General features: G+C 66.6%; 205 protein-coding genes, 7 tRNA genes, 3 pseudogenes and 1 riboswitch (2 of these 216 only partly in view). Of the genes and pseudogenes, 93 read left to right on the top strand and 122 right to left on the bottom strand.

Features of this window, described 5'->3' with window-relative positions; translation table 11 throughout:
- From trpA to prmB, 11 genes and pseudogenes are all read right to left on the bottom strand, one after another.
- Positions 1 to 310 carry the start of a tryptophan synthase subunit alpha gene (gene trpA, locus FIV34_RS07845; RefSeq protein ID WP_139981311.1) on the bottom strand. 491 nt of this gene lie to the left of the window's left edge, so only the first 310 of its 801 coding nucleotides appear in the window; its start codon is at positions 308 to 310; the stop codon falls past the left edge of the window.
- Complete coding sequence (gene trpB / locus FIV34_RS07840; RefSeq protein ID WP_139981309.1) at positions 310 to 1521, bottom strand: tryptophan synthase subunit beta; 1212 nt, start codon at positions 1519 to 1521, stop codon at positions 310 to 312. The genes trpA and trpB overlap by 1 nt, the downstream gene beginning before the upstream one ends.
- Positions 1522 to 1549: 28 nt before the next feature.
- Positions 1550 to 2173, bottom strand: coding sequence for a phosphoribosylanthranilate isomerase (locus FIV34_RS07835; RefSeq protein WP_139981307.1), 624 nt, complete (start codon positions 2171 to 2173; stop codon positions 1550 to 1552).
- Complete coding sequence (gene truA, locus FIV34_RS07830) at positions 2170 to 2937, bottom strand: tRNA pseudouridine(38-40) synthase TruA (protein ID WP_139981305.1); 768 nt, start codon at positions 2935 to 2937, stop codon at positions 2170 to 2172. The genes FIV34_RS07835 and truA overlap by 4 nt, the downstream gene beginning before the upstream one ends.
- 58 nt (positions 2938 to 2995) lie before the next feature.
- Positions 2996 to 5023, bottom strand: coding sequence for a FimV/HubP family polar landmark protein (locus tag FIV34_RS07825; RefSeq protein WP_246058777.1), 2028 nt, complete (start codon positions 5021 to 5023; stop codon positions 2996 to 2998).
- A 137-nt stretch (positions 5024 to 5160) separates the two neighbouring features.
- Positions 5161 to 5391 (bottom strand): annotated as a pseudogene (locus FIV34_RS21555) (type IV pilus assembly protein FimV); the annotation flags it as partial.
- A gap of 295 nt (positions 5392 to 5686) precedes the next feature.
- Positions 5687 to 5983: a hypothetical protein gene (locus tag FIV34_RS07820; RefSeq protein ID WP_139981303.1), complete on the bottom strand. Its 297-nt coding sequence runs from the start codon at positions 5981 to 5983 to the stop codon at positions 5687 to 5689.
- Entirely contained in the window at positions 5983 to 7011 is a 1029-nt protein-coding gene (locus tag FIV34_RS07815; protein WP_139981301.1) for an aspartate-semialdehyde dehydrogenase, read from the bottom strand. Before FIV34_RS07815 ends, FIV34_RS07820 begins: the two co-directional genes overlap by 1 nt.
- 28 nt (positions 7012 to 7039) lie before the next feature.
- The gene (locus FIV34_RS07810) at positions 7040 to 8038 is read right to left on the bottom strand and encodes a 2-hydroxyacid dehydrogenase (protein ID WP_170207538.1); all 999 of its coding nucleotides are present in this window, start codon (positions 8036 to 8038) and stop codon (positions 7040 to 7042) included.
- 3 nt (positions 8039 to 8041) lie between these two features.
- Positions 8042 to 9145 carry a chorismate synthase gene (aroC, locus tag FIV34_RS07805; protein ID WP_139981296.1) on the bottom strand — a complete coding sequence of 368 codons (1104 nt, stop codon included), beginning with the start codon at positions 9143 to 9145 and terminating at the stop codon, positions 8042 to 8044.
- A gap of 18 nt (positions 9146 to 9163) precedes the next feature.
- On the bottom strand, positions 9164 to 10084 hold the full coding sequence (prmB, locus tag FIV34_RS07800) for a 50S ribosomal protein L3 N(5)-glutamine methyltransferase (RefSeq protein ID WP_139981294.1): 921 nt from the start codon (positions 10082 to 10084) through the stop codon (positions 9164 to 9166).
- 554 nt (positions 10085 to 10638) lie between these two features.
- Here prmB and FIV34_RS21340 point away from each other — a divergent pair.
- Positions 10639 to 10770, top strand: coding sequence for a hypothetical protein (locus tag FIV34_RS21340; protein ID WP_281286838.1), 132 nt, complete (start codon positions 10639 to 10641; stop codon positions 10768 to 10770).
- A 366-nt stretch (positions 10771 to 11136) separates the two neighbouring features.
- On the top strand, positions 11137 to 12624 hold the full coding sequence (locus tag FIV34_RS07795) for a tetratricopeptide repeat protein (RefSeq protein ID WP_139981292.1): 1488 nt from the start codon (positions 11137 to 11139) through the stop codon (positions 12622 to 12624).
- On the opposite strand, the gene FIV34_RS07790 is transcribed toward FIV34_RS07795, so the two are convergent.
- Both FIV34_RS07790 and hisN read right to left on the bottom strand, forming a co-directional pair.
- Positions 12621 to 14741 (bottom strand): phosphocholine-specific phospholipase C, encoded by a 2121-nt coding sequence (locus FIV34_RS07790; RefSeq protein ID WP_139981290.1) that lies wholly within the window; start codon positions 14739 to 14741, stop codon positions 12621 to 12623. The two genes, FIV34_RS07795 and FIV34_RS07790, sit on opposite strands and share 4 nt — an antisense overlap.
- Positions 14742 to 14748: 7 nt before the next feature.
- Positions 14749 to 15546 (bottom strand): histidinol-phosphatase, encoded by a 798-nt coding sequence (hisN, locus tag FIV34_RS07785; RefSeq protein WP_139981288.1) that lies wholly within the window; start codon positions 15544 to 15546, stop codon positions 14749 to 14751.
- A gap of 173 nt (positions 15547 to 15719) precedes the next feature.
- Between hisN and FIV34_RS07780 the strand changes: the two genes are divergently transcribed.
- The 6 genes from FIV34_RS07780 (at position 15720) to FIV34_RS07755 (ending at position 25213) form a co-directional block, all read left to right on the top strand.
- Positions 15720 to 16721, top strand: coding sequence for an ABC transporter substrate-binding protein (locus FIV34_RS07780; protein ID WP_139981286.1), 1002 nt, complete (start codon positions 15720 to 15722; stop codon positions 16719 to 16721).
- Positions 16722 to 16750: 29 nt separating this feature from the next.
- Positions 16751 to 17752: an ABC transporter ATP-binding protein gene (locus FIV34_RS07775; protein WP_139981284.1), complete on the top strand. Its 1002-nt coding sequence runs from the start codon at positions 16751 to 16753 to the stop codon at positions 17750 to 17752.
- On the top strand, positions 17749 to 19404 hold the full coding sequence (locus FIV34_RS07770; RefSeq protein ID WP_139981282.1) for an ABC transporter permease subunit: 1656 nt from the start codon (positions 17749 to 17751) through the stop codon (positions 19402 to 19404). The genes FIV34_RS07775 and FIV34_RS07770 overlap by 4 nt, the downstream gene beginning before the upstream one ends.
- Positions 19394 to 20149 carry a DeoR/GlpR family DNA-binding transcription regulator gene (locus FIV34_RS07765; protein ID WP_139981280.1) on the top strand — a complete coding sequence of 252 codons (756 nt, stop codon included), beginning with the start codon at positions 19394 to 19396 and terminating at the stop codon, positions 20147 to 20149. The genes FIV34_RS07770 and FIV34_RS07765 overlap by 11 nt, the downstream gene beginning before the upstream one ends.
- Before the next feature lie 98 nt (positions 20150 to 20247).
- Positions 20248 to 23259 carry a TonB-dependent receptor gene (locus FIV34_RS07760; RefSeq protein WP_139981278.1) on the top strand — a complete coding sequence of 1004 codons (3012 nt, stop codon included), beginning with the start codon at positions 20248 to 20250 and terminating at the stop codon, positions 23257 to 23259.
- A gap of 10 nt (positions 23260 to 23269) precedes the next feature.
- The gene (locus tag FIV34_RS07755; RefSeq protein ID WP_139981276.1) at positions 23270 to 25213 is read left to right on the top strand and encodes a CocE/NonD family hydrolase; all 1944 of its coding nucleotides are present in this window, start codon (positions 23270 to 23272) and stop codon (positions 25211 to 25213) included.
- 85 nt (positions 25214 to 25298) lie between these two features.
- Here FIV34_RS07755 and FIV34_RS07750 read toward each other — a convergent pair whose 3' ends face one another.
- A complete protein-coding gene (locus FIV34_RS07750) occupies positions 25299 to 30728 on the bottom strand; it encodes an autotransporter outer membrane beta-barrel domain-containing protein (RefSeq protein ID WP_139981274.1) in 5430 nt (1809 codons plus the stop codon).
- Between the two features lie 271 nt (positions 30729 to 30999).
- On the opposite strand from FIV34_RS07750, the gene asd reads away from it, so the two are divergent.
- Both asd and FIV34_RS07740 read left to right on the top strand, forming a co-directional pair.
- Positions 31000 to 31851, top strand: coding sequence for an archaetidylserine decarboxylase (asd, locus tag FIV34_RS07745; protein WP_139981272.1), 852 nt, complete (start codon positions 31000 to 31002; stop codon positions 31849 to 31851).
- Positions 31852 to 31987: 136 nt separating this feature from the next.
- Positions 31988 to 32431 (top strand): hypothetical protein, encoded by a 444-nt coding sequence (locus tag FIV34_RS07740; protein WP_139981270.1) that lies wholly within the window; start codon positions 31988 to 31990, stop codon positions 32429 to 32431.
- Positions 32432 to 32447: 16 nt separating this feature from the next.
- On the opposite strand, the gene FIV34_RS07735 is transcribed toward FIV34_RS07740, so the two are convergent.
- The gene (locus FIV34_RS07735; RefSeq protein ID WP_139981268.1) at positions 32448 to 34025 is read right to left on the bottom strand and encodes a lytic transglycosylase; all 1578 of its coding nucleotides are present in this window, start codon (positions 34023 to 34025) and stop codon (positions 32448 to 32450) included.
- 134 nt (positions 34026 to 34159) lie between these two features.
- On the opposite strand from FIV34_RS07735, the gene FIV34_RS07730 reads away from it, so the two are divergent.
- From FIV34_RS07730 to greB, 3 genes are read left to right on the top strand one after another with little or no spacing between them, the layout of a single operon-like run.
- Positions 34160 to 35659: a helicase HerA-like domain-containing protein gene (locus FIV34_RS07730; protein ID WP_139981266.1), complete on the top strand. Its 1500-nt coding sequence runs from the start codon at positions 34160 to 34162 to the stop codon at positions 35657 to 35659.
- A 2-nt stretch (positions 35660 to 35661) separates the two neighbouring features.
- On the top strand, positions 35662 to 36924 hold the full coding sequence (locus tag FIV34_RS07725) for a hypothetical protein (RefSeq protein ID WP_139981264.1): 1263 nt from the start codon (positions 35662 to 35664) through the stop codon (positions 36922 to 36924).
- Positions 36921 to 37421, top strand: a complete 501-nt coding sequence (greB, locus tag FIV34_RS07720) for a transcription elongation factor GreB (protein ID WP_139981261.1) — start codon at positions 36921 to 36923, stop codon at positions 37419 to 37421. Before FIV34_RS07725 ends, greB begins: the two co-directional genes overlap by 4 nt.
- Here greB and FIV34_RS07715 read toward each other — a convergent pair.
- Positions 37418 to 40915, bottom strand: coding sequence for an ATP-binding protein (locus FIV34_RS07715; RefSeq protein WP_170207537.1), 3498 nt, complete (start codon positions 40913 to 40915; stop codon positions 37418 to 37420). The two genes, greB and FIV34_RS07715, sit on opposite strands and share 4 nt — an antisense overlap.
- 121 nt (positions 40916 to 41036) lie before the next feature.
- Between FIV34_RS07715 and FIV34_RS07710 the strand changes: the two genes are divergently transcribed.
- Entirely contained in the window at positions 41037 to 41687 is a 651-nt protein-coding gene (locus FIV34_RS07710) for a response regulator (RefSeq protein WP_139981256.1), read from the top strand.
- Here the strand turns inward: FIV34_RS07710 and FIV34_RS07705 are convergent.
- The 3 genes from FIV34_RS07705 to FIV34_RS07695 all read right to left on the bottom strand — a co-directional run bounded on the left by FIV34_RS07705 (position 41672) and on the right by FIV34_RS07695 (position 44832).
- Complete coding sequence (locus FIV34_RS07705) at positions 41672 to 42478, bottom strand: DUF3025 domain-containing protein (protein ID WP_139981254.1); 807 nt, start codon at positions 42476 to 42478, stop codon at positions 41672 to 41674. The two genes, FIV34_RS07710 and FIV34_RS07705, sit on opposite strands and share 16 nt — an antisense overlap.
- Positions 42479 to 42483: 5 nt before the next feature.
- Positions 42484 to 43806, bottom strand: coding sequence for a 30S ribosomal protein S12 methylthiotransferase RimO (gene rimO / locus FIV34_RS07700; RefSeq protein ID WP_139981252.1), 1323 nt, complete (start codon positions 43804 to 43806; stop codon positions 42484 to 42486).
- A gap of 96 nt (positions 43807 to 43902) precedes the next feature.
- Complete coding sequence (locus FIV34_RS07695) at positions 43903 to 44832, bottom strand: acyltransferase family protein (RefSeq protein WP_139981250.1); 930 nt, start codon at positions 44830 to 44832, stop codon at positions 43903 to 43905.
- Between the two features lie 143 nt (positions 44833 to 44975).
- Here FIV34_RS07695 and FIV34_RS07690 point away from each other — a divergent pair, with 143 nt between their 5' ends.
- Both FIV34_RS07690 and FIV34_RS07685 read left to right on the top strand, forming a co-directional pair.
- A complete protein-coding gene (locus FIV34_RS07690) occupies positions 44976 to 45647 on the top strand; it encodes a dienelactone hydrolase family protein (RefSeq protein ID WP_139981247.1) in 672 nt (223 codons plus the stop codon).
- On the top strand, positions 45644 to 46051 hold the full coding sequence (locus FIV34_RS07685) for an HIT domain-containing protein (RefSeq protein WP_139981245.1): 408 nt from the start codon (positions 45644 to 45646) through the stop codon (positions 46049 to 46051). Before FIV34_RS07690 ends, FIV34_RS07685 begins: the two co-directional genes overlap by 4 nt.
- Before the next feature lie 48 nt (positions 46052 to 46099).
- Here the strand turns inward: FIV34_RS07685 and FIV34_RS07680 are convergent, their stop codons facing one another.
- The 3 genes from FIV34_RS07680 to apbC form a co-directional block, all read right to left on the bottom strand.
- Positions 46100 to 46600, bottom strand: a complete 501-nt coding sequence (locus FIV34_RS07680; RefSeq protein ID WP_139981243.1) for a hypothetical protein — start codon at positions 46598 to 46600, stop codon at positions 46100 to 46102.
- Positions 46601 to 46687: 87 nt separating this feature from the next.
- The gene (gene dcd, locus FIV34_RS07675) at positions 46688 to 47254 is read right to left on the bottom strand and encodes a dCTP deaminase (RefSeq protein ID WP_139981241.1); all 567 of its coding nucleotides are present in this window, start codon (positions 47252 to 47254) and stop codon (positions 46688 to 46690) included.
- A 59-nt stretch (positions 47255 to 47313) separates the two neighbouring features.
- Positions 47314 to 48399, bottom strand: a complete 1086-nt coding sequence (gene apbC, locus FIV34_RS07670) for an iron-sulfur cluster carrier protein ApbC (protein WP_139981239.1) — start codon at positions 48397 to 48399, stop codon at positions 47314 to 47316.
- A gap of 151 nt (positions 48400 to 48550) precedes the next feature.
- Here apbC and FIV34_RS07665 point away from each other — a divergent pair, with 151 nt between their 5' ends.
- From FIV34_RS07665 to nth, 4 genes are read left to right on the top strand one after another with little or no spacing between them, the layout of a single operon-like run.
- Complete coding sequence (locus FIV34_RS07665; RefSeq protein ID WP_139981237.1) at positions 48551 to 48997, top strand: DUF2147 domain-containing protein; 447 nt, start codon at positions 48551 to 48553, stop codon at positions 48995 to 48997.
- 53 nt (positions 48998 to 49050) lie between these two features.
- Positions 49051 to 51159, top strand: coding sequence for a methionine--tRNA ligase (metG, locus tag FIV34_RS07660; RefSeq protein WP_139981235.1), 2109 nt, complete (start codon positions 49051 to 49053; stop codon positions 51157 to 51159).
- A gap of 24 nt (positions 51160 to 51183) precedes the next feature.
- On the top strand, positions 51184 to 51792 hold the full coding sequence (locus FIV34_RS07655) for an RnfABCDGE type electron transport complex subunit B (RefSeq protein WP_139981233.1): 609 nt from the start codon (positions 51184 to 51186) through the stop codon (positions 51790 to 51792).
- A gap of 20 nt (positions 51793 to 51812) precedes the next feature.
- Positions 51813 to 52430 carry an endonuclease III gene (gene nth / locus FIV34_RS07650; RefSeq protein ID WP_139985777.1) on the top strand — a complete coding sequence of 206 codons (618 nt, stop codon included), beginning with the start codon at positions 51813 to 51815 and terminating at the stop codon, positions 52428 to 52430.
- 4 nt (positions 52431 to 52434) lie between these two features.
- On the opposite strand, the gene FIV34_RS07645 is transcribed toward nth, so the two are convergent.
- The 4 genes from FIV34_RS07645 to FIV34_RS07630 form a co-directional block, all read right to left on the bottom strand.
- Positions 52435 to 53952 (bottom strand): SulP family inorganic anion transporter, encoded by a 1518-nt coding sequence (locus FIV34_RS07645; protein WP_139981231.1) that lies wholly within the window; start codon positions 53950 to 53952, stop codon positions 52435 to 52437.
- A 12-nt stretch (positions 53953 to 53964) separates the two neighbouring features.
- Entirely contained in the window at positions 53965 to 54654 is a 690-nt protein-coding gene (locus tag FIV34_RS07640) for a carbonic anhydrase (RefSeq protein ID WP_139981229.1), read from the bottom strand.
- 143 nt (positions 54655 to 54797) lie between these two features.
- Positions 54798 to 55157: a hypothetical protein gene (locus FIV34_RS07635; RefSeq protein WP_139981227.1), complete on the bottom strand. Its 360-nt coding sequence runs from the start codon at positions 55155 to 55157 to the stop codon at positions 54798 to 54800.
- A 264-nt stretch (positions 55158 to 55421) separates the two neighbouring features.
- A complete protein-coding gene (locus FIV34_RS07630; RefSeq protein ID WP_139981225.1) occupies positions 55422 to 56801 on the bottom strand; it encodes a TonB-dependent receptor in 1380 nt (459 codons plus the stop codon).
- Between the two features lie 214 nt (positions 56802 to 57015).
- On the opposite strand from FIV34_RS07630, the gene rnt reads away from it, so the two are divergent.
- From rnt to phoU, 6 genes are all read left to right on the top strand, one after another.
- Complete coding sequence (gene rnt / locus FIV34_RS07625) at positions 57016 to 57675, top strand: ribonuclease T (protein ID WP_139981223.1); 660 nt, start codon at positions 57016 to 57018, stop codon at positions 57673 to 57675.
- Between the two features lie 198 nt (positions 57676 to 57873).
- Positions 57874 to 58836, top strand: coding sequence for a phosphate ABC transporter substrate-binding protein PstS (gene pstS, locus FIV34_RS07620; RefSeq protein WP_246058816.1), 963 nt, complete (start codon positions 57874 to 57876; stop codon positions 58834 to 58836).
- Between the two features lie 122 nt (positions 58837 to 58958).
- On the top strand, positions 58959 to 59990 hold the full coding sequence (pstC, locus tag FIV34_RS07615; RefSeq protein ID WP_139981219.1) for a phosphate ABC transporter permease subunit PstC: 1032 nt from the start codon (positions 58959 to 58961) through the stop codon (positions 59988 to 59990).
- Positions 59990 to 60859, top strand: a complete 870-nt coding sequence (pstA, locus tag FIV34_RS07610) for a phosphate ABC transporter permease PstA (protein WP_139981217.1) — start codon at positions 59990 to 59992, stop codon at positions 60857 to 60859. The genes pstC and pstA overlap by 1 nt, the downstream gene beginning before the upstream one ends.
- An 82-nt stretch (positions 60860 to 60941) precedes the next feature.
- Positions 60942 to 61685, top strand: coding sequence for a phosphate ABC transporter ATP-binding protein PstB (pstB, locus tag FIV34_RS07605; RefSeq protein WP_246058815.1), 744 nt, complete (start codon positions 60942 to 60944; stop codon positions 61683 to 61685).
- Between the two features lie 24 nt (positions 61686 to 61709).
- Positions 61710 to 62432: a phosphate signaling complex protein PhoU gene (gene phoU, locus FIV34_RS07600; protein WP_139981214.1), complete on the top strand. Its 723-nt coding sequence runs from the start codon at positions 61710 to 61712 to the stop codon at positions 62430 to 62432.
- Between the two features lie 21 nt (positions 62433 to 62453).
- Here phoU and sugE read toward each other — a convergent pair whose 3' ends face one another.
- The 4 genes from sugE to rnr form a co-directional block, all read right to left on the bottom strand.
- Positions 62454 to 62771, bottom strand: coding sequence for a quaternary ammonium compound efflux SMR transporter SugE (gene sugE / locus FIV34_RS07595; RefSeq protein ID WP_139981212.1), 318 nt, complete (start codon positions 62769 to 62771; stop codon positions 62454 to 62456).
- Between the two features lie 142 nt (positions 62772 to 62913).
- On the bottom strand, positions 62914 to 63186 hold the full coding sequence (locus FIV34_RS07590) for a CBU_0592 family membrane protein (protein ID WP_139981210.1): 273 nt from the start codon (positions 63184 to 63186) through the stop codon (positions 62914 to 62916).
- On the bottom strand, positions 63183 to 63926 hold the full coding sequence (gene rlmB / locus FIV34_RS07585; RefSeq protein WP_139981207.1) for a 23S rRNA (guanosine(2251)-2'-O)-methyltransferase RlmB: 744 nt from the start codon (positions 63924 to 63926) through the stop codon (positions 63183 to 63185). Before rlmB ends, FIV34_RS07590 begins: the two co-directional genes overlap by 4 nt.
- A gap of 3 nt (positions 63927 to 63929) precedes the next feature.
- A complete protein-coding gene (gene rnr / locus FIV34_RS07580; RefSeq protein WP_139981205.1) occupies positions 63930 to 66674 on the bottom strand; it encodes a ribonuclease R in 2745 nt (914 codons plus the stop codon).
- A 125-nt stretch (positions 66675 to 66799) separates the two neighbouring features.
- On the opposite strand from rnr, the gene FIV34_RS07575 reads away from it, so the two are divergent.
- Positions 66800 to 66884 (top strand) — tRNA-Leu (locus FIV34_RS07575).
- Between the two features lie 59 nt (positions 66885 to 66943).
- Complete coding sequence (locus FIV34_RS07570) at positions 66944 to 67276, top strand: hypothetical protein (protein WP_139981203.1); 333 nt, start codon at positions 66944 to 66946, stop codon at positions 67274 to 67276.
- On the opposite strand, the gene FIV34_RS07565 is transcribed toward FIV34_RS07570, so the two are convergent.
- The 3 genes from FIV34_RS07565 to FIV34_RS07555 form a co-directional block, all read right to left on the bottom strand.
- Positions 67273 to 68040 (bottom strand): DUF4349 domain-containing protein, encoded by a 768-nt coding sequence (locus tag FIV34_RS07565; RefSeq protein ID WP_139981201.1) that lies wholly within the window; start codon positions 68038 to 68040, stop codon positions 67273 to 67275. The genes FIV34_RS07570 and FIV34_RS07565 overlap by 4 nt on opposite strands.
- Before the next feature lie 65 nt (positions 68041 to 68105).
- The gene (locus FIV34_RS07560) at positions 68106 to 68774 is read right to left on the bottom strand and encodes a Rossmann-fold NAD(P)-binding domain-containing protein (protein WP_139981199.1); all 669 of its coding nucleotides are present in this window, start codon (positions 68772 to 68774) and stop codon (positions 68106 to 68108) included.
- Between the two features lie 97 nt (positions 68775 to 68871).
- A complete protein-coding gene (locus FIV34_RS07555; protein ID WP_139981197.1) occupies positions 68872 to 70671 on the bottom strand; it encodes an RICIN domain-containing protein in 1800 nt (599 codons plus the stop codon).
- 469 nt (positions 70672 to 71140) lie between these two features.
- Here FIV34_RS07555 and FIV34_RS20910 point away from each other — a divergent pair, with 469 nt between their 5' ends.
- Both FIV34_RS20910 and FIV34_RS07545 read left to right on the top strand, forming a co-directional pair.
- Positions 71141 to 71602 carry a type II toxin-antitoxin system HigB family toxin gene (locus FIV34_RS20910; protein ID WP_170207535.1) on the top strand — a complete coding sequence of 154 codons (462 nt, stop codon included), beginning with the start codon at positions 71141 to 71143 and terminating at the stop codon, positions 71600 to 71602.
- Positions 71603 to 71704: 102 nt separating this feature from the next.
- A complete protein-coding gene (locus FIV34_RS07545; RefSeq protein ID WP_170207534.1) occupies positions 71705 to 72226 on the top strand; it encodes a type II toxin-antitoxin system HigB family toxin in 522 nt (173 codons plus the stop codon).
- 12 nt (positions 72227 to 72238) lie between these two features.
- Here FIV34_RS07545 and FIV34_RS07540 read toward each other — a convergent pair whose 3' ends face one another.
- Positions 72239 to 72877: a TetR/AcrR family transcriptional regulator gene (locus tag FIV34_RS07540; protein ID WP_139981190.1), complete on the bottom strand. Its 639-nt coding sequence runs from the start codon at positions 72875 to 72877 to the stop codon at positions 72239 to 72241.
- Positions 72878 to 72955: 78 nt separating this feature from the next.
- Here FIV34_RS07540 and FIV34_RS07535 point away from each other — a divergent pair, with 78 nt between their 5' ends.
- From FIV34_RS07535 to FIV34_RS07515, 5 genes are all read left to right on the top strand, one after another.
- Complete coding sequence (locus FIV34_RS07535; protein ID WP_139981188.1) at positions 72956 to 73687, top strand: SDR family oxidoreductase; 732 nt, start codon at positions 72956 to 72958, stop codon at positions 73685 to 73687.
- Between the two features lie 184 nt (positions 73688 to 73871).
- A riboswitch (glycine riboswitch) is annotated at positions 73872 to 73965 on the top strand.
- Between the two features lie 41 nt (positions 73966 to 74006).
- The gene (gene gcvP, locus FIV34_RS07530; protein WP_139981186.1) at positions 74007 to 76868 is read left to right on the top strand and encodes an aminomethyl-transferring glycine dehydrogenase; all 2862 of its coding nucleotides are present in this window, start codon (positions 74007 to 74009) and stop codon (positions 76866 to 76868) included.
- Positions 76869 to 76996: 128 nt separating this feature from the next.
- The gene (locus FIV34_RS07525; RefSeq protein ID WP_139981184.1) at positions 76997 to 77662 is read left to right on the top strand and encodes a carbonic anhydrase; all 666 of its coding nucleotides are present in this window, start codon (positions 76997 to 76999) and stop codon (positions 77660 to 77662) included.
- Complete coding sequence (locus FIV34_RS07520) at positions 77659 to 78537, top strand: bestrophin family protein (protein ID WP_139981182.1); 879 nt, start codon at positions 77659 to 77661, stop codon at positions 78535 to 78537. The genes FIV34_RS07525 and FIV34_RS07520 overlap by 4 nt, the downstream gene beginning before the upstream one ends.
- A gap of 107 nt (positions 78538 to 78644) precedes the next feature.
- Positions 78645 to 81047 (top strand): GH92 family glycosyl hydrolase, encoded by a 2403-nt coding sequence (locus FIV34_RS07515; RefSeq protein ID WP_246058775.1) that lies wholly within the window; start codon positions 78645 to 78647, stop codon positions 81045 to 81047.
- On the opposite strand, the gene FIV34_RS07510 is transcribed toward FIV34_RS07515, so the two are convergent.
- The 5 genes from FIV34_RS07510 to FIV34_RS07490 are packed head-to-tail and all read right to left on the bottom strand — an operon-like array spanning position 81048 to position 86681.
- Positions 81048 to 83237, bottom strand: a complete 2190-nt coding sequence (locus FIV34_RS07510) for a copper-transporting P-type ATPase (protein WP_139981178.1) — start codon at positions 83235 to 83237, stop codon at positions 81048 to 81050.
- Positions 83234 to 83650 (bottom strand): heavy metal-responsive transcriptional regulator, encoded by a 417-nt coding sequence (locus FIV34_RS07505; protein WP_139981176.1) that lies wholly within the window; start codon positions 83648 to 83650, stop codon positions 83234 to 83236. The genes FIV34_RS07510 and FIV34_RS07505 overlap by 4 nt, the downstream gene beginning before the upstream one ends.
- A 34-nt stretch (positions 83651 to 83684) precedes the next feature.
- Complete coding sequence (locus FIV34_RS07500) at positions 83685 to 85430, bottom strand: sensor domain-containing diguanylate cyclase (protein WP_170207533.1); 1746 nt, start codon at positions 85428 to 85430, stop codon at positions 83685 to 83687.
- A 38-nt stretch (positions 85431 to 85468) separates the two neighbouring features.
- Positions 85469 to 85789, bottom strand: a complete 321-nt coding sequence (locus tag FIV34_RS07495; protein WP_139981172.1) for a hypothetical protein — start codon at positions 85787 to 85789, stop codon at positions 85469 to 85471.
- 58 nt (positions 85790 to 85847) lie between these two features.
- A complete protein-coding gene (locus tag FIV34_RS07490) occupies positions 85848 to 86681 on the bottom strand; it encodes an SAM-dependent methyltransferase (RefSeq protein ID WP_139981170.1) in 834 nt (277 codons plus the stop codon).
- A gap of 149 nt (positions 86682 to 86830) precedes the next feature.
- On the opposite strand from FIV34_RS07490, the gene FIV34_RS07485 reads away from it, so the two are divergent.
- The 3 genes from FIV34_RS07485 to FIV34_RS07475 are packed head-to-tail and all read left to right on the top strand — an operon-like array spanning position 86831 to position 88804.
- Positions 86831 to 87952, top strand: coding sequence for an FAD-dependent monooxygenase (locus tag FIV34_RS07485; RefSeq protein ID WP_139981167.1), 1122 nt, complete (start codon positions 86831 to 86833; stop codon positions 87950 to 87952).
- Positions 87953 to 88004: 52 nt separating this feature from the next.
- On the top strand, positions 88005 to 88406 hold the full coding sequence (locus tag FIV34_RS07480) for a nuclear transport factor 2 family protein (protein WP_139981165.1): 402 nt from the start codon (positions 88005 to 88007) through the stop codon (positions 88404 to 88406).
- Positions 88403 to 88804: a DoxX family protein gene (locus FIV34_RS07475; RefSeq protein WP_139981163.1), complete on the top strand. Its 402-nt coding sequence runs from the start codon at positions 88403 to 88405 to the stop codon at positions 88802 to 88804. Before FIV34_RS07480 ends, FIV34_RS07475 begins: the two co-directional genes overlap by 4 nt.
- Positions 88805 to 88822: 18 nt before the next feature.
- Here the strand turns inward: FIV34_RS07475 and FIV34_RS07470 are convergent, their stop codons facing one another.
- From FIV34_RS07470 to rclC, 5 genes and pseudogenes are all read right to left on the bottom strand, one after another.
- On the bottom strand, positions 88823 to 90508 hold the full coding sequence (locus FIV34_RS07470) for a hypothetical protein (RefSeq protein WP_139981161.1): 1686 nt from the start codon (positions 90506 to 90508) through the stop codon (positions 88823 to 88825).
- Between the two features lie 93 nt (positions 90509 to 90601).
- Complete coding sequence (locus tag FIV34_RS20905; RefSeq protein ID WP_170207532.1) at positions 90602 to 90748, bottom strand: hypothetical protein; 147 nt, start codon at positions 90746 to 90748, stop codon at positions 90602 to 90604.
- Positions 90749 to 90788: 40 nt separating this feature from the next.
- Positions 90789 to 93002: a toll/interleukin-1 receptor domain-containing protein gene (locus tag FIV34_RS07465; RefSeq protein ID WP_139981159.1), complete on the bottom strand. Its 2214-nt coding sequence runs from the start codon at positions 93000 to 93002 to the stop codon at positions 90789 to 90791.
- 168 nt (positions 93003 to 93170) lie between these two features.
- On the bottom strand, positions 93171 to 93542 hold the full coding sequence (locus FIV34_RS07460; protein WP_139981158.1) for a lipid-A-disaccharide synthase N-terminal domain-containing protein: 372 nt from the start codon (positions 93540 to 93542) through the stop codon (positions 93171 to 93173).
- A gap of 244 nt (positions 93543 to 93786) precedes the next feature.
- Positions 93787 to 94359, bottom strand: a pseudogene (gene rclC, locus FIV34_RS07455) (reactive chlorine resistance membrane protein RclC).
- Positions 94360 to 94584: 225 nt separating this feature from the next.
- Here rclC and FIV34_RS07450 point away from each other — a divergent pair.
- Positions 94585 to 94779, top strand: coding sequence for a hypothetical protein (locus tag FIV34_RS07450; protein ID WP_139981157.1), 195 nt, complete (start codon positions 94585 to 94587; stop codon positions 94777 to 94779).
- A gap of 3 nt (positions 94780 to 94782) precedes the next feature.
- On the opposite strand, the gene FIV34_RS07445 is transcribed toward FIV34_RS07450, so the two are convergent.
- On the bottom strand, positions 94783 to 95682 hold the full coding sequence (locus FIV34_RS07445; protein WP_139981156.1) for a LysR family transcriptional regulator: 900 nt from the start codon (positions 95680 to 95682) through the stop codon (positions 94783 to 94785).
- 118 nt (positions 95683 to 95800) lie between these two features.
- Between FIV34_RS07445 and FIV34_RS07440 the strand changes: the two genes are divergently transcribed.
- The 4 genes from FIV34_RS07440 to FIV34_RS07425 all read left to right on the top strand — a co-directional run bounded on the left by FIV34_RS07440 (position 95801) and on the right by FIV34_RS07425 (position 99701).
- Positions 95801 to 96523: an SDR family NAD(P)-dependent oxidoreductase gene (locus FIV34_RS07440; protein ID WP_139981155.1), complete on the top strand. Its 723-nt coding sequence runs from the start codon at positions 95801 to 95803 to the stop codon at positions 96521 to 96523.
- Complete coding sequence (locus FIV34_RS07435; RefSeq protein ID WP_139981154.1) at positions 96523 to 97008, top strand: RidA family protein; 486 nt, start codon at positions 96523 to 96525, stop codon at positions 97006 to 97008. The genes FIV34_RS07440 and FIV34_RS07435 overlap by 1 nt, the downstream gene beginning before the upstream one ends.
- A 73-nt stretch (positions 97009 to 97081) precedes the next feature.
- A complete protein-coding gene (locus FIV34_RS07430) occupies positions 97082 to 98503 on the top strand; it encodes a hypothetical protein (protein ID WP_139981153.1) in 1422 nt (473 codons plus the stop codon).
- A gap of 112 nt (positions 98504 to 98615) precedes the next feature.
- Entirely contained in the window at positions 98616 to 99701 is a 1086-nt protein-coding gene (locus tag FIV34_RS07425) for a glycosyltransferase family 9 protein (RefSeq protein ID WP_170207531.1), read from the top strand.
- On the opposite strand, the gene FIV34_RS07420 is transcribed toward FIV34_RS07425, so the two are convergent.
- The gene (locus tag FIV34_RS07420) at positions 99698 to 101083 is read right to left on the bottom strand and encodes an ATP-binding protein (RefSeq protein WP_139981151.1); all 1386 of its coding nucleotides are present in this window, start codon (positions 101081 to 101083) and stop codon (positions 99698 to 99700) included. The genes FIV34_RS07425 and FIV34_RS07420 overlap by 4 nt on opposite strands.
- Entirely contained in the window at positions 101080 to 101745 is a 666-nt protein-coding gene (locus FIV34_RS07415; RefSeq protein ID WP_139981150.1) for a response regulator, read from the bottom strand. Before FIV34_RS07415 ends, FIV34_RS07420 begins: the two co-directional genes overlap by 4 nt.
- Positions 101746 to 101810: 65 nt before the next feature.
- Here FIV34_RS07415 and FIV34_RS07410 point away from each other — a divergent pair, with 65 nt between their 5' ends.
- The gene (locus tag FIV34_RS07410; RefSeq protein WP_139981148.1) at positions 101811 to 102428 is read left to right on the top strand and encodes a hypothetical protein; all 618 of its coding nucleotides are present in this window, start codon (positions 101811 to 101813) and stop codon (positions 102426 to 102428) included.
- A gap of 51 nt (positions 102429 to 102479) precedes the next feature.
- On the opposite strand, the gene FIV34_RS07405 is transcribed toward FIV34_RS07410, so the two are convergent.
- The 5 genes from FIV34_RS07405 to FIV34_RS07385 all read right to left on the bottom strand — a co-directional run bounded on the left by FIV34_RS07405 (position 102480) and on the right by FIV34_RS07385 (position 110590).
- Positions 102480 to 105485 carry a TonB-dependent receptor domain-containing protein gene (locus FIV34_RS07405; protein WP_139981145.1) on the bottom strand — a complete coding sequence of 1002 codons (3006 nt, stop codon included), beginning with the start codon at positions 105483 to 105485 and terminating at the stop codon, positions 102480 to 102482.
- Between the two features lie 109 nt (positions 105486 to 105594).
- Entirely contained in the window at positions 105595 to 107505 is a 1911-nt protein-coding gene (locus FIV34_RS07400; RefSeq protein ID WP_139981143.1) for an alpha-galactosidase, read from the bottom strand.
- 69 nt (positions 107506 to 107574) lie between these two features.
- Entirely contained in the window at positions 107575 to 108498 is a 924-nt protein-coding gene (locus tag FIV34_RS07395; protein WP_139981141.1) for a 1-phosphofructokinase family hexose kinase, read from the bottom strand.
- Positions 108495 to 109418: a carbohydrate kinase family protein gene (locus FIV34_RS07390; RefSeq protein WP_139981139.1), complete on the bottom strand. Its 924-nt coding sequence runs from the start codon at positions 109416 to 109418 to the stop codon at positions 108495 to 108497. The genes FIV34_RS07395 and FIV34_RS07390 overlap by 4 nt, the downstream gene beginning before the upstream one ends.
- Positions 109415 to 110590, bottom strand: a complete 1176-nt coding sequence (locus FIV34_RS07385; protein ID WP_139981137.1) for an SIS domain-containing protein — start codon at positions 110588 to 110590, stop codon at positions 109415 to 109417. Before FIV34_RS07385 ends, FIV34_RS07390 begins: the two co-directional genes overlap by 4 nt.
- A gap of 80 nt (positions 110591 to 110670) precedes the next feature.
- Here FIV34_RS07385 and FIV34_RS07380 point away from each other — a divergent pair, with 80 nt between their 5' ends.
- Genes FIV34_RS07380 through agaR form a run of 3 tightly spaced genes read left to right on the top strand, consistent with a single transcriptional unit; the run spans position 110671 to position 113624 of the window.
- Positions 110671 to 111576, top strand: a complete 906-nt coding sequence (locus FIV34_RS07380) for a class I fructose-bisphosphate aldolase (RefSeq protein ID WP_139981135.1) — start codon at positions 110671 to 110673, stop codon at positions 111574 to 111576.
- An 11-nt stretch (positions 111577 to 111587) separates the two neighbouring features.
- Complete coding sequence (locus FIV34_RS07375; RefSeq protein WP_139981133.1) at positions 111588 to 112808, top strand: amidohydrolase family protein; 1221 nt, start codon at positions 111588 to 111590, stop codon at positions 112806 to 112808.
- Positions 112809 to 112820: 12 nt separating this feature from the next.
- Positions 112821 to 113624 (top strand): transcriptional repressor AgaR, encoded by an 804-nt coding sequence (gene agaR / locus FIV34_RS07370; protein ID WP_139981131.1) that lies wholly within the window; start codon positions 112821 to 112823, stop codon positions 113622 to 113624.
- An 8-nt stretch (positions 113625 to 113632) separates the two neighbouring features.
- On the opposite strand, the gene FIV34_RS07365 is transcribed toward agaR, so the two are convergent.
- Positions 113633 to 114049 carry a hypothetical protein gene (locus tag FIV34_RS07365; RefSeq protein WP_139981128.1) on the bottom strand — a complete coding sequence of 139 codons (417 nt, stop codon included), beginning with the start codon at positions 114047 to 114049 and terminating at the stop codon, positions 113633 to 113635.
- A 146-nt stretch (positions 114050 to 114195) separates the two neighbouring features.
- On the opposite strand from FIV34_RS07365, the gene FIV34_RS07360 reads away from it, so the two are divergent.
- Positions 114196 to 115131 carry a DMT family transporter gene (locus tag FIV34_RS07360; RefSeq protein ID WP_425462909.1) on the top strand — a complete coding sequence of 312 codons (936 nt, stop codon included), beginning with the start codon at positions 114196 to 114198 and terminating at the stop codon, positions 115129 to 115131.
- A 6-nt stretch (positions 115132 to 115137) separates the two neighbouring features.
- On the opposite strand, the gene FIV34_RS07355 is transcribed toward FIV34_RS07360, so the two are convergent.
- The 3 genes from FIV34_RS07355 to FIV34_RS07345 are packed head-to-tail and all read right to left on the bottom strand — an operon-like array spanning position 115138 to position 120427.
- Positions 115138 to 115800 (bottom strand): DUF1345 domain-containing protein, encoded by a 663-nt coding sequence (locus FIV34_RS07355; RefSeq protein WP_139981126.1) that lies wholly within the window; start codon positions 115798 to 115800, stop codon positions 115138 to 115140.
- 26 nt (positions 115801 to 115826) lie between these two features.
- Complete coding sequence (locus tag FIV34_RS07350) at positions 115827 to 118028, bottom strand: M28 family peptidase (protein WP_170207530.1); 2202 nt, start codon at positions 118026 to 118028, stop codon at positions 115827 to 115829.
- A 5-nt stretch (positions 118029 to 118033) separates the two neighbouring features.
- Complete coding sequence (locus FIV34_RS07345) at positions 118034 to 120427, bottom strand: TonB-dependent receptor plug domain-containing protein (RefSeq protein WP_139981122.1); 2394 nt, start codon at positions 120425 to 120427, stop codon at positions 118034 to 118036.
- Positions 120428 to 120887: 460 nt separating this feature from the next.
- On the opposite strand from FIV34_RS07345, the gene FIV34_RS07340 reads away from it, so the two are divergent.
- Positions 120888 to 121424 carry a DUF6630 family protein gene (locus FIV34_RS07340; protein ID WP_139981120.1) on the top strand — a complete coding sequence of 179 codons (537 nt, stop codon included), beginning with the start codon at positions 120888 to 120890 and terminating at the stop codon, positions 121422 to 121424.
- 13 nt (positions 121425 to 121437) lie between these two features.
- On the opposite strand, the gene FIV34_RS07335 is transcribed toward FIV34_RS07340, so the two are convergent.
- Positions 121438 to 122331 carry a LysR family transcriptional regulator gene (locus FIV34_RS07335; RefSeq protein ID WP_139981118.1) on the bottom strand — a complete coding sequence of 298 codons (894 nt, stop codon included), beginning with the start codon at positions 122329 to 122331 and terminating at the stop codon, positions 121438 to 121440.
- A gap of 123 nt (positions 122332 to 122454) precedes the next feature.
- On the opposite strand from FIV34_RS07335, the gene FIV34_RS07330 reads away from it, so the two are divergent.
- From FIV34_RS07330 to mfd, 5 genes are all read left to right on the top strand, one after another.
- Entirely contained in the window at positions 122455 to 123087 is a 633-nt protein-coding gene (locus FIV34_RS07330) for an NAD(P)-dependent oxidoreductase (protein ID WP_139981116.1), read from the top strand.
- A 37-nt stretch (positions 123088 to 123124) separates the two neighbouring features.
- Positions 123125 to 124027, top strand: a complete 903-nt coding sequence (locus FIV34_RS07325) for a 23S rRNA (adenine(2030)-N(6))-methyltransferase RlmJ (RefSeq protein WP_139981114.1) — start codon at positions 123125 to 123127, stop codon at positions 124025 to 124027.
- Between the two features lie 34 nt (positions 124028 to 124061).
- Complete coding sequence (locus FIV34_RS07320) at positions 124062 to 124568, top strand: Slp family lipoprotein (RefSeq protein ID WP_139981112.1); 507 nt, start codon at positions 124062 to 124064, stop codon at positions 124566 to 124568.
- A gap of 32 nt (positions 124569 to 124600) precedes the next feature.
- Complete coding sequence (locus FIV34_RS07315) at positions 124601 to 125509, top strand: cation diffusion facilitator family transporter (protein WP_139981110.1); 909 nt, start codon at positions 124601 to 124603, stop codon at positions 125507 to 125509.
- A gap of 62 nt (positions 125510 to 125571) precedes the next feature.
- Entirely contained in the window at positions 125572 to 129021 is a 3450-nt protein-coding gene (gene mfd, locus FIV34_RS07310; RefSeq protein ID WP_139981108.1) for a transcription-repair coupling factor, read from the top strand.
- Between the two features lie 2 nt (positions 129022 to 129023).
- Here the strand turns inward: mfd and egtD are convergent, their stop codons facing one another.
- Together egtD and egtB are read right to left on the bottom strand one after the other, a co-directional pair.
- Positions 129024 to 130007 (bottom strand): L-histidine N(alpha)-methyltransferase, encoded by a 984-nt coding sequence (gene egtD / locus FIV34_RS07305; RefSeq protein WP_139981106.1) that lies wholly within the window; start codon positions 130005 to 130007, stop codon positions 129024 to 129026.
- Positions 130004 to 131272 carry an ergothioneine biosynthesis protein EgtB gene (gene egtB, locus FIV34_RS07300; RefSeq protein ID WP_139981102.1) on the bottom strand — a complete coding sequence of 423 codons (1269 nt, stop codon included), beginning with the start codon at positions 131270 to 131272 and terminating at the stop codon, positions 130004 to 130006. The genes egtD and egtB overlap by 4 nt, the downstream gene beginning before the upstream one ends.
- 187 nt (positions 131273 to 131459) lie before the next feature.
- On the opposite strand from egtB, the gene FIV34_RS07295 reads away from it, so the two are divergent.
- On the top strand, positions 131460 to 131891 hold the full coding sequence (locus FIV34_RS07295) for a DUF6491 family protein (protein ID WP_139981100.1): 432 nt from the start codon (positions 131460 to 131462) through the stop codon (positions 131889 to 131891).
- 80 nt (positions 131892 to 131971) lie between these two features.
- Here FIV34_RS07295 and FIV34_RS07290 read toward each other — a convergent pair whose 3' ends face one another.
- The 3 genes from FIV34_RS07290 to FIV34_RS07280 form a co-directional block, all read right to left on the bottom strand.
- Entirely contained in the window at positions 131972 to 132376 is a 405-nt protein-coding gene (locus FIV34_RS07290; RefSeq protein ID WP_139981098.1) for a hypothetical protein, read from the bottom strand.
- A gap of 76 nt (positions 132377 to 132452) precedes the next feature.
- Positions 132453 to 134594 (bottom strand): bifunctional 23S rRNA (guanine(2069)-N(7))-methyltransferase RlmK/23S rRNA (guanine(2445)-N(2))-methyltransferase RlmL, encoded by a 2142-nt coding sequence (rlmKL, locus tag FIV34_RS07285; RefSeq protein ID WP_139981096.1) that lies wholly within the window; start codon positions 134592 to 134594, stop codon positions 132453 to 132455.
- A complete protein-coding gene (locus FIV34_RS07280; protein WP_139981094.1) occupies positions 134591 to 135109 on the bottom strand; it encodes an alpha/beta hydrolase in 519 nt (172 codons plus the stop codon). The genes rlmKL and FIV34_RS07280 overlap by 4 nt, the downstream gene beginning before the upstream one ends.
- A 45-nt stretch (positions 135110 to 135154) precedes the next feature.
- Between FIV34_RS07280 and FIV34_RS07275 the strand changes: the two genes are divergently transcribed.
- From FIV34_RS07275 to FIV34_RS07260, 4 genes are all read left to right on the top strand, one after another.
- A complete protein-coding gene (locus FIV34_RS07275) occupies positions 135155 to 135712 on the top strand; it encodes an N-acetylmuramoyl-L-alanine amidase (RefSeq protein WP_139981092.1) in 558 nt (185 codons plus the stop codon).
- A gap of 44 nt (positions 135713 to 135756) precedes the next feature.
- Positions 135757 to 136623 carry an acyl-CoA thioesterase II gene (gene tesB, locus FIV34_RS07270; RefSeq protein WP_139981090.1) on the top strand — a complete coding sequence of 289 codons (867 nt, stop codon included), beginning with the start codon at positions 135757 to 135759 and terminating at the stop codon, positions 136621 to 136623.
- Positions 136624 to 136628: 5 nt separating this feature from the next.
- Positions 136629 to 137519 carry a LysR family transcriptional regulator gene (locus FIV34_RS07265; RefSeq protein WP_211352722.1) on the top strand — a complete coding sequence of 297 codons (891 nt, stop codon included), beginning with the start codon at positions 136629 to 136631 and terminating at the stop codon, positions 137517 to 137519.
- A 64-nt stretch (positions 137520 to 137583) separates the two neighbouring features.
- Positions 137584 to 138102: a type II toxin-antitoxin system PemK/MazF family toxin gene (locus FIV34_RS07260; protein ID WP_139981088.1), complete on the top strand. Its 519-nt coding sequence runs from the start codon at positions 137584 to 137586 to the stop codon at positions 138100 to 138102.
- Between the two features lie 176 nt (positions 138103 to 138278).
- On the opposite strand, the gene FIV34_RS07255 is transcribed toward FIV34_RS07260, so the two are convergent.
- The 11 genes from FIV34_RS07255 to FIV34_RS07205 form a co-directional block, all read right to left on the bottom strand.
- A complete protein-coding gene (locus tag FIV34_RS07255; protein ID WP_246058774.1) occupies positions 138279 to 139502 on the bottom strand; it encodes an MFS transporter in 1224 nt (407 codons plus the stop codon).
- A 656-nt stretch (positions 139503 to 140158) separates the two neighbouring features.
- The gene (locus tag FIV34_RS07250; RefSeq protein WP_139981086.1) at positions 140159 to 140689 is read right to left on the bottom strand and encodes a hypothetical protein; all 531 of its coding nucleotides are present in this window, start codon (positions 140687 to 140689) and stop codon (positions 140159 to 140161) included.
- Positions 140690 to 140695: 6 nt separating this feature from the next.
- Positions 140696 to 141403 (bottom strand): hypothetical protein, encoded by a 708-nt coding sequence (locus tag FIV34_RS07245; protein ID WP_139981084.1) that lies wholly within the window; start codon positions 141401 to 141403, stop codon positions 140696 to 140698.
- Positions 141404 to 141573: 170 nt separating this feature from the next.
- Entirely contained in the window at positions 141574 to 142026 is a 453-nt protein-coding gene (locus FIV34_RS07240) for a hypothetical protein (RefSeq protein WP_139981082.1), read from the bottom strand.
- A 54-nt stretch (positions 142027 to 142080) separates the two neighbouring features.
- Positions 142081 to 143049, bottom strand: a complete 969-nt coding sequence (locus FIV34_RS07235) for a multidrug resistance efflux transporter family protein (protein WP_139981080.1) — start codon at positions 143047 to 143049, stop codon at positions 142081 to 142083.
- Positions 143050 to 143104: 55 nt separating this feature from the next.
- On the bottom strand, positions 143105 to 143443 hold the full coding sequence (locus tag FIV34_RS07230) for a hypothetical protein (RefSeq protein ID WP_139981078.1): 339 nt from the start codon (positions 143441 to 143443) through the stop codon (positions 143105 to 143107).
- A 69-nt stretch (positions 143444 to 143512) separates the two neighbouring features.
- Positions 143513 to 143860 (bottom strand): hypothetical protein, encoded by a 348-nt coding sequence (locus tag FIV34_RS07225; RefSeq protein ID WP_139981076.1) that lies wholly within the window; start codon positions 143858 to 143860, stop codon positions 143513 to 143515.
- Between the two features lie 112 nt (positions 143861 to 143972).
- Positions 143973 to 144416, bottom strand: a complete 444-nt coding sequence (locus tag FIV34_RS07220; RefSeq protein WP_139981074.1) for a nuclear transport factor 2 family protein — start codon at positions 144414 to 144416, stop codon at positions 143973 to 143975.
- Positions 144417 to 144514: 98 nt separating this feature from the next.
- Positions 144515 to 146218 (bottom strand): single-stranded-DNA-specific exonuclease RecJ, encoded by a 1704-nt coding sequence (gene recJ, locus FIV34_RS07215; protein WP_139981072.1) that lies wholly within the window; start codon positions 146216 to 146218, stop codon positions 144515 to 144517.
- Positions 146215 to 147141: a phosphoglycerate mutase gene (locus FIV34_RS07210; protein WP_139981070.1), complete on the bottom strand. Its 927-nt coding sequence runs from the start codon at positions 147139 to 147141 to the stop codon at positions 146215 to 146217. The genes recJ and FIV34_RS07210 overlap by 4 nt, the downstream gene beginning before the upstream one ends.
- Before the next feature lie 2 nt (positions 147142 to 147143).
- Entirely contained in the window at positions 147144 to 149036 is a 1893-nt protein-coding gene (locus FIV34_RS07205) for an ABC-F family ATP-binding cassette domain-containing protein (RefSeq protein WP_139981068.1), read from the bottom strand.
- A gap of 177 nt (positions 149037 to 149213) precedes the next feature.
- On the opposite strand from FIV34_RS07205, the gene FIV34_RS07200 reads away from it, so the two are divergent.
- The 6 genes from FIV34_RS07200 to FIV34_RS07175 all read left to right on the top strand — a co-directional run bounded on the left by FIV34_RS07200 (position 149214) and on the right by FIV34_RS07175 (position 153629).
- Complete coding sequence (locus FIV34_RS07200) at positions 149214 to 149555, top strand: hypothetical protein (RefSeq protein ID WP_139981066.1); 342 nt, start codon at positions 149214 to 149216, stop codon at positions 149553 to 149555.
- A gap of 66 nt (positions 149556 to 149621) precedes the next feature.
- Positions 149622 to 150659 (top strand): agmatine deiminase family protein, encoded by a 1038-nt coding sequence (locus FIV34_RS07195; protein ID WP_139981064.1) that lies wholly within the window; start codon positions 149622 to 149624, stop codon positions 150657 to 150659.
- 19 nt (positions 150660 to 150678) lie between these two features.
- Positions 150679 to 151569 carry a carbon-nitrogen hydrolase gene (locus tag FIV34_RS07190; RefSeq protein ID WP_139981062.1) on the top strand — a complete coding sequence of 297 codons (891 nt, stop codon included), beginning with the start codon at positions 150679 to 150681 and terminating at the stop codon, positions 151567 to 151569.
- 22 nt (positions 151570 to 151591) lie between these two features.
- Positions 151592 to 152827: a TraB/GumN family protein gene (locus FIV34_RS07185; RefSeq protein WP_139981060.1), complete on the top strand. Its 1236-nt coding sequence runs from the start codon at positions 151592 to 151594 to the stop codon at positions 152825 to 152827.
- Between the two features lie 98 nt (positions 152828 to 152925).
- Positions 152926 to 153261 (top strand): c-type cytochrome, encoded by a 336-nt coding sequence (locus FIV34_RS07180; RefSeq protein ID WP_139981058.1) that lies wholly within the window; start codon positions 152926 to 152928, stop codon positions 153259 to 153261.
- Between the two features lie 14 nt (positions 153262 to 153275).
- Positions 153276 to 153629, top strand: coding sequence for a c-type cytochrome (locus FIV34_RS07175; RefSeq protein ID WP_342777384.1), 354 nt, complete (start codon positions 153276 to 153278; stop codon positions 153627 to 153629).
- Here FIV34_RS07175 and FIV34_RS07170 read toward each other — a convergent pair.
- Positions 153626 to 154219, bottom strand: a complete 594-nt coding sequence (locus FIV34_RS07170; protein WP_139981056.1) for an NfuA family Fe-S biogenesis protein — start codon at positions 154217 to 154219, stop codon at positions 153626 to 153628. The genes FIV34_RS07175 and FIV34_RS07170 overlap by 4 nt on opposite strands.
- Before the next feature lie 143 nt (positions 154220 to 154362).
- Here FIV34_RS07170 and FIV34_RS07165 point away from each other — a divergent pair, with 143 nt between their 5' ends.
- A complete protein-coding gene (locus FIV34_RS07165; RefSeq protein ID WP_139981054.1) occupies positions 154363 to 154704 on the top strand; it encodes a 4a-hydroxytetrahydrobiopterin dehydratase in 342 nt (113 codons plus the stop codon).
- Position 154705: 1 nt separating this feature from the next.
- On the top strand, positions 154706 to 156100 hold the full coding sequence (locus FIV34_RS07160) for a CPBP family glutamic-type intramembrane protease (protein WP_139981052.1): 1395 nt from the start codon (positions 154706 to 154708) through the stop codon (positions 156098 to 156100).
- 16 nt (positions 156101 to 156116) lie between these two features.
- Here the strand turns inward: FIV34_RS07160 and FIV34_RS07155 are convergent, their stop codons facing one another.
- The gene (locus FIV34_RS07155; RefSeq protein WP_139981050.1) at positions 156117 to 157064 is read right to left on the bottom strand and encodes an RluA family pseudouridine synthase; all 948 of its coding nucleotides are present in this window, start codon (positions 157062 to 157064) and stop codon (positions 156117 to 156119) included.
- Between the two features lie 350 nt (positions 157065 to 157414).
- Here FIV34_RS07155 and rne point away from each other — a divergent pair, with 350 nt between their 5' ends.
- Entirely contained in the window at positions 157415 to 160687 is a 3273-nt protein-coding gene (gene rne / locus FIV34_RS07150; RefSeq protein WP_139981048.1) for a ribonuclease E, read from the top strand.
- Between the two features lie 72 nt (positions 160688 to 160759).
- On the opposite strand, the gene FIV34_RS07145 is transcribed toward rne, so the two are convergent.
- Entirely contained in the window at positions 160760 to 161413 is a 654-nt protein-coding gene (locus FIV34_RS07145; protein ID WP_139981046.1) for a response regulator, read from the bottom strand.
- 220 nt (positions 161414 to 161633) lie between these two features.
- Between FIV34_RS07145 and FIV34_RS07140 the strand changes: the two genes are divergently transcribed.
- Positions 161634 to 161894, top strand: a complete 261-nt coding sequence (locus tag FIV34_RS07140) for a hypothetical protein (RefSeq protein WP_139981044.1) — start codon at positions 161634 to 161636, stop codon at positions 161892 to 161894.
- 18 nt (positions 161895 to 161912) lie between these two features.
- Here the strand turns inward: FIV34_RS07140 and FIV34_RS07135 are convergent, their stop codons facing one another.
- The 5 genes from FIV34_RS07135 to FIV34_RS07115 all read right to left on the bottom strand — a co-directional run bounded on the left by FIV34_RS07135 (position 161913) and on the right by FIV34_RS07115 (position 164873).
- Positions 161913 to 162110, bottom strand: a complete 198-nt coding sequence (locus tag FIV34_RS07135) for a hypothetical protein (RefSeq protein WP_139981042.1) — start codon at positions 162108 to 162110, stop codon at positions 161913 to 161915.
- A gap of 152 nt (positions 162111 to 162262) precedes the next feature.
- Positions 162263 to 162338 (bottom strand) — tRNA-Gly (locus FIV34_RS07130).
- Positions 162339 to 162388: 50 nt separating this feature from the next.
- Complete coding sequence (gene crcB / locus FIV34_RS07125) at positions 162389 to 162763, bottom strand: fluoride efflux transporter CrcB (protein WP_139981039.1); 375 nt, start codon at positions 162761 to 162763, stop codon at positions 162389 to 162391.
- Between the two features lie 2 nt (positions 162764 to 162765).
- Positions 162766 to 163932 carry a threonine aldolase family protein gene (locus tag FIV34_RS07120; protein ID WP_139981037.1) on the bottom strand — a complete coding sequence of 389 codons (1167 nt, stop codon included), beginning with the start codon at positions 163930 to 163932 and terminating at the stop codon, positions 162766 to 162768.
- A 47-nt stretch (positions 163933 to 163979) separates the two neighbouring features.
- The gene (locus FIV34_RS07115; RefSeq protein WP_139981035.1) at positions 163980 to 164873 is read right to left on the bottom strand and encodes an AraC family transcriptional regulator; all 894 of its coding nucleotides are present in this window, start codon (positions 164871 to 164873) and stop codon (positions 163980 to 163982) included.
- 161 nt (positions 164874 to 165034) lie between these two features.
- Here FIV34_RS07115 and FIV34_RS07110 point away from each other — a divergent pair, with 161 nt between their 5' ends.
- Complete coding sequence (locus FIV34_RS07110; protein ID WP_139981034.1) at positions 165035 to 165808, top strand: SDR family NAD(P)-dependent oxidoreductase; 774 nt, start codon at positions 165035 to 165037, stop codon at positions 165806 to 165808.
- 46 nt (positions 165809 to 165854) lie between these two features.
- On the opposite strand, the gene FIV34_RS07105 is transcribed toward FIV34_RS07110, so the two are convergent.
- From FIV34_RS07105 to FIV34_RS07085, 5 genes are all read right to left on the bottom strand, one after another.
- Positions 165855 to 167990, bottom strand: coding sequence for an alpha-galactosidase D (locus FIV34_RS07105; protein WP_211352721.1), 2136 nt, complete (start codon positions 167988 to 167990; stop codon positions 165855 to 165857).
- Between the two features lie 50 nt (positions 167991 to 168040).
- Entirely contained in the window at positions 168041 to 170269 is a 2229-nt protein-coding gene (locus FIV34_RS07100) for an alpha-galactosidase (protein WP_246058773.1), read from the bottom strand.
- Positions 170266 to 171186, bottom strand: a complete 921-nt coding sequence (locus FIV34_RS07095; protein WP_139981029.1) for an aldose 1-epimerase — start codon at positions 171184 to 171186, stop codon at positions 170266 to 170268. Before FIV34_RS07095 ends, FIV34_RS07100 begins: the two co-directional genes overlap by 4 nt.
- Positions 171187 to 171302: 116 nt before the next feature.
- The gene (locus tag FIV34_RS07090; RefSeq protein ID WP_246058812.1) at positions 171303 to 171989 is read right to left on the bottom strand and encodes a FadR/GntR family transcriptional regulator; all 687 of its coding nucleotides are present in this window, start codon (positions 171987 to 171989) and stop codon (positions 171303 to 171305) included.
- Between the two features lie 124 nt (positions 171990 to 172113).
- Positions 172114 to 173766: a methyl-accepting chemotaxis protein gene (locus FIV34_RS07085; protein ID WP_139981025.1), complete on the bottom strand. Its 1653-nt coding sequence runs from the start codon at positions 173764 to 173766 to the stop codon at positions 172114 to 172116.
- A gap of 232 nt (positions 173767 to 173998) precedes the next feature.
- Here FIV34_RS07085 and FIV34_RS07080 point away from each other — a divergent pair, with 232 nt between their 5' ends.
- Complete coding sequence (locus FIV34_RS07080) at positions 173999 to 174337, top strand: hypothetical protein (protein ID WP_139981023.1); 339 nt, start codon at positions 173999 to 174001, stop codon at positions 174335 to 174337.
- Positions 174338 to 174346: 9 nt separating this feature from the next.
- On the opposite strand, the gene FIV34_RS07075 is transcribed toward FIV34_RS07080, so the two are convergent.
- On the bottom strand, positions 174347 to 174982 hold the full coding sequence (locus FIV34_RS07075) for an outer membrane protein (protein WP_139981021.1): 636 nt from the start codon (positions 174980 to 174982) through the stop codon (positions 174347 to 174349).
- A gap of 224 nt (positions 174983 to 175206) precedes the next feature.
- Here FIV34_RS07075 and FIV34_RS07070 point away from each other — a divergent pair, with 224 nt between their 5' ends.
- A complete protein-coding gene (locus FIV34_RS07070; RefSeq protein ID WP_139981019.1) occupies positions 175207 to 176196 on the top strand; it encodes an alpha/beta hydrolase in 990 nt (329 codons plus the stop codon).
- 22 nt (positions 176197 to 176218) lie between these two features.
- Here the strand turns inward: FIV34_RS07070 and FIV34_RS07065 are convergent, their stop codons facing one another.
- Positions 176219 to 176422, bottom strand: coding sequence for a hypothetical protein (locus FIV34_RS07065; RefSeq protein WP_139981017.1), 204 nt, complete (start codon positions 176420 to 176422; stop codon positions 176219 to 176221).
- Between the two features lie 104 nt (positions 176423 to 176526).
- On the opposite strand from FIV34_RS07065, the gene FIV34_RS07060 reads away from it, so the two are divergent.
- On the top strand, positions 176527 to 176778 hold the full coding sequence (locus FIV34_RS07060; RefSeq protein ID WP_139981015.1) for a hypothetical protein: 252 nt from the start codon (positions 176527 to 176529) through the stop codon (positions 176776 to 176778).
- A 26-nt stretch (positions 176779 to 176804) separates the two neighbouring features.
- On the opposite strand, the gene FIV34_RS07055 is transcribed toward FIV34_RS07060, so the two are convergent.
- The 11 genes from FIV34_RS07055 to FIV34_RS07005 all read right to left on the bottom strand — a co-directional run bounded on the left by FIV34_RS07055 (position 176805) and on the right by FIV34_RS07005 (position 186190).
- Positions 176805 to 176891 (bottom strand) — tRNA-Leu (locus FIV34_RS07055).
- A gap of 49 nt (positions 176892 to 176940) precedes the next feature.
- Positions 176941 to 177014 (bottom strand) — tRNA-Cys (locus FIV34_RS07050).
- A 77-nt stretch (positions 177015 to 177091) separates the two neighbouring features.
- Positions 177092 to 177167: transfer RNA gene (locus FIV34_RS07045), tRNA-Gly, on the bottom strand.
- A gap of 38 nt (positions 177168 to 177205) precedes the next feature.
- Entirely contained in the window at positions 177206 to 177784 is a 579-nt protein-coding gene (gene pgsA, locus FIV34_RS07040; protein WP_139981013.1) for a CDP-diacylglycerol--glycerol-3-phosphate 3-phosphatidyltransferase, read from the bottom strand.
- 50 nt (positions 177785 to 177834) lie between these two features.
- Positions 177835 to 179658, bottom strand: coding sequence for an excinuclease ABC subunit UvrC (uvrC, locus tag FIV34_RS07035; protein WP_139981011.1), 1824 nt, complete (start codon positions 179656 to 179658; stop codon positions 177835 to 177837).
- Between the two features lie 208 nt (positions 179659 to 179866).
- Entirely contained in the window at positions 179867 to 180655 is a 789-nt protein-coding gene (gene kdsB, locus FIV34_RS07030) for a 3-deoxy-manno-octulosonate cytidylyltransferase (protein WP_139981009.1), read from the bottom strand.
- Positions 180656 to 180685: 30 nt separating this feature from the next.
- The gene (aroA, locus tag FIV34_RS07025) at positions 180686 to 181987 is read right to left on the bottom strand and encodes a 3-phosphoshikimate 1-carboxyvinyltransferase (protein WP_139981007.1); all 1302 of its coding nucleotides are present in this window, start codon (positions 181985 to 181987) and stop codon (positions 180686 to 180688) included.
- On the bottom strand, positions 181984 to 183096 hold the full coding sequence (hisC, locus tag FIV34_RS07020; RefSeq protein WP_139981005.1) for a histidinol-phosphate transaminase: 1113 nt from the start codon (positions 183094 to 183096) through the stop codon (positions 181984 to 181986). The genes aroA and hisC (FIV34_RS07020) overlap by 4 nt, the downstream gene beginning before the upstream one ends.
- Complete coding sequence (gene pheA, locus FIV34_RS07015) at positions 183093 to 184196, bottom strand: prephenate dehydratase (protein ID WP_139981003.1); 1104 nt, start codon at positions 184194 to 184196, stop codon at positions 183093 to 183095. Before pheA ends, hisC (FIV34_RS07020) begins: the two co-directional genes overlap by 4 nt.
- Before the next feature lie 79 nt (positions 184197 to 184275).
- Complete coding sequence (gene serC / locus FIV34_RS07010; protein WP_139981001.1) at positions 184276 to 185361, bottom strand: 3-phosphoserine/phosphohydroxythreonine transaminase; 1086 nt, start codon at positions 185359 to 185361, stop codon at positions 184276 to 184278.
- A 61-nt stretch (positions 185362 to 185422) separates the two neighbouring features.
- A complete protein-coding gene (locus FIV34_RS07005) occupies positions 185423 to 186190 on the bottom strand; it encodes an FHA domain-containing protein (protein ID WP_139980999.1) in 768 nt (255 codons plus the stop codon).
- Between the two features lie 126 nt (positions 186191 to 186316).
- Here FIV34_RS07005 and FIV34_RS07000 point away from each other — a divergent pair, with 126 nt between their 5' ends.
- The gene (locus FIV34_RS07000; protein WP_139980997.1) at positions 186317 to 186592 is read left to right on the top strand and encodes a polyhydroxyalkanoic acid system family protein; all 276 of its coding nucleotides are present in this window, start codon (positions 186317 to 186319) and stop codon (positions 186590 to 186592) included.
- 86 nt (positions 186593 to 186678) lie between these two features.
- Positions 186679 to 186897 carry a translation initiation factor IF-1 gene (gene infA, locus FIV34_RS06995; RefSeq protein WP_019466733.1) on the top strand — a complete coding sequence of 73 codons (219 nt, stop codon included), beginning with the start codon at positions 186679 to 186681 and terminating at the stop codon, positions 186895 to 186897.
- Positions 186898 to 187009: 112 nt separating this feature from the next.
- Here the strand turns inward: infA and clpA are convergent, their stop codons facing one another.
- Together clpA and clpS are read right to left on the bottom strand one after the other, a co-directional pair.
- Positions 187010 to 189277 (bottom strand): ATP-dependent Clp protease ATP-binding subunit ClpA, encoded by a 2268-nt coding sequence (gene clpA / locus FIV34_RS06990; RefSeq protein ID WP_139980995.1) that lies wholly within the window; start codon positions 189275 to 189277, stop codon positions 187010 to 187012.
- A 78-nt stretch (positions 189278 to 189355) separates the two neighbouring features.
- Positions 189356 to 189688: an ATP-dependent Clp protease adapter ClpS gene (gene clpS, locus FIV34_RS06985; RefSeq protein WP_139980993.1), complete on the bottom strand. Its 333-nt coding sequence runs from the start codon at positions 189686 to 189688 to the stop codon at positions 189356 to 189358.
- A gap of 123 nt (positions 189689 to 189811) precedes the next feature.
- On the opposite strand from clpS, the gene FIV34_RS06980 reads away from it, so the two are divergent.
- From FIV34_RS06980 to hflD, 3 genes are read left to right on the top strand one after another with little or no spacing between them, the layout of a single operon-like run.
- Entirely contained in the window at positions 189812 to 190303 is a 492-nt protein-coding gene (locus FIV34_RS06980) for an NUDIX hydrolase (protein WP_139980991.1), read from the top strand.
- On the top strand, positions 190300 to 191394 hold the full coding sequence (gene mnmA / locus FIV34_RS06975; protein WP_139980989.1) for a tRNA 2-thiouridine(34) synthase MnmA: 1095 nt from the start codon (positions 190300 to 190302) through the stop codon (positions 191392 to 191394). The genes FIV34_RS06980 and mnmA overlap by 4 nt, the downstream gene beginning before the upstream one ends.
- A 24-nt stretch (positions 191395 to 191418) precedes the next feature.
- Positions 191419 to 192045, top strand: coding sequence for a high frequency lysogenization protein HflD (hflD, locus tag FIV34_RS06970; protein WP_139980987.1), 627 nt, complete (start codon positions 191419 to 191421; stop codon positions 192043 to 192045).
- Positions 192046 to 192059: 14 nt separating this feature from the next.
- Here hflD and FIV34_RS06965 read toward each other — a convergent pair whose 3' ends face one another.
- Positions 192060 to 193022: a LysR family transcriptional regulator gene (locus FIV34_RS06965; protein WP_246058772.1), complete on the bottom strand. Its 963-nt coding sequence runs from the start codon at positions 193020 to 193022 to the stop codon at positions 192060 to 192062.
- A gap of 188 nt (positions 193023 to 193210) precedes the next feature.
- Here FIV34_RS06965 and acnA point away from each other — a divergent pair, with 188 nt between their 5' ends.
- The gene (gene acnA, locus FIV34_RS06960) at positions 193211 to 195955 is read left to right on the top strand and encodes an aconitate hydratase AcnA (RefSeq protein ID WP_139980985.1); all 2745 of its coding nucleotides are present in this window, start codon (positions 193211 to 193213) and stop codon (positions 195953 to 195955) included.
- A 45-nt stretch (positions 195956 to 196000) separates the two neighbouring features.
- Here the strand turns inward: acnA and FIV34_RS06955 are convergent, their stop codons facing one another.
- Positions 196001 to 196438 (bottom strand): hypothetical protein, encoded by a 438-nt coding sequence (locus FIV34_RS06955; RefSeq protein ID WP_139980982.1) that lies wholly within the window; start codon positions 196436 to 196438, stop codon positions 196001 to 196003.
- A 124-nt stretch (positions 196439 to 196562) separates the two neighbouring features.
- On the opposite strand from FIV34_RS06955, the gene FIV34_RS06950 reads away from it, so the two are divergent.
- Positions 196563 to 198260 carry an AMP-binding protein gene (locus FIV34_RS06950; protein WP_139980980.1) on the top strand — a complete coding sequence of 566 codons (1698 nt, stop codon included), beginning with the start codon at positions 196563 to 196565 and terminating at the stop codon, positions 198258 to 198260.
- 6 nt (positions 198261 to 198266) lie between these two features.
- Here the strand turns inward: FIV34_RS06950 and FIV34_RS06945 are convergent, their stop codons facing one another.
- Positions 198267 to 198671 (bottom strand): PilZ domain-containing protein, encoded by a 405-nt coding sequence (locus FIV34_RS06945; RefSeq protein ID WP_342777383.1) that lies wholly within the window; start codon positions 198669 to 198671, stop codon positions 198267 to 198269.
- A gap of 59 nt (positions 198672 to 198730) precedes the next feature.
- Positions 198731 to 199918 carry a DNA polymerase IV gene (gene dinB / locus FIV34_RS06940; protein WP_139980978.1) on the bottom strand — a complete coding sequence of 396 codons (1188 nt, stop codon included), beginning with the start codon at positions 199916 to 199918 and terminating at the stop codon, positions 198731 to 198733.
- A gap of 395 nt (positions 199919 to 200313) precedes the next feature.
- Between dinB and FIV34_RS06935 the strand changes: the two genes are divergently transcribed.
- The 4 genes from FIV34_RS06935 (at position 200314) to arsC (ending at position 203850) form a co-directional block, all read left to right on the top strand.
- Positions 200314 to 201117 (top strand): segregation and condensation protein A, encoded by an 804-nt coding sequence (locus tag FIV34_RS06935; RefSeq protein WP_246058811.1) that lies wholly within the window; start codon positions 200314 to 200316, stop codon positions 201115 to 201117.
- 68 nt (positions 201118 to 201185) lie between these two features.
- Entirely contained in the window at positions 201186 to 201944 is a 759-nt protein-coding gene (scpB, locus tag FIV34_RS06930; RefSeq protein ID WP_139980974.1) for an SMC-Scp complex subunit ScpB, read from the top strand.
- Positions 201941 to 203497: a pseudouridine synthase gene (locus FIV34_RS06925; protein WP_139980972.1), complete on the top strand. Its 1557-nt coding sequence runs from the start codon at positions 201941 to 201943 to the stop codon at positions 203495 to 203497. The genes scpB and FIV34_RS06925 overlap by 4 nt, the downstream gene beginning before the upstream one ends.
- Before the next feature lie 11 nt (positions 203498 to 203508).
- Positions 203509 to 203850: an arsenate reductase (glutaredoxin) gene (arsC, locus tag FIV34_RS06920; RefSeq protein WP_139980970.1), complete on the top strand. Its 342-nt coding sequence runs from the start codon at positions 203509 to 203511 to the stop codon at positions 203848 to 203850.
- Between the two features lie 18 nt (positions 203851 to 203868).
- Here arsC and hisIE read toward each other — a convergent pair whose 3' ends face one another.
- Genes hisIE through FIV34_RS06875 form a run of 9 tightly spaced genes read right to left on the bottom strand, consistent with a single transcriptional unit; the run spans position 203869 to position 211195 of the window.
- A complete protein-coding gene (hisIE, locus tag FIV34_RS06915) occupies positions 203869 to 204462 on the bottom strand; it encodes a bifunctional phosphoribosyl-AMP cyclohydrolase/phosphoribosyl-ATP diphosphatase HisIE (protein ID WP_139980968.1) in 594 nt (197 codons plus the stop codon).
- Positions 204459 to 205229: an imidazole glycerol phosphate synthase subunit HisF gene (hisF, locus tag FIV34_RS06910; protein WP_139980966.1), complete on the bottom strand. Its 771-nt coding sequence runs from the start codon at positions 205227 to 205229 to the stop codon at positions 204459 to 204461. The genes hisIE and hisF overlap by 4 nt, the downstream gene beginning before the upstream one ends.
- Complete coding sequence (gene hisA / locus FIV34_RS06905; RefSeq protein WP_139980964.1) at positions 205223 to 205975, bottom strand: 1-(5-phosphoribosyl)-5-[(5-phosphoribosylamino)methylideneamino]imidazole-4-carboxamide isomerase; 753 nt, start codon at positions 205973 to 205975, stop codon at positions 205223 to 205225. Before hisA ends, hisF begins: the two co-directional genes overlap by 7 nt.
- The gene (gene hisH, locus FIV34_RS06900) at positions 205972 to 206562 is read right to left on the bottom strand and encodes an imidazole glycerol phosphate synthase subunit HisH (RefSeq protein WP_139980962.1); all 591 of its coding nucleotides are present in this window, start codon (positions 206560 to 206562) and stop codon (positions 205972 to 205974) included. The genes hisA and hisH overlap by 4 nt, the downstream gene beginning before the upstream one ends.
- Positions 206562 to 207626, bottom strand: a complete 1065-nt coding sequence (gene hisB / locus FIV34_RS06895; RefSeq protein WP_139980960.1) for a bifunctional histidinol-phosphatase/imidazoleglycerol-phosphate dehydratase HisB — start codon at positions 207624 to 207626, stop codon at positions 206562 to 206564. Before hisB ends, hisH begins: the two co-directional genes overlap by 1 nt.
- Complete coding sequence (gene hisC, locus FIV34_RS06890) at positions 207623 to 208687, bottom strand: histidinol-phosphate transaminase (RefSeq protein ID WP_139980958.1); 1065 nt, start codon at positions 208685 to 208687, stop codon at positions 207623 to 207625. The genes hisB and hisC (FIV34_RS06890) overlap by 4 nt, the downstream gene beginning before the upstream one ends.
- Positions 208684 to 209991, bottom strand: a complete 1308-nt coding sequence (gene hisD, locus FIV34_RS06885; protein ID WP_139980956.1) for a histidinol dehydrogenase — start codon at positions 209989 to 209991, stop codon at positions 208684 to 208686. The genes hisC (FIV34_RS06890) and hisD overlap by 4 nt, the downstream gene beginning before the upstream one ends.
- A complete protein-coding gene (gene hisG, locus FIV34_RS06880; RefSeq protein WP_139980954.1) occupies positions 209988 to 210881 on the bottom strand; it encodes an ATP phosphoribosyltransferase in 894 nt (297 codons plus the stop codon). The genes hisD and hisG overlap by 4 nt, the downstream gene beginning before the upstream one ends.
- Positions 210878 to 211195 carry a YerC/YecD family TrpR-related protein gene (locus FIV34_RS06875; RefSeq protein WP_139980952.1) on the bottom strand — a complete coding sequence of 106 codons (318 nt, stop codon included), beginning with the start codon at positions 211193 to 211195 and terminating at the stop codon, positions 210878 to 210880. The genes hisG and FIV34_RS06875 overlap by 4 nt, the downstream gene beginning before the upstream one ends.
- A 164-nt stretch (positions 211196 to 211359) precedes the next feature.
- Between FIV34_RS06875 and FIV34_RS06870 the strand changes: the two genes are divergently transcribed.
- Entirely contained in the window at positions 211360 to 212025 is a 666-nt protein-coding gene (locus tag FIV34_RS06870; protein WP_139980950.1) for a response regulator, read from the top strand.
- On the opposite strand, the gene FIV34_RS06865 is transcribed toward FIV34_RS06870, so the two are convergent.
- Both FIV34_RS06865 and hisS read right to left on the bottom strand, forming a co-directional pair.
- A complete protein-coding gene (locus FIV34_RS06865; protein ID WP_139980948.1) occupies positions 212022 to 213920 on the bottom strand; it encodes an HAL/PAL/TAL family ammonia-lyase in 1899 nt (632 codons plus the stop codon). The genes FIV34_RS06870 and FIV34_RS06865 overlap by 4 nt on opposite strands.
- A 42-nt stretch (positions 213921 to 213962) precedes the next feature.
- Positions 213963 to 215348 (bottom strand): histidine--tRNA ligase, encoded by a 1386-nt coding sequence (hisS, locus tag FIV34_RS06860; RefSeq protein WP_139980946.1) that lies wholly within the window; start codon positions 215346 to 215348, stop codon positions 213963 to 213965.
- 150 nt (positions 215349 to 215498) lie between these two features.
- Here hisS and FIV34_RS06855 point away from each other — a divergent pair.
- Positions 215499 to 215575, top strand: a tRNA-Pro gene (locus FIV34_RS06855).
- Positions 215576 to 215707: 132 nt separating this feature from the next.
- Here FIV34_RS06855 and FIV34_RS06850 read toward each other — a convergent pair.
- The 6 genes from FIV34_RS06850 to FIV34_RS06825 form a co-directional block, all read right to left on the bottom strand.
- Positions 215708 to 215800: transfer RNA gene (locus FIV34_RS06850), tRNA-Ser, on the bottom strand.
- Between the two features lie 75 nt (positions 215801 to 215875).
- Positions 215876 to 216082 carry a carbon storage regulator CsrA gene (gene csrA / locus FIV34_RS06845; protein WP_139980944.1) on the bottom strand — a complete coding sequence of 69 codons (207 nt, stop codon included), beginning with the start codon at positions 216080 to 216082 and terminating at the stop codon, positions 215876 to 215878.
- Positions 216083 to 216384: 302 nt separating this feature from the next.
- A complete protein-coding gene (gene alaS, locus FIV34_RS06840; protein ID WP_139980942.1) occupies positions 216385 to 219018 on the bottom strand; it encodes an alanine--tRNA ligase in 2634 nt (877 codons plus the stop codon).
- Positions 219019 to 219086: 68 nt separating this feature from the next.
- Entirely contained in the window at positions 219087 to 219575 is a 489-nt protein-coding gene (locus tag FIV34_RS06835; protein WP_246058771.1) for a regulatory protein RecX, read from the bottom strand.
- Positions 219556 to 220599 (bottom strand): recombinase RecA, encoded by a 1044-nt coding sequence (recA, locus tag FIV34_RS06830; RefSeq protein WP_139980938.1) that lies wholly within the window; start codon positions 220597 to 220599, stop codon positions 219556 to 219558. The genes FIV34_RS06835 and recA overlap by 20 nt, the downstream gene beginning before the upstream one ends.
- Positions 220600 to 220697: 98 nt before the next feature.
- Positions 220698 to 221207, bottom strand: coding sequence for a CinA family protein (locus FIV34_RS06825; protein WP_139980936.1), 510 nt, complete (start codon positions 221205 to 221207; stop codon positions 220698 to 220700).
- 1038 nt (positions 221208 to 222245) lie between these two features.
- Between FIV34_RS06825 and FIV34_RS06820 the strand changes: the two genes are divergently transcribed.
- The 7 genes and pseudogenes from FIV34_RS06820 to FIV34_RS06790 all read left to right on the top strand — a co-directional run.
- Positions 222246 to 222689, top strand: coding sequence for a hypothetical protein (locus tag FIV34_RS06820; RefSeq protein ID WP_139980934.1), 444 nt, complete (start codon positions 222246 to 222248; stop codon positions 222687 to 222689).
- 20 nt (positions 222690 to 222709) lie between these two features.
- A complete protein-coding gene (locus FIV34_RS06815) occupies positions 222710 to 223714 on the top strand; it encodes a VirB8 family type IV secretion system protein (protein WP_139980932.1) in 1005 nt (334 codons plus the stop codon).
- On the top strand, positions 223714 to 224526 hold the full coding sequence (locus FIV34_RS06810; protein ID WP_246058770.1) for a TrbG/VirB9 family P-type conjugative transfer protein: 813 nt from the start codon (positions 223714 to 223716) through the stop codon (positions 224524 to 224526). Before FIV34_RS06815 ends, FIV34_RS06810 begins: the two co-directional genes overlap by 1 nt.
- On the top strand, positions 224523 to 225806 hold the full coding sequence (locus tag FIV34_RS06805; protein WP_139980930.1) for a TrbI/VirB10 family protein: 1284 nt from the start codon (positions 224523 to 224525) through the stop codon (positions 225804 to 225806). The genes FIV34_RS06810 and FIV34_RS06805 overlap by 4 nt, the downstream gene beginning before the upstream one ends.
- 8 nt (positions 225807 to 225814) lie before the next feature.
- Positions 225815 to 226852, top strand: a complete 1038-nt coding sequence (gene virB11, locus FIV34_RS06800; protein ID WP_139980928.1) for a P-type DNA transfer ATPase VirB11 — start codon at positions 225815 to 225817, stop codon at positions 226850 to 226852.
- A gap of 56 nt (positions 226853 to 226908) precedes the next feature.
- A pseudogene (locus FIV34_RS21500) lies at positions 226909 to 227382 on the top strand (lytic transglycosylase domain-containing protein); the annotation flags it as partial.
- 611 nt (positions 227383 to 227993) lie between these two features.
- Positions 227994 to 228027, top strand: partial view of a TrbC/VirB2 family protein gene (locus FIV34_RS06790; protein WP_139980924.1) — the 5' portion only. It continues 386 nt past the right edge of the window; only the first 34 of its 420 coding nucleotides appear in the window; its start codon is at positions 227994 to 227996; the stop codon falls past the right edge of the window.

Below are 228027 nucleotides of genomic sequence, written 5' to 3'. Positions count from 1 at the left end.
TGAGGTAGCCCATCAGGACGATCGGCGTCTCGTTATCCGTCTCACGGAAAGCCGCGACCCAGGCCAGCACGTTGTGCAGGCCCACGCCTTTGGCGATGGCCCGTTCGGAGGCATGCTGGATGACCGGGCCGTCGGCCATGGGGTCGGAGAACGGCACGCCCAGCTCGATGACGTCGGCGCCGGCGGCCACCAGGCCGTGCAGCAGGGGCACCACGTGCTCGGGCGAGGGATCGCCGGCGGTGATGAAGGTGACGAGGCCGGTGCGGCCGGCGGCCTTCAGGGCCGCGAAGCGCTTTTCAATGCGGCTCATCAGAGTTCGATCCCTTCACGCGCGGCAATCGTGTGCACGTCCTTGTCGCCACGGCCCGACAGGTTGGCGAGGACGAGGCCGTCCTTCGGCAGTTCGCGGGCCAGCTTGATCGCCTGGGCGATGGCATGGCTGGATTCCAGCGCGGCGAGGATGCCTTCGGTGCGGGCCAGCAGGTGGAACGCTTCCAGCGCCTCGTCGTCGGTCACGCCGACGTACTCGGCACGGCCGGCGTCCTTGAGGAACGCATGCTCGGGGCCGACGCCCGGGTAATCCAGGCCGGCAGACACCGAATGGGTTTCCATGATCTGGCCATTCGGGTCGGACAGCACATAGGTGCGGTTGCCGTGCAGCACGCCGGGCTTGCCGGCGGCCAGCGAGGCAGCGTGGCGGCCGGTGGCGATGCCGTCACCCCCCGCTTCCGCGCCGACGATGCGCACGTCGCGGTCGTTGAGGAAGGCGTGGAACAGGCCGATGGCGTTGGAGCCACCACCGACGCAGGCGGTGATCACGTCCGGCAAGCGGCCGAACTGCTCCAGCGTCTGCTCGCGTGCTTCGCGGCCAACGATGGCGTTGAAGTCGCGGACCATCTGCGGGTACGGGTGCGGGCCGGCGACGGTGCCGATGATGTAGAAGGTGTCGGCGACGTTGGTGACCCAGTCGCGCATCGCTTCGTTCAGGGCATCCTTCAGCGTCTTCGAGCCAGAGGTAACGGGTACCACTTCCGCGCCGAGCAGGCGCATGCGGTAGACGTTGATCTTCTGCCGCTCGATATCGACGGCGCCCATGTACACCACGCACTTCAGGCCCAGGCGAGCTGCGACGGTGGCGCTGGCCACGCCGTGCTGGCCCGCGCCGGTCTCGGCGATGATGCGCGGCTTGCCCATGTGCCGGGCGACCAGCGCCTGGCCCACGGTGTTGTTGATCTTGTGCGCGCCGGTGTGGTTCAGGTCTTCGCGCTTGAGGATGATGCGCGCGCCGCCCACGTGCTTGGTCAGGCGCTCGGCGAAATACACCGGGCTCGGACGGCCCACGTAGTACTTGAGGTCGCGGTCGAGCTCGGCGATGAAGGCCGGATCCTTGCGCAGGCGCTCGTAGGCGGCCGTGAGTTCGGCCAGCGGCTCCATGAGCGTTTCGGCGACATAGATACCGCCGTAATCACCGAAGCGCCCATGCGCATCCGGGTAGGCGTGGAAATCCGAGATCTGGGTCATTGCGATACCGTGTGGTGCAAAAAGGGGATCACGCGCTGGGGACGGCGCGCACGGCGGCGAGGAAGCGTTCCATCTTAGCCCGATCCTTCAGGCCGGGCGACGTCTCGATCCCGCTGGAGAGATCCACGCCCCAGGGCCGGGCGGTGCGGATCGCCTCGGCGACATTGTCGGCGGTGAGTCCACCGGCGAGCACCAGCGGTTGCGCCAGGTCGCGTGGCATCCGCGCCCAGTCGAAGCGCTGGCCGCTGCCACCGGTTTCACCCAGGCCGTGCCCGTCGAGCAGGAGGCCGGCTGCGCCGGGGTACGCACGCAGGCGCGGCAAGGCGCCCTCGCCTTCGCCCATGGCGATGGCCTTGAGGTAGCGCACGCCATGGGCGGCGCATTCGGCATCGGTTTCCGTGCCGTGGAACTGCAACATGTCCGGGCGCACGCGGCTGACGATTTCGTCGACCCATGCCGCATCGTCATCCATCACCAGCACCACGGTGCTGACGAAGGGCGGCACGGCATCGCGCAGCGCGATGGCCTGGTCGATGTCGACGAAGCGCTTGCTCTTGCGCGTCATCACCATGCCGACTGCGTCCACACCGAGCTGCGCGGCGGCCTGGATGTCGTCGATGCGGGTGAATCCGCAGTACTTGATCCGGGTCACAGCGTCACCTCCGGCGGCAGGCCCCAGTGGGCTTCGTACAGCGGGCCGAGGAAGGTCAGGCCTTCCGGCGGGGCCGTGGCACCGGCCACGTCGCGATTGCGGCCTTCCAGCAGTTCAGCCATCCATGCGACGGGCTGCTCGCCGCGGCCGATGGGAATCAGCGAACCGACGATGTTGCGCACCATGTGATGCAGGAAGGCGTTGGCCTCGATCTCGACCACGATGTGGATATCGTCGCGGAAGACACGGATGGCGCGGACATTGCGACGCGCGTGCGCGGCCTGGCACGAAATGGCGCGGAAGGCGGAGAAATCGTGCTCGCCAACGATGGCCTGGGCGGCCTCGTGCATGCGCGCCGCGTCCAGCGGTTTCTTTTCCCACGCCACGAAGCGCGCATCCAGCGACGGGCGTACGAAACGTGGCAGCAGCCGGTAACGGTAGCGGCGCATGCGTGCGGAGAACCGGGCGTGGAAGTCGTCGGCCACCGGCTGGGCCCAGGTCACGGCCACCGAACGCGGCAGGTTGGAGCAGGCGCCGAGCACCCAGCCACGCATGTCGCGGACCACCTCGGTGTCGAAATGCACCACCTGACAGCGCCCGTGGACGCCCGCATCGGTGCGACCGGCGGCGGCCACTTCGACCGGTTCGTGGGCGACGAAAGAAAGGGCTTGCTCAAGCGCGCCCTGCACGGTCTTCGCATGGCTGAGCTTCTGCCAGCCAAAGAAGTCAGTGCCGTCGTATTCGACGCCTAGGGCAATACGCATGGGGTCACGGGGCGATGGAAACCGGGAAGGTTACCACCGCCCCGCCCCGTCGGCACGGTCAGGCCATGCCGTCCATGATGCGGCGGGCCGTGTCCTTCTGGGTCTGGCTGCCTTCGTTGATCACTTCGTCGAGCATCAGGCGGGCGCCTTCGGCGTCGCCCATGTCGAGGTAGGCGCGGGCCAGGTCGAGCTTGGTGTCGACCGGATCGTCGCTGAAGCTCTCCGTGCCGGTACCGTCGACCACCGGTTCGTCGTCCGGGAAGCTCGGCTCGTCGAAGCGCGGCGGTTCGTCAAAGCGCGGCGGCTCGACCGGGGTGGCCGGGGCGGTGGCATGCCCTTCGTCCTCGAACGACCAGCTGGAACGCTCTTCCACCGGCTCGACCGGCTCGGCGTCCTTCGCCTCGGTGTAAGGCGATTCCGGGGCGTCCACGTCGAACACGTCCGGCGCGTGCGGGCGACGGTCGGCCTCGGCGCGCTGCACCGGGGTCAGGTCGAAGTTGAAGTGGTACTCGCTGCGCTTCTGCGGCAGCGGCGGGGCCGGATGGCCGTCGTCGTCCGGGCTGGTCACGTACGTGCCCAGGTCGAACGCTTCCAGCGCTTCGGCATTCGCGTGATCGGTGTGCGACGGGGCGTAGGTATCGCCCTCGTACGGATCGTCGATGGCGTCGACCGGCTGGCCGCCGAACAGCGGGTGCGTGGGGGCGAGCTCTTCGCCCATCATCACCACCTCGCGCCATTCCGGCTGTTCCGGGTCGGCCACGTGGGCGAACATCGCTTCGGCGGCGGCTTCGAAATGGTCGACGTCGCGACGGCCGTAATAGAGGCTGACCAGCTCCAGGTGCAGGCCGATGTCGTCCGGATGCTCGGACAGCGCATCGATGATCTCGCGCTGGTCCTGGTCCATCGGCTCGTGTTCGTCGAAATCGAACTTGCCGAAGGTCGGCTCCTGGCCGAAGCGGTCCGCCAGCGAGCTCGGCGCGGCAGCGGCCACGGCCTTCTTGCGGCGGCCAAACACGGCGGCGACGAGCAGCAGCAGGATGACGATGGCGCCGCCACCCCAGGCCCACGGCTGCATGAACCACGGGTCTTCGTCGGCAGGCGCCGGGGCCGGCGTCAGCACGTGCTTCGGCTTGTCGGGCGCCGCCGCCGGCGGCGTGGCCGGCTGGGCAGCGGCCGGCGCCGGCAGCGGTGCGGTGGCCACGGTGGCGGCAGCGGCCGGTGCATTGGCAGCGGTATCGGGCGTGCTGGCCACCGGCGTCGCCGGGGCCGAAGCGGCCGGCGCAGGCGCGGAGGCAGCAGCCACCGGCTCGGCAGCCGCCGGGGCGGGCGCCGGTGCGGCAGCGACAGGCGCCGGGGCGCTGGCCGCGGGCGCCGGCTCGCCGGCGTGCTTGCGGGCCTCGGCGAGCTTGCGCTGCAGCTCGGCGATTTCCGTGTCCTTGAGGCTCAGCAGGCGCTGGTTCTTCGTGTTGATGGCTTCCAGGTCACCCACCCGCGACTTGAGCTCGGTGCCCTGCTGCTTGAGCGAGGCGACCGATTCCTGCGACGTGGCGAGTTCCTGCTTGAGGCCGGCGACCTGGGCATCGCCCGTGCCGCCCTTCACACCGGCGCGCGTGGAAGCGGCATCGCCACCTTCCTTCGCGGGCACGAGGGCGAGGCGATCGCTCTTCGGCGTGCTGGCCTTGCCCGACGACTCGGCACCGCTGGAAGCGCCATCGGCCACGGAGGCCGGCGCACGCGCGGCGCCCGAGCGCCAGGCTTCGTTCTGGCGGCGCACTTCGGCCAGCGCGGCGGCGGCGGACTGGGCCTGGACGTCGTCATGCGACGGCATGCGCAGCACCGCGCCGGTCTTCAGCGCGTTGATGTTGTCGCGGTAGAACGCGTCCGGATTCGCCTTGTGCAGGGCCACCAGCATCTGGTTGATGTCGGCGCCATTGGCGTTGTCGCGGGCGATGGTGGAAAGCGTCTGGCCGCGCTGGACCGGGCCGATGCTGCCGTTAGCCGCCTGGGCAGCCGGCGCTGCGGGAGCGGCAGGCGCGGCGGCGCGCGGCTGGCCGCTGTCACGCGGTGCGGCGGCCTTGGCCGGCACGCGGGCGGCACGGCTTCGGTGCGCGAGGGGCGCGGTGCGGCAGCCGCGGTAGCGGCGGACGGGGCCGCGGGTGACCCCGGCGGATCCAGCAGCATGGTCACTTCGCGAATGGCGGAGCTGCCCTTGCCGCTGGTGACTTCCACCAGGAAATCGAGATAGGTATCGCGCACCGGGGCGCTGCTGGTCACATGGATGACCGGCTGGCCGGCGGCGTTCTTGCCGACGGTAAAGCTCAGCTGCACCGGCATGCCCGATTTATTCAGGCCCGCGCGGGAGAAGGCTTCATCGGAGGCCATGGCGACATGGATGTCACCCGGGTTGCCGGTAACCCCGGTCAGCGGAATATCCGCGGACAGCGGCTGGTCCATCGTGGAGTGGACCTGGACGGCACCAAGGCTCTGGGCCAGCGCCTGGCTCCCCCCCATGGCAAGCGCTAGCATGATCGACAGCTTCAAAGTACGGTTCATCACTTGCATCCCCCGAACAATTCCATGCTGACGGCGCGCCTCTTTCGGGCGATCGGCCGCGAAGGCGCCACTGTAGTGCACCCCAGCAACAACTAACAATAGCGGCTACGGGCATTTACGCGACGAAGTTTGTCTCGTTCGCGAGGCCCGTACACGCCCCCCTTACATGTCCTCCCCCATGGAGACCCGAAGGCCCTCAGGGATGCCGCTCGGCGTCTAGCTGCCGTTCGAGTTCCGCGATCTTGCGGTCCCTCTCCTCCAGGGCTTTCCGGGAGGCATCGGAATCGGATTCCAGCGTGTCGACGCGCTTTTTCAGCGCCTTGACCTTCTTGTCTTCGGCGTCGGCCTGCCCGCGCGTCGTTTCGAGCTTCGCCCGGGCGGCCTCCGCCTCCTTCTGGCTGGCCGGCGCCGCCTTCGTCCCGGCCTGCCCCGCCGCGGCCGCCAGGGGCGACAGCGCAAGGAGCAGGCAGGCGAAGGCGGCCCGGCCGATCATCAGAGGTACTTCTCGATCAGGATTTCCGCGATCTGCACGGCATTGAGCGCCGCACCCTTACGGATATTGTCCGAGACCACCCACAGGTCGAGGCCGCGCTCATGGGAGATATCCTCGCGGATGCGGCCGACGAACACCGGATCCTTGCCGGCGGCATCGCTGACCGGGGTCGGGTAGCCACCCGCGGCCCGCTCATCGATCACCACCACGCCTTCGGCCTGCTCCAGCAGCCCGCGGGCCTGTTCGGCGGTGATCTTGTCGCGGGTTTCGATGTGTACCGCTTCCGAATGGCCGTAGAACACCGGCACGCGCACCGCCGTCGGGTTCACCTGGATGGATGGGTCTTCCAGGATCTTCTGGGTCTCCCAGACCATCTTCATTTCTTCCTTGGTGTAGCCATTGGGCTGGAAGTCGTCGATGTGCGGGATGACGTTGAAGGCGATCTGCTTCGGGAACTTGGTCGATTCCACGTCCTGGAAGTTCAGCATCTGCGCCGTCTGCTTGCCCAGCTCTTCAAGGCCACTGCGGCCCGCGCCGGATACCGACTGGTAGGTGGCCACGTTGATGCGCTCGATGCCCACTGCGCGGTGGATCGGCGCCAGGGCCACCAGCATGCCCATCGTCGAGCAGTTCGGGTTGGCGATGATGCCGCGCACCGTGTAGTCGGCGATGGCGTGCGGGTTCACCTCGGAGACCACCAGCGGGATGTCGTCCTGGTAGCGGAACTCGGAGGTGTTATCGATCACCACGGCACCGGCCGCCGCGGCGCGCGGGGCGTGCTCACGGCTGACCGAACCGCCGGCGGAGAAGAACGCGATGTCCACGCCGTCGAAGTCGAATTTGGCCAGGTCTTTGACGACGTACGATTTTCCGGCGAAATCAACGGTACCGCCCGCCGAGCGCTCGCTCGCCAGGGGAATCAGTTCGCTGACGGGAAAGTCCCGCTCGGCCAGGATCGAAAGGAGGGTTTCACCGACGGCGCCGGTTGCACCCACCATCGCCACCTTGTAACTCGTCTTCTTGCTCATCGTCGCTCTTGTTGGCGTGGGTAGAGGGTCAGCTGGCGTCAGCCAGCACACCCGGGTTGAGGATCGTGGGTGGCCGACCGGCGCTGGGACCATGCCCGAACGCAGCCAGCACATTGTCCACAGCCAGCGACGCCATGCCGCGACGTGTGTCGCGACTTGCGCTTGCGATGTGTGGACTGAGCACGACATTTTGCTGTTCGAGCAGGTCCGGATGGACCGCGGGCTCCCCCTCGAACACATCGAGGGCCGCCGCGGCGATCTCGCCGTCGGCCAGCGCCCGGGCCAGCGCTTCGTCATCGACGATGCCGCCACGGGCGATATTGGTCAGGGTGGCCGTCGGCTTCATGGCCTTCAGCTCGGCCGCGCCGATGGTGTGGCGGTTGGCCGGGGTGAACGGCAGCACCAGGATGAGGTGGTCTGCCTGCGCCAGCAGCGCGGCCTTGTCCACATACGTGGCGCCGCACTCGGTTTCGATGGCGGCATCGAGCCGCGACCGGTTGTGATAGATGACCCGTGCCCGGAATCCAACGGCGCGGCGGGCGATGGCCTGGCCGATGCGGCCCATGCCGAGGATGCCGATGGTGCTGCCGTGGATATCGGCGCCCAGCCAGCCTTCGAACCGCGAACCCTTCCACTGCCCTGCCCGGAGCCAGCGCTCCGCCTCGCCGACACGACGGGCGGCCGCCATCATCAGCGCCCAGCCGTAGTCGGCCACGGTCTCGTTAAGGACATCCGGCGTATTGGAGGCGCCAACGCCCGCCTCGGTGAGGGCGTCCAGGTCGAGGTTGTTGTAGCCCACGCCGAGGTTGGCGACGAAGCGCAGCTTCGGTGCGCCCTTCAGCACGCCGGCATCGATGCGGTCGGCCAGGCCGACGATGGCGGCATCGGCATCCGCCAGGCGTACCGCCAGTTCCTCGGGCGAGAACGCCCGCTCCTCGGTTTCGGCCGTGACCTCGAAGTGCTCGCGCAGGCGGTCGACGATGTCAGGAAAAAACGGCCGGGAGACCCAGACCTTCGGCTTGCTCATCACTTACTCCTGCACGGTGCCCGGGATGCGCGGCGACACCGGCACGACATCGCCGCACTGGGCGCGATGGCGCAGGGCCTGGTCCATCAGCACCAGGGCCAGCATGGCCTCGGCGATGGGGACGGCGCGGATCCCGACACAGGGATCATGCCGGCCCTTCGTGACCACTTCGGTGGCCTCACCCGCGCGGTCGACGCTGCGACCCGGGATCAGCACGCTGGAGGTGGGCTTGAAGGCCATGGATACGACGACGGGCTGGCCGGTGGCGATGCCGCCGAGGATCCCGCCCGCGTGGTTGGAAAGGAAACCCTGCGCGGTGATCTCGTCGCGGTGCTGGGTGCCGCGCTGGCTGACGGCGTCGAAGCCATCGCCGATCTCCACGCCCTTGACGGCGTTGATCGACATCATCGCGGCGGCGAGTTCGCCGTCGAGCTTGCCGTAGATGGGTTCGCCCCAGCCCACCGGCACGCCTTCGGCCACCACCGTGACCCGTGCGCCTACCGAATCACCCGACTTGCGCAGGGCGTCCATGTAAGCCTCGAGTTCCGGGATCTGCTCGGCGAAGGGCCAGAAGAACGGGCTGGTCTCGATGGCGGCGGCGTCGAAGCCACGCGGGGTGATCTCACCCACCTGGCTGACATGGCCCTGCACCGTCACGCCGTAGCGGTGGGCAAGCCACTTCTTGGCGATGACACCGGCGGCCACGCGCATGGTGGTTTCACGGGCGGACGAACGGCCGCCACCGCGCGGGTCGCGGATACCGTACTTCTGCCAGTACGTGTAATCCGCATGGCCCGGGCGGAACGTGTCGAGGATGTTGCCGTAATCCTTTGACCGCGCATCGGTGTTGCGGATCAGCAGGGCGATGGGGGTGCCGGTGGTGACACCCTCGTAGACGCCCGAGAGGATCTCGATGTCGTCGGCCTCGCGCCGCTGCGAGGTATGCCTCGAGCGGCCCGTGGCACGGCGCTCGAGGTCGGCGCGGAATTCACTGGCCTCCAGCGGCAGGCCGGGCGGGCACCCGTCCACCACGCACCCGATCGCCGGGCCGTGGCTTTCGCCGAAGGTGGTTACGGAGAGGAGCTTGCCGAACGTATTGGAGGACACGGTGTTTCCGTCAGGTGTTTAGTTCCGCGCAGCGCGTGCGGCCGAGATATCCGCGGCGTGCGCGACCAGGTCGCGACGCTCGAGGGCAAAGATGCCCATCTGGCCCACCTTGAACTCCAGCCAGACGAAGGGAACGCGCGGCAGCAGGTTCGCCAGGGCGTGTTCGCTGTCGCCGACTTCGACGATAAGCAGGCCGTCGTCGCTGAGATGGTGGGCGGCCTCGTCGAGGATGCGCAGGGTGATGTCCAGTCCATCATCGCCGGATGTCAGGCCGAGGACCGGTTCATGGCTGTATTCGGCCGGCATCGCGGCGTATTCGTCGTTGGTGACGTACGGCGGATTGGAGACGATGAGGTCGTAGACCTCGTCCTTCACGCCGGAGAAGAGGTCGGACTTGATGGCCCGGACGCGGTCTTCGGCGTGCTGGTAGACGATGTTCTCGTTGGCGAGGCTCAGGGCGTCGTCGCTGATATCGACGATGTCCACCTGCCAGTCCGGGTTGTACTCGGCCATGGCGATGCCGATGCAGCCCGAACCGGTGCACAGGTCGAGGGCGCGTTCGATATGGCGGTCGTCGAGCCAGGGGGTGAAGCGGCTTTCGATGAGCTCGGCGATAGGCGAGCGCGGCACGAGGGCGCGGCGGTCGCTCTTGAACTTGAGGCCAGCGAACCAGGTTTCGCCGACGAGGTAGGCGACCGGGACGCGCTCGGTGACGCGCCGTTCGATGAGGGCGAGGATGTTTTCGCGCTCGTCGGCCACCAGCTTGCCTGCGCCGTAGGCCGGCGGGATGTCGGGCGGCAGGTGGAGGGCGGCCAGGACCAGGTGGGTGGCTTCGTCGATCGGATTGTCATGGCTATGGCCGAAGGTGAGGCCTGCGGCGGAGAACCGGCTGGCGCCGTAGCGGATGAAATCGATGATGGAGGTGAGTTCGCTGGTCACGGGCGGGGGGCTTTCTTGGGGCTGGTCGGGGAGTATAGCGGTCTGTGGCCGCAGGGGAGCCCTGGGTGCCCACCCTCGCTGCTCAGACAACGCTCTGCGTTCGAAAAGGAGAGCCGCTACGCGGCTGGTTTACCTATGGGCCTACGGCCGCGAACCGGTGGCTGGGCGGGGGTTTTCGACACGACATTCCCTGTCGTGGCGAAAACGGCGGGCCATCCATGGCCCACCCCCTGCGGGCCTGATCCTTCCAGCCCCCTCGCTCCACTAAACTCGCCTCGAGGGTGGGCACCCAGGACTCCCTCCATCGGTGTGGTTTCGTGATGGAAAGCCAACGCCTACAGGGTGCGTGTAACCGCAACATCTCCGCCTTGTCCGCACGCGGACGCCTGTGGTCGGACATCCATTCGTCCGCGGACACCGTGCGTGTAGCGTGACCCATTCAACGAAATGGCTTCACCACGCCGTTTCCCGCGTGTTTCCCCGCTTGGCACGCCCGATGCAACGTCTACAGCGAAGGGCCGCAAGGCCTACCAGCCAGACACCGGAGAGACGCCATGAAAGTCGAAACCATCCTGCTGAAGACCTTCTTCGCCGCCGCCGTCCTGACCTGCATCCTGACGATGGGTGCGATGGTTACCACCAGCTCGCCGATTGTTCCGGCTAATGCAATTGCCTCGGCTCGTTAAACCACACGATGGGGCCTGAGCGTTTGGGCGAAAGATGCCGCACCCTGAAGGGCGTAAACGCAAAAGGTGCGCTCGTACAAAGCGGCGGTGTAGCTTGTGCCCCAGGGAACTGTATCGGTCGCAGCGGGGTCGGCAAGGCCCCTCGGGCCGACGTAAGCAGAGGGCCGCGCACCGATAGGGTTTCGGAAAGCGGATCTACGGCCCGCTCCGCAAGGACTGCGTCCGGCGGCACGAGGGGCCTTGCCGACCCCGCCCCGCGACACGCGCAACACCCGCAAGGCTTAGCCATATAGCAGATAGGCCCTCAGGCCCCGCTGGCATACAGTGCCCGTTCCCCCTTCGAAGGGGAGCCCTGAAGGACCCGAGATGATCGCTCCAAGGCGCCTGCTCCTGCTTCTGCTGGCCTGCACGGGCCCCGGCTACGCCCAGGAAATGCACGACCACGACCACGGCGTACCCGAAAAACTCGGCACCATCGCATTCCCCATCTCCTGCGCACCCGCCGTCCAGCAACCGTTCAACCGCGCCGTCGCCCTGCTCCACTCCTTCGCCTACGGCCCCGCCCAGAAAGCCTTCCGCGACGTCGCTGAAAAAGATCCGCGCTGCGCCATGGCCCACTGGGGCCTGGCGATGACGTACTTCCACCCGGTGTGGCAGCCCGCCCTGCCACCGGAGACCTTCGCCCTCGGGCAAAAGGAAGCGCAGGAAGCCGTGCGGCTGCAGCCGGCGGCGGCGCGCGAGCGCGGCTATATCCACGCCGTTGCCCTGCTCTTCCAGGCCAACCCCGCGCTCAAGCCCGAGCAGCGGACGCAGGCCTACGAACAGGCGATGGCCAAACTGGCCAGCGAGCATCGCGACGATCTCGAGGCCCAGGTGTTCTACGCGGTAGCGCTTCTTTCGAATGCCTCCATGGCCGACAAGACACACGCCCGGCAAAAGCAGGCGGTGGCGATCCTCGATCCGCTGTTCAAGGCGCACCCTGATCATCCCGGCATCGCGCACTACCTGATCCACGCCAGCGATAGCGCGGAACTGGCGTCGCATGGGCTGGATGCGGCACGCAAATACGCCAGCATCGCGCCCTCGGCACCGCATGCGTTGCACATGCCGTCGCACATCTTCACGCGGCTCGGCCTGTGGGACGATTCGATCCGGTCCAACCTCGCTTCCGAGGCCGCCGCGCGTGCGCAGGGCGACATCATGGGCGAGCTGCATGCGATGGATTATCTCGTCTATGCCTATGTGCAGACCGGTCGCGAGAAAGAAGCCCGGCAGGTGATCGCGGACATGAAGGCGATGCCGAAGCTGGACATGACCAACTTCGCGATTGCCTATGCCAGCGCGGCCATGCCGGTCCGCGTCGCCGTGGAGGGCGAGCACTGGAAGGAAGCGATCGCCCTGGCGCCACCGCAAGGCGCGCCGGATTCCGTGGCGGCCATCCCGGTGTGGGCCAAGGGCCTGGGCCTGGCCCGTACCGGGCGCGCGGACGACGCCGATGCACAGGCCGCCCGCCTGCGCGCGATGGAAGCGCGGCTGAGGACGTCCGGGGATATGTACTGGGCGGACCAGACCGGCATCCTCGCCACCGAGGTGGCGGCGTGGGCCACGCAGGCGCGCGGTAACGACGCCGGGGCGACCGCCTTGATGCGCGACGCAGCCGAAAAGGAAGACGCGCTGGAGAAGCGCCCGGTGACGCCGGGGCCGATCGTGCCGGCGCGTGAACAGCTGGGCGAGCTGCTGCTCGCGCAAAACAAGCCGGGCCCGGCGCTGGCCGCGTTCCAGGATGCGCTGGCCCAGGCGCCCGGCCGCGCGGGCTCCCTGCATGGTGCCGACGCGGCGGCGAAGAATCCCTAGGCCCGAGGACCGGGATCGCTGGTCGCCGGCTTGCCGTCTTCGTGGTGGCCGGCGTAGCGGCGGAGGTAGCCCGGGGCAGCGTGCTTGGTGACGGAGACGTCGTACCAGCCAGCGCTAGCGGTGAGGTCCAGCGTGACGGTCTGCGTCTCGCCCGGTGCCAGCGTCAGTTCCCGCGGCGCCGCGCTGCCATAGGCGTTCCCCACACGGCACGCCACGACTGACGTGCCCGCATTGCTTACCGCGACGTCCACCTCGCGCTGGCCGCTCACGCCGCGCACCGTGGCTTCCAGCGCATCGTCGGCAAACCCGCGCAGTGCCGCGTAGTAGCCGTTGGGGCCGTGGATTCGACGGTTGTACGCGTCGCCACGCGCGGCCAGCGGCCAGCTGTCTTCAAGACGCTCGCCGGCGCTTGCCGTATAACGGCGCGGCGGCGCATCGCGATCGAGGCCGTCGTAAACAAGGAAAGCCGCGCCGAGGACGCCGGTGTTGTTGAAGACAACGCGGCTTTGCTGCGCATCGAGGCGGTGCTCCACCGTCCACGCGTAGCCAAGCGCTCGCGCCGGCCGCGTGCCCGGTTCCTGCACCGGCATCACCTGCGCCGCCGGGACGGTGATGGGCGCCTTGCCATCGGAACCGTGCGGCACGGCGATCGCCGGTACACGATGATCGTGGCGACCGGCGAAATCGAAGCAGCTGGTGAGGTCGCCGCACACCGCGCGGCGCCAGGTGCTGATGTTTGGCTCTTCCACACCGAAGCGCTTCTCGAGGAAACGCAGCACCGACGTGTGGTCGAAGGTCTCGCTGCACACCCAGCCACCACGCGTCCATGGGGAGACGACGATCAACGGCACGCGATTACCGAGCCCCACGGGCTGGAGACCCTTTGGGTCGCTATCCGGCACGATGGGGCTGGAAATGCGCGGATGCGCATCCAGGTCCATCACCTCATCACGCAAGCCGTCGACGAGTGCGGCGGATACCCTGCCGCCCTCCCCGTTCTTCAGCGGCGGCGCGGGCGGCACGACATGGTCGAAGAACCCGTCGTTCTCGTCGTAGTTCAGGATCAACGCCGTGCGGCTCCACACCGCGGTGTTCGCAGTGAGCGCATCGAGCACCGCACGGATGTAGAACGCACCATCCGCCGGCGACGACGTGGGATGCTCGCTGTACTTGTACGGCGCGACGATCCACGTCACCTGCGGCAGGCGGCCATGCACCACATCGTTGCGCAGGTCGCGCAGGGTATGCGTGGAGACGCCGTTGCGCACCAGCGGGCTGTTCGGATCCGCGCCCTCCTTCACCTGGTAGGCCGCGAAGAATTCCAGCGAGTTGTCCGTGTAGTTGTCCGTGGGCGACCCGGGCTCGCCCGTGCCGCCCTGGTAGACGCGCCACGAAATGCCGGCTTTTTCGAGGCGCTCGGGGTACGTCGTCCAGGTGTAGCCGTTGGTGTTGGCGCGCTCTTCGGTGCCCGGGCCATTGGGTTTCGTGCCCAGGCGGCCGGAGGGATCGGACGTGCCGCTCCACAGGTAGATGCGGTTGATCGCGGTGTCCGCAAGCGCGGAGGCGTGGTACGCGTCGCAGACGGTGAATGCGTCGGCAAGCGCGTAGTGGAACGCGGCGTCCTCGCGGCGCAGGTGCGCCATGGTGAGGACATCCTGCTTCTGCTCGATCCAGCGGTCGTTACGGCCGAGGTTCCACGCACCGTGCCCGGTGCTCCAGCCATGGTCCGTGCCTTCGTGGTGGTCACCGCTGGCCCGGGTATCCAGGTGGAATGGATACACCCAGCCGACGTCCGCGCCGATGCCACGCGACTTCCAGAACTTCGTGTGTGTCGCGGTGGTCGGCTGTTTCCACACCGGATCGCCGTTACCCAGTTCGAGCACGCGCGGATCGTTGAAACCACGCACGCCACGCAGGCTGCCGAAGTAGTGGTCGAACGAACGGTTCTCCTGCATGAGGATCACGACGTGGTCGACATCGTTGATCGTCCCCGTGCGGCGGTCCGGTGCCGTGGCGAGGGCACGCGCGATCGACGCCGGGAAGCCCTGCGCGATGAGCGAGGCAGCGACGGTGGCGCCTGCGCCTTGCAGGAACCGGCGGCGATCACGGGAAACCATAAACGACTCAGTCCTTCAGCGAAGCGATGATGGCAGCATGCAGTTCGGGTGTCGCGGCGGCAACGACCCTTCCGCCGCTGTCGAGGCCCAGCCGGCGTCCTTCCCAGTCAGTCATGACGCCGCCGGCCGCTTCCACGACGGGCGCAATGGCCAGGTAGTCATACGGCATGAGATTAGACTCGATCACGGCATCGATGTGACCGGACGCGAGCATGCCGTAGCTGTAGCAGTCGCCACCGAAGCGGCGCGCGTAGGCGGCGCGGCTGGTGCGGTCGAAAGCGGCCCACTCGTCCGGCGTGAACATGTCCGGCGTGGTCGTGTACATCGTGGCATCGGCCAGGCTGCGGCAGGCACTTACCCGGCACGGCAGGCCGTTCAGCGTCGTGCCCACGCCCACATGGCCGATCCAGCGCTCGTCGAGCGCGGGCATGTCGAGGATGCCCAGCACCGGCTGGCCCTGGCGGAGCAGCGCGATCAGCGTGCCCCAGAGCGGCCACCCCGAGATGAAGCTGCGCGTCCCGTCGATCGGGTCGATGGACCAGACGAATTCCGCATCCACGCGGCTGGCGCCGTATTCCTCGCCGAGCAACCCGTGTGCCGGCCACGCCAGCTCGATCCGCTCGCGCAGCATGGATTCCACGCCGCGGTCCACGGCGGTCACCGGGCTCATGTCGCCTTTCAGGGTCACATCGACCGGGCGGCGGAAACGCGGCAGAGATAAAGCGCGTGCATTGTTGGCGATGCCCGTGGCAAACGCTTCGAACTCAGCCCGCTCAGCGGCGGACAGCGGGGCATGGACGGTCACGCTGGACTCCAGGAAGACGTGCGCGGCATAGCGTCCGCACGTTTCACATTAATGACGAAAACGAAAATTCTCCTGTGGACGCGAATCCACATGTTTGCAAATATACCCAAAACGACACACGGGTGGGTGAACTTTTCCACCCCGCCGGTTGCGAGATAACCCCAGGGTCCTGCATGCGTCCAGTCCACGCCATCGCCAGTGTCACCGCGTTGCTAGCCCTGTGCACGGCAGCGCATGCGGGCACGTTGACGGTGTACTCGGCGCTGGAGAGCGATGAGATCGCCACGTACCTGGCCGGCGCGAAACAGGCGCTGCCCGATGTGGACGTCCACGTGCTGCGCCTGTCCAGTGGCGACCTCGCTGCCCGCCTGCTCGCCGAAAGCGCCGAGCCACGCAACGATGTGGTGTGGGGCATGGCGGCCACGGACTTGCTGGATCCGCGCATCGCGGCCCTGCTGCAACCGGTGCACACCACGGCGATCGACGCCCTGCCCGCGCGTTTTCGTGGCAACGATGGCCGCTGGTTCGCGCCGACGGGCTACATGGCCGCGCTCTGCGTCAACCGCGAAGCGCTCGCCGAACACGGCCTGCCCATGCCGCGCACCTGGCGCGACCTGGCATCGCCGAAGTACCGCGGCCAGTTGGCCATGCCGGATCCGGCATCGTCCGGTACGGGCTATATGGTGCTGTCCTCGCTCAGCGATGCCGGCCGCGATGCGAAGGGCATGCAGTTGATGACCGACATCGCCGCGAACATCGGTCAGGTGACCCTGTCCGGCTCCGCGCCGTGCAAGCTGGCGCGCATCGGCGAGTTTCCCATCGGCATTTCGTTTGCGTTTTCGGCCATGCAATCCATCCACCAGGGCTACCCGGTGACGATGGTGCTGCCTGCCGATGGCACGGGCTACGAACTGGAAGGCTCGGCCCTGATGAAGGGCGCGGCCAACGTCGGGGATGCAAAGCGTTTCCTCGACTGGACCGCTTCGCCGGCCGCGGCCGCGCTCTATCGCGGCTACAAGGAAATCGTGGCGGCACCGGGCAGCACGCCCACCGACGAACAACGGCGCGCGGGACTGCCGGCCAATGTGGTCGACCACCTGCCCGCGCGCGACTTTGAAGCAGCGGCGCGCGAGCGCGCGGCACTTATTGCACGGTTCAAGCACCTGACGCGCTGACGCGCCGGGTTGCTGGGGGAGGAGGGTTCATGCATCTGCGCATCGAGGAGGTTAGCAAGGCCTGGAATGGCCACACGGTGCTGGACCGCGTGTCATTTGACGCGGGTGCGAGTGATTTCGTCTGCCTGCTGGGCCCGAGCGGCTGCGGTAAGACCACGCTGCTGCGTATCGTCGCCGGCCTGACCGAGGCGGACGCTGGCCAGGTGCACCTGGGCGGCCGCGACATCACCCGCCTGCCCGCCCGCGAGCGCGGCATGGGCATCGTGTTCCAGTCGTATTCGCTGTTCCCCGACCTGACCGCCGCGGCGAACGTGGGTTACCCCATGCGCCTGCGCGGCGTGCCGGCATCCACCATTGCCACCCGCAGCACGGAGTTGCTGGCGAAGGTGGGGCTCGGTGGGTTTGGCGGGCGCTTCCCGGACGAGCTTTCCGGGGGCCAGCAGCAGCGCGTGGCACTGGCCCGTGCGCTCGCCGCCGAACCGGCCTTGCTGTTGCTCGACGAGCCCCTATCCGCGCTGGATCCGGCCATCCGCAGCCAGCTGCGCGGTGAGATTCGCTCGCTGCAGCGTTCGCTCGGCATCCCCACCATCATGGTGACGCACGACCAGGACGAAGCCCTCGCCCTGGCCGACACCATCGTCTGCATGAAGGCCGGCCGCATCGAACAGATCGGCTCGCCGCGCGACCTGTACGAGCGCCCGGCTTCGCGCTTCGTGGCGGATTTCATCGGCCGCGCCAACCTGTTGCCTACCGCCTTCGTTCGCGAAGTGATGCCCGGCTTCCTCGAGCGCCGCCCGCCGGGTGCGGATGCGACGTGGGAGCTCTGCCTGCGGCCCGAAGACCTCGTGGTGGAAGCGAATCCGCGCGGTGATGCCGTGGTGGCCGATGTCACCTTCCTCGGCAATGTCGCCCGCGCCGGCATCGCCTGGCGTGGCCAGCGCCTCACGGCGGAACTGCACGGGCGCAGCACGCTGGTCTCCGGCGAATCCGTCTCCATCGATGCCCTGCGCGGCGCCTGGGTGTGTGCGTGAACGCCGTCGCCGCCCCACGCACAGTGCCGCACACGCGCTCGCTCGCGTGGCTGCTGCTGGCCGTGCCGTGCCTCGGGCTGCTCGCGTTCTTCCTCTATCCGCTGGCGACCGTCGCCTGGCGCAGCCTGACGGATGCGTCGGGTGCCTTCACCCTGGGCAACTACGCCCGGCTGTTCGACGATCCGGGCCTGCCGCGCGCTGCGCTGCACAGCCTGGAGACCGGGCTGGCGACGACGTTCTGCACGATGCTGCTCGGCCTTGGCCTGGCCATGGCGCTGCATCGCTCGCGCCTGCCGGGCAAGGCACTGATCCGCGCGGCCCTGCTGCTGCCGATGCTCGCCCCGTCACTCGTCCTGGGCCTTGGCCTCGTCCTGCTGCTTGGGCGCAACGGCCTGGTGCATCGCCTCACCGGCCTGCCCACGGATATCTACGGGTTCACTGGCCTGGTCATCGCCAACACCCTGTATGGCCTGCCGCAGGTAGTGCTGATCGTTTCAGCCGCACTGGCCCGCACGCCGGCACGCCACTACGACGCCGCAGCTTCCATGGGCGCGACCGCGTGGCGGCAGTTCATCGACGTGACCCTGCCGCGCCTGCGCTTCGCGCTGATCGCCGCCGCCTTCCTGGTGTTCACCGAAACGCTGACGGACTTCGGCAGCGCGGTCATCGTCGGTGGTAACTACCGCGTGCTCGCCATGGAGATCTACAGCGAAGTGGTCGGCCAGCTCGATTTTGCGATGGGCGCGACGCTGGGCATGTTCCTGCTGCTGCCTGCCCTGTTCTCCGTATGGCTGGGCCGGATGGCGAAACGCCGCCAGGACAGTGGCGACGCCAGCCCGGGCCGCGCCCTCGTACCGGCCCATCACACCGGCCGCGATGTCGTCCTCGCGCTGGTGGCACTGCTGGCCCTGCTGCCCATGGTGGCGGTCGTCGGCACCGTCGCTTACGTCTCGTTCGTGAAGCTGTGGCCCTACCAGCAGGCCCTGACACTGGCGAACTACACCGGCCTGACTGAAGGCTTCGGCCCGGTGGGCACCTCGCTCAGCATGGCTTTTATCGCCGCCGCCGCGGGTACCTTGCTGGTGTTCGCCCTGTGCGCCGGCCTGCGCAAGGCGCCGGCGGCCGTCGCGCGCCCGGTGCAGTTCATCGCCTCGCTACCTGCCGCGGTGCCGGGCATGGTCATCGGCCTGGGTTATGTCATGGCCTTCAACCACGGCCCGTGGTCGGGCTGGCTGCACGGCAGCCTGCTGATCATCGCCGCGTGCAGCCTCTACCACTATCACGCTCAGGCCTTCCTCACGATGCAGACCGGCATGCGCCAGGTGCCGGATGCGCTGGAAGACGCCGTGGCGGCGTTTGGCGGAAGCACGCGCGAGGTGCTGCGCGATGCCGTGTTGCCATTCACCGCGCCGGCGGCGATTTCCACCTTCTTTTACCTGTTCATGCGCTCGATGGTGACGCTCTCGGGCGTGATCTTCCTGGTCACCGCCGACACCAGCCTGGCCTCGGTCAGCGTCATGCGCCTGGACGAAAACGGCTTCCTGGCCCAGGCCGCCGCGTACGCCATGTGCGTCGTGGTGGCGGGCGCCCTCGCCCTGGGCGCCATGCGCCTTCTTTTGCACATCCTCAAGGAACGACGCCATGTGGCATGAAGAACGACATACCCGTATCCGCGACCTGCTGCGCGCCAGCGGCCAGGTGTCCGTGGAACGGATCGTCACCGAACTGGGCGTGTCGCGCGAAACCATCCGCCGCGACCTGGTCGAGCTGGCCGAGCGCGGCGAGATCCGCCGCGTGCACGGCGGTGCCGTGCTTACCTCGGACGAGCCGCCGATCGACGTGCGCCACGCGACCCGCGTGCGCGAGAAGCGCGCCATCGCCAAGGTGGTCGCCAGCCTGGTCGAAAGCAACCAGACCATTTTCATGGATGCGGGCAGCACCATGAACCTCGTGGCCGAAGCACTGGCCACGCGTAGCGGCCTCACCATCATCACCAATGCGATGGACGTCGCGGCACGCTTCGCGGCGCGCCCCGGCAACGAGGTGCATCTGCTCGGTGGACGCTTCAACGGGCAGATCGGCTGCACGAACGGCGCCGCCACCATCGCCGAGATCCACCGTTACCAGGCCCACGTCGCCATCCTCTCCCCGGTGGGCGTGGATGCGAAGGCCGGCGCCAGCAGTTTTGAGCTGGATGAAGTGGAGGTGGCCCGCGCGATGTGCTCCAACGCACGCCGCGTGATCCTCGCCGCCGACCACTCGAAGATCGGCGTGCGCAGCCGTGCCAGCTGGTGCGATGCCGAGCGCATCGATGTCCTTGTCACCGACCGCAAGTCCGAAAAATCGCGCGCGTTCGCCGCTGTCCGCAAGGCCGTCGGCGAGGTCGCACTCGCCTGATCCACCGACAAGATCGTGCCAGGAAGGCCGTGCTTTGCCCGTTATTTAAATCGATTGAAATCTCACTGTCACAGACCAAGCCCTTCCGGAGCACTTCGATGATTCCCCTTCCCGCCCTCCGACGTACCCTGCTTTGCGCCGCGGTCGCCGCGACGTTCAGCGGCCTGGCTTACGGCCAGGCCACCACCGGCCGCATCGCCGGCTCGGCGCCGGCCACCGCCGGCGAAACCGTGTTGATCGAAGGCAGCAACGGCATCACCCGCGAAGTCGCGGTGGATGACCGCGGCCACTACAGCGCCGATTCCCTGCCGCTGGCCACCTACAAGGTCAGCCTCAAGGCCAACGGCAACGTCGTCGACACGCGCGACAACATCACGCTGCGCGTCGGCGCCGCGACCGACGTCTCCTTCGCGGCCGCCGCGGCGGGTGAAGCGCAGAACCTCGGCGAAGTGACCGTCTCCGCCAACCAGCTGCCGAAGATCGACGTCGCCACGGTGGCCTCGAGCACGGTGATCACGGCCGCCGACATGGCGCGCCTGCCGCTGGTGCGTTCGGCCGAAGGCGTGGCGCTGCTCGCCCCGGGCGCGTCGCCGGGCTACACCGGCTTCAAGAACGCCTTTGGCGGCAGCCTGGTGAGCTTCGCCGGCAGCGCGGTTTCCGAGAACGCGTACTACATCAACGGCATGAACACGACGGATCCGCTCAGCGGCTTCGGCGGTGTCACCCTGCCCTATGGCGCTGTGGACCAGCAGGAAATCCTGAGCGGTGGCTATTCGGCCATGTACGGCCGCTCCGACGGCGGCGTGATCAGCCAGGTGGGCAAGCGCGGCACCAATGAGTGGCACTTCGGTGCACAGGTGCTGTGGGAGCCAGATTTCGCGCGCGCCAGCGCCCGCAACATCACCTACGGCCACGACAACCCGGCGCCCCCGGGCACGATCAACCAGCGCAACGACCGTAACCACGAGTGGACCTCGACGATCAGCGCTTACGCCGGTGGCCCGCTGATCAAGGACAAGCTGTACGCGTTCGCCGCCGTGGAAATGGAGCGCAGCGAAGGCAACAGCGTTGGCGACGTGAACCACGCCTACGACACCAAGTACACGTACAAAGACCCGAAGTGGTACGGCAAGCTCGACTGGAACATCACCGACAACAACATCCTCGAGGTGACCGGCGTCAACCAGACGCACCGTTCCAACGGCAATAAATACGCCTACGACTACGACACCAACACCGTTGGCGACTATGTCAGCCAGGACACCACGTACAAGACCAAGGCCATGGTCTACGTGGCGAAGTTCACCAGCTACATCACCGACGACCTGACGCTGACCGCGCTGTACGGCAAGTCCAAGCTGACCTACTACAACGAAGCGCCGGATACCGGCATCGTCGGCCCGTTCATCGGTAACGTCAGCGGCCAGAACCCGGCACTGAACGGCGGCACGCCGATCAGCAACGGCCAGACGCTGGATACCGTGGACAACCCGGACCACACCTCGACCAACCGCAACCTGCGCCTCGACCTGAACTACAAGATCGGCACCCATTCGATCACCGCGGGTATCGACAACCAGGACTCGCACGACATCGACGATGGCACGACCATCGGCGGCGTGGGCTACGAGCTGTGGTACGGCAAGCAGGATCCGAACCTCAACATCAGCGACAGCCCGTTCGTCGACAAGCCGGCCAACTACCCGGGTGGCCAGACCGGCTATTACGGCTACTACCGCCACTACAACACGCTGGCCTCGGTGCGCGTGAAGCAGCGCGCGCAGTACATCATGGACGACTGGCAGGTGACCGACCGCCTGATGCTCTCGCTCGGCATCCGCAACGACCAGTTCACCAACTACAACCCGGCCGGCCAGCCCTACCTGAAGCTCACCACCCCGCAGTGGGCGCCGCGCCTGGGCTTCAGCTGGGACGTGAACGGCGATTCGACGATGAAGGTGTACGGCAACGCCGGCCGCTACTTCCTCGCCATGCCGGCCTCGGTGGCCCTGCGTACCTCGGCCGGTTCGCTCGCGACGAACCAGTACTTCACCTACACCGGCATCGATGGCAGCGGCCTGCCGACCGGCGTGACCTTCATCAACTCGGCCACCGGTGGCGCCGTGTCTCCCAACGGCGAATACGGCCAGCCGCCCGACCCGAAGACGGTCAGCTCGAAGAACATCAAGTCGGAGTACCAGGACGAGTACATCCTCGGCCTGGACAAGCAGATCAACGCCGACTGGGTGGCCGGTGCGAAGGCCACCGCGCGCAAACTGCGCAACGCGCTGGACGACGTCTGCGATAACGGTGCGATCACCCGTGCCGCCATCGCCCAGGGTGCCGACATCGATGCCGTGACGGTGGGTAGCTGCTACCTGTCGAACCCGGGCCGGGCCAACGTGTACCAGCTGGCCAACGCGAACGGCGGCTACACCAACGTCACGGTGACCAATGCCGACTTCGGCTTCCCGCACCTCAAGCGCAACTACTACGGGCTGGACCTGTACCTGTCGCATCCGTTCGATGGCAAGTGGTCGGGCAAGATCGATTACCTGATCTCGCACAGCTACGGCAACACCGAAGGCCAGGTGCGTTCGGACGTGGGCCAGGGCTCGGTGGCGGCATCGCGTGACTGGGATTACGCCACGCTGATGAACTACGCCAACGGTGACCTCGGCAACGACCGTCGTCACCAGCTGAAGCTGTACGGCTCCTACCAGATCGCCCCGGAATGGCTGGTCTCGGCCAATATCCTGATCCAGTCGGGCCTGCCGAAGTCCTGCCTGGGCCGCTATGGCGCGGACGAGGGTGACCCGTCGGGTTACGGCAGCTACTACCACTTCTGCTTCGGCGTGCCTTCCGCCTACGGCGCCAAGGGCCGCGAGCCGTGGGAAGAGCTGGTGGACGTGAGCACCGAATACCGCCCGCTGTGGGCCGACAAGAAGCTGGCCTTCTCCGTCTCGGTGTTCAACATCCTCAACCAGCAGCGTTCGCAGCGGACCAACCCGGTCTCGGGCAGCACGAACTCGGTGAACGATGGTTACCAGCAGGTGATCAGCTACACCCAGCCGCGCTACGCTCGTTTCGGCGTCACCTACGACTTCTGACGGAACGTCCATGCATCCACTCCTGCGACTGGGTATCGTCGCGCTTGCCGCCGGGGTCCTCGCGACCCCGGCGGTCGGCGGCGAAACGACCTACAAAGAGCTGCCCACCGAGATCCCGGCCGACTTCAAGCCGGTCAACGCGGGCTTTGATTACGAGCGGCGCACCGTCGACATCCCGATGCGCGATGGCGTGACGCTGCACACCGTGATCCTCGTGCCCAAAGGCGCCACGCACGCCGGCATCCTGCTCACCCGCACGCCGTATGGTGCGGATGGCATGGGCCATCGTGGCGACAGCCCGCACCTCGGGCCGACGCTGCGCGGCTATGACAACCCGGCCGACATCATCGTCCAGGATGGCTATATCCGCGTGATCCAGGACATCCGCGGCAAGAACGGTTCCGAAGGCGACTTCGTGATGAACCGCCCGCCGGTCGGCCATGGCAACCCCACGGCCATCGATGAATCCACCGACATCTACGACAGCATCGACTGGCTCGTGAAGCACGTGCCCGAATCGAACGGCAAGGTCGGCATCATCGGCATTTCCTACGATGGCTTCGAGGCGATGATCGCCACGATCCATCCGCATCCCGCCCTTAAAGTGGCCGTGCCGATCAATCCCATGATCGACGGCTGGATGGGCGACGACTGGTTCCACCGCGGCGCCTTTCGCCAGCAGATGATTCCCTACATCTACGGCATGGTGAACTCGCGCAAGAGCAACATCGGCTGGACCACCGGCTACCGCGACGACTACGACCTTTACCTGCGTGGCGGCTCGGCCGGCGACATCGGCCGCGCGTACGGCATGGAGGCGCTGGGCTTCTGGCAGAAGGTGCTCGCCCATCCGGCGTACGACAGCTTCTGGTCGGAGCAGGCGCTGGACAAGATCGCCGCGAAGGAGCCGATGACGGTGCCCACCATGCTGGTGCACAGCCTGTGGGACCAGGAAGATAACTACGGCGACATGGCCGTGTACCGCGCGCTCGCCCCACGCGATCCCTCGCATCAAAAGCTCTGGCTGGTGCTGGGCCCGTGGCGCCATGCGAAGACGTGGGAAAACGCGAGCACCATTGGCGCGATCGAGCTTGGCAGCGACACCGGCAAGACGTTCCGCCAGACCATGCTGCGTCCCTTCCTGGCGCAGTACCTGAAGGATGGCGCGCCGAAGGCGAATGTCGCGCCGGTCAATGCCTTCGTCACCGGCGAGAACGCCTGGCGCCAGCTGGACACGTGGCCCTCGTCGTGCCGCACGGGATGCAAGCCCTCGGCACAGCGCTGGTACGCGGAGCCGAACGGCGCCCTCGCGACGACCGTGCCGTCCAGCGGCGATGACGAGTACGTATCGGACCCGGCCAAGCCGGTGCCGTATCGCGTGCGCCCGATCCAGTCGTGGTCGCACGGCGTGGCTGACCGCGAGGATTCCTGGCCGGAATGGCTCGTCGATGACCAGCGGCAGTTCGCCACGCGCACCGATGTGCTGACCTACGTCTCGCCGGTGCTGGACAAGCCCATGGGCGTGTCCGGCGAGCCGCTGGTGCACCTGCTGGCCTCCACCACCGGAACCGACAGCGACTGGGTGGTGAAGCTGATCGACGTGTACCCGGACGAAGTGGAAGAAAAACCGTCGATGGGCGGCTACCAGCTGCCGGTGGCGATGGAGATTTTCCGCGGCCGCTACCGCGAAGGCTACGACAAGCCGAAGGCGCTGGAAGCTGGCAAAGCGCTGCCCTACAGCTTCCCGCTGCCGACGGTAAACCACGTGTTCCAGCCGGGACACCGGGTGATGGTGCAGATCCAGTCGAGCTGGTTCCCGCTGTACGACCGGAACCCGCAAACCTTCGTGCCGAACATCTTTAACGCGAAGCCGGCGGATTACATCAAGGCCACGCAGAAGGTGGTTCGGGATGGGGAGAACGGGACGTACGTCGAGTTGCCTGTCGCGCGTTGAGGCGAAAGATGTCGCCCACAGGGTGGGCTCCTACGATCACGCTCCGTAGGAGCCCACCCTGTGGGCGACGCCTTTCGCGACAAGATCAAAAATCCCACCTCACCCCCAAATTCGCCGACCACCCCCGCACCCCCGCCACCCCAACGTTATCCTGCCAGTCACCCTCCCCGTACACCGAGATCCGGTTCCGCCACGCCCAGGTGCCGCCGAGCCCCAGCTCCACCATCTGCCCGAACTTCCCGCCTGCGAACGGCTGTGACATGTCGAACCCCTCCGCGCCGATATCCACTTTCGACACCCCGCCCCAGCCCTTGATGTAGTTCGCCCTGGCATAGGGCGTGAAGCGGCTGCCCGCATCCGTCGTCCAGGTCCGGTCGAAGCGCAGGCCCGCACGGCCCACCGTCTGTTCGAACGCCTGGTAGCGCGTGGTCACGCTGTCGGTGTCGACCTGGTCACGCAGGCCGATGTGCTGGCGCACCAGCTGCAGTTGTGGCTCTAGTTCCCAGCCACTGTCGAAACGCCACGGGTAGCCGGCTTCCACGGAACCTTCCCAGCCGCTGCCGTGCACCCGCGCCGCACCCTTGATGCGTGCCGTATCGATGTCGCCCACGTGGCGGTCTCCGGAAGCGATCGCGTCGATGTAAAAGCCGCTCGCGTGCTGCCAGGTGACGAACATCGCGATGGTGTTGGTGTAGAGCTTGGCGTGGCTGTAGCCATCCGCCGCCTTCGGGTCGAGCTGCGTGGTGCCGTGCGTGTACGCCACGCCCGCGCGCAACGTGGAGCGGTCGGCGTCCAGCGCGAACACGTTGGTGCCGACCTGGACGGCCCGCATGTCGAGGTCGTAGTCGTAGCCGTAATCACGGAACGAGCGGTTGGTCGAGTAATGGTAATCGCCACCGAAGTAGCGGACGAACGTTTCGCCGCCGAGGCCTTCGCCCAGGTCATCCATGTTTCGCACTTCACCGAGCCGGCGATGCAGGTTATCGATGGCGCGATAGCCGAAGAAGGCGAGCGCCGACGGCGAAACGATGGCCGCCGGTACCTGTGGGACCACCGCGGGCCGCGCATCGGCCACGGCCAGCGGCCCGGTGGCGGGTGGCGGCGCGATGTACGCCTGCCCCGGTGGCGGCGTGGGCGCGGGTGAATCGGTCGTCGGCGCCGGACAGGGGCCGTTACAGGCCAGCACGTTGGCCAACCGGTAATCCCAGAACGTATCGCCGCTGGTCGCACCCCCGACGACGCGCTGGCCCGCGCTGCTCGACCCCGGCTGGAACGCATAGAGGCCATACTGGTAAGCGCCAAACGCCAGGTAGCCGCCATTGACGCGGAACGCCCCACCCGTAGCGTTGCCGGCCACCTGGACGACGGAGATGCCTTCGTCCGGGCCCACGTAACCGTCGCGATTGAGATCAGTCAGGGCGCCGGTGCTCATGGACGAGGGCGTGATCGACAGGATCGTTTCACCACTCGCATCACCCTGCACCAGCAGGCGGTCGGTGCTTTGGGCACCCAGTGGGCCTCCCGCGTCCAGCGTGGTCACCAGCTTTACCGTTCCCGCATTGCCGGTGTAGTTGCCATCGATGGTCAACGTGTTGCCGGGCGAGCCTGCGCCGTTGGTCAGGTCGATGATGCCCGTGTTGGTGACATTCGCGGCACCCGGAGTCGCAGCGGAAATCACCGGGTGGACGTTGTCGCCGGCCAGCAAGGTGGAGGTGCCGTCGATCGTGACGTCGCTGCCGGCGAGCACCAGGTTCGCGGTCAGGGTGAACGCCGAGGCCTGCGTGAGGTTGAACGTGTTCCAGCCATGCAGGTTGATGCCACGGGCGAGGTCATCCGCATCGAAGGTGCCACCGCGTGCCACCGTTCCTGCGAAATTCAGCGTGTTTCCGCCACCCGTGCCAGCCGCGAGGTGATACGTCGACGACGTATCCACCGCACCCAGCGTGGCGGTATTGCCCGCGCTGCCCATGGTCAGGCCGCCCTCGAGTGCGCCGCCCATCCAGTCGAACGTGTCACCGCCCTCACCCGTCGCAACCTCACCACGCACGCTACCGGCGGACAAGGTGATGGCGTCGCTGCCCGCGCTACCCCGAAGGGCCGTGGCACCGACCGATGCGGCAAGGATGCCGCCCGTGTTCGTGAACGACGTACCCGTGCCGTTGGCCAGGTCGACCACTGGCGACACCGTGCTCGCGGACGACAGGGCACCGCTGTTGGCGACCGAGGACGCCGTGCCCGCGAGCAGCGCGGGGCCGCTCGCGGGGTCGAGCATGCTGACGCTGGCGGCGGTGCTCACGGCACCGCTCGTGAGGGCCTGGATGCCCACGCTGCCGGCGGCGTTGCCATGGATGGTGAAGCCCTCGCCCAGTGACAGGTCACCTGTTGTCGCCGAACCATCCGCCTGGCGGAAGGCGTAGCCGACGCCCGGCCCATCCACCTCGAAGGTCGCGGTGGACGCCGGGTCAATCGCCGTGGCGGTCCGTAGCCCGGCACCACTGCCCGAATGCAGCGTGGCGGCGGTGAGTGTGATGGCACCCGTCTCCGCCGCATTCTCGATCGCGTTACCCGTCCCCAGCGTCGTGATCGTGGTGCCGTTGGCCACCAGCGATACCGCGCCCGTATCCAGCAGCACGCCATGCGCGGAACCCCGCGTGGTGATCGCCGAATCCCCGCTACCGAGCACCAGCCCCGTACCTGTCGTGAGTTGCACTCCCGCGTGGCCGTCGTTGACGGTAATCGTCCCCGCGGGATTCAGCCGCTGCGTCCCGGTGCCCTCGATGCGCACGCCGGTCCCGCTGGCCACGGTGATGCTGCCGTTATTGGCCAGGGTCCCGCCTGAACGCAGGATCGCGCCCGTGGCTTCCGGGCCGCCCAGGTTCACCGTGCCGCTGTTGGTGGCGACGGCATTGGTTTCCACGACCAGGCCGGTGGTGTTCGCGCCGCTGAAATTCAGTGCGCCCGCGTTAGTGAGCGTCGCCCGATTACGCGCGATCAGGCCGGTCACACCATCCGACGACGAGTTCAGCGTCGCCAGGCTGTTCACCGATGTCGCGGTGGAGAGCGCACCCGTGGCAGCGCCGGTCAGGTCGTGCTTCTGGCCGTCCGCCACGCCGGCGATAGCGCCCGCGCCCGTCAGCGACATGGTCGTCGCCGCGTCGATGGTCGCCTTCGAACCCCCTTCGGCCACGACACCCTGCGCGCCGGTACCGGTCACATTGATCACCGCGTTACGCGTATTGAGGACGGACCCACTGCCGGAACCGAGCACGCCGGTCGCCTGCGCGCCGGATACCGACACCGTCAGCCCGGTGCCGTCAAAGTCCGCGCCGCTGTCCAGGCGGAACAGCGTCGATTGCGGTGTCGATACATCGAGCACCGCGCCCGCGCCGACGTTGATCTTTGCGTTATCGCCGAAGGCGAACAGGCCGATTTGCTTGCTTCCGGACTGGAAGCTGGGCGCTGCGCCGGCGGCGACGTTCACCGTTGCGCGGCCACGGGCGTGGATGCCGATGGCGCCGTCGCCCTCCAGGTTCACTGCACCCCTGATGTCGCCCGTCGCCGTCGCGGATCCCTGGCCCTCGATCCACGCGCCGTAATTGCGCGTCCCACTCGCGGGATCCGCCCCACCGGCCACGTTGATCGTGCCGGTGGAATGCACCAGCGAGGCCGTGCCGGCCGTGGAAACCGCTTTCAGGGCGGTGCCATTGACGCCGGTGACGTTGATCGTGCCCGTGTTCGAAATGCCGGGCCCGGTCGCGCCGGCATTGACCACCGACAGGCCAATGTTCTCGCGCGGGATCGCGGCGGCGCGGCCGCTGACGTTGATGGTGCCGGCATTGGTCACGTTCGCGGCGGCCGCGGTGACAAGGATGCCAGCCGCATTCTGCGTGCCCGTGCCGATCGTTATCGTACCGAGGTTGTTCACCGTGGCCGCGGTGGGCACGTTGATCCCCGTCGTGATCGTGGCCTGGTTGATCGCCACGTCGGCGGGCACCGCGCCCGGCGTGTACTGCGGGCCGCGACCGATGTAGATCATGCCGCTGGCGCCATTGGTGAACGATCCGGTGGCGTCGTTGAGATAGATACCATCGACCGACCCGTTGGACCGCGAGCCGGTGACACCGACATTGACGAAGCCGTCGTTGGTCGCCGTCGCATTCGCGCCCACGCGGATGCCCGTGGACTTACCCGCGCCATTGGTGGTGCCCAGGGCGAGATTGATGATGCCGCCCGCCGCGTTGTTGAACGTACTGCCCGATTGCACGTCAACGATGTTCGCGCCAGACGCCCCACTGGAGATGCCGCCATCGGCATTGGGGAAGAAGTTGCCATTGATGATGCCGGCGTTGGTACCCCGGCTGGCTTGCGTGAGCACCAGCGCCGATCCGTCGCCACTGCTGTGCTGCACCCCTAGCGAGCCGTTGTTGACGAAGGTGGCGCCGCCGTCGGCACGCACCGCGCCGCCGTTGGCGTTGACCACTTCCAGTACGGCACCCGGGTTGATCGTGCCGTGCGCATTCGCCCCGACCAGGCGCATCACGATGCGGTCGCCAATGGGCTGGGCCACGTCGTCGGGCGGGTTGTTCGCGCTGATGCCGTAGACGATCTGCTGCGTCGTGTACGTGTAGCCCAGCGCGAACAGGGTGACGTACTGGGCCGGATCGAGTTTCCCCGCCTGGATCTGTGCGATCAGGAAGGCGTTGTAGTCGCGCAGCTGCGCGTCGTTGGTCACCGTGTGCGAGGTGGTGCCGTCCGCCGTCGTGACATTGAACGTGCCGCCAAAGGCCGACACATAGGTGACGCCGTAGCTGCGTGGCTGGTTGGGATCGGCCACTTCGCCATTGAAGGTGATGCGGTTCTGCCCGGCCCACGCAAGGTTGCTCGCCGCGCCGCCCGTGCCGTCCGCGTAGAACAGGTTGGTCTGCTTGGCGGCCATCGACCACATGTTGGTCGCGGCCTGGCTGTTGGCACCGGTGCCGATGGCCACCGTGAGCGTCCCGCCGCCGGCACCGACCTGGCCCACGCGTGCATCGATGTACTGGTTATCGCCCACGTTCACCAGGTTGGGGACGGTCGTGGCATAGGTGACCGGCGGGAGGGCGTAGAGGTTGTTGGTGTTGTAGACCGAGACGACCCGGTTGCTGCCGGTGATCGGGTCTTTTACCGTGATGCCGAAATTCTGGCTCCCGGGATTCAGCCGCGGCACGCCGATCCAGTTCTCGCCCGAGGTGATCCGGTTCTGGTCTTTCAGCGCCTGCAGCGTGGTGTCTTCGGTACCGGTCTGGCCGGCCTGGAACTGCTGCGGCCCGTTGATGGTGACATTGCCGCCGGCTGCCACGTCGATCCGGCCGACTTCCTGATCGTTGTCGACGGGGTCGTAAGGGGCGACCGGCACCGTTTGCGCGCGGCCTGTCGCGGGTGCGCCGAGCAACGCGACGGCAATGGCAAAGGCGAGCACGGCGCCGTTCGCACCACCCGGCAGCGGGCGGCGGTGGAGCGCATCACAGGTTGTCATGGTTGCTTACCCCGTTTGCGCCGCCGTCCGGAGCAGCGTGGCGCACGGGTCACCAGGAGATTCCCGGGTACTGCAAAGGCCCCCTTCCCCCGCTCCCACCCCCAGGCCATCCCGGCCGACCGTGCAGAGCGGCGGACCGCACGTTACCGTTGCGATTCGCCTCCGGGGTTGTCTATAGGTGCCTTTCGATGAAGAAAACGTGCATAGGTCGCCCGCTGGGGCGCCGAAACGGGTGCTGGTGCATCGGCCTGACTCCCCTATACTCCCCGCGATGAAACCCAGCGTCCTGTTGCAGTACATCCTCCCGCACCGCTTCCTCTCCCGGATCGTCTACCAGGCGACACGCTGGGAATGGACAGCATGGAAGAATTTCCTCATTTCCACGATCGTGCGGAACTACAACGTGGACATGGCGCAGGCGGCCCAGCCCGACCCGCTGGCCTATCCGCACTTCAATGCGTTCTTCACCCGCAAGCTGAAACCGGGTGCGCGCGTTGCCGACCCGGACCCGCAGGCGATCCTGTCGCCGGCCGATGGCCGGATCAGCCAGCTGGGGCGTATCCGCGACGGGCGCATCTTCCAGGCCAAGGGCCAGGAATACACCGCGGCCGAACTGCTGGGCGACGAGGCCGCCGCGCTGCCGTTCCGCAACGGCAGCTTTGCGACGATCTACCTGTCACCGCGTGACTACCACCGCGTGCACATGCCGCTGGAAGGCACGCTCACCGGCACCACGCACGTCCCCGGCCGCATCTTCAGCGTGGCCCCGTTCGCGGTGGAAGCCATCCCGCGTCTGTTCGCACGCAACGAACGCCTCGTCTGCCATTTCGATGGCGAGCACGGCCCGTTCGTCTCGGTGATGGTCGGCGCCATCCTGGTCTCCAGCGTGGCCACCGTGTGGGACGGCCTGGCCATCCCGCCGTACGCCTCGGACATCATCCGGACGGACTGCAGCGGCCGCGGGATCAAGCTGGAACGTTTTGCCGAAATGGCCCGCTTCAACATGGGCTCGACGGTGATCCTGCTGCTGCCGGAGGGCTACGAGTTCGATAATCTCCAGCCGCAACAACAAGTTACGGTTGGGCAGAAAATCGGCCAATGGCGTGGCCCCGCGAGAAACTGATTGACCCTATGCGTCACAATGTGACGAAAACGTCTTACATTTGACGCAACGGCGGGGTATGCTCACACCCCTCGGACACCATGGGGCAGTAGGGGGTGGAGGTCCGGACACGCAGCGCCGTATAGGGGAAGTCGTCATGCGTCTGGTCACACATCTCATTGCCGTTAATCGCGAAATCCGCCTTCGCCGCCAACTGGCGGACATCGAGCGCGTGGTTCTCGCCCTGCCCGTCCGCACCCATGCGGACCTGCAGCAACTTGTTCGCCGTGAGATGGAACAGGCCGCCGCCTGTGATTTCCCGCACCTGTACGGCACGCCGCCCGAAGAGCGCTACAGCACGTATGGGCATGGCCCGGACCTGGGCCTGGGCAAGGCGCGTTCCGACAACCCGCTGATCGCCACCCGTGGCGTGGCCCTGTGGCTCGCAGCGGTGTACCACGAGACCCTCGATTCGCGCCGTCCGGGCATGGAAGAACTGCACCGCCAGGTGCTGCGCCTGATGCGCCAGATCAAGGAGCTGTCGGCACCGAACCGCCGTGACTTCGGCGCCGAGTGGATGGAACCCTCCGCCCTCGCCTGACCCTTCCTGCCGCGGTTTAGCGGCAGGCCGGAACGCGCAGGGACTGCCCGACCTTCAGGGCGTGGCTCTTCAGGCCATTCATCCTGGCGATGTCTTCCACGTCCGCGCAGCTGCTCTTGCGCGCGATGCTCACGAGCGTATCGCCCTTGCGCACGGTGTAGCTCTTCGCCCCCGCCGAGCCCTTCGACGACGATGCCGACGACGAACCGCTGCCGTACTGGTACTGCGGGCCGGGGCCGTTCGGGCCATTCGCGCCACCATTGGCCAGGGCGGCCGATGTCGCCGCGGGCGGCGGCGGCGCGGCGATCTTCACCGCGTTGTGCAGGTCGCTGGCGAGGATCGGCCACGGACCATCGGCGCAGCTGGCGATATACGCCTTCTCCAGCTGCTTGGGCACGTCGAGCCGCGTGCCGGCCTGCTGGCTCACCTGCGGGTCCAGCCGCGGGTTGAGGTTGCGCAGCGTGCGGAACCAGCCGTTGGGCATGTCATCCGACGAGCCCAGGCATACCGTGAGTTCGGTCAGCGACGCCGGGCGGGTCAGCGTGATCTGGCCGGCCGCGCCGTCCACCTTCGGCCACTTCAGGTGGTAGCTGTCGGCGTGCAGGAACAGCCACGCGGCGGCCAGCACCATCGGCACGTAGTCGCGCGTTTCCGCGGACATCTGGCCGTAGATGGCGGGGTCGTAGAAGCCGGCGCCCGGGCTGCTGGCGGCAATGCGGCGCATGCGGCCTTCACCACCGTTGTAGGCGGCGAGGGTCATTTCGAGGTTGTTGTTGAACGCGCCGAGCTGCTCGTTGACGTACTCGGCATTGGCCTGCGCGGAGAGGCCGGGGTCGAAGCGCTCGTCGAAGCCGCCATCGGCGGAGAGGCCGAAGCGCAGGCCGGTGGCGTACATGAACTGCAACGGGCCGGAAGCGCCGGAACGCGAGACCGCGTGCACCTTGCCGCCGGATTCCTTGGCCATGATGCCGAACAGCAGCGCCTCGGGCAGGTCGGCCTTCTGGTAGGCCGGCCACATCTTGTAGCGCATCATCTGGTAGTTGACGTAGGCGTCCATGAGGTTCGGGCGCAGCTGGGTGAGCCACATCTCCAGCGCGGCTTTCACCGGGCCGTTCATCACCATCATGTCGCTGAATTTCTGGCCCTTCAGCAGCGTGACGCTGCGCTGGGCTTCGGGCAGCGCGCCGAGCACCACCGAGCCGGCGGCATCGCCCGGCTGGGCGCCGACTTCCGCGCTCTGCTCGGTGTCATCCGCGTCCTCGCCTTCGATGAAGCTGCCGTCCTTCAGGCGCAGCAGGCGATCGAACACGGCGGCGAAGCGCTGCGGATCGCAGCCCGGGGTCAGGCCGCAACGGGCCGATGCATCCTTCAGCTGGTCCAGGGCCTGCTTGCGCGTGGCGGCGGCCTGGGCGGTGTCGCCACGGCGGGCCTGGTCGATGGCCGCCTCATAGCCCTTGCTTGCCTGGTTCATCCGGTCGTACAACGCATTGACCTGCGGTGTCGCCTTGCCGGCCCGGGGAGCACCACCGGAAGCGCAACCCGCGAGGATCGCCAGGGGCAGCAGGAGAAGGGCGTAACGGGCGTGCAGCGGCATGCGTGGGACCAGGTCGGACAATGCCCGCAACGTTACGCCGGAAGCCTACGTGACTCAAGCGTCCGGCGGGAAAATTCTCCGTAACGGCGCATCCTTGCGTAGACTTGTTCAGGACATCCATAAGGAGTGGGACCATGCCAGGCATCCTCATCGGTCGTAACGACACGGCCGCCGTCGAACTCGACCCGCGATACGGCAACCGCCACGGGATGATCGCCGGTGCCACGGGCACGGGTAAGTCGGTGACCCTGATGCTGCTGGCCGAAGGTTTCTCGCGCCTGGGCGTGCCCTGCTTCCTTGCCGACGCGAAGGGCGACCTGGCCGGGCTCTCCCAGGCCGCGGGCGCCCCGTCCGACAAGCTGAAGGACCGCCTGGCGAAACTCGGCCTGAGCGGATGGACCCCGCAGGCCAACCCGGTGGTGTTCTGGGACATCTACGGCAAGCTCGGCCACCCGGTGCGTGCCACGGTCTCGGAAATGGGCCCCACCCTGCTGTCCCGCATCCTTGAACTCAACGACACCCAGGAAGGCGTGCTCGAAGTGGTGTTCCGGGTGGCCGATGACGAAGGCCTGCTCCTGCTCGACCTCGGCGACCTGCGCTCGATGCTCGGTTTTGCGGCGGAGCACGCCAAGGACATCTCGGCACGCTACGGCCTGATCAGCGCGCAGAGCGTGGCGGCCATCCAGCGCGCCCTGCTGAAGCTGGAACAGGACGGCGCGGATAACTTTTTTGGTGAGCCCGCGCTGGAGCTGGCCGACCTGATGCGCCAGGACATGAGCGGCCGTGGCGTGGTCAACGTGCTCGCCGCCGACACCCTGATCCTCAAGCCGCGCCTGTATTCCACCTTCCTGCTCTGGTTGTTGTCCGAGCTGTTCGAGCACCTGCCCGAAGTCGGCGACCTCGATGTCCCGAAGATGGTGTTCTTCTTCGACGAGGCACACCTGCTCTTCGACGATGCGCCGCCGGCGTTGCGCCAGCGCGTGGAACAGGTTGTCCGGCTGATCCGTTCCAAGGGCGTCGGCGTGTATTTCTGCTCGCAGAACCCCGACGACGTCCCCGGCGACATCCTCGGCCAGCTGGGCAACCGCGTGCAGCATGCCCTGCGTGCGTATACGCCGCGCGACCAGAAAGCGGTGAAGGCCGCCGCCGAAACGTTCGCGAAAAACCCTTCGCTCGACGTGGTCGAAACCATCGGTACGCTGGGCACCGGCGAAGCGCTGGCATCCACGCTCGGCGACGGTGGCGTGCCGTCGCCCGTCCAGAAAGTGCTGGTGGCGACGCCGGCATGCCGCATCGGCGCGATCACCGTGGAAGAACGCACGATGGTCCGGTCACGCTCGCCGGTGGGCTCGAAATACGACACGACGGTGAATCGCGAATCCGCCGAGGAGATGCTGGCCGCGCGGGCCACCGCGAAGAACGATGACGAGGCGCCGCCCGTGAAGAACGCGAGCAAGGGCGAGGACGAAGGCAGCGGCTGGGGTAGTGCCGTACGCGACGCCGTGCTCGGCACCAAGCGTCGGCAGGGCATGCTGGAAACGATGGCCAAGTCGATGGTGCGTACCGCGGGTTCGCGCGCGGGGCAGCAGATCGTGCGCGGCATCCTCGGCAGCATCTTCGGCGGAAAGCGCTGACCATGCCGCGTATCGCGCTTGCCGATGCCTCGGTGCCGTTCGGGCAGCGGATCATCACCGGCTTTCGTTACCCGCTGCATGGTGCGGCGCCGGTAACGATCGGGGCGATCGCAGCGTTCGACCTGATCGCCTACGTCCCGATGATCGGGCTGCGCCTGCTCGTCGTCGGACTGGGATGGGTCGCGTTGTATACGTACGCGTTCGCCTGCCTGCGCCATACGGCCGATGGGTTCGAGAACCCGCCCGAGCACGCATTGAACTCGGAAAACAAGGCGGCGGTTGCCCTCATCATCATCCAGCTGACGGGTAATGCACTCGCTATCCTGGCCCCGTTGTTCTTCGGGATCTCGGGCCTGCTGGTGTCGCTGGCGGTGGCCTTCGTGCTGCCGGTGATGACGATGTCGCTGACCTTCGACGGCGTCGGTGCCGCGCTCAACCCGCTGACCTGGGTGGCGGCTATCAGCCGCATCGGCATCGACTATTTCAAGCTGTTTGCCGTCGTGCTGGCGACAAGCCTGCTGCAGGCGGGCGCGCAGTACGCGATGCAGCAACGTGGCCCGCTGTTCTTCGGCACCGCCGCCTACTACCTCGTTTCCAACTACCTCGCCATCTACAACTTCCACCTGATGGGCGCGCTGATCCACCATCACCACGAGCGGCTCGGCTACCGCCCCGAGGCGGATGCCATCGCCGAAGCGGCAAATCCCGAGGACGATGTCGCGCTGCTGGAACACGCCAACCTGATCGCCCGTGATGACGTGGCGGCAGCGACCGACATCCTCACCGAGCGCCTGCGCGAGGGCATTGCGCCGGCACCGATGCATGTCCGCTACCGGGCGTTGCTGCGCGCGCAGGAACGCACGCCCGAGTTGCTCGTGCACGGCCAGATCTGGATCGCCGCCCTCGTGGCCGGCGGTGAAACGCGCCGTGCGCTCGGCGTGGTGCAGGATTGCCTGGGCATCGATCCGGCGTTTCTTCCGGACGCCACGGCCACCTGCGGCCCGCTCGCCGACACCGCCGCGCATGGCGGCATGCCGCGGCTCGCCCTGCAGCTCGCCCTGGGCTACCTGCGCCTGTGGCCGGGCGACATGGGCGCGCCCAGCTACGGCCTGCTGGCTGTGCGCATGCACTTCCAGCTGGAAGAGCGCGCGGAGGCGGCGACGCTGGCCCGTTCGCTGTTGCACACCTACGCCGGCCACCCCATCTCGCAGGACCTGATCGACATGCTCGACACGCTTGACCCCTCCCGCCGGGTGACCCCATGAGCCGCTGGCGTCCGCCGTCGCCCTCCTCCACCGCGATCATCACCCGCGATGGCTTCGAGCGGATGAAGGCCGAGCTGGACCACCTGTGGCATACGGTGCGGCCGGAGGTCGTCAAGGCCCTCGCGGCGGCAGCCGCTGAAGGCGACCGTTCGGAGAATGCGGAATACATCTACCGCAAGAAGCAGCTCGGTGAAATCGACCGGCGCGCGCGCTACCTGAGCAAGCGCATCCCCGTGCTGAAGGTGGTGGAAGCGGCGTCGACGCAGATGGACGCCGTGTTTTTCGGGGCGACCATCGAGATCGAGAACGTGGAAACCGGCGAGACGGTGCGCTACCGCATCGTCGGGCCGGATGAGACGGATGCGAAGAAAGGCTGGATCAGCATTGATTCGCCGCTCGCCCGCGCCGTGCTGAAAAAGCGCGTCGACGACGAGTTCGAAGCCGCCCTGCCTGGCGGCATGACCCGCTTCGCCGTCACGGCGGTGAGCTACCTCTAGGGCGCGGTCGCGGCGAGGTGCTGGGTGAAAGCCTCGACATCGGCTGCGAAGGCGCGCACGGCCTGCGCATCGAGCGGCGCACCCTCGCGCAGCGCCAGCTCCAGCGCCTCACCATCACGAGCCACGGCGGATTCGCCGAAGACATTCACGCCGCCCAATACATGGTGGATCCAGCCGGCCACGCGCTCAGGATCCTCGGTGGCGATCACCTCGTCGAACCGGGCCAGCGCGTCGCGCGTGGTGTCCACCCCCGCGCGGATCACGGTCGCCACGTTGGCATCGGAGCCGAACGCGCGGCGCAGGCGTTCCATGTCCACCGGCGGCGCGGCGAGCTCCGCCACGCCCAGCCAGCGCGACACCGCCGCATGGAAGGCCTCCAGGCGGATGGGCTTGCGCAACAGGTCGTCCATGCCCGCCGCGAGGCAACGCTCGCGCTGGTCGGCGCGCGCATCGGCGGTCATCGCGACGATGGGCAGGTGCCGCGAGGTGCCCTCTTCGCGGCGGCGCACTTCGCGGGCCACGGCGTAACCATCCATGCGCGGCATGTGGCAGTCCACCAGCAGCAGGTCGTAGTCGGCCTCGTCGAGTGCCGCCACCGCGGCTTCGCCATCGTCGACGATGTCGCAGGTCAGCCCGTGCATCTGCAGTTGCGCGCGCACCAGCTGCTGGTTCACCGGATGGTCCTCGGCCACGAGGATCCGCGCGGGCCGCAAACGGGGCGACTGCGCGGGTGCGGTGTCGGCGGTCGCTGGCGGGACGATCGACGATGGATCAACCATCGGCAACTCCACCGTCGCCGTCACCACCGTGCCCTTGCCGGGCTCGCTCTGGATCACGATATGGCCGCCCATGCGCTCGATCAGGCGGCGCGAGATGCTCAGGCCAAGGCCCGTGCCACCGAAGCGGCGCGTCGTGGATGACTCGGCCTGGCTGAAGGGTGCAAAGACGTGGCGCAGTTTGGCGGCGTGGATACCGATACCCGTATCGGTGACCACGAAGCGCACGCGCTGCCGGCCGGCATGCTGTTCGTCCACGTGCACATCCACGCGGATGTGCCCGGCGGCCGTGAACTTGATGGCATTGCCGATGAGGTTCAGGAGCACCTGGCGCAGGCGGCCATCGTCGACCAGCACGGCAGGCGCGAGGGCGGCGTCGAGGTGGGCTTCAAGCGCCAGGCCCTTGGCCTCCGCCTGGGCCGCCATGATGGCGACCGCATCGTCCACCAGCGCGCGCGGATCGGTCGGGCGCGGATCCAGGGCGAGGTGGCCGGCTTCGATCTTCGAGAAGTCGAGCACGTCGTCGAGGATGTGCATGAGCGCTTCAGCCGAGTGCTCGATGGTGGCCACCATGCGGCGCTGCTCACCATCCAGCGGCGTGCGCTCCAGCACGTCGAGCAGGCCGATCACGCCATTCATCGGCGTGCGGATCTCGTGGCTGATGGTGGCAAGGAAATCACTCTTCGCCCGCGTCGCGGCCTCGGCTTCATCGCGCGCTTTCGCCACGCCGCGCGAGGCCAGCTCCTGCGTCGTCACATCCACCCAGTAGCCGTTCCAGCGCACGTTGCCGTCGGCCGCGGCGAGCGGCACGGCATCGGAGCTGAGGTAGCGCACGCGGCCGCCGACCTGCGCGCGCACGGTGACGTGCAGGGGTGAGGTATCGCGCGCCGAGCGCTCGAACGCATCGCGCAGGGCGTCGCGATCTTCCGGTGCCACCGGGGCAAGCAGGCTGTCGCCGCCGGCCAGCAGCTCACCCGGCTCCATCCCCAGCAGGGTCTGCGGATCGCCACCGACGTAGGCCATGCTGTACTGGCCCTCCGTATCGCGCACGGCTTCATACACCACCGCGGGCACATGCGCGGTGACCTCGGCCAGGCGTCGCTCGGTGCGTTCGCGCCGTCGCGTTTCGCGGCGCAGGTTGAGGTAGGCGTAGCTGATGGCGATAAGCGAGGCCAGCAACACCGCGACGAAAGGCAGCACGCGGCTGGCGATCTCGCGCCACGTGGGGCCGACGACGTAATGCGAGGCGAACCAGGTGTTGCGGATTTCCTGCTGGCGATGCGTGGGCAGGTTCACCAGCACGCGATTGATCAGCGGAATCAGCGGCGCCAGCTCGCGGCGCACGCCCATGGCGATCGCTTCGTTATCACCGGTGGGCGCGGCCACCTTGAGCTGGCCGAGGAACTGCTCACGAATCAGGTAATCGACCGAGGCGAGGTTGCCGACGAAGGCATCGCCCTCGCCTGCCGCGAGGCGACGCAAACCCTCGGCCTCGGTGGCCGCCGGCAGCACGTTGACGCCCGGGATACGCCCCAGCAGGCGTCGGATCGGCTCGCGCGTGGTGTTGCCGAGCACCCGCTTCCCCGCCAGGTCGTCGCGACCGACGATTACCGGGGAGCCCTCGCGGGTGACGATCATGATCGGGAAGTCGAGGTAGGACGTGGTCGGCTCGAGGTAGGGCCAGGTCGCGCTCTGCGGGTTGATCGCGGCGACGACATCAACCTCGCCACGCTTCACGCTGGCGACGGTGCCGGTCCAGTTCTCGCTGGGCACCTGGGTGAAGCGAAGGCCCAGCTCGGCGGCGATCTCGCGGACATAGTCCAGCGCCAGGCCCTCGGCCTGGCCCTGCCCGGTGATCAGGCTGAAGGGGGCGTAGCTCGGGTCCACCCCCAGCCGCAGCGGCGGCAGGTCGTGCAGCCAGGCCTTTTCCCGCTCACTGAGCGGAATGGCGAACTGGCGGGGCCGGGGAGCGATGTCGCGACCCACCCAGGGCGCACGCAGGCGGCCGTGGTCGGCCGCGGTGAGCTCGGCCAGGGCATGGTCGATCGCCCGCCCCAGCGGCGCCTCCGCGACGGGTACGGCGAACGACAGCGCGCTGATCGGCAGCGCCAGCGGATCGCCCACGTGCAGCTCGTGCTCCATGCCCAGCCGGGCGACGAATTCGCGGGCGGAGTACGGGTTGTCGATATAGGCGGCGACCTCGCCCATGCGGACGCGCTGCAGCGCCTCGGCGGTGGAGCCCACCTCGACCAGGGTGGTGTCGGGCAATTCCCGGCGCAGGGCCGTCATGTCGAAGTACCCGGCGTGCACGGCCAGCCGCTTGCCGCCCAGCTCACTGGTGCGGTGGATGATGGCGGCGTCGTTGCGCTGGACCAGGGCGGGCAAGGACTCGAAATAGGTGGCGCCGACACGGATGCCGGGCATGCCCTGCTCCAGCGGGGTGACGCTGGTGGCGACGTCAATCTCACCGCGGGCGAGCGCCGCCAGCAGGTGGGGCCAGGTGTCGAAGCTGCGGGTCTGGAACGTGACTCCCAGTTCGCCGGCCACCTCGTGCAGGTAGTCTGGGCCAAGGCCCTCCAGCTGGCCGTCGCGGAGCTCCTCGAACGGCGGGTAGCCCTCGCGGTAGGCGCCCACCGTCAGCACCGGATGCTGGCGCAGCCAGGCGGCATCCTGGGCGCTCAGCGGCACGTCGGGCGCCGCGTAGGCGACGGCTGACATGACGACGAGCATAAACGGCAGCAGGTATCGGGTCACTCGGCGGACTTCGTCATGGGAGCCATCATGGGCATAATCGGATCGAACCACACGGCGTCGCTAGGTAGGAAGGAGAAATAGAAGCATGCCACTGAAAGTCATTCTGGCAGACGACCACCCCCTGGTACTCGTCGGCGGGGCGCTTGCGCTGCGCAACGCGCACATCGACGTGGTGGGTGAAGCCAAGGCCGCGGACGAGTTGCTAGCCATGCTGGCGGACCGGGATTGCGATGTCGTGATTACGGATTTTCTCATGCCGAGTGATCGGCAGGATGACGGATTCGCCCTGCTCGAGACCATCGCGAGCACCTATCCCGACCTCGCCATCATCGTCCTCACGATGATCAATCGCCCCGCCGCGATGCAGTCCATGCTCGCCCGTGGCGCCCGCGGCATCGTCGACAAGCGCGCACCCATGGATGAGCTCGCGGTCGCGGCCCGGGCCGTGCACGACGGCGAGACGTACCTGAGCGAGACCCTGCTCGACATCCTCAACGAAGCCGACGACGGCTCGGAACCGATGCCGGGCACGCCGATGCCAGGCACGCCGCTGTCGCCGCGCGAAAAAGAGGTGATCCGCGCCTTCGTCAACGGCATGTCGCTGCAGCAGATCGCGGACCGCGAAGGCAAGTCGGTGAAAACCATCAGCCGGCAGAAGCGCGATGCGATGCGCAAGCTCGGCGTCGATCACGACAGCCTGCTCGGCGACTACGTCCGCGATCACGGACTCGCGTGAGCTGACCCCAGGGCGGGCGGGTACACCCGCCCTTCCCTCACTGGCTGGAAGCACGGCGCCGTCGTGTAAAACGCGGCATGCGCCGTGCCCTCGTGCCAGCCAGGCAGCCCGGACAGCGGCAGCGGCCGCAGTTCCTGCGGATCGTTGAGGATCTCGCCACGGGCGATCGCCTTGGCGCATACCGCCGCGGCGTCATCGACATCCATCAGCACGACGGCCTTGCCCACCAGCAACTTGTCGGGCGTCAGGGCATGTTCGAGCAGCGCGTGGCCGAAGACTTCCGCACGCGCTTCGCCGCGCAGCCACGCGTCGCGGTGCGTCCAGAACAACGTCTGCCAGTCATGCCGGTCCCACGCGGCGAGCATGTCGGCGTCGCGCAGCGTGACGATGATGCCCGCCTCGTCGAAATGCGTGAGCGCGCACTGGGCACGGGATCGCTCGCGTGGCCCCATGCGCTCGATCTCAGCGACCTGGCGGGCATTGAGTGCGTGCTTCAGCGTGGGATAGCGAAGCCAGACCAGGGCATTGAACAGGTCGTGCCAGTTCGCCGGCCGGGTGGCGATGGCGCCCCGGGCAATGCGTTCTTCGTAGTGCAGGCCGTCGGCCAGCAGGGCGGGCTCTTGCGTCACGAAGCGCACGGCGGTATCCGCCGGAAGCAGCGCGTTCAGCCCGGCCGTGTCCGGCCAGGCATCGCTGTCGATGAAGTGCGCGTAGGCCGCCCAGTCAAGGAGCGGCGGTGACGCCAGCACACGGCGATCAAACGCCTCGCGTGTGGGCGCCACGTAACGCATACGGCTTAGGCGAGACGACCGTACAGGTCGTGCGCGTCGGCTTCTTCGACCACCACGTCGACGAACTGGCCCGGCTTGAGCAGCTGGCCGTCGTCGATGCGCACGGCGCCGTCGATTTCCGGTGCATCGGCGCTGGAACGACCCCAGGCACCGTCCGCGTCGATCTCGTCGACGAGTACCTTGATCGTCGTGCCGACCTTGCGCTGCAGCTTGGCGGCCGAAATCTCGGCCTGCACCGCCATGAACTGCTCGAGGCGGTCTTCCTTCAGCTCTTCGTCGATCTGGCCCGGCAGGTCGTTGGCCTTCGCACCGTCCACCGGCGAGTAGGCGAACGCACCGACGCGATCCAGCTCGGCTTCGCGCAGGAAGTCGAGCAGCTCGTTGAACTCCGCATCGGTCTCGCCGGGGAAGCCGACGATGAACGTGCTGCGAATGGTCAGGTCCGGCACCTGGCGGCGCCAGTTCTGGATGCGCTCCAGCGTCTTGTCGACGTTACCCGGGCGCTTCATCAGCTTGAGGATGCGCGGGCTGGCGTGCTGGAACGGAATATCGAGGTACGGAAGAATCTTGCCTGCCGCCATCAGCGGCATGATCTCGTCCACGTGCGGGTACGGATACACGTAGTGCAGGCGCGTCCACACGCCGAGCTCCGAGAGGCCTTCGCACAGGTCGGTCATGCGCGTGCGGTAAGCCTTGCCGCGCCACTCGTGCTCCGCGTAGCGGACATCCACGCCGTAGGCACTGGTGTCCTGCGAGATCACGAGCAACTCCTTCACGCCGCCGCGCACCAGCTTTTCCGCTTCCATCAGCACCTGGTCCACCGGGCGGCTGACGAGGTCGCCACGCATCGACGGGATGATGCAGAAGCTGCAACGGTGGTTGCAGCCTTCGGAAATCTTCAGGTAGGCGTAGTGCTTCGGCGTCAGCTTGATACCGGTATCCGGCACCAGGTCGAGGAACTTGTTGCGCGCCGGCGGCAACGCGGTGTGCACCGCCGTCATCACCGAGGCATAGTCCGCCGGGCCGCTGATCGACAGCACTTCCGGGTAGCTCTCGCGAATCAGCTCCGAGCGCTTGCCCAGGCAACCGGTGACGATCACCTTGCCGTTCTCGTGCAGCGCCTCGCCGATGGCGTCGAGCGATTCCTGCACGGCGGAATCGATGAAGCCGCAGGTATTGACGACCACGGCGTCGGCCGCGTTGTAGCTGGGCACGATCTCGTAGCCCTCAACCTTGAGCTGGGTGAGGATGCGTTCGGAATCGACGAGCGCCTTCGGGCAGCCAAGGCTGACGAAACCGATCTTCTGGGTCTGGGCGGCCTGGGACATATGCCGTGGGTACCGGGGGGAGGAAACCCGGCAGTATACCGGGTCGTGGCCCCCACGACGCCTGTGTGGCCGCCAGGCTGGTCCTCGCGACGGTTCTCACTCAACCCGGAGATTGGTCTGCGGGTTCGCGGCCGACCTGGCCTCCCATCGCTGCCGCGGCTTGAAGCGCAGGGCGTTCTTTTCGACGAGATGCCAGGAGACGGCCGCCAGGGCGACGGTCACCGGAACGGTGACGGCCAGTAATGCAAGGTATGGCGTCTGCCGCCCCAGCAGGGCCACCCCTATCTGCTGCACGGGCCAGGCGTAGATGTAGATGCCGTAGGAGAGGTCGCCGATCTTCGAGATGTCCCGCAGCCCAGGCCACGACCGCACGCCGATCGCGATGGTCAGTGATGGAACGACGAATGCGAGCCCGAACTTGGTTTGACCCATGTGTATGAGCGCGAAGCCCGTAACGAAAAACACGAGTGTCGGCAGGGTTGTGCGGAGATACGGGTACGCTCTCAGGAGGCTTCCTGCGGCGAAGAACAATCCGAAATACGCCAGGAACGCTCCGCCTGACTGCAGGCCTGAAACCACGAAATAGCCAAGGATGCCCACCGCCAACACGATGGAAGGGCGCCGCGTAGCGACGCCGGCAACGAGCAGCAGTCCGTAACAGTAAACCTCATACGGAATGGTCCAAAGCGATCCGTTGGTGAGGTGCCTGGGGTTCTGAGGGAATCCCGTCAGGCCCAGCGCAGCGATGACGGCCAGGGATAGCGGGATGGACACGCAAAGGGCCGGCGCCATGCGCAGGGCGCGACGGGCGGTAAAGCGCAGGATATGCGGGTCTTTCAGCCAGCTGGCCGTGACCAGATAGCCGCTGATCGAAAAGAAGATGAGCACGCCAAGGTTGCCGAACGAATGATCCCCGACGACGTTGGGTTCGAGGCGTCCGGACAGCGCGAACTGATGGCTGATCAGCACCAGGAAGGCGCCGATCAATCGCAACGCATCGAAGTTGTTGCGCTGCCCATCGTTCAACGCCCACTTCCTTCACTGGGTGACATGCCGCAGATGCTCGGTGAGGCGAACAGGCAGCATAGCGGGTCACGACCCCCACGACTTCTGGACGGCTGCCCGGTTACTCTTCGCGGATTGCTCTCACCCCACCCGGAGATTCCCCCATGGGTCGCACCCTGATCCTCGATACATCCCGCCCGCACGAAAGCATGGACGCCTACCTGGCCGAGCCCACGGGAACGCCGAAGGGCGGCGTGGTGGTGATCCAGGAGATTTTTGGCGTCAATGCGCACATCCGCAGCGTGGCTGACCGATTTGCGGCCGAGGGCTACGTGGCCCTGGCCCCGGCGTTGTTCGACCCGGTCGAAAAGGGCGTGGAGACCGGCTACGACCAGGAAGGCATGACGAGGGGTGTGAAGATGGTCGCGGAGCTGGGCCTCCTGCGTCCGCAGCAGGACGTGGGCCTCGCTGCCGCCTACCTGGCCGACACCTACAAGGTGAAGGTCGGTACCGTCGGTTATTGCTGGGGCGGCACCGTGGCCTTCCTCGCCGCCCTGCGCCTCGGCCTGCCCTCCTCGAGCTACTACGGCTCGCGCGACGTGCCGTTCCTGAGCGAGCCGGCGAAAGCCAACGTGATCTTCCACTTCGGCGAGCGCGATCATTCCATCCCGCCGGAGATGGTCGAGAAGCACCGCGAACTGAAGCCGGAGATGGACACCTGGGTTTACCCCGCCGACCACGGCTTCAACTGCGATGTGCGCGCCAGCTACGACGAGCCCAGCGCCAAGCTGGCCTGGGAGCGCACGCTCGCCTTCTTCGCCCGCGAACTGGCGTGAGCGCGGCGTTCGAACTGGATGCGCGGCTTGCCGGCGACACGCTCGTCGTCGGCGACCTGCCGCTGTGCCGGGTGCTGCTGATGCGTGACAGCCGCTTCGCGTGGCTGGTGCTGGTGCCGCGCCAGACGGGACTCGCCGAGGTGGCCGATCTCGCTGAGGCGGACCGCGCGGCGTTGTGGCGCGAGGTGGACCAGGCCGGTGCGGCGCTACGCGCCGTGGCCCCGTGCGACAAGCTCAACATCGGCGCACTGGGCAACATCGTGCGCCAGCTGCATGTGCATGTCGTGGCCCGCGTGGAAGGCGATGCGGCATGGCCCGGGCCGGTGTGGGGTTCGGGCAAGGCCGAACCGCATGCCAACCCCGAGCCGCTTGTGGAACAGCTACGCCAGGCGCTTTTCCCGTGACACGAAAAAAGCCGGCTTTCGCCGGCTTTTTTCGGGGTGTCGTACGTCTTACTGCTGTTGCTGCGGGTCGTAAGCGCCGCTGGACGCTTCCTTACCCTTCATGCGATCCGGCAGGTCCGCCTTGTGCGGGGTGTCTTCCAGCTGGCGGGCTTCGCTTTCCACGGCATTCAGGCGGACTAGCTCGCCCTTCTTGTCGTAGTACACGGCGAAGTTGTAGTCCAGCGCCATGCGGGCCATGAAGCCCAGGTGGTTGTCGCGAATCTTCGAATCGTCGCTGGGCAGCAGCAGCACCGTCTTCGGCAGCTTACCGGTGTCCTTCATGTAGGCGAAGTGGCTGCCGGCATCGGCGGCCGAGAGCACGGCGCCGTCTTCGGTCATGAACTGGCCGCTCTTGTACGCCTTCAGCGTGTAATCGAACTTGCCGCGTTCGGCCGAGGTTGCAATGGCGTCGCCCTTGGTCGCGCCGCTGTGGCAGCCGGCCAGGACCAGCAGGCTGGCAAGGATCAGTGCCGCGCCGATGCGGGCCATCAGGGTGGGAACTCGGGTCATGCGTGTCTCCGTGGATCGTGGGCAACGGGCGGAAATGGGGAGTCTACCGCGCCCGGATGTCGGGCGCGGATGCGACCGCGAAGGCGTTCAGGTGCTCGGCAGGGTGACGCCGCGCTGGCCCTGGTACTTGCCACCGCGATCGGCGTAGGACACTTCGCAAACCTCGTCGGATTCGAGGAAAAGCATCTGCGCCACGCCTTCGTTGGCGTAGATTTTTGCGGGCAGCGGCGTGGTGTTCGAGAACTCCAGCGTGACGTGGCCTTCCCACTCCGGCTCGAGCGGGGTCACGTTCACGATGATGCCGCAGCGGGCATAGGTGCTCTTGCCCAGGCAGATGGTGAGCACGTTGCGCGGGATGCGGAAGTACTCGACCGTGCGGGCCAGCGCGAACGAATTGGGCGGGATGATGCACACGTCCGACTTGATGTCGACGAAGCTGCCCTTGTCGAAGGCCTTGGGGTCGACGATGGTGGAGTTGATGTTGGTGAACACCTTGAACTCGTCGGCGCAGCGAACGTCGTAGCCATAGCTGGACGTGCCGTACGACACCAGGCGGTGGCCGTCGCGCTCCCTGACCTGGCCCGGCTCATACGGCTCGATCATGCCGTGCTGCTCGGCCATGCGGCGGATCCACTTGTCGGACTTGATGCTCACTAACGGTCTCCCTCGCTGAAGCGGGAAAGGTATCGGAACGGCGGCGAACACGCCACCAATCAGGTGTTCTGGATGACGATCTTCGGGAACGTGATGGCCTTGTTCCGGGCCTGCAGCGACAGCTTCGCGGCCGTGGAACGGGCGATGGCCCGGTAGCGCTGGGCCAGGTCGGAGTCCGGGATGGCGACCACGGTGGGCTTGCCCTCGTCGGCCTGCTGGCGGATGCGGATATCCAGCGGCAGCTCGCCCAGGAAGGCGATCCCGGCCTCTTCGGCCATGCGCGCGCCGCCGCCGTGGCCGAAGATGTGCTCTTCGTGGCCGCAGTTCGAGCACAGGTGGGTGGCCATGTTCTCGACCACGCCCAGCACCGGCACTTCCACCTTGCGGAACATGCCCAGGGCCTTGCGGGCGTCCAGCAGGGCGATGTCCTGCGGGGTGGTGACAATGACGGCGCCCGATACCGGCACCTTCTGCGACAGGGTGAGCTGGATATCGCCCGTGCCCGGCGGCAGGTCGATGATCAGGTAATCGAGCTCTTCCCAGCGGGTGTCGTTGAGCAGCTGCATCAGGGCCTGGGTGACCATCGGGCCGCGCCAGATCATCGGCGTGTCTTCTTCGATCAGCACGCCGATGGACATGGCCTGCAGCCCATGGGCGCGCATCGGCTCGATGCTCTTGCCGTCGGGCGACACCGGCTTGCCGGACAGGCCCAGCATGCGCTGCTGGCTGGGGCCGTAGATGTCGGCATCGAGCAGGCCGACGCGGGCCCCCTCGGCGGCCAGGGCCAGCGCCAGGTTCACGGAGACGGTGGATTTACCCACGCCGCCCTTGCCCGAGGCCACGGCGATGATGTTCTTCACGCCCGGCATCGGGGCCAGCTGGCCCTGCACCTTATGGGCATGGACCCGCCAGGTGACCGATACGGCGGCCTGGGCGATGCCCGGCTCGGCTTCCAGGGCGGCTTTCGCGTCGGCCGCGGCCTGGGCCACGTAGCCCTCGGCCGGGTAGCCCAGCTGGATATCGACCGAGACGCGGTCGCCATCCACGCCGACGGCGCGCACGGCGGCGCCGAGCGGCTGCCCAGAATAGGGGTCGACGACGCGGTCGAGCACGCCGCGCACGAGGGTTTCGCTGGCTGGGGACATGGGGAGATGAGGAAAACCTAAGATGACCTCATTATGCCACGCCGGCCCCGCCCCGCTCCCGGCCGCCCCTTGGCGCGATGCAGCTTGACGGTGAGACCCGGCTTTCGTCAGTCTCCGGCCGTACCTGACCGTATGGGGAGCCAACCAGTCCATGAAGCACCTGATCCGCACCGCCGCCGCCCTCGCCTTCGCGACCGCCGCCCTCCCCGCCCTTGCCGCCACCGATACCCCGGTGGGCAAGTGGAAGACCATCGACGACAAGACCCACGAGGTGAAGTCCATCGTCGAGATCACCGATCACAACGGCCTGCTCGAGGGCAAGGTGCTCGAGGTGCTGAAGTCCGACGAGGGCCCGCACCCGCTCTGCAAGGAGTGCGATGGCGACCGGAAGAACAAGCCCATCGAAGGCATGACCATCATGTGGGGCCTGAAGAAGGACGGCGACCAGTGGTCCGGCGGCCAGATCCTCGACCCGGCCAAGGGCAAGATCTACAAGGTCACCCTGAAGCTGGAAGACGGCGGCAAGAAGCTCGACGTCCATGGCTACATCGGCTTCTCGCTGATCGGTCGCAGCCAGGAATGGGTCCGCGCCGAATAAAGCCCCGGCGGGCCATGCCATAATCCCCGGTCCTACTGCCGACCGTGCAAATCATGGCCCGCCGCATACTCGTCACCAACGCCCTCCCCTACGCCAACGGCCCCCTGCACCTGGGCCACATGCTCGGCTATATCGAAGCCGACGTCTGGGCGCGCGCGCAGCGCATGCAGGGCAACGAGGTGTGGTACGTGGCCGGCGAAGACGCCCACGGCACGCCGATCATGCTGGCCGCCGAGAAAGCCGGCCTCACCCCCGAGGCCTACATCGCGGATATCCGCGCTGGCCACGAGGCGGACTTCACCGAGTTCCACTTCAGCTACGACCAGTACCACACCACGCATTCGCCGGAGAACCAGGACATCGCCACGGCGATCTACCTGAAGTTACGCGAAGGCGGCTATATCGCCCGCCGCGATATCCAGCAGCTGTATGACCCCTCGCGCGACATGTTCCTGCCGGACCGCTACATCAAGGGCACCTGCCCGGTGTGCGGCACGCCGGACCAGTACGGCGACAACTGCGAGAACTGCGGCGCCACCTACGCGCCCACCGAACTGCTCAACCCGTATTCGGTGATGTCCGGCGCCACGCCGGTCCTTCGCGATTCCGAGCATTACTTCTTCGAGCTGGGCAAGTTCGAGCAGCTGCTGCGCGACTGGTTCGCCGGCAAGTTCACCGACGGCAAGCCGACGGCCGACAGCAGCGTGGTCGCCAAGCTCGCGGAGTGGATCGACGGTGGCCTGCGCGACTGGGACATCTCCCGCGACGCGCCCTACTTCGGCTTCCCGATCCCGGACGCGCCGGGCAAGTTCTTCTACGTGTGGCTGGACGCGCCCGTCGGCTACCTCGCCTCGTTCAAGGCCCTGTGCGAGCGCACGGGCCTGCAGTTCGATGATTTCCTCGGCAAGGACAGCACCGCCGAGATGCACCATTTCATCGGCAAGGACATCATCAATTTCCACGGCCTGTTCTGGCCGGCCATGCTGCACGGCGCGGGCCTGCGCGTGCCGACGGCGCTGCACGTGAACGGCTACCTGACGGTGAACGGCGCGAAGATGTCGAAGTCGCGCGGCACCTTCATCAAGGCCCGCACGTACCTGGACTCGGGCCTGGACCCGGAAGCGCTGCGCTACTACTTCGCCACCATGCTCGGCCCCACCCCGGTGGACGTGGACCTGGACCTGAAGTCGTTCGAGGAGCGGGTGAACTCGCACCTGGTCGGCAAGTGGGCGAACATCGCCAGCCGCACCGCCGGCTTCGTCCACACCCACTTCGCCGGCACCCTGGCCGATCGCTTCGACGACGAGGCCAGCGCCCTGTGGCGCGACCTGCTGGCCCAGTACGAGGGCATCGAAGCCCTGTACGAAAACGATGAGTACGCCGAGGTCACCCGCCGCTTCGTGGCGATGTCCGATGCGGTGAACGGCTACATCGCGGCGAAGGCGCCGTGGGTCATCGCCAAGGACGAAACGCGCCGCGAGGAGCTGCAGCAAGTCTGCACGTTCGCGCTGAATGCGTTCCGCCTGCTTTCGGGCCTGCTCAAGCCGATCATCCCGGTGACGGTCGCCGCCGCCGAGCAGTTCCTTGGCGCGCCGATCGCCACGTTTGCCGATGCGCGCCGCGAACTGTTCGGCCACACCGTAAACGCCTTCTCGCCGCTGTTCGGCCGCCTCGATCCGAAGAAGATCGAGGCCATGGTCGACGCCTCGAAAGAATCCCTTAGTCCCGCTGAGCAGGCCCGCGAGGCCGCCAAGGCGGACGTCAAGAAAGCCAAGCCCAAAGAAGCACCGAAAGCCATGACCGATACCGCGACCAGCACCGACACCGCCGCCACCATCTCCATCGACGACTTTGCGAAGCTCGACCTGCGCATTGGCAAGGTGCTCGCCTGTGAGTTCGTCGAGGGCTCGGACAAGCTGCTGCGCTTCGAGCTGGACGCCGGCACGCTGGGCAAGCGCCAGATCTTCTCGGGCATCCGCGCCGCATACGGCGAGCCGGAGACGCTGGTGGGCCGCAACGTGGTGTTCATCGCCAACCTCGCTCCGCGCAAGATGCGCTTCGGCCTGTCCGAGGGCATGATCCTCTCCGCCGGCGACGGTGGTGCGGACCTGTTCCTGCTCGACGCCGACCAGGGCGCGGCGCCGGGCGCCACCGTCCGCTAATCCCCCTCGGCTTTTGCGCCAGCCATGACGCCAACGCTTGCCGACCGCATCGATGACCTGCTGCCGCAGACGCAATGCGAGCAATGCGGGTTCCATGGCTGCCGCCCGTATGCCGAGGCCATCGCCCTCGGCGAGGCGACGATCAACCGCTGCCCGCCGGGTGGCGCGCTGGGCATCGAGCGGCTGGCCGCCCTGCTCGACCAGCCGCTAATACCGCTGGACACCACGCACGGCATCGAAAAACCGCGCACGCTGGCGCGGGTGATCGAGGCGGATTGCATCGGCTGCACCAAATGCATCCAGGCCTGCCCGGTGGACGCGATCCTCGGCGCGGCGAAGGTGATGCATACGGTCGTGAGCGACCTGTGCACCGGCTGCGAGCTATGCGTGCCGGCCTGCCCGGTGGACTGCATCACGCTCGACCCGATGCCACTGGCCCAGGCCGACGACCGTGCCCATGCCGATGCCGCCCGCGCGCACTTCCAGCGCCGCGAGGCGCGCCTGGCCCGTGAGCGCGCCGTGCGCGAGCAGCAGCTGGCCGCGAGCAAGGTGGAGGTCGGCGTGCCCGCCGCACGCAATGCCGTGCTAGAGGCGCTGGCGCGCGCGAAGGCGAAGAAAAAGGACGCGCCGTGAAAAAGGCCAACATCGTCGAGATGTTCAGCCGGTTGCGGGAACTGAATCCGCACCCGAAAACCGAACTTGAATACACCACGCCGTTTGAGCTGCTCGCAGCGGTGGCGCTGTCGGCCCAGTCGACGGACGTGGGCGTGAACAAGGCGACGCGCCGGCTGTTTCCCGTCGCCAATACACCAAAGAAGATGCTGGCACTGGGGCTGGAAAAGCTGAAGAGCTACATCAGCACGATTGGCCTCTATAACAACAAGGCGAAGAACCTCATCGCCATGAGCCAGATCCTCGTCGACCAGTACGGCGGCGAGGTGCCTGAATCACGCGAAGCGCTGGAATCCCTGCCCGGGGTGGGCCGCAAGACGGCCAACGTCGTGCTCAACACCGCGTTCGGCCAGCCCACCATCGCGGTGGATACGCATATCTTCCGCGTCGCCAACCGCACGGGCCTGGCGCCGGGTGCGGACGTGCGCAAGGTGGAAGACAAGCTGGAGAAGGTGATCCCGAAGGAGTTCCTCCAGGACGCGCATCACTGGCTGATCCTGCATGGCCGTTACGTGTGCAAGGCGCGCAAGCCGGAATGCCCGACTTGCGCGATTGCCGATCTCTGCGCTTACAAGCAGAAGACCAAAGCCACCGACTAACCGGCTAAGCGGCCTGGCGGTTGCCTTCCACGCGGCGGCCGAGCTCGTGCCAGTCGACGACCAGTTCGCACCCTCGCTTCGACGCATTCCTGCTCCATTCGCGCAGCAGTTCCAGCGATGCCTGGTCCACGTGCTGCAGGCGATCCATGGCCACGTTCAAACGCGTATTCGGCGGCACAAGGGCGAGCGTACGCGCCATGGTCGGCACCTTCAGGAACGTTGCCGAACCCTCGAGGTGCAGCGTGGCGTGGCCGGGTTCGTCGTGGTGCTTGACGTCCATCGTCAGCTTCGACGACAGCAGGGCCAGGCGGAACAGCGACAGGCCGAAGCCGACGATCACACCCGTGAGCAGGTCGGTGGCGACGATGGCCACGGTGGTGGCGACATACACGGCCGCGGTGCCCTTGCCGTAAGCGGCCAGATCCTTGATCTGCTTCGGGTTCACCATCTTCACGCCGGTAAACACCAGGATGCCCGCGAGGCACGAGACCGGGGTCATGCGCATCAGCCACGGCAGCAGCATCACGAAGGCAAGCAGCCAGCCACCATGCAGGATGGTCGCCATGCGCGTGGCGGAGCCCGCCTGCACGTTGGCCGCGCTACGCACGATCACGCCCGTCATCGGCAGCGCGCCGAGGAAGCCGCAGATCATGTTGCCCACGCCCTGCGCCGTCAGCTCACGGTCGTAGTTGGTGCGGACGCCGTCGTGCATGCGATCCACCGCCGCCGCCGACAGCAGCGTTTCCGCACTGGCGATGAAGGCGAAAGTGGCCGCGGCGATCAGCAGGCTGCTGTCGAACAGGCCGAACAGGCTGCCCATGCTCGGCAGGCTCACCGCCGAGAACAGGTTGGCGGGCACATCCACGCGCTTGACGTCGAGCGCGCCGAGCTGCGCGGTGAGGGTCATCGCCACCACGGCCAGCAGGGCGCCCGGGACAAAGCGCAGCTTCGCCGGGCGAAGCTTCTCCCACCCGAGCATGATGGCGATGGTGCCCAGGCCGATCAGCAGCGCCGTCACGCCCTGCCCTTCACCCGCACCGGTCACCGCTTCAAACGCGGCCCCGGGAAGTGCAGCGAAGTTCTCCAGGCCGCGGGCCATGGGGATGGCATCCATCAGCACGTGCGACTGCGAGGCGACGATAAGGATGCCGATGCCCGACAGCATGCCCGCCACGACCGCCGGCGAGGTCATGCGGAACCACACGCCCACCTTGCACAGGCCGGCCACCACCTGGATCAGGCCAGCAAGCAGCACCACCGGCCCGAGGGCCAGCACGCCGTGCTCGCGCACCAGCTCGAAGACCAGCACGGCGAGGCCCGCCGCCGGCCCGCTGACCTGCAGCGGCGAGCCGGCGATGGCGCCCACGACGAGGCCACCCACGATGCCGGTGATCAGGCCTGCGCTGGGTGGCAGGCCTGATGCAATGGCGATACCCATGCATAACGGCAGTGCGACAAGAAAAACGACCACCGAGCCGAGGAGGTCGCGGCCAAACAGGCCCTGCGAGAAATAGTTACGCATGAGGAACTTCCTTTAAGCGGCCGAGGCCACCGCCAGCGGCGTCGAGAACCGGGCGTGCGGGGTGGCGTCGCGAACGTCGGCCGGGTCCGTCGCGAGCGGACGGAAACGGCCTTCCAGCGGATCGAAGGCGGTGATCTCCGTCTTCGCGATGTCGTAGATCCAGCCGTGGATACGCACGCTGCCGTTGGCCATGGCGGCGGCCACGGCAGGCAGGGTGCGCAGGTGCTCCAGCTGGCCCACGACGTTTTCTTCAGTGAGGTAACGCAGGCCTTCTTCGCCCAGGATGGTCGGGCGGTTTTCGGCCACGACATAGCGCGCGACATCGGCGTGTTTCAGCCACTGCTCCACCGAGGGTTTGCCCTTGAGCGCCGCCGGGTTCTGCAGTGCCTTCATGGCACCGCAGTCGGAATGGCCGCAGATGACGATGTGCTGCACCTTCAGCGCGGTGACGGCGTACTCGATGGCGGCGACGACGCCGCTGACATGCTGCGCATACGGCGGCACGATGTTGCCGACGTTGCGGTAGACGAACAGGTCGCCCGGCCGGGTGTTGAAGATCAGCTCCGGCATGATGCGCGAGTCGGCGCAGGTGATGAACATGGTGTGCGGCGTCTGGCCGGTAGCCAGGCGCAGGAAGTCTTCGCGCTGCTCGGCGGTCATTTCACGACGGAACTGGTCGAAGCCCTGGATAAGACGGTCCATGATGGTTTCTCTCTTCTCGGATAGGGGGATCGCGGGCGCACACGCCCGCTGCTGTGCCGTTGAAAGCACATGAATTCAGTGGGGAGGATCGGGAGGCGCAAGTCTGCGCGGGCGCACGGCGTGCGCCCGGAGCAACGGCGGGATCAGGCGATCGGAGGGCGCAGCTCGAAGCTGTGGTGGTGCGCGTGCGGCGCCAGCATCAACGCTGCCGGGCGGATGGCGCCGGTGCGGACGGGGGGAAGCGCATGATCGGGTGGGACATCGAACGTATCGTCGAGGCTGACAGTGTTGTCCTCGATCGAAGGCGTCGGGTCGATGTCGTCATTCCCGGTGTGGTCGTCCGCCGCAAGCGCGGCATGGACGATGTGCTCCTGCACCGTGTCGGCGTTGCCGCACGGTGCACAAGGCGTGGCCTGCGCAGGGACGCATGCGAGGAACAGCGCAAACAGCACGAGGGACGTGCAGGCGGCGCGGCGCATGAATCTGGCGAGGAAGTGGCCCATGCAGGCGAACCTAGCCAGCGCTTATGACAGTTGCAAGTGGCGCGGCGCAGCAGATTCAGGATTTCGCGTCGTCGGGCATGAAAAACGCTATGGGACAGTCACTTGCGAAGGATCCTCGCGCCAACGGCGAGCCGTTTCGTTCAGCATTTGGACGTCTTTATCCTGCTCGCCCTCGTGAGACGATTCGGAGCACGCGCAAAAAAAACGGCGGGCTTTCGCCCGCCGTTTGGTTCGTCCCTGAGTAGAACTCCGTTCCGATACCGCTTAGAAGCTCAGCATGCCCCAGACGCCCACTTCGTTCGTCTTGTAGCCGTAGGGAGCGATGCTCGGGCCGTCCAGCTTGTTGTGCTTGTAGACGAGCGCCAGCTTCAGGTTCTTCAGGACGTCGTAGGAGACGCCCGCGTTGTAGTACTTGTCCTTGATCTTTTCCTGGATGTCCGACAGGTTCGTGTACTTGTAGTCCACGTTGTCGTAACGAGCGAAGACCGCCCACTGGTCAACGAACTTCCAGTCAGCCCACAGCGAGTAGCCGTCAGCCTTGTCCTTCTTGGTGTTGTTGGCCGCGCCCGGGCCGGCCGTGCCGCCGATGTACTTCAGGATGTCGTCCCAGTTCTCGGTGTGGAAGTATTCCACGCCCGCGCCCCAGGTCTTGTCGCGCCACGCGATGAGCGCGTCGCCACGGGTCGCGGTGCGGGTGTCGGCGCCGGCCTCGACGTCGTTGCCGCGCTTGCCGCTGTAACCGCCGACGGCGACGACCATCTGCTCGATCGGCGAGTAGCCGAAGCGGCCTTCCGTATCCACCGACTTCGAGCGGCTCAGGTTGCGGTAGCCGCGACCGTTGACGACCGACAGCTGGTAGTTGACCGAGTTGTCACCGGTCGTCGCGCCCAGGGCGTGGATACCCCAGTCGGACGAGTTGCCGAAGGCGCCCACGCCGCCAGCCGTCGCGGTGCCGCCCGAGCGGCCACCTTCAAACGAACGGTCGGTGATGGTGTTCTCGACGTAGCGGTAGCCGTACCACTTCTCGACGAACGGGATCCACGGCATGTCGGCCGCACCGAAGCGCACGGTGAAGAGCGGATCGAACTTGCCCTGCACGTAGGCCTTCTTGACGAAGAGGCTGGTGGACGACAGCGACGACTGGTAGCTGAAGTCGGTGGTCAGGTTGGCCGACCAGGTGTCATCGAACTTGTGGTCGACGGTCAGGTAGAAGCGCTTGACGTCGAAGCCGGTGCCGTTGGTGGAACCGTGGCCGTCCTTCTTGGTGCTCGGACCGGTGACGCCCTTCTCCGTGTGATCCTGGTTGGTCACGTCGAAGAACATCGTGCCGCCGATCTTGGTGTTGTCGACGAGCTTGTTCAGGGCGTCGAGCTTCTTCGCCAGTTCGTCGGTCGGCTTGGCAGCGGCCACCTGCACGTCGTTAACGGTCTTGGCCGTTTCGATCTGTGCGTCGGCCTGGGCTTCCTGCTTGGCCTGGAGGTCGGCGACCTGGGCCTGCAGGGCAGCCAGCTGAGCCTGGAGCTGCTGAAGGGTGGCGGCGTCGACCGTGACGCGAGCCGGCTGCTGCTTGGTTGCAGCCATCGCCGAGAGGCTCGTCACGCCCAGACCGGCAGCGATGGCCACCGTGAGCAACTTGGAACGCATGGGATTTCTCCGCTAGGTATGGAATGTGTGTGTGGACCCCTGTGTCCCCGACTTGAGTAATTTCTGTCCGAAACTTCTCAATCCGGGTCCAACGGCGCGAAGGATGGGCGACGGGTTTTACGGTTCGATGGTTTTTTTGTGACAAGATGACTACACGAGCACATCCGCTTAACGTCTGGTGCCGCCCCGAGCCCGGACTGGTATCCTTTCCGGCATGGATACGACCAGTAACAGCACCGCTTCGAGCATGGCCGGGCGGTTCCGGGGCTTTCTCCCGGTCATCGTGGATGTCGAAACCGGCGGGTTCGACGCCGAGCGCGATGCCCTGCTGGAAATCGCCGTGGTCGTCATCCGGATGGACCCGTCGGGCCTGCTGGTGCCCGAGCCGGCCGTCGCAGCCAACGTCGAGCCGTTTCCCGGCGCCAACATCGACCCGCGCTCCCTGGAAGTGACCGGCATCGACCCGGACCACCCCTTTCGCGGTGCCCTGCCCGAGCGTCAGGCGCTGGACCATGTCTTTGGCGCCGTGCGCGATGCGGTGAAGGCCGCGGAGTGCCAGCGCGCCGTGCTGGTCGGCCATAACGCCGCCTTTGACCTGGCCTTCCTTAATGCGGCCGTGCGCCGGGTGGCGCACAAGCGCAACCCGTTCCACCCCTTCAGCTGCTTCGATACCGCCACCCTGGGCGGCCTCGCCTATGGGCAGACGGTGCTCAGCAAGGCAGTGATCGCGGCGGGGCTCAGCTTCGACAGCCGCGAAGCCCATTCGGCTATCTATGATGCGGAACGCACCGCGGAGCTTTTTTGCGAAATCGTGAACCGCTGGCGTCGACTGGAGCTCGCCGAGCGCGATGCCGTGACGCCGATCGCAGTTTGAGTGATTTCGTAAGCTTTTGAATATGACAGCAAATCGGTCCCTGTCATAAGCCTGAAACATTCGGCACATTTCATTGCAACACGGCGGGGCTGGAATACGGCCCCGGGCGGGCTACGCCTGACACTCATCTTCGAGGATTACTCCGTGTTCACACGCAAACTCCGCATCGCCGCCCTGGTGGCTGCTTCCCTGTTCGGCATGGGCGCCGCCCAGGCCACCGATATCACCGGTGCTGGCTCGAGCTTCGTCTACCCCGTCCTGTCGAAGTGGTCGGCGACGTACGCCGAAAGCACGGGTAACAAGCTGAACTACCAGTCGGTCGGTTCGGGCGCCGGTATCGCCCAGATCAAGGAAGGCACCATCGACTTCGGCGCCTCCGACGCCCCGATGAGCGGCGAAGACCTCACCAAGTTCGGCCTGGGCCAGTTCCCGGTCGTCGTTGGCGGCATCGTGCCGATCGTCAACCTGCAGGGTGTTGCCGCTGGCCAGCTGAAGCTGGACGGCAAGGTGCTCGCCGACATCTACCTGGGCAAGATCGCCCGCTGGAGCGATCCGGCCATCGCCGCCCTGAACCCGGGCGTGAAGATCCCCGACGTCAAGGTCACCGTCGTCCATCGTTCGGACGGTTCGGGCACCTCGTTCAACTTCACCAACTACCTCTCCAAGGTGAGCCCGGAGTGGGCATCCAAGGTGAAGTTCGGCACGGCCGTCGAGTGGCCGGCTGGCGTGGGCGGCAAGGGTAACGAAGGCGTCTCGCAGTACGTGCGCCAGATCCCGGGCTCGATCGGCTACGTCGAATACGCCTACGCCAAGAAGAACAGCATCGCCTACACCCAGCTGCAGAACGCGACGGGCGCCTACGTCCAGCCGACCGCCGAGACCTTCGCTGCCGCTGCCGCCACCGCTGACTGGAAGTCCGCCAAGGACTTCAACGTCATCATGACCAACGCCCCGGGCGCCAACGCGTGGCCGATCACCGCCACCACGTGGGTCATCATGTACAAGAAGGCCAAGAACGCCTCGCACACCAAGGTCGCCTTCGACTTCTTCAAGTGGTCGCTTGAGAAGGGCCAGAGCCAGGCCGCTTCGCTCGATTACGTGGCCCTGCCGGACACGCTGGTCAAGCAGATCGAAGCCTACTGGGGCTCCGACTTCAAGTAATCGGAAGCTACCGCCATCCGGCTGACACAGTAGCCGGCCAAGGTAGTGTGCAAAATCGGGTCGCCGCCCCGGCCGGGGCGGCGGCCCACCCGTTTGATCAGGCCCAGGGAAACCGCACCCACATGCATGCTTCCGCCAGCACCGCCGTTCCCAGCGCTGAACGCACCGCCGAAGCGGCGCGTAATGCGAAGGACACGCGCGACGACCGAATCTTTGGCTGGGTCCTGAAGGGCTGCGCCCTGATCGTCCTGCTCGCCCTGGTGGGCGCCGCGGGATCCACGCTCTGGCTGGGTTCGGACGCGTTCCGCACGTTCGGCTTCGGCTTCCTCACCAGCGCCACCTGGGACCCTTCGAACGACCAGTACGGTGCGCTCGTGCCGGTCATGGGTACCGTCGGCACCGCGTTCATCGCGCTGCTGTTTGCCGTGCCGGTCAGCTTCGGCATCGCCCTCTTCCTCACCGAGATCGCCCCGCAGTGGCTGCGCGGTCCGGTCAGCTCCGCCATCGAACTGCTCGCGGGCATCCCCTCGATCATCTACGGCATGTGGGGCCTCTTCATCTTCGCCCCGTTCGTCGCCGAGCACATCAAGCCGTGGCTGATGAACAACTTCAGCGCGGATCCGCCGGACGGCAAGGTGTCGTTCCTGGTCCAGCACGTGCCGGGCATCGGCAAGTTCTTCTCCAGCGAATACCCGTTCTTCGGCGCCGGCGTGTTCACCGCGGGCCTGGTGCTGGCGGTGATGATCATCCCGTTCATCTCCTCGGTGATGCGCGAAGTGTTCCAGACCGTCCCCACCCGCCTTAAGGAATCGGCCTACGCGCTGGGTTCCAGCACGTGGGAAGTCGTCTGGGACATCGTCGTGCCCTACACCCGCACGGCCGTGATCGGCGGCATCTTCCTCGGCCTGGGCCGCGCCCTGGGTGAGACGATGGCCGTGGCCTTCGTGCTGGGCAACACCTTCAAGTTCTCGCTGTCGTTCCTCGAAACCGGCAGCTCCATCGCCTCGACCATCGCCAACCAATTTGGCGAAGCGCAGGGCCTGCAGCGCTCCGCACTGATGGCGCTGGCCTTCCTGCTCTTCGTGGTGACCTTCATCGTGCTGCTGATCGCACGCCTCATGCTGCGCCGCCTGAAGACCCGGGAGGGCAAGTAATGTCTGCTTCGCTCTACACCAAGCGCCGGGTCAAGAATGTCCTGGCGATGTCCTTCAGCCTGCTCGCCACGGCGATCGGCCTGTTCTTCCTGGCCTGGATCCTCTGGGAAACCCTGAGCCAGGGCCTGGCCGGCCTGAAGCCGCAGCTGTTCACCAAGATCACCGCCTACCGCGAAGAAGGCGGCCTGGCCAATGCCATGGTCGGCAGCCTCATCCTCAACATCCTCGGCATCGTCATCGCCACCCCGATCGGCGTGGCCGCCGGCGCGTGGCTGGCCGAATACTCGATGCGCTCGAAGCTGGGTCCCACCATCCGCTTCCTCAACGACATCCTCCTGTCGGCGCCGTCGATCGTGCTGGGCCTGTTCGTCTACACCATCGTGGTGCTGCCGTCCAAGTACCTCAGCGGCGGCGACATCACCTTCTCGGGCCTCGCAGGCGGTATCGCGCTGGCGCTGATCGCCCTGCCCGTCATCGTCCGCACCACGGACGAAATGCTGCGCCTGGTGCCGGGCACCATCCGCGAAGCCGCCCTCTCCCTGGGCGTGCCGCAGTGGAAGCTCACGATGCAGATCCTGGTGCGCTCGGCGCGCTCGGGCATCATCACCGGCATCCTGCTGGCCCTGGCCCGCATCAGCGGCGAAACCGCCCCGCTGCTGTTCACGGCCTTCGGCAACAACTTCATGACGTTCAACCCCCTCGACAAGATGCCGAGCCTGCCGCAGGTCATCTACGAATACACCAAGGACCCCAGCCCGGATATCAACGTGCTGGCCTGGGCCGGTGCCTTCGTGCTGACCATGTTCGTGCTCGCACTCAGCCTCGTCGCCCGTTTCGTCTTCTCGCGCTCCAAGGTGTCCCATGACTAACATGAACCAAGTCGCTTCCCAGCCTGGCTTCGGCACGTCGCCGCAGCACGCAGGCGTGGACCTGGGCCAGGTGCCGCCGAAGATGACGGTGCGCGACCTGAACTTCTACTACGGCGATTTCCACGCGCTGAAGAGCATCGGCATGGACGTGCCGGAGAAGAAGGTGACGGCCATCATCGGCCCGTCCGGCTGCGGCAAGTCCACCCTGCTGCGCATCTTCAACCGCATCTATGCGATCTACCCGAGCCTGCGCGCGGAAGGCCAGATCGTCCTGGATGGCGAGAACATCCTCGATCCGAAGTACTCCATGAACCGCCTGCGCAGCAAGGTGGGCATGGTGTTCCAGAAGCCCGTGCCGTTCCCGATGACGATTTTCGAAAACGTCGCCTACGGCATCCGCCACCACGAGCGCCTTGGCCGCACGCAGATGGAAGAGCGCGTGGAACAGGCCCTGCGCGGCGCGGCCCTGTGGGACGAGGTGAAGGACAAGCTCAAGCAGAGCGCGCTCGGCCTCTCCGGCGGCCAGCAGCAGCGCCTGTGCATCGCGCGTGGCATCGCGCTGAAGCCAGAAGTGCTGCTGCTCGACGAGCCGACCTCGGCGCTGGATCCGATCGCCACCAGCCGCATCGAGCAGCTGGTGGAAGAGCTGAAGAAAGACTTTACGATTGTCATCGTTACCCACAACATGCAGCAGGCTGCGCGTTGCTCGGATATGACCGCCTTCATGTACATGGGCGAGCTGATCGAGTTCGATAAGACCGAGAAGATCTTCACGAAGCCGGACAAGAAGCAGACCGAAGATTACATCACCGGCCGTTTCGGCTAAGCCACCCCCTTTCCGAGGCACGCGATGAACACCCCGCACCAGCACATCATCAAAAGCTACGACGACGAGCTGAAGCGCCTGACCGGCGAAATCGTGAGGATGGGCGAGCTCGCCGTGACGCAGCTCGAAGCCGCGATCGACGTCGTGCAGCGCCGTGACGAGCGCGCCGCCCAGCGCATCGTCGACAACGACGACGCCCTCGACACGCTCGAGCATGACATCAGCCAGGACGTGGTCCGCCTGCTTGCCCTGCGCGCGCCGATCGCCGGCGACCTGCGCAACGTCTTTGCGGCCCTGCGCATCGCGGCCGACATCGAGCGCATCGGCGACTACGCCGCCAACGTGGCCAAGCGCTCCATCCCGCTGAGCCGCGTCGCGCCGATCCCCGTGGCCGGTGGCCTGGCCAACCTGGCCGAGCTCGCCGCCGAACAGCTGCGCAACGTGCTGATCGCCTACCGCGACCAGGACGCCGAGGCGGCCTACGAAGTGTGGAAGTCCGACGCGGACCTCGACGAAGCGTACACCGTGGTGTTCCGCGCCCTCCTCACCTACATGATGGAAGACCCGCGCAACATCACCCCGTGCACGCACCTGCTGTTCATGGCCAAGAACATCGAGCGCATCGGTGACCACGCCACGAACATCGCGGAAAACGTCTGGTTCGTCGTCCACGGCGAGCCGCTGGTGGCGCCGCGCACCAAGCGCGACGACACCGCCAGCCCGGACTTCAGCGTCAAGCAGCCGTAATCAACGACTCACCGCCGCCGGTCAGGCGGCGGTGAGCTTGAGGCCGATAATGCCGGCCACGATCAGTGCGACACACAGCAGCCGCAACGGCTGCGCCGATTCGCCAAACAGCACGATACCCAACGTCACCGCGCCCACGGCGCCAATGCCCGTCCACACGGCATAGGCGGTGCCCAGCGGCAGCTTCTTCGTGGCCAACGCCAGTAGCACGATGCTGATCACCATGGCGCCGGCGGTCAGCACGCTCGGCATCAGCCTGGTGAAGCCTTCGGTGTATTTCAGGCCAATGGCCCACGCGATCTCGAAAAGACCGGCAATAACGAGGATGCCCCAGTACATGGGTGTGGCTCCGCAAGTGCGGGGTCGTCCCCGCGGAGTCATGCGCCGGAAGGGGGTCGTCCCCCAACGGGAACCCGCATTGCGCGGGTTCGATGCGTAGTTTACCTGGCCAGCCTGACCCCCACGTAACCCCGACCGGCGGTCAGGGAACGATGGTGGCGGCTTTGCGGGCCCTGACGCCACGGACGATGCCGTAGACGCTGATCAGGAACCAGGCCATTTCCTGCAGGAAGGCCGGCAGGTTGAAGGTGCCGAAAATCAGCGACAGCAAAATGCCGAAGGCGCCCAGCAGGTTCATCACCTGGTACGGGTAGCCCTGCCCCGAGAGCTTGTGTGCCTGGAGCAGGAAGAACGCCACCAGCACCAGCGCGACGCCGACCAGGCCGCACCAGTCATGCCAGAGCAAACTCGTCATTTCACACCTCGCTGGCGCAGCACCTCGAACAGGACGATGCCGGTGGCCACGGAAACATTGAGGCTCTCCATCCGGCCCGGCATCGGGATCTTTGCCACGAAATCGCAGGTGTCGACGGTGAGGCGGCGCATGCCGTCGCCTTCACTGCCGAGGACCAGCGCGACCGGGCCCTTGAAGTCCACCTGGTAGATGGTCTTCTCGGTTTCCCCATCCAGCCCGGTGATCCACACGCCAGCGTCCTTCAGCGTGCGGAGGGCGCGGGCCAGGTTGGTCACCGCGACCATCGGCACGAGGTCCGCGCCGCCGGCCGAGGCACGGCGCACCGTGGGCGTGAGGCCCACGGCACGATCCTTGGGCACGACCACGGCGGTGACCTTTGCCGCCGCGGCGCTGCGCAGGCACGCGCCGAGGTTATGCGGGTCGGTCACGCCGTCGAGCACCAGCACCAGCGCATCGTGGCCGGCGGCCTCGATGAGGCCTTCCAGGTCGTTCTCGCCCAGCATGGGCGGGGTTTCATACCGCGCGACCACGCCCTGGTGGCGCGATTCGCCGCTGGTCTTCTCGAGCTGCTCCTTGCCCATGGTGCGCACCTGGATGCCGCGCTTGCGCGCCACGGCAATGATCTCGTTCAGGCGTGCGTTCTTCGAGTTCTGTTCAACCAGCAATTCACGGATACGCTCCGGGTCGTTGGCGAGGGCGCCTTCGACCGGATTGATACCAACGATCCACGTCTCAGTCATGACTTACGACTTGCTCCTGGGGTTGCGCGGCGCAGCTTTCTTGGCCGCGGCTTGCTTGGTGGGGGCCTGCTTCGCGGGCGCCTGTTTCGTCGGCGCCTGTTTCGCGGCGGCCTGCTTCACGGGTGCCCTCTTCGCCGGCGCGCTGGCCGCGGGCGCCTGCTTCGGCGTGGGCTGGCGCGGGCCGCCCCGCTTCGACGGTGCCTTCGGCGGCGGGGCCTGCTCGACCACGGGCTTGCGCGAGGCAGGACGCTTGTCGGCGGCCTTGCGTGCACCCGGCACGGGCGGCAGCGAAGGCAGCGCATGTTCCACGACCGGCGCCGGTGCTGCAACCGCCTTCTTCGACTTCTTGCCGGTGAGCGTGTCAGCCACCTTGCGCACGGCGCGGCCGAAGGCCTTGCCGACCTGGGCGACGGTGCCCACCGGCTTCACCGGCGGCAACGGGGCGGGCGGCAGCGGCGTCGGCTTCGGCAGGGACTGCAGGCGGGAGACGAGGCGGAAGTCGATCTTGCGGTCTTCCATGCTCGCGCGCAGCACCTGCACGCTCACGTAGTCACCCAGGCGATAGCTCGCGCCGGAGCGCTCGCCGGCGAGCAGGTGCCGTACCGGATCGAACTTGTAATAGTCGTTCGGCAGCTGCGAGACATGCACCAGGCCCGACACACGCGACGCGGCCAGTTCCACGAACAGGCCAAACGAAGTGACGCCGGTGATGGTGCCGGCGAACTCTTCGCCCACGTGCTTTTCCATCCACGCGCACTTGAAGCGCTCGTCGACATCGCGCTCGGCTTCCTCGGCACGGCGCTCGCGCTGCGAGCAGTGCACGCCCATGGCAGCCATCTGCGCCTCGGTGTACTCGTAATCGGCCGGCTTGCCCTTGGTCAGCGCATAGCGGATGGCACGATGGACGAGCAGGTCCGGATAACGACGGATCGGCGAGGTGAAGTGCGCATACGCGTCCAGCGCCAGGCCGAAGTGGCCGTCGTTGGACGGCAGGTACACCGCCATGCTCTGCGCACGCAGCAGCACGGACTGGATCAGCTCCGCTTCCGGACGGTCATGGACCTTCTTCAGCAGCGCGGAGAAATCGGCCGGGGTGACTTCATCGGCCGGCGGCAACTTCAGCTTGAACTCGCGCAGGAACTGCAGCAGGTCTTCGTACTTCTCGACCGGCGGCGGCGCATGCACGCGATACAGCGCCGGGATCTTGCGCTTGGAAAGGAACTTCGCGGCCTGCACGTTGGCGGCGATCATGCATTCTTCGATCAGCTTGTGCGCATCGTTGCGATCGCTGGCGCCCATGGACACCACGTCGCCCGACGGCGTGAGGCGGAACTTCACCTCCGGCGTTTCGAAATCGATGGCGCCGCGACGCTTGCGTGCCTTCGCCATGGCCTTGTACAGGCGGTGCAGGGTTTCCACCTGCGGCAGCACGTCGGCGATTTCCTGGCGGACATCGGCGTTGCGTTCGCCCACGGCCTGCCACACCTTGTTGTAGGTAAGGCGCGCGTGCGAATACATCACCGCTTCGTAGAACTTCGAATGGGTGACTTCGCCTTCGGCGTCCACTTCCATGTCGCAGACCATGCAGAGGCGGTCCACGCGGGGATTCAGCGAGCAGATGCCGTTCGAGAGCGTCTCCGGCAGCATCGGCACGACGAAGCCCGGGAAATAGGTGGACGTGCTGCGCTCATAGGCCTCGGCGTCGAGCACCGTACCCACCGGCACGTAATGCGAGACGTCGGCGATGGCGACGATGAGGCGGAAGCCACCGTTCTTGAGCTGTTCGGCGTAAACGGCATCGTCGAAGTCGCGCGCGTCTTCGCCATCGATCGTCACCAGCGGCAGGTCGCGGATGTCGACCTTGCCCTTGCGCTCGGCGGCGGTGACCTTCGGTTCCACTTCCTCGGCCTGGCGGATGACCTGCGGCGGCCATTCGTTGGGCAGGTCGTGGCTGGCGATGGCCATTTCGACCACGAGCGACGGCTGCAGGCGCGCACCCAGCACGGCACGGATGGTGCCCAGCGGGCCACGGTGCGGTGTCGGCGGCTCGGTGATCTCGACGACTACGATCTCGCCCGAATGGGCACCGGCATCGCGGCCGGCCGGGATCATGATGTTCTGGTGCAGGCGGCGATCGTCCGGCTCGACAAGCATCACGCCGTTTTCGACGACGACGCGGCCAACGAGGCGCGGCGAGCGACGCTCGAGCACTTCCACGATGGCGCCCTGGCGACGGCCGCGGCGATCGATGCCGACGACGCTGGCGAGCACGCGGTCACCGTGGAGGACGGTGCGCATCTGCGAGGGCGACAGGTACAGGTCTTCACCGCCCTCGTCCGGGCGCAGGAAGCCGTAGCCCTCGGCGTTGGCGATGACGCGGCCGGGGATCAGGCTGAGCTTCTGTGCGGGGGCATAGCCGTTACGGCGGTTACGCAGCAGCTGCCCGTCGCGGACCATCGCGCCAAGGCGCTTGTCGAGCGCGTTGATCTCGTAATCGGTGAAAAGGCGCAGGGCGCGGGCGATGTCTTCGGCGATCATCAGCTCGCCGCGCTCTTCCAGCAGGGCCAGGATGGCCTCGCGGCTGGGGATGGGGGTGTCGTAGCGCTGCGCTTCGCGCGCGGCATGGGGATCGGTTACCACGGCGCCCGGCTGGCGGTCGCGGTACTTGTCCAGCGCCTTTCCGGGGCGGCTGGCCTTGGGTTTACGAGGCCCTTGCGGGGCACCGGAACCTTTGTTTTTCTTCGTCACGTAGGGACCTTAAGAGGGGGAAGTGACATTTTCGTCCTTCCGTTTTGGAAAATCGTTGACAAGTGTATCTGACCTGCCTAATCTACGCGGCTCACGGGGCAGCAACTGCTGTTACCGAGACACCTGCCCAGGTGGCGGAATTGGTAGACGCACTAGTTTCAGGTACTAGCGGGTAAAACCGTGGAGGTTCGAGTCCTCTCTTGGGCACCAATTGTAGAACAAAGCCTCGCAGCGATGCGGGGCTTTGTTTTTTCTGGGGTTCGTATCGCATGAGCAGTCACCTTTCCCCGGAAGCCTCGGCCCTCCTCACCCAGGCCATCACGGCCCGCGCCGCGATGGACAAGGCCGCACGCGACACGACCACCGTGGCCGACGAACTGAGGCGTTACGCCAAGTTTTCCCGCCCCGGCCAGCCCTCGCCCCACATCGTGCAGCTTCGGCAAAGCCAGGCCACCGCGCGGATCGATTCCGCGCGGGCGAAGCAGTCGTTCCTGCGCGCGGCGCAGGGGTTCGTGCAGGCCGCCGGGTTGATAGTGCCGCCGAAGGTGTCACTGGAGGCGTTCGTGCTCGATTGGATCAAGCGGAACGTGGGCGACGCTTAGTCCTGTCGGCGCCAGCGCTTCGTCGCCCGACGCCACAGCGCCCACCACAGCAAGGCCAGCGGGAAGGCGATCACCAGGAACGGAAGCCCGCCGGCCAGGAGCCGCAGCGCATCGCCGATGCCTTCGGAGGCGCTGTCCAGCATGTCGTCACCGATCTCGCCGAAATCGCGGCGGCCGGCCCGGGCATGCGGGTCAGTGAAGCTGATACGAAGGTAGTTGGTGTCGAGGCGGTGCTGCTGGTCGGCTGAGGCGGTCATCAGCGTGCGGCGCTTTTCCGCGACCTCGGCCTGCTCGCGGCTGACGGTGATGAGGTCGGATACGCCGAGATCCTTGCGTGCAGCGATCTCATCAAGGCGCTTCGCATAGGCCTCGAGTTGATCGCGATCACGCTGCGTGTCGTGGACGGCCTGGCTGATGTCCTCGGCGCTGGTGCGGCGCGATGACACCTTGCCACCTCGTGAAGCGATGCCGGTGAGCGGCTCGACACCTTCGGGCACGACGCGGACCGCAACCGAACCGCCGGAACTGCCCTGCTCCACCGTGAGGACGTTGCAGGCGCCGTAGGTGCCCTTGGTGCAGGCCTGCTGGATGGCGGCGATGCGCGGCGCGATGTCCGCCAGCGGAAGGTCGACATCCATCTGATGCGAGTAGGCGAGCATCGCATCCGCCTTCGCCTTCTGGCCGGCGAGCGGCGCGGGTGGCCCGACGACTTCCTTCTTCGAACACCCTGCTGCGCCAAAGGCCAGCGCTACGGCCAAGATCATCCAGCGTGTCATTCCCTGATCCCCTGTGAGATGGCGCGAACGATGCCACGATTTCCTGCGAGTTGTCACCGCGCAAGCTTTCTCATGTCGCCGTTCTCCAGATAAACGGTGCCGCTATCATCCCGCCCTTTGACGAACTCGGCGACAAAGGCCCGGCCGATGTCGTCCTGCTCGATGACACCAAAGCGGCCCGGGACGAGCCGACCAAGCGCCGCGACGTAGCCCGGCGTGTGCGCATTGCCCGCGATGATGCCGGGACGAAAGACCGCAAGTCGCTGGAAGCCGATCGCGTCCACGGCTTCTTCCTTCATGCCCATGACCCGCACATAGCGGAAGCGGCTTTTCGACGTGCTCCCCACGGCGGAGAGCAGTGCGAAGTGGGTGATACCCGCCACATGGCAGCCGTGGGCGAAGCCGCCCACCACGCCCACTTCAAGCGCCAGGAGCTCGGCTTCGCTCCACTTCATGCTCCCGGAACCCACGCCCACGCAGGACGCCGCGTAGACGGGGTCCCCCTGGGCGACGAGGCTCTCGGCGAGCCGGGCCACGTCGTCAGGGAAGCGGGCGGATGCCGTATCCATGACGACCTGGCGCACCCGCGGGTCAGCGAGCTGGGGCGCCTCCCGCCGGTTCACCATGACCACTTCACGGCACGCAGGCTCGGCCACGAGGGCGCGGATCACCGCGGCACCCACCTGGCCGGTACCGCCGATGATCAGGACACGAAACGGCATGTCGCACCTCGCTTTCCTTGGAGTGCCCTGCATCCTACCGGCACGCCGGCATCGGCACGAGTTCCGAATGGCTCGTGCCGATGCCGGGTAACGCTGGCTAGCCTTCCTCGCCAAGGCCGACGCGCAGGACGATGGGTGTCCAGCGCTGGCTGGCACTCGTCGCGCCGTAGATGCCTGCCCATCCCGCGGGGATCGTGCCAGCCTGGGTTCGGAACGGCGCCGGCTGGAGCTCGCCCTCTAAGGGTGCACGGGGGTAGCCCGCCCACGGCTTCAGCAACGGGTTATGCGGATTCTCGGGGATGTCGTCGAACTGGCCAGGCTCCACCACCACCTTGAGTTCGCCGTCCTCCACGTAGAGGCGATGGCGGCTCTCGCCCTCCTCACTGTGGATGCGATCCGCGCGCCATTGCCATCCGTGGGCCGTGCGGAACGAGCACGCGCTGACGCCGACGCGACGCTTCCCGATATCCGCTTCAAGGCAGTCACCCGTGGAACGATTGACGTAGTTCCGCTCGGGCGTGAGGCCCCACATCTGTGCGCGGTCGCGCGGATCGCACGTGGCCATGACGGCATCGCTGCCGCGCTGGGCGATGCATTGGCCGCCGTCTGCCGAAGAGCGCAGGAGCACCGTGATCTCGCGCGTGAGATAAGGGCTGGACAGGTCCAGATCGAACGACGCCTCGGCGGTGACGCGGCGTTCGTCCGGGCCACTGGAGACCCACTCCGGGCCATTCCACCACCACTTGTGCTCCTGGAGGGTGTAGCCGCCCGTCACGGTGACCCGCGCCGTGGCTTCGCTCGCACCGTTAACCTCCCACACCGACCACGCCGGCATATGTGCCGTGCGCATCATCGGCGTCATCCGCTTTTCGGTCAGGTCCACCGAGTCGGCGCGCACGCCATCGATCAGGACATTCGTCAGTCGCGGACTGATCGGGGCTTCCCACATCATCCGGCGCCCGCCGTTCACGGTGCGCGCTGCGAGCGAGTAATCCTGGAACGCATACGACAGCGACTGGCTCTCCTTGTGCGTGTATCCGAACGTGGCATTGAACGGGATCTTTGCTGCAAGGCTTACGTTTGCCTGACCATCCTCCGACGCCCCATTCCCCAGGTTCACACCGACACTAATCTCAGTCTCGTCGGTCTTCGTGTACTGGATGGAGGTGCGTCCGTCGCTCACCGGGAACCATTTCTGAACCGTCGTCGCCTCGCCAGGAACGTTCACCTCATGGGCTACCTCATAGCGCACCGGGAGGTAGGCCGCGGAGATGTTGCGCTGTTTGGCATGGCCCAGGTCGATACCTGCCTGCGCGGGCGTGATGTCAAACCAGCTCACCACATGGATTTCCTTGTCGTCGTCAACGCGCGAAGCGCTGCGAAACACCGAAATCGTGGCACGGCCGGTGATCTCCTCGCTACCCGTATCGAAGACGCCTTCGTGGAACCGCTGCATGGGCAACAGCTGGACGTTAGCGCCCGTCTCAGGGCTGTCGTCTTCTTCCACCGCGGATTGCTGCGCCTGGAAACTTGCCAATGCGCCGGCCAGACGCGGCGTCCAGCTCGGCGACCAGCGCGAAGACGGCTCGCCTGGATGGATCACCGAGATAGCACCATCCCCGCCGCGCTGGAAAATGGCATCGCCAAGGCGTGGCGTGATGCCAAAGAAGCGCGCTACCGCGGTGCGGTCGTCGGTATCCATATGGACGAGAATGGGTACGCCTGCGTCAAATTGCGCCGCCAGCCGTGCGTGCGCCTCACCGGGTTGGTTGAGCTGGCTGGCGTTCGTCTCAATCATGCCGCCGACATCTGACGCTACGGCGGAAGGTGCGTGCGCGATGAGGGCCATGGCGATGGCTGCTGTCAGGGAATGCAGCGAGTGTGTGACGGACTTCATTACGTCTCCTTGTTGTGGTGAGCCCGCCATCACCGTAGAGCGCCGGAAGACGAAAATCGTGAGATGGTTCTCACGCCGCGCGCGCACGTCGCGGCTGGTTAGCGACGGTAAGCCGACGATCTCCGATGCTGGCCGTCGTTGTCGCTCACGTGCCGATTATTAGTAGGGTTTCTCGCACACAACTTTAGGCATGAGCCGACACGCTCAACGGATGTCGGCTGAAGCTTACAGATCACAGTGGGCTCCGCCGTCTGCGCTGCCGACGGCGCGGGTGTCAGAGTGGTACCTGTCGAAACCATCGACGACAGCACCGGCCCGATCGGCCACCACCCACACCATGACCTATTCCGCACTCGCTTCGTCGTCACTTGCCCGGGCTTCCGAGCCCTCTTCTGAATTGCCTTGCCACGCCAGCGTTGCACCTGCCCAGTTAGCGGAAGGGGCCATGCGGGTCACAGGAAAACGCCTAATGAATGAGTTCGCAAAGCAGTACCCCGACGCGGAGCGGCCGCTCGCCGCATGGAAGTCGCAACTGACGTCCCGGCGCTTCTATAACGTCGCCGATATTCGCGGCATGTTTCGTCATGTCGACATCGTTGGTCCGTGGACCCTCTTCGCCGTTCACGGCACGACGTATCGGCTCATCGCAACCGTGGACTTCATGAGCCAGACGTGCCACGTCGAAACGATCCTCACCCATGCCCAGTACGACAGGAAGCACTGGATGGAGCATCACTACTGGGCACCGACCGAGCACCTTGGCACGATCACGCCTCTGCAGGATGAAGTGGACTACGATGCAGCGCTCGCGGCGCTGACCCGGCTTGGCAAACGCGGGGCTGCGGCCAACACCCATGCGCAAAACGCCCTGCTTGGGCGCCTCCTCTGCGCGGTGCACGCCTATGAGGAACGCTACCATCCCTTTGGCTGAGCTGGCCAGTAAGTGGGTGCCTACGCACCGTGGCGATGAACGCCGATACGAAGGTCCCTGGCGAGTTGTCAGAATGCTGTGCCTTGGTTCTGGAAGCCCGCCGTGAGGATCATTGGCCACCCGCTGCTGAACGACTTCGCTCGTCGATATCCGGACGCCGCCAGATCGCTATCTGACTGGGCCGGGCATATTCGTTCACAGCCCATCGGCAATTTTGCGGAACTCCGCAACGCGTTCGGGAGTGCTGACGTCGTCGGACAGTGCATCGTTTTCAATATTCGAGGCAACCGCTACCGGCTTATTGCGCAAGTGGGTTTCGCTGACCGGGTTTGCCACGTCAAGGCAATACTCACGCATGCTGCATACGACAGGAGAAAATGGATGAAGCACACCGCCGTCAAAGACTCGCTTGGCTCGGGGTGGCCCGAGATCGTCCCACGCACCACCATGCCGCCGATCACGGGCGAAGCGGATCACGCCTTCGCCACGTCCGTGCTGGAGTACCTGGGTGACCACGGCGCGACACAGGAAGGCAGCGCGCATCGACCGCTTTATCGCCTTCTTTTTGATGCCATCTACGACTACGAGCAGGTCCACTGCCCGCTCGACTTCCTGACCGCGTAGGAAATGTCGCGCTCAGGCGCGACGACGCGATACCGCCACCAGATACGCCCGACACATCACGGGAAGCTCGGTGCGCAGCATGGCCAGCGACTCCGGTGAGGCATCGTTCTCAAGCACCGCGCGTACGGTGCCCGTGAGCATGGTGCGCAGCGCGAACGTCACGTTGTCGATGTCGTCGAAGCCTGCATCCGGTGCGCTGGCCAGGAGGCCGGCGATGATCTCGTCGGCGCGCCGGACAATATCGGCAATGAGCGGCGCTGAATCCAGTTCGGCGGCAACCACGTACCGCGCGCGTGAGCCGGGCATCCGGCGCATCTTCGCCTCGAGGTACGCGCGACTCAGGCCATCCGACATCTCGCACAACCGGGCACCATGGTGGCGCTGGGCGGCACTTTCGAGCGCGACGACGACATCCTCCAGGTAATCCTCCAGCACCGCATAAAGCAGTGCCTCCTTGTGCGGGAAGTACTGGTACATCGTGCCGACGGACACGCCGGCCCGGCTGGCCACCCGCGTGGTGGTCAGGCCTGCGTAGCCGTCGACCAGCAAAACCTGAATCGTCGCCTCGAAAATCGCCTCCACCGTGGCCGCAGAACGGGCCTGGCGCGGCGTTTTACGGGGCTTTAGCTCGTCTGACGGGGCAACCGGCATATGCGAATGTAAATCCCGAAAGAGAGTTCCCAGATCTAGTCATGGGGCTACCCATTACTTATTCAACGAGGAATCGCCATGACTCAGCCACAACGTATCTCCCTCGTCACCGGTGCCAACAAGGGCATTGGCCTTGAAGTCGCCCGCCAGCTGGGCCGCGCCGGGCACCGCGTGCTGCTGGGTGCCCGCGACGCCGGCCGCGGCCAGGCGGCGGCGGATGCCCTCCGCGGCGAGGGCTTCGACGTACGTTTCATTCCCCTCGACCTCTCTGACAGCGCCTCCCTGGCCACGGCTGCCGCCGATATCGCGGCGAAGGAAGGCCGGATCGATGTCCTCATCAATAACGCCGGTGTGTTCCTCCAGGGCGACGGCCCGACCAGCAGCGCGGACCTGGACGCCGTGCGGCGTACCTTCGATACGAATTACTTTGGCACCGTCGCCGCCACCCAGGCACTCCTTCCGCTGGTACAGAAATCGCAGGCGGGGCGCGTCATCAATGTCTCCAGCGGCCTCGGCTCCATCACCCTCAACGCGGACCCTGAGTGGGACTACGCGGCGGTGAAGCTCATTGGCTATAACGCCTCCAAGGCCGCGCTGAACATGTTCACCGTGATCCTCGCCGGCGAGCTCAGGGAGAGCGGCATCCAGGTGCACACCGTCGACCCGGGCTACACGGCCACGGACCTCAACGGCAACAGCGGGCACCAGTCGGTGGAGGAAGGCGCGGAGGAAATCGTCCGGCTCGCCCTGCTGGCCGGCGATGGCGGCACGGCCACCTTCACGAACAAGGATGGCCCCCAGCCCTGGTAATGCCTCCCGGGCGCTGTCGTCACAAAACAACGACTTAGGGCGGCGCAAAGGCCGGGACGGAAAGGCTTCATCCCCCGCCCCGGCCCTGTATAATCGGCGACTTACCGTACGGTGGGAGAAGCGGATGGACCCGCTGCCGAAGGCGCAACGCCCGTAATCGCTCAGGCCCCCATACCACCGCGCGAGAAAACACTCTGGAGAGACCGGTTCAATCCGGCGCCGAAGGTGCAAGGGGTTCATGCCCCCAAACTCTCAGGCAAAAGGACAGAGGGGCGCCCCACGTGCCGGCACGGCACGTATTTCCGGACGCCCCTACGCCATGAAAACCTCCCCCTCGCTGCGCGATCTCGAGAACCACGGCGCGTTCATCGAGCGCCACATCGGCCCGAATGACGCCGAAATCGCCGAGATGCTCACCGTCGTCGGCCACGGCTCGCTCGACGCGCTGACCGACGCGATCGTCCCCGGCTCGATCAAGTCGCCCGCCCCGCTCGCCCTGCCCAGGGCGGTGACCGAGGAAGAGGCGCTGGCCAAGATCCGCAAGGTGGCCGACCGCAACCAGGTGTTCCGCAGCTTCATCGGCCAGGGCTACTACGGCACCCTGACCCCCAACGTCATCCTGCGCAACGTGCTTGAGAACCCGGCGTGGTACACGGCGTATACGCCGTACCAGGCGGAGATCTCGCAGGGCCGCATGGAGGCGCTGATCAACTTCCAGACCATGGTCACCGACCTGACCGGGATGGACATTTCCAATGCGTCGCTGCTGGACGAGGCCACCGCGGCCGCCGAAGCGATGACGCTGGCCAAGCGCTCGGCCAAGTCGAAGTCGAAGGTGTTCTTCGTGTCGAAGGACGTGCACCCGCAGACCATCGAAGTGTTGCGCACCCGCGCCGACGGCGTGGACATCGAAGTGCACGTGGGCGATGACGCCGACGCCGGCAGCGTCGACAGCTTCGGCGTGCTGCTGCAGTACCCGAACACCTTTGGCCGCATCAACAACTACCAGGCCATCGCCGATGCGACGCACGCCCGCGGCGGCATCGTCTGCGTGGCGACCGACCTGCTCGCGCTGACGGTGATCGCTTCGCCGGGCAGCTGGGGCGCGGACATCGTCGTGGGCAACACGCAGCGCTTTGGCGTGCCCTACGGTTTCGGTGGCCCGCATGCCGCCTACCTGGCCTGCCGCGACGCCTACAAGCGCTCCATGCCGGGCCGCCTGATCGGTGTGTCGATCGACACCGAAGGCAAGCCGGCCTACCGCCTCACGCTGCAGACCCGCGAGCAGCACATCCGCCGCGAGAAGGCCACCTCCAACATCTGTACCGCGCAGGTGCTGCTTGCCGTCATGGCCAGCATGTACGCCGTGTACCACGGGCCGGAAGGCCTGGTCCGCATCGCTCGCCGCGTGCATCGCATGGCCACCATCCTCACCGTCGCGCTGCGTCGCGCCGGCGTGGCCGTGGGCGATGACTTCTTCGACACGCTGCATGTCACCGGCGTGGATGCGAAGGCGCTCCATGCGAAGGCAGCCGCCGCCAGCATCAACCTGCGCGCCATCGATGCCGGCAGCGTCGGCATCAGCCTCGACGAAACCACCACGCGCGCCGACATCGTCGCGCTGGCGGGCGTGTTCGGCGCCAGCGTGGACATCGATGCGATCGACGCCGAGGTGCACGATGCCCTGCCGAAGGCCCTCGTCCGCGATGTCGACTTCCTGCAGCACCCGGTGTTCAACACGCACCACAGCGAGCACGAGCTGCTGCGCTACCTGCGTGGCCTCGCCGACAAGGACCTCGCGCTCGACCGTACGATGATCCCGCTGGGCTCGTGCACCATGAAGCTCAACGCCACCGCCGAGATGATCCCGGTGACGTGGCCGGAGTTCGCCAACATCCACCCGCTGGCCCCGGCCAGCCAGGCGCAGGGCTACAAGCAGCTGATCGACGAGCTGGAAGCCATGCTGGTGGAGTGCACCGGCTACGACGCCGTCAGCCTGCAGCCGAACTCCGGCGCCCAGGGTGAATACGCCGGCCTGCTCGCCATCCGCGCGTACCACCGCTCGCGCAACGAAGGCCACCGCGACATCTGCCTGATCCCGGAATCGGCCCACGGCACGAACCCGGCCTCGGCACAGATGTGCGGCATGCAGGTGGTGGTCACGCGCTGCGACGCCAATGGCAACGTCGACGTCGAGCACATCCGTGAGATGGCCGAGAAGTATTCGGACCGCCTCGCCGCCATCATGATCACCTACCCCTCTACGCACGGCGTGTTCGAGGAAGACGTGGTGGCCATCTGCGAGATCGTGCACAAGCACGGCGGCCAGGTGTACACCGACGGCGCGAACATGAACGCGCTGGTCGGCGTGGCCAAGCCGGGCAAGTGGGGTTCGGACGTTTCCCACCTCAACCTGCACAAGACCTTCTGCATCCCCCACGGCGGTGGCGGCCCGGGCGTCGGCCCGTGCGCGGTCAAGTCGCACCTGGCCCCGTTCCTGCCGCGCACGTTCGGCGGCGAAGGTGACGTCGGCATGGTCAGCGCCGCGTCGTTTGGTTCGGCCTCGATCCTGCCGATCTCGTGGATGTACATCACGCTGATGGGTACCGAAGGTCTGCGCAAGGCGACCCAGGTGGCCCTACTCAACGCCAACTACATCGCAAAGCGCCTCGCCCCGCACTACAAGACGCTGTACACGGGCCGTAACGGCCTGGTGGCCCATGAGTGCATCCTCGACCTGCGCCCGCTCAAGGACGCCACCGGCGTTGGCGCCGAAGACGTCGCCAAGCGCCTGATCGACTTCGGCTTCCACGCCCCGACCCTGTCGTTCCCGGTGGCCGGCACGCTGATGGTCGAGCCGACGGAAAGCGAATCGCAGCACGAGCTGGACCGCTTCATCGACGCCATGATCCAGATCCGCGACGAAATCCGCGCCGTGGAAGATGGCCGCCTGGACCGCGAGGACAATCCGCTGCGCAATGCCCCGCACACCGCGACCATGGTGACGGGCAGCGAGTGGACCCACGCCTACCCGCGTGAACTGGCGGCCTTCCCGCTGCCGTCGCTCAAGCTCAGCAAGTACTGGCCGCCGGTGTCCCGCGTGGACAACGTCTACGGCGACAAGAACGTGATGTGTGCCTGCATCCCGATCGACGCCTACAAGGAAGATGCCGAGGTCTAAGGACCCCGGCCCGGTCCCGCGGATTCGCCCCCTCCATACCCGGGCGAATCCGCTGGGCTGAGGTTTGTCTTAAACTGGAAACCTGGCTGCCGCCCCTCCTGCGCGGCGCACTTTTCCAAGGCAAGCCCATGACCCAGGAAACCCCACGCGACGACAGCCTGCTTGGCCTGCTCCGGGGCGTCGAAGATTTCAGCGCCAACGTCTTCCCCGAGACCCAGGAACTGTTCAGCGAACTGGCCGAAGGCCAGAGCCCGCATACCCTCTTCATCACCTGCGCGGATTCCCGCGTGGTGCCGGAGATGATCACCCAGACCCAGCCGGGCGACCTGTTCGTCTGCCGCAACATCGGCAACATCGTGCCGGGCTACGGCGAGATGCTCGGCGGCGTGTCCGCTGTGGTCGAATTTGCCGTCGCCGTCCTGCATGTTCGCCACGTGGTCATCTGCGGCCATAGCGACTGCGGCGCCATGAAGGGCCTGCTCAACCCCGATTCCACCAAGAGCCTGCCCACGGTCGAGGCCTGGCTGCGTAACGCCGCCGCGGCGAAGAGCGCCGTGTTCGCCCGCAAGGTCGAGGGCCCCGAGCTGCTCCAGGCGGTGACCCAGGAAAACGTGCGCCTGCAGCTGGCGCACCTGCGCACGCACCCGGCGGTGACCGCCGCGCTGGCCAACAAGGCCATCACCCTGCAGGGCTGGGTGTACGGCATTGGCGACGGCACCGTCTCGGTGCTGGACCAGACGACCGATACCTTCATCCCGCTCGCGGAGGCGATCCAGCGCGAGCACAAGGCGTGATCCTTCCGGGACGCGCGCATATCGGCCACATCCTGCGTTACGTCGGCAGGCCGCTGGCCCTGCTGTTTGCGTGGGACGTGGCGGTGACCGCGTTCTGGTATTACGGCCACCCACGCTGGACGGCCGAGTTCCCGGCCCTGCCGATCACCCTGCTCGGCTCGGCCATCGCGGTGTACCTGAGCTTCCGGAACACCACCAGCTACGCCCGCTGGTGGGAGGCACGCACCCTGTGGGGCGCCATGGTGAACACCTCGCGCAGCCTCGCCCGCGAGGCGCTGGCGATGCTGCCGTTGCGCGAGCAGGCCGTCGTGGTGATCCACCGGCAGATCGCCTACGTGCATGCGCTTCGCCTGCACCTGCGCCGGCAGGCGCCGTGGGACGACCTGGCGGGCCGCCTCCCCGCGGATGAGCTGGACCGGCTTCGCGGCGTGCTCAACGTGCCGAACGCCATCCACAGCCACACGGCCGAACTGATCGCCGCGGCCAGGCCCGAGGCGGTGCTGATGCCCGGTTTCGCGCGCACCATGGCGGATATCTCCAATGCCCAGGGCGGCATGGAGCGCATCAAGAACACGCCACTGCCGCAGCAGTACGCCACCTACCCGGCCATCTTCACGCACGGCTTCTGCCTGTTGCTGCCGGTAAGCCTCGTCGAGACCCTCGGCCTGTGGACGCCCCTGGGTTCCACGGTGGCCGGCTTCCTGTTCCTCGCGCTGCTGCAGATCGGCAACGACATGCAGAACCCGTTCGAGAACATGGACGACGACGTGCCCATGAGCACGCTGACCCGCGCCATCGAGATCGACCTGCGCGACATGCTTGGCGAAGCCCACGGCCTCACGCCCCTCCAGGCCGACGACGGCATCCTGCTCTAGGCGCCCCGCGCCGCCATGCTGCACTGCACGCATGACCCATGGCACGCGACACCCGTTCGCCAGTGCATTTCAATCGATACAAATCCCGTTTTTGTGGAGGTATCCCCTTGCGCGCGTTCCAGCCGATCGCTCTTGCCGCCGCCCTTATCCCCGCCCTGGCCGGCGCGACCTCCACGCCTGCGGATCTCGTCAATCCGCTGATCGGCACCACCAACGGGGGCAATGTCTTCCCCGGCGCCGTGGTGCCGTTCGGCATGTTCCAGTTCACCCCGGAAGCCTCGCCGCTACCGGGCAAGAAATCGCCGATCGCCGCGCCCGGTGGCTACGAATACCGCGCTGACGCGATCCGTGGTTTCGCCTTCACCAATGTCGAAGGCTGGGGCTGCGCCGGTGGGTCGGGCGATGTACCGGTGATGCCCATAACGGAAGACGTGACCACGTCGCCGAGCAGCGATTACCGCCACGCCTATGCGTCGAAGTTCAGCCATGCCAAGGAAAAGACGAAGGCCGGCCACTACCAGGTCACGCTGGAGAACGGCGTCACCGCCGACCTTACCGCCGCGCTGCACAGCGGCGCCGGCCGTTTCGCCTTCCCTGCCGGCAAGCCGGTGAACGTGCTGGTCCGCGCCTCGGATTCGGAAGTCGGTTCCGAGAAAGCGTCGGTGGCGATCGACAAGGCCAACCATCGCATCAGCGGTGAAGTGACCAGCGGCAACTTCTGCGGCTACATCAATGAAGCCGACCGCCGCAGCTACTACACCGTGCACTACGTCATCGAGTTCGACCAGCCGTTTGCCAGCACCGGCACCTGGAAGGATGGCACGGTCAGCAAGGGCGGCACGAAGAGCGAAGGCGGCACCGGCTACGGCGAGAAGGGTTTCCCGAAGGAAGGCACTGGCTCCGGCGGCTGGGTAGGTTTCGCGCCGGGCACGAAGGAAGTGAACGTGCGTGTCGGCATCTCGTACGTCAGCGCGGCGAACGCGCAGGCCAACCTCGACGCGGAAGTGCCGAAGGGCAGCACGTTCGACAGCGTGCGCGACAAGGCCGTCGCTGCATGGAACAAGCAGCTCTCGCATATCGAGGTGCAAGGCGGCACGCCCGACCAGCAGACGGTGTTCTACACCGCGCTGTACCACGCGTCGATGACGCCGAACGTCTACAGCGACGTGAACGGCCAGTACACCGGCTTCGACAACCAGGTGCACACGGTTAGCGGCACGCAGAAGGCGCAGTACGCGAACTTCTCCGGCTGGGACGTGTACCGTTCGCAGCTGCCGCTGCTGACCTGGCTGGAGCCGAAGATCGGTAGCGATATCGCGCAGAGTCTGTATAACCAGGCGCAGCAGAACAAGGGCGTGTGGGACCGCTGGACGCATAACAACGGCGCCACGCACGTCATGAACGGTGATCCGGCCGCGCCGTCGATCGCTGGCATTTATGCCTTCGGCGGTCACGACTTCGATGTGAAGGGTGCCCTGGCCTCGCTGATCCACGCCGCCGATCACCCGACCGCGCTGGATACCTCGATGGACGGCTGCCCGGTGGAGTGCGTCGGCCAGCGCCCTGGCCTGGACCAGTGGCTGAAGCTGCACTACGTACCCGTGGGCGCACCGTCGTGGGGCCCCGCCGCCGATACGCTGGAACTGGTGGCCGCGGAGTTTGCGCTGAGCGCCCTGTCCGATCGCCTCGGCGACAAGCCCACGGCAGCACGTTTCCTCGATCGCGCCCAGTACTGGCGCAACCTGTTCGACCCGAAGGCCGCACCGGACGGTGGCTACATCCGCAACCGCAACGCCGATGGCAGCTGGGCCCAGGTGAAGGATGACGACGACAAGGAGGCCCACGCCTTCGTCCCGTCGACCGAAGACGGCTTTGTGGAAGGCAGTGCCGCGCAATACGTGTGGATGGTGCCGTTCAACGTGCACGGCCTGTTTGAAGCGATGGGCGGCATGGAGAAGGCCCGCAAGCGTCTGGACAACTACTTCTACCAGCCGGATGGGAAGTTCGCGGTCACCAAGTCGGGCCCGTTGCATGCGGAGCTGGACAACGAGCCGTCCATCGGTGGCCCGTGGCTGTACAACTACGCCGGCATGCCGTGGAAGACCCAGGAACTCGTGCGCCGCGTGCTCGACACGCTCTGGGTGAACGCGCCGAATGGCATCCCGGGTAACGATGACCTGGGCGAAATGTCCTCGTGGTACGTGTTCGCCGCGCTGGGCATCTACCCGAACATCCCGGGCCGCGCCGAGTTCATCGTGGGCAGCCCGATCTTCACCAGGGCGGTCATCCATCGCGAAGGCGGCGACGTGACGATCCTTGCGCCGAATGCCGGCGCCGGCAAGCCGTACGTCAACGCGCTGAAGGTGGACGGCAAGGTGAGCGAGCGCTCGTGGCTGCCGGAATCCTTCGCCACGAAGGGTGGCACGCTCGAGTTCGACCTCTCCGACAAGCCGAACAAGGCATGGGCCAGCAAGGTGAAGGACGCCCCGCCGTCGTTTGACAGCAAATGATCAGGTGATGGTTTCGGTGCGCAGGCGCAAGGCGTTGCCTACCACCGAAACCGAACTCAGGCTCATCGCCAGCGCTGCCACCATCGGTGACAGAGTGAGGCCCAGCACCGGATACAGCGCGCCGGCGGCCAGCGGCACGCCGACCGCGTTGTAGACGAACGCGAAGAACAGGTTCTGGCGGATGTTCTTCACTGTGGCCGCCGAGAGCGACCTTGCCCGCGCGATGCCGGCGAGGTCGCCTTTCAGCAGGGTGACCGACGCGCTCTCGATGGCGATATCGCTGCCATTGCCCATGCCGATGCCGATGTCGGCTTTCGCCAGCGCCGGCGCATCGTTGACGCCATCGCCTGCCATCGCCACCTTGCGCCCTTCGGCTTTCAGCTGGGCCACGATATTCGCCTTGTCCTCCGGCGAGGCACCTGCGTGCACGTCGTCGATGGGCAGGCTGGCCGCGACAGCCTTGGCCGTCGCGGCGTTATCGCCCGTCAACATCACCAGGTGCACGCCTGCCTCGTGCAGGGCATCCAGCGCGGGACGGGTCGATGCCTTCACCGGGTCGGCCAGCGACAGCGTCGCGGCGAGGCGGCCGTCGATGGCGACGTACATGGCGGTGGCGCCTTTCGCGCGCCACTTCTCCGCGACGTCGCGTCCAGCCGCGGCGTCGACGCGTTCGTCTTCCATCAGGCGGCCGTTGCCGACGGCGACATCGTGGCCATCAACGCGCCCCGCCACGCCCCGTCCGACCATGACGCGGAAGCCGGCCACCGGCGGGATGGCAAGGCCTTCGGTCTCGGCCGCGGCGACGATGGCGGCGGCGAGCGGATGTTCGCTGGGCCGCTCCACGGCGGCGGCATACGCGAGGACCTCGGCACGCTCACGGCCGAACGTGCGCACGTCCGCCAGCGCGGGCTTGCCCTCGGTGAGCGTGCCCGTCTTGTCGAAGACCAGGGTGTCGATATCACGCAGCGTTTCGATCGCGGCGGCATCGCGGAACAACACACCCGCCTGTGCACCGCGGCCACTGGCCACCATGATCGACATCGGCGTCGCCAGGCCCAGGGCGCAGGGGCACGCGATGATCAGCACGGACACCGCCGCGACCAGCGCATGCGCGAACACCGGCTGCGGGCCGAACGACCACCACGCCACGAAGGCCAGTGCAGCGACCAGCACCACGCCTGGGACGAACCACGCGGCCACCTTGTCGGCGATCCGCTGCGACGGAGCGCGCGAGCGCTGGGCTTCCGCCACCATCATGACGATGCGCGAGAGCACGGTATCGGCGCCCACGTGGTCCACGCGCATGGTCAGCGCACCGTGCTGGTTCTGGGTGCCGCCGGTGAGGCGGTCGTGCGCGCGCTTGGCCACGGGCGTGGCTTCGCCCGTGAGCATCGCTTCGTCGACGTGGCTTTCGCCGTCGATCACCGTGCCGTCGGCGGGGACCTTTTCACCGGGACGCACGCGCAGGTGGTCGCCCACGTGCAACTGGTCGAGCGGCATATCGTCTTCACGGCCATCGGCGCCCACGCGGCGCGCGGTCTTCGGTACCAGGCCAAGCAGGCCACGCAGCGCCGCACCCGTGCGCCGACGCGCCCGCAGTTCGAGGAAGTCGCCCAGCGTCACCAGCGTGACGATCACGGCCGCGGATTCGAAATAGACGTCTACCTGGCCGTGCATGTTTCGCATTGACGGCGGGAACGCCTGCGGCAGCAGCAGCGCCACCACGCTGTATAGCCACGCCACGCCGGTGCCCAGCGCGATCAGCGTGTACATGTTGGGGGACCACGGCTTCAGCGAGCGCCAGCCACGGGCGAAGAACGGCGCACCGCCCCACAGCACCACGACCGAAGCGAGCAGCGCCTCGCCCCAGCGGGCGACGGCATCCCATGGTGAGGGCCACATCCAGCCGAACAGGTGCGGGCCCATCGCGACGACGAAAACAGGCAGCGTCAGCGCCAGCAGCAGGCCGAAGCGGCGCGCCATCGCTTCCACTTCGCCATCGTCCTCGTCCAGTGACGGCATCGCCGGTTCCAGCGCCATGCCGCACTTCGGGCATGAGCCGGGGCCCTCCTGACGGATCTCCGGATGCATCGGGCAGGTGTAGACGGTGCCGGCGGGCATCGGCGGCACGGGTGTCACCACGGGCGAGGCCTCGGCGGCCGCGCCGTGCGAGCAGCATGCGTGGCTCATGCGAGCGGCTCCGCCAGGGCCTTCAGGATCGGGCAATCGTCGGGGGAACCATGCCCCGGGCAGGCATCCACGAGCTCGGCCAGCCCATCGCGGACGCGCTGCAGCTCCGCAATCCGGTCGTCAATCGCCTTCAGCCGCGCGGCGGCACGCTCGCGTACGCCTTCGACGCCGCCGTGGCGGTCGGCCGACAGCGCCAGAAGCTCACGAATCTCATCCAGGGTGAAGCCCAGGTCCTTGGCGCGGCGGATGAAGCGCAGCCGCGAGACGGCCGAGGCATCGTATTCCCGGTAGCCCGAGGGCCGCCGGCGCGGCTCGGGCAACAGCCCTTCCCGCTCGTAGAACCGGATGGTGTCGATGGCGACGCCCGCGCTCTGCGCGATGCGGCCGATGGTCAGGGAGGTTTGAGTCGTCATGGGCCAAGTCTAGACCCTTGAGCGAGGTCAAGAGTCAAGCCCGGTGCAGGCTCGCCGAATCAAAGCCGTCGCCGTCCAGGATGACCCGGTTACGGCCCATGTGCTTGGCCCGGTACAGCGCGGCGTCCGCGGCGCGGCACAGGCGTGGCAGGTCGTAGCCGGTGATGTCCGTGCAGGCCAGCCCGATGCTGACCGAGAACGAGACCACTGCGCCGTCGATCACCAGCGGTGCGCCGGCGAGCGCCACGCGGATGCGCTCGGCGACGACGCTGCCCTGCAGTCGTGGCGTGTCCATCAGCAGCATGCCGAACTCTTCCCCGCCAAGACGACCGAGCAGGTCGGCGGTGCGCAGCTGGCCCTTGAAGATGGCCACCGCGTGCTTCAGCACCGCATCGCCCACCGCGTGGCCATGGGTATCGTTGACCTGCTTGAAATGGTCCAGGTCCAGGAACACCAGGCAGCTATCACCGGAGCGCTTTTCCAGCAGGCGCAGCTCGCGCTCCGCTTCGCTCATGAAGTGCTGGTGATGGTAGATGCCGGTGAGGCCATCGCAGGACGAGAGCCACTTGAAGCGCAACTGCGAGCGCTTGGTGCGCACCAGCCAGAACACGATGGACAGCAACGCCAGCGCCATCACCGTGATGTACAGCCGGCTGGTCTCCACCGCCTTGCTGTCCAGCGCCTTCTGCAGGCGCAGGATGTGGTTTTCCTTGCTTAGCCCTTCGGATTCGAGCTTCTCCGCATGGAAGTGTTCGCGTGCCGCCTCATAGGCCGCGTTGCGGACATTCGCGTCACGCAGGTAGCCCTGGTCCTGGATCACGTAGTGCTCGTAGGCATCCAGTGCGCTGGCCGTGTCGCCCTGTTTCTTCTCAATCGCATACAGGATCCGGTACGCAAAGCGCAGCGCCTCGTTCACATCCCCGGCGTGGCCAATGGCGATGGTGGCGAGCGCGGCCTTGCGCGCTTCCGCGACATTGCCCTGCAGGTCGAAAAGCCGGGCTCGCTGGGCGGCAAGGTCAATCAGGTGGGGGTAGTACTGGCTGGCCTGGACCACGGGCGCAAGGCGATCGATGGCGGCCCGGGCATCGTCAAGCTTGCCCTCCTCAAGCAGGCGATCGACCAGGATGAGCGACATGGTGTCGGCAAAAATCGGTTGCTTGTCCGCGCTGCAGCTTTCGATCGTCTGCAGAAGCTCGGCGCTGTGCGACGTCAGCCGGCGGGCACCTTCCAGGGCCGTCACCTTCTGCACCATCGCCTGGCACGGCGACTGGCCGGCGGGCGTCGCCTTCAGCATCTGCTCGGCATAGTCCAGCCCTGCTTCGGGCTGGCCGGCAAACGTGAGCATCTGCGACAGGTTGGCCAGCAGCACGAAGCGCGCCAGCGGATCGGTCACGCCGGGCAACGCATCACCGGCGCGTGTGGCCATGGCATACGCTTCCGCGTACCTGCCCTGCTGATTCAGGTTGTTCATGAGCGACGCTGTCGCGCGCGTTCCCAGCGCATCATCCTCCGTCGAGGCGATCACGTCGCGGAAGATTCCCTCGGCATCCGGATAGCGACCTTCGTAGTTGGCTTCCCAGCCATCGAGGAAACGCAGGTAACGCTTGTCGGGCGCGCTGAGGGTGTCGACATCACGGTGCAGCGCGTCCAGCTGTTCAACGAAACGCGCGTGCTGGGTGGTGCGGATCGCGTCCAGCTTGGCCACGCGGTCGCCGTCGGCCTGGCCGCAGGCAGCCTGCGTCCACAGCGCGATCCCCACCAGGACCGGCCAGGCACGCATGCTGCGACGTCGACGGGAGGCCATCCTGCGCTATGTCGTCAGGTCGGCGGCGCGTCGTCGGGATCGTCAGGCGTCTTCGGCTCGTCCTTCTTGCCGTCGCCATCGTCGTCCGGATGGTGATGGTGATGGTCGTCGTGGCCGTCACCCTCGTGCCCGCCCGTCTGGCTCATATGCTCAACGTGCATATGTTGCAGGCCCAGCTCTTCCGTCAGCTTCGTGCTGTCGCCGTGGGCCGCGAGCTCGCGTAGCCCAGGGGAGGCACCGGCGGCGTCGAGGGCGCGTGCCAGTTCGTCAGCAGACGCGTGCCGCAGGGTGGCGTCACGGCCGATGGCCTCCAGTAAATCTACGGTATCGCGCATCGTTTTCCCCGTATCCCGATCTGGCTTTAGCGGCAAGCCGCGCCATTTCTTTAGGTGGTCAGGCCGGTACCGCCGGCTCGGCGCCCGTGCCATGCACGGCATCCAGCGCATCAAGCCGCGCGCGCCAGATGGCATTCGGCGTCAGGGCGTGGGCGGGCGGAAGCACCAGCGTCTCCTGCCCGGTGTACTCGGCCTTGGTAAAATCACGTAGCGCAACGCGCTGGATGTGCGGTGCATGGATCGGCAGTGTCGGCGCGCGATAGAGCGCCACGGGGTGGTCGGCCGGATAGTCCTCCAGCAAACGCTCCGTCAGCAGTTCCCGGTAGGCATCGGGCGTCCGGAAACGGCCGAGCGAACGATCGCCGACCACACCGAGCTGCCACAGGATGACGTGGCCGAGCGTATCGAGCTTGCGCTCAAAGAAGAGCAGCTGGCTCGCCTCCAGGTGCTGGCAACCGACACGACCCGGATCAATGCCCAGGTCGGCGTACAGGCAGTCTTCGGCGGAAATGCCGGGCTCCATGTGCGCCGGGTAGCCTTCGGCGCGAGCCAGCTCGATCACCTTGTGCGGCGACCAGGCGAAGATGCCGGGATGGCCATAAAAAACGGCGCAGACACGTTTGCCCGCACGGACCTCGGCCATCATGACGCCAACCCATTCGCGATACGTCTTCATCCGCGACTTGCCCGGCCGGTAATACGGCTGCAGGCTGCGCACGTCCGGGTTCATCCGTTCCAGCCACAGCTGCACCACGTGGTCGGAAAGGGCCGCGAACACGACGTCGGCGGTCTCGATATGGCTACGTGCCAGCGGCGTCAGGTGCGAACCCAGGGTCATACCCATGCCGACGCAGGCGATACTGCCGCGCCGGGCTTCATTTTCGCGCTGCATACCCCGTTCCCCCGGTGTCGTCCGCACCACGATAGCGGCGCCCGGTGGCCTCGACAAGGACACCAGCCCTTACGCCGGGCCAGGGGCCGCGCCAAGCCAGCCTGACGATGACAAGATAAGACTCCCGGCCCTCCCTCAAAGGACTCCCCATGGACGTGCTCATCTCAGGTGCCGGCGTGGCCGGCCTCGCCCTCGCCTACTGGCTGGATCGCGCGGGGATCCACGTCACCCTCGTTGAACGGACGCCCGCCTTCCGCCGCGGTGGCCAGGCCGTGGATATCCGTGGCGTGGCGCTCGATGTCGCCAGGGCCATGGGCCTCCTGGAGCAGGCTCGCGGGCTGCGCACGCAGCTGAAAGGCATGGCCATGCTGGATGCCAACGGCGCGGAAGTCAGCCGGACCACGGAACGCACCTTCAGCGCGGGCCGGCTGGACAGCGACGACATCGAGATCTTCCGGGATGACCTGTGCGGGCTGTTGATCGGCGCCCTCGGCCACGGCGTCGAGATGCGCTATGGCGACAGTATCCGCACGATCGACGACAGCGGCGCCTCCGTGGGGGTGACCTTCGAAAACGGCGGCGCGCGCGCCTTTGATCTCGTCGTGGGCGCCGACGGTGTGTATTCGAAGACGCGCCGCGTTGTGTTCGACAACGAAAGCACCGTCGTGAAATCGCTCGGCATGGTGCTCGCCCTGTTCACCGCACCCAACGACATGAACCTCATCGACTGGCAGCTGGGCCATCGCGCCAATGGCGTCGGGGTCATCATCTACCCGAGCCTGGACAAGAAGGAACTGCGTGTCGGCGTGGGCTTCGCCACGAACGGCACCACCCTGCCGCGTGGCGACGTCGCCGCCCAGCGCGAACAGGTAGCCGCCCATGGTGCTCACCTGGGCGGTCTCTTCCCAGCCCTGTTCGCCGTGTCACAGGAGACGCCGGAGTTCTACTACAACGAGCTGGCGCAGATTCGCATGCCGGCGTGGTCGAAGGGACGCGTCGTCCTCGCCGGCGATGCCGCCCACTGTGCATCACCGTTTTCCGGCCAGGGCACCAGCCTGGCCCTGGTCGGCGCCTTCGTCCTTGGGCGCGCACTGGCCACGAGCGGTGGCAACCTCGACGCGGCGTTGCACGGCTACGAAGAACGCATGCGCCCCTATGTCGCGCTCAACCAGGACATGGTGGACCTCACCCGTGTCGGCCCGACGCCCGACGACGTCATGACCCGCGCCAAGAACGGCATCGACCTGACCGACCTGCTCCCGGCGCTCTGACGGCGCAAGCGTTTCCAAGACCGGGGGCGCGATGCCCGCTAAAAACGGTCGGATGAACGACAAGGCCATCCGCGCCGCCCTCGACCACCACTGGGCCGCCTCCGCCGCAGGCGACCTGCTGGCGGAACACGCCATCTACCACGACGATGCGATCTGTGAGTACCCGCAGTCCGGCGAGGTGATCCATGGCCGGAGGAACCTGCAGGCGCTGCGCGGCCACCACCCTGGCAAGCCGTCGGGTTTCACGGTGCGGCGTATCACCGGCGAAGGCGCGGTGTGGGTGACCGAGTACATGATCCACTACGAGGGCAAGCAGGCCTACACCGTCAGCATCATGACCTTCCGCGACGGCAAGGTCGTGCACGAAACCCAATACTTTTCCGACCCCTTCGACGCGCCCGACTGGCGCGCCGAGTGGGTTGAACGTACACGCGATGGAGAACCACTGCGATGAATCACGACCGCCTTCCCCTGTTCTCACTGATCGGGCGCGTCCTGATGTGCAGCCTGTTTATCGTCTCGGGCATCGGCAAGGTGGCCGCGCCGGGGGCGACGAAGGCCTACATTGTCTCCGCCGGCCTTCCCCTGCCCGACCTTGCCTACCTCGCGGCCGTCGCCGTGGAGCTTGGGCTCGGAACGCTGTTACTCCTGGGCTTCAAGACAAAATGGGTGGCGGCCCTCATGGCCTTGTTCACCCTCGCCACGGCCTTTACCTTCCACGCCCATTTCAACGACCCGAACCAGCAGGTCCACTTCCTGAAAAACCTTTCGATCGCGGGCGGCCTCGTCCAGTTCGCGATCTGGGGTGCCGGCGCGTGGAGCCTGGATGGACTGCGCACACGCCGGGCATAAGGCGCCACGGCGGGGTCGTCAAAGCTTGCTGTGCTCCACCTGTCGTTCCCGCTGCATCAGGGTCCACTCGGCGTGTTCGGTGAGCGCGGCTTCACCGAGCGCCAGCAGGATGGCGCGTTGCTGTGCCGGTTCATGCGTGCCGTCGAGTGCGGCGCGGGCCGTGGTGAAAATCCGTTGCATGAAGAAATACTGCCGCATCAGTTCGCGGTCGGCCTTGCGGTACGCATAGGCCTCGCGCACGGCCGCCACGATGGAGAGCACGGCCATCAGGGTGACCAGCGTGACCTTGGTTTCCTCGTGCAGGCGCAGGGCGAACACCGCGAGGAACACGCTGATGGCGATGCCACCCCAAAGGCTCACCCGGCCCACGGTTTCGGTGATGTGGTGGAAGCCCTTGCGCTCGGCCGTCTTGGTTTCGTAGTAGTGCAGCTGCCCGGACTGCCCTGAGTTGCCCACCCATTCCGCGATCACCTCGTGCAGGCTGGCCTCATCCGGCTCTTCCGGGTGCGTCGAGGGATAAAGGCTGGCGGCACGCATGACGTTACGGATCCAGCCAAGCTCGATGTTCTGCTTCTGCAGGAAGTTGTCGTGGGCGAACTCATGGTCCGCGTTCACGGCGATGCCGGCTCGGCGCCAGCACGACTGGATGCGGAGCCCTTCGGCCAAAGCGCGGTAGTCCAGGTACTTGCGATGCCAGCCGCGCCGCCCGGCCATCATCGCCACGAAGCCGCCGGTGGCGAACAGGAAGAGGAAGCCGTAGATGAGCGAGTTGTTGCCTGGCAGGTGCGCGTAGAAGGTAAACGCGATACCCATCAATGCCGCCACCGTGTACGTGGCGCGCAAGGCCATCACCACGCGCCGCCGGAAGTGCACCGCCAGCCAGTCCGCTTCATGGAACACCTTCTCGATGGTGGCGGTGGCACCGCAGGGGCTGCCGTGCAGGCCCCGCGGCGCAGCACTGATCTCGTCGGCGTGGCGTGCCGCGTCATCGTTGAACTCGGCCATGCGCTCGAACATCAGCTGGAAATCCGCCGGCAGCGTGTGCTGGAACGACATGTCGTCCACGCTGCGCCAGCCGGACGTAAAGGCCTGCAACCCGTCGGCCACCGGTTCACCCGCGCGTGGACAGACCACGTGATAGAGCAGGCTCTCGTCACCCCCGGCAAGGATGTGGCGGATCCGCTTGTGGTGCAGGGCCGGGCCCGGGAGGCTGCCGGTCAGGTGGTAATGGACGATCTGCGCCGTGCCGCCGACGCCGTTGGCTTCGTTGCCGTCCCACAAGGCCAGCAGCACGTGGCAGTGGCTCGCGATGTAGACGCCGGCCTTGGCGTACTGGCGATCGCGCGCGGCGCCCGGGGCTCCGACCACGTGGCGGGGCATTTCCATCAGCCGTGGAAGCAGGACGACTTCCGCGCGCTTGCTGAGGGATTCGAAGGTGGCGCGCACGCCGACGTCGTCGAAGTCATCCACGTAAAGGTCTGGCGGAAGTGGCAGCGGCGCGACCAGCCGCGCACCGATGGCCAGCGCCTCCTCCGCCACGAGCTGGTCGCCTCCTTCGGCCAGCGCGGACAGGAGCAGCAGCGGCAGGTCCGGGTAGGCCTCGCGGAGCTGGGCGAAGAAGGCTCGCACCTTCTGGCGTACGGCCTCGAGATCGCCGGCGGCGATGTCCCGGTGGCTGGTGACACCCACAACAAGAGGGATCATGGAAGGTGCTCCAGTGAGGTGGGACGCCGGGATGCACAACGCCACGGGGGCCCTGCGATCCCCCGGGACGCCTGCCGAAACGCGCCAGCGCAATCAGCTTGGCTTGATGCCCGACTTCTTCGTCGCCGCGGCTGTCGCATCCTTTAACGGCTGCGCCGGCGTATCCGCGCCTTCCTGGTTGTTATCGCGGAAGTCCTGGCGGTCGTCGTCGGACGGATTGTCACTACCGTTGTTGCTCATGTCGTTCTCCCACTGCGGTGGTGGATCACACACGGCCCTGCTACCGGCTACCTCCCGCCGTCGCTGCCACCAGCTCGCGCTGGAAAGCCTCGTTGACGGGATACTCGATGGTGTTGCGACGCAGGCGCTGGACGAGGGCGATGTCGCGATAGCCCGCGGTCCACAGCTGGCGGATGGCGGGTTCGGCGTCGCTGCGCCGACCCAGCGACAACAGCGCGTCGACCTGCAGCGCGACGAGACGAGGATCGCCCTGCCCGCTTTTCACGGTGCCCGCTTCATGCAGCACCGTTTCGCGAAGGCCTCGCGCCTCTTTGCTGTCGACCGTGACGTCGGCCGCTGCAAGGCGCGCACCGAGCATCGCCAGCAGCGTGGAACGGTCGTCCGGCTGCGCCGAGCGCAGCGGTGCGAGCGTGCGCATCGCGTCGTCCGCCGCCGCGAGCGCCGCGATGCCATCGCCGCGCAGGGCCAGCTGGCTGGACTCTTCCGTCCGCGCTTCGGCGTATTCGCGCTGCCAGCCTGCATTGCGTGCGTCCTTTTTTTGCAGCGAGGCGAAGATCGGCAAGGCCTTGTCGAGCATCGCGCGCGCAGCTGCGGTCTCGCCGGTAAGGCGGCGCAGGCGCGCCAGCTGCGTGGCGAACAACGCGACATGCTCCTGCGCATCGGTGTTGGTCGGATCCACCGGAACGAGCGCCACGGCCATGTCCACCGCCTGCTGGAGACGATCGGTACCCGCCTTTACGTCACCAGCGAGCGCCTGCGTGCGACCAAGGATGGCGTGCACAGTAAGCAAGGCATCACGCCGGTTCACGTCCTTGGGGTCGTCGCGATAACGCTTTGCCTGGATGGCCTCGTCGGCGGCGAAATGGGCGATGGCCGCGGCGAGTTCGCCGCGCATGAGGGCCAGCTTGCCCAGGTTGACGTACGCCGAGCCGAGCCATTCAGCCCAGTCGGCGTTATCCGGTTCAGCGGCGGTGAGGTGCTGCATGCGCTCGAGCATGCTGCGGTATTGCTTGCCTGCATCGTCCAGGCTGCCGCGCGCTTCCAGCACGCGTCCCATATTGTTGTCGAGCATGGCCTGTTGGAAATGCAGCTCGCGATCGCCGGCAGCCGCGGGCTCCGCCCGATCGAGCACGGACTGCGCGTCGGCAAAACTGCGCTGGGCCTCGTCGAGACGACCCAGTCGCCAGTGCACCATGCCGATGAAGGACAGGGTTTCGGCGAGCAGTACCTGTCGCGCTGTGTCGCCGGGCTGTTCCGTGGCCAGCCGCGCCGCGACGGTGCGCGCGGCGTCGTACGAGGCGAGCGCCGCGTCAAGCCGGCCCTGGTCCAGGCGAACACTGCCGATCTTCTCCAGCGCGGTGGCTCGCTGCAGCAACGCACGGTCGCTCACTTCGTGGGTGGGCTGGGCCTGGAAATACGCCATGGCGCGGTCGTCCACGGCTTCCATGATGTCGAGGCGAGACACCTCGGCCAGCTTGTCGTTGAGGTCGCCGAGCATGAAGGCCACCAGGTCTTCGGCATCCTTTTGCCGGCGCTCGGCCACCTCGCTCGCGGCCACCGCTTCGCGACGCGCGAGCGTGGCGTTGATGGCAAGGAAGGTGGTCACGAGCATCATCGCGACCGCCACGGCCGACAAGGCCATCGCCCGTCGTGCGCGACGTTGCAGGTCGCGTCGTTTGAGCGCATCGAGGTCGAGCCCGAGCATGCCGGCAATCAGCTTGATGCGCGCGTCGGCCTTGCCATCACCGCCCGGGCGAACGTCGGCCGCCAAAGGCTCGATGGCGACGTTGGTGAGGTTCCCTTCCGCGTCGTAGCGCTGGCGCAGCGCTGGCGGGAAACATTCCTCCGCACCCCGCCCGGCGATACGGCTGGCGTTCGGCTCTCCGGCGACGACGAGGCAGAAAATGCGCTCGGCGCCGCCGAGGCGTTGGTAGGTTCGTACCTCTTCGTCAACCCAGCGCGAGATCGCGGCGTCCGGCGAGCAGATGACCAGCAGGCAGGCGGATTGCTCCAGGGCTTCGGCCACTTTCTGGCCGAGGTCACGGGCCGTGGCGAGTTCGTCGCTGTCACGGAAGATCGGCACCAGCCGCGCGGGCACGGCACCGAAGTCGGTCACGCGCCCGACAAGGCGACGCGGGATGGCGTAGGTTTCGAGCGCACGGTGAAGCCACGCCGCCCAGGCTTTATCCCGGTGGCTGTAGCTGATGAAGGCGCGATAGCGATACCCCGCCGCCGTCGTCCCATGCGCAACCACGCGTGCTCTCCCCACGACATAAGCCGAGGACACCCCATCCACCCCCTTGGGACAAGGCACGCGCCTGCCCGGCCCGGCCGGACACGCGAGATCTTACGCTAGCACCAAAAAACGTGATGTACATCACACTATGCGGTATTACACCCGGGCGAAATAACGAGCCATGGGCTATCGGGCACGCCCCGACTTCAGGAGCCAGAGATTCCTCCCGTAAAGCGCGGGGAGAAACGCGTAACTGAGGATGATGGGCAGCTTGTCGAGATGAACCGCATAGAAAAGTGAGATCAGGCTTCCCCAAAAGCTGAGGTGCCAGAACGCAGGGGGCACCACGATGCATCCCTTACGTTCCGAGTGAATCCACTGAATGATGAATCGGCTACTGAAAAGAAAGCCGCCCGCAAGACCGACGCCGGTCCACATACTGGAATCGACGTACAACCAGGGTGCGACGGGCGCCAGGTAATGTTGAAGGAAAGATTCGCTGTGCATGGTTTTCGCTTTCTGAGCCGAGTCATGCTGATGGCGCGTGATCGATCGCACGCCACGCCTCGCTGTTCAAGTGATCCAACCATCGGTTGAAGAACGAGTTACCGAAGTTCCACGTATGCCTTTTGACCGACTAGCGTTCGCAGCCTGCGGACCGGCATCGTTACCGAGGAAGCCAGGTAGCGACGTGCCTGGCCTTCCAAACCCATGCAGCACCCTGAGGGATCCATGGCCTGGCCGCGGATCGCGCCGCCGCCTGCGTCGACGTGGAGGGAGACACGTCGACGCGGGGGACGGTTTAGCGCTTCTCGGCAAGCAGCCGTTTGGCCGCGTCCACGCCGATGACCCACGCACCGGCCATCATCAGGGTGTCCTTCAGCACCAGGCGGCCGGCACCGGAAAGGTACGGGAAGCCATGCTGCGCATCGCCCAACGCGGGAACCCATGCCTCCGGCGTCGTGACCAGGAACGACAGCGTGACGACGGTCGTACCGAAGGCAAGGAAAGCGCCCAACAAGCCGAGCTTGCGCGAGAACGGGAACGACAGGACGAGGAACGCGATCGTCAGCTCAACCATGCCCAGCCCGCGGGAGAAGCCGTACGTGTTGTTCTGCTCCTGCCACGCCCGCTACTCGGGAACCAGCTGGCCTTCGTGTGTAAGGTGCGGTTTGTATTCCTGCGGGTGGTCGTAGAAGAACGACATCACCGGGCTGTTCGCGACAAACGGCGTGATGCTGTCGGCTTCATAGGGCACAAACTTCAGCGCGCCGATCCAGATGAAGACCAGGGCGATCGCGATGCGGATGAGGTGCGGTCCAACCGATTCAAGGCGGACGAAGCGTTCCAACAGGGAACGGAAGGCGGTATTCATGTCAGCTCCAGGGTTCGAGGGCAGTGCTGCCCGGCTGGTGCCTATGCTCCGCCGCCCCCGGCGAGACGGTAAGACTCTGGCATCTCGACTTCTGGCGCGATCGTCTCACGGTCCGCCAGCGAGCCCCTGAAGCGCCTTTCCGGCATGTTCAGCCGCCCGGCTGGCTTTCGTGCCATGCTGGCCCCACGTCTGACTTATCACGAGTCAGCCCCGACGGGAGCAGCAATGAAGCGTTACATGATCCTCGCAGCGATCCTTGGCCTGGCAGCCACCCTCTATGTGGCGGGTTTTGCCACCGGCGCCATCTCCCTGTTCGCCGCCGGTGCGCTCTTCGAAGCGGCCTTCTGGATCAAGCTCATGCGCAAGCCGCGACCGGTACGCATTGTAATCAAGCGCGACGAGCCGCGCCGCCGCCGCTAAGCGTCAGGCCCGTCGCCACGACGGGCTTTGCCATGCCACCAACGCCTCCAGGAATACCTGCAGTCGTTGGGGTGTGAAGCGCCGGGTGGGATAGACGGCGTGCACCGGGAACTCCGGTGACGTCCATTCCGGCAGCAGCCGGACCAGCTCGCCCGCGGCGAGCTTCTCATCGCAATACGCCGACGGCAGAAAGCCGATCCCATGGCCGCGATAGACAAACGAACTCACGGAATTGAAATCGCGACTCGATAGCGGGCCGCTGATGTGCACGCGCTCGGACTGCTTTCCCTTCACCAGCACCCATTCGGCTTCGTTGTTGCGGCCGTTGATCATGACGCACTCGTGGCTCGCCAGGTCCGCGGGGATGCGAGGCTTTGGACGGCCTTCGAGGTAACCCGGGGTAGCGACGATGTAGCGCTCGCTGGTGCCCAACCGCCGCGCGACCAGCGCGGAATCGTGCAGATCGCCATAGCGAATCGCGACGTCCAGGTTCTCACCGATCAAATCGATGAACGCGTTGGTGATGTACAGATCCACGCGGATGCGCGGGTACGCTCGCATGAAATCGGATACGAACTCGAAGAACGGCGCCTGGCCGAGGATGACCGGCACGGAAACGCGCAGCAGTCCTTCGGGTGCCTTCTGCGTCTGGGTGACCGCGCGCTCGGCGTCCTGCAGTTCATGCAGGGGCTCGCTGCACTGCTCGTAGTACGCCCTGCCCTGCGCCGTCAGGCTGAGTTTGCGCGTGGAGCGCTGCAGCAGCGTGGCCCCCAGTTCCTCCTCCAGCGCCGTGACCCGCCGGCTTACCGTGGAGACCGGCATGCCCAGCGCCTGCGCGGCGCGGCTGAAGCTGCCCAGCTGGGCCACCCGGACGAAGACGGCGATGTCGTTGAGGTCGAGCATGGGCGGACTTTTGCACAGATGGAAAAGAGATTCCAGATTTTCCCGTCTAATCAAGTAATGCCGATCGGCGGAGCATATCCCTCAGCAAGACACCCCTCTCACCGTATCGGAGTCACTCATGAACGCTAAAACCATCATCGTCACTGGCGCTTCGCAGGGCATCGGCGCCGGCATCGTCAAAACCTTCCTCGACCGCGGTTATAACGTGGTCGCCACGTCCCGCAAGGTAAGCCAGTCCACCGAGCTCCCCGTCTCCGACCGCCTCGTGCGCGTTGACGGCGACGTGGCGGACGCCGCCACGGCCGAAGCTGTCGTGCAGGCCGCGGTCAAGGCGTTCGGCACCGTGGACGGCCTGGTCAACAACGCCGGCATCTTCATCGCCAAGCCGTTTACCGAGACCACGCAGGACGATTACCGCCAGCTGATGGCGATCAACCTCGATGGCTTCGTCTACATGACGCAGAGCGTAATCAAGCAGCTCCTGGCCCAGGGCACCGGCGGCAGCATCACCAGCATCACCTCGCCGCTGGCGGACCACCCGATTGCTGGCGTTCCGGCAGCCGTCGCGATGATCACCAAGGGCGGCATCGAGTCGGCGTCGCTGAACCTCGCGATGGAATACGCGCAGCAGGGCATCCGCGTGAACACCGTCGGCCCGGGCATCGTCGATACGCCGATGCACGCCAATGGCCCGAAGGACGTCCTCGCCACGCTGTCGCCGATCAACGGCATCTCCAGCGTGCAGGAAGTAGCTGACGCCGTGCTCTTCCTCACCGAAGCACCGCGCGTTACCGGCGAAGCGCTCCGCGTGGATGGCGGCGCCCACCTGGGTAAGTGGTGATGGGCGGCCCGCTGGCGAATGCGGCGGGCGCCGAGGCGCGGCTGGTGGCGCTGGGCATTTCCCTGCCTCCGCCGCCGTCGCCCTTCGGCAAGTACGTCGAGGCGGTGCGCGTCGGCAACATGGTCTACTTCAGCGGGATGCTCCCCGCCGTGGGCCACGACCTGCCCCTGCTCGGACGCGTTGGCGAGGCACTGAACGTGGCGGAGGGCCGCAAGGCCGCCGAGATGGCCGCGCTGAGTGCCCTCGCTGCTGCGAAAGCGTTCCTCGGTTCGCTTGACCGGGTCACCGCCGTGGCGAAGCTGGGCATCTACATCGCTACCGTCGGTGATTTTCGCGAGCATCCGGCCATCGCCGATGGCGCATCGGAACTGATGGCCGCGGTGTTCGGTGACGACAAACTGGCACCGCGCGTGGTGCTCGGCATGGCCAGCCTTCCGCTGGGCGTGCCGGTAGAACTGGAAGTGCTGCTGGAAGTCGCTGACTGACAGCCCTGCGGGTGGCCTCAAGCTTTGCGGCCACCCGCCGTTACGCCGAGGGAGAGACTGACGAAGGATCGTTGTGAATCCCCTCCTCATCAACAGCGCTGCATCGACGGCTGCCACGGCGTGGCAGGACCGTCTGTACGCGAGCGCCACGCGTGTATCGGCATCCGCACCCGCGACGGTGGCGCCAAAGCCCACCGTGCTGGACGGCTCGGCGACGCCGCCGACGGATGTCACCTATGGCGACCCGAGCAAGCCCGTCGTCGACCCGTCGTCGGACGATGCACTGGCAGCGCGCATGCAGCGCAACGCCGCGTCCGCTGACAGCGGCAGCCTGTTCGCCGGCCTTGGCCAGGCCCTGCTCGGCCGCTTCGCCACCGATGGCGCCAACTTCGTTTCCGACGTCGTCAGCACGAGCGCGGCCGACGCGGCCATCAGCCTCGGTATCCGCACCGCCAGCGGTGCGACGGTGAGCCTGTCGCTCAGCGGCACGCAGAGTGGCCTTTCCGTCAGCCTCACATCCGATCGCACGCTCAGCGACAGCGAACGGACGGCGATCGCCAGCCTCGCCCGCGGCTTCCAGGATGCCGTCGACGGCCTCGGCAAGGTGCCGCCCGTGCTTTCGCTCGATGGCTTGATGGGTGCCGATACGTCGGTCTTGGGCAGCGTCGACCTGCATGCGTCGGTGGCCACCGCGCCGGGCGTCCACGAGGCCGTCGCGCTTCACGTCGGAAGCGATGCGCGCTCGCTGAAAGTCGACGGCGCCGCAGGATCGCTTGCCCTGAACCTCGACATGACCCAACCCGCCACCTGGGGCAGCCGCGCGCAGCGCGACGCATCCGTTGCCGCCTACCTCGGCAAGGTTGGCGCCGCCGCCATTCGCGGCCATGCCGACGCCTCGCTCGTGGCGATGTTCAAGGACGGCTTCAGCCAGCTCAACAGCCACTACCCGCCCACGCCGACGAGCGCATCGGTACGCGGCTCGGTACGCGACCTCTCTGCTACTGACCATAGCGTGCTCACCGGCCTGGCGGACTTCGATGCGTCGATCTCCCAGGCCACCCATGCACCCAACCCGATGCGTGGCGACGAGCTGGATACGTTCAACTACGACGTCTCACAGTCCACCCGCCTCAGCGGCCGCAACGCGCGCGATCGCCACATCGATCAGTCGCAGACCAGTCATCTCAAAGCAAGCTTCCACGAATCGCCCTGGCCGGGTGGCCACCTCAACCTGACCGACAAGCCCGGTTCGCAAAACTACAAGTACACGGAGATCGACGACTCGGCGACGTCGTCCACGTCCATCGCCTATGCGAAGGGCGAACTGATCTCCGCCACCACGTCGCAGGCGTCGAGCCAGGACACCCGCGTGCGCACATACATGGTCGCCCAGCTGATCGACGACATCGATACCCCGTCGCATCACGATACCCAGCGTGACCTGCTGCCGTTGCTCAAGACACAGGCGCATGACCAGGCGCTAAGCTCGAACTAAGACTCGCAGGCGCGCGCGTAAGCGTCCTGTCATCTCACTGACAGGACGCCCTAAGCTGCACTTGGCAAGGTGTGCGCACTGCCCGCCCGAGCGGGCGTTCCACGGAATGCGCATGTCCTCGATCGTCGCTGCCCAACGCACCACGGCTTCCACGGATGCGAAGCGCGCCCCCATGCATGGTCGCCTGCAGGCATTCCGCCGCCGGGCCGTGGCCTGGCTGGTGCGTCGCGCCCTGCCTGGCGCGTCGAACCGCGTGCCGCCGGGCGAGCTGCCACGTGCGGGCATCCAGCGCATTCTCGTATGCCGACCCAACCACCGGCTGGGCAATACGCTGATGGTGACCCCGCTGCTTGCCGAACTGGAAGCACGTTTCCCGGGCGCGGAGGTGGACGTGCTGGGTTCCGGCGGCGCCACGCGCGGCGTCTTCGCCGGCTACGCCTCCATCGGCGAGTTCTTCCTTCTCGAGCGGCGCGCGCTGCGCCACCCCATCGCCACCGTGAACACGCTGCGCCGGCTTCGTTCGAAGCGCTATGACCTGGTGATCGACGCCGCCTCCGGCTCGTCATCGGGGCGGCTGGCCGCCGGCATGGCGCAGGCGCGCTTCCAGGTGAGCGTGGAAGGCACGCCAGACGCGCCCGTGCACTTTGCCGCGCGCCCGGTGCACGCGCTACGCGTGGCGCTGGGCGATACCAGCGGTGTGACGCCGCCGCTGGATCTCCGGCTGAGCGACGCGGAACGAGCGAAGGGCGCGGAGCGTCTCGCCCGCGTGCTGAACGCCGCCCAGGGCAGCGATGCCCCGGTGATGGCCATTTTTCCCAACGCCACCGGCGCCAAGCGCCAGGACACGGCGTGGTGGCAAGCGTTCCTTGGCGCGTTGTTCGCACGCATCGGCGAGCGCCGCGTGGTCGAGCTCGTCGCTGCCGACGGCATCTCGCGGCTGGACAACGCGTATCCCACGTACTTCACCAGCGACCCGCGCAAGCTCGCCGCGTTCATCGACGCCGCGGGGTCGTACATCAGTGCGGACTGCGGGGTGATGCACCTCGCGGCCGCGACCCAAGCCACCACGATCGGCCTGTTCAGTCGCACCGATCCGAAGCGCTATGCGCCGTATGGCCACGGCAATGCGGGCGTGACGTGCGAAGACGGCTGCCCCGAGCGCACGGCCGCACGCGTCGCTGCCTTGCTCGGCGGCTAAGCCCTCAGCGGCAGGCGCACACGCACCTGCAACCCCCGCCCCCACGGCGCGTCTTCGAGGGTGACCGAGGCGCGGTGCAGTTGCGCCACGCGTTGCACGATCGACAGGCCCACGCCAAAGCCGTCGGCGAGGCCGGCGGATTCGCGGTGGAAGCGTGTAAAGACGGCCGTGCGCTGCGTGGCAGGAATGCCCGGACCGTCATCGACGACATCCAGCACCGCTTCGCCCCGATCGACGTGGATGGCGATGCGCACATGGCCTTGCACAGGCGCATGGCGCGCCGCGTTTTCCAGGAGATTGCGCACCATCGCCGACAGCGCGGTGGGATAGCCCGGTACGACCACGGTGTCAGGCGGTAACGCGAGCTCCAGTGCGAAGCGCGAGCAATCGACCGTGGGGGACCACTCCGCCACGACATCGCGCACGAGCCGGGCCAGGTCCACGCGGTCCAGCGGGATATGGGCATGATCGTCCAGGCGGGCAAGCACCAGCAGCTGGTCGGTGCGCCGGTCGAGCATGCGCAGGCTTTCCAGTGCTTCGGGCAAGGACGCCGCGGCGACGTCGTCGGCAGCAAATGCGTGCGCGCTGTCGAGGTTGATCATGGTCGCGGCGATCGGCGTGCGGAGCTCGTGCGCGACATCGGCGCTATAGCGTCGTTCGCGTTCCAGGGCTGTTTCGATGCGCTGGATCTGTGCATTGAGCGCATCGACGATCGGGGTGATCTCGCGTGGTGAATCGGGAATCACGATCGGCTCGCGCGTGCCAGCGTGGCGCGTCGCGAGGACCCCGGCCAGTTTATCGAGCGGACGCAGGCCACGCTTCACGGCCCAGCGCAGGGCGAGAAACATCAGCGGAAGGCCGATGAGGATGGGCAGCGTCCGTTCCATCGCCACCGCGTTGGTGACATCACGGCGCGAGTCATGGCGTTCGGCCACGCTGATCGTCACGCCCAGGGTCGGATCGGTACGCGTATAGACGTGCCAGCGGCGACGGTGCACCTGCAGCGAAACAATCCGGCCGTCCGTGGCGAGGTTGCGCGGCAGCTCGTGCATGTTGTCCGTGACGAGCAGGATGTCGCCGTCGCTGCCGGTGACCCGGTAGCCCACTTCGGCTTCGTAGGTTGACGCCGGACCGAACCCGTTCGCGATGACCGGCACGGCCGGCAGGCCCTCCAGCTTCCGGCTGTTCGGAAAGGCGGTGACGCCGGTCTGGCGCAGCAAGGCGTCCAGCGTCTCGGCGGTCTGCCTGAGGCGGACGTCGGAGAGTTCGTTGAGTTCGGAGATGGTCCGCAGCGCGGCCAGCAGGCCCAGCGGCAGCAGCACGGCCAGCACGGCCAGGGCCACGCGGCGGCGCAGGCGACGCTGGAGCGAATCACCCGTCACGCGGGGTCCAGCGGCACCATGTAGCCGAATCCGCGTACGGTGCGGATGCTGTCCGTGCCCAGCTTTCGCCGTAATGCGTGGACCAGCACTTCGAGCGCATTGGGGCCCACATCGGATTCCGTGCCGTAGACGGAGCGCTCGATGGTGTCGCGGCGGACGATGCGCCCTGCCCGCTCCATCAGCACGTGGATCAACGCGAATTCGCGACGGGTGAGCTCGACGCGCTCGCCGTCCACGGCCATCTCCATGCGCCCGACGTCGAGTCGCAGGCGGCCCGCCTCGATGAGATTATCCGCAAGGCCCTGCGCGCGACGGGCCAGGGAACGGATCCGCGCCGCCAGTTCATCCAGGTGGAAAGGCTTCACCAGGTAATCGTCGGCGCCGGCATCCAGCCCCTCTACCCGCGATTCGATGCTGTCGCGGGCGGTCATCACCAGCACCGGCGTGAGGATGCCCGCCCGGCGGGCCTCGCGCAGCACCTGCACGCCATCCTTGTTCGGCAGGCCCAGGTCCAGCAGCACCAGGTCCACGTTCTCCTGGCGAAGGGCTTCCAGCGCCTCATTGCCCGTGCGCAGCCACATCACCGCATGCGTCAGCTGCTCCAGCGCACGCTTGATCGCCGCGCCCAGCCGTTCGTCGTCTTCGACCACGATGATGTTCATTTGAGGTCTCCGCCAGTGGGTCCGGATCTATTCTGCAACATCCTGACGGAACGGAACCACGCTCGGTGGCTGCAGGACGCCTACAACGTTCGGCGGGCTGCGCCGACTACCTGCCCCCGGAAGCCGTCCCTAAGCTTCGTCACGACGTAAACTTGGCGACCGGACAGAGCGAAATGGACCTTTCAGAATTGCCGTATAACGACTTCAGCGACTATATCCGCGCCTACGTTTCCTGCCGCGCCGATGACCCCGAGTTCGACTGGACGCCACGACGTGAGTGGTGGGTAGGGAAAGTCGATGAGCTTGCAGATGCCATTGAGCGTTGGCTGGCGCCGGTCATCAGTGACGGGACCATCAGCTTCTCGCGACGAGCGATCACCATCGACGAAGGCACGATGGGAAGCTATTCGGCCACCCAGGTTGACATTGGACTGGGCAAGGAAAAGGTCAGCATCGTGCCCGTTGGAACGTTTGTGGCGTACGCCTTTGGTCGCGTCGAACTGGAGGCTCCCGGCGGCACAGCCATGTTCGAGCTGATCGCTGATACGGACCATCGTACGTCAGAGTCGTGGCGCGACGCGTCCTGGCAACTCGTACACACGGCAACGGGAAGCCGAATGGGGCACGTCGATCAGTCACTATTTCAAACGGTGTTTCTCGACATCATCGGCATGGTCGACTGAGTATTGAGATGGGATGGCCACCATTTCCGGCCATCCCCACTCCAAACCCTTTCAATAGTCGTAGGTAAGCGAGAACCGCACATAACGCGGGTCTTGCAGCACCAGCGGCGTGCGGTACAGCGGGTTGGCCGTGCCCGTCGCGTCGAGGTAGTAGTGCGGGTTGAGACTCAGGGTGGCCTGGCTGTTGGTCACGTTGAACACGTCCAGGTTCAGGCCGAGCTTGTGATCGGCGAAGGCCGGGGTCCAGTGCAGGCCGAGGTCGAGCTGGCGCTGCCAGGGCATATTGCCCGTGGAACCCGGGGGCGCCGGGCGGCCGTCGCAGAAGTGATAATTGGAGTTGTAGCCGGCCGGGTCACTGTTGTCGTTGCCGAACAGGCCCAGGCAGGTGGACGGGCTCCCGGAGATCAGCGACAGGTTGCCGGACACCATCCATTCGGGAGTGATCTGCCAGTACCCGTATAGCTTGAGCTGATGCTTGTGGTTATTGCCCTGCAAGCCGTTGCTATAGACCATCAGCGCCGGGAAATCCCAGTCTTCCGACTGCTGCGGGCCATCGGACTGCACGTTGGACTGGGTGAGCCCTTCGGTGTTGCCGTAGCTGCGTGAGTAGGTGTAATCGAAGCGGCCGTACCAGGTGCCATCGAACGGATGCTCCAGGAAGGTATCCAGCGCGTAGTAGTTGCGCTTGATCTTCGGAAAGCCCATTTCCTTGTTGCTCAGGGTCACGTCGTGGCCATTGCCTGCATCGTCGATCACCACGAAGGTGTTCGCCTTGCCCGGATTAATCAGATAACAGCTATTGACGGAGGCCGCCGCGATGCCTTGCGCGGCGGCCGCGTTGCTGATCCTGTCGACATCGCAGAAGTCATCGATGCCGGTGCGCAGTACGCGACGCGATACCTTGGCGCCGTAGACCCAGCGGTTGTCGATGCTCTTGCTGAAGCCCAGCATGTACTCATCCTGGTACTCGGACTTCAGCCCCTTGGCGGTGACGGTGCGCGAATCGGGCGGCACGCCGAACGCATTGTTCGCCGATACCGGTCCGGACAAGGCCGTCAGGCCGGTCGGCGTGCCGTCGTTCGCGATCCCCGAATAGGTGAAGTACTGGGTGGTGCTCGTATAGCCTGCCGCGGCGCTCAGCGCGGGAGCCAGGGGCGATCCCAGGTAATAGCGCCCCGCGTTGCCGTAGACCTTGAACGACGCATCGCCATTCACATCCCAGCTGAAGCCCAGTCGCGGTGCCCACTGCGGCTTCGTCTGCGCGATATAGGGCTGGCTGTCGCTGTTGTAGTTGGTGAACTGGTCGTTGCGCAGGCCCAGCGACAGCAGGAGCCGGTCGGATACCTGCCACTGGTCTTCGAGGTACTGCGCGCGCTCGGTGGTACGCACCGTGGCGACGGCCGACGACACGTTCTTCATCACGTAGTAGCCGCCCGCGCCATCAGGCGTGCTACCCGGGGCCGCCACGCCCAGGCTCGGCGCCGGGCTGTTGCCGGGCAAGGTGGTGTAGCCGTACGACCACGAATAGCCTGGCCCCGACGTGCGTGCCCCCTGGTCCTCGGCCCGTGCCACGAGGTTGTCGATACCCGCGGTAATCGTGTGGTCGCCCAGCTGCCAGGCCAGGCTGACGCGCAGGTTGCTCGAGCGGTTGCCCTGGTTCGGGTCGTAGATGCTGGAGACGGTCTGCCCGGCCGTACGCGGTGACCCGCCCGTGACGCCGGGATTCTGGTTCTCCGTGCCGGTGACATAGGTGAGCGCGTCGTTGTAGCCCACGGGCGCTTCAAAGTTCTGCGTGTGCATCTTTCCGTACTGGGCGCTCAGCGTGAGCGTATCGGTGAGGTAGCCCGTGTACTTGGTGGTCCACAGGTTGCCACCGGTCTTGATGGTGTCGGCATGGCCGATCGGTGCACCCCGCTGCAGCGCGTTGAAGTCGTACTTGTAGATGTCGCCGCTGGTCTCGCGGGTATTGGAGGCACCCGTGACCTCGAGGATATTGCTGTCATTGATGTTCCAGTCCAGCTTGCTGTACCACTTCGGCATGCGATAGTCGTACGTCGTGTAAGGACTCGTCGAGGTCACCGCACCAACGCGGCTTCCCTCGCTTTTTGCCCACTCACCGGAGGCGAAGAAGAACAGCTTGTCCTTGATCAGCGGGCCGCCCACATAGGCGTCGTAGACCGTGTTCCAGTTGTGCATCTGGCTTCGAGGAACGTAGAGGTTGCCGGCCACGGGTACGGGCGGCAGCCCGTTCTGGTAGTACGTGTTGTCGTACGACGCACGCAGCGATGCCGGGTCCCAGCTGAGCTTGCCGCCGAAGTGCCAGTCATTGGTGCCGCGCTTGCCGACCATGTTCAGCACGCCACCATCGGAGCGGCCGTACTGAGCGCTGTAGCCACCGGTGTAAACCTCCTGCTGATCGATCGAGCCGTACGGCAGGGTGAGCCCACCGGCGGCCTGCAGCGGATCCGTGGTGTTGAAGCCGTTGATGTAATACGCGTTCTCGTTGGCCGCGGAGCCACCGAAGCTGATCAGCGACTGCCCGGTGGGTCCGGTGAAGCCGCCCGCATTGCCCACCACGCCCGGTGCAAGCCGCGCGGCCGCCTCCGCATTGAAGCCCAGCGGCAGCTTGGCCAGCTGCTGCGCCGTAATGACGGTGCGCGAATCGACGCTGGTGACATCGATGGGCGGCAGCGTGTTGGCCGACACCGAGACGCCTTCGAGGTTCTGCGTGTCCGATGCCGCGACGGGTGCGGCAAAGGAGACATCGGTCGCGACGCCCACGCGCAGGGCAATGTCGGCGCGCGTCTGTACGGTCGCTCCCTCCTTGCGCAACGACACCGTGTACGTGCCGAGCGGCAGCTGCGCGAGCGCATAACGTCCGCGCCCGTCCACCGGCACGTCGCGCTGGAAGCCCGTCGCACTTTCGATATGCACCATGTCGCCGGTACCCGCCGCCACCTGGCCGCTAATGGCGCCGGTAGTCGATTGCGCCAGCGTTCCACCGCTGGCCAGGCCCGCCGCGATCACCGCGGCCAGAACGCGCTTGCGATACTTCATGCCCTGCTCTCCCCGATCAATAGGCAACACCTCTCCCTCGCGACGAAGCCCCCGCGTTCGCTTGGAACAGGCAATGGTGGCGCCCCCGTGGTGCGGGGGCGCAGGTGGGTTATGGCGTCAGTTCAAGGGTCACGACCTGGAACGGCTGCAGCGTCATGGCCGTGGGTTTGTCCGCATCGAGCGTCTGCGCGGGCTTGCCGGCATCGGCCTTCCACGGGCTCTTCGCCTGGAACACGCGCTTCGCGCCGGGTGGCAGCTCCAGCTGGCGGTCCAGGTCAACCACGATGGCCTGCGGCTTGTCGGACGGATTGCGCAAGGTCAGGATTGCCTTGGCCGGTGTCCACGACGCCCAGCCGTACACGTCGAGGCGCCCCGGATCACCTCCCACCCAGTGGGTATCGCGCAGGACACCGGCGTTGCTGCGCGACCAGCGCGCGGCTTCCGCCAGGGTGTCCCAGTCGTCGGTGGAGAGCAGCTCCGGCGTGATGTACAGCTCCTGCAAGGCCGTGCCGCTGCCGAAGTACGAATGCACCTCGTTGGCGAAGTCGTGGCCCGGATCGGTATTGAGCTTGCGGTTCTCGCGGGCGTAGATGATCCCGTGCAACATCAGCGAGTTCAGCGGGAACAGTGGCCCCTTCTCCACGATGTTGTGGTACGTCTCGCGGTCGCGGTAGGTGATCCAGCGTTCGCGCTTGCTGCCCACGCCCACCAGCTCGTCGTCCTCGCCATCGCGCCAGATGGAGTCGGCATACATCAGCCAGTACGGCGACGCGAGCGTGCCGGTGGTCAGGTTGATGAAGAGGTCGGGCTTGGCGGTACGCAGGTCGTCGATCAGATGGATGGCGGCGTCGAAATCGCTGTCGAACACGCTGCCCGGGAATACCTTGTTCGCGTTGCCCGTGCCATCGAACTTGAACTGGTTGACGCCGTTCTCCTTGACCAGCGCCATGGTCACGTCGTGGAACCGCTGGTAATACTTCGGCCCGGACAGGGCCATGCCCTTTTCGACGATCTCGTAGCCCGCCTCGCCGGCACGCTTGGCGCGCTCCTTCGACGGCGGCCCGTAACCACCCCATGGCGATAGCCACATGCCCGGCGCGGCCCCATAGGCTTTCGCGGCCTCGGCGAGCGGCTTGAAGCCGTGCGGGAAATCCTTGCTGAAGGCCCAGGTGCCGCTGTAGTCGTCCCAGCCATCGTCAAAGAGGAAGGAATCGAGGGTCACGCCACGCTTGGTGGCCAGTTCCTCGCCCACATGATGGATGCGCTCCAGCGCCTGCTGCTCGGTGTACGGCGTGAAGTAACCGATGTCGTACCAGGAGTTGTAATGCAGGAAGGTACGATACGGATGGGCGCGCTCGCGTTCGATATAGGTGAGGAAATCGCGGCGCAGCTGGTTGTCGTGCGTCGCGCCGATCGCCGCCGAGTACGTGACCGACGTGCCCTTGCGCAAGGGGAGCTCCCGCTCGACCCACAGCTGCACCTTCGCGCCGCCGGCCACCATGCTTTTTGAGAGGGGATTTTCGAAGCCGAGCCAGTCGCGGCCGGAGATCACCGGCGATCCGTCGACGCTCCCCACCACTTCCGAATCCGGGAGCTTCGTCGACAGCAGGTCGACGCGGTGCACCGGCTCGTCCGCTGTCAGCGCACTGATGGTGACGACTTCGCGCAGGTAGTCCGAGCCGTCGCGCTGGACCCAGCTGACGTCCACGCGGAAACGCTGGGCCGCATCGCTGAAGCGCGCGTGCAGCACCTTGCCCGGCACGCGCTCGGCGCCACGCGAGGCCTTCGGATCGGCTTTCAGCGTTTCCTGGCGCAGTTTGCCGTCGAGATGGAAGTCGTTCGGCCCAAGCACGCTGCCATCGGCCATCGTGATCTGGAAAGGCACCGTGATGGGCAGCTCGCGCTGGTTGATGTGGTCAGTGACGACCACGTCGCTGAGCTTGCCATCGGCCACCTTGAAGGCCAGGGTCATCGCGTCCTTGCCGAAGTCGTCGGCCACGGCCAACGGTGCCAGAGTCATCGCACAGGCCGCTACCAGCGCGCGCGTCCGCCATCCTGCCTTCCCCATCCACTCTCTCCCAAGCATTGACTACACGTCCAGCGGCACGACGCGGACCAGCGGCCGAAGGCCGTCCACCGTGTCGAGCCGTACAAATCCGGTTTCTTCACCCAGCGCGTTGGCCGCGCCACAGGCGACGGCGAGGCGCAGCGCGTCGCCCATCGACTCGCGCCTCATCAGCGCCACCATCAGGCCACCGAGGAAGCAATCGCCCGAGCCGACGGTGTTGCGTACGCCGTCCACATGCAGCGACGCCTGCCACGCGCCGTGTTCGTCGACGGCGACCGCGCCCTCCCCGCCCAGCGTCAGCACCGCGTGGCGCACGCCGCGTGCATGCAGCGCACGCGCCACGCCTGCGGCATCCTCGAGTGAGGCGACGGGTGCGCCGAGCAGGTCGGCCGCTTCGGCGGCGTTGGGTTTGAGCAGCCACGGCGAGCCATCGGCCGCGGCGCGCAGCGCGTCACCGCTGGCGTCGATCGCGCACGGCAGCGATGTCTCCGCACTCACGCGTGCGTAATAGCCCGCATCAAAGCCAGGCGGCAGGCTGCCCGTGCAGACCAGCGCGTCACTTTCCATGGCCCAGTGGCGCATCACCTGGTCGAGGACCATGCGCGTATCGGCGCCCGGGTCTTCGCTGCGTTCAAGAATCTCGGTGATCCGGCCACTGGCCTCGCGAATCGCCAGGCACTGGCGCAGGGGCACGGGTGAGCGCACCGCACGGAAGTCGACGCCGCGCAGCTTCAGGCGCTGGCTGAATTCCGCGGCGTGCGCGTCGTCGCACAGGCCGACGAGGGTCACCGGCATGCCCAGCGCCGCGATGGTCTGCGCCACGTGCACGCCCTTGCCGCCCGGCCGTTCATCGGCACCGCCCGCGCGATGCACGGTGCCCGGTCGCAGCGCACCCACGTCCACGAGACGATCGATGGCGCTGTTGAAGCCGGCCACGGTGATCATGCGGCGGGCCCGATCAGAACCGCGACGTCCGCCGCGGACGCCTGGGTCAGCGTGCCGCCCAGGCCGCGCGTTGACAGCGCGCCACAGGCGGCGGCCCAGCGCAGGCACGCATCCAGCGGCCGGCGCGCCAGCCACGCATGCAGGAAACCGGCGTTGAAGTTGTCGCCCGCGCCCGTGGTGTCGACGGCATCCACCGCATACGTCGGCATGCGCATCACCTCGTCACCGTGCAGGGCGAGGCAACCCTCGCGGCCATGCTTGATGACCACGGTGGGTCCCTGCGCAGAAAGCCGGCGCAGTGCCTCGTCGATATCATCCGTACCCGCCAGCGCACAGGCTTCCACCGCATTGGGCAGGAACACGTCGACCCTGCGCAGCACCTCGCGCAGGCCTGCGTCCCATGTCCCGGCCGGATCGAATCCCGGGTCGAGCGATACGCTGAGGCCCGCACCGCGAGCCCGCTCGATGAGGCGAACGATGTCGCCCTGCAGGCCGGTTTGCAGGAAGTACGACGAGATGTGCAGGTGCGCCGCACCCTGCAACGCCGCGTCCGTGACGTCCGCGCCGCGTAGCTCGGCGATGGCGCCGGGAAACGTCACCAGCGCGCGATCGGTCGCGCCGGACAGCGCCACGGTGAGGCCGGTTTCATGGGCGGCATCGATGAGGACGCCGCGCGTGTCGATGCCGGCATCGCGCATCGCGGCGACGCAGAAGCGGCCGCGCTCGTCGTCACCCGCACGGCCGACGAAACGCACGGTATCGCCCAGGCGGGCCAGGCCGAACGCGCAGATCATCGACGAACTGCCCGGCACCTGGCGCGCGCCGCTGGCGAGGGTCTCCGTGCCGAACGCGGGCAGCGGGTCGATGCCTGACAGGATCAGGTCGACATTGATCTCGCCGGCGACGACCACCGTGCTCATGCAGCGTCGCCCCCGTGCAGGGTGAACTCACCAACCACGCGGGTCAGCACGCCTTCCGAGGGCGTATCCGGCCGGTGGCCGAGCTGCAGGCAGCGGAAGAACGCGAACAGCTGGCCGACCACCGTGTGCACGAGCAGCTGCTGCGCCGAGGGCAGCGCGTAGAGGCCGGGCAGGTCCAGCGCGAGCCCGCGCGTACCGACGAGCGCCGGGTCGATGTCCTCGCCCACGACGATGCGGACAGGGGCGAGATCCTTGCCGTTGAGTTCGCGCAGCAGGTCGGTTTCGTAGGCGCGCACACCGGCATCGCCGGACAGGTAGGCGACGAGGACGCCACCCCGGTTCAGCCAGGCCATCGGCCCGTGGCGAAACCCAAGGAAGGTCTCGGCGAGGGTGACGGTGTCACCACCGCTCATCTCCAGCATCTTCAGCGCCGACTCGCGCGCCGCGCCGTAGGCACCGGCGCTACCGAGGTACACCGCGGTGTCGCGCTCGCTGGCGGCAAGCGCGGCCAGGGCATCGGCGTACACGTCGAACACGCGCTCGACGAGCGCCGCCGCACCATCGGCCGGGCTCGTCGTGCCCAGCGCACTGCCGGCCAGCAACATGTTCGTGAAGCTGCTGGTCATCACCAGGCTGCGGTCGTTGGTCCGTGGGTCGAGAACGACGACATCCACCCGCGGCTCGTTGGCGTAGCGCGTGGCCAGGCGGCCGTTGGCGTTGCAGGTGATGACCAGGTGGCGCCAGCCGGGCGCATGGGCCAGGACGGCATCCACGGCGCCGACGCTCTCGGGGCTGTCCCCCGAGCGGGCGATCGAGATGAGCAGGCCGTTCGGGCCCGGCAGGGCGCCGGCGCGGTGGGTAAGCAGGTCGCCAGCGGGGATGGCGCGGGCCGGGATCCAGCATTCGGCCTGCAACACCGGCGCGAGCGCCTCGCCGACATACACTGAGCTGCCCGAGCCGGTGATCGCCAGCTGGGCCGGGCGCGCAGCCATGGTCCGGTCAAACACGGCACGGAAGGCGGCGCCCTGCGAGCCCGCCGTGGCACGCCAGGTGGCGGGCTGCTGGAGGATTTCCCGCAGCGTGTCCGCATAGCCCAGCGCCTGCTGGCGGGCGTCGGGCAAACCGCGCAGGCCGGCAAGGGTCGGGACAGATTCGTTGGAAGGGACGGTCATCGTGGGGCTTGACTTTGGTAGGGTTGAAAACGAAAGATAACGAAACTTTCGATTGCAGGGTAATCCCGAGGAATCACGACATGCAAGCCCCGACGAACGAATCGCCCACACTCGCCACCCTCGATCTCCCTCCCGGCAAGCGTACGCGCCTGCAGCGCATGCTTTACGGGCATGGCCCGGGGAATGGCACGCTGCTGGTGCTGCCGCTGGACCAGGGCCTGGAACACGGCCCCACCGATTTCTTCCCCCACCCGCCCGCGCTGGACCCGAGCTACCAGTTCCGGCTGGCCGAGGCCGGCGGCTTTTCCGCCATCGCCCTGGGCATCGGCCTGGCGCAGAAGTACATCGGCCAGTACGCCGGCCGCGTGCCGCTGATCCTGAAGCTCAACGGCAAGACCAACATACCCGACGATGGCGACGCCACCTCGCCGCAGTTCGCCTCGGTGGAAGATGCCGTGCGACTCGGTGCGGATGCCGTCGGCTACACGCTGTACGTGGGCTCGCCGCGCCAGCACGATGAAATCCGCCAGCTGCGCAAGGTGCGCGAAGACTGCGACCGCTTCGGCATGCCGCTGGTGCTGTGGTCCTACCCGCGTGGCGCGGCCATTGATGCACGCGGCGGCAAGGGCTCGCTGTACGCGCAGGATTACGCCGCCCGCGTGGCCCTGGAAGTGGGTGCGGACATCGTCAAGCTCCACGAGCCGGATGACCGTCGCGACGGCGTGCCGGGCCCTTACGCCTCGCTCGACGAAGACGCCGCCGGTCGCACGTCGCGCGTGGTGCGTTCCGCAGGCCGCACCATCGTGCTGTTCTCGGGCGGCGAAAAGAACGACGACGACGAGGCCGTGCTGCGCAAGGTGGAGTTCTACATGCAGCAGGGCGCGACGGGCGTGATGTTCGGCCGCAACATGTGGCTGCGCCCGTTCGAGCAGGCCGTGGCGCTCACCCGCCAGGTGCATGAGATCATGAAGCGCTATCCGCGCTGAAAGGCCTGCCGATGACCGACGACCGCCACGACGAGGCCTGGGCTGGCTGCCTGTGCTGCTCGCCGCCTGCCGCCCGCGCCTCGGGCGGCGGGGCAACGAGCAAGAACCCGCTGGAAACCGCACCGGTCGATGCCAGCCTGCGCCTGGTGGACTTCGCGCCGCGCAGCATGCTCGCGGCCACGGGCACCCGGATCGAGACGCCGCGCTTTCCGGTCATCGACATGCATACCCACCTGACGTGGATGAAACGCACGCGCGGCGGCGTGTCGCTGGGCGAGGAGATGGTGCAGTTCGCCACGCCGCGCGACCTGCTGCCGCTGATGGACCGCAAGGGCATCCGCTGCATGGTGAATCTCACCGGTGGCGTCGGCCGGGGCCTCGAAGATTCGATTGCCCGGTTCGACCGGGCTGCGCCGGGGCGGTTCCTTACCCTCACCGAGCCGTCGTTCCATCTGTTCGGTGAAGCCAGTTTCCCTGCCCTGCAGGCCGAGGCGCTCGCCGAGGCGGCGCGCGCGGGTGCCCGCGGCCTGAAGCTGCTGAAGACGCTGGGGCTGTACCTGCGCGAAGGCATCGACACGGGCGCGCTGGTGGGCCTGGACGACCCACGCTTCGACCCGATGTGGGAAACCTGCGCGGCGCATGGCCTGCCTGTGTTCCTGCATACGGCCGATCCGCTGGCGTTCTTCGAACCCACCGATCGCCACAACGAGCGCTACGAGGAACTGGCCCAGCATCCGGACTGGTCGTTCTACGGCCGCGACTACCCCACGCACGCGGCGCTGATGGCCGCGCGCGATCGCGTCATCGCGAAGCATCCGGCCACCACCTTCGTGCTGCTGCACGTGGGCAACCAGGGTGAGCGGCTGGACGACCTGGCGACGACGCTGGCCCGTTTCCCCAACACCCTGATCGACATCAGCGCACGGATCGGCGAGCTGGGGCGCCAGCCGCGCCGCAGCCGCGCCTTCATCGAGCGCTTCCAGGACCGCGTGCTGTTCGGCACCGACGCCGTGCCGCCGCCGTACGGCAACGCCGTGCCCCAGCAGCTCCTGTGCGACGAGCTGTACGAGATCTACTACCGCTTCCTCGAAACCGAGGACGAATACTTCGACTACGCCCCGGCGGAGACCCCGCCGCAGGGCCGGTGGTCCATCTACGGCCTGGGCCTGTCTTCGGCTATCCTGCGCAAGATCTACCATGACAATGCGGCACGCCTGCTGCGCCTGGACTAGAAAAGCGAAGCCATGAGCGAACGACGCGGGAAAGCGCCGCCGAAGAAACTGCTGATCGAGGAACGCCGGCGCGCCATGGTCGACCTCCTCCGCGCCGAGGGCCGGGTCACCGTCGACGACCTGGTGAAGCGCTATGGCGTCTCGGCGGTCACCGTCCGTGGGGATCTCGAAGCCCTGGAACTGGCCGGCAGTGCGAAGCGCTCGCACGGCGGTGCCGTGCCGGCCGATCCCTCGCCGCAGGACGTGCCCCTGCCGATCAAGGAAACCCGTCGCCTTGCCGAGAAGCGCCGGATCGGCGATGCCGCCGCGCGCATGGTGGCCGATGGCGACACCATCATCCTCGATTCGGGCTCTACCACCGTGGAGATCGCGCGCTGCATCCGCCAGCGCAAGTGGACCTCGCTCACGGTGATCACCAATGCGCTGAACATCGCGCTGGAGCTCAGCGGCCTGCCCACCGTGCGGGTGATGATGCTGGGCGGCATGCTGCGCCAGACCTCGTACTCGCTGGTGGGCGTGGACGCCGAACGCGCCCTCTCCCGGCTCTCCGCCGACCGCCTGTTCCTCGGCGTGGACGGCCTCGATACGCGGGTAGGCGTCACCACCCCGGACCCGCAGGAAGCCAGCCTCAACGCCATGATGGTGAAGTGCTCGCGCGAAGTCGTCGCCGTGCTCGACGCCAGCAAGATCGGCCAGCGCAGCCTCGCGGTGATCACGCCGATCACCGGGATCAACGTGGTCATCACCGATACCAGCGCGCCTAAAGAGGCCGTGCACTCCCTGCGCGAGCAGGGAGTGGAAGTGCAGCTGGTTTAAGCCCGCCCTCAGGTACCGTCGGCGGGCACTTCGACCACGTCGCGGACGCTGTACACGTCGATGACGTAGGGCGCGGTGGCGTCGCCGGTGGACTTGAAGCGGCCGAACACCGTGGCGTCGGCGCGTGCGTTTTTCCCGGAGATCACTCGCCGGAAGCTGGACACGTCGCGCTTGTGGCTATTGCCCTCGTCGATGCTGAGCGCCACGCCCGACTTGCACTGCGCATCGGCCAGTGTGGTGACCTTGCCTTCGCTGGTGGCGACGCCGCGGACGGTGACCGTGGTCCCGACATAGCGGGCCGCCGTGCCAAGCACGGTGCAGATGCTGTCTGGTGGCGTCTCGTCGCCGCGGGCCATGGCCGGGCTGGTGACGCATGCGAGACCCAGGACGACCCCCGTCGCCCGGATGAAGGTTGGCACATTCATGCTGATTCCCCCGTTGTACGGGCCGGTAAGGCCCTGCCGTATGGACGGCTGAACGGAAGATCGCGCGCTTGCCGCAGCGCGTCAATAAGAAAAATGGGCAGTCGTCGGCACGGGCCCTGCCGATTTGCCATGATGGGCGTTTACCCGTGCGAGGCAGTGGCGTGGACGGCAAGGCCAATACCCCCCTGGGCATCCTGTACGGCGCCGCGGCGGGCGCCCTCTGGGGCACCGTCTTCGTGGCGCCCGCGCTGGGCAGCGATTTCACCGGCCTGCAGCTGGCGGCGGGGCGCTACCTGGTCTACGGCCTGGTCTCCGCCCTGCTGCTGGTACCACGCTGGCCCCAGCTGCGCGGCTGGATGGAAGGCACCCACCGGCGGGCCCTGGTCGGCCTGAGCCTCCTCGCCAACATCATCTACTACGTGGCGCTGGCCACGGCCGTGCAATGGGGCGGTGTCGCCATGGCCTCCCTGGTCATCGGATTCCTGCCCGTGGCGGTGACCGTCGTCGGCAGCCGGGCGGCCGGGGCCGTGCCGCTGCCGCGCCTGGCGCCCTCCCTGCTCTTCAGCGCCATCGCCATCGTCTGCATCGGCGGCCAGGCCCTGACCGGCGGGGGTGCCTTCGAATGGCGCCGCGCGGCAGGTTTCCTGTGCGCGGTGGTGGCCCTGGTCTCGTGGACGATCTACGCGCTGCGCAATGCCCGCTGGCTGCACCGGTTGCCCCAAGTTTCAGCGCATGACTGGAACCTGCTGACCGGCGTGGTCACGGGCGCCCTTTCCCTTCTGCTGGTGCCGGCCGCCCTGTATTTCGACACGGCCACGCACAGCGCAGGCGCCTGGACGCGGTTCGCGGCGATCAGCGCCGGCATGGCGGTGTTCGCGTCCATCCTCGGCAATGGCCTGTGGAACCGGATGAGCCGCCTGCTGCCGCTGACCCTGGTCGGACAGATGATCCTGTTCGAAACCCTGTTCGCGCTGGTCTACGGCTTCCTGTGGGAATGGCGCATGCCTTCGGTGGCGGAATGGATCGCCATGGCCTGCGTGGGCCTGAGCGTCGTCACCTGCCTGCACGCCCATCGCCGGTAGGCGTGGTCAGGCCTTGCCGGCGGCGATGTTCACGCTGATGGCGATGATGAACACGTTGAAGAAGAACGCGATGGCACTGTGCATCAGCGCGATGCGGCGCAGGTAGCGCGTGCTGATCTGCACATCGGAGACCTGGAAGGTCATGCCGATGGTGAAGGAGAAATAGGCGAAGTCCCAGTAATCCGGATCTTCATCACCGGGAAACTCCAGCCCTTTGTGCTGTTCGCCGAAATTGCCGTAGAAGCCGTGCGCGTAGTGCAGCGCGAACAGCGTATTCATGAACGACCACGCGAGGATGATGGTGCTTGCCGCGATGGCGATGGCCATCACCCCGCCCTTCTGCGACGACTCCAGCTCCGTGCTTACCGCCGCCAGCACGGCGGCAGAGAGCACCACGCCCGCCAGCAACGTGGTCCAGCGGCCGACATCCTGCTTGCGCGCCTCTTCGCGCATGTCCGACTCATTGGCGCGGAGGAAGATGCGCAGGATGAGCGACAGGTAGATCACCGCACCCAGGTCGAAGCCGAGCATGAAGGCCAGCGTATGCGGCATCCCCGTGAACTGCAGGAGCCCCATGGCCGCGACGGCGATGGCGCCGCCGATGAGGAAGCGGGGCCGCGCCTGGAAATAGCGACGGCCCCACCAGTGCTTGCGTGCAGGTGGGTTCATGCGCGGACTATAACCGCAGCGAGCCTCTACAACGCAGCGGTCGCTGCACGGAGGCTGGCGGCGGCCTTGCGCGTCGCCTGCGTCGTGAGCGCAAGTTCTTGCCGTGCCTGTGCCCAGTCCTTCGCACCCAGCGCGTCGCCGATGCCGGGCAGCGGCGCCACGTCTTCCCCTTCCTTGCGGCCGGGGGCTTGCAGCAGGTGGCGATACCACGAACGCTGCGGGAGGCCCGAGGGCTGCAGCCAGGCGGACGCAAACGTGCGCAGCGCGGCATTCACCTTTGCGGCCCTGGACGCCGGAAGATCTCCCGCCGATGCCGCGGCCTCGTCGTAGGTACGCGCCGCGGCAAGCAGGTCCTGTTGCGCGGCACGCAACGTCGTCAGGTCCACCGGCTCCCACGCATCGTCGACGGCAGCCGGTGCCTTCCACTGCCGGTAGCTGACCGAGGCGAGCCGGTACGCGTCGGTGGCGACGAGGGCATTGTGTCGCTGCGCCTCGCGATGCGTGGCTTCCGCCCCTGCCTGCACGCGGTCGATGTCCTTGCCGAGGGATTCGGCGAAGGCGGTGTAGCGCCATGGCAGCACGTCTGCATTGGCCGTGCGCAGGACCAGGCGCGCATTGGTTTTCGCCAGCAGGCTCACGTAGGCCAGGCCGGGATCACCGAAGCGCTGGTAATGCGTGTACGTGTCGTAGAGCGAGTGGTACACCGGCACGCTTTCATCATCGCCGTTGCGGTCGTAGCCGTACCGGACATGCAGCGAAGGCACGCCGAAACGATGCGCGAACGGCAGGTAGTCCGAGCCGGTACCGAGGCGCTCGGGGATGAGGTCGCCACTGGCATCCTTGCCCTTCCCTGCCGCGTCCACGGCGCGCTTGGCCAGGCGACGGGCCTGCACGCTGGCTCCGGTCTCCGGATCCTTCAGGTCGGCCGCCACGCCATCGACGAGCGCAGCGAGGGACGGATCACCACCAGCCGCAAGGAAACCGCGACCGGTGGTGTCGTTATTGAGGTAAAACACCGCGTGTTTCGCCAGCTCGGAAGCATGGCGTTCGGCCCACGCCTTCGAGCCGAGGATGCCGAGCTCCTCGCCGTCCCAGCTGGCGAAGACCACCGTGCGCTTCGGCCGCTGGCCGGCGCGTGCCTGTTCGCCGAGCGCTTTGGCTTCGGCCAGCAGCGCCGTCGTGCCGGCAAGCGGATCCCACGCACCGTAAACCCATGCGTCGTGGTGCACCCCGCGAATCACCCACTCATCCGGCCATGTGCTGCCGCGGAGGGTGGCGACCACGTTGTAGAGCGTGCGCCACTCCCACGGGGAACGGACTTCGAGGTGGACGCCGGCATCGCCACCCACGTGGTAGGCGAGCGGCAAGCCGCCCTGCCAGCGCAACGGCACGGGCTTGCCAGCCAGTGCACGCAGGAAGTGTTCGGCATCGCCGTAGCCGATGGTGACCACGGGAATCGCGAGGTCACCCGTGCGATGCTCGGCTTGCAGCGTCTTCGCGCCCTTGGCGTCCAGCACGCTGTCGATGCCCAGCGTGCCGCGCTGGACGGTGCGATCCGTGCGCCACGCCCCACCCGGGTAGACCTCGCCCTTGGGGAATCCGTCGGCCTCCGGGTCGGAATAGATCACCACGCCGACCGCGCCGTGTTCCTGGGCGAGGCGCGGCTTCACCCACCGGCCCGCGCCGCTGGATTTCACCAGGACCACCTTGCCCTTCACCGACTCACCCAGTTGCGCCAGCTCGTCGTAGTCACGCGCCAGGCCTTCGTTGACGAAGACCAGCGGTGCATCGACGCGGCCATCGGGGCTATACGCTTCCATGCCTGGCAGCACGCCGTCCTTGCGCGTGGTGTCCGGATCCCCTGCGACCGCCGGCTCGCTGAAGTCCGCGGCGTAGTGGTCCCCGCCGCTCAGCGAGAGCGTTTGCGTGGTGGGATACGCGACCAGCACGCGCACCGGTTCCACCGTCACGTCCCAGCCCCATTGGCGCAGGCTGGCGGCGATGAAGTCGGCGTTTTCCTTGTTGTGCGCGGAGCCGACCTGGTTGGGCGCCGAGGTCAGCCGCCTGAGCCAGCCGTCGAGGTCGGCGCTCCCGATGGACGCATCGACCCGCTGTTCGATGCCTCGCTCGGCAGCGGACGATGCCGGGCCGAAGCCGGTAAGGGATGCGTCCTGCGCGGACGCCGCCGCGGCAGCCGTCAAAAGAACCGTGGTGATAAAAGCGCGCATAGCCATCATTTCCAACGGTACGTCACGCTGGCGTAGTAGTAGCGCCCGTTCCAGCTCAAGGGCGAGAACAGGCTGTATTTGAAGTTCCCGCTGGTCGAGTTGGCGTATTTCACCTGCTCCGGACGGGCGTTGGTGACATTGTCCGCACCGGCGGTGAAGGTCCAGTTGTCGAGCGTGTAATCGGCGGAGAGATCCAGCGTCCAGCGATGGTCGAAGTCCTGGTCGAGCGCCGCGCCGCTGTTGCTGTACACGGTGTAGCTGCCATAGCGCTGCACATTGGCATGCGCACCCCAGCGTTCGTGCAGGTAATCCAGGCCGAGGTCGAGCTTGGTGCGCGGGTTGGTGTCGCCAAGCAGGCCCAGGCGCTCGCGGCGCTCCACGCGCTGCACGGCGACGCCGAGCTCATCCAGGATGGCCGGGTTGTCCTTCACCCTGGTCACCTTGTTTTCGTTGTATGCCCAGCCCAGCGTCGTGTTCAGGCGGTCGCCGTTGCTGAAGTCGAAGCCGTACTGGCTGACGACATCCAGGCCCCGCGTGCGCGTGTCCACCGCGTTGGTGAAATAGCGGATCGACTGGTAGTTGGCGTCCACGCCGTTGGCGGCGAGGTAATCGCTGACCGCGGCTGTATTCACCGGGATGTTCGACGACAGGTTGATGCGGTTGGCGATCTTGATCCAGTACGCATCCACGCTCACGTTCCAGCCGTTCACCGGCTCAAGCACCAGGCCAACGGTGGCGCTACGTGATTTTTCAGGCTTCAGCGTCTGCGCACCGAGCAGGCTGGCGGCTGCCGCATCCACGGGGAAGGTGCCGGACTGCACGATCACCTGGCCCTGGCCAAGGTCCTGCAGCTGCGAGGAGATGTCGGCGTAGTGCTGCTGCACCAGGGTCGGCGCGCGGAAGCCCGTGCCGACGCTGCCGCGCACCGCGACACGCGGGGTGAAGTCGAAACGTCCCGACAGCGAGCCCGACGTCGTGCCGCCAAAATCGCTGTAGTGCTCGTGGCGGCCGGCCAGGGACACGGCGAAGCGATCGGTCAGGTTGGTTTCCAGGTCGATGTATTCGGAGACATCGTGGCGCTGCCAGTTACCTTGCAGGTCACCGGTGATGCCGCCGTTGGCGCCGTACTGCGACACGGCATCGCCGGGCGTCACCTTGTAGGCCTGGCGCAGGTACTCAAGGCCGAACGAGACGCTCACCGCATTCGGCAGCCACGAGGGCGTGAACTCCTTGCTGATGTCGACGTTGCCGGTCTGCTGCTGCGTTTTGTAATCCGCACCCTGGATGAAGAACGGCGTGTAGCCGTAGGCCTTGTACCAGTCCGCGTTGATGGCGTGGCTGCGCTGGTCGTATTCGTTGGAGCCGTGCGTGGCCGATACGTCGTAATGCCAGCCATCGCCAAGCTCGCCGCGCAAGCCCGCGGTGAGCGTGGTGTCGTTGACGATGGGGATGCTGACCGGCAGGTAGCCCTGCGGGTAGATCGACGCCACGTTGGTCGAATCGCCACGGTGGCGGTACAGGCTGGCTGTTTCATCGCGGTCCCGGCGATAGATCGCGGTGAAGTACACCGCCGCGGCCTTGCTGAATTCATATTGGCCGGTGAGCGAGACCTTGTTCGACTGCACGGCGGGGTCGCCCAGCCAGTACACCTTCTTGCCGTACGTGGTGCCCACCGCCGCGCTGCTGTAGTCACGACCCGCGCGGTTGGTACCGTCGTTGTTCTGCGTTTCGAGGGCCACATGGATGGAGCCCTTGTCGCCCAGCTTGAAACCGGTGTCGGCGCTGAGCAGGCGTTGCAGGCCATCGCCGGCGTCGTAGCCGCCGAACTTGGCGGTGACCTGGCCGCCCTCCCCGCCCTTCTTCAGGATCACGTTGATCACGCCACCGATGGCGTCGGAGCCGTAGCGGGCGGACTGCCCGTCACGCAGTACCTCAATGCGCTCGATCGCGCCGATCGGGATGGCGTTCAGATCCACCGGGTTGGAGCCACGGCCGATGGCACCGCCCAGGTTGAGGAAGGCACCGGCGTGCTGGCGCTTGCCGTCGATCAGCACCAGCACCTGGTCGGGGCTGAGGCCGCGCAGGGTCACCGGGCGCGCGACTTCGGCACCGCTGATGGTGGTCGGCTGCGGGAAATTCAGCGAGGGCACGAGGCGTGCCAGCGCGGCCGTCAGCTGCGTGGCGCCGGTCTGCTGCAGCTGCTGGGACGTGATGACATCAATCGGCTGCAGCGAGCTGGAGACGGTGCGCTCGGTGCTACGGGTGCCCGTGACGATCACGGTATCGAGGTTGCTTGCCTTGGCGGCGTCCTGCGCGTGCACCGCGGCACCGGTGGTAGCGAGGGCAAGCGAGACAGCCAGGAACAGCGGTGCGCGACGGCGAATGGAACGGTGATGCATGAGGTGCAATTCCCCTGGGAATGGATAAACGAGGGCAACGGCCGCCCGCGGCGACGCAAAAGCGCCACCTGCGGTGCGACAGGACGAACGAAAGGGACGGCGACGCGCGCCGCGGGCGAACCCGCGGTCAGTGAGGCGTCAGCGTGTCAGGTGCGCGGAACGTGCGCGGGGATCAGCCCAGGCAACAACAACACGCACGCACCACGAAACATCGCGGCATGGCCGCGGACGTCATCGGGAGGTTCGGCGTGTTGGCGTTGTTTGCGTTCACTGGGGCTTGGATCGCCTTGGCTGGTTGCCGCCCGAGGGCGGCGGTTGGCAGTGGGCCGCGGTCGTGGAGCAACGAGACCGCATGACATTTGTTGCACCGCACAGTTCATTTGTCAACCGCGGCATGCCTGCACAAAACGTGACACACCGCGTATGTCATCATTCCAGCCCCCCGGACAGGCCCATCCCCATGAGCGACTACGACGACGATTACGACTACGAACGTGAGCACGACGACGATGACGACGACGAGGAAAGCGTCGAAAAACGCGTCTGGCAGTTGCTGCTCCTGATCAATCCCGGTGACGAAGAAGCGGCCGCGCAGCAGTTCGAGCTGTACCGCGCCACCGCTGACGAAGAAGGCGACGAGGATCCGGTGCGCATCGTCGCCACGGTGACCGACTGGCGCTCCAGCTTCGTCGTGGATGCCGACGACACGCGCGAGTTCATCGAGGCCATCACCGAACTGGTCGGCCGCTGGAATCTCGAGATCGATTGGGGTGGCGACATCCACGACGACGACTTCCACGAAGAGGTCGACGGCCCGGAGCTGTTCTCGCGCGCGTTCGATGACCTGAATTCGAAGGGCTACACGCTGTGGGCGCGCGAGGCGGACGAGGACGACACCTACGCCGGCTGGATCACCTCGTCGCGTGACGACGAATCCATGCGCATGGTGGCCACGGCCCTCGGCGTGAACCTGCGCCTCGGCAACCAGGTGATGTAAGACGGCCGGGTGGTCAGGCCGCCGCCATGCGCTCCTTCAGCAGATCGATGAAGGAGCGCACCTTGACGGTGGGCTGCCCCGCGTAAACAGCGTAGATGCCACCGAGTGGCAAGGCGTGTTCCGGCAGGACATGGACCAGGCGCCCGGCCGCGAGATCACGCCGGGCCATGTAATCGGGCAGCACCGAGAGGCCCATGCCCTCCATCACCAGGGCATGCACCGCCAGCGCGCTGTTGGCGCTGGCCGTCGCATGCACCTGCACCACGGTTTTCGCGCCAGCCGCATCGGTAAACGTCCAGCGGGTGGGTGACGGCAACACGGTAAGCGCCACCCACCGGTGCGCGCCAAGCTCCTCTGGCACAGACGGCGTGCCGTGTGCCCCGAGATAGGCCGGCGTGGCCACCAGGCATTCGCGCATATCGGCCAGCCTTGACGAGCGGAGCGTCGAGTCACGCAACGAGCCAACGCGAATGGCCACATCGAAGCGATCGGCGATGAGATCCACCAGCGCATCGCTCACCACCAGCTCCGGCCGCACCTGCGGGTAGCGCTGCACGTACGCCGCGAGCGCCGGCGCCACGATAAGCGGCCCATGGTCCCCCCCTGCTGCGATGCGCAGGCTGCCCATGGGCGTATCCCGGCATTCCCCCAGCCGCATCACGGCCGCCTCGGCATCGGCCACCACCCGCGCGCAGTCGTCGTAAAAACGCTGCCCCGCGTCGGTGAGGGACATCCGCCGCGTACTGCGCAGCACCAGCGGCATGCCCAGCTCCTCTTCCAGCTTCGCCAGGTGCTGGCTCACCATGGCCTTGGAGGTGCCCAGCTGCTCCGCGGCGGCCGTGAACGACCCCGCCTGGACCAGGGTCACGAACACGGCGAGCCGGTTGAGGTTGATGTCGGTGGCCATGGCGGATGCCCGCGTGATCGTAAAGCGATACTTTACGATGAATTACCCGGAAGGGCATTTTTACGCAACGATCAAAGGCGCATCCTTACTCCCATCCCACCCCACGCCTTAAAGGATTCGCTCATGAACATCGTGCTCTTCGGCGCTACCGGCAACATCGGCAAGGTCATCCTCGACGAAGCCCTGGCCCGCGGCCACCACGTCACCGCCATCGTCCGCGACCCGGCCAGGGTCACCACGTCGAACCCCCAGCTCGTCGTGGCCCAGGGTGACCTGCTCCACCCGGCCACGTACGAAGCGGCCCTGAAGGGCGCCGACGCGGCCATCGCCAGCGTCAACGACCCCAACCCGGATAACGTGCCGAAGCAGGCCGAGACCCTGCTGCAGGCCCTCTCGAAGGCCGGCATCAAGCGCTTTGCCTGGGTCGGCGGGGCTGGCTCGCTGGAAGTGGCGCCCGGCGTCCGCGTGATCGACGACCCGCACTTCCCGCCCGCGTGGAAGCCGTCCGCCATGGGCATGGTCAAGGCGCTTGAGGTGTTCCGCGCCAGCAAGGCCGATATCGACTGGACCTTCATCAGCCCGGCCGCCGAGATCGCCCCCGGCCCGCGCACCGGCACCTACCGCACCGGTGGCGACCAGCTGCTGGTCGACGCCAGCGGCAAGAGCCACATCTCCCAGGCCGACTACGCCGTCGGCCTGCTCGACCACCTGGAAAAGGGCGATGCCGCCCGCAAGCGGATCACCCTCGCCTACTGACGACGGGGCCATCGCGGGGGGCAGGTATACTCCCGCGATGAATTACCGCCACGCCTACCACGCCGGCAACTTTGCCGATGTCATGAAGCACATGGTGCTCGTGGCTCTCCTCGATGCCATGAAGCAGAAAGCCACCCCCTTTTGCTACATCGAGACCCATGCCGGCAGCGGCCGCTACGACCTGCGTAGCGTCCACGCCCGGAAAACCGCCGAGGCCGATGACGGCGTCGCCCGCCTGAAAACGGCCACCGGCCTGCCGCCCCTGCTGTGGAAGTGGCTGGACGTGGTGCGCGCCTGCAACGAGGGCGACGAAGCATTCCGCTACTACCCCGGCTCGCCCTGGATCGCCGCGCACCTGATGCGCCCGACCGACAGCGCCCAGCTGTGCGAACTGCACACCGAAGAGGCAGGCAAGCTGCGCCAGCTGTTCCACCACGACGCGCGCATCCACGTGCACAACCGCGATGGCTACGAGGCGATGAAGGCCCTGGTGCCGCCGAAGGAAAAGCGCGGCCTCGTCCTCATCGACCCGCCGTTCGAGCAGCAGGACGCCGAATTCCGCACGATTGAGAAAGCTCTCAAAGCCGCCATGGAACGCTGGCCCACCGGCATCTTCGCCGTGTGGTACCCGATCAAGGTGCGCAGCCACGTCCAGCCGTTCCACCGCTGGCTGGCCAAGAGCGGCGCCAAGCGCGTGCTGGCCGCCGAACTGCTCCTGCACAAGGACGACTCCCCGCTGCGCCTCAATGGCACCGGGATGGTCATCGTCAACGCGCCGTGGAAGCTCGATGATGCGCTCCGCGACGGCCTGAAGATGCTGCCCAAGCTGCTCGGCGAGCCGGGCGAAGCCGAATACCGGCTGACCTGGCTGGTGGAAGAAGGCAAGGATCCAACGCCCGTACACGTCGCGCATCCAATGCGTTCGCTACCAAGGCGGTAAAGGTAAAGTCACGCTACACGCCAGGAGCCGACCCATGCGCCCGTCACTCGTCCGTCTCGCCGTCCCTGCAGCCCTGCTAACCGTCGCCCTCGCCGGCTGTGCCCCGGCACCGATCTACAAGGCCACCTCGAACAACGCCGCGGTGCCGCCCAGCCAGGTGGCCCGCGAGCCGGAGCGCTACGGCAGCTCCGACGTGATCTGGGGTGGACGGATCGTGCAGGTACGCAACTTTGCCGACCACAGCGAAGTCGAAGTGCTGGCCTACCCGCTGGATAGCTCGCAGCGGCCGAAGGCGGACGACACCGGCACGGGTCGCTTTATCGCCGCCATGCCGGGCTACGTCGAAAGCCTGGACTTCCCCGCCGGCTCGCTGCTGACCGTATCGGGCCGGCTCAACGGCACGCGCACCGGTAACGTCGGCCAGGCCAGCTACACCTTCCCGCTGGTGTCGGTGAACCAGTCGCACGTGTGGACGGCCAAGGAGATGCAGGGCGGCCATCCCAACATCAGCTTCGGCGTGGGCGTGGGCGTCATCCGGTAAGATCTTGCGATTCCCAAGGGACAGGAACCCCCATGTCAGGCCACGCTGATTCAAAGCGCGCGATCTTCCTCGCGCTCGGTGCCAACTTCGCCATCTTCATCGCCAAGCTGGTCGCCGCCATCTTCACTGGCTCCGGCGCGATGATGGCCGAGGCCGTGCACTCGCTGGCCGACTGCGGCAACCAGGGCCTGCTGCTCCTGGGCATGCGCCAGGCCAGGCGGCCGCCCTCGCCGGATTACCCGCTGGGCTGGGGCCGCGCCCTGTATTTCTGGTCGTTCCTGGTGGCGATCCTGCTGTTCAGCGTGGGCGGCATGTTCTCGGTGTACGAGGGCGTGCACAAGCTCACCCACGCCGAGCCGCTGAGCTGGCCATGGCTCGCCGTCGGCGTGCTGGCCTTCTCCATCGTCACCGAAGGCGTGTCGATGCATGGCTGCATGCAGGAAGTGAACAAGGCCCGCGGCGAGCAGTCGCTGTGGGAATGGTTCCGCGAGACGCGCGCCAGCGAACTGCTGGTGATCTTTGGCGAAGACCTGGCCGCGCTGATCGGCCTGTGCCTGGCCCTGGCCGCCGTGCTGCTCACCATGCTCACCGGCAACCTCGTGTACGACGCCATCGGCACGATCTGCATCGGCGTCCTGCTCATCGTCGTGGCCGTGCTGGTGGCCCGCGAGGTCAAGGCCCTGCTGATTGGCCAGGGCGTGGAACCCCGGCGCAAGGCGGAAATGGTCGCCTTCCTCGAAGCCCGTCCCGAGATCGACCAGGTCTACAACCTGCTCACCCTGCAGATGGGCACGGACGTGATGGTGGCGACCAAGGCGAAGATGGCCGCGACGCCCACCCCGCGGGCCATGATCGAGGCCATCAACACCGTCGAGGCGGATTTCAAGGCCCGCTTCAAGGACGTCCGCTGGAGCTTCTTCGAGCCCGACTACACCGATTAACCGGCCCGTAGACACCCGGGCTGTACAATGGATGGCTTGTCTGCCAGCGAACCTGCCGAACGATGCCCGTAGCGCTTCCCCGCCCGCCGCTTCCCGCGAACGCCAAGACCCGCCGCTACTGGGCGGTACCGCATGGCTCGTCCTGGGCCCTCGAAGTGGCCGAGGCGGCCCGTGCCCACGACGGCCTGCTGGTGGTCGTGGTACGCGATACGCGCAGCGCGGATAACCTGGAAAGCGAGCTGGGCGTCTTCGCCGGCGAGCTGCCGGTGCTGCATTTCCCCGACTGGGAAACGCTGCCCTACGACGTCTTCAGCCCGCACCCGGAAGTGGTGTCGCAGCGTATCGCCACGCTCTACCGGCTGCCGTCGGTCAAACGCGGCGTGCTGGTGGTGCCGGTGGCCACGCTGATGCAGCGCATCGCCCCGCGCACCCACATCACCGGCGCCGGCCTTGTGCTGCGCAAGGGCCAGAAACTCGACATCAGCGCCGAGCAGCGCCGCCTCGAAGCGGCGGGCTATCGCAACGTGCCGCAGGTGGCCGAACCCGGCGACTTCGCCGTGCGCGGTGCCCTGATCGACATCTTCGCCATGGGCTCGCGCGAGCCCTACCGCATCGAGCTGTTCGACGACGAGATCGAGTCGATCCGCACGTTCGACCCCGAATCGCAGCGCTCGCAGCAGCAGGTGGACGGCGTGGACCTGCTCCCCGCCCGCGAATTCCCGGTCACGGAGGACGCTGCCAAGGCCTTCCGCACCGCCCTGCGCGACCGTTTCCCGATCGACGTGCGCCGCTGCCCGCTGTACCAGGACATGAAGGAAGGCGTGACGCCGGGCGGCATCGAGTACTACCTGCCGCTGTTCTTCGCGAAAACCGAAACGCTGTTCGACTACATCGCCGGCGATGCGCTGTTCGTCCTCGGCGAAGGCGTGCTCGAATCCTCGGCGGCGTTCTGGCAGCAGGTGGGCGACCGCTACGACCAGCGCGCCCACGACATCGAGCGCCCGGTGCTGCCGCCGGCCGAGATCTACCTGCCGCCGGAACAGCTGCGCGAGCAGTTGAACAAGCAGGTGCGCATCGACGTGGTCGAAAAGGGCCACGAGCATGCCGTCGACCTCGGCACCCAGCCGGCGCCCGAGCTGCCGCTGAACCGCAAGGGCGAAGAGCCCGGCACGGCGCTGCGCCATTTCCTCGCCCACTACCCCGGCCGCACGCTGGTCGCCGCCGACTCCGCCGGCCGTCGCGAGGCGCTCATCGAGCAGCTGGCGGGCGCGGGCATGAAGCCGACGCTGTCGGATAGCTGGAAGGCCTTCCTCGCCAGCGACGAGCGCTTTGCCATCACCGTGGCCTCGCTGGAACAGGGCTTCGCCCTGAACGAGCCCGCGCTGACGGTGCTCACCGAGCGCGAGCTGTTCGGCGAGCGCGTGCGCACGGAGCGCCGCAAGCGCGTCGGCGCCGCGCGCGACCCTGAAAGCATCATCAAGGACCTGACCGAGCTGCAGATCGGCTCGCCCATCGTCCATATCGACCACGGCGTGGGCCGCTACCAGGGCCTGCTGACCCTGGACGTCGGCGACATGCCCGGCGAGTTCCTCACCATCGAGTACGCCAAGGGCGACAAGCTCTACGTGCCCGTGGCCCAGCTCGGCCTCGTCAGCCGTTACACCGGCACGGCACCCGAACTCGCGCCGCTGCACTCCCTCGGCGGAGACGCCTGGGAACGTGCGCGCAAGAAGGCCGCGGAGAAGGTGCGCGACGTGGCCGCCGAGCTGCTGGCGATCTACGCGCAGCGCGAGGCCAAGGTCGGCGAGGCCCTATCGGTGGACCGGCAGATGATCGAAGAATTCGCCGCCACCTTCCCCTTCGAAGAAACCCTGGACCAGCAGCGCGCCATCGACGCCGTGATCGTCGACCTGGCCGCGCCGCGCGCCATGGACCGCGTGGTCTGCGGTGACGTCGGCTTCGGCAAGACCGAAGTAGCGCTGCGCGCTGCCTTCGCCGCAGCCACGGCCGGCAAACAGGTGGCCGTGCTGGTGCCGACCACCCTGCTCGCCCAGCAGCACTACCGCAACTTCGCCGATCGCTTCGCTGACTGGCCGGTGCGCGTGGAAGTGCTGTCGCGCTTCAAGTCGAAGAAGGAAGTGGATAACGCGCTGGAGCGCCTCGCCGACGGCCAGGTGGACGTCATGGTCGGCACGCACAAACTCCTGCAGCCGGATATCCGCTTCAAGAACCTCGGGCTGGTGATCGTCGACGAGGAACAGCGCTTCGGCGTGCGCCAGAAGGAACAGCTGAAGAAGCTGCGCGCCGCCGTGGACCTGCTCACCCTGACGGCCACGCCGATCCCGCGTACGTTGAACATGGCGATGAGCGGCCTGCGCGACCTGTCGATCATCGCCACCCCGCCCGCCCACCGTACCGCGGTGCGCACCCTCATCTCGACGTGGCAACCCGCGCTCATCCGCGAAGCGATCCAGCGTGAGCTGGCCCGTGGCGGCCAGGTGTATTTCCTGCACAACGAGGTCGACTCGATCGAGCGCATGGCGCGCGAGCTGGGCGAACTGATTCCCGAGGCACGCATCCGCGTGGCCCACGGCCAGATGCCCGAGCGCGAACTCGAACAGGTGATGGCGGACTTCCACCGCCAGCGCTTCAACGTGCTGGTCTCGACCACGATCATTGAGTCGGGCATCGATATCCCGACCGCCAATACCATCGTCGTGAACCGCGCGGATCGCTTCGGCCTGGCCCAGCTGCACCAGCTGCGCGGCCGCGTCGGTCGTTCGCATCACCGCGCGTACGCCTACCTGATCGTGCCGGACCGCAAGGCGATGACGGCGGACGCCGAGAAGCGCCTGGAAGCCCTGGCATCGCTGGAAGAGCTTGGCGCCGGCTTCACGCTGGCCACGCACGACCTGGAGATCCGCGGCGCCGGCGAAATGCTCGGCGAGGAACAGTCGGGCCAGATCCAGGAAATCGGCTTCGGCCTGTATACCGAACTGCTGGACCGCGCCGTGCGCGCGCTGCGTTCGGGCAAGATCCCGGACTTCGACCTCACTTCGGAACACGAGACCGAGGTCGAGCTACACCTCGCGGCGCTCATCCCGGACGACTACCTGCCCGACGTGCATACGCGCCTGACGCTGTACAAGCGCATCGCCAGCGCGCGCGACGACGAAGGCCTGCGCGAGCTCCAGGTGGAAATGATCGATCGCTTCGGCCTGCTTCCGGACCAGGCCAAGTGTCTGTTCGCGGTGGCCCAGCTGAAGCTGATGGCGACGCCGCTGGGTATTCGCAAGGTCGATTTCGGGCCGAGCGGCGGACGCATCACCTTCCGCGAAAAGCCCGACGTCGACCCGGTGCTGCTGATCAAGCTGATCCAGCAGCAGCCGCGCGTGTTCAAGCTGGATGGCCAGGACAAGCTGCGGGTGATCATGGAGCTTCCCGGCAGCGCGGAACGCATCCGCGCTGCGCAGGAAACCCTGGTGTCACTGGGCGCGCGTCGCCCGTCCTGAGGTCAGGCCGCGGGAGCGGAACGGACCAGATACTGGACGCTGAATTTCTGGTCGGCGTCCATCCAGACCTTCTCCACGGCGAGGCCGGCCTTGCTGGCCATCTGCGCGAAGTCCTCCAGCGAGTACTTGCAGCTGTATTCCACCTGCATCGCCTCGTCCTCGCGGAAAGCGAAGACATCGTGGCCGACGTGGACGTCCTGGCGCTTCGTGCTGACCAGCGCCGTTTCAATGCGCCCGGCCAGCGCGTTATAGCGGGCGCGGTGGCGGAACGCCTCCACGTCGAAATCGGTACCGATTTCGCGGTTCAGCCGCACCAGCATGTTGAGGGTGAACTCGCGCGTGACGCCGGCGGCGTCGTTGTAGGCCGCTTCGATGGCGGCCGGGTCCTTCTTCAGGTCCACGCCGACGATGATGCCGCCACCGACGCTCATCTCCGTGCGCATCTGGCGCAGGATCCTGATCGCTTCCTTCGTCTCGAAGTTGCCGATGGTGGATCCCGGGAAGTAGATCACCGTGCGCCGCGGCGAGCGCGATGCCACGGGCAGGCGCAGCGGCTGGGTGAAGTCGGCGCACACCGGCTGCATCGGCACATCGGGGAAACGCGTCGCCAGTTCCGCCACGCTTTCCATCAGCGCCGTGCGTGAGATCTCCACGGGCACGTAGGCCACCGGCGTCTCAAGGTGCTCGAGCAGCATGCGCGTCTTGATGCCGCTGCCACTGCCGTACTCCACCAGGCGTACGTCATGGCCGAGTGTGTCGGCGATATCACCCGCATGGTCGCGCATGATCGCGATCTCGGTGCGGGTGAGGTAGTACTCGGGTTGTTCGCAAATCGCTTCGAACAGGGCGGAGCCGCGTTCGTCGTAGAACAGCCGCGACGGCAGCTTCTTCTGTTTCGCGGCGAGCCCACGGCGCACGGTGTCCAGGGTGTCATCGACATCCGGATGGCGGTCGTCCAGGCGGATATCTTTCGGTTGAGCGCTCATCGATCGTTTCCAAGTCGTAGCCCCGAAAACTGCCAACGGGCGTGGGGCGGGAAGAAATTCCGGTACGTCGAACGGACATGATCGGCGGGCGTCGCACACGAGCCTCCGCGAAGGATCCACTGCCCATTCATGAATTTTCCGTTGTACTCACCCAGCGCGCCGTCAAGCGGACGAAACCCGGGATAACTGACATAGGGGCTCATCGTCCATTCCCAACAGTCGCCGTACATTTGCCCGAGTTCCGTCTCGAAGGTGATGGCACGAGGTTGGAACACCCCGCTGTCCTGAAGGTTCCCCTTTACGGGGAGCGCGGCGGCCATGGTTTCCCATTCCACCTCCGTCGGCAGGCGGGCACCGGCCCAGCGGGCAAAGGCGTCCGCCTCGAAGTAACTCACGTGACACACCGGCGCATGCGGGTCGATGGCATGCCGGCCTTGCAGGGTGAACTCCGTCTCGCAGGCCTCGTCCCAGTACAGCGGACGCTGCCAGCCTTCCGCCTGCACCGTGGCCCAGCCATCGGAGAGCCACAGGGTGGGCGTGCGATAACCGCCGTCATCGACAAACGCACGGTACTCCGCGTTCGTGACAGGACGATTGGCGATGGAACCCGCCTGCCGATACGTGCGATGCCGCGGGCCTTCGTTGTCGAAATGAAAACCGTCGCCGGCGTAACCGATCTCAACGACACCCTCGTCAAACGACACGAACTGCAACGCGGGAGCGGCAACTGACAACGCGCGCGGTGCATCCGGCGCATACGTGGGTTCGAGCGGATTTTGCGCAAACGCATGCTTGATATCGGTGAGCAACAGTTCCTGGTGTTGCTGCTCGTGCTGCACGCCGAGCTCAACGAGCATCGGCAGTGCCTCGTCATCGCCGCGTTCGATGCGCTCCGCGATGGCGTCGTCGATGCGCGCACGGTAAGCGAGCACGTCACTGAGCGACGGGCGCGTCAGCATGCCGCGACGCGGCCGTGCATGCATCGGCCCGACGGACTGGTAGTAGCTGTTGAAGAGGTAATGCCATTCAGGATTGGGCGACACGTATCGCTCGTCGCGACCCAGGATGAACTGTTCGAAGAACCACGTGGTATGCGCCAGGTGCCACTTCGTCGGACTGGCATCCGGCATGGACTGGATCACGGTGTCTTCGGGCTGCAGCCGGGCGGCGAGTTCGCGCGTGCGGTAACGGATGCGAAGGAAGCGTTCGGCAAGCGCCGCGTTGGGGCGCGTGGCAGGGGCGAGGCCGAGCGATGATGCGGTCATGCGGGTGCTTCCACGGTCAGCCAACACTCGTCAGCCATGACGCATGACCTTGCCCTAGGAAACGTTCAATGGGTGTGAGTGGTTGCGTTCCCGGCCTTAACGGAAGGTGGACCAACGCCCTGCCCCCTCTCGTTTTTCTCTGCGATCCGGCTTAACGTGGTATTCCCACTGCAACGAGGGATTCACCATGAACGCCCGCTATCTGATTGCCGCCTGCCTGGTCCTCGCCCCCGTTGCGGCCATCGCCGCGGGCGACCCGCCGCCGGCCCGCCACGAGCTCCCGGTCAATGAGTGCATGCGCACGGACCGCATCAGCAACTACAGCGTGGTCGACGACCGTACGGTGATCGTCGCCAACGGCCCGGATTTCTTCAAGGTCACCACCGACGTGGACTGCCCGCGCATGGGCCTGGGCGGCGGCGTTCGCTTCAAGTCGTCCGCCAACATCAAGGCGGTCCAGTCGTTCGCCATATGCGGCAGCATCAACGAGCAGATCGTGCGCCGGGACGATCCGCCCTGCCAGATCCAGTCCGTGGAGAAGATCGACAAGGCGACCTACAAGCAGCTCGAGAAGAAGCACGGGGCCTCGGGCCCGGGGATCAGCGGCCCGGCGCACTGAGCGCTACCGCGGGCGTCCTTGAGGCACAAAAAAAACCCGGCGATGAGCCGGGTTTTTTTGTGCCTCACGTCAGGCGCGGATCAGTAGCCGCCATCGTCGCGAACGTAACGGGTCGAATAGCCGTCGTCGTACGTGGTGGTCGTGGTCGTGACGCGGCGGGTGACGACAGGAGCGTCGTCATACACCACCGTGCGCGGCTGGCTGTAGTACACCGGCGCGCCACCGTAAACCACCGTGGTACGCGGCTGCGTGGCGTTGTAAACCAGGGCGCCTACGGTGCCGGCGACAATCGCGCCAGCGATCCAGCGGCCGCTGTGATCGTAGTAGCCACCACCGCGGTGATAGCCACCGCCGTAATAGCCACCGTGGTAGCCGCCCCGGTAATAACCGCCATGGCCCCAGCCGCCCGCGAACGAGGCTGGTGCGAACGCCATGAGACCCACGGCAGCGAGGGCAACGGCGGACTTGACGAACTTGGCTTTCATGACAGTTACCTCCTCAGGTGAGCGCAGATTCGCGCCCGGCCACTGAATCCGAACTGAAGTTTTCTGCACCCGGCGTTCACGTTTTCCATGGATTCACGAACGGCTTCCGAAGCAGCCAGCAACCGTGGATATCGTGGCGCCGTGCGAAGTCGAACGGGATGCTCGGTGCGCTCCAGTCTTCAATGGAAAGATGGGGTTCGAGGGCGGCCCGATCAAGCTGGAAGCGGCGGAAATTGTTTGAGAAAACAATCACCCCTTCAGGCAGCAGACGGTCGGCGCACTGCAGCAGCAGCTTCACGTGGTCGCGCTGGACGTCGAAGTCGTCCGCCTTCTTCGAGTTGGAGAAGGTCGGCGGGTCGACGTAGATGACGCCGTACTGCATCGAGCGCTTCTCCAGGAACGACACGGCGTCCTCCTGGACCAGGCGGTGGCGGCTGCCCGTGAAGCCGTTCAGGGCCATGTTCTTCGAGGCCCAGTCCAGGTAGGTCGCGGACAGATCCACGCTGGTGGTGTCACGCGCGCCGCCGGCGGCCGCGTAGACGCTGGCCGAACCGGTGTAAGCGAACAGGTTGAGGAAATGCTTGCCGGCGGCAAGTTCCCGGATCTTGGCGCGGACCAGGCGGTGGTCAAGGAACAGGCCGGTATCCAGGTAGTCCGTGGGGTTGATCAGGAACGACAGCCCGGCTTCGTGCACCTCGACGAACTGGCCCTGCTGGTCCATCTGGCCGTACTTGGAACCGCCCTTGCCGCGCTCACGGGTTTTCACCGCGATGCGGTCACGGGGAATCTCAAGAACCTCGGACGCCACCCGCACCACTTCGCGCAGGCGGTTGCGCGCCACGTCCACGGGGATGTCCTGCGGCGCCTTGTACTCCTGGATGTGCAGCCAGTCTTCGTAGACGTCGATGGCCGCCGCGTACTCGGGCAGATCCTGATCGTACGCACGCCAGCAGGTGATGCCTTCGCGGGCCAGCCGCTTGCGCAGGTGGCGGACGTTCTTCTCCAGGCGGTTCTTCAGCATCTGGGCGCCGTCGGACAACGGCTTCTGCTCGCGCGGGGCTTCGCCCGCGGCGCGCAGGCTGAAGGTGAGCAGCGGGGTTTCCAGCGCGCCGTTGTACAGCGCGTAGCGCTTGTCCGGCGAGAGCCTCAGGGCACGGCCCAGCTCCTCGTCGCCGGCCAGCACGGCGGCGCGCCAGCCCGGGAAGCGATCCTTCAGGGCCTGGCCGAACTGGCGGTACAGGTGCGGCAGCTCGGCGCGGTCACCCAGGCGCTCGCCGTACGGCGGGTTGGTGATGACCAGGCCAAGCGGGGTCTCCGGCGGCGGCTCGACGTGGACCGCGTCACGACGGTCGAGGTGCACGAAACCCGCCACGCCGGCCGTCTGCGCGTTGCGCTTGGCGGTCTGGACCATGTTCGGATCCGAATCGCTGCCGAAGAACACCGGGCGCAGCTGGCGCAGGCCTTCGTCGGTGCTGGCCTTGGCTTCTTCCCACAACTGCTTCCACAGCGCGTAGTCGTGCTTGAGCCAGCCCAGGAAGCCGAAGTAGCCCCGGCGCAGGCCCGGCGCCGCACCAGCCGCCATCAGGGCGCCTTCGATCAGCAGCGTGCCGGAGCCACACATCGGGTCCACCAGTGCCCCGCCCTCGGCGTAGATCCGCGGCCACTGGGCGCGGACGAGCATGGCGGCGGCGAGGTTTTCCTTCAGCGGGGCCTCGCCCTGGCGCTCGCGCCAGCCGCGGCGATGCAACGGCGAACCCGAGAGGTCGATGGACAGCGTGGCGCGGTCGCGGCGCACGCGGACGTTGATCTGCACATCCGGCTCTTCGGTTTCCACGTCCGGGCGGGAGCCGCTGGCCTCGCGGAACTGGTCGACGATGGCGTCCTTGGTCTTCAGCGCGATGAACTGGCTGTGCGTGAGCTTGCTGAGCGCCGTGTTGGCGTCCACGGCGAGGGTGCCGTGGGCGGCCAGGTGCTCCGACCAGGTGATGGACTGCACGCCCTGGTAGAGGTCTTCCGGCGTGGCGGCATCGAACTCCGCCAGCGGCAGCAGCACGCGGCTGGCCATGCGCGACCATAGGCAGGCGCGGTAGGCGGTATCCAGGCCACCGGAGAACGAGACGCCGGCCAGGGCCTCCTTCACGTCCTCGGCGCCGATGGCGACCAGTTCGTCCTTGAGGAGGTATTCGAGGCCCTTGGGGCAGGTGGCGAAGAAGTTCATGCCAGGGTTTCCAGGAAGCGGCGGAACGCCGCCTCGATATCGGTCAGGGTGTCGCTAAGGCGATGGTCGTCCTGGACCAGCAGCAGGGGAGCACCCTGGCTGCGCGCAAAGGCGAAGGCGCCTTCCACGGGGCAGACGTCGTCGGCGTAGCCGTGGATAAGGAAGGTGGGCACGCCCCTCGCCGCGGCGAACGGGCGCGGGTAGCCGGGGATGCCGGCCGGCAGGGCGAGCAGGAACAACCCCGCCACCTCGGCGTCGAGGGAAGCCAGGCCCGAGGCGAAGGCACCCATGCTCGAGCCCACCAGCACCGGCGGCACCGGCGCGGCGGCGATCGCCGCGGCCAGCCGCGCCAGGCGCGGATCCACCGAGCCGGCGTGGCCCTTGAGGTCATCTTCGCGGTAATCGGGGCGGAGGGTGGCCCAGCCGAGGGACTCGGCCAGCGCCGCCAGGGCGCTCACCTTGGTGGCATCGGGACCGGAATCGGACCCGTGGGAAAGAATGATGTAGCCGCGCATGGCGGTCTCCGTACGCGGATCGACTGCCTATGTTATCAAAGCGGCATGATCGACATCCTTCACGCCCCCCTGCCCTACGAAGATCGCCTGCCCGAGCGCGCCGGCGACACCGTCGACCTCGTGGTCATCCACTGCACCGAGCTGCCCGACCTGGCCCTGGCCCGGGAGTACGGCGAGCGCGTGCTCTACGAAGACCGCGGCACGGGCGCCAGCGGGCATTACTACATCGACCGCGACGGTTCGATCCTCTGCTACGTGGACCCGAACCGGGTGGCCAACCACACCCGTGGCTACAACCCGCGTTCCATCGGCATCGAGCTAGTGAACCTCGGCCGCTACCCGGACTGGTTCCACTCGGCCAAACAGGAAATGACCGAGCCCTACCCCGCGGCGCAGATCACCGCCCTGCGTGCGCTGCTCGACCACCTCGTGGAACGCTTCCCGTCCCTGCGCCACATCGCCGGCCACGAGGACCTGGACACCGCCATGGTCCCGTCCAGCGACGACCCGGAGAACGAAGTGCCCCGCAAGCGCGACCCGGGCCCGCAATTCCCCTGGGCGCGCGCGTACGACGACGGCCGGCTGGGCCGGATCAAGGCCTGATTCCCTATAATCAGCGCCTACCGCGCACCGTCCAAGGGACCCCCATGCACGACAACCACGTCGGCGAGCTTGTCGACCTGCTCGAACTCGAACGCCTCGAAGACAACCTGTTCCGCGGGCAGAGCCGGGACATCGGCACCAAGTTCGTGTTCGGCGGCCAGGTACTGGGCCAGGCGCTCTCCGCCGCCCAGCGCACCGTGCCGGACGACCGCGTTGCCCATTCGCTGCACGCGTACTTCCTGCGCGCCGGCGACATCGACGCGCCCATCGTCTACAGCGTGGAGCGCACCCGTGACGGTGGGTCGTTCTCGGCCCGCCGTGTCGTCGCCATCCAGCACGGCCAGCCCATCCTCAACGGCTCCATCTCGTTCCAGGTGCCGGAGACCGGCTACGAACACCAGATGTCGATGCCTGAGGTGCCCGCACCGGAAGACGTCGAAGCCATGCCAGCCCTTTCGCTGGAACAGCTATCGCGCCTGCCGGAGAAAACCCAGCGCTGGCTCGGCAAGGATGGCCCGTTCGAGTTCCGCCACGTGTGGCCGCGCGATGAACTGCGCCCCGCCAAGCGCCCGCCGTACCAGCACATCTGGTTCCGCCTGACGGCGCCGATCGAAGACACCCTGGCGCTGCACCAGGCGCTGCTTGCCTACGCGTCCGACTTCCACCTGATCGGCACGGCCACGTTGCCGCATGGCATCTCCTACCTCACCCGCAACATGCAGATGGCCAGCCTGGACCACGCCCTGTGGTTCCACCGGCCGTTCCGCATCGACGAGTGGCTGCTGTACTCGTTCGACAGCCCCACCTCGCAGGGCGGCCGCGGCCTCGCCCGCGGCATGATCTATTCGCGTGACGGCCAGCTGGTGGCCAGCACCGCGCAGGAAGGCCTGATCCGGGTCCGGCCCGGCTAAACGGCATGGTCATCGAGCTACGGCACCTGCGTTATTTCATCGCCGTCGCCGACGAGCTGCATTTCAGCCGTGCCGCCGAGCGGCTGGGGATCTCCCAGCCGCCGCTCAGCCAGCAGATCCGTGACCTCGAAGCGCAGCTCGGGCTGCGCTTGCTACGCCGGACCAACCGGCGCGTCGAACTGACCGATGCCGGCCGCGTTTACCTCGATGCCGCGCGCGACATCATCGAGCGCGTGGAAAACGCCGGCGACATGGCACGCCGCGCCGAACGCGGCGAGATCGGCGAACTGCATGTCGGCTTCACCCAGAGCACGCCGTTGATCGCGCGGTTCCCGCGGGCCGTGCGTGCGTTCCGCGAGGCCTACCCTGCCGTGCGCCTGGTGTTGAAGGAACACAACACCCTGCAGCAGATTGAGCGCCTTCTCGAAGGCACGCAGCAGGTGGGACTCATCCGCGGCACGGAGCTTCCGCCGCCCCTCGTGGCACGCAAGCTCGTCGACGATCCGCTGGTGGCGGTGTTGCGCGCGGATCATCCGCTGGCGAAGGGCCGCCGTCCGCGCGTGCGTGTCGAGCAACTCGCCGCCGAACCCTTCGTCGTCTTCAGCCGCAACGCGGGCACCGGCGTCGCCGCCCAGGTACAGCTCATGTGCCGCAACGCCGGCTTCGCCCCGCGCATCGCGCAGGAAGCCGGCGAATCCGCCACCATGGTCGGCCTCGTCGCCGCCGGCCTCGGCGTCGCCGTGCTGCCGGAATCCATGCGCCTGCTGCATGTCGAAGGCGTCACCTACGTCCCGATCGATTCGCCGGATGCGGCAAGCGCCTTGCACCTCGTGCACCGCCGCTCTGATACATCGCCGCTGGTGAAGGCCTTTATGCAGTTGATGCTGAGGGCTTGAGGCGTCGCTTCATGTTGGATAGATATACTTGCCGGCCACCTACAACGAAGCAAGGACGCTTCGCATGCCGATCAGCAACAAACCTAAGCCGGGTGAGATTCTCATCTGTCATTTCCCCACGGATCAAAGCGAACTCGTCGACGGCGAAATGACGAAAGATCGCCTCGTCATCGTCATGAACAAGCCGCTGCAGGGACGAGGCAAGCTCGTCAACGTAGTGCCGATAAGCATGACGGCGCCAGAGCAGGTCATGCCCTGGCATGTCCGTGTACCCGTCGAGTGCCTGCCGGCGGCGGCGCAACACCGCAGCGGTGAACGTTGGGCAAAGTGCGACATGATCTCAACCGTAGGCTGGGGACGCCTCAATCGCTACGAGGCGCCGATGAGGAGTGGCCGACGGGTCTTTCAGGACGGTCGCACAGACATGGCGACGTACGTTGCGGTGAAGAAGGCGCTTGCGACTGTTCTCAATATTGACGCAAGCCTCTTCCGCCCTGCTTCCACTGAAGTAATCCAGACAGATGACAGGGCAACTGGCGCCGTAGCGAGCAGCGATGCACCAAACACGGTCAGCGCTGACTAGCGTCTAGCCGCATGGTTTGACAGCGAATCCGCTTGCCCATAGATTCCACCCTGTCGGAAACATACGACCTCCAAGTCTGCAGTCAGACCTCTTGAAGGTGGCAATTGCAGCAGGAACGAAGGCGCTGACGAGCCTTCAATCCTAGCCAGGGCCCCGGGCTAATCCCCGGGGCCTCGTCATTTCTGGGGCTTCAGTAAGCGCAGCTTGAGCGAGATCGCGAAGCCGGCGATGACCAACGCTGCCACGTACGTCGCCACGCCCGCCCAGCTGAAGTGCGTCCAGGCCAGGCCGCCCACCGAGCCCGCAATGCTGGAGCCCATGTAGTACGAGAACAGGTACATCGACGAGGCATGCGCCTTGGCGCCGTTCGCGCGCAGGCCCACCCAGCCGCTGGCGATGGAGTGGCCGCCGAAGAAGCCGAACGTGATCAGCGCGATGCCTGCCACGATGGCCGGCAGTGATGTGCTGGCCGTAAGCGCCACGCCGGCGAGCATCAACACCAGTGCCGTCCACATCACCTTGCCACGACCGAGCTTGCCAGCCAGCGATCCCATCCACGCCGATGCGCCGACGCCGATCAGGTACACCATGAAAATGGCACCGACGTGTGATTGCGACAGTGAAAACGGCGGCGCCAGCAGGCGATACGACACGTAGTTGTAGATGGTGACGAACGCACCCATCAGCAGGAACCCTTCGGCGAACAGCCAGGGCAGCCCCTTGTCCTTCAGCAGGGTGCCGAAGACGGGCAGCAACGCGCGCGGCTGGGCACGGCGTTTCTCAAAGTGCAGGGACGGCGGAAGGCCCTTGGCGACGAGGAACGCGGCAAGCAGGCCAAGCGCGCCAATGACGGCGACGGCAACGCGCCACGACGCATGGTCAGCGGTGAAGCCTGAAATCAGCCGGCCGCTCATGCCGCCAATCGCGTTGCCGCCGATGTAGAGGCCCATCGCGAAACCTAGCGATTCCCCGTGCACTTCTTCGCTGAGGTAGGTCATCGCCACCGCAGGTAGGCCCGCCAGCGTCACGCCGAGCAAGGCGCGCGCCGCAAGCAGCAAGGTCCAGCTCGGCGACACCGCCGTCAGCAGCACCAGCAGCGACGAGGCCAGCAGCGATGCCAGCATGATGGGCTTGCGACCGAACGCGTCGGAGATGACGCCGGCGAACAGCATGCCCACCGCCATCACCGCCGTGGTCAGCGACAGTGACAGCGAACTGGTGGCCGCATCCACGCCAAAGTCGCGAGACAGCGCCGGCATCAGCGGCTGCACGCAATACAGCAGGCCGAATGTCGCGAAACCCGAGGAGAACAAGGCGAGATTGGTGCGCCGGAACGCCGGCGTGCCGTGGCGAATACGCCGATCGAGCACCGCCGGCGTAGCGGGTGACGAGCCGTCCACGAGGGACCTCCAGGGAATGAGCCAGTGTGCCTAGGCTAGACCCTGAATTGAGACGAATCGATACCGCTGGACGTTTCGTTCAATACCTAAAACGTCTCAATCATTCGCTATCGCAGCTCTCGAAAGCGAACATGCCAACATCAGTCCTTCCCGACCCGGGACCCGGCAGATACGTCCCCATTTGCGGGAGAAAAATGTAATGAGGCGCCCTGTCGCCTGGCACAGGATAATCCTGAATCAGCACATGATTCTCGTCCCAGGCAAAGTAGTTCTCAAGCGCTTGAAGCGGTCCGTCAGCATGCGGCACCTCCCATAGGGACCAGGACGGGGTAGACCTGCTCGTGCTTTCCATCAGATAAATGCGCCTGCTCGACCCCTGATCGAACAGGAACCAGTCCTCAAGAAAGGCCGCACTTTCGTTCGATGGAAAAAACGGTATCCGGAGGTGAAGCGCCGCGCGCCGTCTCTTCGAGGGGCCCAAAGGACTTTCGACATCCACAAACGACGCCGTCGCCTCATAGATGGGCACCGTGTAGCGATAGTGTGCTTTCTCGACGGGGCAAGCGAAAATACCTTCCACCCACGTTAAAAGCAGGACCGACGCGCCTGCAAATATTCGAACGGATCGATGTCGAACCCGATGGATGGGGAGATAATTAGTTTTTTTCACAACCGCTAAGCTCAAACACTCCCTCACCAAACGACACGTCGTCAACGTTGCTCAGCGCCGTGGCAAGACTAGGCAGGAAGAGATACGCGGGAGCCGAACCGCCCCACACTGGAACCTCGGCGCTCGACTGATGCGCCAGGTTCCACACATAGAGTTTGCCTACCTGGCTAAGGTCTACATCACGCTCCTGCAAGCGTTGCTTTGGTCGAGGGGAACCATGGGGGTCATCCAGCTTCTGCAGGTTGATGTGCTGACTTTTTCCTTCCGAGAGGCCATACAACACGGTTAGGTACTGATCCCGAGCTCTCCGATCCAAGCGCGTCGTCTTCGACACGTCGATCCGAAGAGCGATTGCAGCATCCCCCCTCTCGGCGCCCTTACGAGCAACGAATCGAGCAACGCTCGGGCCTTTAGAGGCCGTATACCGATAGCGAGCGTCCCCGAGCCGGCATCCCAGGCAGTCGTCAACGAACGCGCAGAGAATCGCAAGGACGACGAGAGAGGAAGATTTTTTCATGCGTGCTTATTCAGCGTGGAGCGACAGGATCAGCCACTTGTCTCGAAACGAGGCCAGAGCCTCCTGAGTCTCGCCGTTCGTTTCGAAAGTCTGCGGCCTTGATTGCCCCTGCTTGTGATTGGCGTAGGCATATTCGGGGAAGGTCATGGATCTGGAGATCTTTCCCTCAGCAAGGTGCTGTGTGTACCGATGACGAAAATACTCAACTCGGTCATACATGGCCGAGACCTGGTCGGACGTGCTCTCTCGATTCAGATGTTTGTAGTGATCAGACCAGGTACCTCTCGTGAACTGGAACACGCCAAAGGCACTTGATTCAGGGTTCGTATTCTTGATCCCGAAGGAGCTTTCCTGAAATGCAGTGACCGCGACGATACTCATCGTCTCTTCCGAAACAGCCAGTCCGAACCCGTAGTCGATGATCTGGTTCAGTAACGCCTCTTGTGAGGGTCCAAGGCGCATTTGAAGGCTGTAGCGGCGGCCACCCGGCGTGGTGAATTTGTAAGCACCACGCTGGTATGGCGTTAAACGTGCGCCCGGGCTCGAACCCATACCCGGGACAGGGCCAATGTGCCCTGGCGGTGCAGGTGGGCGCGGTGCGGGCGGGCGCGGCGCGGGATCACGCGGCCGGTTTTCCCTCACCGGAACTGCGGGTAGATCTACCGGCGGATCGATGTGATCGGGCGAATTCCTTTTCCTCGGCGGTCCTGCCATGTGCCTTCTCCATGTAAGTTGGCTCTAGCCAGCGTTAGCAATCACTCCATAGTCGTCCACGCGCTGTTCAAGACACCGGGTCTCGAGGTCAGCGGGACAGTAGCGACAGTAGTTGTTCGGCGTCGGGCTGGATGTCAGCGATTTCCGACGCTGCTTGTAGCTGATTTCGCCTATCGCAGCGAAGTTGCGCCGACTCCGTCCCACTGCACGGCGTTGCCGAGTTCTTCATCGGTCAAAGCCAGCTCCCCCGAATCACTCTCGGCATGCACCGCCACAATATGCCCCTCATGCCGCGACAGCTCACGATTCCCCGCATCCGTCACCGCCTTCGCCCGCTCGTCATCCGACGACAGCAGCACCAGCAAGGTCTTCGACCCGGCCACGAACTTCACCCCGCTCGTCGCGCCGGACCGAGCCAGCTCCGCCGACGTCAGCGGCACGGCCCGCACTTTCTCCGCCCAGCGCGGCGGTGCGACGAAGGTGTACCCCGCAGCTTCGTCACGCCACTGGAAGCGTTTCATCGGCTCGGCGGCCGGCGCTTTCTGCCCGTGGGTGCCCGGGGGCGGCTCGGCGTGGCCTGCCAGGGGCAGTGCGAGGAGAAGGAGGAAGACGGCGGTTTTCATGGCAAAGGCTCCGTTAGCGGCGCCAGCGTACGCGGCCTACCTGTTGGCGTGGCGTCAAGCGCCGCGATCGCCCAGGTCGTCGGTGTGCCCTTCCCGCCCGCTCACCCAGGCGAACAGCAAGATGCCGACGACGATCACCAGCGCGCCCACGCCCGATAGCACGCCCGGCAGGGATTCATGCAGGAAGGTGACCCCGATCACCGTGGCAAACAGCAACTCCGCCGCCTGCATCGCTTCCACCGCGGCCAGCGCCGTTGGCTGCCGGCCAACGAGCTCGGTGGCGTGGAAGAACAGCACGGTGGCAATGACGCCGGACGACAGCGCCACGCCACCGGCGAGCAGCGCCTCATGCATCGTCGGCGGCCCGATGGTCGCCCACGTCACCGCCGCGAACACGAGCCACAGCGGCCAGCTCGCCAGGGTCATCCCGAACACGCGCTGCACCGGGCCCAGCTTCGTGCCCGTGCGCTCCAGGTGGAGGAGGATCTTCCGGTTGCCCAGGGGATACGCAAACGCCGCCAGCACCACCGCACCCGCGGCAAGCCATGCGGACGCATCAAGCGAGCCGTGCGCGTTGCCGAACTGCAGCAGCATCACGCCGGCCACGATCAGCGCGCCGATACCCAACGCGCCGCCGTGCCAGCGGGCGCGCTCGTCGCGGTAGATAAACGGCGCCATCACCGGCCCCGCCAGCACGGTCATCTGGAAGCTGCCGGCGATGAGCCACGACGGCCCGCTGCTTGCCGCCCACGTCAGCGGAACACCGAACAGCACGAAGCCGACCGAACTCCACCCGAGCCACGCACGCGGGTGCGCGCGCATCTCCGCAGGCAACCGGCCCAGGCCACCCTGGAAAGGCAGCACCACCGCCAACAGGGGCAGCGTGAACAGGTAACGGAGGACCACCGCCCACTGCCAGTGGCCGCCACCACTGACGACGGCGCGGTTGAGCACATAGGTGAGCGTGAAGAACAGCGCCGACAGCAGCGCGATCGCCACGGCCTTCAGGGCGGTGGAACGCATGGGAGGCCTTGCGGGGAAAACGAACCCCGACTATGCCAGCCACGCCGGGCGTTCGTCAGCCCGCTTCGTTGAGCTCCAGGAACAGCTCCTGCAACTCGCCACCAATCGGCCGGCCATTCACCACCAGGCCCACCGAGCCCTTCACCCCCGCCACCGGGCAGCAGCCATCGGCGATACCCAGCAGGTTCGCGGTGGTTTCGACCATCACCTGGCAGACGATGTCCATCAGGGTGGCCTTGCCTTCGGCGTCAAGGTTCTGGAACAGCGACAGCGCGCGCACCCAGTGCGGGTCCACGGCTTGCTCGGGGGTCATCCTGAACAGGTCCGCGTAGACCGCGAGGTTGTCGCGAACTACGGCATCCTGCAGGGCCTGAACGAATCGTTCGGCATTCATGGGGGTGTTACCAGGGTAGGGGATGTCCCTTAGATGGAGCCGCCCGGCGCGGACTCAATCTCCCCCGAATCAGTGGTTTTCACGCGCCATTCGGCGTGGCTGCCGGGAGGCCGGCACGTAGCCCGGCCAGACGGCGTCGTAAAAGTACCGTTCCTGGGCCGTCGGCGGCTCGTACGGCCGGCTGGCGGCGGGAATCCGCTGGCGCAGGGCGGCCTCGTTGTGTTCCGCCCAGCGCATGACCATTCGCTGGATCAGTGAGACGCCACGCAAGGCTGTGCCCTGCCCGGCCCGCGGGCCGTAACGCCAGCGCACCACCCAGCGGTCGCCTTCCGGACTGACGCGGGCAAAGGCGCGCGTCGTCCCTTCCAGGATCGCGTACTGCCTTTCCCCCATTTGCACCCAGTGGATCATCGCCATGGCGGCAACGTTACGCAGGCGCCGTCTCAGATATGTGGACAGTGTGCGCGAGGTTTCTCAGGAGGTCGGGGCAAGCGACTGATTCCGCCGGGGAGCGGGCGGGTCGCCTGCCTTAGTGCGGCTTTTCCTGCACGCGCGTGTTCTGGGACGCGATGAGCTGCCATTGGCCCGCATGACGTAGCCATACGTTGGTAAACCGGATCGACATTTCGCCGTAGTGGCCCTTGTACGTACCACCGAGATGATCAACGCCTGAAACCACCGCCGTGTCGCCGCTGACCTGGATTCGCAGAGGTCCATGGTCAATGAATTTCGGCTTGATATCGCCACTCGCGAACAACGCAATGTCCTGGTCGCGGGGCACCGCATTGCCATCCATCGTGCCTATCTCCAGATCCCTGGCGTAGACGCGTTCGAGAAAGGCCGTGTCGCCATGGATGCGCGCCGTGCGCCACGCGTCCTCAAGCCGGGTGACTTCCTGCTCGGCGGAATCGGCCATGGCGAAGCATGGCAGGAGCGCCATGGAGACAACAACGATCCGGATAAGCGAATGCATGGCCCATTCCCGAGGACAAGTCGGCCGACTCTAGCCGGATATCGACGGCCAAGGGTATTGGCCATGCGGCCTGTCCTTCGGGGCATGCCGACCGGGGCTTACACCGCTTCGAGGTGCGTAATCAACAACCGCACGCTTTCCCTGCCCTGCCAGTCATTCACCGTCAGCTCGTACGCCGCGCGGAACCGTGGCGGCGGGGGCGTGCCGTCGTAGCAGCTGAACATCACGGCATCCAGTGGTGCGCCGCCCTGGGTGTGGCGCAGCTGGAAGCGGAGATGCTTCGTGCCCATCGGCTTCCACGACGCGCATTCGAAGATGTTCTCGAACAGCGGCGCGGGAAATGCCTGGCCCCACGGGCCGGCGAAGCGAAGCTGCCTGGCCAGGTCGAGGGTATGGTCGCGGTAGTCGAGTTCACCGTCGGTCTGGATGAGGGCCTGGAGGCGTTCGTCGTCGAGGTGCGCGCGGGCGATGGCGTCGAAGATCGCGGCGAAGCGCGGGAACTCGGCGGCCTGCATGCTCAGGCCCGCGGCCATCGCGTGGCCGCCGAAACGCAGGATCAGGCCAGGATGCTTCGCGTCGATTTCCGCCAGCGCATCGCGGATATGGAAGCCGGGAATCGAACGCGCGGAACCGCGCAGCTCGTCGGACTCATCACCCGCCGGCGCGAAGGCCATCACCGGACGATGCAGCTTCTCTTTCAGCTTTGACGCGACCAGGCCAACGATGCCCGGATGCCAGCCCGGATCGAACAGGGCCACGCCCACGGCATCCACGTGCGCGGCGCGCGCCACCATGGATTCCGCCTCGTCCACCATGCCCGCCTGCATCTCGCGGCGTTCCTGGTTGATGGCGCTGAGCTGCTCGGCGTAACGACGCGCGATGGCGGTGTCGTCGGTAAGCAGGCAGGCGACGCCGAGGGCCATGTCTTCGAGCCGGCCGGCGGCGTTGAGGCGCGGGCCGATGGCGAAGGCGAGGTCGGTGGCCGTCACCGTCGATACCGAGCGGTTGCTCGCTTCGATGAGCGCCGTGATGCCGGCACACGCCTTGCCGGCGCGCATGCGTTTCAGGCCCGCATCGACGAGAACACGATTGTTGTAATCCAGCGGCACCAGGTCCGCGACGGTGCCCAGCGCGACGAGATCAAGCAGTGCACTGAGGTCCGGTTCGCCATCCGGGAAGCGTCCGGCGTCGCGCATCGCAGCGCGCACGGCCAGCAGCAGGTAGAACATGACGCCCACGCCCGCCAGCGCCTTGCTGGGGAAGCCGTCGCCATGGAGGTTGGGGTTCACCATCGCATCCGCCTCGGGCAGCGTATCGCCGGGCAGATGATGGTCGGTGATCAGCACGCGCACGCCACGCGCACGCGCGGCGGCCACGCCAGCGACGCTGGCCACGCCGTTATCCACGGTAACGATGAGATCGGGCGTCGGATCGAGCGACGCCACCAGCGCTTCACTCAGGCCATAGCCATGGACGAAGCGGTTGGGCACCACGTGGCTGACGTGCGTTGCGCCAAGCAGTCGAAGGCCGCGCTCGGCCACGGCCGCGCCGGTGGCGCCATCGCAGTCGTAATCACCGGCAATGACGATGCGCTGGTGGCGGTCGATGGCGTCGATCAGCAAGGCGACGGCGCGATCCATGCCGCCCAAGAGCGCGGGCGAATGCAGACGGGCGAGGCGGTGTTCGGCGCCGTCCGGCGTGCTCACGCCGCGGGCGGCGTAGAGGCGCTGGATCACCGGGTGGATGTGCGCCGGCCAACCGTTGGGAGCGACATCGACCCGGCGCTGGCGCCAGCTTTTCATGCCCCGGCCTTGCGCCAGAAGCGCAGGCGATGCGCCTTGCGCACGACATGGCGGCGGCCGTCGGCGAAGGCGAGGCGGAGTTCGGTACCGGCTTCGAGGCGTGCCTGAAGGAAGGGCCACCAGGTGCGGTCGAAGTCGTGCGGTTGAACATCCTGCAAGTCGAGGAGTTCGGCGTGTTTGGATTCGTGCGCCGGGTGCGCGCCGGCAAGCACGCGGCGGCTCTGTACGTCGACGCCAGCTTTATGGCCCAGGGCCCAGACCAGCAGGTCGTCGCTGTAGATGCGCGACTGGCCGCATTCCACCCACTCCGGCAACGCGCCCGCGCCCCACAGCCAGACGCTGTTCACCGGCGGCAGGCCGTCACGCTGGCGCGCCGCATTGGCGGGGTGGTTATGCAGTACCACCTGCGCTTCGTTGATCAGGGCGCGCCAGCGGCGACCCTCGTCACCCTTCGGCAATTGCTCGAACAGGTCCGCGCCCAGCGCTTCCTCCGGTTCGGGGAAGGCGGGCACCTGCACGTAGCTCGGTACCTTGAGCTGCCAGTGCTGCGGGTCGCCCACGAAGAGGTTCATGCCCTCTTCCGCGAACGTCTCGCGCAGCGCATCGACCATGCTGGCCGCGTCGGCACTGCTGACGGCAAGGTTGCCGCAGCCGAGCAACCGCGCACCGCTGAGTTCGGGTTGCACCCATGCGGGGTCCGCGCAAACCCACTGCCCATCGCCCGCATCACCGGCAACGCTCTGGCGAATCAGCGCGGCGGCGGGCAGCGGGCCGTCCGGCCAGCGGAAGCATTCCGAGAGCGCGTGCAGGTAGCCGGGCGTCGCCGTGGGCAACGCGGTGCCGCGGGCCATCCACTGGTTGAACGCCTCGACAAAGCTGAGCTTGTCGCGTCCGGGCAGCAGCACATTCAGCACGGTGGCCATGCTCAGGCCTCGATCTGCTCGAGCAGTTCCATCCATTCGAACTCGAGCGATTCCTTCTCGCCGCGCAGTTCGGCCTGGCGCTGGCCAAGGCGTGCCAGCTCGGCGGTAGGACCGCCATAGACGGCCGGATCGGCGAGCTTCGACTCGATGCCCTGCAGTTCCTTGTCCATGCCCTCGACCAGCGATTCGATTTTCTTCACGCGGGCACGCACCACTTTCTCCTTCTCGCGATCCTCGTTGGAGAGCTTGCGCTTCTCCTTCGCGTTGTTCTCCTTTACCGGCGCATCCTGCGGCGCCGACGCGACGGCGGCGGTCTTGCGCGTGGTGGCGCGCGTGCGCAGCCACTTGGCGTAGTCGTCGAGGTCGCCGTCGAACGGGCTGACGTCGCCATCGGCCACGCGCCAGAACTCGTCGCAGACCATGCCGAGCAGGTGGCGGTCATGCGAGACGAGGACGAGCGCGCCGTCGAAGTCCGACAGCGCATCGGCCAGCGCTTCGCGCATGTCCAGGTCAAGATGGTTGGTCGGCTCGTCGAGCAGCAGGAGGTTCGGCTTGTCCCACGCGATCAGCGCCAGCGCCAGGCGCGCGCGCTCGCCGCCAGAGAACGCATCGACATGCTCGAACACGCGGTCGGCGGGGAAATTCCACGTGCCCAGGTAGTCACGCAGCACCTGCTGGCCGGCGTTCGGCGCCTTTTCCTGCAGGTGGTCGAACGCGCTCCAGCCGTCGTGCAGGCTCTCCACCGTGTGCTGGGCGAAGTAGCCGATCTTCGTGTCCTTGTGGAACGCGCGCTCGCCGGCCATCGGCTCAAGCTCACCCACCAGCGACTTCACCATGGTGGACTTACCCGCGCCGTTCGGGCCGAGCAGGCCGATGCGATCGCCGGTTTCCAGGCCGAAGGCGATGTCCTTCAGCACCACGCGATCGCCATAACCGGCATCCACGTGGTCCAGGCGCAGCATGGACGTGGGCAGGCGGTCCGGCTTGGGGAAGCTGAAGCTGAAGGGACGCTCGGCGCGGACGGCCTCGGTCCCGCTCATCTTTTCCAGGCGTTTCATGCGCGACTGCGCCTGCTTGGCCTTGCTGGCCTTGGCCTTGAAGCGGTCGATGAAGGACTGCAGGTGCGCACGCTCCGCCTGTTCGCGCACGTGCGCGATCTGCTGCTGGCGCAGGTGTTCGGCACGCTGGCGCTCGAACTGCGAGTAGTTGCCGGTGTACAGCTTCGCGGTGCCGTCGTGCAGGTGCATCGTGTGCGTGGTGACCGCGTCGAGGAACTCGCGGTCATGCGAAATGATCAGCAGCGTGCCCTGGTAGCGGCGCAGCCATTCTTCCAGCCAGAGCACGGCATCGAGGTCGAGATGGTTGGTAGGCTCATCGAGCAGCAGCAGGTCGGACGGCGCCATCAGCGCGCGAGCCAGGTTCAGGCGCACGCGCCAGCCACCGGAGAACGAGGCCACGGCTTGCTCGTGGGTATCCGGCGAGAAACCCAGGCCGTGCAGCAGGCGGCCAGCGCGGGCGCGGCCGTCGTACCCGTTGACCTCTTCGATGCGCAGGTGGGCCATGGCCACGGCTTCGAGATCCCCGGAGTCATACGCATCCTGCTCGGCTTTCAGGGCCGCGGCCACTTCCACGTCCCCGCCCAGCACGTAGTCGATCGCGGCATCGGGCAGCGCCGGGGTTTCCTGGGCCACCGAGGCCATGCGTACCTTCGACGGCATGTCGAGGTCGCCCTTCTCGGGCTCCAGCTCGCCCTTGAGCGCGGCGAACAGGGTGGATTTGCCACAGCCGTTGCGGCCGATGACGGCCAGGCTCCATCCGGTCTGGATGGTGAGGTCCATGTTATCGAGCAGGGTACGGGTGCCCCGGCGCAGGGCGAGACGACGAAACGAGATCATGGCGGGCCAGAGAAGGCGAAAGGCGACTGCACATGATAGCTGCCCCGCCCCTCCCGCGTCGCCCGAATGCGACGTGGGGCACAGCCGTGAAGGCCGCCACGCCCCGCCCATGGCGCCTTGTCGGGCGATCTGTTAAAACGCTGTCCTGCGCCGCATGGGGAGCGCGACGGAGCCATCATGAACACCTTCAAGCCTGTTTTCACCGCGATCGCCCTGGCCATCGTGTCCGTGGCCGTGGCCCCGGCCGCCCGCGCGGGCGACACCCTCCTGATGCAGCGCGTGCAGCAGGAAAAGGCCATGAGCCTGCCCCAGAAGGGCATGAGCATGGCCGACGTGGAGCGCCGTTTCGGTGCACCCACCTCCAAACTGGACTCCCGCGGGGGCGGTAGCGCGAAGCAGCCGGTGATCAATCGCTGGATGTATCCGGGCTACATCGTCTACTTCGAGCGCAGCCACGTGATCCACACGGTGCTCAATACGCCGGCGGGCAACAACACCAACCCGCAAAGCCCGAAGTAAGCCGGTCGGGCAACGGTCATCGGGAAGCCCTACAATAGAGGGCTTCCCCGGACTTCCCTGCCCGCCATGACCCACACCGTTTCTTACCGTCTTCCCGCCGAATGGGAGCCGCAAGCCGGCGTCCTTATCGCCTGGCCGCACGCGGACACCGACTGGGCCGACCGCCTGGCCGCGGTGGAGACCACGTACGTGGCGCTGGCGGCGGCGGTCACCCGCTTTGAACCGCTGCACATCATCGTGGCCGACGGCGAGCTGCGCGAGCGTGCGCGCCTGGCCATCGAAGAGGCCGGCGCCGACATGGCGCGCGTGCACTTCATCGAACTGCCCTACGACGACACCTGGCTGCGCGACTCCGGCCCGATCACCCTGACCGGCCCGGACGGCGTGCTCCTCAACGATTACCGCTTCACCGGCTGGGGCGGCAAGTTCGGCGCCGAGCAGGACGACGCGATCATCGCCGGCCTGCTCCAGCGCGGCGTGCTCTCGGGCCTGCCGCACAAGCGCATCGACTGGGCGCTGGAAGGCGGCGGTATCGAAAGCGACGGCAAGGGCACCATCCTCACCACGTGGAAGTGCCTGGTCCAGCGCCACCCGGACCTCTCGCGCGAATCCATGACCGACATCCTGGCCTCCACGCTGCACGCGGACCGCGTGCTGTGGCTGGAGCACGGTTACCTTGAAGGCGACGACACCGACGCCCATATCGATACGCTCGCGCGCTTCAGCCCGGACGGCGGCATCGTCTACCAGGCCTGCGACGACGCCAGCGACCTGCATTTCGAGGAACTGGGCCAGATGGCCGCGGAACTTGCCGAACTGCGTTCGCCGGAAGGCAAGCCGTACCCGTTGCACCCCTTGCCCTGGGCCCAGCCGATCGTCGACGAAGGACGCCGCCTCGCGGCCTCCTACGCGAACTACCTGATCGTCAACGGCGCGGTGCTGGTGCCGGCGTATGGCGACCGCGTCGACGCGGAAGCGGCCCGGATCATCGGGCTGGCCCACCCGGGCCGCGAAGTGGTGCAGGTGCCGTGCCGTCCGCTCATCTGGCAGAACGGCAGCCTGCACTGCATCACCATGCAGTTGCCCGCCGACATCGCCAAGTAACGTTCGAGGAAAGCCCACCATGACCCGCAAGACCCTCAAGGTCGCCCTCCTCCAGGAAACCGACCGTGGCAGCCGCGACGCCAACCTCGATGCGATCGAGGCGGGCCTGCGCGAGGCCGCCAAGGCCGGTGCCGAGCTGGTGCTCCTGCAGGAGCTGCACAACGGCCCGTACTTCTGCCAGCGCGAAAGCGTCGACGTGTTCGACCTGGCGGAAACCATCCCGGGCCCGGGCACGGACCGCATCGGCAAGCTGGCCGAGGAGCTGAAGCTCGTCGTCATCGCGTCCATCTTCGAAAAGCGCGCCACCGGCCTGTACCACAACACCGCCGTGGTCTTTGACCGTTCCGCCGTCATCGCGGGCAAGTACCGCAAGATGCACATCCCGGACGATCCAGCGTTCTACGAGAAGTTCTATTTCACCCCTGGCGACCTGGGCTTCGATCCGATCCAGACCTCGGTCGGCAAGCTCGGCGTGCTCGTCTGCTGGGACCAGTGGTACCCGGAAGCCGCGCGCCTGATGGCGCTGGCCGGCGCGGACCTGCTGTTCTACCCGACGGCGATTGGCTGGGACCCGAACGACGACGACGCCGAGAAGGCTCGCCAGCGCGAGGCATGGATTACCGTGCAGCGCGGCCACGCCGTAGCCAACGGCCTGCCCCTGCTGTCGTGCAACCGCACCGGTTACGAGGCCGATCCGTCCAACGTCGGCAGCGGCATCCAGTTCTGGGGTTCCAGCTTCGTCGCCGGGCCGCAGGGTGAGTTCCTGGCCCAGGCCGGCACCGATGGCCGCGAGCTGCTCATCGTGGATGTCGACATGGAGCGCAGCGAGCACGTGCGCCGCATCTGGCCGTTCCTGCGCGACCGCCGCATCGACGCCTACGGCGACCTCACCAAGCGTTACCGCGACTAACCCCCAAGGACACCCCACGCGCATGCAGCCTGCCGAGCACGACGCCGCACTTCCCCAGGCCCTGGAAGGCCAGCCCATCGAGCGCATGACGCGTGACGGGGTCGATTACGTCATCCTTGGCACCGCGCATGTCTCGCGGGTGAGCGTCGAGGCGGTGAACACGCTGCTCGCCACCGAGCACTTCGATGCCGTCGCCGTGGAGCTGTGCGCCAGCCGCGCGCACGGCATCCGCGACCCGGAAGCATTCAAGCAGATGGACCTGTTCCAGGTCATCCGCCAGGGCAAGGCCGGCATGGTGGCGGCGAGCCTCGTGCTCGGTTCCTTCCAGAAACGCCTGGCCGCGCAGTACGGCATCGAGCCGGGCGCGGAGATGAAGGCCGCGATGGACGGCGCTGATGCCCGCGGCATTCCCGTGTGGCTGGTGGATCGCGAGGTGGGCACCACGCTCAAGCGCGCCTGGCGCAGCGTCGGCTTCTTCCAGCGCTTTGGCCTGATGGCCGGCATGCTCGGCAGCGTGTTCGAACGCGAGGACATCGCCGAAGCCGACATCGAAAAGCTGAAGCAGTCCGACCTGCTGGAAAGCGCCTTCAGCGATTTCGCGAAGGACTCGGCACCGCTGTACCGCGCGCTGATTGCCGAGCGCGACGAATTCATGGCGGCGAAGCTGCGCGAGAACGGCCACCAGATGGACCCCGCCGCCCCTAGCCGCAAGGTGCTTGTGGTGATCGGCGCCGGCCACCTGAAGGGGATGAGCGCCGAGCTCGCGAGCCAGGACGGTGACGCCCGCGGCATCGCCGACGAGCTCGCCGTGACGCCGCCCGCGGCGAAGTGGCCAAAATTCCTGGCCGTCGGCATCGTGCTGGCGATCTTCGCCGTCATTGGCTACGCGTTCTACCGCAACCCGAGCCTGGGCAAGGATGCGCTGCTGAACTGGGTACTGCTCACCGGTGGCCTTTCCGCCCTGGGCGCACTGATCGCGGGCGGGCATCCGCTGAGCATCATCGCGGCGTTTGTCGCCGGCCCGGTGAAGCCGTTCCGCCCCGGCATTCCGTCGGGTGCGGTGAGCGCGATGGTCGAGGCGTGGATCCGCAAGCCGCGCGTCGTGGACTTCGAACAGCTGCGCGACGACATCACGCACTGGACGGGCTGGTGGAAGAACCGCGTGGCCCGCACCCTGCTGAACTTCTTCCTGGTTTGCCTTGGCACGATCGTGGGCGAGTACATCGCCGGCATCCACATCATCCGCAGCCTGTTCTGACGCGCGGGACCCCACCGGTTGTCGGCCGCCGGAAGCCGCCTCTATACTCCAACGGCTGCTTTCACCCCCGGCCCCGCCCGGCACCCAGGGAACCATTGATGAAGCGTCTGTATCTGTACGGTCTGATCGCTGTAGCTATGTGCGCCACCACGGCTCACGCCGAAGGGGACAAAACCAGGGGACGCCAGCTCGTCTATACCTGCCAGGGTTGCCACGGCGTGCCGGGCTATTCCAACGTCTACCCGTCGTACCACGTGCCGCACATTGCCGGCCAGAACGAGCAGTACATCGTTAATGCGTTGAAGGATTACCAGAAGGGCTTCGCCGCGCCTGGTACGGGCCGCAGGCATCCGACGATGGGCGCGCAGGCCGAAAGCCTGTCCGACCGCGACATCGCCGATATCGCCGCCTATCTCTCCAGTCTCGCCAAGTAAGCCGCTGAGGACGCATGATGATCCGTGGGTTCACCCTGACTCTCCTCGGCGCCGCGCTGGCGCTGACCGCAACCACCTCCATGGCCAACGGCGATCCCGCCGCCGGTGCCAAGAAAATCGCCACCTGCGTGGCCTGCCACGGCAAGGACGGCAACTCGGTGGATCCGCAGTACCCGCGCCTCGCCGGCCAGTACGCCGACTACATGGCCCAGGCCCTGCACGAGTACAAGACCGGCCAGCGCGATAACCTGGTGATGAAGGGCTTCGCCGCCACGCTGTCCGACCAGGACATCGAAGACATCTCGGCCTACTTCCACACGATGCCGACGAAGCTCAGCGGCCTCGAAGGCCACGTGCAAGGCGACTAACTCGCCTTGCGCTCGAAGTAGGGCTTCTCGCCCGTTTCGTGGTCCGTGACGTCGCGTACTTCGGTCACCTCGGGAATGCGCTCGCGCAGGGTCTTCTCCACGCCGTTCTTCAGCGTGACATCGACCATGCCGCAGCCATGGCAGCCGCCGCCGAAGCGCAGCACCACCACGCCTTCCGCGGTGACTTCCACCAGCGAGATGCGCCCGCCGTGCGAGGCAATGCCCGGGGCGACTTCGGTGTCCAGCACGTACTTCACGCGCTCGACCAGGCCAGCGCCCTCGCCCGGCGCCTCGCCCTTGATCCGCGGGGCGCGGATGTTGAGCTGACTGCCCGTCGGGGTCATTTCGTAATCGATGTTGGCCGGGTCCAGCCAGGCCATGCTGTCGCCGTCGACGTACAGGTTGAATCCCTGGCACTCGATGGTCCACTCGTCGCCGGTGAGTTCCGCGGGCGTGCAGAACTCCAGCTCGCACTGCGCCGCCGGCGTACCGGCCGAGACCACGCGCAGGCGGACGCCGAGGCCGTCATCGCCCTGCTGGGCGATCAGCCGCTGGAAGTGCGCCTGGGCGCGTTCCGAGATATCGATCATGGTGGCTCCGGGAAGACATGCCGGCGCGGGGATCGCCGGGAAACAAGACCATTTTAGTACGGTTTCCATCTGGGCGCGCCCTTTTGACAATTCAACCGCGACCACGGACGCTTCCGTCCTTTCCCCCCGACAGGCTGCCCGCCATGACCCTTTCCCCGCTCGCCACCCAGCACTGCCAGCCGCGCAAGGGCGCCGACCATGCGCTGGACCGCGCGACCATCGACGGCTATCTCAAGGACCTGCCGGGCTGGACGGTGAGCGAGGACGGCAAGGCCATCGTGAAGGACTTCCCGTTCAAGGACTTCCACCACACCCTTGGCTTCATCAATGCCGTGGGTTTCATGGCCAACCAGGAAGACCACCATCCGGACCTGGAAGCGGGCTACGGCCATTGCCACATCCTGTGGTCCACCCATGACGTGGGCGGCCTCTCGCTGAACGACTTCATCTGCGCGGCGCGCGTCGAGGCCCTGCTCGACCGCTGACGTGCCCTCGCGCCGCTACCGCCTGATCGCGCTGGCGATGGCCGCCCTGGCCATCGCCGCGTTCTTCGTGTTGCCGCTCCTGGCCGCCCGGGTGGTGCGTGGCGCCCTGGAAACCGCCGGGGCCGACGACCGCGCGGCGTACGAGAGCGGCGCCTCGCCGTGGTCCTGGCGCTTTCGCAGCGACGACGACGTGGTGGCGGGTAAGGCGTTCGGCGGCGGACGGCTGGTCGCGGGCGCGCACGGACTGGACGTCGTCGCGGAGGGTGACGGCCGGGGCGAAATCGGCTTTCCGCTGACGCGCCAGGCGGACCTGCGCCGGCTGAATCTCCTGCGGATCAGCGCCACGGCGCCCGCCGGCGCCTTCGGCCTGAGCGTGCGGCCGACCCTCGCCAGCCCGCTGGTCAAGGCCAGCCTCACCTCGCTCGATGGCCCGATCCCGCTGGACCGGCTGGCCTGGCATGACAGCGTGGGTCACGATGTCGCGCCGCCCGAACGGGCCGCGATGCTGCGGCTGGCCTTCACACTACCGCCCGGAACCACCCTGACCCTGCACGGGGCCGGGCTGGCCCGGTCTGGCGGGCTCACGCCCGGTACGGGCATGCCGGTGCCTTCCGGCCTCACGGCAGAGGGGCTGCTGCACTGGCGCGACCGCCAGCGTGTAGTGGATCCGCTGGTCACGTTTGGCGCCAGGCCAGCGCCCGTCGCCCGGGCCGCCGGGTGGGCATGGGTGCCCGCGACTGCCTACCTCCTGCTTCTCGCGGGTGGTGTGGTCGCGGCGCAGCGGCGGCGCGGGAGCGCAACGCGCACCTCGGACCTGCTCGACGCCGGGCTCATCCTGCTCGGCCCGCTCTGGCTCATCGCCGGACTCGGTCTCGGCCCGCACCCTGACCTGGCAGGGGTCGTGATGTTCGCCGCCGGGGTCGCTTACGGGCTGTTCCTCACCCTGAGTCGAGCCCTGCCGGCCTGGCACTGGCGCGGCGGATGGCGGATGGCGGGCTGGCCGCTGCTGGCCATCCCGGTGGCCCTCGGCATCGCGGTGGTTGCCGGGCACGCCCCGGCGTGGCCGTCGGTGGCCCGGGCACTGCTTTATATCGGCTGGGCGTTCTTCCAGCAGTGGCTGATGCTCGCCGTCGTGGCCAGCCTGCTTGCCCGGGCCCTGCCCCGTCCCGCCGCCGTGTTGCTCACGGCGCTGGCCTTTGCCCTGCTGCACACCCCGAACGGCCTGTTGATGCAGCTGTGCTTCGTGGCTGAACTGGCCTGGGCGTGGTGGTATCTGCACCACCGCGCCCTGCTTCCGGTGGCCATCGCCCACGCGACGTGCGCCGTCCTCATGCAGGCCTGCATGGCTGGCGGGATCCTGCGCTCCCTTGAAGTGAGCGCCCGGTTCCTGTCATAGCGCCGACGGAAATGGCTTAGCTGCGCAGATTGTCGAGGAACGCCTTGAGATCGTCGGGCAACGGCACGGAAAAGTCGTAGTTCCGGCCATCCAGGTCGAAGCTCATCCGGGTGGCGTGCAGGAACATCCGCTTCAGGCCCTTGGCGCGCAGACGCTTGTTGGCCTCCTCGTCGCCGTACTTCGGGTCACCCGCGAGCGGATGGCCGGCGTACTGGGCATGCACGCGGATCTGGTGCGTGCGGCCGGTCCCGAGGGTGGCGAGCATGAGGCGGCAGCCCGGGTACTGCTCCACTTCCTGGAAGAAGGTCAGCGAGGGCTTGCCGGCATCGTCGACCCGCACCATGCGCTCACCGCCGTGCATCACGGACTTGAGCAGCGGCGCGTTCACGTCGAACTTCGCCTTCCGCGGGGTGCCGGTCATCAGGCAGAGGTACTGCTTCACCACCTGGTTCTCGCGGATCAGAGCCTGCAGGCCGGTCAGGCCGGAGCGGCTCTTGGCCAGGACGAGGACGCCGCTGGTGTCGCGGTCCAGCCGGTGGACCAGTTCCAGGTGTTCGTTGGGGCGCGCGGCACGGAGCAGCTCGATGGCCCCGTGGCTGACGCCGCTGCCGCCATGGGCGGCAATGCCGACGGGTTTGTCGATAACGAGGAAGTGTTTGTCCTCGAAAATGACGGCATCGACCACGGACTTGACCATCCCGGCCGGTGCGACGGTCTCATCCCGCTCTGCGATGCGCATCGGCGGGATGCGCAACATATCCCCGGCCACCAGCCGGGTATCCGGCTTGGCGCGCTTGCCATTAATACGCACCTGGCCCGTTCTCAGGATCCGGTAGACCAGGCTGCGGGGAATGCCCTTGCACAGGGTGATCAGGGCGTTATCCACGCGCTGGCCGTCCCTCTCGGGGCCGATTTCGACCAGCCGCACACCTTGGCCGCCGTCGAGGGAAGTTACCGTCTGCATTGATAAAACTCGAAATTGATAGGATACTCGCTGAGCGCCAGGCTCCGCTTAAGACTTAATCCGTAGCGGGGTGCCGGTTCCGTCGCGTAAGGCGAGTGTCGCGCCATCCCATCCGAGGGGTTGGGAGGCGAAAGACACCCTATATCGTAGCGGTTCGGGTTGCAGTTGTCCGGTTATCTGTAAGGAACGGGCCGGTTGCAAGGCGCTTATTAACGAATCACGCCGGGACCAGGCATCGGCCCCGGATACCAAGCCGCTTAAAGCCTAACCGCAGCGGCGCGATCCCCGGCAGGCCGCCCCATTGGCGCCACCGCGGCGCGCGGCCGCGCGGCAGGGCCGAGGAAACTACAATGAAGCGTATGTTGATCAACGCGACTCAGCGCGAAGAGTTGCGCGTGGCCATCGTCGACGGACAGAATCTCTACGACCTCGACATCGAAATCCCGTCCCGGGAACAGAAAAAGGCCAATATTTACAAAGGCCGCATCACCCGCGTCGAACCGTCCCTCGAAGCCTGCTTCGTCGATTACGGCGCCGAACGCCACGGCTTCCTGCCGCTGAAGGAAATCTCCCGCGATTACTTCAATCCGAATGCGGAAGGTAAGTCGAACATCCGCGAGCTCCTGAAAGAAGGCCAGGAGATCATCGTCCAGGTCGAAAAGGAAGAACGCGGTAACAAGGGCGCCGCCCTCACCACGTTTATCAGCCTTGCCGGCCGCTACATGGTGCTGATGCCGAACAACCCGCGTGCGGGTGGTGTTTCGCGTCGCATCGAGGGCGAAGACCGCCAGGCCCTGAAGGAAGCGATGGAGCACCTCTCGGTGCCCGACGACATGGGCCTGATCGTGCGCACCGCCGGCATGGGCCGCGATGCCGAAGAGCTCCAGTGGGATCTCGACTACCTGCTCCAGCTGTGGAAGTCGATTTCGGGCGCTGCCAACTCGCAGAAGGCCCCGTTCCTGATCTACCAGGAATCGAAACTGTTCATCCGCGCCCTGCGCGATTACCTGCGTAACGATATCGGCGAAATCCTCATCGACGAGGAGTCGCTGTTCAAGGACGCCCGCGATTTCGTCCAGCAGGTGATGCCGAACAACCTGCGCAAGCTGAAGCTGTACCAGGATCCGACCCCGCTGTTCTCGCGCTACCAGATCGAAACCCAGATTGAATCGATCTTCGAGCGCAATGTCCGCCTTCCCTCGGGCGGTTCCATCGTTATCGACCAGACCGAAGCCCTGACCGCCGTCGACATCAACTCGTCGAAGGCCACCAAGGGCAGCGACATCGAAGAGACGGCGTTCAACACGAACCTGGAAGCGGCGACCGAAATCGCCCGCCAGCTGCGCATCCGCGACGCCGGCGGCCTGATCGTCATCGACTTCATCGACATGGACAGCCCGCGCCACCAGCGCGAGGTGGAAGAGCGCCTGAAGGACGCCCTCAAGGCGGACCGCGCCCGCGTCCAGATCGGCCGCATCAGCCGCTTCGGCCTGCTCGAGATGTCGCGCCAGCGCCTGCGCCCCAGCCTCGGCGAAGCCACCCAGATCGTTTGCCCGCGCTGCGAAGGCCATGGCCACATCCGCAGCGTCGAATCGCTCGCGCTGTCCACCCTGCGCCTGATCGAAGAGCACGCGATGAAGGAAAACACCGGGCAGGTCCTGGTGCAGGCGCCGCCCGCGGTCGCCAACTTCCTGCTCAACGAGAAGCGTGCCAGCGTCGTCGAGATCGAACTGCGCCACAGCGTGCACGTGGTGATCGTCGCTGACGACAAGCTGGAAACCCCGCACCTTGAGATCTCCCGCATCCGCGAAGCGGACATGGGCGAGCACAGCAAGCCGAGCTACGAGCGCACCACCCCGGTGGTCGCCACGGCGCTGCCGAAGATGGGCCAGGTTCCGGGCAGTGGCGAACAGCCGCTGGTGACCGGCGTGGTCCCGTCCTCGCCCGCCCCCATCCGTGACGAAGAGCCGGAAGCCGTCGAGGCCCCTGCCCGCGCGGCACGTGCACCGGCTGCTCCGGCAGCACCGACCGGTGGCTTCTTCTCGCGCCTGTTCAGCAGCCTGTTCGGTGGCGGCGCCCAGCCGGCACCGGCGGCGGCCGCTCCGGCGCCCGCCCGTCGCGAGGAATCGCGCCCGGGTGGCCCTAACGATCGCAGCGAGCGCAACGGCAACCGCCGCGACGAGCGCCGCGGCGAAGGTCGTGGCAAGGGCGAGTCGCGCCAGGGCCAGGGCCAGCGCAAGGACAAGGACAACACCCAGCAGGGCCGCCAGGCCCAGCAGCAGCCGAAGGCCCGCCAGGAAAAGGGCCAGCAGCAGCCGCGCCAGGCCGATGACAAGGGCCGCCAGAAGGACGGCCAGGCCCAGGGCGGCCGCCAGCCGCGCCAGGACCAGGACAAGGCCCAGCCGAACGAGAACCGCCGCCAGCAGCAGCCGCGCAACGAGCGCCAGCCGCAGGGCGAGAAGGTGGAGAAGGCCGAGAAGATCGACAAGGCCGCCAATGCCCAGGCACAGCCGTCCCGCGCGCCAGCCGACAAGGTGGCCGCGCCGGTCGCCGCGGCGGTGGTCGACGAGACGCTGCTGACCACGGCTGCCGAGCTTCCGCTGGTCGAGGGTGAGGTCGCCGCCGCTGGCGACACCACCGATGGCGCCGCCGATGGCACCCGTGACGCCGGCGAAGGTGGCCAGCGCCGCCGCCGCGGTCGTCGTGGTGGCCGTCGCCGTCGTCGCCAGGAAGACGGTACGCAGGCCGGTGCCGTCGATGGCAACGATCTGGATGATGAAGACGGTGATGACGACGTCGGTACCGGTCGCGACAGCGACAGCGTGCCGCCGATCCTCGATACCCCGGAAGCCGCGGCGAATGCCGTGGCGATCGAGCCGCCGCGCACCGAAGCGACGCGTCCTGCCGAACCCGGCGACGATGAGCACGTGCCCTCGGCCCTTACCCTGCCGTCGCTGCCCAAGCTGCCGCCCGTCCCGGGTACGGCCGCCACGGCTGCCGTCGCGGTGGTGGCGCATGAAGCGGTCATCCCGGCCGACTCGGTCGAGGTTCGCACCAGCGAGCGTCGCCAGACGGAATCGGATGCCCCGCTGAAGACCGCACCCGTCGAGTCGTCGCACACCCCGGTCCCGGCCGCCGCCGAGCCCGACGTGGAAGCGCCCAAGGCGCAGGTCGCCGCCCCGGTGGAATCGGTGCTCGACGCGCCGGCCCGTGGCCTGCTGCCGGAAGCTGACGTGGTTGCCCCGGTCGCCCCGGTTGCTGCTGCGCCAGTAGCAACGCCGACGCCGGTGACTGTCACGGCCGACGAAACCGTCGACGCCAAGGCAGAGGTTGAGGTTGAGGCTGAGAAGCCGGCCGTCGCCGCCACGCCCGTCGTCGAGGCGGTAAAGCCCGCACCGGCGCCGGCCCCTACACCGGCCCCGACCCCGGCCGTCGCGCCTACGCCGGCACCCGTGGCGACGGCCCCGGCAGAGCCGGTCACGCCGAAGTCGCCGGAAGCGTCGAACGTATCTAACGTCTCGCACACGCCGGCCGCGACGCCGGACCAGCCGGCCTGGACGCCGCCCGCCCAGGGTGACTTGCTGACGCGACCGCGTCACGAGCCGCAGGAAGGCCAGCAGTAAGCACAACGAAACGGGGAGGCCAATGGCCTCCCCGTTTCGTTTAGCACCCCTGGAACCTGAATCCGTTGCCGACTAGTTACCCACCTGGTGGTTGTGGGTGTCCAGCAGGCCGTGGACGGTCATGAGGTGGGCCAGCCCGACCACATGGTCCACGTGCAGCTTCTCCATGAGGCGCTGCTTGTAGGTAGATACCGTTTTCGGACTCAGGTTCAGGCGCTCACCGATGGAGGTGAGCGGCATGCCGCGCACCAGCATCATGGACACTTCCATTTCGCGGGTGGAAAGTGAATCGAACGGTGACTCCGAGCCATCCAGCGTCGCCAGGGCCAGCTGCTGCGCCACGGTAGGCGCGAGGTAGCGACGCCCACCCGCCACGGAACGGACGGCGGTCAGCAACTCGTCCGCCGAACACCCCTTGGTCAGGTAACCGAGCGCGCCGGCATCGAGCAGGCGCTTGGGAAAGCGTGCGTCATCCACCACCGTGAGTATCACGATGTTCGTGCGTAACTTGGCTCTGATCACGCGCTCCGTGAGTTCCACGCCGCTCATTCCCGGCATGTGCACGTCCACCAGCGCGATATCCGGCGACTGCGCACGGATGAGGCGCAGGCCCTCCTCCGCGGTGCCCGCCTCTCCCCTGATCCGGAAGTCAGCCTGCTGTTGCAGGATCATCCGGAAGCCGGTCCTGACCAGTTCATGGTCGTCGACCAAAACAACACTAATCATTCATTGCCCTCCCTGGGCCGACAGTACTTCTTTGCGCGCCCACTGCGCGCGGCCTGCGGATGCATACAATGCCAGATGTGCAGGCGAGACAACCAGCGCAGCCCTATCATCGGGCGCGCCCTCTTCCTGCTGTAGCGGCTCTTGCCGCCTGATGTGAGGTGACACCACCTGATGTTCGTGTCATCGTCCGGCGCGAAAGCATGTAGGCATAGGAAGCATCATGGATGATCGTACATACCTGCTCGGCAAGCTTGCCGCGCTTGAGTCCGCACTGGAAGCCGCGATTTCGACCCATCCCGAGCCGAGCGTGCTCGCGGTAGCCCTCTGCGAGGCGATGGCGCGCTACGCGCCGGCGCGCCGCCCGCCTGATATCAGGGCTTTTGCGGAAGGATGGCTCGCGATCGTGACACCTTTGCTAACCACCCAGGCCAGCGCTGCGCTGACCACGCCGGACAAGCGGTCGGGTCGCTCGCTTCACTGATCTAACCTGAGACCCTTCTCACTCTGCGCCCGGAAGCGTCGCCATCGCGGCGTGCTTTCGTGCCGTACGGGCGGCGATGCCACGCTGTACCAGCACCACGGCCGCAAGAATGAGGATGGTGGGCCATAAATGCCCGCCCGTCGCCTTCGCCAGCAACTTGCCGGCCGCCATGGCGCCAATGGTGCTTGCGTGGCTGGTCGTCTGCGCCGTACCCATGACCCCTCTCCCCATCGTATGCCGATGGGGCCAGCGTCGCCGCGCTCGCATTGGGTCGATGTGAAGCCGGCGGCTAGGCACCCTTCGCAGGCGTGACCGGCTCCGGGCGCAAAAACAAAGCCCCGGCGCAAGGCCAGGGCTTTGTCGAAAACTGGAGCGGGAAACGAGACTCGAACTCGCGACCCCGACCTTGGCAAGGTCGTGCTCTACCAACTGAGCTATTCCCGCGTCGTGAGCCGGCCATTATAGGGATTGCGAGCCGATGGTCAAGCCCCCGTTTACGCCATGCCGCGGGCCAGTTTCATGGCCAGCACCAGCGCCCCTACCCCGATCACGACGGAGGCGGCCACGTAGGCCACGGCCAGGCCGAGCTGGCCGCGCTCGTACAGCAGCACGGTTTCCAGCGAGAACGTCGAGAACGTGGTGAAGCCGCCGAGCAGGCCCGTGGCGACGAAGAGGCGAAGCGACGCCGGCGCGCTGCCCTGCACCACCAGCCAACCGGTCAGCGCGCCCATCATCGCCGAACCCAGGATGTTGATGAACAAAGTGGCCCAGGGAAAGCCCTGCCCCAGCAGGCGCATGCCGAGCACGCTTAGCGCGTAGCGGATCACGGAGCCCAGGCCACCGCCGATGAAGACCAGTAAATAACCCACGACTACCCCACACCATCCGCAGCGAACACTTTAGCAATGGTAGCGGTGGGCTTGCGCAGCAATGTCTCGTTGAACGTGAGGTGCAGACGCCCGTTGTCCGGCTTGCCGACGACGATGTCCGCGCTCCGTGCGCGCTCGCGCAAGCCATCGGCCACCTTGGCATCAAGGATGGCGATGGCGATATTGCTCCCACGATCCACGCGTTCGATGCGGATACCGGGCATGCCCGCGAGTTTCGCCAGCAAGGCCTCACCCGCCGCACGCACGCGTGCGAACCGCTCGCCGAAATGGTCCAGGCCATGCAAGGCCAGGGCGGCAGCCGGATAGCCGCGGAAGATCGTGCCGCCAAAGATGTGGCGCACATGCCGCGCGCGGTCGATGCGCGCCTTGTCGCCCGCGAGGATCGCGCCGAACGGCGCGCCCAGGTACTTGTACAACGACACGTAGACCGTATCGAACGGCACCGCGTAGGTTTTCGGATCAAACCCTTCCATCCCTGACATCAACAACAGCCGCGCGCCATCCAGATGCATGCCGGTGCCGTTCTTCTTCGCGATGTCGGCGATACGCAGGATGGTATCGAGGGCGGTGGTGGACCCATCCAGGCGGCGCACCGGGCTTTCCAGCGAAATGGCACCCACCTCCATCGGATACGGATCCTTCGAGCGCTGGTTGAAGGCCGCCTGCACGGAAGCCACGAGGGCCTCGCTGGTTCCACCGTCGATCGGTACCGGATTGATGCCGCTGAGCACGGGCGTCGCGTCTTCCTCGTCACGGTAGACGTGGCTCTCCTTCTGCAGCAGCAAATGACGGCGATCGCCGCAGAGGATACGGACGGCTATCTGGTTGGCCATCGTGCCCGTCGGCATGAAGGCGGCATCCTCCTTGCCAAGCAACTCAGCGAAGCGTTTCTCCAGCGCGCCCACGGCGCCGTCATGCAGGTAGAGGTCGCCTACCTCGGCATTCCCGGCGATCGCCGCTTCGAGCCGCTGCGGAAGATACATGGAGCGCACCGGCACATCGTCGCCCACCAGTGCCACGATCTTCTCGACGGCGAGGGGCTTCTCGGCGGGGGCGGGCGCGGCCGCCAGCGCCAGCGGATGGGCTGCGGCGGCCAGGGACAAGGCACCGATCGGCACGGCCTGGAGGAACTCACGACGACTGACCATGGACGCTTTCCTGCGTGGTGGTACGCAGCAGCGTCACACGGATGCGGTCATCCCGGCAATGTGTCGCGCAGGGCCGCGATGTCTCGCCGTGGCGGGGCACCAAACAGGCGGGCGTATTCCCGGCTGAACTGCGATGCGCTCTCGTAGCCGACGCGCCAGGCGGCCGTCTCCGCATTCACGGTGCCGGTTGCAAGCAGCAAGCGGGCCTCGTGGAGGCGGAGTTGCTTCTGGAACTGCACCGGCGTCAGCGAGGTGAGCGCCTTGAACTGGCGATGGAAGGCCGAGGGACTGAGCTGGGCAATCGCCGCGAGCTCGTCGATCCGGATGGCCTCGGCAAAATGAACGCGCAACGCCTGCACCGCGCTCAGCACGCGATGGGTACGGCTGTCGGCCAGGGCCACCTTCGCCACGTCCGCGGCATGCGGCCCGGTCAGCAACCAATAGGCAATCTCGCGCAGCACCAGCGGCGCGACGAACGGAATGGCATCGGGCGTATCCAGCAGGCGCAGCAGGCGCACCACGCAATCCGCCAGCGGGCCGTCGTAATCGGTGACGAACACACCCCGCGGGACATGCGCTGATACATGCACCGACGTCGGTACCGTCTCCATCACCTCGGTCATCAGCTTCGGATCCAGGCCGATAACCACGCCGAGGAAGGGCTCCTCCGGGCTGGCCGCGGCGACACGACTGAACGCGGGCATTTCCACGCTGACCACCAGGGCCTGCCCCGCACCGTACTCATACCGGCGGTTGCCAAAGGTGCTCAGCTTGCTGCCCTGCGCCACCACGCACAGACACGGCTGGAACAGCAGGGGCGCCGCATTCCGCGGAAGGTCCGAGCGCAGGATGCCCACGCCGTCGATGGCGGTCATCCACGGGTTCTCGCCGGGGTGCGTGTCCGTATAGCGGCGGACGATGTCGACAAGGGCCTGCGGCATGGGAAACGCCTCGCAAAGGGGTCACCCCGATGGTACCCAGCCTACGCCGCCAGCGGGCCGACGCGAGCAGGATCAGGCAAGAAGGCGCTGGCTTCCGGCATTCGCCCAAGGCGCCGGGCGCCCTACCTTTGCCAGCGTCCCTTCCCCCTGGAGCACTTGCCATGTCCACCCCACTGACTCCCCCGCGCCGCCTCGCCATCGTGACCGGTGGCAGCCGCGGCCTCGGCCGCAACACCGTCGTCCATCTCGCCCGTCGTGGCGTGGATAGCATCTTCACTTACGTCTCGAATGAAGCGGAAGCACGCAACACGGTCGACGCTGTCGCCGCGGAAGGTGCCCGCGCGATCGCCCTGCCCCTGGATGTCGGCAACGCGGGGTCGTTCGATGCCTTCGTCGAACAGCTTCGCCCTGCCCTCGCCACGCTTGGCGCCGAACGCTTCGACTATCTCGTGAACAACGCCGGCACGTCGCACCACACGCCGATCGCGGACACCAGCGAAGCGCAGGTGGATGCGTTGTACAACGTGCATTTCAAGGGCGTGTTCTTCCTCACCCAGAAACTCCTGCCGCTGATGAATGACGGCGGCCGCATCATCAACGTCTCCAGCGGGCTGACGCGCGTGGCGATGCCGGGCAGCGCACCGTATGCCGCGATGAAGGGCGCGATCGAAGTGCTGACGCGCTACTTCGCCAAGGAGTTCGGCGCCCGCGGGATCACGGCCAATTGCGTGGCGCCCGGCGCCGTCGCCACCGACTTCAGCGGTGGCATGGTTCGCGATAATCCGGACGTCAACCGGCGCGTCGCCGAGATCACGGCGCTTGGCCGCGTCGGTCTTCCCGACGATATCGGCCCGATGATCGCGTCGCTGCTCTCCGACGACAACGGCTGGGTGAATGCCCAGCGTATCGAGGTATCCGGCGGCATGCTGGTGTGACGCAGCGCGAAGCCCGTGCCGGCGTGCGGCACGGGCTTCCACGCACTCAGGGGCAGCCGGTGACAGGCGCGCCTGAGCGGGCACTCACGACGATGCGGTCGAGGTCGGGGCCGAATCCCGAGGGATTGCCGAGCACCACCGTATTGTTTCCCGCCTGGAGCGTCACATCGACCACGCGGGCGACGGGATCGTCAAAGCTGCTGCCATCGAGATCCAGCTGCCGCGCATTCCCGCCGTTCACGGTCATCACCAGCGAACGCGGGCCCTTGGTCGCGTAGTCAATCTCCAGCTGGTACACCCCGGCCCGCGGCACGGTGACCTGGTTGAAGGTGACCGCATTCGCCGCGCCGCCACCGATATTGCCGGCCTTCGCCAGGCCCGAGAAGTAGTTGCTGAAACCCGCCGTCACCGTGCCACCCAGTGTGGCGGCCTCGGCTTCGTACACATCCACCGACGGTGCCGGCAGCCCCATGCCATCGCGAATGACGATGCGGTCCAGGTCGGGCGGATAGCTCACGTCATTGCCAAAGCGGATGCGGTTCGTGCCCGCATGCAGGCATATCGGTAACGCGCTCGACGAGGGCAGCTGGAAACTGCCGCCACCGGAGTTGAACGTGTGGTACGGGCCATCGTTCACGCGGTAGAGGTAGGAACGCAGGCCCAGCGTGAGCGAATCCACCTGCATCAGGTACACGCCATCACGCGGCACGGTCACCTCATTGAAGCTCACCGTGTTGCTCGTGCCCAGGCCAAGACCGCCGACCTTGCTGCCGCCGGAGCAGCCGTTGCACGCGAAGACCTGCGCGGTGCCCGCCAGCGTCGCCGCTTCGGCCTCATAGGCTTTCGAAGGTGGCGCCAGCACCTGGCCGGGTAACCGCTGGACCAGCAGCAACTGCGTGGCGTGAGCTGGCAGCAGCACATCGTGACGGGCCACGGACGGGCCCAGTTCCTTGTGCGTCCACAGGTCGCGCACGCGCAGCGCACCGGGGATCCCCAGCAAGCGCCAGGGCACGCTCACCGTGGCCGGCGCCGCATTCATGTTGAACAGCGCGACGTAGTAGCGGCCATCACCCAGATCGCTCACCCAGACCTGGTGATCGCCACCGACGAGCTGGCGCGCCGGATGGCCCGACTGATCCACGGCGAGCACCTCGTCGTTGGTGGCGATGCGCAGCCCCTCCGGATCGAGCTTGGTCAGGTCGCCGCCGAGGTACAGCGGCGCATTGGCCATCGACCAGATCGTCATCGCCGAGCGCTTCTCGTCGAGGCTGAGGCCGTCGAGTTCCCCGTCGGTGATATCCAGCGTATCGAGATCGTTCCAGCCCTTGGTCGGGCCTGCGGCGTCCTGCCATGAAGGCAGGTCGCGAAAGCGCTTCTCGATGCGCGGCCAGTTGGTCAGCGTGGCGCAGCGGCCCTCGCACTCCACGTCGTCGTCGATGCGTCGCGCATTGGCCCATGTCGACCAGATGTCGTTGTGATCCTTGTCGAGCTGCCAGGAGACGGTGAACCACATCGGCCGTCCGCTCTTCGCGATGGCCCTGGACCACGCCACGACGTCTTCGCGGTTATCGATGCTGAGGTCATCGCTATACGAGCCGGGGGTCACGCCATCGAGCTTGATGAAATCCACGCCCCACGACGCGAACAGCGCGACGACGGAATCCATGTACGCCTGCGCGCCAGCCTTCGAGAAATCGATCTTGTAGTGGTACGGCGATTCACCGGGCCCGCCGAACGCGTTGCCGGCGCGATGCGGCAACGCGAGGATGTCCTGGATATGTTGATCGCTGCCGAGGATCGGCGAATTCGCCTGCACCGCGGGCTCTTCCACGCCGGGAATCCAGTAGATGCCGGCCTTCTGTCCGTTGGCGTGGATGTGATCGATCAGGGCCTTGATGTCAGGGAACGTCGTGGCATCGGGGATGGGCCGGCCATTCGCATCGAAGCCACCCATCCACCCCGAATCGAGGTTGATGTACGTGTAACCATGCGCTTGCAGGCCCGACGCGGCCAGCGCGTCGGACTGCTTGAGCATGTTGGCCTGGGTAAGGAACGCGGGATCGAGCGTTTGCTGGCTGAAGCTGCTCCAGCCCAGGTAGGGCCGGTGCGCCACCCCATTGACCTGGGCGGTGGCAGTGCTGGCCAGGGCGGTCAAGCCACAGGCCAGGACGAGGCGGGACAAGGTCGGAACATGACGTACAGGCACGGCGCGACTCCTTGCGGGGGGAATACCTAGCGCTTGTCGAACACCACGCCTGCGGCGTCGAAGTCGCCCTTGATCAGCAGGTCGATGCCGTGTTCCATCCAGTACGCGCCACTCGCCACCTCGGGTGTGCCGGGCGCCGCGCTGCCGTGGATGAAGCGCATGCCGTAGCGCGCATCGGGATCAAGGCCTTGCAGGCGCAGCGTCGGATACGCCCTCGCCTCCTGGCCTTCGCGCTGGAAGGCGAACAACACGGCCTGGCGACGATCCGCCGAGACCGACGAGGTGGCCGACCACGGGGCGCGATCCTGCGGCGAAAGCAGGCGGTAAAGCGCACCGCGCTGCACCGTGGCACGAATGGTTTTGTAGGCGGCGATGTACTGACGTGCCGTCGCCTTGTCCGCGTCAGTCCATTCAAGGAGGTTCGCGCCGATGCCGAGGCCACCCTGCATGGACGAGAGGAAGCGGAAATCCAGCGAGGTCGCGCGCTTGTTGGCCCAGTGCGGCGAACCGGTGACCCACGCCATCATGGTGGCGGGCGCATACGCCTGGCTGAAGCCGTCCTGGATCGAGAGACGATCCGACGGATCCGTGTTGTCCGAGGGCCAGACCTCGTCCGTCAGCGCCATCACGCCAAGGTCCACGCGCGCACCGCCACCCGAGCACGATTCAATCTCAAGGCCCGGATGCTTTTCGCGCAGGCGGCGCAGGATGTTGTAGAGGTTGCGCACATAGGTCACGTAGACCTTTTGCTGCTCTTCCGGCGCCATCTGCGGCCAGCCCGGCTCGGACCAGTTGCGGTTGTAATCCCACTTAAGGAACTGGATGTCGTTCTCGCTGACCAGGCGGTCGAGTACCTCGAACAGGTGCGCCTTCACGTCCTCGCGCGCGAGGTTGAGCACCAGCTGGTTGCGGCCTTCGCTGCGCTGGCGGTCGGTGAAGTTGAGTACCCAATCCGGATGCGCGCGATACAGGTCGCTGTCGCGATTGACCATCTCGGGCTCGACCCACAAGCCGAAACTCATGCCCAGCCCATGCACCTTGTCGATCAGCGGCTTCAGGCCGTTGGGGAACTTGGTGCGATTGACGGTCCAGTCACCCAGGCCGGCGTGGTCGTTGTTGCGCGCGCCAAACCAGCCATCGTCAACGACGAAACGCTCGACACCCAGCGCCGCGGCCTTCTCGGCCAGCGACTCCTGGCCCGCTTCGTCCACCTTGAATTCCGTGGCTTCCCACGAGTTGTAGAGCACGGGACGGAGCTTCGCGCTCTCGCCGCCCGGCAGGATGCGGCCGCGCTCGAAGCGATGCAGCAGGCGCGAGGCTTCGCCCATGCCATCACCCGTGTAACCACCGTAGAACACCGGCGTGTCCAGCGCTTCGCCCGGCTTCAGCCGATAGGCGAAATCGAACGGGTTGAAGCCACCCGTGACGCGCACCTGGCCGAGGATGTCCTCGTCCACGCGGATGCTCCACGAGCCGCTCCACGCCAGCGCGCCAAACCAGACATCGCCATGCGTCTCGCCCCACTGCCCACCGCGGTTGATCGCGAACCAGGGATTGTTCTCGTCGCTCGTGGAACCGCGACGGCTTTCCAGCACCGTCGCGCCGGGCGTGATGGCGCGCGTCTGCAGATGCCACTCACCGGCCCAGGTGCCCGTGAGGTAGCGCAGCGAGTAATCGCTGCCGGACGGCAGGCTCCACGTCGCCGCCGCCGCGCTGTCGATCGTCAGGGCTTGCTTGCCGGTGTTCTCGATGTGCGCGGAGCGCCCGATGATCCCGGTGGCTTCATCCGCGCTGTAGCGCAAGCTGACATCGACACCGGCCTGCGCATCGCGCATCACGACCACCAGCGCGCCGTGGTCGATGCGGTAGCTCTCGTAGCGCAGGATGAGGTCGCGGTTGCCGTCGTCGAAGCGCACCTTCAGCGCGGGCATGGCGGTGATATTGCCGCCCCAGCCGGCGTATTCCTGGCGCGACAGGGCTCCCTTGGGATCGAACGACGAGCGCTCCGGTGCCGGCGTGGCGGGGCCGAGGGGATCGTCCTTCGCGAGGCGCGCGCCCCAGTACAGCGTCTGCAGGCGGCCGTCAGGGTCCACGCCCATGGCATACGTGACCTTGTCCGCATCGATCCGGAACACATGGGTGGAGGCATCGTAGCGGGGCGTCGCATCGCGCGGCGCCGGCGCGGCGGCCAGTGGCGTGGCCAGCGCTGCGGTCAACGCGAGCGTGAGTCGAGCAGTCGTAGCGAACGGGTTCAACAGGCTTGCCCCTCTTCAGAAACGCGGAATGCGAACGATCGCGCCAGGACCTCACCCGGCGCCAGCACCGTCATGCCATTCGCGACGGGGCCACCGGGGAGGTGCACCGCGTTCACCGGATGGTCGACGGGCTCAAAGCAGAAAAACGTCTCGCCCTCGGGCACGTAGAGCACGTACGTATCCACGTCGGCGGCGATGTCCATGCGCAGCCCGGCCTTCGGCCAGGTGATCCGCGCGACACCGTTCCAGCCCTGGAAGGCGTTGTTGAGCCCACCCGCGGGGAGGGCTTTACCAGAAGAAAAATCCCACGCCGGCGGCACCGAGTCGCGGGCGAGCGGTATGAGGTTCCGCTCGTCATTGCGCCACACCGCGCCTGCCGGGGCGTGCAGGTGCACGCTACCGTGGAGGGAAAAGAAAGGGTGCAGGCCCAGCCCGAACGGCAGCGGAGCCTGGCCGTGGTTGGTCACTGCGAGCTGCACGCTGAGCGTCTCGCCGTCGAGGCGGTACACCAGGCGCGCGCGGTAGTCATAGGCACCGTCGACCACGTCGTGGAGCACCAGCGCGGCTTCCTGTGCATCGTGCCGCTCGACGTCCCAGGCGCGCTGCCAGCCCGTGCCGTGGATGGGATAGTCGTCGTCGACCCGGTTCTGCGCCAAGCCCACGCGCGTGCCAGCGTGCTCGAAGCCGCCCGCGGTGATGCGGTTGCTCCATGGCACCAGCGGATAACACGCCAGCCCGTTCGGTTCGTGCTCGCCCGTGGCGGACAGTGGCACGTGGTCGCACGGGCGCATCAGCGCCACGGTGCCCCCGCTGCCCCGCCAGTCAAACCGCGCCACACCGCCGCCGACCTCGGGCAGCAGGGTAAGGCTCAACCGGTCGTTGGCCAGTGAGAGCACGTCAGGGTGACCCCGGGACATTCCAGCGCATGCCGCTACCCCACGAAGCGCCTCCCCACGGCGCGATAGGGCAATTGTAGTATTTTATAATTATATGTCGGCAAGCTGCGGCGCAGCATCGCCTCACGGCACGGGGTCTAGCGACGGCGCTGGATGTTCCGTCGCGACGCATCCACCATCGAGAACATGGCTGCGCGCGCCACCTCGGGCTGCTTGTGGCGAATCGCATCCAGCACTTTTTCGTGCTGTGGAAGCGCGGCCTTGAAGTCGACGGCCTTGCTCGCCGACAACAGGAAGTACTGGCCCAGCGCGGTCTCGATCACGGTGAACAGCGACACCATCAGCTCGTTGTTCGTGGCCTGCAGCATGGTTTCGTGGAACATGAGGTCCGCCTCGGCCCAGGCGTCCAGGTCTTCCGCTGCTTCCATGGCGGCATAGGCGCCCTTGAGCGCCGCCAGCTGCGCGGTGGTGCGCCGTTTCGCCGCCGCTGCCGCGGCGCCGGGCTCGATGAGTTCACGCATTTCCACGAGCTTGTCGACGAAATCGTCCGTGGGCATGAGCGCGCAACGCCACGCCAGCACATCCTGGTCCAGCTGCTTCCAGTGGACCGCCTCGCGGACGCGGGCACCCGTGCGCTGGCGCGATTCGATCAGGCCCTTGGCCACGAGGACCTTCATGGCCTCGCGCAGCGCAGTGCGGCTTACATTGAGCTTTTCCGCAAGGATGTCCTCACGCGGCAAACCCTCGCCTGGCGCCAGTTTGCCACCCACGATCAGCTGGCCCAGCTGCTGGACTACCTGGCTGTGCAGGTTGCGTGCTGACACCGGCTTCAAGGTGGGTCGCTCCTTATCGGGACGTCCACACGGTATTAGCCAGCCCGCGGCGTGGCAAGGTGGTTGCACCTGCAACCGCCGGAACCTGCCCGTTCGCAGGTTCCGGCGCGTGGGGTCAGAACTCGGTCCAGAGCTCGTCCTGGGCCACTGCCTGGCGAGGCGGCCGGGCAATGATCACCGGCGCAGCCGGCGCCACGGGCTCGCTTCGCGAAGGCCGCGCGGTATCGGCGGGCTCTTCGCCGGCGATGCTGAAGAACGCCACCTGGCGCATCAGTTCTTCGGACAGCTCGAGCATCTGCTTGCTCGCCGCGCTGGCCTCTTCCACCAGCGCTGCGTTCTGCTGGGTGACTTCGTCCAGCGCCGTCACGGCACCGTTTACCTGCTCGATGCCGGCCGACTGCTGAAGCGACGCGGCCGCGATATTGCCGACGATGCCGGACACACGGGTCGCCCCGGAGCCGATCAGCGCGAGCGCTTCACCCGTGCGGCCGACCAGCACGGCGCCCGTTTCCACGCGTTCGGACGCATCGGCGATCAGCTTCTTGATGTCACGCGCCGCCGTGGCACTGCGCTGCGCCAGCGAACGGACTTCACTGGCCACCACGGCGAAACCCCTGCCCTGTTCACCGGCGCGGGCGGCTTCGACGGCGGCATTGAGCGCCAGCAGGTTGGTCTGGAAGGCGATTTCGTCGATCAGTACCGCGATTTCGCCGACACTACGGCTGCTGCGAGTGATTTCGGCCATCGCCACGACGGCCTCCTGCGCGACCGTCTGGCCGGACACCGCGTCGCCGTGCAACGTGGTCGTCAGGTCACGGGCCATGTCGGCGCCCTCGGAGTTCTCGCGAACCGTCGCCGTCATTTCTTCCATCGAGGCGGCGGTTTCTTCGAGCGATGAAGCCTGCTCCTGCGTACGGCTGGAGAGGTCATCCGTTCCGGCGGAGATATCGCGCGCGGCATACGTCACCTGCTGCGCGTTGCTGCGCACCTGGCTGACGATGCGGGTGAGCTGCTCATCCATCGTGCCAAGCGCACGCAGCGTTTCACTCAGTTCGTCACTGCCGTCCACCTGCAGATGGTGGTTCAGTTCACCCTGGCTGATGCGCGCCGCGAGATCACGGGCACGCAGCAACGGCCGCATCACGGCGCGTGCCAGCAGGAAACCAAGCACCGCTACGAGGAGTGCCGACGCCAGCAGCACGCCAAGCGTGACGTACACCGTGCGGTGCTCACGGGCGGCGGCGGCCTTGTAGTCCTGGTCGGCCTGCTGCTCATTGACCGTGATGATCTGCGAGATCTGTGCCGTCGCTTCATCCATCGCCGGGCCGACGTCCTTGATCAGCAACGGCACGGCATCCTTGTCGCCATGCTCGAGCTTGCCGACCAGGGCCGCCAGGCGATCGTCGGAACGTTCGCGCGCGGCAACGAAAGCCTTCGCGGCCGTGCGCTCTTCTTCGCTGGTGACAAGGGCCGGGTAGTACGCCGCCCAGGATGTGGTCAGGCGCACCTGGGCCTTGGCGATGGCCTGCTTCGCGTCCGCAAGCGCCTCGGGCGTACCGCGAACGATCGCGCGGTTGGCCGCATTGCGCTGATCCATCAGGGCGGCACGCACCTCGCTGACGTCGACGATAGGCATGAGCGACGTGCGATACATGCCCTCCAGCCCCGCCTGGGTCTGGTCCAGCGCGTAGAGCCCGGTTGTCCCGATAACGATGGCGGCCAGCAATGCCGCCGCCATGGTCAAAATGATGCGCCACCTGATTGTCATGCTGCCCGTACTGCCCTAGGAAAAATTCCTAGACGTTAACGGCACGGTTTGCCCGGGCTTTAGCCACGTCGAGTGACGTAACGCATTGTTTTTCCTTATACCGGCACAGATTGTTTCTATTTCGCGACAATTTACGAACGGCCTTCACGTTGTGCCGAACTTTCATACCGTTGCGGCATTACCCGGCCCTCCCGCTTCGGTATAAAGCCGGCTCCCCTCACGTAGCCGTTAAATGATCCGCCAGCGCATTCGCCGAAATAACCTCTCCCTGATCCTTTCTGTCCTCGAACTTGCTGGCTTTGACACGCCCCAGGCGCAGGCTAACGCTCTCGGAAACATCGTTACCGCACGCAAGCTGACGCGCATGCCGCTCGGCGCCGATGTGCCGTCGATGTTCGCCCGCGGCGTGGAGCATGCGTTCGGCGTGCGGCGTGGATGGCTGGACCGGCCATGCAACTTGCCGCCGGCGTTGCCCAGGCGGCTCCTGACCCGCGTGCCGGTGACCACGGTGATCCCGGTTGTCGGTGATCCGGCGCAGGACGCGCCGGATCACCGGGAGCTCATCGCTTAGCGTCAACCGTTAAAAACGGAACTCGACGCCAGTGCCCCACACATCCGTGTTTTGCGTGAAGTGGTATCCGTACACCGAATAGTGCTGCGGGTAGTGGTCATACGTGAACTGAAGGCTGAGCTTCGGGGTGAAGTCGAATCCAAAGCCGGCCCCGGCGTACCAGCGCGTGTCGTACAACGTGTAGCCGTAGGTGGAGCTGACCGGCGGGTTATCGTCGATGATGCTGGTGTTGTGAAAGCGTGCTCGATTCCGGTAACGGGCGATGCCGCCACGAATCACCGCGTAGGTGCGGTCGGAGAAGTCCCACCGCGCATTCAATCCGAGCGTCGCTGCCTTTGCGCCATTGCGGCCATGCGTATCGGCAGTGATGGTGTGCGGGCCGGTGATATCCGTAAGGGACGTCGGGCCGGCCACGGTGTGGAACTTGCTGGTTCCGAGGTCCTGGTAGCCGCCCTCAACACCCACGTACAGCGACTGGGCTGCCGTCCACCGGTAGCCGCCGCTCACGCCCCAGGTCGTGCCCGTGTGATGCGTCGAGGCATGTCCGGCATCCGCCTGGACGAACGCGCCCTGCCCGTCCGCGTGGGCCACCGAAAAGCCAAGGGCGGCCACCAAGGCAAGCGTCGCCGTTACGTACTTCGTCATTTATTGGAATCCCCGTTCCTTGTGAAGGCGCGAGGATCATAGACGGCGCCTTCACGCGATTCTGTAGGCGAAGGCCTACAAAACTCTGCCGTTCAGATGGGCTTTAGCCGACCCTAGCCCGCGCACATCCTATGCATAGCGCACCCGAGCCATGCCTTAGCCATGAGAATGCCCGCACTGGGCATCAGACTGACCCTTCAACCTTCGCCGTAGGGAGAGGCGACATGACCACTGCACGATGGATCGGCCTGCTGGCCGCCTTGCTGATGCCCGTTGCTGCATGGGCAGCCACCACCGGCTCCGAGCCGCTGGTGAACCCGCAGAACAAGCCCTGGCAGCCCGAGGCACCGGCTGAGCAGATACTGCTCTGGCCCAAGGAACTCCACATCGCCGCCCCCGCTTACCCGGGTGACGAGGTGTATGGACAGGGCACGGGGTCCATTGCCGGCAAGCCCATCACGATGATCGAGCATGTCTCCCGGCCGACCATGAGCATCTTTCCGGCCAGGGGAAAGAACACCGGTGCTGCCATGCTGGTCTTCCCCGGCGGTGGCTATCGCGTCCTCGCCATCGACCTCGAGGGTACCGAGATCTGCGACTGGCTTACGGCGAAAGGCATCACGTGCGTTGTGTTGAAGTATCGCGTGCCGGGCTCGGGTCCTTATTGGAACAACGAGTGCAACTGCCGACGCACCCCAAGCGAGCCGATGGCCTTGCAGGATGCGCAGCGTGCGATGGGCTTGTTGCGCGAACGCGCTTCAACGCTCGGTATCGATCCGCACCGGATTGGCGTGGTGGGTTTCTCGGCGGGCGGCCGGATGGTGGCCGACATCAGCAATACAACGAAGCGCACCTACAAGCCCATCGACGCGGCCGATCGCCAGAGTAGCCGCCCCGACTTCGCCATGGCGCTTTATCCGGGCCACCTGTGGACGGAACCCGGCATCATGCTGACCCGCGAAGTGAAAATCGATCCCCGTGGGCCGCCGACTTTCATTGCGCAGGCTGAGGACGACGCCACGGACGATATCCGTGAATCACTCACCTACTACCTGGCGCTGCAGAAGGCGAATGTGCCGGTCGAAATGCACCTGTATGCAAAAGGCGGCCACGCCTTCGGGGTTCGAAAAACCGCTAACCCGATTACGCGCTGGACGGAGCTGGCGGAAACGTGGATGGAAACCATTGGAATGGTTCCGGCACCCGCACGATGAGGGCCACGATCCGGGCGGGACGTCAGTTCTTTTGGGCGGCCTGGATCGCGGCATTCACTCCGATGGTCGCCGCGCAATTAGCCGTCTTGCCATTCGAGCCGGACGAGCAAAACGGCTTGGGCCCCTGCACGCCCGTCGTGGGCCGGTCGTCCGCCCAGGTATGCGGGGTGATGCACCCGGTGAGAGCGGTGCAGAGCAGAAGAACCACGGCGGTCATCAGGCGCATGTCGGCATCCGGTAGTGGGCGCGACGGCATTCTGCACCCAGTCGGCTAGCGGCGTCTGTAGGAATTCGCCTAGGATTACTTATCAGGGGAAGGGAGAACGGACCATGGACGATTCGGGGCTTCTCGCGATGGGAGCCTGCGCGCTCGCGCGGTTTAGTGCATGCCGCTCGTCCTGGTGCATCGCATGGAACTCGGGCCTCGAGGTCGCGATTCTCATTGTCTTCTACGTGTTCTTCTTCCTTGATACCGTCAAGCACGAAGGAAGAGCGAAAGCGATTCGCGTCTTTTGGCCGATTGCGGCGTTTGTGGTGCTAGGTATAGCGCTTACCGTTTATCTCGCAATTGGTCGTTCCTGAAGCCCACGAGCGATGCGATAGACAGGTGGTGCCCGGAGTGGGACTCGAACCCACATACCCTTACGGATGAGGGATTTTAAGTCCCTTGCGTCTACCGATTTCGCCATCCGGGCTGAAAAGAAAAAAGGCGCACCGCGTGAGCGTTGCGCCTTTGGAATGCGATGGAGGCCGAGGTCGGAATCGAACCGGCGTACGCGGATTTGCAGTCCGCTGCATGACCACTCTGCCACCCGGCCATCGCTTGCGCACGCGGAGAGTAGCCGCATGGCGCTTAAAAAACAAAACCTCGGTTACCCGAGGCTTTGTGGAATCCTGGAGCGGGAAACGAGACTCGAACTCGCGACCCCGACCTTGGCAAGGTCGTGCTCTACCAACTGAGCTATTCCCGCGTCGTAGTCCGGCTATTTTAGGGAACTGGGGCGATGTGTCAACTGTTTTTGTCACCGCGTAATGCAGGCCATGCGGCGCGCAGGTAGTCGAGGCCGGACCAGATCGTAAGGATGCCCGCGATGACCAGCAGGGCCTCGCCGATGTGGTACAGGCGCAGCGTCTCGGCGTCGTGCTGGAGCAGGAGCACCACCAGCGCCACCATCTGCATCATGGTCTTCAGCTTGCCGAGGAAGGCCACCTTGACCTTCGAGCGGGCGCCGATCTCGGCCATCCACTCACGTAGCGCCGAGACGCTGATCTCGCGCCCCACGATGACCGCGGCGGTGACGGCCAACAGGATGCCCGGCCAGCCCGTGGGGGCCGACTGCACCAGCAGGAACAGCGTCACGGCGACCATGAGCTTGTCGGCCACCGGGTCTAGGAAGGCGCCGAAGGCCGACGTCATGTCGAGGCGGCGGGCCAGGTAGCCGTCAAGCCAGTCGGTGAAACCGGCCAGCACGAACACCATGGCCGCGACGAGGCTGGCGCCACGGAACGGCAGGTAGAAGACGACCACCATGACCGGCAGAAGCAGCACACGGAAAAGGGTAAGCCAGGTAGGCAGGTTAATACGCATCGATTCAGCCGGTTGCGGGAAGCGTCGCGGTGGCTGGCGCTTCCGTTCGATCAGGGGTGCAGCATGGCATAGATGCGTTCGGCGAGGCCGCGATCAATACCCTTCACGCTCATCAGTTCTTCCACGCCCGCCGCTTCCACGCCCGACAGGCCGCCGAAGGCCTTCAACAGTGCCGCGCGTCGGCGCGCGCCGACACCCGCCACATCCTCAAGCGTACTGCGTTCGCGCGCCGCCTCGCGCTTGCGGCGGTGGCCGCTGATCGCAAAACGGTGCGCCTCGTCACGGACGGCGGCCACCAGGTGCAGCGCGGGCGACGAGGTACCGGGGTGCAGGGTCTTCCCGCTTTCGGCCAGCACCAGCGTTTCTTCGCCGGCACGGCGGCCGGGGCCCTTGGCCACGCCCACCACGCGGATGCCTTCCACGCCGAGTTCGCCCAGCACGTCCACCGCCTGGGCCACCTGCCCCGCGCCACCGTCGATCAGCAGGATGTCCGGCTTCGCCCCGCCCTCCACCACTTTCTTGAAGCGCCGGGTAAGCGCCTGGTGCATGGCGGCGTAGTCGTCGCCCGGCGTGATGCCTGTGATATTGAACCGCCGGTAGTGCGACTTCTCCGGGCCTTCCGGGCCGAAGACCACGCAGGAGGCCACCGTGGCCTCGCCACGCGTGTGGCTGATGTCGAAGCACTCGATGCGGCGCGGCTGCTCGGTCAGGTCAAGCACCTTCTGCAAGTCGTCGAAACGCGCCAGCAGCGTGTGCCGGCTGGCCAGGCGCGAGGTGAGCGCGGCACTCGCATTGCGCTGGGCCATTTCGAGGAAACGGGCCCGTTCACCACGCACGCTGGGCTTCAGCTGGACGTTGTAGCCGGCGTGCTGGGAGAGGACGTCGGTGAGCACCTCGATGTCTTCCACCGGGTCGCTCAGCACGAGCTCGCGCGGCACCTGGCGGTCGAGGTAGTACTGGGCGATGAACTGGCCGAGGACGTCGGAGACCGAGGCATCCGTGGGCAGGCGCGGGAAGAAGTCGCGCGAGCCCAGGCTGACGCCGTTGCGGAAGAACAGCACGCTGACACAGGCCATGCCGCCTTCGAGGCAGCAGGCGATGACGTCCATGTCGGCGCTGGCCCCCTGGACGAAGTGCTGCGCCTGCAGCTTGCGCAGGGCGGCGACCTGGTCGCGCAGCGTGGCGGCGCGCTCGAAGTTCAGTGCCATGCTGGCCTCCTCCATCGACCTGGCCAGCTCGTCGATCACCGCACTGCTACGGCCCTCGAGAAACATCTCCGCGTGGCGTACGTCATTGCGATAGTCGTCCACGCTGATCAGCTCCACGCACGGCGCGCTGCAGCGGCCGATCTGGTGCTGCAGGCAGGGCCGCGAGCGATTCTTGAAATAGCTGTCCTCGCACTGGCGCACCTTGAACAGCTTCTGCATCAGGCCCAGGCTTTCGCGCACGGCAAAGGTGCTGGGGTACGGGCCGAAGTAACGCCCCGAGCCGGTCTTGGCGCCACGATGAAACGCCAGCCGCGGGTAGTTCTCCCCGCCCGACAGATAGATGTAGGGATAGCTCTTATCGTCGCGCAGGACGATGTTGTAGCGCGGCTTAAGCGATTTGATCAGCTGCGATTCGAGCAGCAGGGCTTCGCCAGCGGTACGCGTCAGCGTGACCTCGGCACGGTCGATCTGCGACACCATCGAGGCGATGCGCGGATCCATCGGCGGCTTCAGGAAATAATTGCTGACGCGCTTTTTGAGGTTGGCGGCCTTGCCGACGTACAGCAGCTCACCTTCCGCATCGAAATACCGGTAAACGCCGGGAGACGTGGTGAGGTGGCGGACAAAGGCCTTGCCGTCGAACGGGTGCGACTCGGTGTGCTCCATCGGGGCATTTTACCGGGTCCGGGGCAACCGGGAATGAAAAACGCCGGCATGGAGGGGGACCATGCCGGCGCGACCTTCCTTGGGGGGAGTCGCCTTCGTCCTTGTGTTCCGGCGACAGGGATAGATTACGGTGGTGTCCGCCGGGGCGCGCCCGGCGAAGACCGGCTGACCTTGTCGGCGCCGCCCGCAGCCGGTTGTGGGTGATCCCCTACAAATCGCCCTGTTTCTTCAGCCAGGCCTCCGCCCGGCCCAGATCCTCCGGGGTATCGATGCCCGGCGGGAACGGTTCCGGGGTCAGGCTCACCGAGATGGCGTAGCCGTGCTCCAGGGCGCGCAACTGCTCCAGCGACTCGGCCTGCTCCAGCGGCGTGCGCGGCAGGGCCGCGACCCGGCGCAGGAAGCCCGCCCGGTAGGCATAGATGCCGATGTGGCGCAGGAACGGCACCGCGGCCGGCAGCGCATGGCGATCCACCGCGAAGGCGTCGCGGGCCCATGGCGCGGGCGCCCGGGTGAAGTAGAGGGCCCGGCCGTTGCCACCGCGCACCACCTTCACCACGTTGGGATCGAACAGTTCTTCCGCGTCGGTGATCGGGGTGGCCAGGGTGGCCATCGGCGCGTCGTCGCCGGCCAGGGTATCGACCACCGCCCGGATGCCCGCGGCCGGGGCGAAGGGCTCATCGCCCTGCAGGTTCACGACCACGGTGTCGTCGGGCCAGCCGAAGTGGCTGGCCACCTCGGCGATGCGGTCGGTGCCGGAGGCGTGGTCTTCGCGGGTCATGCAGACAAGGATGTCGCCCCCGCAGCCGCGCATCTCGGCGGCGACGCGGTCGTCATCCGTGGCCACCACCACCTGGGCCGCACCGGCCTGGGCGGCACGCGCGGCCACCCGGCGGATCATCGACAGGCCACCAATCTTCAGCAGCGGCTTGCCCGGCAGGCGCGTGGACGCATACCGGGCGGGGACGACGACGACGTAGGGGGGTGTCTTGGCGGGCATGGGGCGGTCCGGACGTGGGTCAGGAACGCATTATGCCGCCAGGTTAAACCCCACGCCGTTGGCCAGCTCGATGAAACCGGGGAACGAGGTGGCGACGTTGGCGCAATCACCAATCGTGATCGGCGCCGTGGCGACGAGGCCGGCGATGGCGAAGCTCATGGCGATGCGATGGTCGCCGTGGCTGTCCACGCTGCCGCCGCCGATCGGGCCACCACGGATCATCGCGCCGTCCGGCAGCTCATCGATCATCACGCCGCACGCTTTCAGGCCCACGGCCATGGTGGCGATGCGGTCGGATTCCTTGACGCGCAGCTCCGCGGCGCCACGGATGGTCGTCATGCCCTCGGCGCAGGCCGCCGCCACGAACAAGGCGGGGAACTCGTCGATCATGTCGGGCACGATGTCGAGCGGCAGCGCCACGCCGTGCAGCGGACGCTGGCGCACCACGAGGTCGGCGATCGCTTCGCCGCCGCTGTGGCGCTCGTTCTCCACTGTGATGTCGGCACCCATCAGCTCCAGTGCCGCAAGCAGGCCGGTGCGGCGCGGGTTGAGGCCCACGCCCTTCAGGCGAAGATGCGAGCCAGGGACGATGCATGCGGCGACGATGAAGAACGCGGCCGAGGAAAAGTCCGCCGGCACGTCCACGTCGACGGCGCGCAGCACGTGGCCGCCCTCCACTTTCGCGCGCCCCGGCGAATACTCGATCGGCCAGCCGAAGGCCTTGAGCATGCTTTCGGTGTAGTCACGCGTGGGATGGGGCTCGATCACTTCCGTGCTGCCTTCGGCATACAGGCCCGCCAGCAGCAGTGCGGATTTGATCTGCGCGCTCGCCACGGGCGAGTGGTAGGTGATGCCCTTGAGCTTGCGCCCACCGCGGATGCGCAACGGTGGCTTGCCATCGTTCGTGTCGATCTCCGCGCCCATCGTGGACAGCGGGTCGGTCACGCGGCGCATCGGGCGGCCGGAGAGCGACGCATCGCCCACCAGCGTGCTGTCGAAGCCCTGCCCCGCCATCAAGCCGGCGAGCAGGCGCATGCCGGTACCGGCGTTGCCGCAGTCGAGATCGTCCGTGCTGCCGCGCAGGCCGTGCAGGCCCACGCCATGGACGACGCGCTCACCGGGCGCAGGTGTATCGAAGCGCACGCCCAGCTTGCCGAGGATGGCGGCGGTGGCGCGCGTGTCCTCGCCTTCAAGGAAGCCACGGATGTGCGTGGTGCCTTCGGCAATGGCGCCGAACATCAGGGCACGGTGCGAAACAGACTTGTCGCCGGGCACGACGAGGTCGCCTTGCAGCGGCCCTCCCGCACGGCTTACCCAATCCAGCCGGGTCATGGCAGGTTCTCCAGGAGACGTTGCAGCTCGGCGCGGCTACCCACACTGATACGCACGGTGTGCGGCAGGCCGTAGCCGCCCATGGGACGGACGATGACACCGCGTTCGAACAGATGCTTTTCGAAGGCGGCGGCGTCCTGGCCCAGGTCGACGAGCAGGAAATTGGTTTGCGACGGCAGGACGCGCAGGCCGCGCGCGGTGAGCTCTTCAGCGAACCACGCACGATCGCGATGGTTGGTCTCGCGCACCCGGGCACGGTGCTCGTGGTCGCCCAGCGCGGCTTCGGCCGCGGCGAGCGCCACGCCGTTGACGTTGAACGACTCGCGCAGCCGCTCGGCCACGGCGGCCACCGACGGGTGGCTGAGCATGTAACCGATGCGCAGGCCGGCCAGGGCGTAGGCCTTGGAGAACGTGCGCGTCACGATCAGGTTGGGGAAGCGGCCCAGCAGGTGCAGTGCGGTGCTCAGCCCCGGCGCATCGACGTACTCGTGGTACGCCTCGTCGACCACCACCAGCGTTTCCGCCGGCACGCGTGCGAGGAAGCGTTCCAGCTCGGCGTCGGTGAACCAGGTACCCGTGGGGTTGTTCGGATTCGCCAGGTAGACGATGCGCGTGGCGGGCGTCACCGCAGTGGCGATCGCGTCGAGGTCGTGGCCATACGGTGCCGTGGCATGGTTCGCCGGCAACGCCCGCACGGCGATGGCGCGTGCGCCCGCCGCCGCCGCGGCAATCGGGAACACCGCGAAGCCGTACTGCGAATGCACCACCGGATGCTCCGCATCGGCGAAGCACTGCGCCAGCAGCATGAGCAGTTCGTGCGAACCGTTGCCCAGCGTGATGCTGGCCACGGGCAGGCCGAGCTCGCCGGACAGGCGCTGCTTCAGCGAGGCGCCGAGCGGATCGGGATAGCGCCAGATGTCTTCAAGCACGCGCGTGGCGGCTCGCGTGGCCTGCGGGCTCGGGCCGAGCGGGTTCTCATTCGAACCCAGCTCCGAGAGCACGTTGCCAAAACGCAGGCGCAGCGCGGGAAGGTCATGACCGGGATCGTAGGCACGCAGCGCCGACGTCGCCCGGTTGGCGAGCGTGGCCGCATCGAACACGGCGGTCATGGCAGCGCGACGGGGTAAGCGCCGAGCACGCGCACATCCGCGGCGGCTGGCTTCATCTCGTCGAGCGCGGCCTGCAGGGCCGCGTCGTCCACGTGGCCGGAGACATCGATGAAGAACGCGTACTGCCACTTGCCCGTATGCGCCGGGCGTGACTCGATGCGGTTCATGCTGATGCCGTGGTCGGCCAGCGGCTTCAATACATCGAACAGCGCGCCGGGCTTATCGCGCACCGATACCAGCAGCGAGGTGCGATCGTTACCCGACGGCGGGAAGATCGTGCGGCCGATGACGAGGAAGCGCGTGGTGTTGTCGCTGCGATCCTCGATGGGACCGGCGATGATCTTCAGGCCGTACACGCGCGCGGCGGATTCGCCGGCGATCGCGGCGGATTCCGTCGACAGCCTGGCCATGCGCGCGGCCTCGGCATTGCTGGACACGGCGATGCGCTCGACGTTCGGCAGATTCACGCGCAACCACGCCTGGCATTGCTGCAGCGACTGCGGATGCGAGTAGATGCGCTTGATGTCCTTCATGTCGCCCGTGAGCGACAGCAGGTTCTGGTGGACGCGCAGCTCCACTTCGCCACAGATGGTGGCCTTGGACGTCAGGAACATGTCCAGGGTCATCTGGATCATGCCCTGCCCGGAATTCTCCACCGGCACCACGCCGAAATCGGCATTGCCCGCAGCCACTTCCTGGAACACTTCCTCGATGCTGCCCAGCGGCAGGCCGTAGGCGGCATGGCCGAACTGCTTGCGCACGGCCTGCTCGCTGAAAGTGCCCTCGGGGCCGAGGTAACCGATCTTCAACGGCTGCTGCTGCGACAGGCACGACGACATGATTTCGCGGAACAGACGCACCAGCTCCGCATGGGGCAGCGGGCCGTCGTTGCGGTCGATGACACCACGCAGCACCTGGGCCTCACGCTCGGGTCGGTAATACTCCACCGCTGCCTTCAACGGGCCCTTGGCCCGGCCGACCTGCTGTGCCCAACGGGCGCGCTCGCTGATGAGCGACTGCAGTTGCTGGTCGATGCTGTCGATGCGCTGGCGCGCCTCGGTCAGCGTGGCTTGCTTATCGGTGGAACTACTCTTACTCATGGACGTCCAGGCGGCTAAGTGGTTGCAAATGAAACAGTTATCACCGCAAACGCATGCTGCATTGCGGTGATCCCCGACTTTAACCGTGCCGCGTTGCAAAGTCCCGCATGAAATTCACAAGCACGCCGACGGCCTCGAGTGACACGGCGTTGTAGAGCGATGCGCGCATGCCGCCGACGGCCTTGTGGCCCTTGAGCGCCAGCAGGCCCGCGGCTTCGGATTCCTTGAGGAAAACGGCATCCAGCGCGCTATCGTGCAAGGTGAACGGCACGTTCATGCGCGAGCGCGCACTGACCTCGACGGGGCTGCGGTAAAAGCCCGACGAGCCATCGATCGCGTCGTACAGCGCCGTGGCCTTGGCCGCATTGCGCTCGCCCATGCCGGCAAGGCCGCCCTGCTCTTCCAGCCACTCGAACGTCAGGCCGGCGAGGTACCAGCCCCACGTGTTCGGCGTGTTCAACATGGAATCGTTCGCCGCGTGCTCGGCGTAGCGGAAGATGTTCGCCATCGGCCGGCCCGCGCGGGCCAGCAGGTCATCACGGATCACCATGATCACCAGGCCCGAGGGCCCGATGTTTTTCTGCGCGCCCGCGTAGATCAGGCCAAAGCGCGACACGTCCACCGGCTCGCTCAGGATGTTCGACGACATGTCGGCCACCAGCGGCGTGTCGCCCACGTCCGGCACGTCATGGAATTCCACGCCGTGGATGGTTTCGTTCGGCGTGTAGTGCACGTACGCCGCACCCTTGCTGAGCTGCCAGGTGTCGCGCGGCGGCAGGGAAAGATAGTTGGCGGCAACGGATGTCGCCGCCACGCGCGCGTCGATATATGGCGCCGCCTCGCGCACGGCCTTCTCGCCCCAGTGGCCGGTGACGATGTAATCCGCGTGCGCGTCGGGGCCGGCAAGATTCATCGGGATCTGCGCGAAGTGCTGGGTGGCCCCGCCCTGCAGGAACAGCACCTTGTAGTTCGCCGGAATCCCCATCAGCCCGCGCAGGCGTTGCTCCGCCGCGGCGGCCAGGGCCATGAACGGCTTGCCGCGATGGGAGAGTTCCATCACCGAGGCACCGGAGCCGTTCCAGTCGAGCAGCTCAGCCTGAGCGCGTTTCAGTACCGCTTCCGGCAGCGCCGCGGGTCCTGCGCTGAAATTCCAGGCTCTGCTCACGGGTCGTCCTCTCGCATGGGTGAACCGGCATTATGCCGCCGCATGCGGGCGAAACGGGGGCTCAGAACGGCGCGAACAGCACCACGGCAATGCCGAGCGCGAGAAGCGCGGCGGTGACGATCAGCCACCAGACGTCGCCGCGAGGGGCGTTGGCGTCTTCCGGCTCGGGTTCCGGCTCCGGCTCGGGTGCGACCACCACGGGCTCCGCCGACCAGCCGGGTGCCTCGAGGATGAAGCGATGCGTGGCGAGGCCGATCTGGTCGCCGGGCTGCAACGCCGCGCGCACCGTGCGCACGCCGTTCACCCGCACGGCATGCCTGGCCGGCACGCGCGACGCATCGAGGATCAGTTCGTCGGCGTCCCACACGAGGGTGAGCAGGGCCGCATCGTTGCCCGGCAGCTCCAGCGGTAGCGCACCATGGGTGGCGCCGAGCTCGAGACGGTCGCCGATGGCGACGAGGCGGCCGGAAAGCGGGCCGGCCACCGGGCGCAGCGCGGCGATGCAGCGCGCATCCGTGGGCTCGAGCAGTTCGCGGGCCTCAAGGTCATCGTCGTCGCGGATGAGCATCCGGCAGTCGCCCAGCGACAGGCTGTCGCCCGGGCGCAGCAGCGCCTTCTCGCGGACGGGGCGCGCATTGACGTACACGCGGCCGACGCCGGCCGCCACCTCCAGCACCATCCCGCGGCGATCGCGATGGATGGTGACGTGGCGCGGCGCCACCTGAACCTCGGAAACCACGAGGTCGTTGTCCTCGGCCCGGCCAATCGTGAGCACGGGTCGGGACCAGTGGAAATCACCGCGAGCCGAGCTGACGAATTCGATGCGCATGGAGGGACCGGACAGATGACGACGCGACTTTAGCAGAGTGCGGTATCACATTGAACGCAAAGACATCGGAGCGGTTCAGCGGGCTCCGCTGGTAGACTCCCCCTCTTTCATCCCAGGGAGTACCTCATGGCCAAGATCGATATCCGCCGGGAACACGGCAAGACCGCCGCCGAGGCGCGTGCCGTCGTGGACAAGGTGGCCGCGGGCATGGCCGAGAAGTTCGGCACCAAGGGCGCCTGGCAGGGTGATGCGTATGCCTTCTCCGGCTCGGGCGTGAAAGGCGCGATTGCGGTCACCGACCGCGATGTCCACGTGACCGCCGAGCTCGGCATGCTGCTGTCGGCGTTCAAGGGCAAGATCCAAGACGAGATCCGCGGGAAGCTGGACAAGTATTTCGCCTGACCGGCCCCGGGTGGCCTTGAGAGGCCCGGCATGGCATAATAGGGGACTATTGCGGCCACGCCGGCCACTTATCCGACCCGGAACACATGGCAAAAGACGACGTCATCGAAATGGAAGGCACGGTCCAGGAGACCCTGCCCAATACCATGTTCCGCGTGCAGCTCGAGAACGGGCACGTCATTACTGCCCACATCTCCGGCCGTATGCGCAAGCATTACATCCGCATCCTCACCGGTGACAAGGTGAAGGTCGAGATGACCCCGTACGACCTGACCAAGGGCCGTATCACCTACCGCATGAAGTAAGCGCACGCTGCGCTGCTCCACCGGTAAAAGAAAAGCCGCGGATATCCGCGGCTTTTTTGTTGCGTACGATCTGGTGGAACACCGGCCCACCCGAAGGTGGGCCGTGCCTTGATCAGGCCTCGACCGTGGCCGGCTCAGCCGACTCGGTTTCCACGTGGAGCTCGTCGCCAGCCACCGACAGGGTGACCTTGCCGCCTTCGGCGAGCTTGCCGAACAGCAGCTCGTCGGCCAGGGCGCGCTTGACCTTGTCCTGGATGACGCGAGCCATCGGACGCGCACCCATCTGCGGGTCGAACCCGTGCTCGGCCAACCAGCGGCGGGCCTCCGGCGTGACATCCACGCTGACCTTCTTCTCCGCGAGCTGGGCTTCCAGCTCGATGAGGAACTTGTCGACTACGCGCAGGATGTGCTCGAAGTCCAGCGCGTTGAACTGGATGACCGCGTCCAGACGGTTGCGGAACTCCGGGGTGAACATCCGACGGATGGTTTCCATGGCGTCCGGCGAGTGGTTCTGCTTCACGAAGCCGATGCCGCGACGCGACGCCAGCTGGGCGCCAGCGTTCGTCGTCATGACCACGATGACGTTCTTGAAGTTCGCCTCGCGGCCGTTGGTATCGGTCAGCACGCCGCGGTCCATCACCTGCAGCAGGATGTTGTACACATCCGGATGCGCCTTCTCGATTTCATCCAGCAACAGCACGCAGTGCGGGTGCTTGGTGATCTGCTCGGTGAGCAGGCCACCCTGGTCGAAGCCGACGTAGCCCGGGGGTGCACCGACCAGGCGCGAGACCGAATGCGCTTCCATGTACTCGGACATGTCGAAGCGGACCATCTCGATACCCAGCTGCATGGCAAGCTGGCGGGTCACTTCCGTCTTGCCGACGCCCGTGGGGCCGGCGAGCAGGAAGCTGCCGATCGGCTTGGACGGATCGCCCAGGCCGGAACGGGCCATCTTGATCGACGAGGCCAGTGCTTCGATCGCACCGTCCTGGCCGAACACCACCATCTTGAGGTTGCGCTCCAGGTTACGCAGGACGTCGCGATCCGACGCCGACACCTGCTTGGCCGGGATGCGTGCCATCTTGGCCACGATGTATTCGATTTCGGCGACGTCGACCTTGCCGGTCCGCTCGTCTTCCGGCAGCAGGCGCTGGCGGGCGCCGGCCTCGTCGATCACGTCGATGGCCTTGTCCGGCAGCAGGCGGTCGGGGATGTGCTTGACCGACAGGTCCACCGCCGCCCGCAAGGCTTCACCGGTGTATTCCACCGAGTGATGCTCTTCGAAGCGCGACTTCAGGCCCTTCAGGATCTCGATGGAATCGGCCACGGTGGGCTCGACCACGTCGATCTTCTGGAAGCGACGCGCCAGGGCACGGTCCTTCTCGAAGATGCCGCGGAATTCCTGGAACGTGGTGGAACCGATGCAGCGCAGCTCGCCGGAGGCCAGCATGGGCTTGATCAGGTTCGAGGCGTCCATGGTGCCGCCCGACGCCGAGCCCGCACCGATGATGGTGTGGATCTCGTCGATGAACAGGATGGCATTGGGCTGCTTCTTGAGCTGGCCAATCACCGCCTTCAGGCGCTTTTCGAAGTCGCCACGGTACTTCGTGCCGGCCACGAGGGCACCCAGGTCGAGCGACCAGATGGTGCAGTCTTCGAGCACCTCGGGCACCTCGCCCTCGACGATGCGCTTGGCCAGGCCCTCGGCCAGGGCCGTCTTGCCCACGCCGGCCTCACCGACGTAGAGCGGGTTGTTCTTGCGCCGGCGGCAGAGCACCTGGATGGTGCGCTCCACTTCGTCCTGGCGGCCGATCAGGGGGTCGATCTTGCCCTGGACAGCCAGTTCGTTGAGGTTGCTGGCGTATTCGCTGAGCGGGTTGCCCTTGCCTTCGCCACCGTCCTCGCCGTCACGCTCGGCGCTGGAGGGCGCCGCGGCGGACTCGTCGGAGATCTTGGCGATGCCGTGCGAGATGTAGTTCACCACGTCCAGGCGGGTGATCTCCTGCTGGTGCAGGAAATACACGGCGTGGCTGTCCTTTTCGCCGAAGATGGCGACCAGGACGTTGGCCCCGGTGACTTCCTTCCGGCCGGAGGACTGCACGTGGTACACGGCGCGCTGGAGCACGCGCTGGAAGCCCAGCGTGGGCTGGGTGTCGCGCTCGTCACCGGCCGGGAGCACCGGTACCGTCTCCGCGATGATCCGCTGGAGATCCGCCGCGAGGCGGGGCAAATCCACGCCGCAGGCCCGCAGGGCGGCGAGGGCAGAGCTGTTTTCCGTCAGGGCGAGCAGGAGATGCTCCACGGTCATGAACTCGTGGCGCTGCTCCCGGGCCTGCTTATAGCAGTGCCCAATGGTGACTTCGAGATCCTTGCTGAACATACGGACCGTCTCCGATAGCTGTGGGCGGCGGGGTCATTGCCCTTGTTAGTGCCGCATGAACTCCAGATGGGGCATCGGCTACATCTTTTCCATAGTGCACAACAGCGGGTGCTGATGGGACCGTGAGTATTCGTTTACCTGGGTCACCTTCGTTTCTGCCACCTCGCGGGTGAACACGCCGCAGACGCCCTTCCCCCTTGTGTGTACGTGGAGCATCACCTGGACCGCCCTCTCCTGATCCATGCCAAAGAAGCTACGCAATACCTCAACCACAAAATCCATCGGTGTGAAGTCGTCGTTCAGCAGGACAACCTGGAACAGGGGCGGCTTCGCCGTTTCCGGCCGAGCCGTTTCGATCGCCAGGCCGTGTCCGCGCTCGCTTTCCTGATCGTGTTCGTGTTCCTGGGACATTAATTAAGAACCTTCGGTACGCGATTCGATTATATACACCGGATTTCGAGCCCTTTCGGGGTCGATTTCCACAGGTGATGGCACAATATGTCTTTTTCCAGAGCCACCCCTCCCATTTGTCAGATGACCCAGACCGACGCCCCGGCCGAAAACGTGTGGTGCCCCCGTGTGACCGTGGCATGCGTCGTCGCGGCCGGCGACCGCTACCTCATGGTCGAAGAAGAGGTTTTTGGCGAGCTGGCGTACAACCAGCCGGCCGGCCACCTGGACCCGGGTGAGACCCTGCAGGCGGCCGCCGTACGCGAGGCGCTGGAGGAAACCGGACACACCGTGGTGCTCGACGCCTTCCTCGGCGTCTGGCAATGGACGAGCCACGAGCACGGCGAGCAGGTGCTGCGCTTCGCCTTCAGCGGCCACTCCGTGGCCCATGATGCCGCCCGCGGGCTGGATACCGGCATCCGCCGGGCCCTGTGGCTGCGCCGCGACGAGATCGAGGCCCTGGGCGCGCGCCTGCGCAGCCCGCTGATCCTGGACGCCATCGACGCCTGGCTGGATGGTCGCCGCTATCCCCTGGACGCCGTCGCCAGCCTCCTGCCGCAGGTTCCTGCGGTATGAAAGTGATCCTCGGCGTCTCCGGCGGCGTGGACTCCTCGGTCGCCGCCATCCTCCTGCAGCAGGCCGGCCACGAGGTGGAAGGCATGTTCATGCAGAACTGGGAGGAGGACGACCGCTCCGGCCCCTGCACCACCGACGACGACCGCCGCGACGCCGTGGCGGTCTGCGGCCGCCTGGGCATCCCGTTCCACGCCCGCAACTTCGCCGGCGAGTACTGGGACGGCGTGTTCGCCCACTTCCTGGCCGAATACGCGGCGGGCCGCACGCCGAACCCGGACGTGCTGTGCAACCGCGAAATCAAGTTCAAGACCTTCCTGGACCATGCCCAGGCCCTCGGCGCGGAGAAGATCGCGACGGGCCACTACGCACGGGTGGATTTCCACGAGGGGCGCTACCGCCTGCTCCGGGCCGTGGATGCGGCGAAGGACCAGACCTACTTCCTGCACGCCCTGGGCCAGCGACAGCTCTCGGCCACGCTGTTCCCGGTGGGTGAGATCGAGAAGCCGGCCGTGCGCGAGATGGCCCGCGAGGCCGCCCTGCCCACGGCGGCCAAGAAGGACTCCACCGGCATCTGCTTCATCGGCGAGCGCGATTTCCGCGCCTTCCTGGCCCAGTACCTCCCGGCGAAGCCCGGTCGCATGGTCGATCCCGACGGCCGCGCCGTCGGCGAGCACCAGGGCGTGATGTATTACACGCTGGGCCAGCGCAACGGCCTGGGCATTGGCGGCCGGGCGGATGCGCCCAACGAGCCGTGGTACGTGGTGGGCAAGGACGTGGCCTCGAACACCCTGGTGGTGGCGCAGGGCGGCGAGAACCGCTGGCTGCAGTCCACCCGGCTGGTCGCCACCGATGCCACCTGGGTGGCGGGCGAGCCCCCGGCCCTGTCGTTCCGCTGCACCGCGAAGACCCGCTATCGCCAGGCCGACCAGGCCTGCGCGGTGGAGGTCCGCGGCGATACCCTGCATATCACCTTCGACGACCCCCAGCGCGCCGTCACCCCCGGCCAGTCCGTGGTGCTGTACGACGGCGAGGCCTGCCTTGGCGGCGCCGTGATCGCCAGCACCGACGCGGCCTATGGCGGCCTTGCATGACCCCCTTACCCCCGAGCTGTATCCATGAATGAAGAGCGCGTCCTGGCCCTGGCCGGGGTCTTCCAGGGTGTTGCCCTGGCCCAGCAGCTGGCCAACGGAGGCCGCTGCGACGACGCGGCCTACGAGGCCAGCCTCGCCAGCGTGTTCCGCATCGATGCCGATTCGGTGGCCGGCGTGTACGGCAACGTGGCCGGCGTGCGCCGTGGCTTGCGCACGCTGGTGAACCAGTTTGAAGAGAAGACCCGCGACGTGGCGGTCATGCGCATGGGCGTGACGGTGCTCCGCCTGGAGCGCTCGCTCTCGCGCAACCGCGCCCTGCTCGACCGGCTGCATGAGGGCATCGTCGCCGCCCAGCGCCAGGTGGAGCATTTCGGCCTCAACCACCCCAACGTCGCCGCGCGGCTGGCCGAGCTCTACGCCACCACGCTGTCCACGCTGAAGCCACGCGTGATGGTCACCGGCAACCCGACCCAGTTGCAGCAGAAGGCCAACGTGGACCGGGTCCGCGCGTGCCTGCTGGCCTCGGTGCGCTCGGCGGTGCTGTGGCACCAGCTGGGTGGCCGCCAGTGGCACATGCTGTTCCAGGGCAAGCAGTGCGCCATGCTGGCGCGTGGCCTGCTCACCGGGTCCACCCTCGACAACGGGTTTTAGTCAGCTCGACTAGCTCAGGTCGCCGCGTCCAGGCCCGGAATCGTGCCGGCCAGCGTGCGCAGCAACGCCGCAAAGCCCGTCAGGTCGTCGCGCCAGGGCGAGGCACTGCGCCAGTAAAGGGCGATATGCCGGCCCGGGCGGGCACCCTCCACGCCGGCCAGCACCACGTTCGGAATCGACTGCAGGCGATCGTGGGCCAGGATCGGCACCAGGGTATAGCCGCCACGCAGCGCCACCAGCGTGGCCAGGCTTTCGATCGAAAGATCCTGGATGCGCTCCGGCCGCGCCGCACCCGGCATGCCCAGGTCGGACACCCCATTGCCGTGGCTTTCCGCCATCAGGGTGGCATCCGAGGCGTCCAGGTCGGTCAGGGCCACCTGGTGCTGGCCCGCCAGCGGGTGCGCCTTGTGCAGCATCAGTTCGTAGGGCTCGAAGAACAGGGCCGTCGAATCCAGCCCGTTCACGGTCGCGCTGGGCGGCGCCAGCACCGCATCCAGCTCACCTTCGGCCAGCCGGCGCAGCAGGCCGCGCGGCTTGCCCTCGGAAATCGTCAGGCGCGCTTCGGGAAAGCGCTGCGGGAATGGCTCAATCACATGGGGCAGCAGGTACGGACCCAGCGTGGAGGGCACGCCCAGCCGCAGCTCACCGCCGAAGGCGATATCCCCGGCCCGTGCCGCGTGCTCGAGATGCTCCGCCGCGCCCAGCACGGCTTCGATATAGCCCAGCAATCGCTGCCCGCCGGCGGTCGGCGCCACGCGGCGGCCGCCGCGCTCGAACAGGGGCATGCCCAGCGCCTGCTCCACCTTCTGCACCTGGTGCGAGAGGCCCGAGGGGCTGATGTACATGGCGCGGGCTGCGCTGGTGAAGCTGCCTTCACGGGCCACGGCCTGGACCAGGGCAAGGTCACGCAGCGACACCGATGACAGGGCCATCGAAATCATCGAACGCTGCGTGCCATCAAATGCGTTTGTGCCCATCCACCGCCGCCCTCATCCTTTTGACCGCCGAAATCGCGCGGCCAGCGCCACGAGCGGGCCATTCTAACGGACCGAAGGTCTCACGGCGGTCGCATACGGACACCAGACTGCGCGATAATCGACGCTTTGGCGCGCCCCCACGGGCCGCCAGGCCTCCCCAGCTAAGCAAGCCACGCCAGGAGTACAGCATGAAAGACTCGTTCTCGGTACGAGACACCATCGAAGTCAACGGCAAGCGCCACACCATCGCCAGCCTGGCCAAGTTCGGCGCGCAGCACGACATCAAGCGCCTGCCGTACTCCATGAAGATCCTGCTGGAGAACCTCCTCCGCCAGGAAGACGGCGTGAACGTCACGGCGAAGGAAATTGAAGCCGTCGCCAAGTGGGACGCGAAGGCCGAGCCGGATACCGAGATCTCCTTCATGCCCGCCCGCGTCGTCCTGCAGGACTTCACCGGCGTGCCCTGCGTGGTCGACCTGGCCGCGATGCGCGACGCCGTCGCCAAGCTCGGCGGCAACCCCGACAAGATCAACCCGCTGGCGCCCGCCGAACTGGTCATCGACCACTCGGTGCAGGTCGACGCGTTTGGTTCGGAAGCCGCGCTGGAAGAGAACGTCGCCATCGAGTTCGAGCGCAACCAGGAGCGTTACTCGTTCCTGCGCTGGGGCCAGAAGGCCTTCAACAACTTCAAGGTCGTGCCGCCGCGCACGGGCATCGTGCACCAGGTGAACCTGGAGAACCTCGCCCGCGTCGTCTTCACCAATGAAGTGGACGGCGAGTCGTTCGCCTACCCGGATACCGTGTTCGGTACCGATTCGCACACCACGATGATCAACGGCATCGGCGTGCTGGGCTGGGGCGTGGGCGGTATCGAGGCCGAAGCCGCGATGCTCGGCCAGCCGTCGTCCATGCTGATCCCGCAGGTGGTCGGTTTCCGCCTGAAGGGCAAGCTGCCGGAAGGCGTCACCGCCACCGACCTCGTCCTCACCGTGACCCAGATGCTGCGCAAGCTCGGCGTCGTCGGCAAGTTCGTCGAGTTCTTCGGCAACGGCCTGCAGAACCTGCCGCTGGCCGATCGCGCCACCATCGCCAACATGGCCCCGGAATACGGCGCCACCTGCGGCATCTTCCCGATCGACCAGGAAGCACTGAACTACATGCGCCTGTCGGGCCGCGACGAAGCGCAGATCGCGCTGGTCGAGACCTACGCCAAGGCACAGAACCTGTGGCACGACGCGAACACGCCGGAAGCCGAGTTCACCACCGTGCTCGAGCTCGACCTCGCCGACGTGCGCCCGTCCATGGCCGGCCCGAAGCGTCCGCAGGACCGCGTGCTGCTGGAAGGCGTGCAGCAGAGCTTCCTCGACGTGGTCGGCCCGCTCACGGCCAACCGCAAGACCAAGAATGGCGACACCTCGCGCTTCAGCAATGAAGGCGGCGGCACGGCCATCGGCAACGAAGCCAACGGCATCAACGAAGAAGGCGTGCTGGTCCACAAGGACGGCGCCAACTTCCGCATCAACGACGGCTCGGTCGTCATCGCCGCGATCACCTCGTGCACCAACACGTCCAACCCGGCCGTGATGCTTGCCGCCGGCCTGGTCGCCAAGAAGGCCGCCGCGCGTGGCCTCACCTCCAAGCCGTGGGTCAAGCCCTCGCTCGGCCCGGGCTCGCTCGTGGTCACCGAGTACCTGAAGAAGACCGGCCTGCTCGAAGAGCTGGAGAAGGTGAACTTCTTCGTCGTCGGTTACGGCTGCACCACCTGCATCGGTAACTCCGGCCCGCTGCCGGCTGAAATCAGCAAGGGCATCGCCGAGGGCGACCTGGCCGTGGCATCGGTGTTGTCGGGTAACCGCAACTTCGAAGGCCGCGTGCATCCGGAAGTGAAGATGAACTACCTGGCCTCGCCGCCGCTGGTGGTGGCCTACGCGCTTGCCGGCACGCTGAACATCGACCTGACCAAGGACCCGATCGCCAACGGCAGCGACGGCCAGCCGGTGTTCCTCAAGGACATCTGGCCGAGCAACCAGGAAATCTCCGACGCCATCGCCGGCGCCATCAACCCGCAGATGTTCAAGGACAGCTACGCCGACGTCTTCAAGGGCGACAGCCGCTGGAACCAGATCGCCTCGCCGGATGGCCAGACGTACGCGTGGGACGATTCCACCTACATCAAGAACCCGCCCTACTTCGACGGCATGTCCGCCGAAGCCGGCACCATCGAAGACATCCACGGTGCGCGCGCCATGGGCATCTTCGGTGACTCGATCACCACCGACCACATCTCGCCGGCCGGCTCGATCAAGAAGGACAGCCCGGCGGGTCGCTTCCTGATCTCGCGTGGCGTCGAGCCGAAGGACTTCAACTCCTACGGTTCGCGTCGTGGCAACGACGACGTGATGGTGCGCGGTACCTTCGCCAACATCCGCATCAAGAACCTGATGCTCGACGGCGTCGAGGGTGGCTTCACCAAGTACATCCCGACCGGCGAAGAAATGGCGATCTACGACGCCGCCATGAAGTACAAGGCCGACGGCACCCCGCTGGTCGTGCTGGCCGGCAAGGAATACGGCACCGGTTCGTCGCGTGACTGGGCCGCCAAGGGCACCCTGCTGCTCGGCGTCAAGGCCGTGATCACCGAGAGCTTCGAGCGCATCCACCGCTCCAACCTGGTCGGCATGGGCGTGCTGCCCTGCCAGTTCCAGGACGGCGAGAACGCGCAGACGCTCGGCCTGAAGGGCGACGAAGTGTTCGACATCACCGGCCTCAACGGCGGCGAGTCGAAGACGGCGACGGTGAAGGCCACGCGTCCGGACGGTTCGACCAAGGAGTTCACCGTGAAGGTGCTCCTGCTGACCCCGAAGGAGCGCGAGTTCTTCCGCCACGGCGGCATCCTGCAGTACGTGCTTCGCCAGCTGGCGAAGGCCGCGTAAGGAACGAAGGCCCGGGAAACCGGGCCTTCTTTTTTGGGGTCGCTTTTACAGGGCGCGCTTCCATGTGGCGGTAAAGCACCGCCACTCGCTGCCGTCCTTTCGCCAGCCGGTCTCCACCTGGTACGCCCCCGCGTTGTCGGGCAGCACGCCCGACCCCGCCGCCAGGGTCACCGTGAACGTGGCCACCTGCCGTTCGCCACGCTTGTCCACCGATACCGGGCCCAGCAGCACGTGCACCTTCTGCCCGCGTAGCGCGAACACCCGCACGAGGTTGGCCACCGCCTGCCGGTTGAACTCGCCGGTATTGCCGTCGAAGTCGTCCGCAAGGGCCGCCACGGTGTCGCTGCCACTGCCCGCCTCGGCCCCTTGGGCGGCCGCGGCAATCGCCTTGCGTACCTGCTCGTCGTCCGGCGTGCGATGGCATCCGACCAGCCCCATGAGGGCGATCAGGAGTAAGGTGACCAGGGCCGTGCGTCGCTGCATGTTTTCCGTCTCCTCGCCTCGCTGCGATGCGGCTTGCCGCTATACGCGAGCGTATGCTCCAATCCTGCCTATCGTACGACGGGCCTGCCGTACGAGCGCCACTTTCCTGGAGTTTGTCCCGTACATGAGCAACGAGCGCCCGTGGCTTGACCACTACCCGGCCGGGATCCCCGCCGACATCGACGTCAACGCGTACCGCTCCGTTGCGGCGGTGTTCGAAGAATCATTTCAGAAATTTCGTGAGCGCCCTGCGTTCAAGAATTTCGGGAAGGTCCTGACCTACGGGCAGATCGACGAACTCTCGGCCGCCTTCGCCGGCTTCCTCTCCGGGGAGCTCGGGCTGAAGAAGGGCGATCGCCTCGCCATCATGCTCCCGAACCTCCTGCAGTACCCCGTGGCCCTGTTCGGCGCGCTGCGCCTGGGCCTGACGGTGGTCAACACCAATCCGCTCTACACGGCCCGCGAGCTGCACCACCAGCTGGCCGACTCCGGCGCCAAGGCGCTGGTCGTCCTCGACAACTTCGCGCACACCGTGCAGGAAGCCCTGCCCGGCACCGCGATCGAGCACGTCGTCACCACCGCGGTGGGCGACCTGGTGGGCTTCCCCAAGGGCAGCATCATCAACTTCGTGGTCAAGCACGTCCGCAAGGAAGTGCCGGCGTTCCACCTGCCGAAGAACACCCGTTTCAGCGATGCCCTCTCGCGCGGCAAGGCCCACCCCCTGCCCAACGTGGACGTGAGCCACGATGACATCGCGTTCCTGCAGTACACCGGCGGCACCACGGGCGTGGCCAAGGGCGCCATGCTCACCCACCGCAACATGATCGCGAACATGCTGCAGGCGGACGCCTGGATCAGCGGCTCGGCGAAAATGGGCGAAGAGATCATCGTCACCGCGCTGCCGCTGTATCACATCTTCTCGCTGACGGCGAACGGCCTGGTCTTCACCCGCATGGGTGCGATGAACCTGCTGATCACCAACCCGCGCGACATGAAGGGGTTCGTCAAGGAACTCTCCAAGGAGAAGTTCACGGCGATCACCGGCGTCAACACGCTGTTCAATGGCCTGCTGAACACCCCGGGTTTCGCCGAGCTCGATTTCTCGCGCCTGCACCTGTCACTCGGCGGCGGCATGGCCGTGCAGCGCGCCGTGGCCGAGCGCTGGAAGAAGACCACCGGCGTGACCCTGGCCGAGGCGTACGGGCTGACCGAAACCTCGCCGGCGGCCTGCATCAATCCGCTGGACCTGAAGGAATACAACGGCTCCATCGGCCTGCCCATTCCGTCGACCTACGTGCAGATCTGGTCCGACGACGGCATCCCGCTGCCGGTGGGCGAAGTGGGCGAGCTGTGCATCAAGGGCCCGCAGGTGATGAAGGGCTACTGGAACAAGCCCGACGAGACGGCCAAGGTGCTCGACGCCAACGGCTGGCTGCGCACCGGCGACATCGCGAAGATGGACGCCAACGGCTACCTCTACATCGTCGATCGCAAGAAGGACATGATCCTGGTATCGGGTTTCAACGTGTACCCGAACGAGATCGAAGACATCGTCATGAGCCACCCCGGCGTGGCCGAAGTCGCTGCCGTGGGCATCGATGACGAGCATTCGGGCGAGGTGGTGAAGCTGTTCGTCGTCAGGAAGGATCCTTCGCTGACGGAAGAGGCGCTGAAGGAGTTCTGCCGCGAGAAGCTCACCGGCTACAAGCGCCCCAAGCAGATCGAATTCCGCGATTCGCTGCCGAAGACGAACGTGGGCAAGATCCTCCGCCGCGAACTGCGCGACGAAGACCGCGCAAAGCGAAAAGCCGCGCAAGCCTGACGAACGTTACTCGTCCGTCCAGGCCTCGAGCGTATCGGCGTAACCGCCAAGCAGCTCCCACAGCGGAGCCTGCTTGTGCTCGGGGATAAGGGAATACTCCATCCCGATCTGCCGCGCGCCAACGCGCACGACCCTGGCCTCCACATTGATGTGCAGGTCATGGCCAAACACCATGTCGAGGATCCAGGTCTGGCCTGGTTCGCCACGCCAGCCCGACGGGCGGCGCAGCAGGGCACCGGTGGCTGAAATGTCCACCAGGTCGGTCGGGTGTGCTTCACCGCCGCGGCTCATCAGCACCGCGGTCTGCACCTTCATCCTTGCATGGCGATAACGCACGTTCGGGCCTTCCTTGTCAGCCATGGCCTTTTCTACCCATCCTGCCTTCTGGCGGTTTACGACTACGGTCGGCATGACCGCACTCCACGAAACTTACCTTCCGTGTCACAAACGGACACATTAGCGCAGTCCGGTCACTCCCGCCCGCGCGTTTTTAGTACGCCCGCCCTCACCAGTGCTCCGGCTCCGAAGCGCTCGTTGATGCGGTCCTGCACGCCGTCAGAGCGTATTTCCGCGGCCGGGGCGGCAAACATATCCTGTTGTTCGTCACCGTGACGCGCGTCAAAGCCTGAAAGCGTGACACCCAGCAGGCGAAGCCGCGGCCGCGGTTGCTGGTGCCACCAGACGTGTAGCAAGCGCCGTGCCACGGCATAAATGTCGGGCGTGGCGTTGCCGGGAACGGGCAGTTGCGCCTGCCGGCTGTGGGTGACGAAGGGCGGCTCGCGCAGCTTCACCGACACCGTGCGCGCCTTGATCTCGCGCCCGCGTGCCCGGGCCCCTACCCGCTCGCACTGGCGCAGCAGCCAGGCCTCGGCGATCGCCAGGTCGTCCACGTCCAGGTCGAAGGTCCACTCCGAGCCGATGGAGACTTCCGGGGCATCCGTGACTACCGGGCGGTGGTCCTCGCCGAGGCACAGCGTGCGCAGCTGGGCGGCGTGGCGCTCGCCCACCGCCTTGTTCAGCCGCCAGGCGTCGGCCCGCAGCAGGTCGCCGATGGTGCGGATGCCCACTGCGTGCAGGGCCTCTTCGGCCACCTTGCCCACCGTCCACATCCGGCCGACGGGCAGCGGGTCCAGGTAGCCACGCACCTCGTCCGGCTGGATATGCAGGAAGCCATTCGGCTTGGACAGTTCGCTGCCCAGCTTGGCCAGCAGCTTGTTATGGGCCATGCCCACGGAGGCGTTCAGGCCCGTCCGCGCCTTGATCGTCTCCTTCACCTTGCGACCCATCGCCTCGATGGATGAGAAAAGCCGCAGACTGCCGGTCACATCGAGGAAGGCCTCGTCCAGCGAGAGGCCTTCGATCATCGGGGTGACCTCGGCGAAGATTTCGAACACTACGGCGGAGATGGCCGCGTAGCGGTCGTGGCGCGGGTGGATGTACACCGCCTGGGGGCACAGGCGCCGGGCCTCCGAGGTGGGCATGGCCGAGCGCACGCCGAACGTCCGGGCCACGTAGTTGGCCGTGGAGACCACGCCGCGCCGGCCCAGGCCGCCGATGATCACGGGCTTGCCGACCAGCGAGGGGTCGTCCAGCTCCTCCACGGAGGCGTAGAACGCATCCATGTCGACGTGGATGATGGCGCGCGGTGCGGGAGGCATGCGCGTATTCTGCCGGATCACGGCCCGTGAGGGGCCGCCCGCTGGACTTGCGCTGGCACACGCTATACCCTGTGCGTCAATCGGGTGAACTTATTCGGGCGTCCCGCCCTCCCGGCCTGCAGTTTGGGCCGTCGTTGGCCTGCTCCCGGCGATTTCTCACAGACGGTGACCCTCCTGGGGTGTCCAGCGGCCATGCCTTCCGTTCGTCGGCGACGATACGCGGCATGCCCGGCGAGGTGGCGGTGGAGCCGCCGGACGGCATCGATTTGTTGCTTGCGTTCCTGGTCGCTTGAAGGCGGCCCTTCTGACGTGTGCCGATGACTAACGAGACAACCGAAGTCCAGGTGGTCGAAACCGAGCGGAATGCCTTTGCCGGTGTTCCCCAGCAGCAGGAAATGCCACTCGCGCTCGTACGCGGGCAGCCTGTGCTGCAGATGCCACAGGATCTGTACATCCCGCCCGACGCGCTGGAAGTCATCCTCGAATCGTTTGAAGGCCCGCTGGACCTTTTGCTTTACCTGATCCGCAGGCAAAACCTGGACATCCTCGACATCCCTGTCGCCGAGATCACCCGGCAGTACATGGACTACATCGACATGATGCGCGAGGTGATGCGGCTGGAGCTCGCGGCGGAATACCTGCTGATGGCCGCCATCCTGGCGGAGATCAAATCCAGGTTGCTGCTGCCCCGCCCGCCGGCCGAGGAAGGCCTGGAAGACGACCCGCGTGCGGAGCTGGTGCGCCGCCTGCAGGAGTACGAACGGTTCAAGAAGGCCGCGCTGGATATCGAAGAGTTGCCGCGCCTGGAACGCGATACCACCGTGGTGCATGCCTTCATCGGCGAACACAACGTGGTGCGCGTGCCGCCCCCGCTGGACCTCAAGGAGATGTTGCTCGCGCTCAAGGATGTGCTGAAGCGCGCCGACCTGTTCACGCACCATGCGATCCAGCGTGAGCCGCTCAGCGTCCGCCAGCGCATGGGCGACCTGCTCAGCTCGCTGGGCACCGGCGGTTTCCACCGGTTCGAAACGCTGTTCGACGTCAGCGAAGGCCGGCTCGGTGTCGTGGTCACCTTCCTGGCCATGCTGGAGCTCGCCAAGGAAATGCTCGTCGAGATCGTCCAGGAAGAAGCCCTGGGCCCGATCTACCTGAAGACCAAGGTACAGACGGAGGCCGAGCCCGAAGAGGCGCTCGCCTGACGGCCCAGACGGGCCACTCCCGCGTACGAACCCACCGCGCCCCAGGGGCACGGCACATCCCAAGGCCTATGCAACCCGAACAACTCAAACCCATCGTGGAAGCGGCGCTGCTGGCGTCCACCCAGCCGATGACCATCCTCCAGCTCAAGGCGATTTTCGGCGAGGACGAGGAAGTCGGCACGGACGAGCTCAAGGCGGCGCTGGAGGCACTGGCCGCCGATTGCGACGGCCGCGGCGTGGAACTGCTGGAGGTCGCCTCCGGGTGGCGCTACCAGGTCAAGCGCGACGTCCACGGCTGGGTATCGCGGATGTGGGCGGAAAAGCCCAGCCGCTACTCACGCGCACTGCTCGAAACGCTGGCGCTGATTGCCTACCGCCAGCCGATTACCCGCCCGGAGATTGAACAGATCCGCGGCGTGGTGGTCTCCTCGAACATCATCAAGACGCTCGAGGAACGCGAATGGATCCGCGTGGTGGGTTACCGCGACGTGCCGGGCCGCCCGGCGCTGTTCGGCACCACCCGCATGTTCCTGGATTACTTCAACCTCAAGTCGCTGGACAACCTTCCGCCTTTGTCGGAGATCCGCGACCTTGAAGAGCTCAACCCGCAGATGCGCTTTGAAGGCGATGCGGCAAGCGTGCCGGCCCGTGCCGCCCTGCCCGATGAGGGCAACGAGGGCGACGATACCGACCAGCCCGCCAACGAACCGCCCGCCGGCGATGACGACATCGCCGCGGCTTCCCACACTGCCGATGAGGCAGAGAACCCCGACGGCGCCACCGACAGTGACGGCGCCGAGCAGAACCCCGAGGAGTCACGCGCATGAATGCGCCACAACGTTCCGTACTAAGCCTCAAGCGCAATGAAACCCGCGCCGACGACGGCGCCCAGCTCGAAGAACGCCTGCACAAGGTGCTGGCCAACGCCGGGCTCGGCTCGCGCCGGATGCTCGAGCAGCGCATCCAGGCGGGCGATGTCGAAGTCAACGGCACCGTCGCCACCATCGGTGCCAGCGTCCACGCCGGCGACCGCGTCGTCCTGGACGGCAAGCAGTTTGTCGTTGCCACCGATAGCCGCGACGACGCCGAAGTGCTCGTCTACCACAAGCCCGAAGGCGTGGTGACCACCCGCGACGACACCGAAGGCCGCCCCACCGTGTTCGAACAGCTGCCGCGCCTGAAGGGTGCGCGCTGGGTCGCCGTGGGCCGCCTCGATATCAACACCACCGGCCTGCTCCTGCTCACCACCGATGGCGAACTCGCCAACGCGCTGATGCATCCGAAGAGCGGCCTGGAGCGTGAATACCTCTGCCGCGTGCACGGCGAAGTGCCCGACGAAATGATCGAGCGCCTCAAGGCCGGCGTGGAGCTGGAAGATGGCCCCGCCCGCTTCGACGAAATCGCCACGATCAGCCGCGGCGGCAGCCACAGCTGGTTCCGCGTCACCATCCGCGAAGGCCGCAACCGCGAAGTCCGCCGCCTGTGGGATTCGCAGGGCTTCCTGGTCAGCCGCCTCAAGCGCATCCGCTACGGCACCGTGGAACTGCCGCGCGCCCTGCGCCGTGGCGACTGCGAGTCGCTGGACGAAACCGCGATCAAGGCCCTGCGCGAACGCGCCGGCCTCGGCGCACCGGCCCCGGTGCTCACGCTGAGCGCCGTGGTGCACCAGCGCCGCGCACCGCGCCACGTCACCGAATACCGCCCCGACAAGGGCACCACCGGCGCCTGGAGCTCGGCACGCCACGATGAAGCGCGTGAACTCACCGCGTTCGATCGCCTGCGTGACGACACGCCGGGCCGTGGCGGCAAGGGCGGCCGTGGCCGTGGCCCCGGTGGCGGTGGCCGCGAAGTCAACGGCAACGTCGATCGTCCGGATCGTTCGTCCAAGCCGCGCAAGCCCTCCTCGCGCCGCGTGGCGCCGGGCCAGGAACTGCCCGCGATGCGCACCTGGTTCGCTGGCGACAGCCGCACCGGTGGCGGCCATGGCGGCAACGCCAACGGCAATGTCGATGGCAACCGTGGTGGCGGCAATCGCGGCCCGCGTTCGGGCCCCGGTGGCCAGGGCGGCGGCAATCGCGCTGCCGGTGGCCAGGGCGGTGGTAACCGTTCCTTCGGCGGCCAGGGTGGCGGCAACCGCGCCGCTGGTGGCGGCCAGGGCGGTGGTAATCGCGCCATGGGCGGCCAGGGCGGCCCGAGCCGCGCTGGCGGCAACCGCGGCTCCGGCAATGCCGGTGGCGGCGCGGGCGGCAACCGTGGCCCGCGCGGCCCGGGTGGCGGTGGCGGTGGTAACCGTGGCGGCCAGGGCGGCGGTAATCGCGGACCGCGCAGCGGCGGTGGTGGTGGCGGCAACCGCGGTGGTAACCGCGGCGGCAACTTCTGACCCACGCCCCCGTGAGCGCACCGACGCTTTGGCATAACCCGCGATGCTCCAAATCGCGGGAGACCCTGGCGCTGCTCCAGCAGCACGGCATCGAGCCGGTCATCGTCGAGTACCTGAAGGCACCGCCGTCCGCGGTGGAGCTGGAGCGGGTGCTCGGCCTGCTTGGCCTCGAGCCGCGCGCACTCATGCGCAAGGGCGAGGACGACTACGCCGGCGTGCCGGCGCAGGCCAGCCACGCCGAGCTGGTGAACTACATGGTGGAACACCCGAAGCTGATTGAGCGCCCGGTGTTCCTCAACGGCACCAGGGCGGCCATCGGCCGCCCCCCGGAAGCGGTCCTCGCCATTCTCTGAGATCCCCCTCCCGGCACCCTAGCGGTGGCGGGAGGCGAGTTTCGCGGCGACCTGCCCGAACCCGATGTTGCGCGCGCGCAGCACCACCATCAGATGGAAGACCAGGTCGGCGGCTTCGCCGATCAGCGCGTCGTCGTCTTCGGCGACCGCGGCCAGCGCGGTTTCCACGCCCTCCTCGCCCACCTTCTGCGCCATGCGCCGGATGCCACCCTCGAACAGCGACGTGGTGTAGCTGCCTGCCGGACGTTCGGCATGGCGCGAAGCCACCAGCGCATCGAGTTCGGCGAGGAACCCCAGCGCCGGCACCACCTCGTTACCGAAGCAACTCGACGTACCGTTATGGCACGTCGGGCCAGCGGGCAGCGCGCGCACCAGCAACGTATCCGCATCGCAGTCGATGGCCACGTCGACCAGTGCGAGCGTGTCGCCCGAGGTCTCGCCCTTGGTCCACAGGCGTTGCTTGCTGCGGCTGAAGAACGTCACCAGGCCGGTGGCCTGGGTTTTTGCGAGTGCCGCCTCGTCCATGTAACCCAGCATCAGTACCTCGCCGGTGCGGGCGTGCTGGACGATGGCTGGCACGAGGCCATCACCCTTGGCGAAATCGGGAGTCATACGCGTACCTCGATGCCTTGGGCGCGCAGTTCGCGCTTCAGGGCGGGAATGGCGATATCGCCGGAATGGAACACGCTGGCGGCCAGCGCGGCATCGACGTCCGCATCGCGGAACACGTCGGCGAAATGCGCCGGCGTGCCTGCACCGCCGGAGGCGACGAGCGGCACGCGGGTAATCTCGCGCGCCGCGCGCAGCTGTTCGATGTCGTAGCCACGGCGCACGCCGTCCGTGCCCATGCAGTTCAGCACGATTTCGCCGGCGCCGAGCGCTTGCACGTCGGCAATCCAGTCCAGCGTGCGGCGGCGCAAGGCCTTCGTCCGCGACGGATCACCGGTGTACTGGCGCACGCGCCATTCGCCGTCGTCATCGCGCAGGCTGTCCACGCCGACCACCACGCATTGCACGCCGAAGGCCTCGGCAATCTCACTGACCAGTTCGGGCCGCTCAAGCGCGGGCGAATTGATCGAGATCTTGTCGGCACCGGCATGCAGCACCTCGCGCGCGTCCTCGACCGAACGGATGCCGCCCGCCACGCAGAACGGAATATCGATTTCGCGCGCCACGCGCTCGACCCAGTCGCGATCCACGCGCCGGCCTTCGGGGCTCGCCGTGATGTCGTAGAACACCAGCTCGTCGGCGCCCTCGTCGCGATAGCGAAGGGCCAGTTCGACGATCTCGCCGACCACCACGTGGTCGCGAAAGCGCACGCCCTTCACCACCTGTCCGTCGCGCACGTCCAGGCACGGGATGATGCGCCGGCTCAGCATGTCGAATCCGCCTTTGCGCTGGCCGCGAGCGCTTCGGCCATGGTGAACTCACCCTGCAACAGCGCGCGGCCGAGGATCACGCCGGCCACGCCCTGCAAGGTCAGCGCCGTCACGTCGTCCAGTGAACGGACGCCGCCGGAGGCCTGCACGTCGAAGCTGGGCGCCACGCGGGCGATGTGTCGGTACAACGCGGTGTTCGGGCCGGTCATGGTGCCGTCGCGGTCGATGTCGGTACACAGCAGGTGGCGCGCGCCGGCGGCTTCGTAGAACGGCAGCAGGTCACCCAGCGTGCGGTCTTCCTCGGCTGTCCAACCGGCGCTGGGCAGCCGCCACTGGCCGTCGCGGAAGCGCGTATCCAGCGCCAGCACGATGCGCTCGGCACCGTAACGACCGATCCACGCCGCGACGGCTTCCGGGTCGCGAATGGCCACGCTGCCGAGCACGACGCGGCTGACGCCTGCATCGAGCAGGCGACGCACGCCCTGCTCGTCGCGGACACCACCGCCGGCCTGCACGTTGAGGGCGGCCGACGCGGCGATCGCGGTCAGCGTGGGGAGGTTCTCGAAACGCCCCGAGCGCGCACCGTCGAGGTCCACCACGTGCAGCCAGGTTGCGCCGTCCGAGGCATAGCGCCGGGCAAGGTCCACCGGATCGACGGCAAACGTGGTCTGCTGGTCGTAGTCGCCTTTGAACAGGCGCACGACCTTGCCGTCGCGCAGATCGATGGCGGGAATGGGTAAGGTCATAGCGAGAGGAAATTCCGAAGCAGGAGCGCGCCGACGGCCGCGGAGCGCTCGGGGTGGAACTGCATGCCCATGAAGTTGCCAGCGCCCACCGCGGCGGAAAACGCCTCGCCGTGGCGGCTGGCGACGAGGGTGTAATCACCCACCGGCACCGCATAGCTATGCACGAAATACGCGGTATCGCCCTCGCGCAGGCCTTCGGTCAGCGGGTGGTGCGCGCTGGCCTGCAGCGTGTTCCAGCCCATGTGCGGCACGCGCAGCCCGGGCGAGTCGGGCATGCGTCGCACGCGGCCCGGCACGACGCCGAGGCATTCGGTGTCGCCCTCCTCGGAGCCTTCGCACAGCAGCTGCATGCCGAGGCATACGCCGAGCACGGGCTGGGTGAGGCCACGCAGCACATCCACGAGACCGGCCTCACGCAGCCGGCGCATGCCGGGCGCGGCGGCGCCCACGCCGGGCAGGATCACGTGTGACGCCGAACGGATGCGCGCAGGATCCGCGGTGAGCTCGGCGTCGGTGCCCAGGCGCTGCAGCGCGTAACGCACCGAACCGATATTGGTACCGCCTGCGTCGACGAGGACGACCCGCATCACAGGCTTCCCTTGGTGCTGGGCAGCTCGGCGCCCTCGCGGCGGATGGCCTGGCGCAATGTCCGCGCGACGACCTTGAAGCAGCCTTCCACCATGTGATGTGCGTTCTCGCCGTGCACGGTGAGGTGCAGGTTAGCGCCGAGCGTCTCGCACAGCGAACGGAAGAAATGCGGCACCAGCTCGGTGGGGATGTCGCCCACGCGTTCGCGCGGGAAGGTGCCTTCAAAGACGAAATACGGCCGCCCGGACAGATCAAGCTCGGCCCGCGCCGCGCTTTCGTCCATGGGCAGGGCAAAACCGTAGCGGCCGATGCCGCGCTTGTCACCCAGGGCCTGGCGCAACGCCTGGCCGAGCGCCAGCGCGCAGTCTTCGATGGTGTGGTGTTCGTCGATGTGCGTGTCGCCGTCGCAGGTGAGGCTCAGCGCAAACCCGCCATGCTTGCCGATCTGCTCGAGCATGTGGTCGAAGAAGCCGAGGCCGGTGTGCACCTGCGGCTCGGCCACGCGGTCGAGGTCCACGTTCACGCGGATGGCGGTTTCTTTTGTCTTGCGGACGACCTCGGCCACGCGCGGCGCATCGAGTATCGCGTGCGCCACGTCGGACCAGGGCTGGCCCTGCTCGCCGACACGAAAGCCGCGGACGCCGATGTTCGCGGCGAACGCGATATCGCTGTCGCGGTCGCCGACCATGGCCGATTGCGCGCGGCTCCAGCTGTCGTCCGCCAGCCAGTGGCGTGCGAGGCCGGTATTCGGCTTGCGGGTGTCGAGGTTCTCGTGGGCGAAGCTGCGGTCGATCAGCTGCTCGCGGAACGTGATGCCCTGCGAGGAGAGGATGCGCAGCAACAGGTTGTGCGGGCCGTCGAAGCTCGCCTGCGGGAACGACGGCGTGCCGAGCCCGTCCTGGTTGGTCACCATCACCAGCTCGTAGCCCGCACCGACGAAACGCTGCAGCGCGGCGATCACGCCCGGCAGGAGCGCCAGCTTTTCGAAGCTGTCGATCTGCTCGTCGGCAGGTTCTTCAATCAGGCAACCATCACGGTCGACGAAAAGAATCTTGCGGCTCATGCACCGGCCCCTGCACGCAGGACCGCGAGCACGCGGTCGTTCTCGTTGCCGGTGCCGATGGTGATGCGCAGCGCATCCGCCAGGCCCGGGTACTTCGTGATGTCGCGGACCACGACGCCCGCCGCGAGCAGGCGCTTGTAGGTTCCGGCGGCATCGTCGAACCGCACGGCGAAGAAGTTGGCATGCGAGGGCAGCACCGCGCGCACGCCCGGCAACGCGCCAAGCGCAGCGAACATCCGCGCGCGCTCGTTGAGCACCTCGTGCACGTGGTGGCGCTGCACGCGGCGGCCTTCGTACGACAAGACCGCCAGCGCGGCGTCGACGCACGGCAAGGGCAATGGGTACGGCGGAATGATCCGGCGCAGCAGGCCGATCACGTCGGCATGGGCCACCAGCGTGCCGACGCGGGCGCCCGCGAGTGACCAGGCCTTCGACAAGGTCCGCAGCACGGCCACGTGGTCGTAGGTATCGATCAGCTGGGTGGCGCTGTGGACACCGGCGAATTCGGCGTACGCCTCGTCAACCACCAGCAGCGCCCTGCCCTGCAACGCCTTCGCGATGCGCTCCAGCGTGTCGAGCGCGACGAGGTTGCCGGTGGGATTGTTCGGTGTGCAGACGTAGACCAGCCGGGTGGCTGGCGTCACCGCGGCGATGAGCTTGTCCGCGTCGAGCGAGCCGTCCGCCCCCAGCGGCGCTTCCACGACCGCCGCGCCCTGGATGCGCGCGCACACCGCGTACATGCCGAACGTCGGCGGCGAGATGACGATGCCGTCCTGGCCCGCGCGGCAGAACGCGCGGGTCAGCAGGTCGATGGCCTCGTCGCTGCCGCGCGTCACCAGGACGCGGTCGGGCGTGCTGCCGTAGAGCTCGGCGAGCGTCTCCACCAGCGCGCGCGGCTGCGGGTCCGGGTAGCGATTCAGGCCATTGCCGCCGGGAAAGCTGGGCGGCCGGGCGGATTCATTGGCGTTGAGCAGCACGGTGCCGCCCGATGCTTCCATGCGCGCACTGGAATACCCGGCCAGGGCGCGGATGTCGGCACGTGCGAGGTCGAGGACGCTCATGCGCTCACTCCCATCGCATCCAGCCGCAGCGTGACGGCACGCCGGTGGGCATCGAGCTGCTCGGCGGCGGCCAGCGTCGCAGCGCAGGGGCCGATCGTACGCAGGCCTTCGGCGGTCGCTTCCTGCACCGTCACCTGGGTCTGGAAGCTGGCCACGGAGACGCCGCTGTAACTGCGTGCATAGCCGTAGGTGGGCAGCACGTGGTTGCTACCGCTGCAATAGTCGCCCAGCGATTCCGGCGTCCACTCGCCGAGGAACACGGAGCCGGCGGCGGCCACCCCGTCGAGCAGCGCGCGCGGGTCGGCGGTCTGGATGATCAGGTGTTCGGGGGCGTATCGGTTGCTCACGTCCAGGGCCTGCTCGAGATCGCTCACCCGCACCAGCCGGCTTTCGCCGAGCGCGGCCGCGGCCACGTCGGCGCGAGGCAGTTCGCGGCGCTGGCGCTCGACCTCGGCTTCGACTTCATCCAGCAGCGCGTCTGACGGCGTCACCAGCAGCACCTGGGAATCGGGGCCGTGCTCCGCCTGCGAGAGCAGGTCGGCCGCGATGAAGCGCGGGTTCGCGTTGGCGTCGGCAATCACCAGCACTTCCGACGGGCCGGCGGGCATGTCGATGGCGGCGCCTTCGGGGTCGCCCGAGACCTGAAGCTTGGCTTCGGTGACCCATGAGTTACCTGGGCCAAACAGCTTGTCGCAGCGAGGCACGCTCTCCGTGCCGTAGGCCATGGCGGCGATGGCCTGTGCGCCGCCGAGCTTGAAGACCTTATGCACGCCGGTCGCGCGAGCCGCGAACAACACCGCGTCATCGCAGCGGCCATTCGCTTGCAGCGGGGTACACAACACCACCTCGCGGCAGCCGGCGATCGCCGCGGGCACGCCCAGCATGATCGCGGTGGAAGGCAACGGCGCACCTCCCGCGGGCACGTACAGGCCCACGCGCCGAATGGGGCGAAGCACGCGTTCCACGCGCACCCCGGGGGCGGTTTCGATGCTCACTGCCGTGGGAGCTGCCGCGCGGTGGAAACGATCGATGCGCCCGGCCGCTTCACGCACGGCCGCTTTCAGTTCGGGGGAGAGGCGCGCTTCGGCCTCGGCGAATTCCTCGTCCGTCACGGCGAGTGCGTCCAGCGTGGCGTGGTCGTAGCGCGCGGTCAGTTCACGCAAGGCCTCGTCGCCGCGTGCCCTGACGTCGGCGATGATGGTTTCCACGCCCTCGCGCAGCGCCGGGGAACGCGACTGCGCCGGCCGCGCCAGCGCGGCGCGGCGTGCGGCGTCATCGAGTCGATTCCAGTCAATCCGCTTCATGCCAGCATCTTCTCCACCGGCAGCACCAGCATGTCGCGGGCGCCGGCACGCTTCATGTCTTCCAGCTGGCGCCAGCTCACGCTGCCCGCGCACAGCGCCTGCAACACTACCTGGTCCGGCGCGCCGTCCACGGCGGTGAGTGTGGGGATGGGCAACCCCGGAAGCAGGCGCGTGATGGCAGCCAGTGCGTCGCGCGGGGCCTGCATCAGGATCAGGCGCGAATCACGTACCTGGATCACGCCATCCAGCCGGCGCAGGAGCAGCTCGGCAATCTCGCCGCGCTCGTCGCTGGGCAGGTCACGGTGGCCGGCGAGCACGGCTTCGCTTTCCACCACGATGGCCGTTTCGCGCAACTGGTTGGCGACGAGGGTGGCGCCGCTGGAGACCAGGTCGCAGATGGCATCGGCGGTACCGAGGCGAGGCGCGATCTCCACCGAGCCGGCCAGGAAGACGACCTTGGCATCCACGTTGTTCACGCGCAGCCACTCGCCCAGCAGGCCCGGGTAGGAGGTGGCGATGCGCTGGCCGTTGAGCTGTTCGGGGCCGTCGTAGGCCTCGTCCTGCGGCAGGGCGATGGAAAGGCGGCAGCTGCCGAAGCCGAGGGAGCGCAGCTCCGCCAGGCCGGCACCGGGTTCCGGGTTGGCGAACTGGAATTCGTTGAGCACGTTGCGGCCCACGATGCCCAGGTCGCACACGCCATCGGCGATCAGGCCGGGAATGTCGTCGTCGCGGACCAGCAACAAGTCCACGGGTTCACCTTCACCAAAGCAGAACAGCTTGTCGCGGCTCTGGCGGAACTTGAGGCCACAGCGGGCGAGCAGTTCCTGGGCAGGCTCGGTGAGTCGGCCGGACTTCTGCATGGCAATACGCAGTCGGTCACGCGGCTTCATGCGGTCGTCCCCTGGTTGCGGCGGGCGGCAGCGGCCATGTAACCGCCTGCCCCCTGGTTGAGGTAGCGGGCCACGCGGCCGATGGTGGTGATGCTGACGGCGGTGCGCTCGTGGATTTCACGGTAGGAGCGCCCTTCGAGCAGGAAGGGCACGACGCGCCAGCGGTCGACCATCACCTCGATCTCGGCAGGAGTGCAGAGGTCGTGCAGGAACGCACGCATCTCTTCCACCGTTGAGAATCCCAGCAAGGCCTCGCACAGGCTGGTTTCCGCGGAGTCGGCCGGGGTCTCGGGATCAAGGGAACGACGCTTCATAGTGTACTAACGCGTTAATACGGTAGCTCATTGTAGGGCGACAACTACACCGTGGCAACCAAGCCCAGAAACCGCCGACAGAAGATTGCGCTTTTCTTCCATATACCCGGCGTCAGGCGGTCGCCAAGATGGTGCCCTGCCCCCTGGAGACATGAGCCGTACGCATGACGATCGCCATTGTCATCGCCGACGACGAGCCCGTCGTCGTCGCCGGCCTCGAGGCCGTGCTTCTGCGAAACAACTTCCATGTCGTCGCCTGCACCAACGACACCGATACCCTTGTGCACACCCTGGCCGAGGTGGAATGCGATGTGCTGGTGGCCGGCATGTGGATGCCGGATGGCGACCATCCCGACGGACTGGCCCTGATCCAGCACATCCGCGAGTCGCATCCGCAGCTCGGCATCGTGGTGCTGACCCACGTGGTGCACCCTGCGGAGCTGCGCCTGTTACTGGATGCCGGCGTGTCGGCGCTGTTCGACCGGCGCGCCAGCATGCGCGACATCCCCCTGGCGGTGCATGCGGCCAGCGTCGGGCGCGCCTTCCTCAGCCCGGCGATCCGCCGGGCGCTGGCCGCCCTGGACCGTGCCCGTGCACGGGGTGACAGGAAGGTGGCGCTGACGCGGCGTGAGCTCGACGTGCTGCGCGCGTACTCGCAAGGGCTTTCGCTTCTCGATATCAGCCAGCAGATGGCGCGCAGCGTAAAGACCATCAGCCGGCAGAAACGCTCGGCGATGGCCAAACTCGGGCTGGAGAACGACGCGCAGTTCTACCAGTACCTGACCAATGTCCGGGCAGGCCTGGTCGATTGCTTCAATGTCTCCGGTTAAGCCTCGCCGGCGACCAGGCGGCCCGAGGCGACGAGCTCGCACATCAGGCGCACTTCGCCATCCATCGCGCGGTCGCGCTGCATGAAGGCGATGTGCTCGCGCAGCGACGCCAGGGCCTGGCGCACCGCGGTGCCACCGTGGAAATCCTCGGCCGAAGCGAGCGCGTTCATCAGTGCGCGCACTTCTTCTTCGAAACGCGCGTAGTGCGGCGAATCCGAACGCGGCGCGCCAGCGATCTTCGACGCCAGCGCCTGCCAGTCGCCACGAAGAGCCAGCGTGCGGGCGGCGTTGAGCATGTCCTGGCGGTACTCCAGGGCCTGCGCCGCGGTATACAGCTCCATCGCCAGCACATGGCCGAGGTCTTCGGTCATTTCCAGCACGTGGCGGGCTTCGTTCGCGCCCATGGAAACGTGGTCCTCGGCGTTCGCACTGGTGGGCACGGAATAAACCGACGCCGGATGCGCACGCGTCGCCAGGTCGTTGACCAGCGCCGCCGCCGTGTACTGGACGATCATGAAGCCGGAATCGGTCGCGTCTTCGTTACCGATGAGGAACGCCGGCAGGCCGTCGTTATTGGCCGGATCTACCAGCTTCGCCGTGCGGCGCTCGGAAATCGAGGCCAACACCGGGATGGCCGCCTTGACGTAGCTCATCGCCAGCGCGAGCGGCATGCCGTGGAAGTGGCCCGCCGAGATCACCTGGTCTTCGATGACCATGGCGCCTTCGGCATCCGGGAAAACCAGCGGGTTATCGGTGACCGCATTGAGCTCGACGTCGAACACGCGGCAAGCCTGCTCCCAGGCATCGCGCACGGCGCCATGCACCTGCGGGGCGCAGCGCAGGCAGTACGCGTCCTGCGGCTGGTGCTTCTTGCCACCTTTGAACGGGAGGAAGCGCGAGTAGAACGCTTCTTTGCCGTGGCGCTGCGTCGCCGGCACCCAGTCCCAGCTGATGTCGAAGCGATAGGCCTGCTCGGCCGGGTCCGACCACGAATCGGCCAGCCACGGACGGAAGCGCGGCACCATGTGGTAGGCGATGTCGGCGAGCGTGGAACCCTCCAGCAGGCGACGGAATTCAGCGGCGGCAGCCACCTGGCCCGGATGCGGGCGCAGCGCATGCACCTGCTCGGCGTAAGCGCCGGTGCGGCCCGCAAAGGCGTCCAGCGTCATCGCCAGGGCGAGGTCAGCCGTCTTGATCAGCGTATCCATCGTCGCCAGCGCGAGCACGCCCGTCGCCAGCATCTGCGTGGTGCCGTTGTTGAGCGCCAGGCCTTCCTTGAACGAAAGACGCACCGGCTCTAGGCCCGCGCGCTTCAGTGCCTCGGCACCCGGGATGCGCTCACCCTCGTAGAAGGCTTCGCCACCACCCAGCAGCACGATGGCCAGGTGCGAAAGCGGGGCGAGATCGCCGCTGGCGCCCACCGAACCCTTTTCCGGGATCACCGGGATGACGTTGCGGTTGAGCAGTTCCGCCAGCGCGCGCAGCGTGTCCACGCGAATGCCGGAATGGCCGCGCATCAGCGTATTCACGCGGATGGCGAGCATCGCGCGCACCACGTCCACGCCAAACGGCTTACCCACGCACACGGCGTGGGTGATGATCAGGTTGTGCTGCAGCTCCTCCATCAGCGTGCCGTCGCGCGCTTCCGGATTACCGCCCGGCAGTTCGTCGCGCACGCGATGCGCGCCCAGCAGCTTGTCGGCATTGCTGCCGAAGCCGGTGGTGACGCCGTAGATCGGCTCACCGCCACCCACCTTCTCCGCAAGGAAGTCGGCGGCGCGCTTCACCTTCACCAGCTGGGCCTCGTCGAGGCGGATGCTGGCGCCCTCGCGGGCAATGGCGACAACCTGGGCGCGGGTGAGGCTGCGACCGTCGAGGAGGATGGGGCTGGTCATGGGGACTACCGTGCGGAGCGCTAGGGTGGGATGGGGTACGGCTTAACGGCCGATTTCGGCCTGGGCCAGTTCAACGCGCAGCGTCTTCACCAGGTCGGCGCGCGCCACTTCGAACTGATCTTCGCGGCGCAGGTCCTTGACGGTGACGACACCCTTGGCGATCTCGTCCTCGCCCAGCACCAGCACGAAACGGATACCGGCGCGGTCGGCGTACTTGAACTGCTTGCCGAGCTTGCCGCCTTCCAGCACCACTTCCGTGGCGATGCCGGCGGTGCGCAGTTCGTTGGCCACGGCCAGGTAAGCCGGCATCTGCGCAGCATCCATGTGGGTTACCAGCACATCCACCGTGCTCTGCGCCGTGGACACCAGGCCCGCGTCGCGCAGCTGCCAGTAGAGGCGGGTCAGGCCAATGGAAATGCCCACGCCCGGCAGGTGCGACTTGGTGTACTGGCCGGCGAGGTTCTCGTAGCGGCCACCCGAGCAGATCGAACCGATCCCCAGGTGGTCGTTGAGCGTCGTCTCGTAGACGGTGCCGGTGTAGTAGTCCAGGCCGCGGGCGATCGAGAGGTTCAGCGCGAAATGCGTTTCGGGCACGCCGAAGTCGCGGATCAGCGCCAGCACTTCCTTCAGTTCCGCCCTGCCCTGTTCGAAGGTTTCCGAACCGGTGCCGAGCGCATCGAGCTTGGCGAAGGCGTCGGCCACCGAGGTGGAACGCACCTGCACGAATGCGAGGATCTTTTCCGCGACATCCGCGGCGAGGCCAAAGGTTTCGCCAGTGAGCGTCTCGCGGACGTAGTCCGCACCGCGTTTGTCCAGCTTGTCCACTTCGCGCAGCACGAGCATCTGCTGTTCGGCGTCGGCGATGCCCAGGTTCTCGAAGTAACCGCGCATCAGCTTGCGGTTGTTGAGCTGGATGGTGAACGCGCCGATGTTGAGCTCGCGGAACACGCTGTAGATCACCGCCGGAATCTCGGCGTCGTAGCGCACCGACAGGCTGTCCTTGCCGATGACGTCGATGTCGCACTGGTAGAACTCGCGGAAGCGGCCGCGCTGGGCACGCTCGCCGCGGTACACGCGCTGCATCTGGTAGCGACGGAACGGGAAGCTGAGGTCGTGCTCGTGCTCGGCGACGTAGCGCGCGAGCGGCACCGTGAGGTCGAAGCGCAGGGCCAGCTCGGGCACGCCGCCGTCTTTCTCGGCCGCATTGAGCGCGCCCGTGGACTGCACGAAATACACCTGGCGCTCGGTCTCGCCGCCGGTCTTGGTCAGCAGGACGTCGCTATGCTCGATCACCGGCGTTTCGATGGGCAGGAAACCAAACCGCTCGTAGTTGCGGCGGATGGTGTCGAGCATGCGCTGGAAGGCGATCTGGTCGAGCGGCAGGAGCTCGAGGACACCAGGCATCGTGCGGGCCGGGGTGAGTGCCATGCAATTCCTCTTCGGGCTGTACGTAGGGCGCCAAGCGGCAGCCCCATAGAGTAACAGATGGCTACGGACGGCCCTGCGGGCAAAATGTAAAAAAAGTGCGCCGCCCTGTTGCAAGGGAACCCGGTCGTCGCTAATATACGCGGCTCCCGTCGGGGTGTAGCTCAGCCTGGTAGAGCGCTACGTTCGGGACGTAGAAGTCGCAGGTTCGAATCCTGTCTCCCCGACCAATCGTTTCATCGAAAACACCGGCCACTGGCCGGTGTTTTTGTTTGTGCGCGCGAAAAATGCCGCGCGTGCGGTGATCGGAAAAACGCAGGCGCGGAAACGCAAAACGCCCCTTTCGGGGCGTTTTGCGTAACTGGCGGAGAGTGAGGGATTCGAACCCTCGATAAGGCTTTTGACCCTATACTCCCTTAGCAGGGGAGCCCCTTCGGCCTCTCGGGCAACTCTCCATTTTTCATCGTTCGATGGCTAGTGCCCGAACGAGCCAGCAAGGATACTGATCCTTGCGTCGGCCGTAAAGCGTTTTACTGGTGGTCGTCACCGGAATGGCCGGCAGGATCCTGGTCGTGCTCGTTCTTGATGCGCTGGTAAATCTCTTCGCGGTGGACCGCGACATTCTTCGGTGCGTTGATACCGATACGCACCTGGTTACCTTTCACACCCAGAACGGTGACCGTCACCTCGTCGCCGATCATAAGGGTTTCACCGACCCGGCGGGTCAGAATCAGCATGATTGATACTCCATAAAATCAGGTAGTGGCTTCCCCACCAACGACAACTCACCCCGAGTCTTGCCGCCGGTGGATCGACTTTTCGACCATCGAAGGCCGAACTGCCTTCCCCGGCTATATTGTGTGTGTGTCGCAGACCAGCTGTCCTGCCTACGTCGAGCCGACTGAACCTGTCGAATGATGCGTTCGACATTCAGATGATACTAGCTGAGCCAAACCGGGTGGCGCAACGCGGATGCGGCTAAAAGCGCCCTGCCGGGGCGCCTTTACGGCACCCTCTTGCATGGCCGGCGTGGGTTCGTTCAGCGAAGCTTGCCTTCGATCCAGGCGGGAATGCCCGCAAGGATACCCGGAAGCGCCGGGCTATCGATGCCGCCGCCCTGCGCCATGTCCGGACGGCCGCCGCCCTTTCCTTCGATCTTCGAGGCCACCTCGGCCACCAGGTCGCCCGCCTTGACGCGGCCCATGGCCGTGCCGCCGACGCCCGCCACAAGCGCTACACGGCCATCCGCGGCACCGGCCAGGATGATCGCGCAGTCGCCCAGCTTCTGCTTCAGCACGTCCAGGCTGTCTCGCAAGGACTTGGCGTCAAGGCCCTCCAGGCGGGCAGCGACCACCTTGATGCCGGCGACGTCGGTCGCCGTTTCGGCAAGATCAGCCGACGCCGAGCTCGCGGCCTTGGCCTTGAAGGATTCGACCTCTTTTTCGAGTTTCTTCTGCTTGTCGAACAGCTGGCGCAGCTTCTCGACCACGTCGTCGCCCGTCGCGGCAAGCAGGCTGGAGACTTCGCCCAGGATCCGCTCTTCGTCAGCCACGCGCGCCATGGCGCCCGCGCCGGTCACCGCTTCGATGCGGCGGACGCCCGAGGCGACACCCGACTCGGACACGATCTTGAACAGGCCGATGTCACCGGTGCGACCCACGTGGGTGCCGCCGCACAGTTCGGTGGAGAAATCGCCCATCTTCAGCACGCGCACTTCCGCGCCGTACTTTTCACCGAACAGCGCCATGGCGCCGAATTCGATGGCTTCGTCGTAGCCCATGTTGTGCACTTCGGCGGCCGCGTTGCGACGCACCTCGTCATTGACCATGCGCTCGACTTCGGCCAGCTCCTCGGCCGTAACGGCCTTGAGGTGGGAGAAGTCGAAACGCAGGCGCTCCGGCGCCACCAGCGAGCCCTTCTGGGTGACGTGGTCGCCCAGCACGGTGCGCAGGGCCGCGTGCAGCAGATGCGTGGCCGAGTGGTTCAGCACGGTGGCCTGGCGCTGGGCACCGTCCACCGAGGCACCGACGATCGCGCCCTTCGCCAGCGGAGCCGAACCCTGCCAGGTGCCGAAGTGCGCAAAGAACGCGCCGCCGACCTTCTGGGTGTCCTGCACGGCCAGCGCGCCGGACGGGTTGCGGATCACGCCGGTGTCACCGACCTGGCCACCGGATTCGGCGTAGAACGGCGTGCGGTCGAGCAGCAGGAAGCCCTCTTCGCCGTCGGCGAGATGTTCCACCGGCTTGCCATCACGGACGATGGCCACGACCTTCGCGTCGGCGAGGTCGAGCGATTCGTAACCGGTGAAGATCGTCGGCTGCACGGCGCTGGCCACTTCGGCCGGCAGCTGCGCCTTGGTGGCGAAGTTGCTGGCGGCGCGCGCACGCGCACGCTGCTCGCCCATGGCGCGCTCGAAGCCTTCCATGTCCACCGTCATGTCGCGCTCGCGGGCGATGTCGGCGGTCAGGTCAACCGGGAAGCCGTAGGTGTCGTACAGGCGGAACGCGTCCACACCCGGAATGATCTTGCCGGACTTGCTGGCGACCTCGTCGAACAGGCGCATGCCGTGCTCGAGGGTCTCGCCAAAGCGCTCTTCTTCGCCGCGCAGCGCCTGCTCGACGAAGGCCTGCCTGGTCACGATATCCGGATACGCCTCGCCCATCTCTTCGACGAGCGGCGCAACCATCTTCCAGAAGAAGTCACCGCGCACGCCGAGCATCCAGCCATGGCGAAGCGCGCGGCGGATGATGCGGCGGAGCACGTAGCCACGACCCTCGTTCGACGGCAGCACGCCATCGACGATGAGGAACGACGCCGCGCGGATGTGATCGGCGATGACGCGCAGGGACTTGTTGCCCAGGTCCGCCGTGCCGGTCAGGCGCGAGGCCTCGCGGATCAGGTGGGCGAACAGGTCGATCTCGTAGTTGGAATGCACGTGCTGCAGCACGGCCGCCAGGCGCTCCAGGCCCATGCCCGTATCGACGCAGGGCGCCGGCAGCGGGCTGAGCGTGCCGTCCGGGGCGCGGTCGAACTGCATGAACACGAGGTTCCAGATTTCGATGTAGCGGTCGCCGTCTTCATCCGGCGAACCGGGCGGGCCACCGGCCACGTCGGCGCCGTGGTCGTAGAAGATTTCCGTGCACGGACCGCAGGGGCCGGTGTCGGCCATCTGCCAGAAATTGTCCGACGCGTACGGGGCGCCCTTGTTGTCGCCGATGCGGATGATGCGCTCGGCGGGGACACCCATGTCCTTGTGCCACAGATCGTAGGCCTCGTCGTCCGTGTGGTAGACGGTGACCCACAGGCGCTCGGCCGGGAGCTTGTAGACCTCGGTCAGCAGTTCCCAGGCGTAGCGGATGGCGTCGCGCTTGAAGTAATCGCCGAACGACCAGTTGCCCAGCATCTCGAAGAAGGTGTGGTGGCGGGCGGTGTAGCCCACCTGGTCCAGGTCGTTGTGCTTGCCGCCGGCGCGCAGGCAGCGCTGGACGTCGGCCGCACGGACGTAACCCGGCTTTTCGCTGCCGAGGAACACATTCTTGAAGGGGACCATGCCCGAGTTGGTGAACAGGAGCGTCGGGTCGTTCGAGGGCACCAGCGATGCCGAGGGCACGATGGTGTGGTCCTTGGCGCGGAAGAAGTCCAGGAAGGTCGAACGGATGTCGGCGGTTTTCATGAGCGATCGTGGCTTTGGGCTGCGAGGATCGCGAAAGGCGCCCAGTCCGGAATCAAGGCTCACTGCCTTCAGTCGTCGTCGGGGTCTTCCGCATCGGCGTGGGTAAGAACACGTACTGTGGCGGCGGCGAAGCCTCGACGCAAGAGGAATTGCGCCCGCCGAGTCCGCTCAGCGGCGTCAGCGGAGGGCGATCCGTAGCGTCGGCGGAGCTGGTTCGCGGCCAGTTCGTGCCAGTCGACGTCCGCGGAATCAAGCAGTTCGCGGACCGTGGCGTCCGGGATGCCCTGGCTGCGCAGCTCGGCCCGGATCCGGGCCGGCCCGTAGCCCTGCCCTACCCGGCTACGCAGCAGGGCCTCGGCAAAACGGCCATCGTCCTGGTAGCCCTGGTCGCCCAGGCGCTCCACGGCGGTGGCCGTATCGTCACGCGAAAACCCACCGCGCCCCAGCTTCTGCTGGAGTTCGCGGCGGGAGTGTTCGCGCCGGGCCAGGAGGCCCAGCGCCTTGTCGTACGCGGTGCGGGTCGGGCCCGCACCGTTATCAGGCTTCTTCGACCTCATCCTGCTCAGCATTGGCCGCGGAAGCGCTCGGCCCAGCCTTCACCAGCAGGCGGGCACGCAGTTCCGTGTCCACTTCGTTGGCGATGGCCGGGTTGTCGCGCAGGAACTGGCGGACGTTTTCCTTGCCCTGGCCGATGCGGTCACCCTTGTAGCTGTACCAGGCGCCCGACTTGTCGATGAGGTTTTCGCGCACGCCCAGCTCGATGATCTCGCCTTCGCGCGAGGTGCCTTCGCCATAGAGGATCTCGAACTCGGCCTGGCGGAACGGCGGCGCCACCTTGTTCTTCACGACCTTGACGCGGGTTTCCGAGCCGATCACTTCATCGCCCTTCTTCACCGCGCCGATGCGGCGGATGTCGAGGCGGACCGAGGCGTAGAACTTCAGCGCGTTACCACCCGTGGTGGTTTCCGGGCTGCCGAACATCACGCCGATCTTCATGCGGATCTGGTTGATGAAGATGACCAGGCAGTTCGTCTTCTTAATGTTGGCCGTGAGCTTGCGCAGGGCCTGGCTCATCAGGCGGGCGTGCAGGCCGACGTGGGAGTCACCCATCTCGCCTTCGATTTCCGCCTTCGGGGTCAGCGCGGCGACCGAGTCGACCACCACCATGTCCACGGCGCCGGAGCGCACCAGCATGTCGGCGATTTCGAGGGCCTGCTCGCCGGTATCCGGCTGGCTGACCAGCAGGTCGGCCACGTTCACGCCCAGCTTCTCGGCGTAGCCCGGGTCCAGCGCGTGCTCGGCGTCCACGAAGGCCGCCGTGCCGCCAGCGCGCTGGCAGGATGCGATGGCCTGCAGGGTGAGCGTGGTCTTGCCCGACGATTCCGGACCGTAGATTTCCACGACACGGCCGCGCGGCAGGCCGCCGATGCCGAGGGCGATGTCCAGGCCCAGCGAACCGGTGGAGACGGTGTCGATCTGGTCGTCCACGCGGTCGCCAAGACGCATGACCGCACCCTTGCCAAACTGCTTTTCGATCTGGCCGAGGGCACTCGCCAGCGCCTTGCGCTTATTGTCGTCCATCGTGATATCCGGTTCGCTTGTGTTAGGTAGGTATCTTGCCGGACCGGGGTCTCAGGGACTGCGATCCGTCAGCGCGCATTTTGGCACAGCTGGACGGATCACCCGTTCAGCTCGGTGACTATTCCAGCAAGTGCGGCGGCGACGGTCTGTCGGCGCACCGCCTCGCGATCACCACCGAAGTGGAACACTTTGGCGTGGGCGTAGCCCCCGCGGCGCTTCCAGCCGATCCATACGGTGCCCACCGGCTTGTCCTGGGTGCCGCCGGAGGGACCGGCAATCCCGGTGACCGCCACGGCCACGCCCGCGCCGTAGCGGGCCAGGGCGCCGGACACCATCTCCAGCACCGTCTCCTCGCTGACCGCGCCGGTCCGCTCAAGCGTCCGCGGGTTCACCCCGAGCAGGCTTTCCTTGGCGCTATAGCTATAGGTGACCACGCCAGCCTCGAACCAGGCCGAGCTCCCGGCCAGGTCGGTCAGCGCCTTGGAGATCCAGCCACCGGTGCACGACTCGGCCGTCGCGACCATCACGCGCTTATCCAGGGCGGCGGCCGCCACCTGCTGCGCCAGGTCGCCCAGCGCGGCGTCATTAAAGGAGGAGTGGGAGTCCATCAGGGGTTCCTGCGGGGAAAGACGACGGTTCTACCCTGCCCGCCCGGGTCTGTCGATGCGGTGTAGGGGATTCCCTACACGACGACGCGGGGTTCGCCGGCTTGCGCAACCTTTTTGAGCGTAACAAACTTTCCGATCGCACGTTTCGCTCGCCTAATGGCCCGGGGTCGCCAGCCCGCCATGGTCGAAGCGCGGGCAACCCTCGACGGACCAAAAGACACCCACATGGACGGGATCGTCGTACGCGGCATGAACGAACAGGTGCCTCCTTACGCACCTCACAAGAAACAACGCCGCACCTGCAACGCATGACGATGCACGGCGACCTCGCGCGCCGCTGCGCGATGTCATACAGCTCGACGTAACCGCTTCCATGCACCATCACATCAGTCACACGTATGTTCGATCACCACGCTTCATCGGCAGCGATTACTACTGTCAACTTCCCGTCTTACCTTTTGTGGTCTAATTAACGTACGCGGACGCATGGTTACGAGTGCAACCATGTTTTCAGTGTTTTTTCCGTGAATGCGGTCACTTTATTGCGTATCGAATGTGCTCGCCATTTGCACGTTCATGAGTTATTTTTTTGACGCGAGTTGCGGCTCGCAACGATGAGGGGGAACGCCTGCAAACCAGGGACGACGAGTCGATGTCGCTGACATTCGTGCTCGACGGGTTGTGCAGGAGCCACTTCGCTACATCGATTGGCAGGGCGGCAGTCTCGCCCGGAACAGGAAGTTTGAATGGATAGCTTGCACGAAGTGCGGGGCGCTGATGCCCTGCACATGTACGGACAACATGGGGCAAGGCTCGACGTTTCGCCGCCCTCACCGGAGCCTCGCTGGTCGACGCATGCACGTTTTCGTGCGGCTCTCGGCGTTCCGTTGCCGATTACGTACTAACTGATTCTGGCAGGCCCTGCGCCTGACGCGGGACGGATAGTCGTGTCCGTCTTTTGACTGTTGTTAATGCTTTTCAACAAGTTACGAGCGAAACGTGAAAAAAGGCCAGACCTCCCTTGCTTTGATTGGCACCATGTTGGTGATTTCGTTAACCCTTACGGGTTGCGGGACAACGCCTGCCCGCGATTTCGGCGGTTCGTGGAAGCCGATCAACCACTTCGAAGACAAGACGACCGAGATCCCGCTTGCGGTGCCGTACACGTACTACGCGGCGCCGATGGACGGTACGTTGAAGACGATGCTGACGCGGTGGACGACCGACAACGGCATGAAGCTGCAGTACAAGCTGCGCTCGGATTTCACGCTGACGAAATCGGCTTCGGCGATCCATACCTCGGAGCTGCGTGATGCGGCGTCGCAGTTGAGTTCGATCTACGCGCCGCAGGGCGTCGCGGTGATCGTCAACGGCCCCGACCTTGTCGTCGACGAGATCAGCACCCTGGCGCCGCCACCCGTTGCTGCACCGTCAGCGCCGGCTCCCCAGAACCCCGTCGCCGCTAACGCGGATACGAAGTAAGTAAGTGACGAGGCAGGGGCATGCTTAAGAAAAAGAACTCTCCGAAGATCGATAACGTTGTGTCGAGCAGCGTTAACTTCGAAGTCACCATCGCCGACGAAGCCAGGCGCAGTGCAAAGCGCGCGTGGATGGTCGCGTCGTGTTCGCTGGTGGTTTCGTTGTGCCTTATCGGCGGCTACTTCTACATCCTTCCGCTGAAGGAGAAGGTGCCGTACATCGTGCTCGCAGACCCGTACTCGGGTACCAGCCAGCTGGCCCGCCTGTCGGACGACCTGCTCAACCGCCAGGTCACGAGCAGCGAGGCGGTCAACCGCAGCAACATCGCGCACTTCATCCTCGCACGCGAATCGTACGACCTCGCGCTGACGAACCTGCGCGACTGGCCCACCGTGATGACGATGGCGGCCAAGAACGTTGCCACGCCGTATCGAGCCCTGCATTCCCCGGGCAATCCGAATAGTCCTTACAAGCTCTACGGGACCAACAAGGCGATCCGCGTCAAGATCCTCAGCATCGTGCTGGTGGGTGGCGGCGTTAACGCGACACCGAAGGGCGCCACGGTGCGCTTCCAGCGCACGGTGTACGACAAGTCCACCGGTGGCTCGGTGCCGCTCGATAGCAAGATCGCCACCATGGAGTTCGTCTATAAGTCGAACCTGCTGATGGACGACCAGAGCCGCGTTGAGAACCCGCTCGGCTTCCAGGTGACCACGTATAGGGTGGACAACGACTACGGCACAAGCGTGCCTGCGGAGGTCCCGCAGCAAGGGGCCGCTGCCGCGCCCCAGCCTGCCGCCCCCGCGCCTGGCGAGCCCGGCGTCGACCCCGATGACATGCCCGCAACGGGTGCCCCGGCGCCCGCTCCGGAAGTCCTGCAGAACGGCGCCATCCCTCCGGCGCCCATGCCTGCCGGCGCTGCCTACCCCGGTGCCGTTCCCCTGGCCCAGCCTGTTGCCCAACCGGCGGCGCCCGCGCCTGTCGCCCGTCCCACTGCCCCAAGCGCCGCCAATGGAGGGCGCCGTTGATGAACCGATCCAGCCTTATGCGCCTCAAGCGCGTCGCCGGGGCCATCGCTGTGTGCGTGGCACCGTTCGCCGCCGCCGAAACCGCGCCGCCTCTTCCGCCGCCGCCCGTCGTCGGGCAGCCCGCTGCCGTCACGACCTATGAGTACGCTCCCGATCGCGTCTTCCAGATCCGCACTGGCCTGGGCATCGCGACGCAGATCGAACTCAGCCCCAACGAGAAGATCCTCGACTACAGCACGGGTTTCAGCAGCGGCTGGGACCTGACGCGCCGCGAGAACGTCTTCTACGTGAAGCCGAAGAACGTCGACGTCGATACGAACATGATGATTCGTACCGCGACGCACTCGTACATCTTCGAACTCAAGGTCGTCGCCACGGACTGGAAGACGCTCGACCAGGCCCGCCGTGCCGGCGTGCAGTACAAGGTGGTCTTCACCTACCCCGCCGATACGAGCTTCATGGCGGAGACGAAGAAGGTGGCGGACGCGCCGATGCTCGATACCGAGCTGGTCAAGGGCCGCGACTACAACTTCGACTACGACTTTTCGAAGACGCGGAAGACAGCCGTGTGGCTCGTGCCCGTCAACGTCTACGACGATGGCCGCTTCACGTACATCAAGATGCCTGACCTGAAGCAGTTTCCTACCGGCAACTTCCCGACGGTCTACATGCGCGAAAAGGAACACGGAGAGGACTCGGTGGTGAACACCACCGTGGAGGGCAGCACCATCGTCGTCCACGGCACGTATCCGTATCTGGTTATTCGCCACGGTGACAACGCCGTCGGTCTGCGAAGGAACACGAAGAAGTGAGCCCGAACAATCCTTACCACCCGGAAGACGATTCGAACGACGGCCACGTGCCGCCGGCGGATCAGCGTGCCGAGCAGCATGACCCGCTCGCCGGTAATCCGTACGCATCGCAGACCCGGCAGTCCGCCGCACCCGACCTGGACAGCAATGCCCCGCACCTGACCTCCAACGACATGCAGCGGATGAACCGTCGCGCGTTGGGCCTCCTTGGTGCCATCGCGTTGCTGCTGATCGTCATTGGTGTGTGGGCGTTCGGCGGCATGGGTTCTACCAAGGAAAAGCCGAAGCCGCGCGACGAAACCGTCACCGTGCCGGACGCACCGATGGCGCCGCCGCCGATGCCGACGCCAACCCCGGTGCCTGCCACGCCGCCGGCCCAGGCCATCCAGCTTGCACCTGCCCCGCTCCCGCCGGAGCCGAAGCAGCAGATGCCCGAGGCGCCGCGCGGCCCGACGCTCCTTGAGCGTCGTATCGCCGCTGCCGGCCAGGGCACCACGGGCGTGGGCAACAGCGACGGCGCCGGTGGCGCCGGTGGCCCGCCTGGCTTTGGCGCCCCCGGTTCGCCGATGGCCGGCTACATGCTGCCCAATAGCGACGCGGCGGCGCCGACCGCACCGCGCATGAGCAGCAATGGCAACCTCGCCTACACGGCGAAGGGCCTGGATGGCGCCTCGAGCGCATCGCCGCTCTCCCATCCGGACACCCTGATGCTGCGCGGCACGTTCATCCGCTGCGTACTCGAAACCCGGATCATCACCGACATCCCCGGCTTCACCTCGTGTGTCGTGACGGAACCGGTGTACTCGTTCAGCGGCAAGCGCCTGCTGCTGCCGAAGGGTTCGAAGGTGCTGGGCAAGTACGAGATGGAGCCCGATGGCCCGCGTGTCGCGGTCATCTGGGACCGCATCGTCACGCCCACCGGTATCGACGTGAACATGGCCAGCCCGGGTATCGACACACTGGGCGGTGCCGGCCATCCGGGCCAGTACAACGCTCACTGGGGCAGCCGTATCGGCTCGGCCCTCCTCATCAGCCTGCTCAGCGACGCCTTCAAGTACGAGGCCGCCGAACACGGCCCGAGCCAGACGACGATCAGCAACGGCGTGGTGACGCAGACCCCGTTTGAGAGCAACACCGCGGCGACGATCCAGATGCTGGCGAACCAGGCGGTGCAGCGCGCTGCCAACCGCCCTGCCACGGTCACGATCAACCAGGGCACGGTCCTTGCCATCTACGTGGCCAAGGATGTGGATTTCAACGGCGTCGTGGCGCGGTACTGAGGAAGGGAATGGAAAGCGCACTGGCCGCCGTCGGCAACGACTTCCTCGAGTACCAGTACGAAGTACTGGGCGTGAAGGATTTCCTTGCCGAGCCGGACGTCACGGAAATCTGCATCAACCGCCCTGGCGAGCTGTACCTCGAACGCCGGGGTGGCTGGCAGCGCGTGGAAGTGCCGTCGCTCACGTTTGAGCGGGCGCGGCAGTTCTGCACGGCCGTGGTGAACGAGAGCAACACCGGCCAGCGCATCACCGATGTGGATCCGGTCGTGTCACTCACCTTTCCCACCGGTCAGCGCGCGCAGTTCGTCGTGCCGCCGGCGTGTGAGGCGGGCCGGGTGTCGATCACCATCCGCCTGCCCTCGAAGCAGACGCGAACCCTTGCCCAGTACAGCGACGACGGCTTCTTCAATGAAATCCTGGAAGGTGCCAACACCATCAGCCAGGCCGACCAGGAACTGCTGGAGCTGCGCGCGGAACGCCGTTACGCGGATTTCTTCCGCCACGCGGTGCTCAACAAGAAGAACATCGTCGTAGCCGGCGCCACCGGCAGCGGCAAGACCACGTTCATGAAATCGCTGGTGAATCACATCCCGGCGGATGAGCGCCTCGTCACGATCGAGGACGCGCGGGAGCTGTTCATCGACCAGCCCAATGTCGTCCACCTGCTCTATTCCAAGGGTGGCCAGAGCGCCGCCAATGTCACCGCCAAGAGCTGCATGGAAGCCTGCCTGCGCATGAAGCCGGACAGGATCATCCTCGCCGAGCTTCGCGGTGATGAATCGTTCTATTTCATCCGTAATTGCGCGTCCGGCCACCCGGGATCGATCACAAGCTGCCATGCGGGCAGCGTGGAACAGACCTGGGACCAGCTCGCGCTGATGGTCAAGGCATCGACCGAGGGCGCGGGGCTGGAGTTCAACACGATCAAACGGCTCCTGATGCTCACCATCGACATCGTGGTGCACATCAAGGCGCATGCAGGCCGGCGGTATATCACCGGCATCGACTTCAACCCGGCTCGCGCGTTGAGCGCGGACGGGGGGTAACACTCAAAAACATCGGTCATGAGACAGGAGTTGTAAAGGTGCTACCAGGACTTGAAATGATGGGCTGCCAAAACCTTGCCGTACCGGCTGAGGTGATGCAGCACGTCGTCAACGTGGAGTCGAGCCGCAACCCGTACGCCATCGGCGTCGTGGGTGGCCAGCTCGTGCGCCAGCCTCAGAATCTCCCTGAGGCGGTAGCGACCGTGCGCATGCTCGAAGACAAGGGCTACAACTACTCGCTCGGCGTCGCGCAGGTAAACCGGTCGAACCTGGGCAAGTACGGGCTGGACACGCCCGAGAAGGCATTCGCACTGTGCCCCAACCTCTCGGCGGGCTCCAGGATCCTGGCCCAGTGCTATGCCAGCGCCAGCAAGGATTGGGGCAAAGCCTTCAGTTGCTACTACTCCGGCAACTTCACGACCGGATACCAGCACGGTTACGTGCAGCGCGTCTTCGCGTCCATGGCCAAGAGCGGCATGATCGCCAGCGCGCGCGCCATTCCGGTGGTGGCCAGCCAGCCACTCAAAGTGCTTGGGCCGGATGGCAAGGTCAAAACCGTTTCGCCGGGGAATGACGCTTACCGGGTCGCGATGCGCAGCGTGGCGGATTCCACGCTTGCTGCCGCGATCGGCCCGGCCGTGGCCCAGGTGGCCAACCAGCCCACCGACCCGGCCGCTGTTTACGGGGCCAACCAGGGCATCCCGGGCGCCATGCCGGTCACCAATCCCGCCCTGGTCAACACGCCGCAGCCACTCCCGGGCCCTATTCCGACCGATCCGGGGACTGCCGCGTTGATGCAGCAGATGGGCGCGCAGCTGCCGCAGGGCAACGTGCCGACCGCAGGGCGCATCCGAACCGATCCGGGCACGGCCGCCGTCATGTCGCAGATCGGCGTCTCCGCTGCATCCCCCGCTGGCAACCAGGCCGCTCCTGGTGCCAACGAGGTGTTCGTACCGCAGGTTACCGGCCCTAACGATCCGCCGCCGCAGGCCCAGCCCGCGGCACCCGCACAACCGCAGAGAGACAACGCCGATCTGCGCAATGGCACCAAGGACGACGCGTTCGTTTTTTAGGAGCTACTCCACCGCTGGCTGCGCGGCTTGCAGCCAACCCCTAGCAACCGTAACAAAGGAACTGAAAGATGCCCCTGACCAACCTCAGCACCACCATCGCAA

The sequence above is a fragment of the Luteibacter pinisoli genome, assembly GCF_006385595.1.
GTDB classification, from domain to species: Bacteria; Pseudomonadota; Gammaproteobacteria; order Xanthomonadales; family Rhodanobacteraceae; genus Luteibacter; species Luteibacter pinisoli.
Note: the sequence above shows the minus strand (reverse complement) of the source record. Positions and strands in the feature narration are given on the sequence as shown.

Excerpts from the sequence above, each read along its gene's own strand:
- FIV34_RS21340 (WP_281286838.1), top strand. The coding sequence starts at position 10,639 with ATGAAAGTCGAAACCATCCTGCTGAAGACCTTCTTCGCCGCCGCCGTC.
- pstB (WP_246058815.1), top strand. The coding sequence starts at position 60,942 with ATGACGGTGCGCGACCTGAACTTCTACTACGGCGATTTCCACGCGCTG.
- FIV34_RS07395 (WP_139981141.1), bottom strand. The coding sequence starts at position 108,498 with ATGATCACCGTGGCCGGCTTCAACAGCGCCATCGATCGTCTCGTGGAC.
- virB11 (WP_139980928.1), top strand. The coding sequence starts at position 225,815 with ATGGAAAGCGCACTGGCCGCCGTCGGCAACGACTTCCTCGAGTACCAG.
- FIV34_RS07260 (WP_139981088.1), top strand. The coding sequence starts at position 137,584 with ATGCCGATCAGCAACAAACCTAAGCCGGGTGAGATTCTCATCTGTCAT.
- FIV34_RS06865 (WP_139980948.1), bottom strand. The coding sequence starts at position 213,920 with ATGACCAGCCCCATCCTCCTCGACGGTCGCAGCCTCACCCGCGCCCAG.
- FIV34_RS07665 (WP_139981237.1), top strand. The coding sequence starts at position 48,551 with ATGAAGCACCTGATCCGCACCGCCGCCGCCCTCGCCTTCGCGACCGCC.
- FIV34_RS06925 (WP_139980972.1), top strand. The coding sequence starts at position 201,941 with ATGAATGCGCCACAACGTTCCGTACTAAGCCTCAAGCGCAATGAAACC.
- pheA (WP_139981003.1), bottom strand. The coding sequence starts at position 184,196 with ATGAGTAAGAGTAGTTCCACCGATAAGCAAGCCACGCTGACCGAGGCG.
- sugE (WP_139981212.1), bottom strand. The coding sequence starts at position 62,771 with ATGTACTGGGGCATCCTCGTTATTGCCGGTCTTTTCGAGATCGCGTGG.
- FIV34_RS07250 (WP_139981086.1), bottom strand. The coding sequence starts at position 140,689 with ATGAAAAAATCTTCCTCTCTCGTCGTCCTTGCGATTCTCTGCGCGTTC.
- FIV34_RS07820 (WP_139981303.1), bottom strand. The coding sequence starts at position 5,983 with ATGATCGGCCGGGCCGCCTTCGCCTGCCTGCTCCTTGCGCTGTCGCCC.
- nth (WP_139985777.1), top strand. The coding sequence starts at position 51,813 with ATGTTCAGCCGGTTGCGGGAACTGAATCCGCACCCGAAAACCGAACTT.
- hisIE (WP_139980968.1), bottom strand. The coding sequence starts at position 204,462 with ATGACTCCCGATTTCGCCAAGGGTGATGGCCTCGTGCCAGCCATCGTC.
- FIV34_RS07315 (WP_139981110.1), top strand. The coding sequence starts at position 124,601 with ATGTCAGGCCACGCTGATTCAAAGCGCGCGATCTTCCTCGCGCTCGGT.
- FIV34_RS07405 (WP_139981145.1), bottom strand. The coding sequence starts at position 105,485 with ATGAAGTATCGCAAGCGCGTTCTGGCCGCGGTGATCGCGGCGGGCCTG.
- FIV34_RS07755 (WP_139981276.1), top strand. The coding sequence starts at position 23,270 with ATGCATCCACTCCTGCGACTGGGTATCGTCGCGCTTGCCGCCGGGGTC.
- FIV34_RS07540 (WP_139981190.1), bottom strand. The coding sequence starts at position 72,877 with ATGCCGGTTGCCCCGTCAGACGAGCTAAAGCCCCGTAAAACGCCGCGC.
- FIV34_RS06810 (WP_246058770.1), top strand. The coding sequence starts at position 223,714 with ATGAACCGATCCAGCCTTATGCGCCTCAAGCGCGTCGCCGGGGCCATC.
- FIV34_RS07735 (WP_139981268.1), bottom strand. The coding sequence starts at position 34,025 with ATGCCGCTGCACGCCCGTTACGCCCTTCTCCTGCTGCCCCTGGCGATC.
- FIV34_RS07390 (WP_139981139.1), bottom strand. The coding sequence starts at position 109,418 with ATGAGCACGGTGGTCGTCGCCGGCGAGATCAATGTCGACCTGATCCTG.
- FIV34_RS06820 (WP_139980934.1), top strand. The coding sequence starts at position 222,246 with ATGTTGGTGATTTCGTTAACCCTTACGGGTTGCGGGACAACGCCTGCC.
- FIV34_RS07740 (WP_139981270.1), top strand. The coding sequence starts at position 31,988 with ATGCGTCTGGTCACACATCTCATTGCCGTTAATCGCGAAATCCGCCTT.
- FIV34_RS07275 (WP_139981092.1), top strand. The coding sequence starts at position 135,155 with ATGATCGACATCCTTCACGCCCCCCTGCCCTACGAAGATCGCCTGCCC.
- FIV34_RS07060 (WP_139981015.1), top strand. The coding sequence starts at position 176,527 with ATGGACGATTCGGGGCTTCTCGCGATGGGAGCCTGCGCGCTCGCGCGG.
- pgsA (WP_139981013.1), bottom strand. The coding sequence starts at position 177,784 with ATGCGTATTAACCTGCCTACCTGGCTTACCCTTTTCCGTGTGCTGCTT.
- rne (WP_139981048.1), top strand. The coding sequence starts at position 157,415 with ATGAAGCGTATGTTGATCAACGCGACTCAGCGCGAAGAGTTGCGCGTG.
- FIV34_RS07355 (WP_139981126.1), bottom strand. The coding sequence starts at position 115,800 with ATGAACCCACCTGCACGCAAGCACTGGTGGGGCCGTCGCTATTTCCAG.
- acnA (WP_139980985.1), top strand. The coding sequence starts at position 193,211 with ATGAAAGACTCGTTCTCGGTACGAGACACCATCGAAGTCAACGGCAAG.
- FIV34_RS07485 (WP_139981167.1), top strand. The coding sequence starts at position 86,831 with ATGGACGTGCTCATCTCAGGTGCCGGCGTGGCCGGCCTCGCCCTCGCC.
- FIV34_RS07095 (WP_139981029.1), bottom strand. The coding sequence starts at position 171,186 with ATGTCCCGGGGTCACCCTGACGTGCTCTCACTGGCCAACGACCGGTTG.
- FIV34_RS07005 (WP_139980999.1), bottom strand. The coding sequence starts at position 186,190 with ATGCGCATCGAATTCGTCAGCTCGGCTCGCGGTGATTTCCACTGGTCC.
- FIV34_RS07000 (WP_139980997.1), top strand. The coding sequence starts at position 186,317 with ATGGCCAAGATCGATATCCGCCGGGAACACGGCAAGACCGCCGCCGAG.
- apbC (WP_139981239.1), bottom strand. The coding sequence starts at position 48,399 with ATGTCCCCAGCCAGCGAAACCCTCGTGCGCGGCGTGCTCGACCGCGTC.
- mfd (WP_139981108.1), top strand. The coding sequence starts at position 125,572 with ATGCCCGTAGCGCTTCCCCGCCCGCCGCTTCCCGCGAACGCCAAGACC.
- hisD (WP_139980956.1), bottom strand. The coding sequence starts at position 209,991 with ATGAAGCGGATTGACTGGAATCGACTCGATGACGCCGCACGCCGCGCC.
- hflD (WP_139980987.1), top strand. The coding sequence starts at position 191,419 with ATGAATGAAGAGCGCGTCCTGGCCCTGGCCGGGGTCTTCCAGGGTGTT.
- FIV34_RS07325 (WP_139981114.1), top strand. The coding sequence starts at position 123,125 with ATGAATTACCGCCACGCCTACCACGCCGGCAACTTTGCCGATGTCATG.
- FIV34_RS07235 (WP_139981080.1), bottom strand. The coding sequence starts at position 143,049 with ATGCGTTCCACCGCCCTGAAGGCCGTGGCGATCGCGCTGCTGTCGGCG.
- FIV34_RS07375 (WP_139981133.1), top strand. The coding sequence starts at position 111,588 with ATGACCGACGACCGCCACGACGAGGCCTGGGCTGGCTGCCTGTGCTGC.
- FIV34_RS07350 (WP_170207530.1), bottom strand. The coding sequence starts at position 118,028 with ATGCGCGCTTTTATCACCACGGTTCTTTTGACGGCTGCCGCGGCGGCG.
- metG (WP_139981235.1), top strand. The coding sequence starts at position 49,051 with ATGGCCCGCCGCATACTCGTCACCAACGCCCTCCCCTACGCCAACGGC.
- FIV34_RS07200 (WP_139981066.1), top strand. The coding sequence starts at position 149,214 with ATGAACACCTTCAAGCCTGTTTTCACCGCGATCGCCCTGGCCATCGTG.
- truA (WP_139981305.1), bottom strand. The coding sequence starts at position 2,937 with ATGCGTATTGCCCTAGGCGTCGAATACGACGGCACTGACTTCTTTGGC.
- recA (WP_139980938.1), bottom strand. The coding sequence starts at position 220,599 with ATGGACGACAATAAGCGCAAGGCGCTGGCGAGTGCCCTCGGCCAGATC.
- FIV34_RS07345 (WP_139981122.1), bottom strand. The coding sequence starts at position 120,427 with ATGCATCACCGTTCCATTCGCCGTCGCGCACCGCTGTTCCTGGCTGTC.
- FIV34_RS07115 (WP_139981035.1), bottom strand. The coding sequence starts at position 164,873 with ATGCCGCAGGCCCTTGTCGACATCGTCCGCCGCTATACGGACACGCAC.
- pstC (WP_139981219.1), top strand. The coding sequence starts at position 58,959 with ATGCATGCTTCCGCCAGCACCGCCGTTCCCAGCGCTGAACGCACCGCC.
- FIV34_RS07570 (WP_139981203.1), top strand. The coding sequence starts at position 66,944 with ATGAGCAGTCACCTTTCCCCGGAAGCCTCGGCCCTCCTCACCCAGGCC.
- FIV34_RS07240 (WP_139981082.1), bottom strand. The coding sequence starts at position 142,026 with ATGAAAACCGCCGTCTTCCTCCTTCTCCTCGCACTGCCCCTGGCAGGC.
- FIV34_RS07645 (WP_139981231.1), bottom strand. The coding sequence starts at position 53,952 with ATGCGTAACTATTTCTCGCAGGGCCTGTTTGGCCGCGACCTCCTCGGC.
- alaS (WP_139980942.1), bottom strand. The coding sequence starts at position 219,018 with ATGAAAACCGCCGACATCCGTTCGACCTTCCTGGACTTCTTCCGCGCC.
- phoU (WP_139981214.1), top strand. The coding sequence starts at position 61,710 with ATGAACACCCCGCACCAGCACATCATCAAAAGCTACGACGACGAGCTG.
- FIV34_RS06950 (WP_139980980.1), top strand. The coding sequence starts at position 196,563 with ATGAGCAACGAGCGCCCGTGGCTTGACCACTACCCGGCCGGGATCCCC.
- tesB (WP_139981090.1), top strand. The coding sequence starts at position 135,757 with ATGCACGACAACCACGTCGGCGAGCTTGTCGACCTGCTCGAACTCGAA.
- FIV34_RS07135 (WP_139981042.1), bottom strand. The coding sequence starts at position 162,110 with ATGGGTACGGCGCAGACGACCAGCCACGCAAGCACCATTGGCGCCATG.
- FIV34_RS07330 (WP_139981116.1), top strand. The coding sequence starts at position 122,455 with ATGAACATCGTGCTCTTCGGCGCTACCGGCAACATCGGCAAGGTCATC.
- FIV34_RS07065 (WP_139981017.1), bottom strand. The coding sequence starts at position 176,422 with ATGCGCCTGATGACCGCCGTGGTTCTTCTGCTCTGCACCGCTCTCACC.
- FIV34_RS07495 (WP_139981172.1), bottom strand. The coding sequence starts at position 85,789 with ATGCGCGATACCGTAGATTTACTGGAGGCCATCGGCCGTGACGCCACC.
- FIV34_RS07230 (WP_139981078.1), bottom strand. The coding sequence starts at position 143,443 with ATGAATGCCGAACGATTCGTTCAGGCCCTGCAGGATGCCGTAGTTCGC.
- FIV34_RS07170 (WP_139981056.1), bottom strand. The coding sequence starts at position 154,219 with ATGATCGATATCTCGGAACGCGCCCAGGCGCACTTCCAGCGGCTGATC.
- FIV34_RS07340 (WP_139981120.1), top strand. The coding sequence starts at position 120,888 with ATGAGCGACTACGACGACGATTACGACTACGAACGTGAGCACGACGAC.
- FIV34_RS07505 (WP_139981176.1), bottom strand. The coding sequence starts at position 83,650 with ATGACGACTCAAACCTCCCTGACCATCGGCCGCATCGCGCAGAGCGCG.
- FIV34_RS07085 (WP_139981025.1), bottom strand. The coding sequence starts at position 173,766 with ATGACAATCAGGTGGCGCATCATTTTGACCATGGCGGCGGCATTGCTG.
- FIV34_RS07500 (WP_170207533.1), bottom strand. The coding sequence starts at position 85,430 with ATGCGTGCCTGGCCGGTCCTGGTGGGGATCGCGCTGTGGACGCAGGCT.
- FIV34_RS06945 (WP_342777383.1), bottom strand. The coding sequence starts at position 198,671 with ATGCCGACCGTAGTCGTAAACCGCCAGAAGGCAGGATGGGTAGAAAAG.
- FIV34_RS07790 (WP_139981290.1), bottom strand. The coding sequence starts at position 14,741 with ATGGTTTCCCGTGATCGCCGCCGGTTCCTGCAAGGCGCAGGCGCCACC.
- FIV34_RS07140 (WP_139981044.1), top strand. The coding sequence starts at position 161,634 with ATGGATGATCGTACATACCTGCTCGGCAAGCTTGCCGCGCTTGAGTCC.
- trpB (WP_139981309.1), bottom strand. The coding sequence starts at position 1,521 with ATGACCCAGATCTCGGATTTCCACGCCTACCCGGATGCGCATGGGCGC.
- hisC (WP_139981005.1), bottom strand. The coding sequence starts at position 183,096 with ATGACCGCCGTGTTCGATGCGGCCACGCTCGCCAACCGGGCGACGTCG.
- FIV34_RS07220 (WP_139981074.1), bottom strand. The coding sequence starts at position 144,416 with ATGCATTCGCTTATCCGGATCGTTGTTGTCTCCATGGCGCTCCTGCCA.
- FIV34_RS07205 (WP_139981068.1), bottom strand. The coding sequence starts at position 149,036 with ATGATCTCGTTTCGTCGTCTCGCCCTGCGCCGGGGCACCCGTACCCTG.
- FIV34_RS07175 (WP_342777384.1), top strand. The coding sequence starts at position 153,276 with ATGATGATCCGTGGGTTCACCCTGACTCTCCTCGGCGCCGCGCTGGCG.
- FIV34_RS07655 (WP_139981233.1), top strand. The coding sequence starts at position 51,184 with ATGACGCCAACGCTTGCCGACCGCATCGATGACCTGCTGCCGCAGACG.
- FIV34_RS07415 (WP_139981150.1), bottom strand. The coding sequence starts at position 101,745 with ATGAACATCATCGTGGTCGAAGACGACGAACGGCTGGGCGCGGCGATC.
- uvrC (WP_139981011.1), bottom strand. The coding sequence starts at position 179,658 with ATGGAGCACACCGAGTCGCACCCGTTCGACGGCAAGGCCTTTGTCCGC.
- FIV34_RS06980 (WP_139980991.1), top strand. The coding sequence starts at position 189,812 with ATGACCCAGACCGACGCCCCGGCCGAAAACGTGTGGTGCCCCCGTGTG.
- pstA (WP_139981217.1), top strand. The coding sequence starts at position 59,990 with ATGTCTGCTTCGCTCTACACCAAGCGCCGGGTCAAGAATGTCCTGGCG.
- FIV34_RS07450 (WP_139981157.1), top strand. The coding sequence starts at position 94,585 with ATGAAGCGTTACATGATCCTCGCAGCGATCCTTGGCCTGGCAGCCACC.
- FIV34_RS07560 (WP_139981199.1), bottom strand. The coding sequence starts at position 68,774 with ATGCCGTTTCGTGTCCTGATCATCGGCGGTACCGGCCAGGTGGGTGCC.
- FIV34_RS07640 (WP_139981229.1), bottom strand. The coding sequence starts at position 54,654 with ATGGACCGTCTTATCCAGGGCTTCGACCAGTTCCGTCGTGAAATGACC.
- FIV34_RS07155 (WP_139981050.1), bottom strand. The coding sequence starts at position 157,064 with ATGCAGACGGTAACTTCCCTCGACGGCGGCCAAGGTGTGCGGCTGGTC.
- csrA (WP_139980944.1), bottom strand. The coding sequence starts at position 216,082 with ATGCTGATTCTGACCCGCCGGGTCGGTGAAACCCTTATGATCGGCGAC.
- FIV34_RS07775 (WP_139981284.1), top strand. The coding sequence starts at position 16,751 with ATGCATCTGCGCATCGAGGAGGTTAGCAAGGCCTGGAATGGCCACACG.
- FIV34_RS07145 (WP_139981046.1), bottom strand. The coding sequence starts at position 161,413 with ATGATTAGTGTTGTTTTGGTCGACGACCATGAACTGGTCAGGACCGGC.
- FIV34_RS07380 (WP_139981135.1), top strand. The coding sequence starts at position 110,671 with ATGCAAGCCCCGACGAACGAATCGCCCACACTCGCCACCCTCGATCTC.
- FIV34_RS07470 (WP_139981161.1), bottom strand. The coding sequence starts at position 90,508 with ATGATCCCTCTTGTTGTGGGTGTCACCAGCCACCGGGACATCGCCGCC.
- greB (WP_139981261.1), top strand. The coding sequence starts at position 36,921 with ATGAGCCGCTGGCGTCCGCCGTCGCCCTCCTCCACCGCGATCATCACC.
- FIV34_RS07525 (WP_139981184.1), top strand. The coding sequence starts at position 76,997 with ATGACCCAGGAAACCCCACGCGACGACAGCCTGCTTGGCCTGCTCCGG.
- hisG (WP_139980954.1), bottom strand. The coding sequence starts at position 210,881 with ATGAAGCCGCGTGACCGACTGCGTATTGCCATGCAGAAGTCCGGCCGA.
- FIV34_RS07795 (WP_139981292.1), top strand. The coding sequence starts at position 11,137 with ATGATCGCTCCAAGGCGCCTGCTCCTGCTTCTGCTGGCCTGCACGGGC.
- agaR (WP_139981131.1), top strand. The coding sequence starts at position 112,821 with ATGAGCGAACGACGCGGGAAAGCGCCGCCGAAGAAACTGCTGATCGAG.
- FIV34_RS07425 (WP_170207531.1), top strand. The coding sequence starts at position 98,616 with ATGTCCTCGATCGTCGCTGCCCAACGCACCACGGCTTCCACGGATGCG.
- FIV34_RS07815 (WP_139981301.1), bottom strand. The coding sequence starts at position 7,011 with ATGAGCAAGAAGACGAGTTACAAGGTGGCGATGGTGGGTGCAACCGGC.
- infA (WP_019466733.1), top strand. The coding sequence starts at position 186,679 with ATGGCAAAAGACGACGTCATCGAAATGGAAGGCACGGTCCAGGAGACC.
- FIV34_RS07590 (WP_139981210.1), bottom strand. The coding sequence starts at position 63,186 with ATGACGAGTTTGCTCTGGCATGACTGGTGCGGCCTGGTCGGCGTCGCG.
- FIV34_RS07475 (WP_139981163.1), top strand. The coding sequence starts at position 88,403 with ATGAATCACGACCGCCTTCCCCTGTTCTCACTGATCGGGCGCGTCCTG.
- FIV34_RS07335 (WP_139981118.1), bottom strand. The coding sequence starts at position 122,331 with ATGGCCACCGACATCAACCTCAACCGGCTCGCCGTGTTCGTGACCCTG.
- FIV34_RS07295 (WP_139981100.1), top strand. The coding sequence starts at position 131,460 with ATGAACGCCCGCTATCTGATTGCCGCCTGCCTGGTCCTCGCCCCCGTT.
- FIV34_RS07490 (WP_139981170.1), bottom strand. The coding sequence starts at position 86,681 with ATGCAGCGCGAAAATGAAGCCCGGCGCGGCAGTATCGCCTGCGTCGGC.
- FIV34_RS07565 (WP_139981201.1), bottom strand. The coding sequence starts at position 68,040 with ATGATCTTGGCCGTAGCGCTGGCCTTTGGCGCAGCAGGGTGTTCGAAG.
- FIV34_RS07110 (WP_139981034.1), top strand. The coding sequence starts at position 165,035 with ATGTCCACCCCACTGACTCCCCCGCGCCGCCTCGCCATCGTGACCGGT.
- FIV34_RS07440 (WP_139981155.1), top strand. The coding sequence starts at position 95,801 with ATGAACGCTAAAACCATCATCGTCACTGGCGCTTCGCAGGGCATCGGC.
- FIV34_RS06955 (WP_139980982.1), bottom strand. The coding sequence starts at position 196,438 with ATGCAGCGACGCACGGCCCTGGTCACCTTACTCCTGATCGCCCTCATG.
- egtD (WP_139981106.1), bottom strand. The coding sequence starts at position 130,007 with ATGAGCGCTCAACCGAAAGATATCCGCCTGGACGACCGCCATCCGGAT.
- FIV34_RS07710 (WP_139981256.1), top strand. The coding sequence starts at position 41,037 with ATGCCACTGAAAGTCATTCTGGCAGACGACCACCCCCTGGTACTCGTC.
- FIV34_RS06835 (WP_246058771.1), bottom strand. The coding sequence starts at position 219,575 with ATGAGGTCGAAGAAGCCTGATAACGGTGCGGGCCCGACCCGCACCGCG.
- FIV34_RS06965 (WP_246058772.1), bottom strand. The coding sequence starts at position 193,022 with ATGGGCACAAACGCATTTGATGGCACGCAGCGTTCGATGATTTCGATG.
- FIV34_RS07245 (WP_139981084.1), bottom strand. The coding sequence starts at position 141,403 with ATGGCAGGACCGCCGAGGAAAAGGAATTCGCCCGATCACATCGATCCG.
- FIV34_RS06935 (WP_246058811.1), top strand. The coding sequence starts at position 200,314 with ATGCCACTCGCGCTCGTACGCGGGCAGCCTGTGCTGCAGATGCCACAG.
- FIV34_RS07320 (WP_139981112.1), top strand. The coding sequence starts at position 124,062 with ATGCGCCCGTCACTCGTCCGTCTCGCCGTCCCTGCAGCCCTGCTAACC.
- FIV34_RS06825 (WP_139980936.1), bottom strand. The coding sequence starts at position 221,207 with ATGGACTCCCACTCCTCCTTTAATGACGCCGCGCTGGGCGACCTGGCG.
- FIV34_RS07705 (WP_139981254.1), bottom strand. The coding sequence starts at position 42,478 with ATGCGTTACGTGGCGCCCACACGCGAGGCGTTTGATCGCCGTGTGCTG.
- FIV34_RS07290 (WP_139981098.1), bottom strand. The coding sequence starts at position 132,376 with ATGAAAGCCAAGTTCGTCAAGTCCGCCGTTGCCCTCGCTGCCGTGGGT.
- FIV34_RS07725 (WP_139981264.1), top strand. The coding sequence starts at position 35,662 with ATGCCGCGTATCGCGCTTGCCGATGCCTCGGTGCCGTTCGGGCAGCGG.
- FIV34_RS20910 (WP_170207535.1), top strand. The coding sequence starts at position 71,141 with ATGAATGAGTTCGCAAAGCAGTACCCCGACGCGGAGCGGCCGCTCGCC.
- rnt (WP_139981223.1), top strand. The coding sequence starts at position 57,016 with ATGGATACGACCAGTAACAGCACCGCTTCGAGCATGGCCGGGCGGTTC.
- FIV34_RS07810 (WP_170207538.1), bottom strand. The coding sequence starts at position 8,038 with ATGAGCAAGCCGAAGGTCTGGGTCTCCCGGCCGTTTTTTCCTGACATC.
- FIV34_RS07210 (WP_139981070.1), bottom strand. The coding sequence starts at position 147,141 with ATGGCCACCGTGCTGAATGTGCTGCTGCCCGGACGCGACAAGCTCAGC.
- FIV34_RS07180 (WP_139981058.1), top strand. The coding sequence starts at position 152,926 with ATGAAGCGTCTGTATCTGTACGGTCTGATCGCTGTAGCTATGTGCGCC.
- FIV34_RS07075 (WP_139981021.1), bottom strand. The coding sequence starts at position 174,982 with ATGACGAAGTACGTAACGGCGACGCTTGCCTTGGTGGCCGCCCTTGGC.
- FIV34_RS07715 (WP_170207537.1), bottom strand. The coding sequence starts at position 40,915 with ATGTCAGCCGTCGCCTACGCGGCGCCCGACGTGCCGCTGAGCGCCCAG.
- hisS (WP_139980946.1), bottom strand. The coding sequence starts at position 215,348 with ATGGCACTCACCCCGGCCCGCACGATGCCTGGTGTCCTCGAGCTCCTG.
- FIV34_RS07435 (WP_139981154.1), top strand. The coding sequence starts at position 96,523 with ATGGGCGGCCCGCTGGCGAATGCGGCGGGCGCCGAGGCGCGGCTGGTG.
- rlmB (WP_139981207.1), bottom strand. The coding sequence starts at position 63,926 with ATGACTGAGACGTGGATCGTTGGTATCAATCCGGTCGAAGGCGCCCTC.
- hisB (WP_139980960.1), bottom strand. The coding sequence starts at position 207,626 with ATGAGCCGCAAGATTCTTTTCGTCGACCGTGATGGTTGCCTGATTGAA.
- mnmA (WP_139980989.1), top strand. The coding sequence starts at position 190,300 with ATGAAAGTGATCCTCGGCGTCTCCGGCGGCGTGGACTCCTCGGTCGCC.
- FIV34_RS07385 (WP_139981137.1), bottom strand. The coding sequence starts at position 110,590 with ATGACCGTCCCTTCCAACGAATCTGTCCCGACCCTTGCCGGCCTGCGC.
- FIV34_RS07630 (WP_139981225.1), bottom strand. The coding sequence starts at position 56,801 with ATGCGTTCCAAGTTGCTCACGGTGGCCATCGCTGCCGGTCTGGGCGTG.
- FIV34_RS07265 (WP_211352722.1), top strand. The coding sequence starts at position 136,629 with ATGGTCATCGAGCTACGGCACCTGCGTTATTTCATCGCCGTCGCCGAC.
- aroA (WP_139981007.1), bottom strand. The coding sequence starts at position 181,987 with ATGACCCGGCTGGATTGGGTAAGCCGTGCGGGAGGGCCGCTGCAAGGC.
- dinB (WP_139980978.1), bottom strand. The coding sequence starts at position 199,918 with ATGCCTCCCGCACCGCGCGCCATCATCCACGTCGACATGGATGCGTTC.
- egtB (WP_139981102.1), bottom strand. The coding sequence starts at position 131,272 with ATGACCGCATCATCGCTCGGCCTCGCCCCTGCCACGCGCCCCAACGCG.
- FIV34_RS07190 (WP_139981062.1), top strand. The coding sequence starts at position 150,679 with ATGACCCGCAAGACCCTCAAGGTCGCCCTCCTCCAGGAAACCGACCGT.
- FIV34_RS07680 (WP_139981243.1), bottom strand. The coding sequence starts at position 46,600 with ATGACCCGAGTTCCCACCCTGATGGCCCGCATCGGCGCGGCACTGATC.
- FIV34_RS07555 (WP_139981197.1), bottom strand. The coding sequence starts at position 70,671 with ATGAAGTCCGTCACACACTCGCTGCATTCCCTGACAGCAGCCATCGCC.
- FIV34_RS06870 (WP_139980950.1), top strand. The coding sequence starts at position 211,360 with ATGACGATCGCCATTGTCATCGCCGACGACGAGCCCGTCGTCGTCGCC.
- hisC (WP_139980958.1), bottom strand. The coding sequence starts at position 208,687 with ATGAGCGTCCTCGACCTCGCACGTGCCGACATCCGCGCCCTGGCCGGG.
- kdsB (WP_139981009.1), bottom strand. The coding sequence starts at position 180,655 with ATGCCCGCCAAGACACCCCCCTACGTCGTCGTCGTCCCCGCCCGGTAT.
- asd (WP_139981272.1), top strand. The coding sequence starts at position 31,000 with ATGAAACCCAGCGTCCTGTTGCAGTACATCCTCCCGCACCGCTTCCTC.
- FIV34_RS07365 (WP_139981128.1), bottom strand. The coding sequence starts at position 114,049 with ATGAATGTGCCAACCTTCATCCGGGCGACGGGGGTCGTCCTGGGTCTC.
- FIV34_RS07195 (WP_139981064.1), top strand. The coding sequence starts at position 149,622 with ATGACCCACACCGTTTCTTACCGTCTTCCCGCCGAATGGGAGCCGCAA.
- hisA (WP_139980964.1), bottom strand. The coding sequence starts at position 205,975 with ATGACCTTACCCATTCCCGCCATCGATCTGCGCGACGGCAAGGTCGTG.
- FIV34_RS07445 (WP_139981156.1), bottom strand. The coding sequence starts at position 95,682 with ATGCTCGACCTCAACGACATCGCCGTCTTCGTCCGGGTGGCCCAGCTG.
- FIV34_RS07750 (WP_139981274.1), bottom strand. The coding sequence starts at position 30,728 with ATGACAACCTGTGATGCGCTCCACCGCCGCCCGCTGCCGGGTGGTGCG.
- FIV34_RS07780 (WP_139981286.1), top strand. The coding sequence starts at position 15,720 with ATGCGTCCAGTCCACGCCATCGCCAGTGTCACCGCGTTGCTAGCCCTG.
- FIV34_RS07690 (WP_139981247.1), top strand. The coding sequence starts at position 44,976 with ATGGGTCGCACCCTGATCCTCGATACATCCCGCCCGCACGAAAGCATG.
- FIV34_RS07185 (WP_139981060.1), top strand. The coding sequence starts at position 151,592 with ATGCAGCCTGCCGAGCACGACGCCGCACTTCCCCAGGCCCTGGAAGGC.
- FIV34_RS07730 (WP_139981266.1), top strand. The coding sequence starts at position 34,160 with ATGCCAGGCATCCTCATCGGTCGTAACGACACGGCCGCCGTCGAACTC.
- hisH (WP_139980962.1), bottom strand. The coding sequence starts at position 206,562 with ATGCGGGTCGTCCTCGTCGACGCAGGCGGTACCAATATCGGTTCGGTG.
- FIV34_RS07080 (WP_139981023.1), top strand. The coding sequence starts at position 173,999 with ATGATCCGCCAGCGCATTCGCCGAAATAACCTCTCCCTGATCCTTTCT.
- gcvP (WP_139981186.1), top strand. The coding sequence starts at position 74,007 with ATGAAAACCTCCCCCTCGCTGCGCGATCTCGAGAACCACGGCGCGTTC.
- FIV34_RS20905 (WP_170207532.1), bottom strand. The coding sequence starts at position 90,748 with ATGAGCAACAACGGTAGTGACAATCCGTCCGACGACGACCGCCAGGAC.
- FIV34_RS07280 (WP_139981094.1), bottom strand. The coding sequence starts at position 135,109 with ATGCGCGGCTACATCATTCTTTCCCACGGGTCCGATTCCGGTCCCGAT.
- FIV34_RS07225 (WP_139981076.1), bottom strand. The coding sequence starts at position 143,860 with ATGGCGATGATCCACTGGGTGCAAATGGGGGAAAGGCAGTACGCGATC.
- hisF (WP_139980966.1), bottom strand. The coding sequence starts at position 205,229 with ATGCTGAGCCGGCGCATCATCCCGTGCCTGGACGTGCGCGACGGACAG.
- FIV34_RS07120 (WP_139981037.1), bottom strand. The coding sequence starts at position 163,932 with ATGGTCAGTCGTCGTGAGTTCCTCCAGGCCGTGCCGATCGGTGCCTTG.
- FIV34_RS07400 (WP_139981143.1), bottom strand. The coding sequence starts at position 107,505 with ATGACTCTGGCACCGTTGGCCGTGGCCGACGACTTCGGCAAGGACGCG.
- rimO (WP_139981252.1), bottom strand. The coding sequence starts at position 43,806 with ATGTCCCAGGCCGCCCAGACCCAGAAGATCGGTTTCGTCAGCCTTGGC.
- FIV34_RS06815 (WP_139980932.1), top strand. The coding sequence starts at position 222,710 with ATGCTTAAGAAAAAGAACTCTCCGAAGATCGATAACGTTGTGTCGAGC.
- rlmKL (WP_139981096.1), bottom strand. The coding sequence starts at position 134,594 with ATGAACTTCTTCGCCACCTGCCCCAAGGGCCTCGAATACCTCCTCAAG.
- scpB (WP_139980974.1), top strand. The coding sequence starts at position 201,186 with ATGCAACCCGAACAACTCAAACCCATCGTGGAAGCGGCGCTGCTGGCG.
- FIV34_RS07165 (WP_139981054.1), top strand. The coding sequence starts at position 154,363 with ATGACCCTTTCCCCGCTCGCCACCCAGCACTGCCAGCCGCGCAAGGGC.
- clpA (WP_139980995.1), bottom strand. The coding sequence starts at position 189,277 with ATGTTCAGCAAGGATCTCGAAGTCACCATTGGGCACTGCTATAAGCAG.
- FIV34_RS07765 (WP_139981280.1), top strand. The coding sequence starts at position 19,394 with ATGTGGCATGAAGAACGACATACCCGTATCCGCGACCTGCTGCGCGCC.
- clpS (WP_139980993.1), bottom strand. The coding sequence starts at position 189,688 with ATGTCCCAGGAACACGAACACGATCAGGAAAGCGAGCGCGGACACGGC.
- FIV34_RS07070 (WP_139981019.1), top strand. The coding sequence starts at position 175,207 with ATGACCACTGCACGATGGATCGGCCTGCTGGCCGCCTTGCTGATGCCC.
- FIV34_RS07760 (WP_139981278.1), top strand. The coding sequence starts at position 20,248 with ATGATTCCCCTTCCCGCCCTCCGACGTACCCTGCTTTGCGCCGCGGTC.
- FIV34_RS07635 (WP_139981227.1), bottom strand. The coding sequence starts at position 55,157 with ATGGGCCACTTCCTCGCCAGATTCATGCGCCGCGCCGCCTGCACGTCC.
- FIV34_RS07510 (WP_139981178.1), bottom strand. The coding sequence starts at position 83,237 with ATGAGCCACGCATGCTGCTCGCACGGCGCGGCCGCCGAGGCCTCGCCC.
- FIV34_RS06875 (WP_139980952.1), bottom strand. The coding sequence starts at position 211,195 with ATGAAGCGTCGTTCCCTTGATCCCGAGACCCCGGCCGACTCCGCGGAA.
- pstS (WP_246058816.1), top strand. The coding sequence starts at position 57,874 with ATGGGCGCCGCCCAGGCCACCGATATCACCGGTGCTGGCTCGAGCTTC.
- FIV34_RS07535 (WP_139981188.1), top strand. The coding sequence starts at position 72,956 with ATGACTCAGCCACAACGTATCTCCCTCGTCACCGGTGCCAACAAGGGC.
- recJ (WP_139981072.1), bottom strand. The coding sequence starts at position 146,218 with ATGAAAAGCTGGCGCCAGCGCCGGGTCGATGTCGCTCCCAACGGTTGG.
- FIV34_RS07480 (WP_139981165.1), top strand. The coding sequence starts at position 88,005 with ATGAACGACAAGGCCATCCGCGCCGCCCTCGACCACCACTGGGCCGCC.